Raw genomic sequence first — 230,686 nt, forward strand, 5'->3', positions numbered from 1 at the left:
AGCCGGCCGATCATCCGGGGACTTGACGTCAACCGCGTCGGCATCGTCGAGAACGGCACCAATGCCGGCGGCGCCTCCGATCTCGGCGAGGATCACTTCGTTCCAATCGATCCGCTCGCGACCAACCAGGTCGAGGTGGTACGCGGGCCGGCTGCGCTGCGCTATGGCTCGACCTCGATCGGCGGCGTCGTCAGCGCCACCAACAACCGGATTCCGGATGCGCTGCCGAACTGCGGTGCCCAGCCGTTCCAGAGCTTCGGCCTGCCGGTCAAGGCGCCGCTCGCAGCGGCCGCGACTTCGCCTTGCGTCAGCGCCGAGACGCGCAGCGCGTTCAGTTCGGTCGACCGCGGCGTCGAAAGCGGCGTGCTGCTCGACACCGGCGGCGGCAATTTTGCCTTCCATGCCGACGTCTACGGCCGCAACACCACCGACTATAGCATCCCGAGCTACCCGTACCTGAATGACCAGACCCGGTCCGTCGCCAACGGACGCCAGCCCAACTCGGCGACGCGCTCGGACGGCGCCTCGATCGGCGGCTCCTACTTCTTCCAGGGCGGCTATATCGGTGCGGCGATCACGCAGAACGACGCGCTCTACCACATCCCCGGCGTCGACGGCGCCGACCACAACACGCGGATCGACGGCCATCAGACCAAGATCAACGTCAAGGGGGAGTACCATCCCGACGCTACGGCCATCGATGTCGTTCGCTTCTGGGCCGGCGCGACCGACTACCGACACAACGAGATCGGGCTTGCCGATCCCGCCGATCCCAACACCGACGGCGTGCGGCAAACCTTCACCAACAAGGAGCAGGAGATCCGCACCGAGGTGCAGCTGATGCCGTTCAACGCGCGCTTCGCCGAGGTAACGACGGCGCTGGGCTTCCAGGTCGGCCATCAGGAATTGAGCGCGCCGAGCCCGGACAATCCGGGCACGCTGTTTAACGGCCTGTGGGACCCGAACAACAGCACGCGCGTTGCGGGCTATGCTTTCAACGAGTTCAAGTTCACGGAAGCGACGCGGGCGCAGATCGCCGGCCGCATCGAGCATGTCGAGCTGCACGGCACGACGCCGGATTTTCCCGCGGACTTCCTGCCCGACGGCACGCCGCAGGCGGGCATCGGCCGTAATCCGTCCTTCACGCCGAAGAGCGGCAGCATCGGCCTGTTGCAGGACCTGCCAGGCGGCATGGTCGGGAGCATCACCGCGCAATATGTCGAGCGCGCGCCGAAGGCCGCCGAGCTGTTCTCGCGCGGCGCACATGATGCGACCGCGACCTTCGACATCGGCAACCCCAACCTCACCATCGAGACCGCGAAATCCGTGGAGGTCGGCCTTCGCAAGGCGACGGGGCCGTTCCGCTTCGAGGCGACGGTCTATTACACGCACTTCAACAACTTCATCTATCGCCGTCTCACCGGCGTGATGTGCGACGACGATTTTGCCTCGTGCGGCACGCCCGGCGCGGAGGTGAACCAGGCGGTCTATTCGCAACGGGACGCGAACTTCCGCGGCGGCGAATTCCAGTCGCAACTCGACGTCGGTGCATTCCAGGGCGGCATCTGGGGCATCGAAAACCAGTTCGACGTGGTCCGTGCCACCTTCACCGACGGCACCAACGTGCCGCGCATTCCGCCGGTGAGACTGGGCGGCGGCGTGTTCTGGCGCGACGACAACTGGCTGATGCGCGTTAATCTGTTGCACGCCTTCGCTCAGAACAACGTCGCGGTGATCGCGGAGACGCCGACGCCGGGCTACAATCTCTTGAAGGCCGAGGTGAGCTACAAGACCAAGCTCAACCCGAATGCATTCGGCGCGCGCGAGATGCTGCTCGGCCTCGTCGGCAACAATCTGTTGAACGAAAACATCCGCAACTCGGTGTCCTACACCAAGGACGAGGTGTTGATGCCCGGCATCGGGGTACGGGCGTTCGCGAACTTCAAGTTCTGAAAGCGCGATTGCTAGCCGGACTTCATCGTGCTGTGGCTGAGGCGGCCGCTTCGGGGGCCCCCTCTGATGCCTCCTGAAACAGCACGGCAAACAGCAGGGTCCATAATACCAGGAGAGAAATAGGGATCGTGTAGTACGGTGTCGCGATCGGATAGGTGAAGAAGAAGGCGAGGTTGAGCGCCAGATTGGCGATCGTGAGCAGCGCGACGCGGCGAATGCCGTTCGCCTGCCGCAACAGCCAGATCGAGCCTGCGATTCCGATGACGATCAGCAAGGTCTGGAGCGGATCGGCCAGATAGTCCCGGACCACCGCGAACGAAAAATCCAGTGGCCTGACATCGGGATTGTTGCCGTAGGTCGATGCGAACGGACTGCCGGCGTTGACGGCGTAAGAGACGATGGTCGGGATCACGCCGGCCAGCAACGCGACGCCGAACACAAGCCCCTGCAAGAACCGGGACATCGTCCGCTTCGCAAGAAACGCGACGAGGAGAAAGAGACCATAGCCCGACGCCAGGAAAAGGTTGGCCAATCGAAAGTCGACGGTCAATCCGAGCAGGAAACCGATTGGCGCCAGCAGCCAGATATTCGGTTGAGATCGCGGGCCCGCCAGCCATCGCGCCGTGAGACATCCTGCGAGCGCGCACACGACGACCGTCGGGGCCATCGAATAGCTCGCCTTGACCGGATTGACCATCAGGTAGATCGCAAGACAGCCGAACGTCCCGGCCATCAGGACCAACCTCATGCTGCGCGCGAGAGAAAGCGCAAACAGCGCAAAGCCCAGGACGACAATGGTCGCCAGCATGTACATGGGCGCGACCTGGTGCCCTGGCGGAAACAACGCCAACACGAGGCCGACGCCCGGCGGGTATTGAATGACGACCTTCCCCGTGGCCGGCATCAGATTGTGACATGGCGCCGCGGTCGTATCGTTCCAGTCGGGGTAGCCGATCTCCTTCAGCTTTGCTTTCTGATAGCCATCGTCGTCGCGGGTGAGGCTGGTGTCGAATCCCTCCACCAGCCCGAATCTCTGGAACAGATGCGCCTGCCGCAGGTAGCAGATGTCGTCATAGACGCCGCGCGCCTCGTTCCATCGCATCATGGTCCAGAAATGGCCGACCAGCACCGCGAGAAACAACACGACGAAGAAGGCTTTGCTGGTGTGGATCTTCTTCATCGGGATCATGCTGGGGCGGGAGGCGCTGCTTCAGCGGAATGCAAGATAGAGATTGGACGATAGCGGGCCGAGCGACAAACCGGTGTAGCCCACAGCCGCGGACATGGGGTTGGACGACTTGGCACTCGCAGACTCGGCAACCAGCGCGGCGAGCCCCAGCAGCCGTTTTCGCGTCATCAGGATCAGATTCTGCTCGTCGGTCCATTCCGACTTGCCGGCGATCATGCAGGCGATCCTGAAGGTGCCGTCCAGATAGTGCGCCAGCGGGATGGCCGTGTGGTGCTCGACCGGAAAGAACCTGTTGGGCACCGTGATGAAGACCCGCCGCGCGACGCGGCCAAGCTCCTCGACCAGGAGCACCTGGTTTTCATGGCTGCCGGCATGCTCGAGCACGGCATTGGACGTCGCGACGTCGAACGCATTGTCGTCAAACGGCAGCCGTGTATTCGGTTCGATCTGCACGTAACGGCAAAGCGGAAAAGCCGCCTTGAACCCGATACCTTCGCCGAGCCCGCAAGCTGTGATCTTGTGCTGATGCGGGTAGCTTCGCTCCAGCACGTTGGCGCCGTCGTTGATCACGTCGGACACGCCGACATCCAGGATCTCGTCCGCCGCGCGCGGCTGCATCTGGGCGATGAAATCCTGGTATATGCGGTCGCGCGCCGCGATCAGCAGCTTTTCCGCCGTGCTCCCGGATGCCACTTCCCGGTAATATTGCTGATCGACCGGCACTGCCCTACCTTCATGTGAGCTTCGAAGCGAGGGCGCGTCAGGTTCGCGACTTGCTCCAGTCGGGACCGACCGGCCCCGATACGCCTTCGAACGCGCGCTCGACCAGCTCGATGACGAGGAGCCGGCTGTAATCGACCGGGCCCGGCATGGTGACGCGTCCCTTGGGGACTTGCTTGAAGCCGACGCGGCTGTAATAGGGTTCGTCGCCGACCAGCAGCACCAGCCGATGGCCCTGCGCCTTGGCATCGGTCAGCGCGCGCTCGAGCAGCAGCCGGCCGACGCCGCGGCTGCGGAACGGAGGCTCGACCGTCAGAGGACCGAGCAGCAACGCCGGCGTGTCGCCCACGCAAATCGGCAATTGCCGGACGGATCCGACCAGCAACGTACCGACGCGGGCGGTGAAGGATAGATCGAGCACATGGTCCACGTGCTCGCGGATGCGGTACGCGCTGAGCACGAAGCGGCCCGGTCCGAAGGTGCGTTCGTGCAGCCGCTCGATCGCCTGAGCATCGCCGACGGCTTCTGACCGGATGGTGAGGGAAAGATCGTTCATCGCGTCGGCGGGATATCACCTTGGAGGGCAGCGGTCTATACGATTGCGCCCGGCCCCCGAGGCATTTCAGCTCCTCCCGAGCGGTGGTTGGGACAGGTAGGCGAGCATCTTCATTTCCCGCCGCCCACGCGTCACGGTGTCGAGCACGAGCCCCGACGAAGCCGAAAGCAGCGCCATGATCATCAGGCCCATGGAGAGGACGGCGGTCGGCAGGCGCGGTACCAGGCCGGTTTCGAGGAAGGTGATCACCACGGGCAATCCGAAAGCGATCGACAGCAGCGCGAAGAGGATGCCGATCGCCGAAAAGAAGCGCAGCGGCCGCTCCAACCGGTTGAGCTTCAGCATCGTGTTGAAGATGCGCAACCCATCCTGCCAGGTATTGAGCTTGGAGAAGGAGCCTTCCGGGCGCGCATAATAGGGCGTCTCGACCTCGGCGACCGGCAGCGACAATTCCAGCGCATAGACCGCGAACTCGGTCTCGATCTCGAAACCGCCGGACAGGACGGGAAAGGATTTGACGAAGCGGCGCGAGAACACGCGGTAACCGGACAAGATGTCCTTGAAGGTGTGGCCGAAGGTCGATGCCAGGAAACCGGTGAACAGCCGATTGCCGATGCGATGACCGCGCCGGTAGGCCGCTTGCGATTGATCGACACGCAAGCCGACAACCATATCCAGATGCTCGTCGAGGAGCTGGTCGATCATGCGCGACGCGCTCGGCGCGTCGTAGGTCGCATCGCCATCGACGAGCACGTAGATGTCGGCTTCGATGTCTGCGAACATGCGGCGAACGACGTGGCCTTTGCCCTGGCGCCGTTCGCTGCGCACGATCGCTCCCGCCTCGCGCGCGATTGCCGCGGTGCGGTCGGTCGAATTGTTGTCGTAAACGTAGACCTCAGCCGCAGGCAGGGCCTTGCGGAAATCGGCGATGACCGTCGCGACGGCGGCTTCCTCATTGTAGCAGGGCACCAGCACGGCGACCCGAAATGGCCATGACCTCGTCGATTCAGACAATCTTCATCCCTCGTCCATGCGCCGACACCGCTGGCGCGGCGATCTACTAGCACGGGCAGCCATCATCGCCACGTCGCAATCCGCGGCCTGCCGTCCAGCACTTCGGCGATCCGCAGCCGCGTGCCCGGCGTGGTCCCTTCGGGCAGCGCAGTGACCGCGAAGAATCCGCACTCCGCGATCTCGCGGTTGGGCGCGGGCAGGCGATCCTGCTTGAACTGCCTGACGACGTAGACCGCGACATGGTCGCGGCGGGAGACGTGGCTGTTGAGGAAGATGCCGTGCAGCACGGCGTCGCCGGTGAGATCGATATCCCCCTCCTCCTTGAGCTCGCGGCGCATCGCGTGCTCCATGGTCTCGCCGAGATCGACGCCGCCGCCGGGCAGATACCAGCCCGTGACGTAGCTGTGCCTGACCAGGAACACCCTGGTGTCGGCATCCACCACCACGGCGCGGACGCCGAGCGTCATCCCGCGGACCAGCAGGAAATAGGCGTGGAAGATTCGCCGCAGCAGCGGCTCGAATTTCCGTCGGACGCTGTTCAGACGTTCCCCCATCGGGCTCCCTTGATGCCCCGCTTGCACCTAGCCTGCGACCTTGCCATTACAGCGGACGAATAGCGAGGCAATCGCCCCCCATGGCTCCCTTCACGCTCGCCCATCTGTCCGACCCGCATCTGCCGCCGCTGCCGAAGCCCCGGCTGATCGAGCTCGCCGGCAAGCGCGCGTTCGGCTATGTCAACTGGACGCGCAACCGTCACAAATACCAGCGCCGCGAGGTGCTCGACGCCCTTGTCGCCGACGTGAAGGCGCAAGGTCCCGACCACATCGCGGTCACAGGCGATCTCGTCAATCTGGCGCTGGAGGCGGAGTTCGCGCCGGCGCGCGCCTGGCTCGACGGCGTCGGTCCGCCCGACCGCGTCACCACGATTCCCGGCAATCACGACGCTTATGTCCGCGCTACCTTTCATCGCTTCGGCGAAACCTTCGCGCCCTATCTTGCGGGCGACGATGGCCGTATCGGCTTTCCGAGCCTGCGCCGGCGCGGGCCGCTCGCACTGATCAGCCTGTCCACGGCGGTGCCCACCTTGCCGTTGATGGCGACAGGCGCGCTCGGACGCGAACAGCTCGCGGCGCTCGAAGAGGTGCTCGAGCGGCTCGCAACCGAGGACGTCTTTCGCGTGCTGCTGGTGCATCATCCCCTGAAGTCCGGCGCGCGCCACAAGCGCATGACTGACTCCGCCGGGCTGCTGACGCTTTTGAAACGCCACGGCGTCGAGTTGATCCTGCATGGACACGACCACATTCATTCGACGATGTGGTTCGAGGGACCCAACGGCAATATTCCGGCCCTCGGCGTGCCGTCGGCCTCCGCGCTCGCGCACGGCCGCACCCCGGCTGCGGCCTACAATCTGTTCACGATCGAGAAGGACAACGCCGGCTGGCGTTGCGAGCAGACGGTGCGGAGCCTGGGGGCTGGACTTCAGATCGGACAGATCAAGCATGTGAGATTGATTTGAGGCCGCCCGTCATTGCTCGCAATGACGACGGCGAACGTCTCACCAGCTCCGCAGGGCCGCGAGCACGGCAACACCGAACAGCGCGGCGGCGCCGAGCACAAATCCGAACACGAACGGCCAGACGCGCGAGCGGCGCCGCGGCGGCGCTAGCTCGGGCTTCGGCTCGGGCGGGACCACCATCGCATGCTCGCGTTCGATCATGCGGCGGGCGACATAATCAGTCACGGCCTCGACGATGACAGCGGTGTCGTGCGATTCGGCGAGCACGATGCGGCCGAAGCGGGTGTCCTGCACGAAGCGGTACATTCGCTTGTCACGCCCCATCAAGATATGCGCGACGACGTCGATCCAGAGCCTGGGCGTGTCGCCCTGGCTGATGCCACGGTCGAACAGGTCGATCTGATCGGGCACCTGCGCGAACAGGGGATCGAGCGAATCGTTGAGGATCTCGAGCCGCGCCACCTCGGCATCGCGCAAATCGACGACGACGCCGGTCCGGTCGGCGGCCTCGATCCGCGCGCGCAACAGCGCATCGCGCAGCCGCACCGGGCGCGGCTGGCCGGGATGGATCCCGCTGGTCTCGGGCTCTGACATTGGCGGCCTCGTCCTCACTTGGCCGGATTAACCTATCAGCAACCAAAGTGTCCGCAAAGGGCCTACAATTCCAGTGACTTACGACGCCCACAAATCTTTCACCTGTGCCAAAAACAGACGGTCCCACCCGGCTTGCGCCGGATGGGACCCTCCGTCCTTGGACGTCTTCTTATTCAGATTGGCATGCAAGTTCAGATTGTCACGCCGAGACCCGCGACGGCTCTTCCACGATCGAGAAGCGGACGCCCGCCTTGTGGCGGTTCTCTTCCGAGACCGAGCGCCAGGCGTCCTCGGCCTCCTTGCGGGTCTTGAACGGACCCTGCACCTGGGCCGAACCTTCCACGAGCTTGTGGAAGTTCATCGAACCGAACTCGCCGCCGATCACCCAGAAATTGCTGTTGGTCATTTCAGTCTCCTGTCGATTAGCGTGATGCGTTAGCCGAACTGGTTCATCGTGTTGTGGGCACCGCCCGCCTTCAGGGCAGCCTCGCCGGCGAAGTATTCCTTGTGGTCGTCGCCGATGTCGGAGCCGGCCATGTTCTGATGCTTGGCGCAGGCGATACCCTGACGGATCTCGGCGCGCTGGACGTTCTTGACATAGCCGAGCATGCCCTGGTCGCCGAAATATTCCTTCGCCAGATTGTCCGTCGATAGCGCCGCCGTGTGATAGGTCGGCAACGTGATCAGGTGGTGGAAGATGCCGGCACGCTTGGCCGAATCCGCCTGGAAGGTACGGATGCGCTCGTCGGCTTCCTTCCCCAGCGGCGTATCGTCGTATTCCGGCTTCATCAGCTCGGCACGATTGTACTTGCTGACGTCCTTCCCGGCTTCCTTCATGGCGTCGTAGACCTGCCAACGGAAGTTGAGGGTCCAGTTGAACGAGGGCGAGTTGTTGTAGGCCAGCTTCGCGTTCGGAACCACCTTGCGGATCCGGTCGACCATCTTGGCGATCTGCTCGATATGCGGCTTCTCGGTTTCGATCCAGAGCAGGTCGGCGCCGTTCTGCAGCGAGGTGATGCAATCCAGCACGCAGCGGTCTTCGCCGGTGCCCGGGCGGAACTGATAGAGATTGGAGGGCAGGCGCTTCGGACGCATCATCTTGCCGTTACGGTTGATGATGACGTCGCCGTTGCGGGCGTTCTCCGCGGTCACTTCCTCGCAATCCAGGAAGCTGTTGTACTGGTCGCCGAGGTCGCCGGGCTTGTGGCTGACCGCGATCTGCTGGGTCAGGCCGGCACCGAGCGAGTCGGTGCGGGTCACGACGATGCCGTCTTCGACGCCGAGTTCGAGGAAGGCGTGGCGGCAGGCCCGGATCTTGGCCAGGAACACCTCGTGCGGCACGGTGACCTTGCCGTCCTGGTGGCCGCACTGCTTTTCGTCCGAGACCTGGTTCTCGATCTGGAGCGCGCAGGCACCCGCCTCGATCATCTTCTTGGCGAGCAGATAGGTGGCCTCCGCATTGCCGAAGCCGGCGTCGATGTCGGCGATGACGGGCACGACATGGGTCTGGAAGTTATCGATCTTCTCGATCAGCTCCTTCTCTCTGGTCTTGTCGCCTTCCTTGCGGGCCTTATCGAGGTTGCGGAAGATATCGTTCAGCTCGCGCGAATCGGCCTGACGCAGGAAGGTGTAGAGCTCTTCGATCAGCGCCGGCACCGAGGTCTTCTCGTGCATCGACTGGTCCGGCAGCGGGCCGAACTCGGAGCGCAGCGCCGCGATCATCCAGCCGGACAGGTACAGATAGGTGCGATCGGTCTTGCCAAAGTGCTTCTTGACCGAGATCAGCTTCTGCTGGGCGATGAAGCCGTGCCAGCAGCCCAACGACTGCGTGTACTTGGTGGGGTCGCTGTCGTAGGCGGCCATGTCGGCCCGCATCAGCGCCGCGGTGTAGCGAGCGACGTCGAGGCCGGTCTTGAAGCGATTCTGCAGGCGCATGCGGGCGACGGCCTCGGCCGACACCCCGTTCCAGGTCGGCTGGGTCTCCAGGAGCGACCGGGCCGCCTCGACCTCACTCTGATACGAGGCAGGGGCCTGGAAGGTGCTGATGCCGCGGGGCTGGTAATTCATGCGCCTGATCCTTTCACGACGATGGCACCGCCATCGACATTCTTGACAATGCATTGCGAGATGCGTGTCAGAAGCTAAACGCGAGAAAGCCTAGCTCGTATAGTAGTCTTGTATTTGAATGGTGATGTCATGTAACATAGGTGATTGTAATAAATGTCACTTTGTAAAACTTGTAAAGAATATAGGTCAGTAAGACTGCCTTACGACTTTGGAGACCTAGAATGCCCGCCGGATCCGGTAAGAAGCTCTTCGTCGGCCCGCGCTTCCGGCGGATCCGGCAGCAATTGGGGCTGTCGCAGACTCAGATCGCCGAGGGGCTCGGGATCTCGCCGAGCTATGTCAACTTGATCGAGCGCAACCAGCGTCCGGTGACTGCGCAGATCCTGCTACGGCTGGCCGAAACCTACGACCTCGACCTGCGCGACCTCGCGACCGCCGACGAGGACCGCTTCTTCGCCGAACTCAACGAGATCTTCTCCGACCCGCTGTTCCGCCAGATCGACGTTCCCAAGCAGGAACTGCGCGATCTGGCCGAGCTTTGCCCCGGCGTCACCCATGCGCTGCAACGGCTCTATGCCGCCTATACCGAGGCCCGCCAGGGCGAGACGCTGGCCGCGGCGCAAATGGCCGACCGCGACGTCGGCACCCGCTATGAGGCCAATCCGGTCGAGCGCGTCCGCGAGCTGATCGAGGCCAACCGCAACTACTTTCCGGAACTCGAGCAGGCCGCGGAGACTCTGCGCGACGGACTGAACGTGCCGGCCGAAGAGCTTTATGCGGCACTGGCGGCACGGCTGCGCGAAAAGCATTCGATCCAGACCCGCATCATGCCGGTGGACGTGATGCGCGAGACGCTGAGGCGCTTCGACCGCCATCGGCGCCAGCTCCTGATCTCCGAACTGGTCGACCCGCCCGGCCGCGCGTTCCAGCTCGCCTTTCAGCTCGGCCTCGTTGAATGCGCGCAGCATCTGGAGACCATCATCGGCCGCGCCGGCGCGCTCGACGACACACCGCGCCGCCTATTCCGGATCACGCTCGGCAACTACTTTGCGGCCGCGGTGATGATGCCCTACCCGGCCTTCCTGGCCGCGGCAGAAGCGTTGAACTACGACATCCATCTGCTGGCGCAGCGCTTCAATTCCGGCTTCGAGCAGGTCTGCCATCGGCTCACCACCCTGCAGCGGCCGAACGCGCGCGGCATCCCGTTCTTCCTCTTGCGCGTCGACAATGCAGGCAATGTCTCGAAGCGATTTTCGTCGGGCACGTTCCCGTTCTCGAAATTCGGCGGCACGTGTCCGTTGTGGAACGTGCACTCGACCTTCGACACGCCTGACCGCCTGCTGAAGCAGGTGATCGAGCTGCCGGACGGCACGCGCTATTTCTCGATCGCGCAGATGGTGCGCCGCCCCGTCGCGCCGCACCCGCTGCCACAGCCGCGCTTCGCCATTGGCCTCGGCTGCGAGATCCGTCACGCCGCGCGCCTCGTCTACGCTGCCGGCATCGATCTGGAGAAAACGGAGGGCACGCCGATCGGCGTCAACTGCCGTCTCTGCGAGCGCGAAAACTGCGCCCAGCGCGCCGAGCCGCCGATCACGCGCACCCTGATCCTGGACGAGACGACGCGGCGGGTGTCGAGCTTTGCATTCTCGAATGCGAGGGAGCTGTAAAGCACACCGCTGTCATGCCCCGCGAAGGCGGGGCATCCAGTACGCCGCGGCCTATCGGTTCAATCCCTGCCGTCTCGGAGTACTGGACGCCCGGTCAAGCCGGGCGATGACAGTTGAATGTGCGGCTGCACCCAATCCCTACGCCAGCGTATGCACGATCACCGGCCCGGCGGCGGCGCGGGCGTCGCCTGCAAGCAGCGCGCCCAGATCCTTCTCGATCCAGGCGATCGCACGCCTGTTCGCCTCCTCCGCCTGCTCGAATTTGTCGAAGATCGAAATCGCCGTGACCGTGTCGTCACCGGCATAGACGACGTAATAGGCGCGGAAGCCGTCGACGTCGCTGATGATCGGAACGGCGCCTTCCTTGATACGGCGCGCCAGCTCTTCGGCGCTCCCGCTTTTTGCCTTGGCCTGACGGATGGCGGCATACATGGCATCCTCGCTTCCGGCTATCTGGTTTGAGGGCTTGGTGCCCGGACCGCATGCTACGCCGAAGCGCGCGGGCAATCCACGCTTGGTTAACTCGGCGCTAATTCAGTTCCGCGATCCGCAACGATCGATTAAGCACGCCTCAACATCGCTGCCTTAGTCTCGCCCCACTCACTTTTCGCAAACAACGGCGGCTTATTCTGCCGCGTGAAGTGACATCAGGGGGTTCATCATGCGCATTGCGTTGCTGCTGACCGCGACCATTGTCGGCGCGCTCTTTGCCAATCCATCCCATGCCGGACCGCTGGATCCGTCCTCCGGCGCAGCGCAGGCGTTACCGCCGGGCTTCCAGAGCTACCGCGGCTACATGTTCGACCTGTCGGAGAATTCCGACCGCAAGGATGTCGACAAGCTCACCGACAATGTGAAGAGCCAGATCGACGTGGTCGAGGCTGCCGGCCTCTCGCCGCGCGTGCTGCGCTTCTTCCGCACCGTCCCGATCATCGCCAGCGAGCTGGCCTGCCTCGACGAAGGCGCCGCGACCGCGTGCTACGGCCGGGTCACGCCTGACATCCAGCGCACCGCTCCCCGCACGCTGACGGTCTGGGACCCCAACAAGCAGCGCTGGAGCAATCCGAACGCCGTCGACCTCGCGGTCGATTCCGGCCTCGGCGTGATCATGCTGCGGCCGGATATGATGCGTTACGAAAAGGAAGCGGTGCTGCTGCACGAGCTCCTGCACGCCTACCATGCGCGGCTGTTGCCGGACGGCTACGCCAACAAAGGCGTGATCGGCTATTACGCCTACGCCAAGTCCAAGGATCTCCTGCCCAAGGAATCCTATGCGCTGAAGAATCACATGGAATTCTTTGCGGTGACCGCCAGCATCTTCCTGGCCGGGAAGAGCGAATTCCACGACCCGAAGTCGCGCGAGGCGCTCAAGGAGAAGTTGCCGGACTATTACAAGTATCTGGTGGGGGTGTTCGGCTTCGACCCCGATCCGGCAGCTGCGAGCGGCCCGGTCGCCTCGCTGAAGTAAGACAGACAGCGCAAAACCAAGGCAGAGAGCCGCGCGCACAGCGCGGCTTTTTTGTTTTGGTCACCGGAAGCTGCGGATGACGCGCGGCCGGGAATTGCCAAGGTGGGGCCCGATCTGCATAGTCCCGCCCGCATCGATACCGTTTTCGAAGAGGATAGAACAACATGGCGGACGCCGACCTGGATGTCGTGATCCGGCAACTGGCCAGACAGCTGCATACGGGCCTGATGACCCGCGCCAAGGAGCGCCGGGATCGATTCAACGGCCTTGCGGCCAAGGCCAAGGGCAAGGAGACCGGCGACCGCTTCAAGATGATGGCCAAGGCCACCATGGAGCAGGCCGTTGCCGCCGCCAAGCGCCTGCAGATGTCCGCCGACAACGTCGCCGACAGCTACGCGCGGTCGATGCGGATCGCCGCCAGCACACCGGTCGCGGTGAAGGTGGAGAAGAAGGCGCCCAAGGAAAAGCCGGTGAAGAAGGCGAAGAAGGCCAAAACCAAGAAGTAGGAGCGCACTTTCTTCCTTCTCCCCTTGTGGGAGAAGGTGGCGTGAAGCGCCGGACGAGGGGTGGTTTCCGCGAATTCAACTGCAGCAGACTCACGCGCGGAGAGATACCCCTCACCCGTCTCGCCGCTTCGCGGCGAGCCACCCTCTCCCACAAGGGGAGAGGGTTGCAGCGGCGCACGCAGCTCTAGATATCTCTACCGCCCTGGCGCGGCGAGCCGGGTCGGCTCGGCGCTCGCGAGTTCAGCGAGTTTTGCGCGTGCCGCGTCGCGGGTGCGGGCATCCTTGCCGGCGGGCAGCGCCAGCGCGGCTTCGAAATCGGCGCGCGCTTCATTCGCCTGGCCACGCGCCAGGAAGGCGAGGCCGCGATCGAGCCGAGGCTGCGCATCGGAGGGGTCGAGGCGGACCGCGGTGTTGTAGCTCAGGATCGCGCGATCGAGATCGCCGGCGGCCGCGAGCGCGAGACCGCGCTGGTGATAGGGCGCGGCGTGCCTGGGATCATGCGCGATCGCCTCGTCGTAATCCTCGATGGCAAGTTCGAGGTCGCCGTTCTGCCGGCGCGCCAGCGCCCGATCGCGATAGAGCGAGGCACGGTTGGGATTGAGATGGATGGCCTCGTCGAAATCCGCGATCGCCCGCCGCCAGTCGCCGTGGCGCAACGCGATCCGTCCGCGCCCCTCATAGGCGAACGCGATCAGCGAGCCGCGCAGCGGCGAGAAGCCGATCACCGCCGAACAGATGTCGGGCTCGTCCTCGTCTCCGCAATTGACGACGGTGTGCGTGGACAGGCCAATCAGCACGCCCACGACGATCAACAATGGTACTGCAGCTTTGGTCATCTTCGACGGTGGCAGGCAGAGGGCCGGCCACGCATCCCCTTTCGCAGGAACTGTCACGGCAGGGTGTTAACACCGGCCGGGACCGTCCTGTGTGCGACAGGTCACAAAGCGTGCAAATTAGAGCCGCTGCTGCGTCAGCCCCAAGGCCCGCGCGAGGAGGAGCGGCCCCACGGGCTCCGCGGCGGATAGTTCTCATTGGCGCCGACCGACGGCGACGCCTGCGCACCAAGCTCGGCTGCGAGCTGCTGAAGCGCCGCGATGCGATTTTGCGTCGAGGGATGGGTGGCAAACAGATTGTCCACGCCGTGGCCCGACAGCGGATTGATGATGAACATGTGCGCGGTGGCTGGATTTCGTTCCGCCTCGAAATTCGGGACCTGATGCGCCGCGCTTTCGATCTTCACCAGCGCCGATGCCAGCCACATCGGCTGACCGGCGATGCGTGCGCCGAGATTGTCCGCGGCGTATTCGCGGGTGCGGCTGATCGCCATCTGCACCAGCATGGCGCCGATCGGGGCGAGGATCATCATCAGGATCGAGCCGACGATGCCCGGGCCGTTGTTGTCGCGGTTGCCGCCGAAGAACATGCCGAACTGCGCCAGCATCGAGATCGCACCGGCAATGGTCGCGGTCACAGTCATCAGCAGCGTGTCGTGGTGCTTGATATGAGCGAGCTCGTGCGCGATCACGCCCGCAAGCTCCTCGCGGCTGAGCTGGTGCATCAACCCGGTGGTGACCGCAACCGCGGCATTCTCGGGATTGCGCCCGGTGGCAAACGCGTTGGGCTGCGGCTCGTCCATCAGGAACACGCGCGGCATCGGCAAGCCGGCGCGGGCCGCTAGCTCGGCCACGAGCCCGACCAGCTCCGGTGCGCTGCTGCGGTCGACCTCATGGGCGCCATACATGGACAGCACCATCCGGTCGGAGTTCCAGTAGGTGAAGAGATTGGTCGCCGCGGCAATGACGAGCGCAATCATGGCGCCGCCGGCACCGCCGATCAGATAGCCGACGCCCATGAACAGGGCGGTGAGGCCTGCGAGCATCATTGCGGTACGAAGATAATTCATGGCCGTCTCCCGAGGCCGGCCGTAGCCGCTGGAGGCGTTGCGGGCCGGCGAGCATGAGGTAGGGATGACCCCGGCCCGCCCGCAAGGTTTCAAGGTGCGTCGCGGAGCCGCGGCACTGGTTTGAGGTCAATCGTTCCATTAAGCTTGGCCGAGAATCCAAGCGTCTCCTCCCCTTGCGGAAACCTCATGCTCCAGACCCGATTTGCGATCGCGGCCGCCGCCCTGCTCACGCTCGCCCTTCCCGCCTCTGCCCAGTTCGCGCCGCCGCCGGCAAAGCCCGCGGCTCCCAGGGCCACTGGGCCCTCGCCGCGCGCGGCGTCGTGCCATAACGGGGCGAACTTCGATCGCTTCCTGGTCGACGTGAAACAGCAGGCCGTTGCCGCCGGCGTGTCGCAGCGGACGATCGCGGCGGCCTCGCCTTACCTCGTCTACGACCAGGGCATCGTCAATCGCGACCGCGGCCAGCGCGTGTTCGGCCAGCTCTTCACCGAATTTGCCGGCCGCATGGCCGCGCCCTATCGCATGCAGAACGGCCAGCAACATATCAAGCAACATGCGGCCGCGTTCGCGCGCGCGGAAAAGGAATACGGTGTGCCGCCGGCAGTGATCGCCGCGTTCTGGGGACTGGAGAGCGATTTCGGCGTCAACATGGGTAATCTGCCGACACTGAAATCGCTGGTGTCGCTGGCCTATGATTGCCGCCGCTCGGAGATGTTCGTGAACGAGACCATCGCCGCGCTGAAGATCATCGACCGGGGCGACCTGCAACCGGACGAGATGGTCGGCTCCTGGGCCGGCGAGCTCGGTCAGACCCAGTTCCTGCCCGTGCATTACGTCAACTATGCCGTCGACTATGACGGCGACGGCCGACGCGATCTCCTCCGCAGCGAGGACGACGTGATCGGCTCGACCGCGAACTACATCGCCAACGGCTTGAAGTGGCGGCGCGGCGAGCCGTGGCTGGAGGAGATCAAGGTGCCGCAGAACCTGCCGTGGGATCAGACCGACCTCACGGTGCAGCTGCCGCGCTCAAAATGGGCGCAGCTCGGGGTTACCTATCCCGACGGCCGGCCGCTGCCGAACGACAATCTCGCGGCCTCCGTGCTGCTGCCGATGGGACGCTTCGGTCCGGCCTTCATGGCATACCCGAATTTCGCGGCCTACACCGAGTGGAATAACTCGCTGATCTATTCGACCACCGCGGGCTATCTCGCCACCCGCATCGCGGGCGCGGCTCCGATGCGAAAGCCGTCCACACCGGTCGCGCAGCTGCCGTTCAACGAGCTCAAGCAATTGCAGCAGCTTCTGGTCCAGGCCGGCTTCAATGTCGGCAAGGTCGACGGCGTGCTGGGCCAGCAAAGCCGCGCCGCCGTGAAGGCGATGCAGATCAAATACGGTCTGCCGGCAGATTCCTGGCCTACGGCCGAACTGCTCGCTCGCATGCGCGGGGGCACGGCACAGGCGCAGCCAGTGGGGACGATCCGGTAAGCACCAGGATCGCTGTCATGCCCCGCGAAGGGCATCCAGTACGCTGCGGCCTATCGATTCAATCACAGCTGCCTCGGAGTACTGGATCGCCCGGTCAAGCCGGGCGATGACACCGAGGGTATGACGCCGATAGCACCACAACCCCGCTCGGTAGAATTCGCACTGCACAAGCCCCTCCGGCGATTGTATTTTTCCATGACGTTCCCATGTGAGTAGCTCAGGTTTCTCCTGAGATTTCCCACTTTTGAAGCGAGCATCACATGTCCTTCCACGACGCCGTCGTTCCCGCCTATTTGCAAATGCTGAACAGCCTGACCGGCCTGCTCACGAAAGCCGAGGCGCATTGTGCGGCCAAGAAGGTCGATCCCGCCGTCCTGCTCGGCTCCCGCCTGTTTCCGGACATGCTGCCGCTCTCGAAGCAGATCCAGCTGGTCAGCGATTTCGCAGCCAAAGGTTGCGCCCGGCTGACCCATAGCGACGTGCCCTCCACACCGGACACCGAGACCAGCTTTGCGGAGTTGAAGCAGCGCCTGGCGAAGACCATCGACTACGTGAAATCGTTCAAGCCCGAGCAGTTCGAGGGCGCCGACACCAAGGACGTCACCTTCCCGGCCGGCCCCGACAAGTCCATCACCATGAAGGGCCAGCAATTCCTGAGCGCGTTCTCGCTGCCGAACTTCTATTTCCACGCCGCAACCGCCCACGGCCTTCTGCGCCACGCCGGCGTCGAGATCGGCAAGCGCGATTTCCTCGGCGCGAACTGAAAGGCGATTATTCAGACGGCCGCGGCGGGAGATCCAATCTGCTGCTGCGGCTGAAATTGCACATGCTTTATGCTGCGCGGCTCGGCTGCGCATCTCGCCTGCAGTTTCTGTATGGCTCCTCCCTTGCGCTGATTGCCGCAATGCACAAGTGTTCCGGATCTCTCACCGCCTGGAAGCATTCTCATGAGCCGTTCGACCAAATTGTTTGAGACCTACAAGCTCGGCCCGATCACGCTGGCGAACCGTTTCGTGATGGCGCCGCTGACGCGCAACCGCGCCGTTCCCGGCACCTTCGTACCGGGCGCGCTCGCCGCTGACTATTACGCCCAGCGTGCCTCGGCGGGGCTTCTGATTACCGAAGCGAGCCAGGTCTCACAGCAGGGCCAAGGCTACCAGGACACCCCCGGCATCTACTCAAAGGACCAGGTCGCCGGCTGGCGCACGGTCACCGATCAGGTGCATCAGCGCGGCGGCAAGGTCTTCATCCAGCTCTGGCATGTCGGCCGCATCTCGCATGTCGACCTTCAGGCCAATGGCGCAGCCCCGGTGGCGCCGAGCGCGATCCGCGCCAAGGGCAAGACTTTCGTGAACGGCACTTTCGCCGACGTCTCCGAGCCCCGTGCGCTCGAGCTCTCCGAAATTCCAGGCATCATCGACGATTTCAGGCGCGCCACGAAGAATGCGCTCGAAGCCGGCTTCGATGGCGTCGAGATCCACGGCGCCAACGGCTATCTGCTCGAGCAATTCGCCAAGGACGGCACCAACAAGCGTACCGACGCCTATGGCGGCTCGATCGAGAACCGCGCGCGGCTGATGCTCGAGGTCTCCAGGGCCGTCGTCGCCGAGGCCGGCGCTGATCGCACCGGCATCCGCATCTCGCCGGTGACGCCGGCCAACGACATCTCGGATTCGAACCCGCAAGCCTTGTACGACCATATCGTCGACGGCCTCGCCGCGCTCAAGCTCGTCTATCTCCATGTCGTCGAAGGCGCCACCGGCGGTTCGCGCGACATCGCGCCGTTCGACTATGCGGGCCTGCGCAAGCGCTTCCCCGGCGCCTACATCGCCAACAACGGCTATGATTTCGACCTCGCTGCCAAGGTGCTCGAGGCGAACGCGGCCGATCTCATCGCCTTCGGCAAGCCGTTCATCTCCAATCCCGATCTGGTCGAGCGGCTGAAGCAGGGCGCGGCGCTGAACGACTGGGACAAGAACACGTTCTACGGCGGCGGCGCGAAGGGATACACGGACTATCCGACGCTGGCGGCTGAGCCGGCGGAATAAGGCGTCGTTGTCGCTCCATCCTCCGTCATTGCGAGGAGCGAAGCGACGAAGCAATCCAGACTACCTCCGTGGAAAGACTCTGGATTGCTTCGCTTCGCTCGCAATGACGTGTGGAAGCAAAATCCACGACAATAAAAAGAAAAAAGGCCGGGATTGCTCCCGGCCTTTCGTCGTTATGCTGATGTGCCTTACTGCAGCGAAGCGCGCTTCGGGGGCTGTGCCGGCCACGACTTGATCAGAGTGTCGTAGTCGACCGTCTCACCCTTCGGCTTCTCGTTGGCGAGCTTGCGCTGCGGGGCAATCGTGCCGTCCTTCTGGGCCTTGGCGAACCAGAACTCGGCCGACTCCTTCTTGTGCAGCTTCGGACCGCAGGCGCCCTGCACGCCCGACTTCTCCAGACGCTCCATGACGGAGTCCTGGGCCGCGGCAAGCGAGTCCATCGCGGCCTGCGGCGTCTTGGCACCGGACGACGCATCGCCGATGTTCTGCCACCACAGCTGCGCCAGCTTCGGATAGTCGGGCACGTTGTTGCCGGTCGGGGTCCACTGCACGCGCGCGGGCGAGCGGTAGAACTCGATCAGGCCGCCGAGCTTCGGCGCACGCTCGGTGAACGACTTGTCCCAGATGTCGGATTCACGGATGAACGTGAGACCGACATGGCTCTTCTTCAGCGACACCGTCTTGGAGACGATGAACTGGAGATAGAGCCAGGCCGCCTTGCGGCGATCCGGGGGAGTCGATTTGAGCAGCGTCGCCGAACCCGCATCCTGGTAGCCGAGCTTCATGCCTTCCTTCCAGTACGAACCGTGCGGCGACGGAGCCATACGCCACTTCGGCGTACCGTCCGCGTTCATCACGGCGATGCCCGGCTTCACCATGTCGGCGGTGAAGGCGGTGTACCAGAACATCTGCTGGGCGATGTTGCCCTGCGCCGGCACCGGACCCGACTCGGAGAAGGTCATGCCCTGGGCCTGCGGCGGAGCATACTTCTTCATCCACTCGAGGTACTTGGTGATCGAGTAGACCGCGGCCGGACCGTTGGTGTCGCCGCCACGCTCGACCGAGGAGCCGACCGGACGGCAGCCTTCCATGCGGATGCCCCATTCGTCGACCGGCAGACCGTTCGGGATGCCCTTGTCGCCGTTACCGGCCATCGACAGCCAGGCGTCGGTGAAACGCCAGCCGAGCGACGGGTCCTTCTTGCCATAGTCCATATGGCCATAGACCTTGACGCCGTTGATCTCCTTGATGTCGTTGGTGAAGAACTCGGCGATGTCTTCGTAGGCTGACCAGTTCACGGGCACGCCGAGCTCGTAGCCATACTTGGCCTTGAACTTGGCCTTGTAGTCGGCGTTGGTGAACCAGTCGTAGCGGAACCAGTAAAGGTTCGCGAACTGCTGGTCGGGCAGCTGATAGAGCTTGCCGTCCGGCGCCGTGCCGAACGACTTGCCGATGAAGTCGTTGACGTCGAGCATGGGGTCGGTGACGTCCTTGCCCTCGCCGGTCATATAGTCCGACAGCGCGATGGTCTGGCCGTAGCGGAAGTGGGTGCCGATCAGATCGGAATCGTTGATCCAGCCGTCGTACACGTTCTTGCCGGACTGCATCTGGGTCTGCAGCTTCTCGACGACGTCACCTTCCTGGATGATGTCGTGCTTGAGCTTGATGCCGGTGAGCTCGGAGAACGCCTTGGCCAGCGTCTGCGACTCATATTCGTGGGTCGTGATGGTTTCGGAGACCACGTTGATCTCCATTCCCTTGAAGGGCTCGGCGGCCTTGGCGAACCACTCCAGCTCCTTCTTCTGGTCTTCCTTCGACAGCGTCGAGGGCTGGAATTCCGCGATCCACTTCTGGATCGCGGCGTCGTCGGCGGCGCGCACCGGCGCCGAGACGGCCAGCGACACCGCGACGATGGCGGCGACGCTGGACATCGTCAGAAAGCTATTCTTGGTCAATGGACGTTCCCTTCTCCTAAACTGCCGCATGTTATTCCTCCGTTGCAGCGACAAACTTTTTACAGGCCCGGGTTGGTCCCGGATCTGGCCGTTCCTTCGCGGGCTAGACCGTGCGGAAAATGAGTACGGCCGTGGCCAGCGAAATTCCTGATGCGATCCAAAGGCGCGAAATTTCAACTCCGTCCTCGCCGATCGGCAGCGTGGCGAGGGGGTCGGTGCCGGCGAAGGCGATCCACAGCAAGTGGATGACCGCCGCCGTGATCAGGGAGATGAACAGGCGGTCGCCGCGCGTGGTCGGGATGCGCAGCACGCCGACGCGCTCGGCTTCGGGATAAGCCACCCCGAGCCAGGTCATCACAGCCAGCGTGCAGGCGAGCGCGACAAAAAAGATCGCCGTCGGCGGCGTCCAGGCCATCCATGCAATCCATTCCATTTGATGCCTCCCTAGACCCGACCGAGCGCGAAACCGCTCGCGATATAATTGCGGACGAACCAGATCACGAGTGCGCCCGGGATGATCGTCAGCACGCCGGCTGCCGCCAGCAGGCCCCAGTCCATGCCCGCAGCCGACACCGTGCGCGTCATGATCGCCGCGATCGGCTTGGCCGAGACCGAGGTCAGCGTGCGCGCGAGCAGCAGCTCGACCCAGGAGAACATGAAGCAGAAGAAGGCGGCGACGCCGATGCCGCTCGCAATCAGCGGCACCAGGATCTTGATGAAGAAGCGCGGGAAGGAATAGCCGTCGAGGAAGGCGGTCTCGTCGATCTCGCGCGGCACGCCGGAGACGAAGCCTTCCAGGATCCACACCGCCAGCGGGACGTTGAAGATGCAGTGCGCGAGCGCGACCGCCAAGGGCGTATCGAACAGCCCGATCGCCGAATAGAGATTGAAGAACGGCAGGGCATAGACCGCGGCCGGCGCCATGCGGTTCGAGAGCAGCCAGAAGAACAGATGCTTGTCGCCGAGGAAACGGTAGCGCGAGAACGCGTAGGCCGCCGGCAGCGCCACCGAGATCGAGATGATGGTGTTGAGGACGACATATTCCAACGAGTTGATATAGCCGGAATACCAGCTCTCATCGGTGAAGATGCGCTTGTAGTGCTGGAGCGTCGGCGCGTGCGGCCACAGCGTCATCGTCGAGACGATCTCGGCGTTGGTCTTGAAGCTCATGTTGACGAGCCAGTAGATCGGCAACAGCAGGAAGATCAAAAACAGCGCCATGATGAGGCGACGGCCGGGGATCGAGTGCATCACACGGCTCCTTCCTGCGGCTTCCGATCGCTGCCGGCGTTGGTCATGACGGTGTAGAAGATCCAGCAGACGATCAGGATGATGAGGTTGTAGACCAGCGACAGCGCGGCGGCCTTGCCGAGGTCGAACTGGCCGAGCGCGATCTTGACCAGCTCGATCGACACGAAAGTCGTCGAATTGCCGGGCCCCCCACCAGTCACCACGAACGGTTCGGTGTAGATCATGAAACTGTCCATGAAGCGCAGCAGCACCGCGATCAGCAGCACGCGGTTCATCTTCGGCAGCTGGATCGCCTTGAACACGGCCCAACGCGAGGCGCCATCGATCTGCGCCGCCTGGTAATAAGCCTCCGGGATCGACTTAAGTCCGGCATAGCACAGCAGCGCGACCAGGCTGGTCCAGTGCCAGACGTCCATCACGATGACCGTGACCCAGGCGTCGATGTCGTTGGAGACGTAATTATAATCGATGCCGGTCGCATTGAGGACATAGCCGAGCAGGCCGATGTCGGGACGGCCAAAGATCTGCCAGATCGTGCCGACCACGTTCCACGGGATCAGCAGCGGCAACGCGAGGATGACGAGGCAGGCCGCAACCGTCCAGCCCTGGCGCGGCATCGAGAGCGCGACGACGATGCCGAGCGGCACCTCGATCGCGAGGATCACCAGCGAGAAGAACAGATTGCGGCCGAGCGAAGCCAGGAAGCGGCCGCCGAGGTCGGTCGAAGGATCGAGCAATTCCTTGAACCAGCCGACACCGTTCCAGAAGAACTGGTTGTTGCCGAAGGTGTCCTGCATCGAATAGTTCACCACCGTCATCAACGGCAGCACTGCCGAGAAGGCGACGACCAGGAACACCGGCAGCACCAGGAACCAGGCTTTTTGGTTGATAGTCTTGTCCATCAGGCGGCTCCCTCCACCAGAAGGCTGTCGGCATAGACGTGGACGTGCGACGGATCGAATTTCAGGCCGGCCGTGCCGTCCGGGCTGGTGAAGCCGGCCGGCGCGCGCGCCGCGAGCTTGGCGTCACCGAGCCGCGCGCGCGCGAAGCGGATGCGGCCGAGGTCGTCGACGCGTTCGATCTTCGCACTGAGCAGGCCGGGCGCCGGCGCGACGGCCTCAACGAATTCCGGACGGACGCCGATCTCGATCTTCGCGCCAGCAGGCAGCTTGTCGTAGCTGCGGTTGAGCGCGATCACATGACCGCCGATCTTGGCCTCACGGCCCCTCACCTCGGCCGGCAGGATGTTCATGCCGGGCGAGCCGATGAAATAGCCGACGAACGTGTGCGCCGGCTTGTCGAACAACTCGGCCGGCGTGCCGCTCTGCACCACGCGGCCGTCATGCATGACCACCACGGTGTCGGCGAAGGTCAGCGCCTCGGTCTGGTCGTGGGTGACGTAGATCATCGTCAGGTCGAGCTCGCGATGCAGCGCCTTCAACTTGGAGCGGAGCTGCCATTTCAGCTCGGGGTCGATCACGGTGAGCGGCTCGTCGAACAGCACGGCGGCAACGTCGGAGCGTACCAGGCCGCGGCCGAGCGAGATCTTCTGCTTGGCATCGGCCGTGAGCCGCGTCGCCTTGCGGTTCAGATAGGGCTCGAGGTCGAGCAAGCGGCCGATCTCGGCGACCCGCTTGTCGATCTCAGCCTTCGGCACGCCGCGGTTCTTCAGAGGGAACGCCAAATTTTGCCCCACCGTCATGGTGTCGTAGATCACCGGAAACTGGAACACCTGGGCGATGTTGCGCTTCTGGGTTGACAGCGGTGTGATGTCCTCGCCGTCGAACAGGATTTTCCCCCGCGACGGCGTGATGATGCCGGAGATGACGTTGAGCAGCGTGGTCTTGCCGCAGCCGGACGGCCCGAGCAGCGCATAGGCGCCGCCCTGCCGCCAGGTCATGGTGACAGGCTTGAGAGCAAAGCTGTCCTGCGGGGCATCATTGCCGCCGTAGGAGTGGGCGAGATCGACGAGGTCAATGCGGGCCATGTCGCATCCCCCTCAGGCTTTTTTCTTTGACGCGTTTTCTTCACGCGAACCGCTCGGCACTTCGCTTGAAAACGCTATGGGACCGGGTGCCGCGACCAGCCGGTCGGCAGCATCGAAAACGAACACGTCGTTGGGATCGAGCACGGCATCGAGCGTCTGGCCGGGCTCGAATTCGTGCACGCCGTGCAGCACCGCCACCCAGTTCGATCCGTCGCGGGTCAGATGCACGAAACTCTCCGAACCGGTGATCTCGGTCACCGTTACCGTCGCATGGAAGGCGTGGCGGTCAGTCTCGCCATTGGCAAGTGCGAGCTGATGGGCGCGAAATCCGACGCGATAGGCGCCGTCCGCGAGCGAGGAATAGAGACCGGACGCCGGCGCGGCAATGCCGCCCGCATATTGCACGGAACCGTTCTTCTTCTCGATGCCGACGAGATTCAGCGGCGGATCGGAGAACACCTGCGCGACCCGCAAGGTCTGCGGATGACGGTAGACCTTTGGAGTCTCGCCGATCTGGAGCGCCTCTCCCTGCCACATGCACACCGTGTTGCCGCCGAGCAGCAGCGCCTCGGTCGGCTCGGTGGTGGCATAGACGAAGATCGCGCCGGAGGCCTCGAAGATGCGCGGCAGCTCGGTGCGCAGTTCCTCGCGCAGCTTGTAGTCGAGATTGGCGAGCGGCTCGTCGAGCAGCACGAGGTCGGCGCCCTTCACCAGCGCGCGCGCCATCGCAGTTCGCTGCTGCTGGCCGCCGGAAAGCTGGAGCGGCGTGCGCTTCAGGAACGGCTCGAGCCGGAGCAGCCGGGCGGCTTCCGCAACGCGCGCCTCGATTTCGGCGCGCGGCTTGCCCTGCACGCGCAAAGGCGAAGCGATGTTCTCGTAGACCGACAGCGAGGGGTAGTTGATGAACTGCTGATAGACCATGGCGACCGAGCGCTGGCGCACGTCGACCCCGGTGACGTCCTTGCCGTTGACCAGCAGCTTGCCCGATGTCGGTTTGTCCAGGCCAGCGAGCAGCCGCATGATCGAGGTCTTGCCCGACAGCGTCGGCCCGAGCAGCACGTTGAGCGTGCCGCTCTCGAGCGTCAGCGAGACGTCGCGGATGTGTGGGACCCCGTCGACAGTCCGGGTCACGTGATCGAGTGTCACCGTCATGAGCGTCCTCCGGCTTCCAGCAGGGGACTTTGCTGCACGGCGTGGGTCCTGATCCAGTCGTCCAGCGCCGCGATCTCGTCGGCACTTAGTCGCAGGCCGAGCTTGGAACGGCGCCAGACGATATCTTCGGCGGTGACGGCCCATTCGTTGGCGATGAGATAGCGGACTTCGCGCTCGGTCAGCGTCGCACCGAAGGCCTGGCCGAGATCGACCGCCGATTTCGCATCCCCAAGCAGCTTGATCGCCCTCGTGCCATAGGCGCGCGCCAGGCGCCGCGCATGCTCGTGGCTGAGGAAAGGATAGCCGCGCTGAAGCTCGGCGATCAGGCCGTCGACATCGGACACGCCCATGTCGCCGCCGGGCAGCGGCCATTTGCCGGTCCAGCCTTCGCGTGCTTTCGCACTGCGAAGATAGGGCGCGAGCCGCTCCAGCGCCTCCTCGGCGAGACGGCGATAGGTCGTGATCTTGCCGCCATAGATCGACAGCAGCGGCACGCCGCCGGGCGTGTCGAGTTCGAACACATAGTCGCGCGTCGCGGCCTTGGCTTCGCTGGCCCCGTCGTCATAGAGCGGACGTACGCCGGAGTAGGTCCAAACCACGTCATCGGGCGTGACAGGCTTGGCCAGATATTCGCTCGCCGCCGTGCAGAGATACTGGATCTCTTCGGCCGTCGCCTTCACCTTGGCGGGATCGCCGTCATAGTCGCGGTCGGTGGTGCCGATCAGCGTAAAATCGTCCTGATAGGGAATGACGAAGATGATGCGGCCATCTGCATTCTGGAACATGTAGGCGCGGTCGTGGTCGTAGAGTTTTTTCACGACGATGTGCGAGCCCTGCACCAGGCGCACCTTGGCTTTCGCGTTGACGCCGGCGCCGCGGCCGAGCACATCTTCGACCCAGGGCCCGCCGGCATTGACAACCGCACGGGCCTGGATCGACGAGCGCGCGCCTGTCAGCGTGTCGATCATGCTGACGGTCCAGATGCCGTCTGACTGTTTGATATCCGTCGCGCGAGTGCGGGTGCGGATCTCGGCGCCCTTGTCGGCGGCATCGCGTGCGTTGAGCACGACGAGACGGGCGTCGTCGACGAAGCAGTCGGAATATTCGAACGCGCGGCCGTAGCGGTTCGGGATCAGCGGGCGGCCGACCTCGTCGCGTCGGAGGTCAACCGAGCGCGTCGCCGGCAACAGATGACGGCCACCGATGTGGTCATAGAGAAAGAGGCCGAGGCGCAGCAGCCAGGCTGGCCGCAGGCCCGCATGGTGCGGCAAAACGAAACGCAGGGGGCGAATGATGTGCGGCGCGATGCCCCAGAGAATCTCGCGCTCGATCAGCGCCTCGCGAACCAGCCGGAACTCGTAATATTCGAGATAGCGCAGGCCGCCATGCACCAGCTTGGTCGACCAGGACGACGTCCCGCTCGCCAGATCGTTCATTTCGCACAGGAAAACCGTGTTGCCGCGGCCCACCGCGTCGCGCGCGATGCCGCAGCCGTTAACACCGCCTCCGATAATGGCGAGGTCGAAAATACGATCCAACAGACGCATCCCCCGGCGACCGCCCGTTCAATCGAGCGGTTACTTTCGCTTTTGATTAGATCACACCAGAAAACGAAAGCAAGATGAAAGAGGAGAGAAACGAAGTGAAAGCGGAACTTTTAAGCGGGCACACGGGGGGGCGAAATAGGCAGTTCAGGAGGGATTTGAGCGGCATTATTGCTCTTGAAAAGTCGTCGATGACCTTTATTAGTTAGAATAGTCATATTGGTCGTTGTTTGCATGACGGAACACACTGCACCAGATTCACCAGCGACGGACTCGTGGACGCTTGCCAACGCCAAGGCCCGGCTCTCCGAGGTGATCGATCGTGCCCAAGCCGGCCCGCAAATCATCACCCGACACGGCAAGCCCAACGCGGTGATCGTTTCCGTCGAGGAATGGGCGCGTAAGACGGCGCGCAAAGGTACCTTGGCCGAATTCCTGCTGGCTTCGCCGCTGCGCAGCGGCGACCTCGAGCTTGAACGCGTTCACGACGCGCCGCACGACGAGCTGCCGTGAATCTACTGCTCGACACCAACGTGTTGTCGGAGGTCCAGAGGCCCGCCCCTTCGCCGAAAGTCTTGTCATGGCTTGATACGATCGACGAGGATCGTGCGTTCATCAGCGCGGCATCGATCGCCGAGCTTCGTCGCGGCATCGCGTTGCTGGAGGACGGCCGTCGCCGTGCAGCACTGGCCGCCTGGCTTGCCCGCGATCTGCCGGAGCGTTTTGCCGGGCGCACACTGCCGATCGACCACGCGGTCGCGGAACGCTGGGGTGACCTGATGGCTCAGAGTCGCAGAAGCGGTCTCGCATTGTCTGTCATGGACGGCTTCTTTGCCGCGACCGCGCTGGCAAACAACCTCATGCTCGTCACGCGCAATGTGAAGGATTTTGCGGTATTCGGCGTGCCGCTGCTGAACCCGTGGGACAACCCATAGTCCTACCTCAGCCGCACCACCGGCGCGGCCTCGGGCGCTTCTTGTGCCTCGGCCTGAGCCTCATCGACGTCCGCCCCCTTCGGCATCGCGGCCATCACCTCGATGCCCTTGCCGTGGCAGATGGTGGCGAGGCGCTCTGGCAATTCCTGGTCGGTGACGAAGGTCTGGATCTGGCTGATATGCGCGATGCGGACCGGCGCGCTGCGCCGGAGCTTGGTGGAATCAGCGACCAGCATGACGCTGCGGGCGTTGGCGATGATGGCCTGCGCCACCTGCACCTCGCGATAGTCGAAGTCGAGCAGCGCGCCCTCCTCGTCGATCGCGGACGCTCCGATGATGGCATAGTCGACCTTGAACTGGCCGATCAGCTGCGTCGCGGTCGAGCCGACCACCGCGCCGTCGGCGCGCCGCACCGTGCCGCCGGCGACCACCACCTCGATGCGGGGATGACGATAGAGCAGCATGGCGACGTTCAGATTGTTGGTGATAACGAGGAGGTCCTCGTGCGAGGTCAGCGCGCTCGCGACCTCCTCGGTCGTGGTGCCGATGTTGATGAAGAGCGAGCAGCCGTTCGGGATCAGCGAGGCGGCCGCGGCTCCAATCGCCTTCTTCTCGTCGGCGGCGACGAAGCGCCGCGCCTCGTAGGCGAGGTTTTCGACGCCGGATGCGATGATGGCGCCGCCATGAATGCGGGTCAGCGAGCGCCGCTCACAGAGGTCGTTGAGATCCTTGCGGATGGTCTGCGCCGAGACCTCGAACCGGCGCGCCAGCTCCTCGACCATGACGCGGCCCGAGGCTCGCGCGATGTTGAGGATTTCGGCTTGGCGATGGGTCAGTCCGGTCACGGCGATGGCCTCAAGTCAGGAAGCTGCATGGTGCGGCGGTTCGCGCGCTCGGTCAATGCGCGCGCCGATCACGGTTAACGGACCAAGGTCCTCACCACGCCATTGCGGCGGCGAGACGCGCCAGCAGCTCCGGATCGTCGAAGGCGCTGGCGGAGGCGATGGCCCCGGCGGCGACGAGATCAGCATGGCTGAGGCTGGTCCGGATACCGATGGTCGGAATGCCGGCCGCTGCGGCCGATTGCACGCCGGTGCGGGAGTCCTCGAACGCGATCGAGGCCATGGCGCTGGCGCCGGCAAAGCGCAACCCTTCCTGATAAGGCAGCGGATGCGGCTTGCCGTGCAACAGCTCGGCACCGATCACGAGCGCCTTGAAGCGGTGCGTGATGCCGAGGCCGGACAGCAGCAGCTCCGCATTGAGCCGCGGGGCATTGGTCACGGCAACCATGGGAATACCGGCCGCATCCGCCCTGTCGAGCAGCGCCATCAGGCCCGGCAGCGGCTCGATCTGCCCGGCAACAAGCGTGCGGAAGACTTCCTCCTTCTCATCGAGGATCAAGGCACGCCGTTCGGGCGCCTCGTCGGGCAGAAAACGCTCGCCGATCGATACATTCGCGAAGCCTTGCAGCTCTCTGGAGAAGCGCGCGTGATCGAAGACGTGGCCGCGAGGGCCGAGCACCAGATTGAACGCCTTCAAGTGCAGCGGATCGGTGTTGGCGAGCGTACCGTCGATGTCGAACAGCAACGCCCTGCCGATAGCCTCGATCATGTCCGTACTTTCCCGAATATATGACGCATCAATACGAAAGCCGTATCAATACAGCGTCAATCGCGCAATGACGCACGTGCATGACCAATACGCGACCCTCGACAAAGTCGCGTGCGACTGCAACACTCCATGCAAGACCAAAAAGGAGGAAACGATGACGATCAACCGACGCGATCTCGCTCTCTCGACTCTTGCCGTCCCAGCTCTTGCCGTCTCCACTCTTGCAGTTTCAGCGCTCACGACACCGGTGCTGGCGGCCTCGGCCGACGAGGAAGCCGTGGCGAAGAAGGTCGAGGCGTTCCGTCTCGCCCAGATCGCGGCCGATCCCAAGGCGCTCGGCGCACTCTGCGCCGAAGAGGTGAGCTACAGCCATTCTAGCGGCAAGGTCGAGGACAAGGCGACCTTCATCGCCAACGCCACCGACGGCAAATCCAAATTCCTGTCGATCGAGTACAAGGACCCGACCATCAAGGTCGTCGGCCCCGCCGCGATCGTGCGCTTCCACTGGGTGGCGGAACAAGAGATGGCGGCTGATGGGAAAAAAGTGCCGACCAACCTTCACATCCTGATGAACTGGCAGAAGCAGGGCGACGACTGGAAGCTGCTCTCACGGGCGGCGACGAAGTTGTGAACAACGGCTCTTCCCCTCTCCGTTGCGGGAGAGGGTGGCTTCGCGAAGCGAAGTCGGGTGAGGGGTTTCTGTCCGACAACGAATCCTCTCGCATTGGAATTCGCGGAGACGACCCCTCATCCGGCGCTACGCGCCACCTTCTCCAACAAGGCGAGAAGGGAAGGCAGAGTTCGCGGCAAAAGATTCCCACCTCTCGGGCCACACGCGGCCCGGAATGACCCGCGGGAGGACTAAGCCGCTTCCTTCACATCACCGTTAACCAGCTTGCGCGCGGCGCGCTCGGCTTCGCGGGCGTTGCGGAAGAGCTGGCCTTCGAGACGGTTGAAGCGGCTGGACGAGGCGAAAAAGCAGTAGCCTCCCTGGGAACGAACGACGATACCTGCGGTCTGCGAATCGACTTCGATGATGTAGCTGTCCGGCATGGTCCGTGGATTCCTCAGTGCGGGCAAACAACGGCAGTTCTGCCCAAAGGTTCCTGGGCATTTTGACGCCGTTTCCACCCCGGATCGACACGCGACGGAGTACGCCGGGACCTCATCCGTTTTATGACTGGTTCTTGGCAAAGCCGCGGCGGCGGGACTCAGTCGCGCCGCGTTTGGTGTTGCCGCACGCATCAGACAGATGAGGCGCAACGCCGCGTGCGATTACGTCGCGATCGCGGTGTCGGTCGGGCGAACCGGCTGCGGGCGGCCGTGCTCGTCGATCGAGACGTAGGTGAAGTTGCCGTCGGTGACGAGGAACGGTTGCTGCTCGCCGCGGCGCAGCGCCCATGCTTCCAGATGCACGGTGATGGAGGTGCGCCCGACGCGAACGAGGTGGGCGTGGACCGAAACGAGATCGCCGACATAGACGGCCTTGCGGAAATTCATCGCCTCGATGGCGACGGTCACGGTGCGCGACTTCGCGACCTTTGACGCAAACACGCCGCCGCCGACGTCCATCTGGCTGAGCAGCCAGCCGCCGAAGATGTCACCGTTGGCGTTGGTGTCGGCAGGCATCGCCAGCGTGCGAATGCAGAGATCGCCGCCCGGCCCGGCATCGGCTTGCTCGTTCATGCCGCTCTCACTTGAAGATTGCTCACTTGAAATTGCTCACTTGAAATTGTCCCAGCCCGGATCCGGCGCAAAGCGCTCGCCGAATCTTCCGGCCAGCGCGCGCAAGGTGGATACGACATGATCGACGCCACGCGTGCGCGCATAATTCAACGGGCCGCCACGGAACGGTGCATAACCGGTGCCGAAGATCATGGCGCCGTCGACCATGTCGGCATCATCCACGATACCCTCGCGAAGCGCCGCGACGCAGACGTTGGACATCGGCAGCACCAGGCGGTCGATCATCTGGTCGGTGACGCGCGGACCGGTCTCGGGCAACGGCGCCTTCTCGGCCTTGCCGTCACGCCAGACGTAAAAGCCCTTGCCGGTCTTGCGGCCGAGTTCGCCCTTGGCGACCTTCTCGCGCAGCCAGGCCGGCGTCGGCGGCAGCAGATCGCCGAACTTGGTGCGCAGCATGTCGCCGACATCGAGACAAATGTCGAGCCCGACCTGGTCGGCCAGTTCGATCGGCCCCATCGGCATGCCGAACTGCTCCGCGGCGGCGTCGATCAGGCGCTGGTCGATCTTCTCGTCCAGCATCACCATCGCTTCCAGCATGTAAGGCGTCAGCGCGCGGTTGACGAGGAAGCCCGGCGAGCTCTTCACCGGCAACGGCAGCCGATCGATCGCGCCGACGAAGGCGAGTGCCTCCTTCAGCACCTGCGTATCGTTACCGTCATGGCTGACGACTTCGACCAGTTGCAACCGCGACACCGGGTTGAAGAAGTGGAGACCGACCAGCCGCTCCGGCCGCGCCAGCGTGGTGCGCAAATCCTGCAGCGGAATGCTCGACGTGTTGGTCGCGAGGATCGCGCCCGGCTTCATTCGCGGCTCGAGGCCGGCATAGACCTTCTGCTTGAGCTCGAGCTTCTCCGGGACCGCCTCGATGATGAGATCGGCGTTGCGGACGCCCTCCCCATCCATGTCAGGCATGAGGCGATCGAGCGCGTCGCGCACCTCGGTCGGCTTGCGGATGATCTTGCCGTAGAGCTCGGCGGCGCGCTTGACTGCGCCCGCGATCGGCTCCGCCTTCATGTCGGCGAGCGAGACGCGCACCCCCTGCCCCGCGCACCAGGCCGCGATGTCGCCGCCCATGGCGCCCGCGCCGATGACGTGGGCATGCCTGATCGTGTTGCCGGAGCCTGCCGCTTTCTTCATCTGCTCGCGCAGGAAGAACACGCGGATCAAATTCTGCGCGGTCGGCGTCACCATCAGCTTGGCGAACGAGGCCTGCTCTGCCCCGAGCATCGCGGCCTTGCTGCCGCCATGGGTCTCCCAGAGATCGATCAAGGCATAGGGCGCCGGATAATGCTCGCGGGACGCGGCCTTCGCCGCCTCCGATCGCATCCGTTTGGCCAGCAGCCCGCGCACCGGGCCGAAATTCGCCGCACGCGTCAGAAAACCCGGCCGCGCCCGCTTGAGACGGCCGAACAGCGCATCCTTGACGGCATTGCGAACGTGGCGCTCCTGCGTCACGGTATCGACGAGGCCGAGCGATCTGGCGCGGCGGGCATCGATGGTGCGGCCGGTCAGCATCAGGGCCATCGATTGTGTCGGATTGACCAGCGCAGTGAAACGCGCGGTGCCGCCGAGACCGGGATGTAGCCCCAGCATCACCTCGGGGAAGCCGAAGCGCGCGCCGTCGATCGCGATGCGCGATTGGCAGGCGAGCGCGACTTCGAGCCCGCCGCCGAGGCAGAAGCCGTGGATCACCGCGACCGTCGGCAACCTCAAGGCTTCGAGATGATCGACCACCGCATGGGCGGCGCGGATCCGCGTCTCCACCATCCCGGCGTCACTGGCGCCGCGAAATTCGTTGACGTCGGCGCCCGCGATGAAGCCGGACGGCTTTGCGGAGCGGATCACGAGGCCGGCAGGGCGCTCGGTCTCGATCGCCGCCAGCACGGCGTCGAACTCCTCCATCACGTCCGAGGACAGCGTGTTGGCGCTGGCGTCAGTGCGGTCGAACAGCAGCCAGGCGACACCGTCGGCGTCGCGCGTCAGCTTGAAGTGCTTGTAGGGACTATCGGCGGCGGGCTTGGGCCCGAGCTCCAGCACGCGGTCGCCGAGCGCGGTCATGATCCTGGAATCCATGTCATACCGCCTCGATCAGCATGGCGCCGCCGAGCCCGCCGCCGATGCATTCGGTGGCAACGCCGCGCCGCGTGCCGAGCCGCTTCATGGTGTTGACGAGATGCAGCACGATGCGATTGCCGGACGTGCCGACGGGATGCCCGAGCGAGATAGCGCCGCCATCGACGTTGAGTTTGTCGCGGTCGACCTCGCCGGCAGCGCCGTCCAGTCCCAAAATCTCGCGGCAGAACTTGTCGTCATTCCAGGCGGCGAGGCAGCCGAGCACTTGGGTGGCGAACGCCTCGTTGAGCTCCCAGGTCTCGACGTCCTGGATGGTGAGATCATTGCGCTTCAGTAACGGCGTCGCCGACATCACAGGACCGAGACCCATGATGCTTGGATCGAGTGCGGCCCAGTTGCTGTCGACGATGACGGCCTTCGGCGTCAGCTTGTGCCTGGCGACCGCTTCGTCGGACGCCAGGATCACCCAGGACGCGCCATCGGTGATCTGCGAGGAATTGCCGGCGGTGACCTGGCCCCAGGGACGCTCGAACACGGGCCGGAGTTTTGCGAGCCTCTCGGCCGTCGAGTCCGGACGCACGCCATCATCATGGTCGAAGAATTTTCCGTCGCGGGAGAACGCGGTTTCGACTTCGCCCTTGAGAAAACCTGCCGCCTGCGCATGCGCGAGCCGGCGATGGCTCTCGGCGGCATAGGCATCGGACTGCGCACGGGTGATGCCGAAGAGATGGCCGACGACTTCGGCCGTCTGGCCCATGTTGAGATCGGTAATAGGATCGGTCAGCCCGCGCTCGAGGCCGATGATCGGTTTGAGATAGCGCGGCCGCAGCTTGAAGGCCGCGGCAAGCTTCGCGGCGACGCCCTTGGCGGTGGCGAGGCCGGCGAACCAGCGCACGCCGGAATTGGGCCAGACCAGCGGCGCGTGGCTCAAGGCCTCGGTGCCGCCGGCCAGGATCATGTCGGCATGGCCCTCGCGGATGTAGCGGTACGCGGTGTCGATCGACTGCATGCCGGATCCGCAATTGATCTGAACGGTGAAGGCGACCATGTCCTCGCCCATGCCGAGCCGGAGCGCGGCGACGCGAGCCGGGTTCATTTCGTCCGCGATCACGTTGACGCAGCCGAGGATGACCTGGTCGAAGGTATCAGGCGAAAACGGCTGACGCGCCAGCAGTGGCCGGCCGCATTGTACGGCGAGATCGACCGGCGTGAACGGCCCCGGCCCCGAACGCGCCTTCAAAAACGGCGTCCGACTGCCGTCGACGATGAAAACCGGTCGTGCCATCAGCTCGCCGCCCTTTGTTCACCGAGTTCCTGGAAGAACTGATGCACGTCGCCGGTTTTCTTGTAAATCGGCGACAGCGCCTCCGGCGCAAAATCGTCGACCTCGATCACCTTTGTAACGGCTTCGCGGGCCGCGGCCAGCTGCTCGCCCTCCGCCTGCGTGATCACACCCTTGGCCACCGCATCCTTCCAGTCGCTCAGATGAGCCGCGCGCATGCGCCTGGCGATGGCGTCCGCACCTGCGATCAGGTTGAACGCGCGCTCCAGCCGGGCGAAGCCGCCATCGTCGTCGACATAAGCGAGATCGGGCGTGAGGCGGTCGCGCGCGGCCGACGGCTCCAGCACGAGGCTCGCGCATTGATGCACGACCCGGTCGGAGGGACCCAGCACGCGGGCGCCGAAGGGCTGGACCACGAATTTGAGGATGCCTGCGACGAAGCGGTTCGGCAGATTGGCGAGAATCTCGGCAAGCCGGTTCTCGATGGTCCGAAAGCCCGTCGCCATGCACCATTCGAGCGCGGCAAAATCCTCCTTCTGCCGGCCCTCGTCCTGCCAGCGCTTCAGCGCGGCAGAGAGCAGATACAGCTCGGACAGGATGTCGCCGAAGCGCGCCGACAGCATCTCTTTGCGCTTGAGCGCGCCGCCGAGCGTCAACAGCGCCATATCGGCGCAGAGGGCAAAAGCCGCCGAGTAGCGCGAGAGCTGACGATAGAATGGCCTGGCGTCACCCGCATCGGGTGCAAGCGCGAAGACACCAAAGCTCCAGCTCCGGCCGAACGCGCGCAAGAGTGTCTCGAAGCTGTGGCCGACATGTTTCCAGAACACCTTGTCGAAGGCGGTGAGCCCGCGCTCGCGATCGGCATCGGCAAGCGCATTCATCTCGTCGAGCAGATAGGGATGGGCGCGGATGGCGCCCTGTCCGAACACGATGAGATTGCGGGTGAGGATATTGGCGCCCTCGACGGTGATGCCGACCGGAACGGCGCGGTGGAGATTGCCGAGATAGTTTTGCGGACCGTCGATCACGGCCTTGCCGCCATGGATGTCCATAGCGTCGTCGACCGCGGTGCGCATCCGCTCGGTCGCGTGCAGCTTCATGATGCCCGAGATGACGGCGGGATGGATCCCGGCATTCAGCGCGGCGCAAGTGAGCCGTCGCGCCGCGTCGAGCTGATAGGCGGTCGCGACGATGCGTGCGAGCGGCTCCTCGACGCCCTCGAATTTGGAGATGGAAATGCCGAACTGCTCGCGGATGCGGGCATAGGCGCCGGTGGTGCGGGCGGCATAGGCGGCGCCGGCGGCGGAGAGCGACGGCAACGAAATGCCGCGGCCGGCGGCGAGCGCCGTCATCAGCATCTTCCAGCCCCGCCCCAGCCGCGCCTGGCCGCCGATGACGTAGTCGAGCGGAATGAAGACGTCGCGGCCCCAATTCGGGCCGTTCTGGAACACCTGCATCGACGGCAGATGGCGCTTGCCGATTTCGACGCCGGGAAGGTTGGTCGGGATCAGCGCCACGCTGATGCCGAGCTCTTCCTGGTCGCCGACGAGATGATCGGGGTCATAGGCCTTGAAGGCCAGGCCAAGCAGCGTCGCGACGGGACCGAGCGTGATGTAGCGCTTGTGCCAGTTGAGCTTCAGACCCAGCACCTCCTGGCCCTCGAAGCTGCCTTTGCAGATGATGCCGGTGTCGACCATCGAGGCGGCGTCGGAGCCGGCCTCGGGGCTGGTGAGGCCGAAGCAGGGAATGTCGCGGCCGTCGGCAAGACGCGGCAGCCAGCGCTGCTGCTGCTCCTTGGTGCCGAAGTGCATCAAGAGCTCACCGGGACCTAGCGAGTTCGGCACCATCACCGTCACCGCGGCGGCGATCGAGCGGGTCGAGATCTTGCGCACCACTTCCGAATGCGCATAGGGCGAGAAGCCGAGGCCGCCGAACTCCTTCGGAATGATAATGCCGAAGAATTTTTCGCGCTTGATGAAGTGCCAGACATCGGGCGGCAGGTCGCGCCATTCCCAAAAGATCTTCCACTCGTCGAGCATGGCGCAAAGCTCGTCGACGGGGCCGTTGAGGAAGGCCCGCTCCTCTTCGGTCAGCGTTGCCTGCGGGACCTTCAGCAGCTTCGACCAATCGGGGTTGCCGGTGAAGAGATCGGCGTCCCACCAGACGTCGCCGGCCTCCAGCGCCTCGCGCTCGGTGTCCGACATCGCCGGCAGCACGCCGCGCGCCCAGGAGAAAATCGGCTTGGTCAGGGTGTCGCGGCGGAAGCTCATGGCGGACCTCATGCATCGGCGCGGTGATCGGGCATTTTAGCGGAAAGTGGCCGGCGGCGGTGAAGACTTCGCCTGCGGAAAGACGCGAATTGACGCGGCCGGGCAGCCGCCCAGGGGCCATAACGGCCGAGGCGTGGTGGCAGTTCCGGGAGGGGATGGCTTCGCGGTCGGCCGGTCTAATCCGGCCGCACCATCTCGAACATGTTTTCCGGCTTGATTTCGAAATAATCCCCGCTGCGGCCGGCGCGTACGATCGGGCGGGCGGCGGCGGTCTGGTAGACGCCGTCCTTGATCATGGCCTTGTCGATGTGGACGGCAACGACCTCGCCGAGCGTCAGCCAGGCATTGGCTTCCTTGCCGTCGGCGCCCTTGAGGCGGACGATATCGGACACCTTGCATTCGAAGGCGACGGGACTCTCGCCGACGCGCGGCACGTTGACGAGCCTGCCGGGCACGGCGGTGAGGCCCGCAACTTTGAACTCGTCGACCTCAGGGCCAACATGCGCCGCAGTCGCGTTCATGTGCCTGGCCAGGTCCATGGTGGCGAGGTTCCAGACGAACTCGCCGGTCTGCTGGATGTTTTCGACCGTGTCCTTCCAGTTGGTGGAGGAGAAGCCGATGATCGGGGGGACGTAGCAGAAAGCGTTGAAGAAGCTGTAGGGCGCGAGGTTGACGTGGCCGTTGGTGTCGCGCGACGAAATCCAGCCGATCGGCCGCGGCGCGACGATGGCGTTGAAGGGATCGTGCTTGAGGCCGTGGCCCTTGGCGGGCTCGTAGAAGTGCAGGTCTTTGTCGGTCACGCGCTGTTTCCTTCTCGTCATTGCGAGCGCAGCGAAGCAATCCAGAATCCCTCCGCAGAGACAGTCTGGATTGCTTCGCAAAGCTCGCAATGACGGAGTTTGTTGATCCGTCCTTGCCCGCCATCAGCCGTCATTCCGTGGCGGTCGGCCTGCTTATAGGAGGAAATCCGCCGCCGCGTCAGTGGCGCGGGGACAATCCCGCGATGACGAAATCGATCATCTGGTCGATGGTCGGGCCCGGCTTGGTAGCGCACTGGGCGATCATCTGGGGGTGGAAAAAGCGCATCATCGCGGTGCAGGCGCACAGCGCAGCCAGTTGCAGGTCCGGCGCCTCGAACTCGCCGGAAGCCACGCCTTGCGCGATCATCTGGCCGATGACCCCGGCAATGCACTCCATGTGGTTGACGCAGACGTCCCAGTCCTCCTGCATCGCGATCTCGACCATCTCGTGCAGCTTATTGTCGCCGACATAGCGCTCGGTGTTCATGCGATTGATGGTGGTGAGCAGCTCACGGAATCGCGGCAGTACCGGACCGGGCCTGGCCACGATCCGCTGCGCTTCCAGCTCGACCTCGCCCATTAGCGAACGGGCCACCGCCTGATGAATCGCCTTCTTCGATTCGAAGAAGCGATAGACGTTGGCGGGGCTCATCTTGAGCTCCTTGGCGATGTCGCCGACCGTGGTCTTGAGATAGCCGATCTGGCGGAACAGCCTCTCGGCCACCTCGAGAATGCGTTCCCGGGTGTCGCCTTCGATATGTTCCGAAACCAGTGTCATCTGTCAGACTCGTCAATCAGCAGTTCATCTTCACTTATTCAGCCGCCTCAGCAAGCGGAATTGCGTTCTGGTCATCGCTCCCATGCTGCGGCGCGGCAGGCTGCTCGGGCGTGCCCGCCTCATCCAGGCTCTTGCGGAACCAGAGGGCGTAGAGGCCCGGCAGGTACAGCAGCGTCAGGAAGGTCGCGACGAACAAGCCACCCATGATGGTGATCGCCATCGGCCCCCAGAACGCCGAGCGCGACAGCGGGATCATGGCGAGGATGGCGGCAAGCGCCGTCAGCACCACCGGACGGGCGCGGCGGACGGTGGCCTCCACGATCGCCTCGCGGCGGGTCAGGCCGTGCGAGACGTCGGTCTCGATCTGATCCACCAGGATCACGGCGTTACGCATGATCATGCCGGCGAGCGCGATCAGGCCGAGCAGCGCCACGAAGCCGAACGGGGCGTTGGCGATGTTGAGCCCGAACGAGGCGCCGACAATGCCGAGCGGCGCAGTCAGAAACACCAGGATCAGGCGCGAGAAGCTCTGCAGCTGGAACATCAGCAGCGTCAGCATCACCATGACCATCAGCGGGAAGAGAATGAAGATCGAGGCGTTGCCCTTGGCGGATTCCTCGAACGCGCCGCCCGCCTCGATGCGGTAGGCCGGCTCCAGGTTGTCCTTGATCGCCTTCAGCTTCGGCGCGATCTGGCCGGTGACGTCGGGCGCCTGCACGCCGTCGACGACGTCGGAGCGCACGGTGATCGCCATGTCGCGGTTACGCCGCCACATGATCGGTTCCTCGTGCGCATACTCGATCTTGGCGATCTGCTGCAGCGGCACGGCCACGCCGTTGCGCGAGGTGATGGTGAGATCGCCGACGGCGCCGAGGTCGAGCCGCTCGGACGAGACGGCGCGCGCGACCACGCCGACCTTTTCGATGCCGTCGCGCACGGTCGTCACCTGCGAGCCCGAGATCAGCATCGACAGCGCCTGCGACACGTCCTGCGGGGTCAGGCCCATGGCGCGTGCGCGATCCTGGTCGACGACGAGCTTGAGGTAAGGCGACTGCTCGTTCCAATCGAGCTGGACGTCCTTGACGCTCTTGTTCTGCCGCATGACGTCGCGGACCTGGTAGGCGATCTCGCGCACCTTGTTGGCGTCGGGTCCGATGACGCGAAACTGCACGGGAAAACCAACCGGGGGACCGAAATTGAAGCGGTCGACGCGCACGCGGGCCTCGTTGAGCGCGCCGTCGGCAACGGCGTTTTCAAGCTTGGCCTTGATGCGCTCGCGCGCCTCGACGCCCTTTGCGACGATGACGATTTCGGCAAAAGCCTCGTTCGGAAGCTGCGGATTGAGGCCGAGCCAGAAGCGCGGCGAGCCCTGTCCGACATAGGCCGTGTAGGTCTCGATGTCCTTGTCGTCCTTGAGCATGGTCTCGGCCTTCTTCACCGCCTTTTCGGTGACGTTGAAGGCGGTGCCCTCGGGCAGGCGAAGCTGGAGGAACAGCTCGGGACGCTCGGACAGCGGGAAGAACTGCTGCTGGACGTGGCCGAAGCCGACGATCGAGGCGATGAAGACGCCGACGGTCGCGACCACCACGGTGATGCGGTGGTTGACGCACCACTGCACGATGGCGCGCAGGCCCCGATACATGCGAGTCTCGTAGACCGCGTGCGGATCGTGATTGTGGTGCACCTTGATGTTGGGCAGCAGCATGACGCCGATATAGGGCGTGAAGATCACCGCCACGAACCAGGACGCGACCAGCGCGATCGCCACGATCCAGAAGATGCTGCCGGCATATTCGCCGACCGCGGAATTGGCAAAGCCGATGGGGAGGAAGCCAGCGGCCGTGACCAGCGTTCCCGTGAGCATCGGAAACGCAGTGGATTCCCAGGCAAAGGACGCCGCACGCATGCGGTCCCAGCCCTGCTCCATCTTCACCACCATCATCTCGACGGCAATGATGGCGTCATCCACCAGCAGGCCGAGCGCGATGATCAGCGCACCGAGCGTGATGCGGTGCAGGTCGAGCGACATCGTGTTCATGACGACGAAGACGATGCCGAGCACCAGGGGCACCGACAATGCGACCACGATGCCGGTGCGCCAGCCAAGCGCCAGGAACGACACGAACAGCACGATGACGAGGGCTTCCATGAAAGAGTGTACGAACTCGCCGACCGCGTGCTCGACCACCTTGGGCTGGTCGGCGATCAGTTTGACGTCGACGCCCTGCGGCACCGCCTTCATGAATTCAGCCGTCGCCTTCTCGACCTCCTTGCCGAGATCGAGGATGTTGGCGCCCTTGGCGGTGACGACGCCGATGCCGATCGCGGCCTTGCCTTCCTGGCGCACGATGAAGCTCGGCGGGTCGACATAGCCATGGGTGACGGTGGCGATGTCGCCGAGGCGGAACACGCGGCCGTTGCTCTCGACCGGAGTTTCGGCGACGGCCTTGGCGCCGTCGAGCGCACCGGTGACGCGCAGCGGCACGCGCTGCGACGAGGTCTCGACCGTGCCGGCCGGCGTCACGTTGTTCTGCTTGGCGAGCGAATCGAACAGCGCCTGCGGCGTGATGCCGAGCGTGGCGAGCTTGGCATGGCTGAACTCGACGAAGATGCGCTCATCCTGGTTGCCGTAAACGTCGACCTTGGTCACGCCCGGCACCTTCAGAAGGCGCTGACGGAAACCTTCCGAGACCTTCTTGAGCTGGGCGTAGTCGGCGCCGTCGCCCGTCATCATGTAGAGGATGGAATCGACGTCGGAGAACTCGTCGTTGACGACGGGCCCGAGAATCCCTGCGGGCAGCTGGCCCTGCACGTCGACCAGCTTCTTGCGCAGCAGATAAAAGAGATACGGCACGTCCTTCGGCGGCGTAGAATCGCGGAAGGTCACCTGGAGCGCAGTGAATCCGGGCTTGGAATAGGTCTGCACCTTCTCGAAGTAGGGCAGCTCCTGGATCTTCTTCTCGATGGGATCGGCGACCTGCGCCTGCATTTCCTGCGCTGTCGCGCCCGGCCACAGCACGGAGACGTTGACCACCTTCACCGTGAAAAACGGATCCTCGGCGCGACCGAGCTTCTGATAGGAGAAGAATCCGGCGACGCCGAGTATGAGCATCAGGAACAGGATCAGCGTCGGATGGCTGACGGCCCAGGCCGAAAGATTGAAGCGCTTCATCGCACTCTCCAAAGATGATCCGGTTGCAAAAAACCACAGCCGCTCTGTTGAACGCGTCGTCGCGAGGCAGCGAAGCAATCCAGGGGGCTGGGCAGGTTCTGGATCGCTTCGCCGCTTCAGCCCCAGCATTTGCGCTCGGGCCGAAACTCACCTCACACGACGTAACTCGTAAGCGAGACTTAAAAGGACAGTGACGACACGATCCGCACCCTCTGGCCCGGATCGAGCTTCTGAACACCGAGGGCAACGATCTTGGCACCCTCTTCGACACCACCGGTGATGACGACGTCGTTGCTCTCGTAGGACTTCACCGTCACCGGCTTCAGCGTCACCCCGCCGTTGTCGTCGACGACGTAGAAGGACGGCTTGTCGCCTTCGTTGAACAGCGCCGACAGCGGCAGCCGCGCGACGCGCTCGGTGGCAGCGTCCGACAGAGTCAGCGTCGCCGTCATGCCGAGCGAGACCTTGTCGTCAGCCTCGGGGAGGGAGAATTTTGCGAGATAGGTGCGCGTGGCGGGATCTGCGGTGGGCGCGATCTCGCGCAGCCTGGCCGTATATTTCTTGCCCGGCTCCGACCAAAGAGTGACGCTGGCGGCGCCCGATTTGGCACGTCCAACCAGCGTCTCAGGGATCGCGACGACCGCTTCCTTTTCGGCAAAGCGGGCGACACGGATCGAGGTCTGGCCTGCGGCAACCACCTGGCCGGGCTCGATCAGTGTTGCGGTGACGACGCCACGGGCGTCGGCGTTGAGCGTCGCGTAGGAAAGGGAATTGTTGGTCAGCTCGACCGAGCGCTCGGCCCGGTTCAGGCGGGCGCGGGCCTCGTCGGCAGCGGCGCGGCTCGAATCCAGCTGCGCGTCGGTGGTCCAGCCCTTGGCCTTCAAATCCTTGGCGCGCTGCTCGGCCGCGGCGGCCTGGGCCAGCACGCCGGTCGCAGCGGTCTGTTCGGCGACGGCTTGCTCGGCCTGGAGCTTCAGATCGACCTCATCGAGGACCGCGAGCGGCTGACCGATCTCGACGGTCTGGCCAACTTCGACCAGACGCTTGGCGACCTTGCCCGCGACCCGAAAGCCCAGATCGCTCTCGATCCGCGGCCTGATCGTGCCGACGAAGCTGCGCTCGGGCTTTTCGGCATCGTAGTGGGCGGTGGCGACCAGGACCGGCCGCGGCGGGTCGGCCTTTTCAGCGACGGTGTCATTGCACCCAGCGAGGGCGGCAGCCATCAGCGCCAGCGAAACACCGGCCAAAAGCCTCGAATAGCTGGACAAAACGGATCGGACGAACATCGGAGGACACTCCCTCGGCTGCAATGAGAGGAATGTCGACTAATCACTGATGAAAGTCAATAATCGTCAGTCATCAGGAAAGCGTGATCGTTAAGAGGTGGTAACCTCCCCGCTGCCCTTGGCGGAAAGCCCGGACTGTTGGAAGAGAGCGTCGCGCCGCGGCCCAGAGGGACCGCACGGAATGGGCCTGGCTTTCGCCAGGGCGACATTTCGAGGCTACCGCCCCTGTTCGGCGAACTCGTGCTTGCTGTCGTGGCCACCGATGAAGACCAGGATGCCGGCGATCAGCGGCAGCACCGCGAGCACGAGCAGTCCGGTCGAGGTCTGCCCGGTGGCTTCCTTGACCCAGCCGATCAGATACGGTCCGCCGAACCCGGCGAGATTGCCGATCGAGTTGATCAGAGCGATGGCGCCGGCCGCCGCCGTGCCGGAGAGCCAGGCCGTCGGCAGGGTCCAGAACACGCCGAAGCAGCAGAACACGCCGATCGCGGCAACCGTCAGCACGATCATCGTCAGGGTGGGGTCGGTGAGATAGCTGGAGACGCCGAGAGCGACGGCGGTGAGCAGCAACGGCGCGCCGACATGCATCACGCGCTCGCGCGTGGCATCGGAATGCCGCGCCCACAGGATCATTGCGATGGTGCCGAACAGATACGGAATCGCGGTGACGAAGCCGGTCTGGGCGTTGGTGAGGCCGAACGCCTTGACGATCTGCGGCAGCCAGAACTGCATGCCATAGAGCGCGCCGACGAAGCCGAAATAGACCAGGCTCAGCATGATCACCTTAGGTGAGGTCAGCGCCTCGCCGAGCGACATATGCTTCACCGCCTGCTTGGCCGCGATCTCGGCATCGAGCTTGGTCTTGAGCCAGGCCTTCTGCTCGGCCGAGAGCCAATCCGCCTTCTCTGGCCTGTCGGTGAGATAGAACCAGGTGACGATGCCGAGCAGCACGGAGGGAATGCCCTCGATGATGAACAGCCACTGCCAGCCCTTCAGGCCCATGGCCCCGTCGAGGCCGAGCAGCAGGCCAGAGACCGGCGCGCCGATCACGGTGGAGACCGGAACGGCGATGGCGAAGGCCGCGAGGAAGCGGGCGCGATATTCGGCCGGATACCAATAAGTGAGATAGAGGATGATGCCGGGGAAGAAGCCGGCTTCGGCGACGCCGAGCAGGAAGCGCAGCACGTAGAAGCTCGTGACCCCGCTCGTGAGCGCCATCAGCGCCGAGATGATGCCCCAGGTCACCATGATGCGGGCGATCCAGCGGCTGGCGCCGAACTTCTCCAGCGCCAGATTGCTCGGCACCTCGAAGATGAAATAGCCGATGAAGAAGATGCCGGCGCCCCAGGAGAAGATCAGCGGCGTGAATTTCAGCTCGGCATTCATGGTCAGCGCGGCGAAGCCGAGATTGACGCGGTCGAGATAGGAGAAGAAATAGGCCAGCACCAGGAACGGGATCAGGCGCCAGGAGATGGCGCGGATCGTCGAGGTCTCGATTTCCGACTTGGCTGCGCCGGTCGAACCGGCATAGGTCGTGGTCTGGCTCATGGCTTCCCCCGGGTTGTTGCTTTTATGGGCTGATCCGGGGTTTTGAGCATCGCCGCGAAAGAGTCAATGGAGCAAGCAATGCAAGGGGCGCAGCCGGCCACCACGTTGCGCTACGACAGAGCTCGGTGATCCCCGCCGCGCACAACTACTCTGCCAATTGAAACTTCGCAAAGCGATCGAGCTCCTCCTCGATCTTCCGTTTGAGCTCCTTGCGCCCCGCGGTCTTCTTCCCCTCGCCGACCCAGGTCCATTTCTGCATCAGCAGCTTCTTCGCCTGCCGGTCGGTCTTCAGATCGAGCGCGGCGACGATCTCGTCGCCGACCAGCACGGGCAGCGCGAAATAGCCGAGCTTGCGTTTGGCCTTCGGCACATAGGCCTCGAACAAATGGTTGTAACCGAAAATGAGATTGGTGCGCTTGCGCTGGATGATCAGCGGATCGAACGGCGACAGGATATGGACCAGATCCGGCGGCGCGCACTCGCCCGGCTCGAGCGCAGCCGGCACTGCCCAGTGCTCCTGCTTGCCGGCACCGTCGATGGCGACAGGCACGAGCTCGCCACGGCGGACGCGCGAGCCGATCAGGGCAGCCACCGCCGGCTTGCGCGGCGCGTTGAGATGGCAGACCGAATCGAGGCTCACGACACCTTGCGATCGCAGCGCGCGATCGAGCAGATAGACCGTGATGTCCTTTGCCGACGCCGGCTTCGGCAGCTTGTCCCAGCCGAAATGGCGCGTCATCAGCTCATAAGTCTTGAGCATGCCCTGGCGCTCGCTGACGGTCACGGCACCCATGTAGAAGGCGAGCTGCAATGCCCGCTTCGAGGGTTTTCGGCTTTGCCAGAGATGCTCCTTCTCGGTGAGCACGTCGTCCTCGATGTCGCGGATCGTCAGCGGGCCGGCGCGCACCAGCCGCATCACCTTGCGCATGTCGGCAGGTTTCACCGAGGCGAACCATTTGTGCCCCTCGCGGCGGTGCTCGCACATCGCCGGCAGGAAGAAGCGGAAGTCGCCGGCCGGCACGTAAGACAGCGCATGCGTCCAATATTCAAAGACGCTCTTGTCGACGCTCTGGGCATGGCGCAGGTCGGCGCGCCGGTAGGACGGAATCCGGCTGAACAGGATGTGATGATGGCAGCGCTCGATCACGTTGATGGTGTCGATCTGCACATAGCCGAGATGGGCGACCGCGTCGGAGACGGCTTGCGCGCCGTCACCGAACGGCGCGCGCTCGTCCAGCCGCTGGGCATGAAGCCAGATTTGCCGGGCCTGTGTCGTGGTGAGTGGAATCGGTTTGGGCGCGCGGGACATTGCGGAATGCAGTGTAGCGGGATTCGCATCCAGCCAAGAAGCCGATCCAGGAGCGGACAAGGAAAAACCGCGCCGCCATCTGCTGACAGCGCGGTCGGAAGGCGCTTGCTACTTCATCGACATGGCCTTCTGCGCCTTCATGTAATGCATGCAGGCGCTTTTCATCTTGCCGTTGCTCATGTCGGTGTTGGCCATGGCCATTTCCTTGTTCATGGCCGTCTTGGCCGGCGTATCCGCCGTGCCGCCCATCATGGCGGCGGACTTCATCATATTGTCGCTGGTGCACGCCATCATCGCGGCAGATGCAGGGGAAACGGCGAACGCGACCAAAGCTGCAGCTGTGAGCAAGATTTTCATCGAAAAGTCTCCTCCGTAAAACGAAACCGGCGTCATGTCGGCCTTCGCAATACGTATTCTCCCGCGAAGACGTTTCGTGGAGAAGACAATTTCTTGCTGCGGTGCGAAGACGGCAGGACTCAGCGGCCGGCTTTCGGGGCTTTGGACCGGTCGCCGACGCTGCCTGTTGCGACATCGGGTTCGCACGAGGCCTTGCCGCGCTCCTCCGCCTGGCAGCGATAGACGTTGCCGGTGAGACGATCGACCAGCCACATGTTCTCGTCGGTCGGCGCTTGAAGCCCGACATAGCGGGAGGTCAGCCCCGTGATTAGTGTCGACAGCAAGATCGCCACCGCGATCATCGCCGCCCCGATATAGATGGGCATGGAGCTCAGGGACACGGTCCGATCCGGCGGGCCATTGCGATAAAACTGGTAATCACTTGGCCTCGGCACTGGGTGGAACTCAGCTCCCTTCGTTTGCGCTTGTTGGAGGCTGTGCCCTGCTAGGCGTCCATCTGGCCGAAAAATTGTTCACAGACAGGCCAACACGCGACGGCTTTGCGACAATCGGTGAGCATGGGTTTCCTTGAGTGAACCGGCCCCCGCCGCCCGAGCGGCACCTCGGCGCGGCGGTCCTCAGTGATGCGGATCACGACAGGACTGCGACGGCTCGAACCATCGCCGGAGAGGTGTGCGACCACTTCTCTTCCCGCGCTGGCGCCCCTCCTCGGAGCGGACCGCGGGTCGGCTCTCTATGAACCGAAACCGCTTGAAATACGCTGCCGTGGTCCAGGACGGCCCCGTTTCCACCGTGACCAAGATCACACCAGGGCTTTTGAACCTGCCCTATGCTCGCAGCATCAAATAGCCATCAGGCGTCACAACGAGGATACGACAATGACCCGTTTCAATAACTCTTTTGCACTGAAGGCGGTGACCCTCTCGGCAATTCTGTCGATGACAGCCGGCTTGGCTATGGCCGGCGACGGCAATGTCTCTACCAACCAGATCCTGGATGCACTGAAGCCGAAGCCCGTGACCCGGGGTCTGTCCGCAGGTCCGCAGGTTGATCCGGCGGTCCAGGCCAAGGAATCGACGTTCCTGAACACCGTGCGCAACCGCTCGACGCGGTCGCTGTCGACGGGCGAGCGCGAGCAGATTGCCGAGCTCGCCGCGACCAAGCCGAAGATCGATCTGGAGATCCAGTTCGACTACAACTCGGCCGACATCGCCAAGACGTCGGTGCCGTCGGTACAGGCGCTCGGCAAGGCGCTGTCCGATCCCTCGTTGAAGGGCTCGACCTTCGTGGTCGCCGGCCACACCGATGCGGTCGGCACCGAGGCCTACAATCAGGGGCTCTCCGAGCGGCGGGCCGACACCATCAAGAAATACCTGGTGCTGAACTACGGTCTCACCGGCACCGATCTCGTCACCGTCGGCTACGGCAAGACCAAGCTGAAGGACGCCGCCAACGGCGCCGACCCGATCAACCGCCGCGTCCAGGTCGTGAACATGGACACCAAGACCGCGTCGAAGTGATTCCGAAATTGTCGCCCATCAAGACGCCGCCTGCCGTTCTCCCGGCGGGCGGCGATTTCATATCCAGCTTTGGAAGAGCATCAGCCGATTGAAGGTCTGCATCGATGTGCCGACGAAGGCCGCCGAGATCGGCAGCATGGCGGCAAAGCCGATCGCGACGACCCCGACATAGGCCCACAACAGCCAGCCCGGTAGACCGTCCCGCCGCAGCACGTAGACCAGCGCGAGCGACGCCACGGTCGCAGCCGGCAGATAGTAATAGATGAAGGCGAGCGTACGCGGCAGCAACGCCCAGGCGAGCCAGGACCCGAAATAGAAGACCGCGATCAGGAACGCATCCCGGCGACGCGCGACGACGAAATCGCGCAGCACGACGGCGAGCGCGAGCAGCGTCGGCCACAGCACCAGGGGGTTACCGAGAAAGACGATCGCGGAGACATTGTCGTCCACGGTCTTGTCGAACAGGAACCACACCGGGCGCGCGAGCAGCGGCCATGACGGCCAGGCGCTCATATAAGTGTGGCCGGCGATGGCAGTGGTGGTGTTGTCCGCGAAGATCCGGCGCTGCGCCTCGACCAGATCCGGCAGCGACACGCCGTAGAGTGGGACGAAGGCCGCAAGATATGTCATCGCGGGCAGGACAGTGAAGCAGAGCACGACGTGATGTAATCTGAAGTCGGGCCAGAGATCAGGCCGGTACCAATCCCCCGGCTTCGCGTCGGCAAACAGGGTGTGCCAGCCCTGCATCAGGCGGATCACCGCGACGATGACGATGCAGATTCCGAGCGGAAACAGGCCGCTCCATTTGCAGGCGGCGGCACAGCCGAACAGGCTGCCGGCAGCCGCGAATAATGCATGGGGACGATCCTTTCGAAAGCCATGCATGAAGGCGGCAATCGCGAGCAGGCCGAAGCCGAGTGCAAAAATGTCGAGCATCGCGACGCGCGCCTGCACGTACAGCATCTGGTTGCAGGCGGCGATCAGCGCGGCGGCGATCGCAGGCCCTTGCGCGGCGAACAGCGCGAGGCCGCACAGATAGATCGCGACGATCGCGAGCGCGCCGAACAATGTCGCGGGATAGCGCCAGCCCAGCGCGCTGTCGCCAAAGGCCGCGATCGATAGCGCGATCAGCTCTTTCGCCAAAGGTGGATGCATCGGATTGAGCATCGATTGCGACACCGCTGGTGCCAGCATCTGCCGCGCCGCCGGCACGTAGTGCACTTCGTCGAAGACGAACTTCTCCGGCGTCGTCAGGCCAATCAGCAGGGCAAGATGCGCGACCAGGAAAATCGCGACAGCAATCACTGCGCTCCGCGACACCTTCGGAACCGCAGGCAAGTCAAGTCGCGTTTGTGGGGATGTCTTGCGTGGCAATTTTGCGTCACCGCGGAGAATAATAGAGATCGCGGTTTTCATTGAACGCATTCTGCCGCAACTGTCACTAAGCATAACGCAGGTCTCGCGCTGCTTGTGATAATTCCGCCACATCGCAAGCGCGCGTGATCCGGTACGATCAGGGACACATCGATCGGTTGCGAAATGAATTTGCGTTTCTGGCTTTTCTCCACGCTGTTGTCGACCCTCTTGTGCGCGGCCCCTTGCGCCCAAGCCCAGACGCGCGTCGGTGAAGCCGTCTTGATCCAGAATGAAGTCGTTCGCGTGGCCGCGACCACGACGCCGATCAGCGTCGGCGACAGCATGCTGCGGGACGAGACCGTGCGCACCGGCGCCGGCAGCGCGGCTCGCTTCGTGATGGCCGACAGCACCAATCTGTCGCTCGGCCCGAGCGCGACGCTCAAGCTCGACCGCACCGTCTTCAACGACGAGCACAGCTATCGCGACGTCGCGATCCGCATGACGACGGGCGCATTCCGTTTCGTCACGGGACATTCCGAGAAGACCGCCTACAAGATCACGACCCCGCTCGCGACCATCGGCGTGCGCGGTACCACACTCGATATCCTGTCCCAGCGCGGCCGCTCGGTCGTCGTGCTGCAGGACGGTGCCGCCAGCGTCTGCACGACGAGCCAGCAATGCGTGCAGCTCACCCAGCCCGGCGACACCGCAATCATCACCTCGACCGGCGGCAAGATCTCCATCAGTAAGACCAATACGCCGCCCTGGACCTTTGCCGCGACCTGCGCCGCGAGCGCGGGACTGTGCGCGGTCAGCCAATATGCGGACGCGTCGCCGACCATCACGCCCGCCCAAGACGACGGCATGCTGTGCGGGCGCTAACGATGGAAGTATTCAACGTCAGGCGCTTCATGCTCGCGAGCGTGCTGACCGTCGTGGCTGCGTTTGCGTTGATCGCGGTCGAGGCCCGTCCGGCGGCAGCCGCCACGATTTGCGAGTCCGAGTGCGGAGGGCCGACGCCCACCCCGGCGCCGAGCTATTCACCCTCGCCGACGCCGACCTACAGCCCCTCGCCATCGCCGAGCCCTTATCCGTCCTCCACGCCGAGCCCGACGCCGACGCCGACACCGAGCCCAACGCCGACGCCGAGGCCGACCGGCGCGGATTCCAGCGGCGGCTCGATCGGCGGCCTCGCCAACCAGCGCTTCAACCAGATGATCACCAACCGGGTGCTCGGCACGGTGCTGCTCGGGGTCAACGAGCAGGTCAATTGCAGCGACTGCGTCAGCGCGTTCGGCTCCGCAGGCTCGTTTTCAGCGGGCATCCACGGCCGCAAGGAGCTGACCAACAATCTGTCGCTGCTCGCCGGCATCGCCTACACGCAGTACAGCGAGGGCGGCTACAACATCACAAGCGCTCCCATCGCCGCGTTCGCGCTGCGCTATGATTTCACCGACTGGGGCTCGTCGCGCCCGTTCTTCGACGTCGGCACGATCCTGACGCCGTGGGAGAAGGCGCGCTACACCCGCAGCTACAACACCAGCCTCGGCCCGGTGAACGTCACGAGTTCGACCAACGCCGCGAACTACGCCGTTTATGGCCGCGCCGGCTGGATGAGCCGCGTGTCGCCCCGCGACGAGGTCGCCGCCTCGATCGAGGTCTGGCAGCTCTGGCAGCGTGTCTCGGGCTATACCGACAGCGCAGTGGCGTTCAATCCGTTCGACGCCAGCATCGCGACCGGCACCGACCGCACCAGCCTGGTCAAGATCGGCGGCCAGTGGACGCATCTCTACGGCAGCAGTATCGAGGCCAACATCAATGGTGGCTGGATGCAGTCATTCGCCAGCCATAGCGGCATCGTCGCCACCGTGACCGGTGACGGCATGGTGGTGCCGACCATGGGTAACCAGGGCTGGTTCGAATATGGCGGCCGGCTCGGCTTCCGCGTGCAGAAGGGCTGGATCGTCGACCTGTTCGCCAACGGCACGCTCGGCCCGCAGCCGGTGGGTAACACCATCCATGGCGGCGTGGGGCTGCGGATCAATTATTAGCGGCGGGCCTTCGCTCAGATTCCGCTGTCATGCCCCGGCTCGACCGGGGCATCCAGTACGCCGCGGCCTATCGATTGACCAACGACCGTCTCGGCGTACTGGATCGCCCGGTCAAGCCGGGCGATGACAGTGAGGATGTGGCAAGGGGACGCCCTTCACGCCGCCAACTTGCCCTCGAACGCCCGCCGCAGCGCCTCCACGTCCAGTTTCACCATCTTCATCATGGCCTGCATCGCGCGTGCGGCAGCCGCCTTGTCTGGGCTCGAGAGGAATTCGAACATCACCTTCGGCACCACCTGCCAGGCCACGCCCCAGCGATCCCTGAGCCAGCCGCACTGCTCTTCCTTGCCGCCATGGGCCAGGAACGCACTCCAGACGCTGTCGACCTGGGCCTGATCGTCGCAATGGATCATCAGCGAGATCGCGTGGGTGTATTCCATTTTCATGCCGCCGTTGAGCGCGACCAAAGGCTGTCCCGCCACCGAGAATTCGACGACGAGCACGGAGCCTTCCTTGCCGGACGGGCCATCTGAAACGTTGCGCTGAACATGCGTGATCGCCGAATTCGGCACGAGCGAGACGTAGAACTTCGCGGCTTCCTCGGCATCGCCGTTGAACCACATGCAGGGAACGACCTTGGACATCTTGAATGCTCCTCTTCGGTTTCTTGCTGTTGTGGGGTTAGATCAGGCGTTCGCCATGTCGGACTGCGCCGCGAAGGCTGCCATGTCCATCCAGTTCACGCCCCACATGTGGCCGTCCGGATCCTCGAAGCTGCGGCCGTACATGAAGCTGTATTCGTCCTTCGGGCTGGGATCGGCCACCCCGCCTGCAGCCGCGGCCTTGCTGACGATATCGTCGACCTCGGTCCGGCTATCGGCGGACAGGCAGAACAGCGCCTGGTTTGAGGTCTTTGCATCCGAGATCGGCTTCGGCGTGAACTGCCGGAATTTCTCGTGGGTCGTCAGCATCGCGTAGATGGTCTCGGAAAAGACCATGCAGCTCGCTGTTTCGTCGCTGAATTGCGGGTTCCTGGTCGCACCGACCGCCTCGTAAAAGGCAGTGGCGCGCTTGAGGTCGGTCACGGGCAGATTGAGGAAAATCATCCTGGGCATCGGAGCTCCTTGGGCGGGGTTCTGCCCAAGGACGGACAGCCAAGCGGCGATCCGACACGGCTTCCGGATCTTTTTTGGAGCCCTGCCCGCGAGGTTCTGTCACACAGAACCCGCTGGCTTTCAGGCGATCCTCACTTCTTCTCGTTCGGATCGCGGTGAATGGGATCGACCCACAGGACGGTCTCTGGCTTCTCGACCGGCTCGATATCGAGGTTGATCGCCACCGCCTCGCCGTCGCTGCGCACCAGCACGCATTCCAGCACCTCGTCCGCGCTGGCGTTGATCTCCTGATGGGGCACGTAGGGCGGCACGAAAATGAAGTCACCGGGGCCGGCCTCTGCAGTGAATTGCAGGCTCTCGCCCCAGCGCATCCGCGCCTTGCCCTTCACCACATAGATCACGCTTTCGAGATGGCCGTGGTGATGCGCGCCGGTCTTGGCGTCGGGCTTGATGCTGACCGTGCCCGCCCACAATTTCTGCGCACCGACGCGCGCGAAATTGATCGCGGCCGCGCGGTCCATGCCCGCCGTCGACGGAACGTTGGTATCGAGCTGGTTGCCGGGAATGACGCGCACGCCGTCATGTTTCCAGCGATCGTGGTGATCGTGGTCATGGTGGGAATGCGAATGGTCATGGCCGGTCATGGGACTTGCTTTCTATTGGTTCGTGTGCGGCAAACTAACCCAAAGCCGCGACATCGAGCCATAACAAAATCGGAACCCTCATAACCGTCGAACGTTGTCTTGGCGAGCAAACCGCAGGAGAGTTTCATGGGTAGCACGACCGACAAGATCAAGGGCACCGCAAACGAGGCAATGGGCAAGGCCAAGCAGGGCGTCGGTGAAGCCACTGGATCCGAGCGCCTGAAGGGTGAAGGTGCAGTCCAGGAAGTGAAGGGCAAGGGCCAGCAGGCCATGGGCGACGCCAAGGACGCCGCGAAGGACGCGGTTGATCGCGCAGCCGCTGCGGCCAAGCGCGCGACGGAGTAACGGCGTCGCACTGAATGCGAAAAGACCGGCCGAGAGGCCGGTCTTTTTGTTTGCGGGCTTACTTCACCCCGAGCAATTCCACGTCGAACATCAGCGTCGCGTTCGGCGGGATCACGCCGCCTGCGCCCCGGGCGCCATAGCCGAGCTGCGGCGGAATGATCAGCGTGCGCTTGCCGCCGACCTTCATGGAGGCAACACCCTCGTCCCAGCCGGCGATGACGCGGCCCTTGCCGATCGGGAATTCGAACGGCTCGTTGCGGTCGACCGACGAGTCGAATTTCTTGCCCTTCTGGCCGTTCTCGTAGAGCCAGCCGGTGTAGTGCATCACGCAGATCTGGCCCGGCTTGGGCGAAGCTCCGGTGCCGGCGACGCTATCGGTAATCTGCAAACCTGAAGCTGTTGTCATGGTCTTCCCTGCGGTCTGGGCCGAGGCCGTGGTGGAAACGAAATCGGACACGCCGGCGATCACGGTGATCGCGAGTGCCGACATGATGGCGAGGAGCATGCGCTGTAAACGCTGCATAAGAGACCTTCCGTTTGAGGCGCAAGGTGTCTAGCGCAACGCTGACGCCGTTTCCACCCCTCACACCTCGATATTTTCGAGCCGCACGGGCAGCTTGCGGATGCGCTGGCCCGTGGCGTGATAGATCGCATTGCAGATCGCCGCATTGGTGCCGACATTGGCGAGCTCGCCAAGGCCTTTCACGCCGGCCGGGTTGATACGGTCGTCCTGCTCGGAGAGCAGGATCACTTCGACACCGGGCACGTCGGCATTCACGGGCACGAGATAGTCGGCGAGATTATCGTTGACGTAGCGTGCATTGCGCTCGTCGATCTCGGTGGCCTCCAGCAGCGCCGAGGACATGCCCCAGATCAGGCCGCCCATGAGCTGGCTGCGCGCCGTGCGCGGATTCATGATGCGGCCCGCCGCAAACGCTCCCACCAGCCGGGGGCAGCGGATTTCATGGGTAAAGCGGTTGACGCGGACCTCGACGAACTCAGCACCGAAGGCATAGGCGATCTTGTCTTTCATCTGATGGCCACCGACGAGCCGCGCGTGCCCGCTGTGCATGGCCGTGAAGGAATCCAGCGGCGCGCCTTCGGGCTTCCACTCGCCGTATTCCTCGACGATGCCGACGCCGAGCGCGTCGAAGGCCCTCTCGAGATCGAGTGGACGATCGCTCTGCGCCGCCTGCGTGCTCGGCGCCTGGCTGATGCCGACAGTCTCCTTGGCCTTGTCGGCGAGGCTTTCGCTCGGCATCACGGCCTTGAACAGCCTTTGGCGAATGCGGTCGCACACCATCATCACCGCCGAGCAGGTGCTGGCAGTCGAGTTCGAACCGCCGGCAACGGGCGCCGGCGGCAGATCGCTGTCACCCAGGAAGACCGCGACCTTCTCCAGGGGCACGCCGAGCCGCTCGGCCGCGGTCTGGGCGATGACGGTATACGCACCGGTGCCGATCTCGTGACCGGCGATCTCGACCCGGGTACGGCCGTCGCGCTGGAGGCGGACGCGCGCGGCAGAGGGCGCCATCTGCGTCGGATAGCAGGTAGCGGCACAGCCATAGCCGACCAGCCAGTCGCCGTCCGACATCGATTTCGGCTGCGGCGAGCGCTGCGACCAGCCGAACGCCTTCGCGGCCTCGTCGAAGCACGCCATCAATGACCGCGATGTATAGGGCTTGCCGCCGATCGGCTCGACGGTGGTGTCGTTGATGCGGCGGAGCTCGACGGGGTCCATGTTCAGCTTCACAGCGAGCTCGTCCATCGCGCTCTCCAGCGCGAAGAGATACGGCACCTCCGGCGGCGAGCGCATGAAGCCAGGCGTATTGCGGTCGGCGCGCACGATCGACACCAGACTTGCGACGTTCGGGCAGGCATAGAGCCGCGTCGTCGTCTTGGTGCCGCCGACGCAATAGGCATCCGGACGCGACGAAACCTCCGCGCCGTCGTGCCTCAAAGCCACCAGCTTGCCGTCCCGACCCGCACCAAGCCTGATCTCATGGCGCGTCTCGGCGCGATGGGTCGCGATGGTGAAACCCTGGTCGCGCGTCGGCACCAGCTTGATCGGCCGGTTCAGGCGTTTGGCGATGCCGGCGATGACGGCGGTCCGCGGCGTCATCGAGCCGCGCGAACCAAAGCCGCCGCCGACATAGGGATTGACGACACGGACCTTGTCGGCGTCGATACCGAGCTGCTCGGCGACGCCGTTCTTCAGGCCGTAGACGTACTGGCTGCCCTCGTAGACGACGAGCTCGTCGCCCATCCAGGCGCAGCTCGTCGTAAACAGCTCCATCGGATTGTGGTGCTGGGTCGGCGTTTCATAGGAGGCGGTGAGCTTGACCTCGGCCGCGTCGAACGCCTTGGCGAAATCGCCGACCTCCGGGTCTTCCTTGAACTGTGCGTTCTGCCCCTTTGCCGCTGCCGTGGTGGTCCCCGGCGAGTCGAAGCTCGCACTCGGCGCCGCGGCCGTGTAGCTGACCTTGACGCGATTGGCGGCCTCGCGCGCCGCCTCGTAACTCTCGGCGATGACGACGGCGATGATCTGGCCGTCATGGGCGATGTCGGCCGATTTCAGCGGCTGGATCGTGGTGCCGGCATAGCCGCCATTGCTGAACAGTTTCGATTCCTTCAGCTTCGGAGCGTTCTCGTGCGTGACGATGTCGATCACGCTGCGGACCCGCTTGGCATCGTCGAGATCGAAACTGTCGATGCGGCCCTTGGCGATGGCGCTGGTGACCAGGAACGCGTAAGCTGGATTGTCGAGCGGCATGTCGGACGCATATGTCGCCCGGCCCGTGACCTTTGCGGCCGCGTCATAGCGCGGCACCGGCTTGCCCATGTTCGCTTTCGGCTCGGGAGCTGCAGCGGTCATGATCAGATCTCCATCGTTACGGCCTGCTGGAGCGCGCGCGCCACCACGCGCTTGCCGAGCGCGATCTTGAAGCTGTTGTGCTGGCGGCCCCTGGCGTCCGCAAACGCGGCATCGGCCACACGCTGCGCCAGACCGTCGTCGAATTTCTGTCCCTTCAGCAGCGCCTCCGCCTCGCGCGCCCGCCACGGCACGGTGGCGACGCCGCCGAGCGCGACACGCGCGTCCCTGATCGTGCCATCCTGCACGTCGAGCGCGACCGCAGCCGACGACAGCGCGAACTCGTAGGACTGCCGGTCGCGCGCCTTGAGATACACCGAGCGCGGCCAGCGGCCGGGAACGGAGAACGCAGAGATCAGCTCACCGGGCCGAAGCGTGGTCTCGATGTCGGGCGTCCTGCCGGGTGCCTTGTGCAAATCCGCAAACGGCAGGTTGCGCGTTCCGGACCTGCCGGTAATCTCGACCATCGCATCGAGCGCGATCAGCGCCTGCGCAAAATCGCCGGGATAGGTCGCGATGCACTGATCGGACGTACCGAGCACCGCATGCATGCGATTGACGCCGTCCATGGCGGCACAGCCCGAACCAGGATTGCGCTTGTTGCAATTCTCACAGGAAACGTCGCGGAAATAGCTGCAACGCGTTCGCTGCATCACGTTACCGCCGAGCGTCGCCATGTTGCGCAGCTGGGCGCTGGCGGCGAGCTTCAGGGAATTCGCGATCACCGGATAGTGGCGCTGGATCTCGGCATGCGCGGCCACGTCGGACATCTTCGCGAGCGCGCCGAGCCGCAAGCCGTCACTGCCGGGCTCGATCGCCGACCAGCCCCGCGCCAGCGGATTGATATCGACGATCGCGGCGGGCCGCATCACGTCGAGCTTCATCAGATCGATCAGAGTGGTGCCGCCCGCGAGCGGCTGCGCTGTAGCCTTGGTCAGCGGATTGTTCGCAGCCGCGGCAGCGCTGAGCGCCTGCACGGCCATGTCGGGGTCTGTTGCCTTTTGATACGAAAACGGTCGCATGCGCTTAGCCTTTCATGATCTCGGGCGCGGCCTGCTTCACGGCGGCGACGATGTTGGGATAGGCGGCGCAGCGGCAGATGTTGCCGCTCATGTATTCGCGGATGTCGGCCTCGCTGCCCGCATGCCCCTCCTGGACGCAGGCCACGGCGGACATGATCTGGCCCGGCGTACAATAGCCGCATTGAAACGCATCGTTGTCGACGAAGGCCTGCTGCATCGGATGCAAATGATCGTCGGTGGCAAGGCCCTCGATCGTGGTGATCTCCTGCCCCTCGGCCGCGAGCGCGAGCGTCAGGCACGACACCACGCGCCGGTCGTCGATCAGTACCGTGCAGGCACCACATTGGCCGTGGTCGCAGCCCTTTTTGCTGCCGGTGAGCTTGAGATGCTCCCGCAGCGCGTCGAGCACCGTCGTGCGGGCGTCGATGCGCAGGCGCTTGTCCTTGCCGTTGACCCGCAGCGTGACATCGACAGGAAGCGCCGGATCCTGGGCGGCCGACACGCTCGCATCCTGCGCGGCCGCACGCGCCGTCATGGGGACCAGCGCGCTGCCGGCAACGCCGGCCATGAAGGCGCGCCGATCGAATCCGGACGGTCCGGAACCTGATTTTTCGGACATGGAGGGCCTCCGCCGCTTCGAGCAAGAGCAGCGCACGCCTGCACCGCTCATCGGCCCTTAACCTGAAGCAATGAGCTCCGTTCCGAACGAGAAAGGGCGACGCAGCAAATGCCGCGTCGCCCTTCGTCAACTTTTCCTGATCTCGCGCGGGGAACTCCGTGCGCGGTGGTCAGTATCCGAGCGCGCAACCGTCTTTGCGCGGATCGGAACCGCCGGTGAGCGTGCCCTTGTCCCAGTCGATCCAGATCGCCTGCGCGCCGCCGAGCGGACCGACGACGCTGGTGGTCTTGTGGCCGAGCTTCTTCAGGCCTTCGACAATGGCGGCCGGCACGCTGTCCTCGAGCTGGTACTGACCTTCATAATGCAGGCCGCGCGGCATATCGATCGCCTCCTGCACGTCGCAGCCATAATCGAGAATGTTGGTCACCACATGGGTCTGGCCAACCGGCTGATATTGTCCGCCCATCACCGCGAACGGCATCACGGAACGGCCGCCCTTGGTGAGCAGGCTTGGCATGATCGTGTGCAGTGGACGCTTGTCGCCGGCGATGCAATTCGGGTGGCCGGGCTGGATGCGGAAGCCGCCGGCGCGGTTCTGGAGCAAAATGCCGGTCTTGTTCGAGACGATCGCCGAGCCGAAGGAATGCGCAACCGAGTTGATGAAGGAGCAGACGTTGCGGTCCTTGTCCACGACGGTGATGTAGATGGTCGACGGGTTCATCGGCGGCGCGACGTTCGGCAGGTCGAGCATGCCGTCCATGCGGATCTTGTCGATGTGCTCGTTGCAGTATTCCTTGGCGAGGATCCTGGCGACCTCGATCTGCATATGCTCGGGATCGGCGACATGCAGCTCGCGATGCATGTAGGCGATGCGCGCGGCCTCGGCTTCGAGGTGGAAGCGCTCGATGCTGAGCGGCGCGTATTTCGTCAGGTCGAAACGCGACAGGATGTTCAGCATCAGCAGCATGGTGAGGCCGGGTCCGTTCGGCGGGCACTGCCAGACGTCATAGCCCTTGTACATGGTGCCGATCGGCGTCGTCGTCTCAGTGGTGTGCGCGGCGAAATCGTCGATCGTGTGCAGGCCGCCGATCCCGCGCAGGGTCTCCACCATGTCTTCCGCGATCGGGCCCTTGTAGAAGGCGTCGCGGCCGTCCTTGGCGATCGCCCGCAGCGTCTTGCCGAGCTCGGCCTGGCGGATGACGTCGCCGGCCACCGGCGGCTTGCCGTGCGGCAGCAGATACCGCTCCGTGTTGGTGCCGGCCTTCAGCTTCTCGAACTGGTTCTTCCAGTCGAAGGCGATGCGGGGGGCGACGACGTAGCCTTCCTCGGCCGCCTTGATCGCGGGCTGAAGCAGCCGGTCGAAGCCGAACTTGCCGTGATCGCGCAAGACGGTTGCAAAGGCGTCGATCACGCCGGGGATCGAGACCGAATGCGCCGAGGTCAGCGGCACGGAGTTGATCTTGCGCTCGAGATACCAATCGGCGTTCGCCGCCTTCGGGGCGCGGCCGGAGCCGTTATAGGCGATGATCTTGCCCTCGCCGCGCGGCTGGATCAGCGCAAAGCAGTCGCCGCCGATGCCGGTCGATTGCGGCTCGATCACGCCGAGAATGGCCGAACCCGCGACGGCCGCGTCCACCGCCGTGCCGCCCTCGCGCAGCACCTCGATCGCGGCAAGCGACGCCTGCGGATGCGAGGTCGCCACCATCGCGTTGGTGGCGTGGACCGTGGACCTGCCGGGGAAATGGAAGTTTCTCATCGAATTCTGCTCTCATTGGGCGTCTGGTGCGGATGGCGCGCCATCTCGGAAAAACCGGGCCTACATGACACATTCCGGCCGGCCGGGGCAATGCTGGCATGCCAGGGAAATGGCTGCCATCCGCCGGGAATAGAGCTGCTCGATGCGGGTTTTCCGGGCGAGCCCCGCCTGCTAAACGGGCGCCATGATTTACAAGGTCGCCGCCTTCTACCAATTCGCCGCCCTGCCCGATTACCGCGAGCTGCGCGAGCCGCTGCGCGCGTTCTGCGCCGGCCTGGAGCTGAAGGGCAGCGTGCTGCTCGCGCAGGAGGGCATCAACGGCACGGTCGCGGGCGCGGGCGAGGCGATCGACGCGCTTACCCAAGAGCTCGCTCACGGCGACATGTTCGGCGGCAGGTTGAACAATCTCGAATTGAAGTTCTCGACCGCCGAGACGATGCCATTCGGCCGGCTCAAGGTGCGGTTGAAGAAGGAGATCGTCACGCTCGGCGACGAAAGCGCCGACCCGACGCGGCAGGTCGGCACCTATGTCGATGCGGCCGAATGGAACGCGCTCATCGAAGCGCCGGATACGCTGGTGCTCGACACCAGGAACGCCTTCGAGGTGGCGATGGGGACGTTCGAGGGCGCGCTCGACCCCGGCATCAGGAGCTTTGGCCAGTTCAAAGATTTTGCGGCCGAGCAGCTCGATCCCGCCAGACACCGCAGAATCGCGATGTTCTGCACCGGCGGCATCCGCTGCGAGAAGGCGAGCGCACACCTGCTCGCGCGCGGCTTTGCCGAGGTCTATCACCTCAAGGGCGGCGTTCTCAAATATCTGGAAGAGGTGCCGGAGGCTCAGAGTCGCTGGCGCGGCGAATGCTTCGTGTTCGATGAGCGTGTCGCGCTCGGCCACGGTTTGCAACAACTTGGTTTGCAAGAATTTGGATTGCGCGAACGGGACAAGGACGCGGCACGTGACGAATGAGATCAAGACGCTCGGCGAGCGCATCGACACGCTGGAGACCCGCCTCGCCTATCAGGACGACGCGATTGAGACGCTGAACCAGACCATCACCGCGCAGTGGAAGCAGATCGACGCGCTGACGCGGAGAATCGCAGAGCTCGGCGAGCGGCTGCAGGAGGCCGAGGCGAATGCGCCGGGAGCCGCCAATGAGCGTCCGCCGCATTATTGAGCGGGCTTACTGACCGGACGCCTTGAGAAGAAGGTTACTCACCTCGCCCGACATCATCAGCCGGTTGCGCCCGGCCTCCTTGGCGGCATAGAGCGCCTGGTCGGCGGCCTCGACCAGCGAGGTGACGCCGGCCGTGCGCTCCAGCGCCGGCCGGCACGCAGCACCGCCGAGCGAAGCGGTGACGCAGCCAGCCACATGGTTGCTGGTGTGGACCAGGCCCGCATCACGGATTGCCCGTCGAATCCGGTCGCCGATCAGGGCGCAGCCCGCAGCGTCGGTGTTCGGCAACAACATGGCGAACTCCTCGCCGCCGTAACGCGCCGCAAGATCGCCGGAACGCTGCGCCTCAGCAGCGATGATCTGGGCCACCTGCCGGAGGCAGGCATCGCCCGCGGGATGGCCGTAGTCGTCGTTGTAAGACTTGAAGTGGTCGACGTCGATCATCAGCAAAGAGAGGCTGGAGCGCTCGCGATAGGCACGCGCCCACTCCTCCTTCAATCGTTCATCGAAGCGGCGGCGATTGGCAAGCCCGGTGAGGCTGTCTTCGATCGCGAGCGTTTCGAGCCGGGTCTCGAGCTTCTTCTGCTCGGTGATGTCGCGCGAGATCGCGACCACGCCGTCGACGCGGCCATTCTCCTTGCGGGTCACCCGCATGGTCGATTCGAGCCAGACTTCCGAGTTCTGCCGGTGCACATTGCGATAGGTGACCCGCGCCTCCTCCGCATCGCCGCGCTTCATGGCGTCGACGAGGGCCTGGACCTGCGGCCGGTCGTCCGGGTGAATGCCGGCCAGCGCGAGGGTACCGATCAGTTGATTGGCGCGCCAGCCAACGACGCCAATCGATGACGGCGAGACATAGCGCAGCCGCTCGTCGAGCCCGATACGGGTCACCATGTCACTGGAGCCTTCGGCAAGCAGCCGGAAATGCGCTTCCTTCTCGACCAGCGCGGCCGCCATACTCTGGCCCCGTTGCAGCTGCCGCACCAGCACCGCACCGATGATCGCGATCAGCATGACCAGCGCGAGCACGTAGAGCATGCGGGAGATCGCCGCAGCACGCCAGGGCGCCAGCAATTCGGCCTTGTCGACGGTGGCGAGCAGGACCAGCGGATAACGGCCGGAGCGCTTGAAGAAGCTGACCCGGTCGGCACCGTCGAGCGGCGACTTGAAATGGTAGGCGCCGCCCGGCCGCTGCAAGGCGGTATCGCGGAACAGCGGCGTATCGGCAACGCTGCGACCGACGAACCTGTCGTTGCTGGGGTTACGCGCGATGATCAGGCCGTCGCCGTGCGTCAGCGCCACCGAGCTGTTGCGGCCGATCTCGAACTGTTCGTAGAAATGCGAGAGATATCCCGAGCTGATGGTCGCGAGCACCACGCCGCCGAAGCTGCCGTCCAGCTTGTTGAAACGGCGCGACAGGGTGACGACCCACTCGCCGTCGAGCAGGCTCTTCACGGGGCGGCCGACATGGGGTTCCCGTTTCGGCGAGAGCTGGTGATAGCGGAAGAACGCGTCGTCATTGAGCGTCGAGCCGATCGTGCCAGGCGAGGTCAACCAGTTGCCGCGCTCGTCGATGATGGCGAGGCTATGGATGCGCTCTATCGCCTTCTTTCGCGCCTCCAGCAGGTTTCGGAGCTTGGCGATCGTGGCCGGCTCACTGCCGTCCATCTCCAGCCGGCTGACGACGCCGACGACGCCTGAATCCAGGAGATCGAGGCTGTCCTCGGCATGTTGCGTCAGCGAGCGCGCAACGTTCGCCATTTCTGCCTCGGCGCCCTTGAGCACCGCGTCGCGGGCCGCCCATTCCCGCCAGCCGCTGACGCCGAGGATGGCCACGCAGGTCAGCGCGACGAACGCAGCCGCCCGCAGCGGCAGGCGGCTCCATCCGGCTCTTTGGGTCACAGCACTCATGCAGCAGAATTCTCCGATGACCGGAAACTCTGCTGCTTCTGTTATTGAACTCTGAAACACCGGGAGAAATATGCAGTGATGTCCCCGGCTTTCCGTAGTCGTACGGACGCCGGAATCAGCGCATCGCTAACAAGGCATTAGCAAACCTATCGGAATCCGGCGCTCTCCGCCTTAGCTGAAGATCGCCTTAACCTTGTCCCAGAGCGAGGGATTGTCGGCCTCCGCATCGGCCTTCGAGGGCGTCGGCTGGGCGGCGCTCACGGGGTCGGACGCCGGGAAGGTATCTTTCAGACCGGCGTCGAGCTTGGCGTGGCGGTCGGCGGCGAGCGCTTCGTGCAGATCGTCGGCGTGCTTGTCATGCGGCGCGGGGTTGAATGTCTCAGCCATGGTCTCGTCCTCCGTTGGCTGGTCAACGCGGCCCAATTGCGCTTGGTTCCCCTGTTCCGCTTCGGGCCGTGGCGGTGTATCAGGAGCCCTAACCATCTTCAGGACCGTTCGTGCCCCAGTCTGCGACCAAACCATTCATCGACGTCCTCTCCGGCCCGCGGCAGGTCGTTCCGCCGATCTGGATGATGCGGCAGGCCGGCCGTTACTTGCCCGAATATCGCGAGGTGCGCGCCAAGGCCGGCGGCTTTCTCGATCTCTGCTTCAACCCGGAGCTTGCCGCCGAGGTGACGCTGCAACCGATCCGGAGGTTCGGCTTCGATGCGGCGATCATCTTCTCCGACATCCTGGTGATCCCCTATGCGCTCGGACGTTCCGTGCGCTTCGAGGTCGGCGAGGGTCCGCGGCTCGAACCGCTGGATGATCCCGCCAAGGTCGCAACACTGGCGAAGCACGCCGATTTCGGCAAGCTCGCGCCGGTGTTCGAGGCCCTCAAGATCGTGCGCAGCGCGCTCGATCCCAAGATCGCGCTGATCGGCTTCTGCGGCGCTCCGTGGACGGTGGCGACCTACATGGTCGCCGGCCAGGGTACGCCCGACCAGGCCCCGGCGCGGATGATGGCCTACCGGCATCCGGAGGCGTTCGCAGCTATCATCGACGTGCTGGTCGAGAACTCGATCGAATATCTGCTGGCGCAGCTTGCGGCCGGCGCCAACGCCTTGCAGATCTTCGACACCTGGGCCGGCGTGCTGCCACCCTCCGAGTTCGCGCGCTGGTCGGTCGAGCCGACCCGGCGCATCGTCGAAGGCGTGCGCGCCAAGGTGCCGGACGCCAAGATCATCGGCTTTCCGCGCGGTGCCGGTGCGCAACTGCCCGGGTTCGTCGAGGCGACCGGCGTCAACGCCGTCAGCATCGACTGGACCGCGGAGCCGGCCTTCATCCGCGAGCGCGTGCAGAGCAAGGTTGCGGTTCAGGGCAATCTCGATCCACTGGTGCTGATCACAGGCGGCGCCGCGCTCGACCGCGCGGTCGACGACACGCTGGCGAATTTCGCGCAAGGGCGGTTCATCTTCAATCTCGGCCACGGCATCCAGCCGGAGACGCCGATCGCCCATGTCGAGCAGATGCTGAAGCGGGTTCGGGGCTGATTTATTTTGCGCCTGGGGAGCGGAAAAACAAAAAAACGCGAAAACAACCCCATGCACAGTAGAGAGGCCACGCCCGATCAATGACTTAGGGCGGACTGAAATCAGGTGCGCCGTCATCGCATCAGAGCGCGCCAACATTTGACCCGTCGGGCAAAACAGGCGCATGATGCCGTCATCCACCGATGCCCGCCTCGCGGCCGACTTAGCGCGGCCGGCTGCGCTCGATGATCTCCGCGGCGCCCTTGGCCAGCAGATCCAGTCCCACCGCACGGCCGAGTTCGCGTGGGCGATTGGCGGGGCCCGAACGCAAGGCTTCGATGATGGTGTTGCCGGAGAGATCGAGCACGGACGCGGTGAGCGACATCTGATCACCCGCAATGGTCGAAAAGCCCGCCACCGGCGAATTGCAATGGCCGTTCAGCACCCACAGCACCTCGCGCTCTGCATCGGCGCAGGCGTGGGCAGCGGGATCGTCGATCGATGCGAGGATGCGACGCGTCTGCCAGTCCTGCGCGGCGCATTCGACGGCGACGATGCCCTGCCCCGCTGCCGGCAGCATCTCGGCTGCGGTAAACTCGTAGGCGATGCGCTGTGAAAGGCCGACGCGGTCGAGGCCGGACCGCGCCATGATGAGCGCATCCGCAGGCCCCACCGCGCCGCCATCCGGCAGGCGCTGCTTCTCGCCATTGTCGAGTTTTCGCACGCGCGTGTCCGCGGCGCCGCGGAAGTGGATGATCTCCACGTCCGGAAACAACCGCCGCGCATAGGCGGCGCGGCGGACGGCGTTGGTGCCGATCTTGAAACCCTTGCCACGAGATTGGCGCAACGCCTCCAGCGTCACGCCGTCACGCAGCACCAGCGCGTCGTTGGGAGGATCGCGCGAGAGCGTGGCGCCGATCACGAGGCCGGGCGTGTCTTCGTTGCCGGGCATGTCCTTCAGCGAATGCATCGCCGCCTGGAGTTCGCCCGACAGCACCGCGGCGCGGATCTGCGCCACGAAGGCACCGCCCTTGCCGCCATGGGGCAACAGCTTGCTGGTCTGGTCGAGATCGCCCGTGGTGTCGAACTTGACGATCTCGACGTCGAGATCGGGCATGACGGCGGTCAGGCGGCGCGCGATCTCTTCCGTCTGTGCCAGCGCCATCGCGCTCTTGCGTGTGCCGATCTTGAATCGCGTAGCCAAGCCCAAATCCTCTCAAGACGCGAGTTTACCGCGCATCCTCCAATATCATGTCGGACGCCTTTTCGGCGATCATGATGATCGGCGCGTTGGTGTTCCCCGACACGAGATCGGGCATGATCGAGCCGTCGACGATTCGGAGGCCTTCGAGGCCCCTCACCTTCAGCCGCTGATCGACCACCGCGAGCGCATCACTCCCCATACGACAGGTCGAGGTCGGATGGTAGATGGTGCTGCCCCGCTCACGGCAATAGTCCAGCAGCTCGGCATCCGTGGACACCTTCGCTCCGGGATCGTACTCGTCGACCACGAACGGCTTCAGCGCCGGTGCATGCAATATCTTGCGCAGGACCTTCAGGCCTTCCACGTTGGTGGTGCGGTCGGTCTCGGTCGACATGTAGTTGATGCGGATCTCCGGCGGCACTGTCGGGTCAGCGCTCTTGATGCGCAAGGACCCGCGGCTTTCGGGACGGAGCTGGCACACCGACGCCGTGAAGCCGGAGAAAGCATGAAGCTTCTCGCCCATCTTGTCGGTCGAGAACGGCAGGAAATGGACCTGGATGTCCGGTGAGGCCAGCCGCGGACTGGTCTTGAAGAACGCGCCCGCCGTGCCGGCCGCGATCGTCAGCCAGCCTTTGCGGAACAGCGCATAGCGCGCGCCAGCCATGGTGCGGCGGAGCGGATGATTGACGGTGTCGTTCAGCGTGATCTTCTGCGAGCAGCGCATCACGATGCGGACCTGCATGTGATCCTGGAGATCGTGCCCGACGCCCGGCGCGTCCAGCACGACGTCGATGCCGTGCTTGCGCAGGAGGTCGGCGGGTCCGACGCCGGAGAGCTGGAGCAGCTGCGGCGAGTTGTAGGCGCCGCTCGACAGCACGACCTCCTTGCGCGCACGGGCGCGGCGCAATGTGGCGCCCTGACGGTATTCAACGCCGATCGCGCGGCGGCCCTCGAACAGCACGCGCTGGCCAAGCGCGCCAGTTTCGATCTTGAGATTGCGACGGGCCTTGGCGGGCCCGAGATAGGCCACCGCCGTCGAGGCGCGGCGGCCGTTGCGCGTCGTGGTCTGGAACAGGCCGACGCCTTCCTGGGTCGCGCCGTTGAAATCAGGATTGTAGGGCAGACCGGTCTCGACCGCAGCATCGATGAAGGCCTTCGACAGCGGGTCGGTCACCACCATGTTGGATACCGGCAGCGGGCCGCCGCTGCCGTGGTATTGATCGGCGCCGCGCGACTGGTTCTCGGCCTTCTTGAAATAGGGCAGCACGTCGTCATAGCCCCAGCCGGCGTTGCCGCGCTGACGCCATCTGTCGTAATCCTCGTGCTGACCGCGGACATAGAGCAGGCCGTTGATCGAGCTTGATCCGCCCAGCGTCTTGCCGCGCGGCTGGAACACCTGACGGCCCTTCAGCTCAGGCTCCGGTTCGGTCTGGTACATCCAGTTGACGGTCTTTTCCTTGAACAGCTTGCCGTAGCCGAGCGGCACATGGATCCAGATATTGGAATCCTTCGGGCCTGCCTCGAGCAGCAGCACGCTGTGCTTGCCGTTCGCCGACAGCCGGTTGGCGAGCACGCAGCCGGCGGAGCCGGCACCCACGATGACGTAGTCGAACTCGGGGTCGGAGGGCGTCACGGAGAAAGTTGCTTTCATGCGCTACTGTTCTTTTTGTTGGTGGGGGCGTTTCCAATCATCACTTAGCACGATCATGCAGCCACGCGCAGCGCCTCGACCAGCGACCTGAACGCACGGGCATATTCCGCACCCGCCCTTGCGATATCGGCGCGTCCGGCGCAGGCGACCGCGGCCTCCGTCACCGCCCCGAGCAGCAGCCGGGCCAGCGGCTCGACCGGCTGCCGCGCGATCAGGCCGGCCTCCATCGCCGCCGCGATCGCGCGCGGCAGCTTGCCCCCGAAATGTTTGGCGTCGATCTCGCGCCAGCGCTCCCAGCCGAGCACCGCCGGGCCGTCGCGCAGAATGATCTGGCCAGTCGGGCCCTTGGCGGTTGCGGCGAAATAATGCTGGGTGCCGGCGACCATCGCGGCAAGCACGTCCTTCTCGGCACGGGCCGTGCTGTCGATCTCCGCGACGAGGTCGCGCGAGACTTGGTCGAACACCGCTTCGAACACCGTCTCCTTGGTCTTGAAGTGATGGTAGACCGCGCCCTTGGCGACGTGGGCGGCTTCGGCGATCTCGTCCATCGTCGTCGCGACAAAGCCTTGCGTCCCGAACAGGCGGCGCGCCGCCGTCAGGATCGCCTCCGATGTCGCAGCCCGCCGCTCCGCCTGTTTCGCCATGGGTCTGCTGTAGTCGAAATGGACGAGGACAGCCAGTTGACTTTTCGACCGTCGGTCGGTATTTACCGACCAACAGTCGGTTTTATTCGTGAGGTGCACCATGCCGAGCCGTGATGTCGTCGAAGCTTTTGCCAAACGATTGGAGGACGGGGATTTCGTCGGGGCGATCCTCGACTACTACACCCCGGACGCCGCCACCTATGAAAACCAGGGCGATCCCGTGGTCGGACGCGACAAGCTCGCCGCCAAGGAGCGCGGCGTGCTGGCAGCCTTCAAGGAGGTCAAGGCGGTGCGCATTGGGCCGAGCCTGATCGAAGGGGATCATGTCGCGACGCGCTGGAGATTCAGCTTCACCAATGCCGAAGGCATCATCCGAACGTTGGATGAGATCGCATGGCAGACCTGGCGGGGCGATCAGTTGATCGAAGAGCGGTTCTATTACGATCCGAAGCAGTTGGGGCGGTGATGCCTGAAGCACAACTGTCATCGCCCGGCTTGACCGGGCGATCCAGTACTCCGAGACAGGCGTGATTGATCCGATAGGCCGCGGCGTACTGGATGCCCCGCCCCAGTGCGCAAGTGCGCACAAGGCGAGGCATGACAGCGGAATTGGTAGCGAACATAGCCTCCCGTCACAGCCGTAACGCGAGGCGCCGCATTTGTATCGATTTGTTATCGATACAATATCGCGAACACGCAGAAGTGGTCAGAGCAATCGTCGCAAGTTTGGATAATTCATAGTTCGTCAAAGGTTTGCAGCGAATTCTCCTGACCGGGCCGGACAAGCGGCCCATGCTGCTAGGCTCTGGAATGCGGACTCAAACGACCAGCTATTTCGCGCGGCTGTTCGCCGGCGATCTGTCGGCCTTTGGCGGTCCCGTAACCGACGAAGCCGTCGCCGGCCATATCCGCGCCGAACAGATGTCGCTGGTGCTCGGCTATTCGGTCGGCATCATGCTGGCCAATGCCTGCAACGCCGGGGTACTCGTAGTCGCGCTGTGGCATTCGCCGGACTTGAAGCTGGCCTTGATCTGGGCCGCCATCGTGGCGGGCGCCGCGATCGCGTTCGGCCTGCAATCCCATGCCGCGCGCCGCATCACCAAACCGCAATTCGTCTCGCGCCGGGCCATGCATCGGCTGGTGCGCAATGCTTTCATCCTCGGCGCCGCCTGGGGCACCGTTCCGGTCGCATTCTTCGTCAATGCCTCAACGGGCGGGCAGCTCGTCATCACCTGCCTTTGCTCGGGGATGCTGGCGGGGGGCGCGCTGGCCTTCGCCACCATCCCGATCGCCGCGATCGCATTCACGGCCCCGATCTTCGCTGGCATCGCGATCTGCCTCGGCAGGAATGGCGATCCGGCGTTTCTGCTGATCGCTTTCCTGGTGGTCGTCTACGGATCAGTGCTGCTGCGCAGCGTGTTCGTCAATTCGATCGCGTTCGCACGGCGCGTGATGCGGCAGATCGAGGCCGAGCGTACGGTGCGGCAGGACTCGCTGACCCATCTGCCCAATCGCGTCGCGTTCAACGAAACGCTCGATGCAGCCTTGAAGCGGCTCGCTCTGTCCGGCGAGGAATTCGCGGTGCTTCTGCTCGATCTCGATCGTTTCAAGGAGGTCAACGACAAGTTCGGCCATCCCGCCGGCGACGAGTTTCTGGTCCAGATCGCTGCCCGCCTGCAACGCTGCACCCGCGCGGCCGAGCATGTCGCACGCATCGGCGGCGACGAGTTCGCGCTGGTGATGGCCAATCGGGCGCGGCCGGAGGATGCGCTCGAGATCGCCGAGCGCTTCGTCGCGGCCTTCGACGAACCGTTCCAGATCGAGGGTCGCCAGATCGTCGGCGCGACCAGCGTCGGCATCGTGCTGGCGCCGCGCGACGGCAGCACGCAACTCGACATCATGAAGAACGCCGACACCGCGCTCTACCGCGCCAAGAAGGCCGGACCCGGCACGGTGTGTTTCTTCGAGGAAGCCGACGACCGCTCGTCACGCGACCGCAAAGCGCTGCAATCGGATCTGGAAGGCGCCATCGCCAGGGACGAGCTGTTCCTGGTGTTCCAGCCGTTCCTCGACCTCGGCAGCAACCGCATCACCGGCTTCGAGGCGCTGCTGCGCTGGCAGCATCCCCAGCGCGGACTGGTGCCGCCGAGCGAATTCATACCAATCGCCGAGCAAACCGGCTTGATCCACGAGATCGGCGAATGGGTCGTCCGCCGCGCCTGCGCGACGGTTGCCGAGTGGCCCGAAGAGATCAGGGTCGCCGTAAATTTCTCAGCCGCGCAGTTTCACAACAACGGCCTCCTCCAGATCATCGTGCAGGCGCTCGCGGACGCGAAGATCGCCCCGCACCGGCTCGAGATCGAGATCACGGAATCGATGCTGCTGTCGAAATACGCCTCGGCCGCGTCGGTCCTGAACGCGCTGCTGGAGCTCGGCGTCACCGTGGCGCTCGACGATTTCGGCACCGGCTTCTCCTCGCTGACTTACCTGCGCAAGCTGCCGTTCAGCCGCATCAAGATCGACCAGTCCTTCATCCGCGACATGCTGGTGCAGCCGGACTGCGCCGCGATCGTGAAATCGGTGATTGGGCTCGCGCGCGACCTGCGCATCGGCGTGGTCGCCGAAGGCGTCGAGACCGCCGACCAGCTCGAATATCTGCGCCAGATCGGTTGCGACGAGGTGCAGGGTTATCTCATCAGCCGGCCGGTGTCGGCGGATGGCGTTCTGGCGCTGCTTGATCCGAAGAAGTTGCGGGCGACCTACGCGGCGTAGCCACCAAAGCATTCACGGCGTCACGGCCGGGCCTGTCCATCCACACCTACGACATCGCACGAAGAACGTGGATGCCCGGGCCTTCGCCTCGCCGAAGCGGCTCCGACCGCGCAGGCGGGACAAGCCCGGGCATGACGACCTCACCTCAGACCGGATCCGCCCGCAGCAGCGTGTCCACCGTGATGGTGCCGCGGGCGCGCGAAACGCAGGCGCAGATCTTCTGGTTGCTTTGCTTCTGATGGTCGCTGAAGAAGACGTCGCGATGGTCGATCTCGCCGTCGATGGCGACCACGTCGATGGCGCACAGGCCGCATTCGCCGCGCTTGCAGTCGTACATCACGTCGTGGCCGCTGGCGTTGAGGACATCAAGCATCGAGCGCTCGCGCGGGATCTCCAGCTCGGCATCGGAGCCCTTCAGGCGCACGCGAAATGTCTCGGTCGGCAGCGTGCCGCTCGAACCGAACGTCTCGTAGCGGAGATCGGGAAGCGGATGGCCGGCGCCGATCCAGGCGTGGCGCGCGGCATCCAGCATCCGCATCGGGCCGCAGAACAGCGCCAGCGTGTCTTTGGGCACCGAGGCGAACAGGGCGTCGAGATCGAGCCGCTTGCCCTCATCGCTGGCGTGAACGACCAGGCGATCACCCAGCGTTGCGGCGAGATCGTCGAGATAGGCGGCCTCGGTGCGCGAGCGCACCGCGTAATGCAGCGTGACATCGGTGCCGCGCCGGGCCAGCGCCTGCGCGGCACCGAGGATCGGGGTGATGCCGATGCCGCCGGCGATCAGGCAGTAGTTTTGGCGTGCCCAATCGACGGCGAGCAGCGAGGCGGGCGTCGTGATGTCGAGCCGCGCGCCCGGCCGTAACGACCACATATAGCGCGAGCCGCCACGCGAGTCCTGGGCGCGGCGCACGGCGATCCTTAGACCCTGGGACGAGGCTTCCCCGACCAGCGAATAGGACCGCGTCTCGGGCTGCCCGTCGATGGTAACGCTGATATTGATGTGGCTGCCGACCGGATAGGCCGTGCCGTCGAACTGGTCGGGCCGGATCAGGAATTCGCGGATGCCGGGTGCGAGATCGCGCATCGAGACGAGCGTCGCCGGAATCCAGGTTTCGATGAAGCGCATGGTGACTGCCCTCAATCGGTTGCGGACTTGATCAGCGCAAGCGCCGGCAAGAGGTCGAGATGGGTCCGGTTGCGCAGTGCGAGCCGCAAATTGCGCACCGCGAGCCGCGCATGCTCGCGCATGACCGCTTCGGCGCGGGCGCCTTCGCGGTTCTCGATGGCGTCGATCACGACGCGGTGGTGCTCCTGCCCGATGATCAGGATTTGCTGTGCCTCGGGCAGCGCCGACTGCGCCATCACGAAACCGCTCGGCGACGCAAACGGCAGCGACGAGGCGCGGTCGATCTGCCGGATCAGCGGCGGGCTACGCGACAATTCGGTGAGCAGGGCGTGGAAGCGCGCGTTCAGCGTGACATAGGACGAGAACGCATCGACCGAGATCGGCACCTGGCGCAACAACTCGTCGATCGCGGCGAGGCACTCCTTCAGCGGCTCGAGCTCGCGCGCGGAGACGCCGCGCTCGGCGGCAAAGCGCGCGGCGAGCCCTTCCAGCGTGCCGCGCAGCTCGATGGAATCGGAGATGTCGCGCTCGGAGAACGCCTTCACCATGAAGCCGCCGGAGGGAATCGCCTCCAAGAGGCCCTCCTCCTCCAGCCGCACCAGCGCCATGCGCACCGGGGTGCGCGAGGCGCCGGTGGTCTCCACCGCCTGGAGCTCGGAGATGCGCTCGCCCGGGCGCAACGAGCCCGACAGGAGCTGGTCGCGCAGCGCGAGCTGCGCCTTCACGGTCTGCGAGACGGAGCGGTCGACCTCGCGCTCGGCCATGTCGGCTTACTCCGCGGCCTGAAGATGCTGCGGCGGATTTTCCTTTGCCACCATCTTGTCGATCAGCTTGCGCGTCCACATCGCGCCGGCGTCGATGTTGAGATTGTAGAAGATGCGATCCGGGTTCTCGTCCATCGCGCGCTGCTGCGCCTCGAGGATCAGCTCGTCCTCGTGGAAAATGCCGGAGACGCCCTCGCGGATCTCGGTGGTGATGCGCTGCTCACCGAGCTGATAATTGCGCACGAAGGCCCAGAAATAGTGGCAGGTCTTCTCGGTCTCCGGCGTGATGGTGTTGAGCACGAAGCCGTTGACGCCCTGCGAGCGGTCGCCTTCCGGCGCGCCGGTGCCGGTCGGGGCCACGCCGACGTCGATGGCAATGGTGCAGGGCGCTTCGAAACGGATGATCTGCCAGCGGTCGACGAGGCCGGACTTGCCGAGTTGTTTCGCCCAGAACGGCGGCGCCTCGATGCCGCGCATCCAGCGCGTCACCGTGGCCGTCTTCTCGCCATGGGTGACGTCGAACGGCGCCTCCGCGACCGCCTCGTTGCCGATGGAAGAGCCGTGCACGAACGTCTCGTGGGTGAGGTCCATGAGGTTGTCGAGCACGAGGCGATAGTCGCAATTGACGTGGATGGTCTTGCCGTCGCCGGCCCAGGCGGGGTCGTGATTCCAGTGCAGGTCGGGCACCAGCGCAGGATCCGCCAGCGCGGGATCGCCCATCCAGAGCCAGATGTAGCGATGACGCTCGACCACCGGATAGGCGCGCACGCAGGCCGACGGGTTGATGGTCTCTTGCGAGGGCATGAAGGTGCAGCGCCCTTGCGCGTTGTACTTCAGGCCGTGATAGCCGCAGACGACGGTGTCGCCTTCGAGCCTACCCTTGGACAGCGGCACCAGGCGGTGCCAGCAGGCATCCTCCAGCGCAGCCACCGAACCATCGGCCTTGCGGTACATCACGACGTGCTTGCCGCAGATCGTCCGCGGCAGCAGTGCCGGCTTCACATCGGCGTCCCAGGCGGCGGCATACCAGGCGTTCATCGGGAAGGGTTTTGTCACCGGTTCACTCCCAAGGCTTGTGGATACGTTATGTATACAATAGCGGAGGAATGGAATCGTTCAAGGGCGGATGGGAGCGTATTATAATACCTTTATCTCGCATCGTGTATACAAATCTGTTCCGCTGTCATTCCCCGCGAAAGCGGGAATCCAGTACTCCGCGGCGGTTGTTGGTTTACTCAACTGGCGCCACGGCGTACTGGATCACCCGCTTTCGCGGGTGATGACACCTGTTGATGCGGCGAGTCTCCCCCCCCGGGGAGCAGTGGCAGCGGCGCTTTGGCTCGACGACTACGCCCCGAACACCTTCGCCAACCCTGTCTGAGCCTCCTGCTGAATCGCCTTCAGGTGCTCGGGGCTGCGAAAACTCTCCGCGTAGATCTTGTAGACGTCCTCGGTGCCTGACGGCCTTGCGGCGAACCAGCCGAAATCGGTCTCGACCTTGATGCCGCCGAACGGCTGGCCGTTGCCGGACGCCTTGCTCAGGGTGGCGCGGACGGGATCGCCGGCGAGATCCTTCAGGCCGAGCTGCTCGGGCGTGACGGACTTCAGGATGTTTTTCTGCGGCGTGGTGGCGGCGACGTCGATGCGCGCGTAATGGGGCACGCCGAACTCGGCAGTGAGGTCGTTGAAGAGCTGGCTCGGATCGCGGCCGGTCTTGGCCATGATCTCGGCCGCGAGCAGGCCGAGGATGATGCCGTCCTTGTCGGTCGTCCACACCGTGCCGTCGCGGCGCAGGAACGAGGCGCCTGCACTCTCCTCGCCGCCAAAGCCGAAGCCGCCCGTGAGCAGGCCATCGACGAACCATTTGAAGCCGACCGGCGTCTCAACGAGCTTGCGGCCGAGTTTTTTCGCGACGCGGTCGATGATCGAGCTCGACACCACGGTCTTGCCGATCGCGGCGCCCTTGCCCCAGTTCGGGCGGTGCGCGAACAGATAGTAGATCGCGGTCGCGAGATAATGGTTCGGATTCATCAGGCCGCCGGTGCGCGTCACGATGCCGTGGCGGTCGGCGTCGGTGTCGTTGGCAAAGGCGACGTCGAAGCGGTCGCGCATCGCGATCAGGCTCGCCATCGCATAAGGCGAGGAGCAGTCCATGCGGATCTTGCCGTCCCAGTCCACCGTCATGAAGCGGAAGGTCGGATCGATCGCCTCGTTCACCACGGTCGCTTTCAGGCCGTAGCGCTCGATGATCGGATGCCAGTAATGCACGGCGGCGCCGCCGAGCGGATCGATGCCGATGTTGACGCCGGCCGATTTGACCAGGTCGAGATCGACCACGTTGCCGAGATCGGCGACATAGGGCGTGACGTAGTCATAGGCGTGGACGTTCGCGGCTTTGCGTGCCCTGGCGTAGTCGATGCGGTTCACGCCCTTGAGGCCGTCGGCGAGATAGGCGTTGGCGCGCTTTTCGATCACGGAGGTCGCATCGGTGTCGGCCGGTCCGCCGTGCGGCGGATTGTATTTGTAGCCGCCGTCCTCGGGCGGATTGTGCGAGGGCGTGACGACGACGCCGTCCGCAAGGCCCGAGGTGCGCCCCTTGTTGTAGGTCAGGATCGCATGCGAGATCACCGGCGTCGGCGTGTAGCCGCTGTCCTTGTCGATCATGATGTCGACGCCGTTGGCCGCGAACACCTCGACGGCGCTGACCAGCGCCGGCTCGGCCAGCGCATGGGTGTCGATGCCGATAAAGAGCGGACCGGTCAGCCCCTTTTCACGTCGGTAATCACAGATTGCCTGCGTCGTCGCGAGGATATGGCCCTCGTTGAAGCTGGTTTTGAACGAGGTGCCGCGATGGCCGGAGGTGCCGAACGCCACCCGCTGCGCGGGATCGGCGACATCAGGCTTGCCGGCGAAATAGGCCGTCACCAGCCGCGGAACGTTGGTGAGCGCGTCCGGCGAGGCCTGCTTGCCCGCCGCGGGATGAACATCAGCCACTGGATATACCTCGTCCTGTCGTAGAATTGCGCGATACCATAGCATCGGCCAAGCCCCCGCCAAGAGCACAACACCCGCGATGGGGCGGCCGTTCCTGAGATCATGCTATGGTCTTTTGATCGGGGCTTTTCGAGTCGGGGCATGACGCTGTTTCAGAGGCTCTTGGTTGTTCTGATGGCCTGGTTTGCGACGGCTGGCATCGTGCCCGATGCAATGGCCGCGGAGTTCTACACCGAGGACTTGCGTATCCCGATGGCCGAGGCCGGACCGCAGGGGCTGGAGGCGTTCCTGGTCCGGCCGGCCGGGACCAGGCGCTATCCGCTCGCGCTGCTCAGCCACGGCTCGCCGCGCAGTTTCGACGATCGCGCGACGATGTCCGCGCACAAATATTACGACATCGCTCTCGAATATGCCCGGCGCGGTTTCGCCGCGCTGATCGTGATGCGGCGCGGCTACGGCACCTCGCCCGGCGGGCGCGTCGACAGCGTCGGGGGCTGCGCCAATGCCGCTTACCTGCCGGCGGCGGCGGTCGCGGTCGCGGATTTGCGCGCGGCGATCGAGGCGATGGCGCGCAGGGCCGACGTCACCACATCAGGCATGATCGCAGCCGGTCATTCCGCCGGCGGGTTCGCCACCGTCGCGTTGACCGCGCAGGCGCCAGCGGGTCTCGTCGCCGCGATCAGCTTTGCCGGCGGGCGCGGCTCGCGCGACGACGACGACGTCTGCAATCCCAACGGGCTGGTGCAGGCCTTCGCCACGTTCGGCAAAACCTCGCGTGCGCCGATGCTGTGGGTCTACGCCGCCAACGATTCGTACTTCGGTCCCGAGCTCGCGCGCCGCCTCCATGACGGATTTCGCGCCAATGGCGGCAACGCGAAATTCGTCGCAGCGCCGCCTTACGGCGACGACGGCCACTATCTCTATTCGGTGGTCAGCCGTCCGCAATGGACGCCATATCTCGACGCCTTCCTGCGCGAGCGAGGTCTCGGCCACGATATCCTGAGCCCGCCTGATCCGCTCGCGCCGCCGGGCCAGCTCAGCGAGGCCGCGCGTGCCGAGTTCGCGCGCTATCTCGCCAGCACGGTGCCGCACAAGGCTTTTGCGGTGTCGCCGAACGGCGGTTACGGCTGGCGCTCGGGGCGGGCAACCGTCGACGACGCCCAGCGCGATTCACTTGGCGCCTGCACAAAATGGTCGCCCGCCTGCACGCTCTATGCGGTCGACGACAAATTGGCCGGGGCTGCGCCAAGCACATCAACCGACCAGAGCTCGCGGTCGCGATAGCTTCATTGCGCCGCTGGCCGGTCGCGCCGTCCGAGCCAGGCCGCCAGAAAATCGGTTGTTAACTCGAAAGATATAATACATGTCCATGCTGCGGGATCGAACACACAGCAATGCCCGCGCGGCGTGGACACACGTTGCGATCGCTGTGCTTTGGTTGGCATCCACCTCCGTGCACGCTCAGGGCAGCGCTCTGAACGCCGCGGAACCGGCGTTGGCGGCTGGCGGTCACGATGCAGATCTCGGCGCTGGAGAGACGCCGGCCTCGCGAGCGGCGATTCGAAAAATTATCGAAAGAGAAACGGCCAGGACCGATCTGCCCGCCGACATCGCGGAGGCCGTCGTCTTCGTTGAAAGCGGATACAATCCGGGCACCATTGGCGCCGTCGGCGAGATCGGCCTCATGCAAATTCGACCCGAAACGGCAGCGATGCTCGGATTTCGGGGAAATAACGCAGAGCTCGCAGAGCCCGATATCAACATCCACTATGGCGTTCTCTATCTGAGCCGCGCATGGCGCCTGGCAGGCGGGGACCTTTGCCGCGCCCTGATGAAATATCGAGCCGGTCATGACGAGGAGTCCATGACGCCGCGCTCCCAGGTCTATTGTAATCGCGCCCGTAATCGTCTTGTCTCTATGAACTCGACGAGTTTGGGAAACCAAGCCGCGGCCGTCCCAGATGTGGCACCGGCGCCAACTCCGGCACCTGCCGTCTCGAACTCAGCGCGCAGTCAGAAGTCAGCGCACAATCAAAAGAGACCGGCACAGCCGAAGGACGTTTACGCACGTTACCGTCAAGGCACGGCGGTCGCGAGCAGGGCATATTGGGCAGCACAGGAAGGCCGGGTCCGTCTCATCAAGGCTCGCGTCGAAGCCAAGTGGAAACGGATCGCATCACGCCAATAGAATTAGAGTCGCCTGCCTTGAGACGAGCAGCGATTGGACGAACGACATTTTTGAAACTGAGCTTTGAAACCGAACCTGATAGAGATCATGCACAATAGTTTGAGAGTTTTGTTTGCAATCTTCGCGACGGCGCCGTGGCGCTGTCGGCGTTTCTCGCCATTCGTTTCCTGGTCGGCTTCAGTGGCTGAACCCGACGGCTCAGCCGGCACCGTTTCGTGCTGCGCCCGGCTCTAGAGCCGTTCGCTCAGCGCGAGCTTGTAGCCGACGCCGGTGACCGTGGTGATGACGGGCGTGCCGCTGCCGACGAGCTTGCGGCGCAGCCTCGCCACCAAGGCATCGACGGTGCGGATGTCTCCTCGGCCTGGCGATTGCTGACGACCTCGATCAGATAGTCGCGGCTAAGCGGCCTGCCGTCGGCACCGACGAGCGCCGCGAGCAGGTCGAATTCGGCGCGCGTCAGTGCCACCGGCTTGCCGTCGCTGCCGAGCAGCTCGCGCCGCGTCAGGTCGATGATCCAGTCGCCGAAGGCGATCGAATTGTGGTTGCGCGCCGCCTTGCGGTCGATCGAGCGCCGCCGCAGCACGCTTCGCGCGCGCGCGAGCAGATCGCGCAGATCGATCGGCTTGGTGACGTAGTGGTCGCCCGTGACCTCGAGGCCGAGGATGCGATCGACGTCGGTGTCGCGGCGGGTGACGAAGATGATTCCCGCATTGCTGGTTGCCTGGATCTCCTTGGCGAGATCGAAGCCGTCGCCGTCGGGCAGCTGCACGTCGAGGAAGACGAGATCGGTCCGCGTCCGCAGCGCCTGGCGGCATTCCGCGCAGGAGCTTGCGCCGACCACGTCGAAATTGTTCTCGCTGAAATAGCCGACCAGCATCGTCCGCGTCACCGGATCGTCCTCGACGACGATCAGCCGCTCGCGGCCAGCGACACGCAATTCCTGGACTGCGGAATCAGCCACGATGTTGGATGTCCTGTGTGCTTGCGGGCCGACCTGGAAGCTCAGGTCGCCGAGCGCGCCGTCCTGTGAACGTACATTCACGACTGTTCGAGCCCCCTCGAATTGCCTGCTGCAATACTAGGCGCGTTATCGCGCCCAAACAACATTGGTCACGATCTGGCCGTATTAAGTATGAATTGGCCCACACTTCTCGTCCCGCGCATCATGTTCGGGAGCCCCGCACAAGCGGTTGTTGTGGGGGCTGACGGCCATCCCACGGCCGCTTGCCTCGCCAACCGCTTCAAATCTACTGTAACGCCCGAAAAGTCTGCCCCAGGAGGTGGCGCCATGGAAATCATCCTGCTCGGCACCGGCGGCCCGCGCCCGGACCCGCGTCGCATGGCGACGACCACGCTGATCAGGCTCGGCGGAGAAAATATCCTGATCGACGCAGGCCGCGGCGTCATGGTGCAGCTCAGCAAGGCCGGCGTGCCGCTCGGCTCCATCAACACGGTCTTTCTCACCCATCACCATTTCGACCACATCGGCGACCTCTACGATGTGATGCTCAATACATGGATGCACGGGCGCAAGGACAATCTGCGCATCTATGGACCGCCGGATACCGAACGGCTCGTCAATACGCTGGTCACGCAGGTCTACGACAAGGACATCGCCTGGCGCGATCAGGGCGAGCCGAGCTTCGGCGGCTGGAAACCTGTCATCGCGACCGACATTATACCCGGCCCCGTTCTCGACACCGGGCGCTGGAAGATCAGTGCCGAACTCGTCTCGCATGGCGACGGCCTCGACATGTCGCCGGCCTTTCTCGCGCGCTGGATGTGTCTCGGCTATCGCTTCGAGGCCGAAGGCAAGGTCATCGCAATTTCCGGCGACACGGTGCCCTGCCCCGGTCTCGAGCGACTGGCTGAGGGGGCCGATCTGCTGGTCCAGTGCTGCTTTCTCGCCACGCCGGAGATCGACAACGAGCACCTGCGCCGGCTTGCGAAATTCACGATCGCCTGCGGCGATACAGTCGGCAAGGTCGCGGCCAAGGCCGGCGTCAAGAAGCTCGCGCTGACCCATCACCGGCCTCGCACCGATGAGTCCATGCTGAATGCGCTGCTCGCGGATGTCAGGCGGGACTACGCGGGTCCTGTCGTGCTCGGCGAGGACCTCACGCGGATCGAGGTCTGAGAACTCGAGATGCGCGAAGGCCGTGCGGCCTCAGGCCGATCCGACCTCAACCCGAAACGACAACTGCTCTTCCGCTCCGGGCGCGATGTGCATCAGGCCCGGCTTGTCAGTGAATTCGCCGTCGAAGCCGGCGGGACTGGCATAGCCGCGCCAGGGCTCGATGCAGAGGAACGGCGCGCCCGACGGTTTCGACCAGACGCCAAGCTCGCGAAAGCCGCGCCATGACATTTTCAACCGCGGCCCGGTGGACGCGCCCTGCTCCGCGGCATAGCGGACCGAAGTGCTCGCGATCCGATCGAAGATGATTGCGTCGTCGACGAACAGGGATTCTGACAAGCGCAACACGGAGCCCTGGACCGGGCTCGGCTCCGTTGCCGGACGCAGCAAGCCGCCGTCGAGACGGCGGACCGGAGATGGCTCTGCGTTCGCGAAGCTCAGCGCGTATCTCTCCTTCGCCAGTCCTGGTTGCAGCGGCCAGTTGAAAGCGGGATGGCCGCCGAGCGAGGCCGGCAATATCTCCTTGCCGGTGTTCGCGACCACGAGTGAAAGATCGAGACCGGATTCGTCGAGCGCATAGGTTGCCGTCAGGCGGAACGCAAAGGGGTAGAGCGCGCGCGTCGTCTCGCTGTCTTCGAGCACCAGGATACAGCGACTTTCGCCACGTTCCACCCACGCAAAGCGGCTGTCACGCGCGAAGCCGTGCTGGGTCATCCGGTAGGTCCTGCCCCGGTGCCGCAATTCGTCATTGGCGAGACGCCCGACGATCGGAAACAACAGCGGCGCATGGCGCGGCCAGGCCGGCTCCGCCTGCCATACGAACTCGACGCCGGCATCGCTTGCCAGCGAACACATCTCCGCGCCTTGCGCCTTGATGGTCGCGGTGAGCCCGCCGCAGCGGATCGTATGCGTGTCGTCGGTCATGACCGAATGTTAGCCTGGATTGATGGCGATGTCTTTGCAGGAGGTCTAGTCCAGCTTCTGCTCAGTCCCAACCTGTTGCAAGTTCATCGGAAAATTGGGTTCCTTCTGCGTGGGCCGCAATCGTCGGATCATTCCTTTTTCTACTTGTAATTGTGTTTGCTGACGTGTTTTCGCCGGCTTGAAGCAGATCATTGTCAACAGCCGAGCTTGATGATGGCGCGGATCGCGCGGTCGCGCCGGGCCACAGCGCGCGCCTCATAGCGGTCCAACCGAGCGAGCTGCGGCAGCGCCCGGCGTACAGCCTCGGCGGTGCGTTCTGCCTCGTCACAGGGCATTGTCGACCATGGGTCCTCTGGTGTCGGTCGCGGGGGCACAGCCTTGCGCCGCAGCGCGAGCTTGCGCAATCGATCCAATGAGCGTTCGTTATTTAAAGCTAGCCATGTCAGCGGAAGCGACCCTGCAAGGAAATACTCTTATGGAGGAGCAAGTCAGCTCAGGTTTTTTGACGAAAGATCCGCACCCCTGCGCCACCTCCGTTCTCATCTAGAAACTCAACCCCCGCAGAAGTAAGTGCCTTAACGATCTTTTCCGCCGTTTCCGCTCTGCCTCCGAGCGGCCCATCTAGAGCTTCCAGACGCTTGATTGTCGGGCTGGATCCGCTCTGTCAGCACCTGCTACTGACAGCTGAGAGGAAGTTCTGGCGGTGCGTCCAGAACGGCGAGCCGCCGGTTCTGTTCAACATCGAAACGCCGCGTCCACGGCTTGAGGCCGTCAAGGTCGTGGACATGTCTTCTTCCAATCACTGGGCCGAACTAGCTGCCACCTATCTTCGGACGCGCGAGGCGCACGGCCAGCATGAGACCGCTAAGGCCGAGCTGAAGAAGCTGGTGCCGGAGGATGCCAAGGAGGCAACCGGCCACGGCATCAGGGCCAAACGCTCGAAGTCGGGCGCGATCAGCTTCGAGGCGCAGCCTACGGAGGGCGACCATGCACCAATCCAGTGAGCGGATCGGCGTCATCGCTGCAGCTCTCGCCCGGGCCCAAGCCGAACTGACGAACCCAGAGAAGACACTGACCGCGGTGATCCGCTCGCCGTTTCCACGCGAGGACGATCGCACCTTTCGCTACGCGTCCCTTGCCTCCGGGTTAGAGATCGTTCGCAAGACCTTAAGTCAGCAGGAGATCGCCACCATCCAGACCACGCGGATTGAGGCCGCCACGGCCCAGATCCATCTCACGACGCTGCTTGCCCATTCCTCCGGCGAGTGGATCGCCTCGGAGTGGCCGGTGTGCGCTGCCAAAGACGTCGAGGCACCGCATCGGATGGGGGCGGCGCTCACCTATGCAAGGCGCTATGCCTATTCGCTCTGGTCGGGATTGCCGGGGAGGACGATCTGGATGCTCCCGACGCGCTGGCCGGACCGCGCGGGGAGGAGCCGCAAGCACCTCTCGGCGCAAAAACGAAGCGGACTCAGGGCGTTCTCAATCGCGCGCCGGTGCTAGATCCACCGCGGTCGGCTGAGCTCCGCGAGCAACTGTTGAGCCAACTTGAAGCTCTGCTGGCCAGCGAAGGCTTGCTCGCCTGGGCGAAGGCCAGCCTCCCGCTCAAGAACACCCTTCTGGAGTCGGATGCCCGGCTCGTCGAGTCCGCTTATCAGAACAAGCTTGAAGACGTTGCCCGTTCGCCGGCCAGCGGCGTCGAACCAACGCCCGAAATATCACTGGAGCTGCTCCCGGGTACGGGCGCAGCGACTAACGCGGCGCCGCAGCCCTTGGAGGGGGTTGGGCTTGCCTATCCCAAAGAGCCGCCCCGTAAGCGCAGCAAGGCCCACCTGTTGTTTGTCCGAGAACAGCCCTGCCTCGTCTGTCAGCAATCCACATATAATTGCAGCAACCAGCGGCGAATAAAGGTAAGAGGGGGGTAATACAGTGACGCGCTCGAAAAACCGTTAGGGCATTTAATTCGGTTTGCGATCGGGAATTCTGCACTGTCTGCTTTTGGCCACCCAGGCATCGCACTCCATCGCTGACCCACGTCGCGAAAAGGCACAAGATCGAGAACAATTTGCAGGGTGAACGAAGAAGTTGGAACCCATTGAGAGCCCGGATATGGCGTCCGTAGGATGGACCAGCTCAATTGAAATGGAAACAGAGCGTTTATCGAGCTGATTCTGATCAGGCGTGATCATACCGGCTGCGACGAAGAAGTTCAGACACTCTAGGCGGTGAAGGCGGCAGAGCGAGGCCGATAGGGTCGACCAAAGCCTTGATTGATCGGGTGGCGGCCCTTCGAAAGTGAGGTCGTCAAAATTGGGAAAACATCGTCTTGTCGTCGTCGTGCGTACCCGAAGCGGTACTCTGGTTCTCGACAATCTGACGCGGCAAATCAAACCGTGGGCTCGTGCGCCGTATCGCTGGGTACGAATTCGAATGCCGAACAACCCTCAGCTGTGGACCACGATTGCCGACGTCGGGGAGTGAGTGTGTCTCGAGTTCGTCGACAAAACCCCGAGCCCGACCAAAGTACCTTCCTCCGCCTCCGTACCCTACGTTGGAGCTTATCCAATCGTGGCCTGAGAGAGCCTGACCGAAAAAGGTGAGGGGTTTTGGCGGGCCTGTGATTCCTTCGGATTTGCAAAGATCGGGGGAGGACACCATGCCGTGGGACCAAAGCCGCTCCTATCAAGTATCAGCGCAGTGGGCTGCATTACACAAGTGATTTGATACAGAATGGCGTTGATCGCCCGGAAGATGCGGGCGCGACGATGATTGGGCCGGCCGCGCGCGGTCGATCTGCGCGACATTGTGGCGGCGATCTTCTATATTCCGTCGAGCGGCTGCCAATGGCGCGGGCCGATGGAGTTCCCGCCATACCCGTTCTGTCGACGTTCAGAGATTCATTCCAGCCTTGGGCTCTCGCTCATTCCGGACCCACGCTGAATGCCTGCACGATTGAACTTAACAAGCGGCCCCGTTCAGCGCAGGTAACGCCCGAGGCAGTCGCCGTATTCCAACGAAGGCGTCGAAATGCTGCGCGGCCATCACGACCGGTACGAGTTCAGGGATCTAAGGATCTCAATGGCCGCCGCTCTCGGCCGATCAAAGTTCCGCGCATCTCCGCTGGATTGCGAGCCAAGGTCGTTGATCGGCTGCGACGTTGAGTCGGCCGACGTCGCGCTCGAATTGCGGGCGCGGCTTCTAAGGGAGATTGGGGAGGGGCGCCCATTCATGACGGACGCGGAATGAAGAGCCTGGCGACCTTCTCGATTATTCCTTCGCACCTGCCACAGAACGTCTCGTCGCCGAACAAGATGGTTTGCAACTAATGACGAGATGGCGGATACGGCCAGCACGATGACAAGAAGATCCAAAATCATCCTCAGCCTCGAACTCTCAACACTTCATGGGATCACCTAAAGTCACCGAGCACCCCAGGCACGCGCGGCGCTACGACGTTGAGGTCCCAGAGAAATAAATGCCTTCCGGCAGATCTAGAGCGACCGAAGCCAATTATTGAATTCCGATATATACAGCCGCAACGTCCGGCCTTATAATACAAGTTTAATAGGCTGATTCAAATAAGTGGCGATCGGAAGCGCCTACTTTGGATCCCTCAGGGAACTCAGGAGCTGTTCCAAAACTATTTCGAAAACCAGAAATACGTATACGGTTAGTTATTAAGCTATGTTTTGCAGCGCTGACTTATTGTGAGGGGCCAATGGATCCTTTTTGTAGTCCGCGTCGTCGCCATTTTTCCGAGGAACTTCAAAAGCTAAACGACTTGATGCTGGAAGTCCTAGGGCTGCGCAGGCGCGTTGCGCTAGCAGAGATCGAACTCCGGAGCAGACGGCCGCTAAGAAAGCGCCCCTTGCGACAAGGCGAGGCTTAGGCTCGTCATCCGGTGTGGAAGAACGCGTGGTCTTACCGCCACTAGATGCGAGCGTCGGAAAGGCGGCCATTTCTACGTAATTCTTTCCTTGGGAGATTCCAATGAGCGTGGCTCTTCCCTATGTCGGACTTGTAGTGTGTTTCGCAGTATCGGGTTGGCTGACACTTACTTACATGCTTTAGACCCGGCGGGCGCTCCTGTTCGTTGCTTAATGACACCGAGCAGCGGTTTCGACATGGGTTGGCTACTGCGAAACGCCGTCGACGAAAGCCTGGCATTCGTCGTCGGCTGTGACCGCGAGCCGGTCGATGTTGTGCTGGGGTGTCAAACGCCATCCGGAACTGCCCCCTTTGCAGTCATGAAGAACTGCCCCCACCATCGGGATTATGATTTCGGTTGAAGGTTGTTTCCGCCGGTGACGGGCCGGAGGGAGGCGGAGCCGACCGGAGGGCCGTCACCGGCGGTCGGCGTCTTGATGAGGCCGCTCTTGCGCTTGGCTCGGAGCCGGTAGCTGTCGCCGCGGATCGTCAGCACGTGGCTGTGGTGCAAGAGCCGGTCGAGGATCGCGGTGGCGACCACGGGATCAGCGAACACGGTGCCCCATTCGGCAACACTGCGGTTCGAGGTGATCAGCGTGGCGCCAGTTTCGTAGCGCCGGCTGACCAGTTGGAAGAACAGATGTGCCGCGTCAGGTTCCAGCGGCAGGTAGCCGAGCTCGTCGACGATCAGCAGCTTTGGCTTCGATAGCGCGAGCAGTTTCTCGTCCAGACGCCGTTCGCCATGCGCCTTGGCAAGGCCTGCGACCAGCGTCGTCGCCGTGGTGAACTGCACCGTGTACCCGGCCAGGATCGCCTCTCGCCCCAGCGCGATCGACAAGTGTGTCTTGCCGACTCCGGGTGGCCCGAGCAACAGCACGTTCTCTCCGTTGGCGATCCAGCGTGACGCGGCAAGGTCACGGATCTGCTTGGGATCGATCGAGGGCTGCGCCTCGAAGTCGAAGCTCGCCAGTTCCTTGATGGCTGGGAAGTGTGCGAGCTTCAACGCCATCTCGATGCGGCGATGATCCTTGCGTGCGATCTCGCGCTCGCACAGCAGGATCAGCGTCTCACGCGCCGACAGGTTCACGCGCGCCGCCCCGTCGAGCAGGCTGTCGAGCTGATCGCGGATGCAGGAGAGCTGCAATCGCGCCAGCATGGCATCGAGCGGATCGATCTTTTCTTCCATTATCTTCTTTCCCCACGCCATCAGAAGCCTCCTCCGACCAGAGCTTCGTATTCGGCAAGAGAGCGTAACAACGACGGCGGTGGAGACGGATCCAGCAGTGCCGCGATCTCCTGGCGGACCGCGCCATTGCGCCCAGCGACACCATCGAGATGGCGGCGTCGACGATCCGAAGCCGGCGCCCCTCGGACTGCTTGTGCACTGCTACCTGGTGCAATCCATGGCGGATCCGCACTTCACCGGCCGCGATCGTTACCGCCACGCCCTCGCCAATAAGGCGCCACGGCACCGAGTAGCTGTTCGTGTCGATCTCGACGGCGCAATCATTGCCGACGACGCGGGTCAGTTCACGCAACGATCCGAACGACGGCTGCCCCCCGAGCGGCTTCAACCGATGTATCTCCTCACGCGCGAAGCGGATGATCGGCGCCTCGCCGGTCGTGCCGTGGATACGAACGTTCGCAACCTCACGCTCCCATCTGTCGAGATGCGCCTCGAATGCTCCCCAACTTGAGAAGGAATGACCGGCGATCGCATTCTTCTTCACGTAGCCGACGCCGTTCTCCGTCTTGCCCTTCGTGCGCGCCCGATATGGCGCGCAGGCGCGAGGACGGAAGCTCAATGCTTTGCGAAGGCTATAAGCTTGTCGTTGAACTGAACCGACCAGCTCACCGCGTCGTGGCGCACGACAAGCGCGCGTGGATTGTCCATCAGCACTTCCTCCGGCACACCGCTGAAGGTCGTGAATGTGCTCTCGAGCCCGGCGAACCAATGCTCCTGCCTCTCGGCCCGGAACGCACGCACATGGAGCCGTCGCGAGTGCCCGAGCGTCGCCACGAACACGAATGCCTTGACTTTCGCCCCTCCGATCCCGACCAGGCGCTCCCCGAAGTCGATCTGCAGCTGCCGACCCGGCGTCTCAAACCGCGTCGTCGCCAGCGCCTCCGCCTTCAGCGCCTGGCGATAGGGCTGCACGGCGCTTGCAGCGTCCGCCGGCTGACTGCCACGCCTTTCTCGGCCAGCAGGTCCTGGCGCACCACATCGGCATTGCCGCGATGCCGAATGAGCCTCTCGCGCAGCCAGCCCTCAAGGCCGTCGAGCTCCTTCTTCTGCTCAGGCGACTTGAACGGCTTCACACCGCCCGCCGCAACGTAGTCTTTCACAGTGTGATGGCTGCAGCCCAGCTGCCGCGCAATCCGCTTCACACCCCACCCGCACGCCCTCAGGCGCATCATCTCCGCCACGTCATCCGGCGTCTTCATCACCTCCCCCCGTGGATCATTCCACGGCGAGCCTTCAGTGATTCGTTCCCGCTTCATTCAATCTCTCCTCAGCTATCCGAGGAGGGGCAATTCCTCGTGACGCAGAGGGGGCAGTTTTCCATGGCGCGCGACAGCTGGGGCATCGAAGGAGACGTCGGATGGCTAAAGCGACGCTCCAACAATGTTGATGGCGCGGTCAAACAACATGACGTTGCGGCCTTTGTAAGCTGCCTTATCGATGCGGATGCTTGCGGGTCGGGCTTGGCGGGATCTCGGCCTTGAGCGTGCGGCCAGTTCGCCGCGCAAGCTCCTGGCGTCCTAGGCTCGATCGGCAAGCAGACGGGGCGGGCTACGGACCACCCCGATGAAACCGCGTGCAGCGACCAAGTCGTGGGTGTTGCCCGGGGTAATCAGGAAGGCAAGCGGAGGGCCGATATCGTCGGTCAGCGCGTGGATTTTGGTGGTCGGCCTGTCGCGGGCCGATTGGCTCGGCTTCGAGCGGACGCGCGCGGGCAAAGACGTCCAGCGCCTCGGGCGCATGATGCTCATCGCTGCGTGCTCGATCGCGGGCCGCGCAGCGCCGCACCTCGGAAGCCCCGTCGCTTCGGCGCAGCATGGTCCAGCCTTGTTCCTCAAGGTAGCGCCAGCCTGCCGGCGCCTGTTTTTTCTGTAGTCGCTTAAGCTCGGCCGGGAACGGATCATGCCATCGAGCGCGGGCGATCGATGTGGCGGCCGAGCAAGTACGCCGTCTGCAGGCGCGCGGTCCGAGCGATCGAGCAGCCGGGCTGGTTGAGGAGGAGCATTTTAGATGCTGACCTTCAGAGGAAACGTCTTACGCGGTGACGCGAGGGGTAGCCGGACCACGCACCTAGTCCTGGAACAATTCTGTTTGATTTAATTATTTAATATGATTTAATGCTGTTCGGCTGAATGGGAAACACGATGCCAGCCCAGAACGATGACCGCCGCGCATTCTTGAAAACCTGTGGAAAATTTGCCGCCGTGATACCTTCCACCATGACCGTTCTCCAATCGACCTCTCTCCCATCGGATGCGATTGTCCAGTCTGGTGCGAGGGCCGTCCATCATCACCGGCCATAATGGTTGGGGCAACGGCGGCGGCGATGGCAGCCCCAACGGCAAGGATGACAGAGGCCGCTGAATCGATGACGGCCTTTCGGAAGGAGACACAATGCAGCCCAGGCGTCGCGACGTGGTTTGGCATTTCGCCCTCCTTCATCGTTTCGCTGCTCTGGCTAGCGCTCTAGATGTCGCGCTTGTCGCGCTGCTTTTCCCGAGCACACCCTTGAAGGAATGAACCGGGGCCCCTGAGGGCTCGACGGTAGCAAGCAGTTGACCGCCCATCCCCATCAAGCATACCCGCAGGTCGTCAGTGGAGTTGTTTAGTGTTCGCGGTCCTCATCTTGTCTACGATGATCTCTGTCTCCTTTGGCGCCGGTTACTTGACCAGAGATCTTATTGCTCGTAGGCGCCGCGCCGAAGAGCGCCGCTGGTCACCCTATTCGCAGCCGAGATGGCTACCAACTCAGCCTGCAAACCGAAACGAAAAGGAGTCTTCGCAGAAGGGCGAGCTTGGTCAGATGCTGACCCGATGGGATCAGCGCGCACGCGCGCGGCGGAGCTTGCGGCGCGATTAGTTGACCCCGGCTATCTGCCGCTTTCGCCCATGTCGGCGCTAAGCCTCTGCCTTGAAGCAAACGAACTCACCTCCCCGAGCGGACAGGCCATTGAGAAGTCGCTAAGCTCAGCCATATCGCCGTCAATGGCGGCCCGTGAATAGCATTCCGAGCTACCGCCGGAAGGCGGCGTACACGATCGGCCACGTAGCCACCAAGTCCGGATCACCTCTCATAATCCGCAAGTCGAGCGCGCGCCTCGTCCTTGCAGCGCTCGACGGGGCGCCGAACGCGGCATACTTTGCGACTGCGCAGGCCAATCGCATTCGGCCGGCAAGGGCTGCGCATTCCTGTGCATCGGCCGGCTTGCCGGCTGGCGAGCATGCAAAGCAGCAAAAGAACTCGGAAAGAGCGATGCATCTCAATTCCCGGAACTAAGACGGCATGAACTCTAGCTCGACCTTGAGCAGCAAACGACTCCCACGGGCTGACGGCAGAACAAGCGCCACCGCCACCCCAGCCGACAAATTGCCATTGAGATGTCCTCCAATCCCTGCAGGACTCGACGTAAGCCGCGGAGGGCAGTATTCGATTTCTATGTCCCGCAAACTGATGATTTTGGCGGCCTGGTGCGTACTAGGCTTTATTATCTTTGCGACATTGTCGCCGATTGGGATGCGTCCAGGTACCGGTTCCGCAGGAATCGAGCGGTCCATCGCTTATGGCCTGCTTGGCACACTCTTTGTCATGGCCTACCCTCAACACTTCCTACGCGTCATAACTTTAGTCCTCGTCGTGGCAAGCGGGCTCGAATTGCTGCAGCATCTGACGCCAGATCGGCACGGCCACATCGCCGACGCCGGAGAGAAGTTCGCGGGAGGCGTAGCCGGAGCCAGTATTGCGAGGCTGACTCAACTGCTACTTCGAGCAGGGGCCTGAGGGAAAGCCGGTTTACCGCTCTTTTTCTGCCTTTCTGGAATGATGTGCAAGCAGCTAAGGGTACCGGCAAACGGCCGCCGCTCAGGCGCCGACTGCTCTATTGGCGTCCGGCCTTATCACCGCGTGTTGCAGGTGACTGCGGCACCCATTATTGGCGTAACTCGTATCGGCTACACCGGGAATCCGCACGCTTTACCAAGGTGAGCTCCTGAAGACCATTTGGTGGCGCGCAGCGCAACAGTGCGTACTCCGAGTAATACGGCGCTGGTGCGCGCCAACACAGGTGGCCGTCGACGGGAACTTCGTAAGCAGAAGCTCGAATGGTATATGTGCAAGGATTGCCAAGATTTGGCTCTTTCCTTGCCGGGTATTGAGCTTGGGCTTCGGTGTGCAAACCGAATGCAATTAAAGCGATCGGAAGCACGCGCAATTGAGTTACTCCGAATTTGACCGCCGCACGACTTTTGACTTCACCATTATTTCGATATTTAAACATTAAATGTCAATTTATTATTTGAGTCAACAGTGGATCGCTTCGTCGCGACCGCTGCGCCGCCTAACACCTGATGAGATATCTACCCGACCATGGCTTGCCCCTTTCCAACTGAAAGAGCGGCGCCGCGAGATGGTCGCCGCGCTCCAGAGCGGCATCGACCCGATCCGCGACCACGAGCTTCAGAGGATCGCAGCCATTCAGCAGACCATCTCTGCTTTCGAGGATGTCATCGCAGATCTCGACGCCGAATGCTTCGATCGGGCGGCTTGAGCGGAGCCGACCGGCTTGCGCGAGCGATGAAGATCATGCGCAACTGGGTGTGGGGACCCGGCCATCTTTTATTGAGACCTTTCGCTAGAACCGCCATCATGTCCCAGGATGACGACCGTACGATTTGAGCGTTGCCCCACGCCCATTGGCAGCTGAACTTTACATACCGCGCGGGCCGAAGGCCGTTGCGGTCCAGCGTGGCACCGATCTGGCGGCCATCGGTGAAAGGCGATCGCGGCGGGGCCGTCCCACGGCTCCATAAGGGCTGCATGGCATTCCTAGAAGGCGCGGCGCTTCTCCGTATGGGAGTGCCGCGGTGCCTTGGAGGTACTGAACCGACTCGATGGAGCGGGCGGCGGCCGCTTCATTGCGGCCTTTATTGCTCAACGGCGCGACGAAACGCTGCTTGGCGCGCGTTCCGATCATGAGCGCTATGGCCGGCGATCAGTTTTCAAAAGGATCAAGCTAAACGGGATAACAATCGATAAAAAGCGGGAGAAAGCGCAGGGAAGAGGCCCGTTTCACCTTGGGAAGGAGCGGCCCACGATTGCCTAATCGCGCGACCCGCTCGGACGTCCAACGCTCTCATAGACAAAGCCAGCCTCAGCCATGTCTTCGGGGCGGTAGACGTTGCGGAGGTCGACGATGATGGACTGCTCATGGTCGCCTTCAGCCGGTCGAGATCGAGCGCGCGGAACTGCACCCATTCGGTGACGATGGCGTCGGCGCCTTGCGCGCAGGAATAGGCATCCCCGCAATAGGTGATGCTGGGCAACTCACCCTTCGCCTGCTCCATGCCGAAGACATCAAAGGCCTTCACCTTCGCGCCCATGTCGATCAGACCGGTGACCAGCGGGATCGACGGCGCATCGCGCATGTCGTCGGTGTCAGGCTTGAAGGTGAGGCCGAGCACGGCGATGGTCTTGCCGCGCAGCGAGCCGCCGAGCGCCTGGCTCACTTTTCGCGCCATCGCGCGCTTGCGGTTCTCGTTAACCGCGAGCACGGATTCGACGATGCGCAAGCTAACGTCGTAGTCCTGCGCGATCTTGATCAGCGCCTTGGTGTCCTTCGGAAAGCACGAGCCGCCGAAGCCCGGGCCGGCATGCAGGAATTTGGCGCCGATGCGGTTGTCCGCCAATGCCGTGCGCTGGGGCAAGCTGCTGCGAGAGAATAAATCATCGCCGCCAGCGCGGAACCAGCGGCGGACATTTACGATGCGACAAACGCGCCGGGGATGCACGCCAACCCAGCGGGTTCGTATCCTGCACAGGGGCGGGCCCGCTCTGTCGAAACGACTTAACCCCCGTCAGCAGCGCTGATAGTCGTCTTCAATCCGGATGATGTCGTCTTCCCCGAGATAGCTTCCCGTCTGGACCTCGATCAGCTCCAGCATGATTTTACCGGGGTTCTCCATCCGGTGCACCGCGCCCATCGGGATGTAGATGGACTCGTTCTCGTGCACGCTTTTGACGGTCTCGTTGACGGTGACGCGGGCCGTGCCGCGGACCACGATCCAGTGCTCGGCGCGATGATGGTGCTTCTGCAGCGACAGACGCCCGCCCGGCTTCACCACGATGCGCTTGACCTGGTGGCGCTCGCCATTGTCGACCGACTGGTAGCTGCCCCAGGGCCGATGCACCTTGAGGTGCTCCTCGGTGACCTTCGGTGCGACCGCCTTGAGTTTTGTGACCAGCCGCTTCAGCCCGTTGGCATCCTTCTGGCGCGAGACCAGCACCGCGTCCGCGGTCGCGACCACGATGAGATCGTCAACGCCTTCGAGTGCGACCAGCGCGGCATCGGTGGTGACGTTGCAGTTGCGGCTATCTTCGAACACGGCGGCGCCGTGCGCGGCATTGCCTTGCGCGTCCTTGTCCGACAATTCCCACACCGCGTGCCAGGAGCCGACGTCGGACCAGCCGCACGACACCGGCACGACCGCTGCGCGCGCGGTCTTCTCCATCACCGCATAGTCGATCGAGATCGCCTTGGCCGCGCCGAACGCCTCGGGCTCCAGCGTCACGAAGCCGAGATCGCGACCGGCATTGGTCACGGCATTGGAGATGGTCTCCACGCTCGCCGCATCGACCTTGCGGTATTCGTCAAGCAGGACGCTGGCCGGAAACATGAAATTGCCGCTGTTCCAGAGATAGCCGGAATTGACATAGTCGGCTGCCTTCACCGCATCCGGCTTCTCGACGAAGCGCGCGACCGCGTGCACCTCGCCGGAGATGACCTCGCCCGGGCTGATATAGCCGTATTCGGTCGCCGGCCGCTCCGGCTTGACGCCGAACGTGACGATGCGCCCGGCGCTCGCGGCGGTGAGGCCCTGGCGGCACGCCGCGACGAACGCGGCATTGTCCTGCACCACGTGGTCGGCGGCGAGCGCGAGCACGATCGCCTCACTCGAGCGGTTCTGCGCAAACACCGCGCCGGCGGCGATCGCCGGGCCGGAATCGCGCCGCATCGGCTCGAGGATCACGTCAGCCTCGATGCCGATTTCGGCGAGCTGCTCCAGCACCATGAAGCGATAGGAGGCATTGGTGATGACGATCGGGCGATCGAACAGCGAAGCCTCCGAGACGCGCAACAGCGTGTCCTGGAAGGTCGAGCGCGTGCCGAACAGCGGCAGGAACTGCTTGGGGCGCACCTCGCGCGAAGCCGGCCACAGCCGCGTTCCGGCACCGCCGCACATGATCAGGGGGATAATTTTTTGGGACACGTGTGAGCTACTCAAGAGAGGGGTTTATACGCGGTGATAATTTCGATACCATTCGACAAAGCGGCCCAAGCCATCCGCGAGCGGCGTCGAGGGCGTGAAGCCGACGTCGCGTTGCAGGGCCGAAATGTCGGCGCGCGTCTCGAGGACGTCGCCAGCCTGCATCGGCAAAAGCGTGCGGATCGCGGGCTTGCCGATGATCTTCTCCAGTGTCTCGACGAACTCGATCAAATTGACCGAGCAATTGTTGCCGATGTTATAGACGCGATACGGCGCATAGCTCGACGAGTTTTCCGGCTGCTCCGCGTTCCACGCGGGATTCGGCGTCGCGGGACGATCGAGGGTGCGGATCACGCCCTCGACGATGTCGTCGACATACGTGAAATCGCGCCACATATTTCCATGATTGAAAAGCTTGATCGGCTCACCCGCAAAGATCGCGCGCGTGAAGAGCCAGGCGGCCATGTCAGGCCGGCCCCATGGACCATAGACAGTGAAGAAGCGAAGTCCGGTCACCGGCAGCTTGTGAACATGTGCGAACGTGTGCGCCATCAGCTCGTTGGCCTTCTTGCTCGCGGCATAGAGGCTGACCGGATGATTGACCGAATGCTCGGTCGAATACGGCAAGGTGCGATTGGCGCCATACACGGAGCTCGACGAGGCGTAGACGAGATGCGCCAGACCGTGGCGCCGGCCCGCTTCGAGCACGGTGACGAAGCCATCACAATTGGCGCGGATGCTGGTGATGGGATCGTCGATCGATGCGCGTACGCCGGGCTGCGCCGCAAGGTGCACCACGCGGTCGGGCGAGACCTCGTCGAACACACGCGTCACCGCAGCGAAGTCTGCAAGATCGATCTCGTGGAATGTGAAAGCATCATGCTTGAGCGTCTCGAGGCGAGCGCGCTTGAGCGCCGGATCATAGTAAGGGGTCACTGCGTCGATGCCGACAACCCGTTCCCCGCGCGCGAGCAAGCGCTCACAGACATGCATGCCGATGAAGCCGGCAGCGCCGGTAACCACCACGGGCGGTGAAGTTGTCATTTTGTTCATTCCGCGAAGCCATGCCAGAGCAAGACATGAGAGACAGAACACCCACTTGAGCGGCCAATTGAAGGCGGAATGACCGCCAACGAATTGGGAATGCCGCTTTGCCCGTGTTGGCTATCGTGAGCGCCAGATCGAGACCAGCACGATCGAGTGCACCGCTTGCCCTAGACTGAAGGCGGACAGATGGCCGCCATTGCGCAAGCAGTGAAGATCCTTACCCATCCATAGCCTCCGATCATGCTCCTACCTCGGTTCCGATCAAGCTCAACATTTCATCCGATGTTGCATCGGGAGGCGGTGCCCTTAAAACAGGGAAATAAGCAGTGAAAGTGGCACACAGTTGGGGGCGTCTCCAAGTCGAAAGCCTGAGAAGCTCCGCAAAACCGGGAGTGACGACGCTGGCGCACGGAACATACCAGGGAATTTCAAGATAGCTAACAGGTAAAAAGAACAGAGGCAATGAACACGCCTGATAGGGGATATCAAGCAGCAGGCACCAACCTCGATGAGGGTGCCAGGAGCTTTGAAAATCGATAAACCTGCGGGAGGCAGCTCGACCTAGGCAAGCCGGCATCGAGTCATTCACCGCTTCGCTATAGGCTGAAGCTGCTGTTGCAATAGTTGCTCCAATCTTGGATCGCCGCGCGTCAACGCGTGCTGAGGAGACGTGCGACTTTGTCGGTCGGAGCACCGCGACCGCTCAGGGAATGCGTCCTCAGGGTGCCCGATGGAGCTATCTTCGTGTGAAGCACATCGAGCATCGCATAGGGTTCGACGACATCCTTGCCATCGTAAGTTCGCTTGAAATGCAGATTGGATCGCAACCGGGCATTCGACATCAAGCCCGCTCAATTTTGAGTCCGCCATCCTGCGAGGTGGCCCGCGGTCTCTTGAAGAAAGTAGCCGTCAGGGAAATAGCAATTTGATGGAGAACAGCAGGTAGGTCGGGATGAGCAATGACCGCTATCCGATCATAAAGCTTTGGACCCCTGAAGACGAGCGGCGGGCGCGAAATGATCGGTCGCGGCTACCGAGCCAACGAAGTTGCGGCAGCCCTGGATCGAACACAGAAGGCAATTCGCAATCGCGCCAACCTGCTGGGGCTGATGTTCGGTCGCGCCAGAAACGCCCCTGCACAAACACGCCCTAAAAGCTGAGCGACTGATGACTAGTAAGGTGAATTCGGCCGGCATTTGTCGCAGCGATCCGATGGACGATCTGGAAGTGAGATGCCAACGTTCGCCTCGCCTTCGGCAAAACGTTACACCATCAGCGCAACCAACTTTACCGCCGCGCAGACGGTCATGCCCCACAATGCCAAGCTGATCAGCAGCGCATCGCCCATGCTGCATCCATGCGTTAGTCAGTGCCAAATTGGTGATGATTCGTCGAACTTGCCAGAGAATTCTGTTGTGCAGCGCCAAATCCCTTGAGAAGGGGCGTGGCCGTTAAGGTTTACTGGTCAGGTTAACCTCAGCAAACGCTTCGTGAAACACGGGAAATTCGGTATGACCTCGACCAGAGAAAATCCGAATGTCAGATAGAACCGCGGATCAAACCGCAGATACCCACGAGCCGCGCAGGCTGTTCGATCTGGTCTTTCCCCTCGCCTCGGTGCTGTAGCCGCCCTGGCTACGATTGTTTGGTTGGGGGCGATCGGGTGGATTGCTTGGCATCCAGTTCGCTTCCTGGTCGCCTGCATTCTTGATTAGCATGGTGGATAGCATTTGCGAATCGCAGGGTTCATCCGATCACATCGTTCTGGGGTATACGCGGTCATTCTCCGTAGGTTTAGCCGATGCACTGACACGCACATCCCTTGTAGGCTTGCCGGCAGAAGTGGCGCGCCGAGGCACGGACAAATCCCCCGACCGATGGTCCTCGGAAGACGAGCTAAAAATTATCATGCTCACGGCGCGAGATGTTCTGACCGACGGATCGCCGTCGCTCGCTGGAACTGTCGGAGCGCATTGAAGCAAAATCGCAGAACCGCATCACTGATGCCGCAGAGAAGACCGCGGGCGGCATGAGCCGGGACGATAGGCCTTGGCCGCTCTCTGGAGCCTACAAATCCGCCAGGTATGCGGCGTATGCGCGCTTCAAGCCATCATCAAGTGAGGTCGTCGCGCGCCAGCCGAGCCCTTCGAGCCGGCTGACGTCAAGCAGCTTACGCGGCGTGCCGTCGGGCCGCGAGCTGTCGAAACTGATCTCGCCGTCGTAACCGACGGTTTCGGCGACGACCCGGGCGAAGTCGGCGATGGTGATGTCCTCGCCCGTGCCGATATTGACCAGCTCGGGACTCGAATAGGTCTTCATCAGATGCACGCAGGCATCGGCCATGTCGTCGACATAAAGGAACTCGCGCCGCGGCGTGCCGGTGCCCCACACAATGACACGCTTCGCACCCGACACCTTGGCCTCGTGGAAGCGGCGGATTAGCGCGGCGACCACGTGGCTCATTTCGGGGTGATAATTGTCGCCGGGGCCGTATAGATTGGTCGGCATTACGCTGATGAAGTCGCTGCCATACTGGCTGCGATAGGCCTCGGCCATCTTGATGCCGGCGATTTTTGCAATTGCATAGGGCTCGTTGGTCGGCTCGAGCGGGCCGGTCAGCACGCAATCTTCGCGCAACGGCTGCGCCGCCAGCTTCGGGTAGATGCAGGACGACCCCAAGAACATCAGCTTCTCGGCGCCGTTCCGATGCGCGGCCTGGATCACGTTCGCCGCGATCGCGATGTTGTCGTAGATGAACTCGGCGCGCAGCGTATTGTTGGCGACGATGCCGCCGACCTTTGCCGCGGCGAGGAAGATCACCTGCGGTCGCGTCCTCGCGAACCAGTCGAACACTGCGGCCTGGTTGCACAGATCAACCTCGCCCCGGTCCACGGTGACGAGCCTGACGTCCTCCCGTTCGAGCCGGCGCGCAAGCGCGCTGCCGACCATGCCGCGATGGCCTGCTACGTAGACACTTTTGCCTGTCAGCTCAAACGGAGCGTTTGCCACTCGTCGCGTCCCGTTTTGCTACCGCCAGATCGCTCGCCATCATCTCCGCGACGAGCTCTGCAAAGCTCCGCTTTGGCGTCCAGCCGAGCACCTCGCGCGCCTTGCTGGCGTCGCCGACGAGGAGATCGACCTCGGTGGGGCGGAAATAGGTCGGATCGATCTTCACCACCGTCTTGCCCGCCTTGATATCGACGCCGGTCTCCTCGACGCCTGCCCCGCGCCATGCGATGCGGCGGCCGAGCTGGGCGAACGATAGCTCAACCATCTCGCGCACCGAGTGCATCTCGCCGGTGGCGAGCACGAAATCGTCGGGCTTGTCGGCTTGCATGATCTTGTGCATGCCCTCGACGTAGTCGCGCGCGTGGCCCCAGTCGCGCTTGGCTTCGAGATTGCCGAGATAGAGCGTCTCCTCCAGCCCGACCTCGATACGGGCGACGGCGCGCGTGATCTTGCGGGTCACAAACGTCTCGCCGCGGATCGGGCTCTCGTGATTGAACAGGATGCCGTTGCTCGCGAACATGCCATAGGCTTCGCGGTAGTTCACCGTGATCCAGTAGCCGTAGAGTTTTGCCACGCCGTAGGGCGAGCGCGGATAGAACGGCGTCGTCTCCTTTTGCGGGATCTCCTGGACGAGGCCGTAGAGCTCCGAAGTCGACGCCTGGTAGAACCGCGTCTCCTTCTCCATGCCGAGGATGCGGATCGCTTCCAGCAGGCGGAGTACGCCGATGCCGTCGGCATTGGCCGTGTATTCCGGGCTCTCGAAGCTGACGGCGACGTGGCTCTGGGCGGCGAGATTGTAGATCTCGGTCGGCCGGATCTGCTGCACCAGGCGGATCAGATTGCTCGAGTCCGTCATGTCGCCGTAGTGCATCAGGAACGGCACGTTGCCGACATGAGGGTCCTGGTAGAGATGATCGACCCGCGCGGTGTTGAACGAGGACGAACGCCGCTTGATGCCGTGCACGACGTAGCCGAGCGACAGCAGGTATTCAGCAAGATAGGCCCCGTCCTGCCCGGTCACGCCGGTGATCAGAGCGATCCGCTCACGCATGGCTGTGCACCTTGTCAGAGGTCAAAGAAGTCTGGCAAACGGGATAACCATCGTTGCTCTCCCTGACAAGCTCAGCGGCAACGGAAAATGGCAGAAACAGGTCCTTTCCGGACGACTGGCATGCGTCCGATCGGGCGATCACATCCTTTGGTAATACTTTTGATACCATTCGACGATACGGCCACGGCCGTCTGCGAAGGGGATTGAAGGCGCGAGGCCAACGGCGCGCAGTGGCTTTGGCTACGTTCTGTGGATGCAGAGCCGCTGGTTGGCAAGTCGTGCGGGAAACCGGTCGTCTTGCCCCGGACGCGCATTCGTCATGGGCAAACGGATAGAGCGCGCGCGTCGCGTCGCTGTCCTCAAGCGCGAGCGCGCAACGGCTCTCGCCACGCTCCGCCCAGGCAAAACGGCTGTCGCGCGCAAAGCCCATGCTGGGTCATCCGTACGTCTTGCTCCGGTACCCCATTTCGTCATTGGCGAGATGCCCGACGATCGAAACAATAACGGTGCATGGCGCGTCCAGGCGGGACCCGCCTGCCAGACGAACTCAGTGCCGTCCTTGTGCTTGAGTGAAGATATCTCGGCCCCGTGCGCCTTGATGGTCGCGGTGAGCCCGCCACTGCGGAGCGTGTGGGTGTCGTCTGTCATGACCATCTCCATAGCGGCAAGCCTTTCAAAAAGCGGGCTTTGATCCCGATTGCCTGCTAACAGGGATTTCTACAGGGAAATGCACCGAGCACCAGGGCAATGGTCGCAAAGAAAATGCCGGAAGGCCTTGATATCCGGGGATTCTCAGCCGCGAAGCGCTAATAATTGGAACAGGGAAATTTGCCGTGGAGAACAGAGATAATTCAAGCGAAACAGGGAAACGCCAAGGCGCCCGCTGGGGCCCATGGTTCTTGTGACAAAACATCGGCACCGGGGAGATCTGGCCGGAGGCCGGCTGGATCGCAGACGTGCCTGTTGGGGACAGCCGTGCCAAGCACGAGAGAAACTTTGGCTTGAGGCGGCGCACATAGTCGCCGCTCGGAAGCTTCGAAGCCGCAATAATTGCGGATTCGGCCGTCCAGGCTAGGAGCGCTCACGAAAAGCACCGGCTTGAGCCATGCGTTGTTCTGTAAGAACGAGCCCAGTCGCAGAGCCCAACGTGGGTAGTTCTGCTTAATATCTTCGCGAATGCTGAACCCTGCCCTGGAGTGGCGCGAAATTCTCGACGAGCACGGCGGCAAGCCTGAAATTCCCGAGCCTGTGGGACTTAGTCCAGTCGCAAGCGAGCGTTGAAGGCCACCGGCTCAAACCCGATTTCGAAGCCGAGACCGTCCTTGGGTCGAGCCTATGTAGGCATCATGTTTTGTCGACTTTGACGCTGCATTCGGCCGTCCAGCTCAGTCCTCGGCCCTGATAGCCAGATCCCTTCTGTTATAGAGGCAATATTCCGGTTCTGTAGGGCACATTTTTCAGCCGGAGCTGTCATGTCTATCGAAGGATCGAATTCCCATAGACTAACCTTCCTGTACATTCCCGTGCAGATGCTGACGAAAAACGCGCGCAATCCTCGCCACCATCCGCAGGAGCAGATCGCGCAACTTTCAAAGAGCATGATTGCGTTTGGAGTGAATAGACCGATCGGGGTCGACGAAGCAAGGTAATCTACGGCAACGCGGTCGTCACCGCTGCCGAGCAACTCGGGATACCGGAACTACCGGCCGTCATTATTCGGCACCTGTCACCGGCGGAGAAACGAGCTTTCGCCCTTGCCGACAACAAAATCGCCTCCAACGGCACCTGGGACCTGCAAGTCCTCAGAGAGGAGGTGCAGGATCTTGTCGATCTGAATTTCGATTTCGACGCGATCGGATTGACACAGCAGAAATCGATGTGATTCTGGACCAGCACCCCACGGACGACGACCTCCTGCCGCAGCTTGGGCCTGCGGTGCCCGCGGTAAGTAGGCGAGGCGATCGCTGGAGACTTGGCAAGAATCGGCTCATCTGCGGCGATGCCCGGGACGAACAAGCCTATAAGACGGTGTTGGACGATCAGCACGCACGCGCGGTGATCGCCGATCCGCCCTACAACGTGCCCATCCACGGCCATGTTGGCGGCCGCGGCGGCATCAAGCACCGCGAGTTCGCGATGGCCTCGGGCGAAATGACGCCGCAACAGTTCACCGCGTTTTTGACTACGACATTCGCACTCTGCGTCGCACACAGCGTTGATGGCTCGCTGCACTACGTGTTTATGAATTGGCTGCATACGTTCGAGCTATTGACGGCCGCACGATGTGTTTATGCCGAGCACAAGAACACCTGTGTCTGGGCGAAAACCAACGCCGGCATGGGCTCGTTCTACCGGTCCCAACACGAGTTCGTTCATGTATTCAAGAACGGCTCGGCGCCGCATATCAACAACATTCAGCTCGGCGCCCCGGCCGCAATCGAACCAATCTGTGGACCTACCAGGGCATCAATAGCTTCGGCCGACAGCGGGACGAGCTGCTGGCTTTGCCCCCCACGGTGAAGCCGGTCGCCTTGGTTGCCGACGTGATCAAGGACTGCACAGCGCGGGACGATCTTGTCTTGGATCCTTTCGCAGGATCGGGAACCACCGTGATCGCCGCAGAGAGGACGGGCCGCCGCGCCGCTCTCTTGGAGATCGACCCGCTGTATTGCGATGCCATTGTACGCCGCTGGCAAAACCACACCGGCCAGGTTGCGATCTGCCTCAGCACTGGCCGTAGCTTTGCCGAGCGAGAAGCGGCGTCAGCCGCCTTGTCGTACTCGCCGCCGCTCCTGCTGCCTGGTCCCTCTCGTGAAGGAGACGGCCGTGACTGACGATCAAGAGGGAGGATACGGCCGCCCACCACTTTCGGGCCGGTTTAAACCCGGACGCTCAGGCAATCCGAGAGGGCGGCCAAAGGGCTCGCCCAATCTCGGACGGACCTAACCAGCATCATGAAAAGGCGCGTCCAGATTCGCGAAGACGGCCAACAACGGTTGGTGACTCGGCAGGAGCTTGTACTCCTCAGACTGTTCGAGCGGGCGGCAAAGGGCGACACCAAGGCCTGCACGCAACTCTTCAGCATGATCATGAAGTTCGAGCCAATGGAACAGTCCAATGGCGAGAGCGCTATCGTCACTGCGCATGACCAAGAGATTATCGCAGATTTCCTACGCCGCCAATCCCAACACGAGGATTGATAAAATGCCGAGCTGCACCAGAGCTCAACGCGATGCGATCTTCCGTTCTGACTTTCCTGCATTCAGCAGGAAGGCTTTTCTGTTTTGTCTCCCAATGACGAATATACGCAGGAATGGTTTCATGAGGTAATCGCCCTCAGATTAGATACGAGCGTTAGATGCGCAACCCGACAGATCATTAACGCGCCGCCCCGCTCGCTGAAGTCGTTCCTCGTCTCAGTGGCGTGGCCCGCCTACAGACTCGGCCAAGAGCCTACTCAGAAGTTCATCTGCGCCAGCTATTCCGAAAAGTTAGCGAACAAGCATTCAGCTGACTGCCGCCGAATTATGGAAGCGACCTGGTATCGTGAGCTATTTCCAACACGTCTCGAGAAGAGCACCGAGGATGAGCTCGGAACAACGAAGGGTGGTTATCGCCTTGCAATGTCCGTCGGCGGTACCCTCACCGGACTTGGCGCCGACACCATCATCGTTGACGATCCGTTGAATGCTATCGGCGCGGTTTCCGATGCGTCGCTCAAGAGTTGCAACGAGTGGTTTGATTGCTCGCTCATGTCGCGCCTGAACGACAAGGCTAAGGGTAGCATCATCGTCGTGATGCAGCGCTTACATCAGCACGACTTAACCGGTCATCTCATTGAAAGGGAGGGTTGGGAACGTCTTACTCTCCCGGGGATTGCGCCGGAGGACCGCTGGATCCAGCTGCAAAACAGAGCCTTCTTTTGGCGGCAAGGAGAGCCGCTGCAGAGACGAGAATCCCTCAACATCTTGGCGGACATCAAAAGCCAAGTGGGAGCAGCGGTGTTTCAAACACAATACCTTCAAGACCCGGCTCCAGACGAAGGCAATGACCTCAAACGGGAATGGCTTCAATCGTATGACATCCTTCCGCCTCGCCAGTCTGGGGACGAAATCGTGCTCTCCTGTGATACGGCAGCGAAGGCCGGCGAAAACAGCAATTACTCGACCTGCTTGGCATTTCTGGTCCGCAATCGGAACCAGTACTATGTGATTGATCTTTGGCGAGGGAAGGTTGAGTTCCACGCGCTTTGCCAAATAATGCTGGGCTTATCGGCCAAATACCGACCGCGTGCCGTGCTCATCGAAGATACCGCCATGGGATCTCCATTAATCAGCGAGCTCAAGCGGCTCGGGTTGCAAGGCTTGGTTGCGATCAAGCCGACCAGAGACAAGCGGTCGCGTATGAGCGGCGAGACCGCAAAGCTGCAGGCCGGCTCCCTCATCGTGCCCCGAACAGCCCACTGGCTCGACGATTTCATGCTGGAATATGTCTCGTTTCCGTTCGGCAAGACCGATGACATGATGGATGCGTTATCCCAATTTCTGACCTGGCGCACGCAAGCCGAGCAACGCACTACCTTTGAGGCAGACTGGGACGCTGCGCCGAATGGATCGAGCGGATCGCAGGCAAGGCTTGGCGCTCCTTCGGCAACTGAGATAGTTCATTGGTTGAGATAGCGCGCACGCTTGTGCTATGCATCCTCACGCAAGCACCAGGTCGAGCTTGTGCTTCTTCGGTCGAGAGGGAACGGTACTGATTCGTAGCCACACCGCGGCGCGCATTGTCGAGCAGGTGCGCGGACGCGGTCGTGCCGTGGACGCGCGGATACTTGGCGCAGACCAGCCTATCAATGGCCGCTGGCCGCATCACCGGCCAAATACGCGGCGAGGAGCGTCGCCTCGTGGGCAGCAGACGCGCGTCATGCTGCCTCTCATCATTCAGAAGATCAAGCTCCCCGAGCCCATTCACTATGCTCTCTCGCGCTGGCAAGCTTAACGCCATTCATCGATGACGGCCCGCGTCGAACTGGACAACAATACCGTCGAACGATCAATCAGTCGTATCAAGCTCAGTCGCAAGAATGCGCTGTTTGCCGGATCCGACGGCGGTGCCGAACACTGGGCTCTGGTCGAGACTTGCAAGCTCAACGACGTCGATCCGCTCACCTAGCTCACCGACGCCCTGATCAGGATCGTCAACGGGCATCCAAAACGCGACATCGACCAGCTACTGCCGTGGGCCTACCGCGCACAAGCGCTCCCTGAGAAGGACACTTTCCCGAAACGGGTCGGCCGGCACGTATTTTCTAGAATGAAGCCAGTCGCGTTTTCGCATTTTCATCCTCACTCTGGCTTTAACGAGCGAAGCGCGCCTCCGCGATCAACGCGCGGTCCTGGTTGCGCTCAAGCGTGTCGAGCCGCCGCGCGACGTCCATGACCGGTGCATCCGAGCGCGCCAACATGGCCTGGCCGATCAGTCGCTAGCTGGAGCTGGCTTTGCCGTGCCCCCGAGCTGCGCCTGGCGTTGGCGCGATTGGCTTCGATTTGTCGGTTGGACGCCATCCTCGCGAGTCCTAACTTCCGGTCTCCGGCTCCAAGGCTTGCTCCAAAGCGCCGTGGTATCAAGGATTTAACAGCCGAAAAGAGCAAGAATCTTGCTGCAGAAAGCACTGGCATTCCCACGCAAAAGGAGGGTTACTGAGTCGGACTGGGCGCATGAAGGCCCCGGTATCTCCCCTCGCGATGGCGGGGCTTTTGGTGGTGCGGCAGCAAGCCGCCTCAGTCCTTAAGGAGATACCGGTGGCCACGATCGCAGCCCATGGCGCCGAGGCGCCACATCACGTCATCAAGTTCGACCCCATTGACCGGCGCGCCTTTATCGGCGGCTCCGATGCCCGCATCATCATGGGCAATGATCAGGACGATCTCACGCGTCTGTGGCGCGAAAAGCGCGGCGAGATCGCGCCGCAAGATCTTGCGCACAACCTGATCGTGCAGCTCGGCACCGTCACCGAGGACCTCAACCGGACCTGGTATCAGCGCGCGTCGGGTCAGACCGTTATCGACATTCAGAAGCGGGTGCGGCATCCGGTCCATCGCTGGATGGCGGCCACGCTCGACGGCATCGTCGCCGAAACCGGCGCGGTGTTCGAGGCCAAGTTCATGCTGCCCTGGGCGTTTACCGAGGAGGCCGCGGCCGACAAGCATATGGCGCAGCTGCAGCACAACATGTGGGTGGTCGCCGCCCGCTCCGCTGTGCTGTCGATCATCACCGGCGGCGGCAAATGGGTCGAGCTCACCCTGCATGCCGATCCGCTCTACCAGCATTTGCTGCTCACGGCGGAAAAAAGTTCTGGCGCTGCGTGCAGAGCGGCGAGCCGCCGCTCCTGTTCGGGATCGAGCCGCCGCGGCCGCGGCTGGCCGCGGTCAAGGTCGTCGACATGACCGCGTCCAATCTGTGGGCCGAGTGCGCGGCGACCTATTTGCGCACCCGCACCGCCCATGGCGAGCACGAACTGGTCAAGGCCGAGCTTCGCGCCAAGCGCGCCAAATCCGGCGCGATCAGCTTTGATCCGGTTGAGATGGAGAGCGTCCATGCATCAGGCCAGTGAGCATATCGGGCAGATCGCCGCCGCATTGGCCCGTGCCCAGGCCGAGCTGATCAACCCGGAGAAAACCCTGACAGCTCAGATCCGCTCGCCGTTTCTGACGCGATGACGACCGGATTTTTCGCTACGCCTCGCTGGCGTCGGGCCTCGACATCGTGCGCAAGACCTTAGGCCAGCAGGAAATCGCCACCATCCAGACCACCCGGGTCGAGACCGCCACCGGCATCATTCAGCTCACCACCCTGCTCGCCCATGCCTCCGGCGAATGGATCTCCTCGGACTGGCCAGTCTGCGCACTCAAGGACGTCGAGGCGCCGCACCGCATGGGGGCGGCGCGGACCTATGCCCGGCGCTATACGCTGTTCGCGCTGGTCGGGATCACCGGCGACGATGATCTGGACGCGCCCGACGCGGTGGCCGGCCCGCCGGTCGCGGCGCACCCCGCCTCTGGCGCGAAAGCCAAGCCCGCCAAGGGTGTTCTCAACCGCGCACCCGTGCTGAGGCCGCCAGAGTCTGCGGAGCTCCGGGAGGGGCTGTTGCGCCAGCTCGCAGCCCTGCACGATGGCGATGGCCTGCTCGCCTGGGCCAAGGCCAGCCTGCCGCTCAAGAACACCCTGCTGGCGGCGGACGCCCGGGTCGTCGAGGCTGCCTACCAGACCCGCCTGGAGGAGGCCGGCCGGGCCAAGCCCAGCACGGGCGAACACGCGCCCGCCGCAAACGGCGAGCCAGGCCTGCCGGCAGAGCCGCTCCCGGCAGCGACAGATGCCGCGCTGCAGCCGGCTCTGCCCGCGCAGGAGCCTGGACTGGCCCATCCCAAGGAGCCGCCCCGCAAGCGCAGCAAGGCGCACCTGCTATTCGTCTGCGGGCAGCCTTGCCTGGTTTGCCAGCAAACCCCGTGCGATGCCCACCATCTGAAGTTCGCTCAACCCAGAGCTCTCGGCCGCAAGGTCGACGACGAGTTCACCGTGCCACTATGCCGCGCTCATCACCAGGAGCTGCACCGGGAAGGTAACGAGCGCGCTTGGTGGTCCAACCTACAGATCTCGCCGCTGCCCATCGCGCAAGAGCTGTGGGCGGCAAGTCCGGTCCACGATCAAACCACCGCCGCAATCGCGATCGTGACTTCCTCCACGCATCTTGGTCCGGAGGCCTCACCATGATGAACACGCCATTCCCGAGCGCGCACCAGCTCAAGGCGACTGCGCTGCCGGTCGAATTTGAGGCCTTAACGGCATCGTCATTGCTGCTGCCGGGCGAGCGCCTCGAGCACTACCAGATGCTGCGGCAGGCGATCTTCGCTGACCTCGCGCCGCGATCCGTCATTGAATGGCTGCTCGCCATCGATGTCGCCGAACTGTCCTGGGAGATCCAACGCTATCGCGTGTTACGCCACAAGCTTCTTGAGAGCTATCGCCAAAAAGCAATTGAGGCCGCGTTACGGCGCATTGACTTGGTTGGAATGGGACCCGAATGGCAAGACGAGGCGGAGTACTACACGCTGCAAAACGCCCTGAGCTGGCGGATTGATCCTGTTGCGAGAACCGAAACCGACACGCGCCTTGCTGCCCATGGCTTCGATTAGCTTGCCATCAGCACCGACGCCTATGTGCAGGCGCGCGAGATGGTCGTGCTGTTCGAAGGTCTGCTCAATGCCGCACAAACCAAACGCATTGCTGCTGCTTCGCGAAATTCGAAACGTGCGCCTCGCGGCTGGACCAGCAGGTTTGCGGCGCTGAGAGATCAAACTGGCGCTCCCGGGCCGACCACAACCCGAAGCGAAAGCGTCTCCTCCCCGCCTGGCGCAATATGCATCAAACCCGGCTTGTCGCTGAACTCGCCGTCGAAGGTCGCGGGGCTGGCATAACCCCGCCACGGCTCGATGCATAAGAACGGGGCGCCTGACGGCTTTGAGCAGATACCGAGCTCGCGAAAGCCGGACCACGACATTTCCAGCCACGGCCCCTGCCCAGCCGCATAGCGGACAGAACTGCTGTTGATGCGATCGAAGATCACGACGTCGTCGGTGAACAGGGATTCGGACAGGGGAAGCACCGCGCCTTTGACTGGGCTCGGCTCCGTTGCCCCACGCAATAGCCCGCCGTGAAGACGACGTACCGGAAAGGACTCCTCGTTGGCAAAGGTCAGCGCGTAGCTTTCCTTCGGTCTCCCGGGCTGAAGCGGCCAGTTGAAAGCGGGATGGCCGCCGACCGAAGCCGGCAACGTCTCCTCGCCTGTGTTGACGATTCTGAGCGCCACATCGAGACCGGCTTCCTCGAGTGTGTAGGTCACGACCAGCCGGAACGCGAACTGATAGAGCGCGTGCCGCTTCTCTGTCGTCAAGCACCAGCGCGCAACTATTCTCGCCACGTTCCGCCCAGGCAAAGCGGCTGTCGCGCGCAAAACCGTGCTGGGCATCCGGTACGTCCGGCCCCCCGCCGCAACTCGTCATTGGCGAGATGCCCGATGATCGGAAACAGCAGCGGCGCATGGCGTGGCCAGACTGGGCCCGCCTGCCAGATGAATTCGAAGCCGGCAGCATCTTTGAGCGAGCACAGTTCGGCCCCCCTGGGCCTTGATGGTCGCGGTGAGTCCGCAGCTTCGGATCGTGTGGGTGTCGTCAGTCATAACCCATTATCTCGGGTAAGCTTGGGCAAAAGACGGTCCCTAGGTGTGATAGGCCCGATACCACGACACGAAGCGCGCGATGCCGTCCTCAATCGAGGTCGAGGGCCGGAAATCGATCTCGCGCGCGAGATCATCGACGTCGGCATAGGTGGCATAGACGTCGCCGGGCTGCATCGGAAGCAGTTCCTTCGTCGCAATCCGGCCCAACTCCTTCTCCAGCAGGGCCACGATCTTGTTCAACTCCTCGGGCTGGTTGTTCCCGATGTTGAAGACGCGCCAGGGCGCGGCGCTCGCGCCCGGATCGGGTGCGGCGTCGGCCGCCTTGGCGATGCCTTGCGGAGGATGGTCGAGCAGCTTGACGACGGCCGTAGCGACGTCGTCGACATAGGTGAAATCGCGGCGCATATCGCCGCCATTGAACAGCTTAATCGGCCGCCCCTCGGAGATCGCCTTGGTGAAGCCGAATATTGCCATGTCGGGCCGGCCCCAGGGACCGTAGACCGTGAAGAACCTCAAGCCGGTCGCCGGCAAGCGATAGAGATGGCTGTAGGCATGGGCCATCAGCTCGTTGGACTTCTTCGTTGCAGCGTACAGGCTGACGGGATGGTCGACATTGTCGTGGACGGAAAACGGCATTTTGGTATTGGCGCCGTAGACTGACGATGACGAGGCGAACAGCAAGTGCTTGCAGCCGTTGTGCCGACAACCCTCGAGCACGTTCATGAAGCCTTCAAGATTGGAATCGACATAGGCCCGCGGATTGTCGACCGAATAGCGCACGCCGGCTTGCGCTGCGAGATGCACCACCTTCTCGAAGCGATAGGTCTCGAACAGTTCGCTCATGCCGGCCCGATCAGCGAGATCGAGCTTCACAAATGAAAATCTCGGGTCGTTCTTGAGAAGGTCGAGCCGCGCGAGCTTCAGCGCGGGATCATAGTAGGTGTTGAGATTATCGAGCCCGATCACGGGCACGCCCGCCTGCAGCAGGATCTGTGCGACATGGAAGCCAATGAAACCGGCGGCGCCGGTCACCAGGATTGCGGGAGGTTGGGCCTTTTGCATTCACCTTTTCCGCTTTGAAGCCGCGGGAGCGTACCCGCTGAGCTAGAACAGCGACAGCACAGAATTTATCAATATAGCACCCTTATCACGGCAGGAGCGGCGAACCGCGTAAGGTCTGGTGGAAGCGCGATGTCCGACCGCGTGCCGGAGGAACTATGATGCAACTAAGACGGCGGCGTCACCGGTGAACGGGGGATTTAGATAAGGAAAGCACCTTGCCGCTGATCGGGCTCTGCTGCGCTGCCGCACAACAGCCCGCCATCGAGACGACGAACCGGAAACGATTCCTCGTTCGCAAAGGTCAGCGCGTAGCTTTCCTTGGGTCTTCCAGGCTGAAGCGGCCAGTTGCAGGCGGGATGCCGCCGACCGAAGCCGGCACTGTCGCCTCGCCTTGGTTGTGATCTACATAGCCGACGAAGCCGGACTCGACGTGGCGGACACAGCGTTTTCCACACTTGCGACGCGCGAAGACGAGGTGCTCCGCGGAACTCAGATTGGGAGGGTGATTGCAAAGGCGCTTTGACAGCCCCTGGCAGCCACGTCCACCGACAAGCAGCGCGCCTATCCGATGCGGCCGTTGAAGATCACTCTGGGCGGGATGCGGGCGCCGGACGCCAGTAACCCCATTGTTGGCCAGCAAGGAGGCCGGCCCGCGCCGACAGACAGCCCGAAACAACTCGCGCGCTGTATTCGGCACCTATGACGAAGCGAAAGAGCGGCCCGAAGCTCATCGCTGACGAAGGACCAACAAAGTGAAGTCCCGATACCGATGCTTCGAAGCTGGCGTTCAGTTTTGGCGCCCGCCCGAGACGTTGGATCGCACACCTAAGATGCTCAGAGATGAACGTCAGACTTGCAACATCGATATCGTAGCCGCTACCGGCGATGACATGGTCAACCACCAGCCGACGTTCACCTGCATCAGTTGCAAAGCGCAGCTCCAGCGCCACACGCCCGGACACCTCGCGCGCATTGACCACAGCTACTCCGAGATGGATGGGCAACCGAGTTTCAACTCGGGGGCGGAGCCACCATGCCCCCTCTGCTGGCAGGTGGTCATTAACGAACTGAGTTCGCCATTTGGCGGGCACTCGATGCATCGCGCCCGGAAATTGGGTAAGTGCCTTGGCTTTTAGCCCGCGGCCCAGCCCTGAGATAGGCCAGCGCAGGCGCTCCCAAAGACTAGGTTCGAGTGAGGAGCGATCATGCCACCGAACTGAACTCTCGCGTACGAGAAGCTGCGGCCGCGCACCAGCTTCGCACAGCAAGGCAGCCGCTTCGAGAGCTGACTGACCTGCCCCAATCACGGCAACATCGCGCCCTGTGAACGCAGCGAAGCTCTTAACCCCGGACGTATGGACTGCAAGATCCGGCGGCAGGGATGCGAGCGCGGGCGGAACATACGCAAAGCCTGACAACCCGGTTGCAACTACTACCCGATCCGCGACGAATCGTTCTCCGTCCGACAGAGAGATAACAAAACCATTACCCTGCCGATCAACGTTCTCAACCTCGACAGGCTCGACCCAAGGCACATTGTGTTGCTGAAACCAGCGCCCGTACTGCGTGAAATTCGCGATCGAGCATGGCTCGAAAGTCTCAAGTCCGCGGGGCTCACTGTAATCAGCAAAGGAATAGCCGGGCGCCGGAGTAGAAAGATTGGTGCCAAAACAGAAGGATTTCAGATAGCGCTCGCCGCCGGCCTCGGCGATATCCGACCAGAATCGCATCGGATGTCCGAAAATGCGGCTTTCGACCTTACGCGCCAAGAGATGTGCGGCGAGTGAAAGTCCATAGGGACCGGCTCCGATGATCGCGACGGCGACCCGGCTCATGGCAATTCCTGGATGGCTGGCTGTGGCGTCCAAGCCGAATCTAGCGGGGTCAAGCGCAGGAATCGTGGTAAAGCCTTGAGGCCCAGATAGATTTGCGCGAGCGAATGGATGACCCAAGGAATCGGATCGCTGCCGTCGGCGGCGTAATCGACCGTCTCGGCCGCGTGCTTTTTAAGCCATGCATGCCAATGCCTGCGATCCTTATGCGACATTCGCCTTGTGATAGTCTGGGCGAAAAGGAATGCGCGCAGGGCAGACCTATCGCAAAAGACAATTTGCTCATTATCCTGCACCTGCGCCTTCCCGACCGCTTCGCGCAAGGACGTGGTGTCCCCAACAGCGCCAAGGCACGCAAGGAACGGAAGCGGCATACCTCGTCGTATGTCCATCCCGATTTGATTAAACAGGCGTGGGTTAAAGTCTATGACCGCCCAACGTCCATTAGACATAACAAACTCGACCTCGAAGATGCCGAAATATTCCAACTCACGACAAAGCCGGCGAACTGCATCGGAAAGCGCCGGGGCTGGTGGCAGCGATTCAAAGCAGAGACCAACTCCCATGGGCTGCGATCGCTGCAACACCTTGGTTGCGCTACGGGTAACGAATAGCTCTCCCGTCCGGTCGATGAATCCTGTTACCGAATGCACACCCTCGTTCCCTACTCGGACAAATTGTTGCAGAATGGGCAAGTGGGAATCCGCGAAAAGTGGGTTATCAGCTGCCCGGACCCGCTCGCGCTGAACAAACCGTTGATATTTGCTCAACAGCTCGGTCCTTGAGTACGCCACTATCCCCTTGTCGCTTCTTAGGCGGTGAACATGAGTGCGCGGCTTTATGAGGATTGGATAAGGTAGGTCTGGCGATAACTTGGCGACATCATCGATGTTTCGCGGATTCCAGCTCGGCAACACTGTGAGGCCGGCATTGATCGCAGCGTCCGCAAGAAGCTTCTTTTCAAGAACGCGCTGCATGGTCGCACTGGATGGTTGGTACAGACAAAAATCCCGAGCCAGAAGTGCAGCGTTTTCTGTATACATCCAGGCAGTTTCGTCCGACGTCGGTAGCAATATCTTGCCTTGATCGGCCGCACCAATCGCAACAAGCCGCTCAAGAAACGGCTGGACCTTGCTTTCCGGCGGTGCGGAATAGACGCGTGCCGCGTGACGGGACCATGCCGCCGCGTCAAGGCGTTGGCTTGATAGGACGCCGACGTCAATGTTGTTGTTCACGAGATGGCGGACAGCAGCGATCGTTCCACCAAACGAAGCAGACGCTAGAAGCACTGAGAGATCTTTGTTCGAAATGCACACTATACTAATCTTCAAAATCGATTAGACGCACGATCAGGCGGTCCTCAGAAAGCCCGGCGGCCCGTCGGACATCCAAGTTGCGGTCGCGCGATCGAACAGCACGGTCCAAGGCGGCGATGATATGATCGCCGCTTAATCAGCGTCTATTCGAGTTTGTGATTAACGTAAATGTTCAATGTAAGCCGATGCGAGATTAGGTGAATGCCGAGCCTGGTGTGCAGCCGACGGATCGTCGACAATCCGGCCCCGGATGGCAGCTGCCGGGTTACCACGGCCGCCGTTCGGCCCCTCGGCCGCGCGCAAGCTCGCGAGTCGAGACCCTGCGAAGCGGTCAATTGGGGGCGCCGAGTGAAGGTCATCGAAGGGGCGGCATCCTTCCGTTTGCGCTCGAAGAGGGAATGTGACCGTAGAGCTACGGAGCATCTCGTTAAGGCGACGTCGTATCAGCCTTGCCGCGCTGAAATTCACGGGGATGCTGCCGTTAACAGGCCAGGAAATGTAGCGTTATCGGCACCGACGAAAGTACGTCTCCGCACCAGATTCGGGCCCTGCGCATGAGAGACTCCTTCCGTTGACGACGGATGTTCCACTCAACACCGTAGAGCATTTCTCTATCGACCGCACGCCCAACATTGGGGCAAGTTGCGAACCGAATAATCCCTAGCCACTTCGTGGGATAAGAACTGCGGACATTTCGTGAAATAGTTGATGCAAGGCGCCTCAGAATCGAACGGCGAACCTCAGCATTTTAACTAAAGCAAACGCCGGACCTCGCACCAGTTAGCCGAAGGATATTCGAGTTTTGAGGCACTATGACCCAAACACAGGAATATTGACGCTCAGGTCCGACGATTTTGATATCGGCCAGCTAACCACGTCCCGGCAATCGCCGCAGCGGCGATAGCATTCGTTGCACGGCAAGCCGCCGCCCGCCCCACATCTACGGATCGTGAGATCCTAGCAACGTTCATTGAAGGCCGCCAACGCCCTTGACCGCTTCATATGCGAGCTTCAGCCCATCCTCGAGCGATCCGTCATGTCGCCATAATGCATCAGGAACGGCACGTTGCGACATGAGGGTCGTGGTAGAGATGGTCGACACGCGCGGTGTTGAACGAGGACGAGCGCCGCTTGATGCCGTGCACGACATAGCCGAGCGACAGCAGATATTCGGCGAGATAGACGCCGTCCTGCCCGGTAATGCCGGTGATGACAGCGATCCGCTCACGCATGGTTGTGCCCCTTGTCAGAGGTCAACGAAGTCTGGCGGGATATCCGACGTTCGCTATCCCTGACAAGCTCGGCGGCAACGGAAAATGGCACAAAACGGGCCTTTCCGGACGACGGGCATGCGTCCGATACGGCGATCACATCCCGTGGCATTCGACGAAGCGGGCGAGGCGAGCAGGATCATGGAAATGCAAATTACAGAACTGATCATCAAGGCCGTTCTTGCCGAGATCCACCCTCGCTGGCTAAGGGAGTTGCGATCGTAGGTAAATGCCTGACCAAGCATGGAAGCTCCAGTCCAGGGCACCACAATCAACCCCAAGACCGGCGGGGTTGGCACGTGCTCGAGTTCTCCACGACGTAGCCAATTGCGTTTTCGCAATTTAGGCCGGCCGATACGGGGCAGAGTCGCGACGAAGATACGTCGAGCGACGACATCAGAAACCCGCATTTGCTGCTTAGAACGAATCAAAAGTAGGGGAGCAAGCAGATGGTTCAGAACTCAACCGGTGCCACGCCGTTTCCGCTCGGCGTCTTTGTCGGCAACCCAAACTACTATGATATGGGTGAGGAGGCGAGTTTCGAAACAAACTTCAACGCCTTCTCGGACTTAATGAAAACGAAGCCGCAATTCCTCGACCAATATAGCGATCAGCGCCTGCCCGTCTCCGGTTGGGTTGGTCAGGCGAGTTGGAATGCAGCCTCAATGGCCCAGTCGCCCGTGCTTAAGAGTGTGACCCCGGTAATCGGATTGCCGATGAGTTCGACGGCGTCAGGCTCGGAAACTCCCGATCAATTCTACAGGGATTTCGCGGCCGGAAAATACGATTCCGTTCTGAAAGGCATGGTGAAGGCTTGGGCTGACCACGGCTTCGCGACACAGATTTGGCGGCCCGGCTGGGAGATGAACATCGACACCATGCCGTCCTATGCCGGCAATGACGCCGCGACACGGGGCGATTGGATCAAGGCTTTCCAGCACATCTCCACGATATTGCACGCCGCGGGCAAGGCCGAGGGAGTGAGCGTCCAGGTGGCCTGGAATCCAAGCGTGGTCAACTACAGCCAAGCCGGCAACGTCATCCAGACTGCTTACCCTGGGAACCAGTATGTCGATATCATCGCCGCCGACGTCTATGGCGATGTCTTTCCCTACGGTTCGCCGACACACCTGTATGACTGGGACAAGAGCGGGCAAGTCCTCAATTCGTCTCACCCGGTCTACGATTCGAGCGTCCAGCAATGGGCATCGGATCCAGTGAACCTTCAACATTACTACACCTACCCGGCCGCCAACCAATGGTCGCTCGATGGCAGCGTGGGCCATGCGACCACGCTTCAGCAGCTGATCGATCTCGCCAAATCAACCGGCAAGCCGTTCGCGATTGCCGAAACCGGGGCGGGCAACACGCATGATGGTGCGCGTCTCACCGACAATCCGACATTCGTGAAGTGGCTGGCGGACACGCTGCACCAATCGGGGGTCCGCGTGAGCTTTGTGAACATCTGGGATTCGAACTCCGGTGGACAATATCGCTTCACAAGCTCCGCCGACCACAAGCCACTAGAGGCCGCCGCTTGGGCGAAGTATTTCGGCGACCCACCCACATCCGCGCCAGGGTCGACACTCACGTCTGCAGCACAGTCCACATCCAAATCCGCACCGGTGACCGCTGATTCCCCGCACGCGCCAGTGGTCGCTATCGCGGATCCTCTTCCTGCGGCCGCGCCAATTCCAACATCACTGGCGCAGATTACTGTGACCGATCCGTCGACCGACGCAAGTCGAGCCCATGAAGAATCGCGGAGCCAGTTTGGCGAGTCGATCGCGAATAGCGGGATGCTTACGCCCGCGACCCACACAAGCATGGGGCTGGCCGGCCAGAGTTTTGCTTGGTCCAGTCAGATCGGGCACTTGGTCGCCGAGAGGGCCGGTTTGAACCCTGTAACGATCACCGCGGCGGAGGCGTCACGTGCAGACGGCTCGCCCGCAGCGTTCCTCGCAAGTCACGGCTTCGCGCTTCTGAATCAATATCTGGCTGGTAACGCCGGTGGGATCGAGCCCGGTCAGATCGTGTCAACTGGGTCGAATAGCGCCACTTGGGTATACGACTCAATTTTAACCGGACCGCAGCAGCTCGAGTGCCGCTTCGCAGCGAGGCTGAACCATGACCGTCATTAGCCAGGAAATTCCGCAATGAAGCCAACCTGGCGTTGCTGCTTCAACGATGCAATGCCCACGCGATCTACACGCTTAGGCAAATACCGCAACGAGGCATGCAAGCACCACTTAGGAGCGAAGATAGTCGTCTTCAATGCGGATGATGTCGTCTTCCCCGAGATAGCTGCCGGTCTGGACCTCGATCAGCTCCAGCATGATCTTGCCGGGATTCTCCATCCGGTGGACGGCGCCCATCGGAATGTAGATCGACTCGTTCTCGTGCACCGTCTTCACGGTCTCGTTGACGGTGGGCGGCGCCGCGGACCACGATCCAGTGCTCGGCGCGGTGATGGTGGCTCGTCCATGACGCCATTGAGGCCGAAAACGATCGCAGACTAACTGCAAAGCTGATCATCTGTCATAGCTGTATGACGAACAACCTCCAGCGCGGCGCAACTGGTTCAGTCCCTTGAAAAAAGCGATGCTTACTTATTCCAGCGCCAATATCCTCCTCACCGGAGCGGCAGCTTCCCTCAGGGAAGCTTGCAGCCCGGTTTGGACCATGGCTCCATGTGATGATTAGCAGCCGTTAATAATGAATTATCTTAGGTGGGGCACGCCTGGGTATGGACGCGCATGGGTTTTGAAGGACGAAAGGCGATTGGACGCCCGAGGAGGTGGCTTTGCTCCTTACAGGTGAGCGCCCTAAGCGCGAAGGATCCTAGGCCGACGGGTTAGCGCTGTTCGCCGCCGAGCGCGGCAGATGCGAATAGTCCTCTACAAAGATGAGAGCTCATCGCGTTTCTGCCGCAAGAGGCTTCGTCGACTGAGCGGAGAGCACTCCCGAGGCAAGTAAATCAGACCGATAAAGTCCGATGGAGGTTTTTGAACCACCTTTCAGCTGTCTCCGGTATGTTGATTGAGCGTTCACCCGTGAGGCACTCATGAGATATCTACCGGACGATGGCTTGCCCCTTGTTCAGCTGAAAGAGCGGCGCCGTGAGATGGTCGTCGCGCTCCAGAGTCGCATCGGCCCGATCGGCGACGATGAGCTTCAGAAGATTGCTGCCATCCAGCAGACAATCTCTGCTTTCGAGGATGTCATCGCAGATCTCGACGCCGAGTGTCTTGATAGGGCAGCTTGATCGAAGCCGATCGGCTTAGGCCCGGGTCTCGACCAAGATCATGCGCCACCGGGCGACGTATGGCCTCACCGCCCCAGCTTTATGACGATCCTTTCGCTAAAGCCGCTGTCATGGTAAGGGATGATGGCGGTTCGGTTTGACATAGCCTTAAGCGCCCAAACATCACCTCTTCGGCGACGCCCTATTTCCCGAGGTGCAACGGCAATGGAATCCGAATCACCGCTAATCCTTCCGACACTGAGACAAGTAGGCGACATTTCCTTTAGACCTGATCTCTATGCCTGGCCCGCGAACAGGTAAGGAGGGTCGGGTTTGGGCCTGACGCACCTTGGACGCCTGATATTTGGGGCGCTCACAAGATGGCTCTTTGAACATCCCACGTCACTCCTGAATTGGAATGAACTAAATCGGACGGCCAGGCCGGAAGATGCTAACGTAAGTCATGAAAATCGTTCTTATCGTTGCATCACTCGCCATCTCATCATCCGCCGCAGCTCAGATACCAGCACCCGAGACTTCGCCGGCCGACACATCGATCCGAGACCAGATTAAGGCCGCGCGCGCAAAGGATAAAATCGATGAGGCCGCTGGTTCGAAAGAGCGGTGGTGGAATCGTGATGCTAATGGCAAAAGGCCCTGGAATATTCCGGTCAAGCCTACGGACTCTCCCCTTTAAGACTCTGAGCGCAGCGGAGATTAGCCCAGAGAGCGGACACTGACCTCAGGAACTATCACCTTCAGAAGCGGGTTGTCCTCGAAACACAGGAGGGGAGACGCCATGAAGCGATCATTTGTCGTCGCGCTTACTTGCCTCGCCCTTAGTTCGACTGCCCTCGCCCAAGGGGGCGGAGGCGGAGCCGGCGGCGCCGGTGGTGCAAGCGGCTCTGCAAGCGCGGGATCAAGCCGGGGAGGTTCCACCGCTACGACCGGAACTTCGCCCGTCGGCAATACTAATTCAGCCGTTTCGAACCCTAGCGCAACCCGGGCGACGCCGAACAAGAGCACCAATTACTTCAGCGCTGGTGCGCCGGCCGCGAACTCGGCCACCCAAGGCGGCATCGCGCCCCCCCAATAAAGGGCAGCGCGCAGTCCCGACCACTCCGAATAATACATCGGCTCCCGCGGCCAACTCTCAAAATCCGGCCCAGGCAACCATCGCATCTGGGCAAAACAATGCTCTTTCAGGAAACAAGACTGCCGCTCCCGCGGCCGGTGCCGTCAGCGCCCCTGGCGTCGGCGTGGGCCACTCGCAAACGGCCGGCCGATCGGCAGTTCGGGTTCCGGGCTTGGGTCGCCTGAACAACCGATCGGCGGAAAATAGATCGCCTCTTCTACTGTTATAAATCGCGAACGCTCGCCAAGTTGGCGGGCGCTACAGGGGGTCCGCGTTTGGAAGGTAAACCGCCCATGATGGCGACCGACGCCCTTCTTGCTGCCATCATTGTTTAGCGCCGCAACGAAATTTCGTCAGTACTGCTTGGGCGCTCGTATCGTATGAGCGTCATGGCTAGCGATCCAGGCTGCGAGAACCGAGCGGAATGGCTATAAAATTCAACAAAGGGGCGAGAGGAAGTGCAGCGCCAAACACGTTCCGCTCTTGGACGGAGCGGTAACTATTTAGTCGCGCGACCTACTCGAACGACCGACACTCTCATAGACAAAGCCGGCCGCAGCCATCTCCTCGGGGCGGTAGATGTTGCGCAGGTCGACAATGACGGGCTGCGCCATGGTTGCCTTCAGCCGGTCGAGGTCGAGCGCACGGAACTGCACCCATTCGGTGACGATCACGATCGCATCGGCGCCTTCCGCGCAGGAATAAGCGTCCTCACAATAAGTGATGCTGGGCAGCTCAGTCTTCGCCTGCTCCATGCCGACAGGATCGAAGGCCTTCACCTTCGCGCCCATGTCGATCAGGCCGGTGACCAGCGGGATCGACGGCGCATCGCGCATGTCGTCGGTGTCGGGCTTGAAGGTGAGGCCGAGCACGGCGATGGTCTTGCCGCGGAGCGAGCCGCCGAGTGCCTGGCTCACTTTTCGCGCCATCGCCCGCTTGCGGTTCTCGTTGACCGCCAGCACGGATTCGACGATGCGCAAGGACACGTCGTAGTCCTGCGCGATCTTGATCAGCGCCTTGGTGTCTTTTGGGAAGCAGGAGCCGCCGAAGCCGGGGCCGGCGTGCAGGAATTTGGTGCCGATGCGGTTGTCCAGGCCAATGCCGCGCGCGACCTCCTGCACGTTGGCGCCGACCTTTTCGGAGAGGTCCGCGATCTCGTTGATGAAGGTGATCTTGGTCGCGAGGAAGGCGTTGGCGGCGTATTTGATCATCTCGGCGGTGCGGCGTTCCGTGAACATCAGCGGCGCCTGGTTCAGCGACAGCGGCCGATAGATGTCGCTCATCACCTTGCGGCCGCGCTCGTCGGAGGTGCCGACGACGATGCGGTCGGGGAATTTGAAGTCGCGGATCGCCGCGCCCTCGCGCAGGAATTCGGGATTCGAGGCGACGACGACGTCCGCTTTGGGATTGGTCTCGCGGATGATGCGCTCGACCTCGTCGCCGGTGCCGACCGGAACGGTCGATTTGGTCACGACGACGGTGAAGCCGGACAGCGATTGCGCGATCTCTTTCGCAGCGGCATAGACGTAGGACAGATCAGCGTGGCCGTCGCCGCGGCGCGACGGCGTGCCGACCGCGATGAAGACAGCATCGGCATCCGCAACCGGCTTGGACAAATCGGTGGTGAACTCCAGCCGCTTGGCCTTGACGTTGGTCGCCACCAGCTCGTCGAGCCCAGGCTCGTAGATCGGGATCTCGCCGCGATGAAGGGCCGCGATCTTCTTCTCGTCCTTGTCGACGCAGATGACGTCGTGGCCGAAATCCGCAAAGCAGGCTCCGGACACCAGTCCCACATAGCCCGTGCCGATCATAGCAATGCGCATGAAAACCTCTTTCCGTGAAGACGGACGTTTCAGTGAGCTTCTTAGACATTTCTCTATCCGGCCGCACGCCCAACATTAGAGCAGGTTGCTTCGCCAACCGAATAAACACTTAGCCGCCGCGCGTGACAGCCATTGCGGCCAACTCCTTACGCGCGACATGCATTTTGCATTGTACATATGCGACGAGATACGCCTCATATGCACGCTCCAAACCGTCCTCGAGCGAGGTCGTCGCGCGCCAGCCGAGCTTGGCGAGGCGGCTGACGTCGAGCAGCTTGCGCGGCGTGCCGTCAGGCCGCGAGCTATCGAACCTGATCTCGCCGCTGTAAGCCACGATTTTGGCGACCACGTGTGCGAACTCGGCGATCGTGATATCTTCGCCAGTGCCGATATTGACCAGCTCGACACTTGAATAGATCTTCCCGCAGGCATCCGCCATGTCGTCGACTAAAGGAACTCGGGCCGGGGCGTGCCGGTGCCCCACACAATGACACTCTTCGCGCCCGACACCTTGGCCTCGTGGAAGCGGCGGATCAGCGCCGCGACCACGTGGCGCATTTCGGGGTGATAATTGTCGCCGGGGCCGTAGAGATTGGTCGGCATTACGCTGATGAAGTCGCTGCCATACTGGCTGCGATAGGCCTCGGCCATCTTAATGCCGGCGATTTTTGCAATTGCATAGGGCTCGTTGGTCGGCTCGAGCGGGCCGGTCAGCACGCAATCTTCGCGCAACGGCTGCGCCGCCAGCTTCGGGTGGATGCAGGAGGAACCCAAGAACATCAGCTTCTCGGCGCCGTTCCGATGCGCGGCCTGGATCACGTTCGCGCGATCGCGAATGTCGTAGATGAACTCGGCGCGTAGCGTATTGTGGCGACGACGCCGCCGACCTTTGCCGTGGCGAGGAAGATCACCTGCGGCCGCGTCCTCGCGAACCAGTCGAACACCGCGGCTTGGTTGAACAGATCGACCTCGCGACGCTCCACGGTGAGAAGCCTGACATCCTCCCGCGCCCGCCGGCGCACGAGCGCTGCCGGACACTCTTGCCTGTCAGCCCAAACGGTGCGCTTGCCACTCGCCGCGTCCCGTTTTGCGTCCACCGGATCGCTCGCCATCATCTCTGCGACGAGCTCTGCAAAGCTCCGCTTCGGCTTCCAGCCGAGCACCTCGCGCCTTGCTTGCGTCACCGACGAGGAGATCGACCGGTGGGGAGGAAATAGGTCGACTTGAGTCGACAGGGCGGCGCTCTATAAGGTGCCATGAAAGGGTTGCAACGCCCATGGAAGCGACGATCTCAGCAGCTGCCCTGAGGGGAGCGGACAGGCTCGTTGAGAAGTCCCTAAACTCCGCATATGGCCGTCAATGGCGGTGCATGATTACATTCCGCTCAAGTCGAGCTACCGCCGGACCTTTCCAAGGCGCGATCAAATAATAGCCTCTACGAATTTGTCTCGGGCGCGCTGCTTAATGGCTTCCCGAGCTGGTACCTCGATCCACCTTCGCACCTGATCAGCGACCAAGAGGCTCACCACTATCATCACTGCGACCCACCAAAGGCCAACCATCGGGGAAATTGAAGCTGAGTCGAAACCAAGCTTAGGAAGCAGGATCGAAGTGGTGAAAATCTGGATTAGAGCATGGATCATGTACAGCGAATACGACTGCTCGCCGAGCCAAACGAGGATACGAGCATGCAGCAATCTGGAAAACCAGTTCTCGTTTAAGGCAGCAAATAACAGTGTCGGAGCCGCAATTGGCAACAAGATCCAAGCGCGCGGTATAATCAGCAGCGCTAGTGTCCCCACCGTTCCCAACAACACAATCGATGTGGACCCCGTCCATTCCTGGTCGCGCAACCGATACGCCACCATTCCAATCACAAAAAGTGGAATGACACGCAAGAGAGAGATCAGTCCGTTAGTTCCGATATCCTCGATCTGATACCAACAGTAAAGACCGACCGGCACCGCGGACGCTACTGCAACCGCTACAACAAGGTTATTGAGCCTCCTTACAACGGGGACCAGCAGCGGGAAAAGTACGTAGGCGTGCCACTCTGCGCTCAGCGACCAAGACGGATAATTCCATGTCCGATGATCGATCCAGGGCCCCTGCAGGAACACGAGGTTGGCGACCGCCGCCTCCCACGAGTATCTTCCGTCACTGTTCAGAAAGGATTCCCATTCTCCGTGCCTCCCTTTCGTGACAAAGAACCAGCTGAGCAGCAACCCAAATGTAGCTATCTGGACTGGATAAAGCCGGGCAAACCGAGCGACAAAAAACTCAAACAAGTCGGCTTTGCTAAGGCCCTGGCCGAATCGGTTGCCATAGACGTACATCATCACAAAACCGCTGAGGACAAAAAAGCAATCGACTGCGAAGGAGCCGTGTGAGAACAGCAAAGTATGGCTGTCGACCGACCCCGCAGGATCGGAAACGTCGCCAGGAAATGATAGCAGACGACATACAATGCGAGCCCACCGCGCAAACTGTCCAAAGTGACGAGTCTACGCAAAGCGAAACACTCCCGATTGCACTCTGATCAAAGCGTTAGTTCCTTCTCGCTTACGCTGGAATTTACTTCTGGATGAACATGCGGCTCTAGAACTGCTCAGACCTAGCGCGAATGCGCAAAAACCGTTCAAACTCTGCGATCACTCTGCGTGTGTAGGCTGGAACTGTTCTGCGTCGCCTTGGTCGTGTGGATCGAGGCCGTGAAGCCAGTGTTCCATTTCGTAGTTGTCCCGTTTCCGGCAGCGTGGCTTTTGAGGGTCGAGGTCGGGCTTGCGCATCTTGCATCGCGAACAGGGCAGGATTAAGCCAATTCAGCCGCTGGCCTGCGCGAGTGGCGATGTTGAAGCAGTAATAGATATCCTAGGATCGCCAACAGGCTCTACCCCTTGAACGTGGCATACTTTTCGTCAATCGCCTCTTTCTGGCGATCGGTAGGCGTGAAGTCCAAGGCAGCGCGAAGGTTTGCGCCTCGGCTTGGAACGTGCGGCGGATGAGGCCGCTGTCAGCGGCGACGTATTGTCGCTGTGATGAGGGCTGGTGCGGCTGGGCCGCTCGTCCGCACTCTCCCTGAGGGAGTGAATGCTGACCTCACGAACTCTTGCCTTCAGAAACGGACGAGGCGTGAATATCAGGGGCTCGGTGAGAGAGATTTCTGCTAATTTGGCTATGGGGCAGACATGACGCGCGGTCTCGTTTACATCGCCATTTTTGGTGCGCTGATTGCCACCAGCATTGTTCTAGGCTGGTACGGCCGGCTATTGTGGCTGATGGTCAGTCCCGATTGACGCGCGTAACGGAGCGGCTCGCTTGGCGAACGCCTTGGGACGGCGTCTTCAAAGAAGGCCTCACTTCGGTGTGGCCAAACACGCGAGCTAAACCGCGCACTTTATGTGGCCAGAACGAACCAATCGATCGACTGAAGAGAACAACGCCCACAAACCCACAAATCCAACGCCTGCAGATGAACTTGCCGACAGTGCGATAGTCCGCACCCAAGCTGGACAGTAAAATCCAGATTCGCCTACCCATTCTGCCGAGTGTCTATATTAGACGCCGCGCTTACTGGGAGTCAGCGGCAGCGCTAACAACAATGGCTGAGCTTGGTCTCGATACTGTGATCTCAACTGTCGATTTACCCTCGTCGTGACGGTTCTTACCCACCACGACAAGGGAAAATTTATCCGTGCCAGCGAAGTCGGGCTTGGCATGATAGCGAAAGCCGGGTCCCACCAGAACCAATTCGCCGCTCTTCGGCTCTTCTGCCACTTCAACCTTGTAGATCTGCATTGTTGACCAACGTAGGCCTTGGATGCAGTCCGCGCCCGGCGCGATCTTCATCGTCCACTCAATCCTATCACCGGCAAGTTTGTAGGGCTTGTTGTCGCGGAGGCAATTGGGGGTGGCGCTGGCTGGACCTGCTACAACTGCAACAAGCAACCCCGCCCTCAATACGCTGATCAAGCTTTGCATAGTTGTTCATCCTCTGACACGTGCGTGTCAGCATGCAGGTTGCGATTGAACGTTTGGTAAGGGAGCACTAGCAAGGCGATAAGTTGGTGAACGTATGGCTAACACCGGTAGTCGCCGAATAAATGCGCAACTCACTTCCGAGCTCGCAGCGTTCCTTGAAGCAATGAGACCAAGGCGCGGGCTCGTGCGAATTGAACAGACCCCCCGGACTTCTTCAGGGCGCCGATTGTTACACTCTCCTTGGCATCAGCGCTCGGTGGTTCAAGTGGCAGTGGGAGTTGGGCCGCGACCAGAACCTCCGGCGCCTCGTCCGCTGCAGGAACAACAGGCCATGCCGCTGCGGCGACATACCCCTCGAGCGGCCCTTCAAAGCCCGGACAAGGCACCCACCGGCGGCTTCACGGCGCCAGGGCTCAACCGAGCTGGTTCCCAGTACAGTCTGCTCACTGTGATCGGAGCCGCGATCCAAGCGATCAAACAGCCCTCCCCTACAGCGTCTCAGGCACAATGAATGCTTCCGGAGTAGGCGTTGGCCACGCGGCGAACGGACCCCTCATTGGTTCGCCTGGTTGGGGCCAGCCTCGCCATACAACTCATCGGTTCAGGACATCATAGCTAAGCACGCGAGCGGCATTCTTAGGACACAAACAAGTAGTCGGATGATGTAAGCTGGTTTACGCCGACAATATGGAAGGTGTCGATTCCACCGGCATAGTGGACACTCCATTCGTCACCTGTATTGGTAAGATAGGCGCTGGTGTCATACCCTTTCAAAACCAGTTTGTCTTGTTCTGCGGTCGTGCTGGTAAACACGTGGAAGTCGGCGATGGTATCGTGACCACTTCCTTTCGCGATGACAAATGTGTCATTGCCGGCACCGCCGAAGAGCCAATCATCGCCAGCCGCTCCGTTGAGAACATCGCCCCCACTTGAACCCACCATCCGGTTGGCGGACGCGTTGCCGACGCCGGTGAGCCCACCCTTCATTAACGTTAGGTTTTCCACGTTAGTGGGCAATGTGTAAGACGACCATGCTTCGACACTATCAATTCCGCCGCCAGCCTCTTCGGCGATCTTTTGGTTCGGGTTGCCGATCACATATGTATCGTCTCCGGTCCACCCAACAAGCGTGTCGTCGGAGTTCACTGCAGTGATCTTGTCGTTGGCCGCCGTCCCATAAACGGTATGGCTGCTGGTCGACCCGTTGACCCACGATGTAATGGTCCCTCCTACCGGCAAAGTCGCCGGCAGCTGGAAGTTATCGCCAGTGAAATCCGACAGCAGAGTGTGGCGAAAGACCAGGCTGTCATGGCTAGTTAAAGCGAAATATACATCTTCGCCGACCTGCGTCATTGCCGCTGTGATGTCACCGAACGCGGTAAACGCAAACCCGTTGAGTTGGACGACATCATGCCCTGCCGATGAGCCTGCTGCAAAGTCGGTGATGATGTCGGATCCGTCACCCGAGTTTATGACGAACGTATCGCTCCCGCCGCCGCCTGTCAGTATGTCGTTACCAAGACCTCCCGTGATAAGATTGTCGGCACCGTTTCCTACAATGATATTCGACTGAGAGTTTCCGGTTCCGCTGATCGCCGCTGAGCCCATTAGAGTTAGGTTTTCAACATAGTCGGCCAATTTATTACTCACGGAAGACATGACCGTGTCAACACCCCCACCGTAGCTCTCGACGACCTTCGCATTGGGGTCCGTAACGAGGTATGTGTCGTCACCTGCGCCGCCATTCATGGTATCGGCTCCGCCCGATCCGCCGAGCAGGTCGCTGCCTGACGTTCCGGTCAAGATATCTGCGCCCGCGGTTCCAGCGATGACTGATGTTGGAGCTTCGCTGGTTTTCAGCGCGTACTTTGCCAGCGTATACTCATCGAGTTGGTAGGCTTTGATGTAATCGATGCTCATCTGTGCCGTGGCGGTAGCTTCCGCATTGCCGGCCCAACTTCCGCCCATTGCCAAATTGGCGATCATGTACATCGCTGTGTTCATATCTGAGGGGGTTGCGACTTGCCCAACTTCCACGCCATCGACAAAGTAGGTGAGCGTGTACGGCGTCCATTCAACACCGAAAGTGTGGTCGCCCGCGGTTAGGTCGGCGGTATTGGCCCAATAGCCCTGGTTGGAAGTCGTAGCAGACACGAAGCCCCAATGAGCCTGGTCGGGATCCCGGCCGAGCGCTTCGAGTACATCCAGCTCCGTGCCGAGCCCGTGCGTGTTAAGCGGCAACATCCAGAAAGCCGGCCAGGCCCCTTTGGTGCCAGGCAACGAAGCCTTCATCTCGAAGTAACCATAGGTCTGCACGAAGCTGTTTTCGGTCGTAATCACACCTGAATAGAACTGATGATTAGCGACGTAAGCCGCGTCGGTCGAAGGGACCGGCGCTGCCGTAATAACAAGATGGCCGTCCTGGAGCGAAAACGGGTTTAGGCCAAGTGGACCGGGTGCCTGCGTCCCCGGGAGACCTGTGAAACTTGGATCAACATAGACCTGCTGTTCGCCAGAAAGCGTGTAGCTTCCGACACCGCTCCAGGCATAACTCGTTTTCCAGGTAAGATGAGGATCCTGTCCGGCGGATAGCGAGTTGAAACCGTCGCCAAACGTCTGCACCAAGCCGGTCGGAAGATTGACCAAGTTAATATTCGACGTAGTAAGGTTCTCTAGCTTGGTATTCTCAAGCGTCACTTTCTCGCCATTCCCCAACGTCAGAACCACGTCCGTTCCGACCTGCTGCATGGCCAGCTTGACATCTGAGAAAGCTTTGAAGCTTGTACCGTTAATCTGCAGAACGTCTCCGCCTGCCCCAGCTTGGAAATCAGTGATAACATCGTTGCCATTACCCGCTCGGATCACGAATGTATCGATGCCAGCGCCGCCGGTCAGAACATCGTTACCCTTCCCGCCATCGATCAAATTTTTTCCGGCGTTACCGACAATGATATTGTTCAGATCATTGCCCGTGGCAGGTGAATCAAACTTATCGCCGAGCCTCAGATTTTCGACATTTGGGGCGTTGACGAGACTATAGCCGTCGATCATGCCGGTGATAATTGTATCGGTTCCCTGGCCGGCGAGCTCAACCACCTGAGTACCATGATTGTACATGAAGTAGGTGTCATCGCCTGCCCCACCGATCAACGTTACGCCGTCGCCCATTGCCTGAAGCGAGTCATTGTTCGTACCGCCTAGGAGTGTTCCGCCGGCTCCAATTGTAGTCCACGCGGTGTTTGGCGCAGCACTAGCCACAAGTGGATTATCGAGCAGCAGGTTTGCCGCCGTGAGAGAAGAAAGGGCTATGCTCTGGAAGGTGAGCGTCTCGCTTGCGGACAGTGCAACAACAACATCCGCCCCGGCCTGCTTTGCGCCAGCTATGAAGCTCTCGAATGTCGCAAAACCATAGTTCTGGACTCGCACGAGGTCAGTGCGAGCGTCGAAGTCACTGATCGTATCGGATCCATACCCGTTCGATACAACAAACATGTCGGTACCACCGCTACCGGTGAGTACATCATTCCCGATGGTGCCGAAGAGGATGCCGCCCGGCGCGAGTTGAGATACTTGTGACGGACTAAGCGACAGGTTGGCCGTCGAGCTTGCGGTGAGCGCGCCGTCAGAAGCGGTGTAGTTGAAGCTGACCGGGCCGTTGTAGTTCGCAGCCGGTGTGTAGGTCCAGGTGCCATTGCCATTGTTGACCAAGCTGCCGCCGCCGCTTGCGATGCTCACCGCGCTGATCGACAGCGAGGAGCTGTCGACATCCGTCACCCCCGCCAGCAGGGTAGCCGCGCTGATGGAGTAGCTGGTATCCTCGGTCCCCGCCGCCAGCGTCACAGGCTTGGCCACCGGTGCGTCATTGACCGCAGCCAATGTCAGGTTGGCCGTCGAGCTTGCGGTGAGCGCGCCGTCAGAGGCGGTGTAGTTGAAGCTGACCGGGCCGTTGTAGTTCGCAGCCGGGGTGTAGGTCCAGGTGCCGTTGCCGTTGATGACCAGGCTGCCGCCGCCGCTTGCGATGCTCACCGCGGTGATCGACAGCGAGGAGCTGTCGACATCCGTCACTCCCGCCAGCAGGGTGGCCGCGCTGATGGAGTAGCTGGTGTCCTCGGTTCCCGCCGCCAGCGTCACAGATTTGGCCGCCGGTGCGTCATTGACCGCCGCCAATGTCAGGTTGGCCGTCGAGCTTGCGGTGAGCGCGCCGTCTGAAGCGGTGTAGTTGAAGCTGACCGGGCCGTTGTAGTTCGCAGCCGGGGTGTAGGTCCAGGTGCCGTTGCCATTGTTGACCAGGCTGCCGCCGCCGCTTGCGATGCTCACCGCGCTGATCGACAACGAGGAACTGTCGACATCCGTCACCCCCGCCAGCAGGGTGGCCGCGCTGATGGAGTAGCTGGTGTCCTCGGTTCCCGCCGCCAGCGTCACAGATTTGGCCGCCGGTGCGTCATTGACCGCCGCCAATGTCAGGTTGGCCGTCGAGCTTGCGGTGAGCGCGCCGTCAGAAGCGGTGTAGTTGAAGCTGACCGGGCCGTTGTAGTTCGCAGCCGGGGTGTAGGTCCAGGTGCCGTTGCCGTTGTTGACCAGGCTGCCGCCGCCGCTTGCGATGCTCACCGCGGTAATCGACAGCGAGGAGCTGTCGACATCCGTCACCCCCGCCAGCAGGGTAGCCGCGCTGATGGAGTAGCTGGTATCCTCGGTCCCCGCCGCCAGCGTCACAGGCTTGGCCACCGGTGCGTCATTGACCGCAGCCAATGTCAGGTTGGCCGTCGAGCTTGCGGTGAGCGCGCCGTCAGAGGCGGTGTAGTTGAAGCTGACCGGGCCGTTGTAGTTCGCAGCCGGGGTGTAGGTCCAGGTGCCATTGCCATTGTTGACCAGGCTGCCGCCGCCGCTTGCGATGCTCACCGCGCTGATCGACAGCGAGGAGCTGTCGACATCCGTCACCCCCGCCAGCAGGGTAGCCGCGCTGATGGAGTAGCTGGTATCCTCGGTCCCCGCCGCCAGCGTCACAGGCTTGGCCACCGGTGCGTCATTGACCGCAGCCAATGTCAGGTTGGCCGTCGAGCTTGCGGTGAGCGCGCCGTCAGAGGCGGTGTAGTTGAAGCTGACCGGGCCGTTGTAGTTCGCAGCCGGGGTGTAGGTCCAGGTGCCGTTGCCGTTGATGACCAGGCTGCCGCCGCCGCTTGCGATGCTCACCGCGGTGATCGACAGCGAGGAGCTGTCGACATCCGTCACTCCCGCCAGCAGGGTGGCCGCGCTGATGGAGTAGCTGGCGTCCTCGGTTCCCGCCGCCAGCGTCACAGATTTGGCCGCCGGTGCGTCATTGACCGCCGCCAATGTCAGGTTGGCCGTCGAGCTCGCGGTGAGCGCGCCGTCAGAAGCGGTGTAGTTGAAGCTGACCGGGCCGTTGTAGTTCGCAGCCGGGGTGTAGGTCCAGGTGCCGTTGCCATTGTTGACCAGGCTGCCGCCGCCGCTTGCGATGCTCACCGCGCTGATCGACAACGAGGAACTGTCGACATCCGTCACCCCCGCCAGCAGGGTGGCCGCGCTGATGGAGTAGCTGGTGTCCTCGGTTCCCGCCGCCAGCGTCACAGATTTGGCCGCCGGTGCGTCATTGACCGCCGCCAATGTCAGGTTGGCCGTCGAGCTTGCGGTGAGCGCGCCGTCAGAAGCGGTGTAGTTGAAGCTGACCGGGCCGTTGTAGTTCGCAGCCGGGGTGTAGGTCCAGGTGCCGTTGCCGTTGTTGACCAGGCTGCCGCCGCCGCTTGCGATGCTCACAGCGGTAATCGACAGCGAGGAGCTGTCGACGTCCGTGACCCCCGCCAGCAGGGTGGCCGCGCTGATGGAGTAGCCGGTGTCCTCGGTTCCCGCCGCCAGCGTCACAGATTTGGCCGCCGGTGCAGCGTTGGTGGCAATCGAGCTGTCGAAAGTTACGTTGTCCGCCACAAGTGCAGACAACTTCACATTCTTAAGAGTAACCGTTTCGCTGCTCGACAACTTTACAACGACGTCCGTTCCCACCTGCTTGCTAGCGGCTTTGAAAACGGAAAAGCTTGAAAAGCCGTAATTCGCAACTCGCAATACATCGCCGCCTACTCCGGCAGCGAAATCCGCAATCGTGTCGGAACCATAACCTTTCGAGACGACGAAGGTGTCACGTCCGGCCCCTCCCGTGAGGAGGTCATTTCCGGTGCTCCCAAAAAGAATGTCGGAGCCAGACGTTCCAGTCAGCACACTCGTGTAAGCGCCGCTCAATGAGTTAGGATGTTTTGCCATGACTGCTTGCCCTTTTCATCAAGCAAGCAATCAAATGCCCCTCAATCCGAACTTAGCAGGAAGCCAACAAGTTGAATGATGTGCGCGAGGACGACCGACAAACTTAACGGCATCCTAAATTCTTGCACATTTAGAAGCAGAGGCCCGGGAAATTACGGAGACGGGCTCTGTCCGCACTACAGCAGGAATTGAATTCAGATGCTCTGGTGGGCGGGAGCAATCATGGGAGTTTCAGGTGGCGCGCCTTCGAACTCAAACAAGAGCGAAATTGAAACATCTGCTTGACGGGGAATGTCATATTTCGCATTTAGCGGAGCAGCACTTCTCAAAGGATTTGCTCCGAGCAGCGGGTATGGCACGATGTTTGTTCAAAATCCGATCTGGATCCTGGGGGCGTCAGTCGTGGCGTTGACATTGAACTTCGATACAAGCGCCGTTGCCGGTCCGAGTGCAGACGCTGCACGCAAATGCATGCGCTTTTCTTATCTAGCGTATCCCTACAAGCGACCCGGCTCGGCCCCCGGAACGGCAGATCGTCAGACTTACTTCAAAGAATGCATGGGCAAGGACGGCAATGTCCCGGAGCCAGCTCACGCAGCCAGCTCCCCAAAAAGCGACGGTTAGAGGCGACGAGGTGCTCCCCCAGCGGCGACTCTTTCGTTGCTATTTCTCGGTGCTCCCATCCTCAACCTTGCCGCCGTTGGCGACGCACTTGTTGAAGAAAGCCCGCTGATCCTTGCCGCTGCCCTTGGCACTGCCCGCTGCGGGATTGCCCGGTTCGCGAAGCGGAAACTGCTTGGCCGTGAGAGCGCCGCACCTTTTGGCGACCTCGGCAGTGATCGCAGATGCCGGACTAGTGGCCGAACCAAAAAGTGAACAGAGAAAAATGGAGGCCGCGAAGCCGGGGGTTAATCTGATGCGCACAATGCCTCTCCCTGCCGAATGGATGCTGACACTTTCAGTCCCATCGGCTAATGCGCCGTACACTAGTTTCTTTTGAGAATTTTGAAACACCCGATTATAATAGTAAATGATCCATCGGCGGGGTGCCTAAGCAGGATGACGTCCCGTGATTTGCGAGTGCCCAGCCTAGACGAAGGAGAACAGACCGGGTCTGAGGTCCAGTTCGCGCTCGTCATCGCGCGCATGATCGATACCGTTAAGAGCGACCCGGAGCTAATGCGCCGGACCGTTTACGATCTCGCGCGCCACAAGCTTCAAGAGCAACTCGGCAGTTCTGGTCCGGCCGAGATGAAGCAGGCCGAATTGGCGCTTGAAGCTGCTATTCGCGGTGTCGAGCAATTCTCGCAGGAGCAGGTTTTTCCGGCACCATCTACGGCGCCGCAGTTGGCTGGCCCCTTGGTGCCCCCGTATTCCCCTCGCCCTACCCCTTTGGCCGCCGGGGTCGGGCTCGAATCCGTTGCTGAACGCCGGCATCGCCTTTTCTGGACCGCCGCCAAGCGCTCCGGGGGGGTACTTTTGATCGCTGCATTGTTTGTTGCGGTAGTCTCTCAACGCGAGCGCCTGGACTCGCTTGGAAAGGCCGTTCACAGCTATGGAAAATCGACGTCGCCGGAGCAACCTGCGCCCTCGCCGAGCTCAAACTTACCGCCGAACCCGCCTACGCCGCAACCAGGTTCGCTGCTGCCGAGGGAGTACGGCATCTACGCGGTTGGCGACAGCTCATTAACTGAATTGCAGCTGCTGCCCGGCCGCCCGCCTGACATCCGGATCGCTGTTTCGGCCGCCTTCAAGCTTCCCAGGGGTGCAAGCCTGCCGAATGGACACCCAAAGTTCCTGGTGTTTCGGCGCGATGTGGCGACGAACATATTGGAGCGAGCCGAGGTGCGCGTGATCGCAAAGATCACACGCGAATTTTCCAGCGAAGCTGCTGGAAAACGGCCCGGCGAAGATGATGTCTGGGTCATCAGAAATTTCTCGTATTCATACCGGGTTTCTCCGGTGCCCGAAAATTCCGAGATGTACGAGGTCCACAGTGAGGATCCGGGGCTGGAACTCCCTCCGGGCAATTACGCGCTCATCCTCAAGAACCAGGCCTATTACTTCAGCGTCGCTGGCGGGATTGCGGATCCCAGGCAGTGCATAGAGCGGGTTGTCACCACAAACGGCACCTTTTATTCGGCCTGCAAGAAGCCCTAGCTCTTTCAAATATGCCGCCGATGCCTAGCTCTGCGGGGACGATTGACGGTCCAAACGAGGGAGATTCCGATGAAACCGAAACTATTTGCGATCTTGCCGCTTATTTTATCTCTCGCCGCACCGGCCTTTGCCCAAGGGACGCAGCAGAAGAACAATTCAGTCCGAACACAAGGCTCTACTGCTGGAACCCGACCGCCGGTGGCGACGCAGCCCAGCAACAATCCGTTTCAGAACCCGATTGGCCAGGGAGTGCCGCCCGCGGCTTCGTCGAATCCCAACGCCAACAGCAACCGAACCAACGTTCCGCGTTAGGGAACTCGATGAGGGTTTCCTTGGTTAGCGCAAGTTGACGTCTACCTCGATTGTGGATGTTCCGTCGATCCGAAGCGAACTTCCCGAGACTGCTATCTTGAAGTGATCGGAGCCCCTTTCCGCTACATCGGCAAGGTACCGGAAGGACGGACCACTCAAGACCAAGCGACCTGATTTCGGCGCTTCGACGATCGAAACCTTGTCGACCATGAATGTTGACCAGCGCAAACCCTGAATGCATTGCGAGCCCGGCGTGATCGAGAGAGACCAGCGCACGGTGTCGGATTGCAACTTAAAGGGATGAGGATGCAAGATGCACACCCCGCCGGCCTTGAGGGGTACTGGGCACCACAACACCACCCCCACAAAAAATGCAGCTCCTGCGCTTCGCATATCGAAACATCCCACGCTCCCGCGGCCCATTGCCATGCGGCGATAACACCGACGAACATAACACTCAATCGGGCTCTGATCTCTCGGAAAGACATCTCACCGCAGTGCATGGAATCGCGGCAGGTGTGTTGTAGTCCGGCACGATAATTGTGCAGGTTGTTCGAGAATTAGAGTTGAAGAATAAGTGAGGGGGCTTACCCTAATACGGTGAAGATCGAGTCGGAGCTAACCTCTGCTACTGCAGAAGCGTTCGGCGCTCGATCTCATCGCTATAAAGTGGGGTACACTTGCTCTCCGCCTGACTTACGGAGGGCCAATAAATGCAAGGGTGCGCCGTAGAGCTTACCAAAAATTGCTTCCCGCACTACTTATTGCAGCGATGTGCGTGGGCACTTTCATTTGGTACGGCCGACTCATTCTGCTGTTCGTCTACCCGGATTAATGGCCGCAAATTAAAGCTGGTCCGTTTGCGACCAATCCAACGTAACTGATCTGGTCTTGGTAATCTTTCGCGAAGCATTGTTGGCCTGTTCTAGCGGATGGGCAGGCGCTTGCCAGGACGCGACAGTCAGCAAGACGAGCACACAAGACCTCCCCCTTCAGCGAACGTAGCGTTTGCTGGGCGGCACCTGGGCAATAGCACGGCTGCCTCATATGGCCGGTGCAAGGCAGCGACGAAGTGATATGGCTGCATGCTGATCGGCTAGCTGATGCTGGAGAACAAGCTCAAAACAGGAGCGCTCCTCGCCAATTTGGTATTCCTGATGGCAAGCACGATCTGGCGATCGGGGCGTCAGAAATCCCATCGGGTCAGGGACCTCGTCGGCGGTTCGCGCGGCGTCTTGATCGGTTTGCATTTCGGGTTATCCCTTAGGCTACGCGAATGGTGAGAACCTGGGCTGAGGGGTCTCCGCCGGTACGGCGCTGAGATCCGTAGGCAGCAGGCTGACGGCCCGTGTCCTCGCCCCGTTAGACGAATCTAGCCTCCGCATCCACCAAACTGGCGCAGGCCGAGACATATCCAGGGAGGCGGGTAGATGAGCCTATCGCGTCCTTTAGAACCGTGACCTGTTAAACCTAATGGTCTGAGCGGATTGATGAAAACCAAAACAAACGCTAGTAGAGCAACACCGGCCCGGTCCCGAGTAATAGAAACAGACCTCCTGGCGCCGGCACATATGACGTTCTGAGAGACATTTGAACCTAGCAAGGCGGTTCCGAGTGGCTGAGCGCCTAGCTAAGCTCTGGCGATCCGGAGCTCGATTTCAGAGGGCTTACGTTGCATTTTCATCGCAGGCAGAACAAAGCCCTGCCAGGCTTTAGGTGTCCAGACATCCTTCGAAAGCAGAATAGCTAGCAGACATGCAGTACGAATTATCGATAGCGAGACGACTCCTACCCAGTCTCAACTTGACTCGCGGCACCTTGCTCACGATCGTCTTGCTTGGCCTTCTGTCTGCACTGTTTGAGGGAATCGGTCTGTACCTTTTCCTCCCACTTCTCACCGCACTGTCAGGCGGAGGGAGTGCAGAAAGCGAGCTTCCCGCTTATCTCGTTCAGATAATGAACGTGTTTTCCCCTCAATGGCAGGTGCCCGGCCTCGTTTCGCTGGTTTTCTTAAGCGTTCTGTTGAAGGCGATAGTTGGCTACTGGAATGCCGCATACTTCGCCTCGGTTGACGCGGCAGCCGGGCATAAGATGCGTCTCAAGCTGTACGAGGCGATCTTATCAGCAAGCCCGGGGTTTCTGGACGCGCAGCCCTCCGGTCGTATCGCAAACTCCATTTTTTCCGAAACATGGCGCTGCGCTCGAGCGCTAAAGGTTTTGTTTGGATTTCTGGTCGATGTCACCGCGGCATTAGTCTTGCTTGTTGCGCTCGTTTTTATCTCATGGAAAGCCACCCTACTGGTCACACCATTTATCGGTACAATTATCATTTTGCTGTATTTGATTACCCGGCAGACCAAGGCATTTGGTGAAGCGGCCCTCAAAGCCAATGAAGCTTTCACCAAGCGGGCTTGGGAAGGTCTGACAGGATTGAAGACGATCCAGATGTTTGGTCGTGTTGCATACGAGGAAAAGCGATTTGCAGATGTTTCAGACGATGTTCGTCGCCAATTTCTGAGTTTGGAGCTTCTGTCTAATCTTACATCGCCGATTTTTGAAGTTCTGTCAGCTCTGGGAATTGGACTTTGGATAGTCACATTGTTCTGGTCTGGCGCAGGCATTCCCACTTTGGCTGCATTTCTTCTTATTCTTTACCGGCTGCAGCCGCGGGTCCGAGCGCTAATTGCAGCCAGGGCCGGCATATTGGAGCTGGGAAGCGCCGTCATTGAGATCGATACTGTGCAGCGGGAGTGCAGACATTCTAAGCTGCCGTCGGGACCGCGCCCCTTCACGGCGCTTCGAGAGGGAATTGCGGTGAGCGGGGTGACAGCGCAGTATGAAGGATCTCAGACACCAGCCTTGAGAGACGTCCACCTCTTCATTCCGTCCAACCGCACGACAGCGGTCGTCGGACCTTCGGGTGCCGGCAAGTCGACCCTTATCAATCTACTTTGCCGTCACGTCGACCCGGTGACCGGCACAGTGTTAGTTGATAGTATGCCGCTACCAGAATTCCGCATGAAGGATTGGCGGGATTGCGTAGCAGTTGTCTCGCAGGATGTTCATCTCTTCAGCTGCACGATCGCTGAAAACATTGCGTACGGTCGCCTTGACGCAACAACCGAACAAGTAGTTGCCGCAGCGAGACTCGCCCACGCCGATGAATTCATAGCGGAGCTGCCAAACGGATATGATACCGAAATAGGTGAACGAGGCATCCGGCTCTCGGGGGGGCAGCGCCAGCGGCTAGCGCTAGCGCGCGCATTGATTCGCAATCCCAGCATTCTAATTCTGGACGAAGCCACCAACGCGCTGGACAGCAACACAGAGCTGCTAGTCCAACAGACCCTTGCTGCTCTGAAAAACAAGGTCACAATCATCATTATCGCGCATCGATTATTCACAATCATGGATGCCGATCATATCGTAGTCATTAAGAGCGGCAAAGTAGTAGAACAGGGTACTTTTCCAGCGCTCATGGCCGAGGGAGGTCTGTTTGCCTCGATGGCGCGACTGCAAAGAGCTAGCCCCGCGTCAGACGGCATTGAGGACTGAATGCGCTACTTGAGAGCAACAGTCGACCTCGATCAAGAACTGCCATCTCTCTGTTTAAAGGGCTATGGCGGTCTCGCATTGACCGTTGTGCGTCGCGGCAGATTGATCGAGTTTGTCCTGAAGGAGACCGGCGCTCGGGACAGCTTTAGCGCTTCGGAAGTGTCACAGCTGATCTTTAGTCATGCGAATGTAGCCATCGTCGCAGACCAAATTCGGTATGAACGAGGGAGATCTCTCCCGGCGAAGATGCCTAGTGTCACGGTTGCAATCTGCACCCGCGACCGGCCGGAATGGGTGAATCGCTGCTTGTTGGCGCTAACAGCGCTAAATCCGGCTCCCTCCGAGCTCACAGCAGCCTTCGAAGTATTGGTGGTTGACAACGCTCCGCCTGATGGGCGAACGGCGGACTTGGTTGCACGTCATACAGGCGTGCGTTACGTTGTCGAACCCAAAACGGGGCTTAACTTCGGGCGCAACCGAGCCCTTTGCGAGGCAAAAGGCCACTTCCTCGCTTATATCGACGACGACGTTGTCGTTACACCGGGATGGCTCGCCGGCCTGCACGAGGCCTGGAACGATAATCCTGATGCAATTGCCTTCACAGGCCTTGTTCTTCCCTTTGCACTCGAGACCGAGGCACAGGTACTCTTCGAACGCCGGGGAGGTTTTCGGCGCGGTTTCCAGAAGAAGCGCTTCTGCGCCGTCGATCTACATAATCCGTTAGCACCGTGCGGCGCTGGCGTTTTTGGTGCAGGTGCTAACATGGCGTTCGACAGGAAAATCGTACTCGATTTAGGTGGGTTCGATGAGGCCTTAGATACCGGGGCTCCCCTCCCCGGCGGGGGCGATCTTGACATGTTTTACAGGATGGCGCGGACCGGCAAGCCGTTCGTTTATGAACCGCAATTCGCGGTCTTGCACGATCACAGACGCGAAAACAAACAGCTGCGACGGCAATATTGGACCTGGGGCCTCGCTCATATGGCCTTCATCGTCAAGTCCTATCGCTCGGACCACGCGTTTCGAGGCCCGCTCCGAAAGCTAGTCAGATGGTGGTTTGTGGATCAGATCAGCCAACTCTGGAAAAGTTTGAGGGGGAAGCACGTACTTCCACCCGCCATGGTGGCCCTTGAGCTGTGGGGAGGTGTCGTTGGCCTCTTCGGCGAGTATGATCGCTCAGTACGAAGAGTGGCCAGAATTCGGGACCAGCAATGATCAGATTGCAAGCCCCGTGGCGGATAGAACATCTCGATCTGGCGCAGCCGCTTGATCCAATATCAGTGTCTGAAGGCGAAGGCGGCGTTTACGTTGTGCTGTGGTGTAACGACGTTCCTCTCGGCATTACGAGTTTTTTGGCTGCGCAATTGCCGATCTTGCCCGAGGCATTTTCGGCGTTGATCCCGTCCATCATCGCCGCTCCTCTGGGCAACCGTATCTGGCCCCATAGCTTTCCTCCCGCCCTCCGCCTGCATAAGACCTTGCCGCAGCCTTTGGCATCAGGATCTCTCGGTGAGGTGTTGTCAGACACGCACGTGTTGAATCGATTTGCGCAAGCTTGTGACGAACTTGAAACGGCCGGATTGGGCGAGACTATATCGGTGGTCATTTGCACAAGAGATCGGCCCCAGGTGCTGAAGCGATGTCTGGACAGCTTCGGACCAATTATGGGAGATCTCCGCGAGATCATTGTCGTAGACAACGCTCCGACCTCCGGCGAGGTGGCCGAGATTACGAAGGGCCGTGTGAATGTCCGTTATGTGGCTGAAGCCCGCCAGGGTCTAAGCATCGCCCGTAATACGGGAATGCGTGCCGCTACTGGTTCCATCATCGCTTTCACCGACGATGATGTCATGGTCCATCGCAAATGGGCGAAACGGATTCGTGCAGCATTTTCGTCACCGGACATCCTGTCGGTCACCGGACTAGTGCTGCCCGCTGAGTTGCGCACCACAAGCCAGCTTGCATTCGAGATTGAGCTCGGAGGTTTCGGCCGCGGTCTTCAATGTCAACGATTCCGGGATCAAGTTTTCCGACCGATGATTCCGTTCGGCCCGCCCGTGTGGCACGTCGGAGCTGGGGCCAACATGGCCATCCGCCGATCCGCCCTCCAAGCAGTCGGCGGATTCGACGAAAGGCTGGGCGCTGGAGCGGCAGGATGTAGCGAAGATAGCGAATATTGGTATCGTGTGCTCGCGGCCGGTTATGACTGTTACTACGATCCTGCCATTGTTGTTTACCATGAACATCGACATTCGCCAGCACAGCTCAAGAGCCAAATGAGAGCGTACATGAAAGGGCACGTATCGGCTCTCCTAGTCCAGTACGCCCGTCACGGTCACGCCGGCAATCTGAGAAGAGTGTTTGCAACTCTGCCCTGGTACTATGCTCTGCAGATCTTGGCAGCGCTGAGACCGTCGCACTGGAGGCGCTGGAGTCTACTGGCTCCCCAACTTGCGGGTTACATTGCCGGATTTCAGGCTTTGCGGTGGTTTTGGCGAAACGACCCGAGCTCCCGTCCATGGACATTTGAGGGATTCACGTGATGGCTTCGCCTCGCACAATCGAACGAGATCGTGTCTGCCGCGCCAAAGCCGCGCTTGGAGCATTTCTATCCCGAAATCCATTTCCGGACCCTATGACGTTGGGGTTCTTCTATCGAGAAAAAATGCGCGCAATTCATCGTATATCGCCGACGGAGAATCTACCGAGAATTCTTGACATCGGTGGCGGCCGGAGTGGCATTGCCGCACTCCTTTATCCGGACGCAGAGGTGACAAATTTAGATTTGGATCCTAGCTACGCAGACGCTCCATGCAACTCCTGGCCCGGAGTAAACTTCATTTGCGGCGACGCTGTGAAACTGCCGTTCCCAGACGGACACTTTGATGCCGTTGCTTTGTTCGATCTCTTAGAGCATGTCCCGGACGATGGGGCTGCTGCGCGCGAGGTCAAGCGAGTGGTCCGCCCTGGTGGCTGGATATTGATCAGTACGCCCAAGAACACTTGGCGATATCCGCACTTTGCAATCTTCAAACCTATTTGTCCTTCGGAAGAGAAATTGTTTGCGGAATGGGGACATGTACGTCGGGGCTATAGTGAGGAAGAACTAGTCGCTCTCTTCAAAGGCCACCCAGTGAGATTAGAAAGTTTCTGCAGCCCTTCCACCGCGGTCGGTCACGACATCGCGTTTTCCAACCTTAGCCATCGCCTCAAGCAAGCTCTTTGGATTGCAACAAGTCCCGTGACATATCTCGGATATCTACTAGAACAAGACTATTCGCGTGGGTCCGAGCACGTTGCCGCCTGGCAGGTAGAATAGCCAACGACCTCGGCTCTTCGGCTACAATCGTGACAGCTTAGACCGGCTGATCAAGGCAGCAAGCCTGCGGCCCACCGGTTCGAGCGCAAAACGTGCCTCAATACTTTGGCGAGCCAATCTACCATAACACTCGGACTTCTCGGAATCCGAGAGCAACTCTACCAAGGCGGCTGCGATTACTTTTGCGTCGTCGCGTCGGCATAGGATTCCGCCCACTGCGCGTCCTCCAGCCAAAATTTCTGGAATTCCAGGAGCATCGGTCGCAACTATTGGCAACCCACAGGCCATCGCCTCCAGCGGGGCTACGGGAAAGCCTTCATGACGCGAAGCAGTAACTGCCACGTCGGCCGCGCATAGCATTCGACGCATTGCGGTACGATCAAGTATGTAGTTAGAAATCCAAGTCACGCTCTCAGAGCCGCATCTTTCGATCAATTGCTGGAATATTGCTCGATCGGGGCCGTCACCAATCACAACCAGTCTGATCGGTCTCCCCGCCATAGCCTCGTTCACGCCTGCCCATGCAGACAGTAGTATATCGAGGCCCTTCCGATGAACCTCAATGCGACCGTGGTAGATTGCTACACGTTCTCCAACCGTCCACCCCAAGGCAACGCGCACCTCATTCCGCATCTCTGGGAACCAAGTCCGCAAATCTAATGGGTTGGGAATATCGACTATTGGACAGGAGGGGCGATACCGTTCCTTCACTCGCTTCGCCTCACCTGCGCTCGCGATAATCAATCCCGCCGCTTTTGCGATTGCCCGAGGTCGAAAATACTTTTCCAAGTACCTAAAGTGGCGATCGCCGCCCTGAAAAGTAGCAAAAACCGGGATGCCAACACTTTGCCCGACCGCGATCAGACTGTCGAACCTAGGATCCTCATATTCCTGCACCAAAATTGCCGTGCAATTGTCTGCTTGCAATAAACGCGCGAGGCTGGACCGCGCGACAGCAAAATAGGGACTGAATTGAAATGCCAGCTCGGCAAAAGGATGACTGAGCCTGCTTATCTTACCTCCAAACGCCTCTTTGGCACGCCACGCATAAGGGCTGCTCATGTTGCGCACGAGCAAACGATAGGGCCGTGGTAAAGGTATCAGACGTATTGTACAGTTCGTCGGCGAATGAATTCGCTTCTCGGTCTTGAGAATTGCGCGCGAATAGCAGTACAGTACCGGCGCTAAGCCTACCGACTGCAGCGCGGATATGTAACCAAATAGCCATCCCCCGGTCATTTCCTGACAGAATTTGTCCAGCGAAATTCCGATCGTGTCTAGGAAGTCTTCAATACAGTTGCCCCAAGGGAAGATGGCGACAACTTCGCTATCTCGGGAATTGCCGATAGGAGTTGGAAGCGCTGGGGTCATCGCCTACGGGCCTTTTAGGTTCGTTATTGACAGAGCGGAAGCCGGCGGCTGAGCTGGCCAGCCACCCCGTTTGGGGAGCCATTACGAGACGCAGTTCGTTTCCGGCCTGCCTTGAGCACCTTTTGCGAAGCCCACCGAATGCGCATGCTGCTCGAGCACCAGGTCATCCTTGGCCAATCGGCTTAGCTTTGTGCGTACAATTGCCTCAACGGGATTGTCGGCGCCGGCACGAGGATCCATCGACATAAATGCCTGAGAAGAAGCTACAGAACGAGCCTTCGTCAGCTTTTTGCGAAAGGCCGCCAGCACCTCGGCCGCAGTAAGGATCGAAGCTACGGGATCGCTCAGCGTCAGCATCCCGTAAGCCGCAAGCGCCGGAATAATTTTTCTCTCGCGCAACAACACTTGAAACGCATATCTGTGCGCGTTTGCAACTGCCCAGCGCTTCACCCGCAGAGGGATCGAATGGTTAAGCTTCGCATGTCGCGCAATGGTCTCGCTCATGCTTCTCGCCATACGCGATCCATCACTCGACATATTCCCCTTGTAGACGCGGTAACCAACCAGGAACAATCTTACGGCTTCTATGCGATAGCGTGCCGCAAGCCTAAGCTCAAAATCGAGATCCTCGCAACCACCGATGCCCTCAGCAGCGTATGATGGGTCGAATCCTCCCACAGCAAGCGCTGCATCACGACGGACCAACAGATTGCTTCCGTTTCCTATGAACTTAAGTACGAAATTTCTAGCCAATATATAACCGCTACAGCCTCGCACGGTCTGACCGTTACCGGTGAACTGATCGCTCTCGTCAATCGTTCGGTGAAACGTGTATACGCCCGCCCAGCTCGCATCAGAACGATGGACATCTATCGCTTCGACTTGGCGTTCAATCTTGGTCGGATGCCAAAGATCGTCCGCGTCCAGGAAAGCGATATAAGATCCTCTTGCGTTTTGTATCCCCAGGTTTCGAGCAAGGGCCACGCCGCGGTTTTTTGTCCGAATTGAGCTCACACGCTCATCAGAGGCGGCAAACTCCTCTATGATGCTGCGTGTATCGTCTGTCGAGCCATCGTCTATGACGAGGACTTCAATATTCTTGTATGTTTGCGCCAAGGCCGATGCCAGCGTACGAGCCAGAAAGCGCTGTGCATTGAAGGCGGGTATCACGACGGAGACGAGTTCCATCCGAATCCACCTTGCGTATTAATCATGAACAATGGAGCCAAGGGCTGCAGTTATACGGTCTATCGCGCGTGACGATCCCGCCAATTTAGCGCGGTTCTGAGAAGGAAATCGAGTTGCGAATGCTCCGGTTTCCATCTGAGCTCTCGCTCTGCCTTCGCGTAGGATGCAACGAGCACCGCCGGATCACCTTCACGACGCGGGCCAAGCCGGAGGCAGGGGCTGATGCCCACGACACGCTTTACCGCCTCGACCAGCTCGAATACGCTGGTTCCTATTCCGGTCCCCAGATTGAACGTATGTACACCTTCGCGAGCAACCAGCATCTCGCCTGCGAGCAGGTGTGCCCGCGCGAGATCATTCACATGAACGTAGTCCCTGATAGCACTTCCGTCGGGCGTCGCGAAATCGGTTCCAAATACTGTAAAGGGTCGCTCGGGATTGCGGGCGGCCTCGATCAATAACGGAATGACATGGGACTCGGGTTCATGGCGTTCGCCGATTTCGCCTTCGGGATCACAGCCAGCGGCGTTGAAATATCGCAAGGACACCGATGCGAGACCATAGGCCCTGCCGTAATCCTCCAACATCCGTTCGATGATCATCTTCGACCAACCGTACGGATTGATTGGTGACTGCGGATGCATCTCGTCAATCAACAACGTTCGCGGAACACCATAACTCGCACACGTGCTAGAGAATAGGAGATGGCGACATCCTGTGGCGCGCATGGACTCGAGGAGCGCGAGCGTACCCGCAGTATTGTTGGTATAGTAAAGTCCGGGATCTGCCACTGATTCACCAACATAGGCAAAAGCCGCAAAATGCGCGATTAGGTCAGGCTTGTACATTGCCAGTGCTTCGCGGACCCGCACTTCATCGCGGAGATCGCATTCGACCAGGGGTCCCCAGCGCACCGCGTCACGCCATCCGCGCGATAGATTGTCCAGAGTCACCACCCTCCATCCAGCTTTGGCGAACGCTTTGCAGCAATGTGACCCGACATACCCCGCGCCGCCGGTAACAAGAACGGTCTTAGTCATGCTATTGCACCAGCTCGTTTGAGCGCAGCAAATCGGTGAAATAGGCGATCGTTTTGGTGAGGCCGTCACGCAGTTGCACGGACGGTGCCCAGTTAAGCGTATCGCGCGCTCGCGCGATGTTTGGCTGTCGTTGCTTTGGATCGTCGATTGGGAGCGGCTTGAATTCGATTCGACATCCAGACCCGGTCAAGTCCTTCACTGTTTCAGCCAATTCCATCATGGTGAACTCGTGAGGGTTCCCAAGATTGATTGGTCCGGTAATTTCATCATTGGTTTCCATCAAACGAACCAGGCCATCGATCAGATCATCGACGTAGCAGAACGAGCGCGTCTGCATTCCGTCTCCATAGATGGTGATCGGCTGGTTGGTCAGAGCTTGCACAATGAAATTTGAAACGACCCGCCCATCATTCGGACGCATTCTCGGACCGTAAGTATTAAAGATCCGCGCAACTTTAATTGAAAGGTTGTGCTGCCGCCTGTAGTCAAAAAACAGCGTCTCGGCACAGCGCTTCCCTTCATCATAGCAAGAGCGTGGGCCAATCGGATTAACTCGTCCCCAGTATGACTCATCCTGGGGGTGCACCTCGGGATCACCGTAAACTTCCGAGGTTGAGGCCTGGAGAATTTTAGCGTTCACTCTTTTGGCCAGCCCAAGCATGTTTATTGATCCATGTACGCTGGTCTTAGTCGTTTGAACGGGATCGTGTTGATAGTGAACCGGGCTGGCTGGGCACGCTAAATTATAGATCTCGTCAACCTCGACGTAGAGCGGGAAAGTAATGTCGTGTCGCATGAGTTCGAAGCGATGACACTCCAGCAGGTCACGCACGTTTGCTTTCGAGCCCGTGTAGAAGTTGTCGAGACAAAGAACTTCGTGACCCGCGTTAATCAGCTTCTCGCATAGATGTGAGCCCAAAAAGCCCGCACCGCCGGTGATTAATATCCGCCTTGCCTGACGCGCCACTAGCAACCCCTTGGAATTGTTAAAGATTTACCTTTTTTTAGTACGACTATCGCAATACGATCGGCTAACGGCTAGAATTTATGAGATTGCATCAAACAGTACAGTTCAATTGAAATTAAGCATTAAGATGGTGTCGTGCGTTCTCCCCATTTGTTGAGAGACAGCCTCATTTCAGTCATCGTGCCGGCTTTTAACGCCGGACAGACTATTTATGAGACGGTGGTAAGTGCGCTGAACCAGACGCACCGCGATCTTGAAGTGATCATTGTAGATGATGGCTCCACAGATCAGACGAGGCTCGTCGCCGCGCAACTTGTCGAACGGGATGCGAGAGTTCGTTACGTATCTAAGCCGAACGGCGGAGTAGCTTCGGCACGCAACTACGGAATTGCCACAGCCCGCGGGGAATTCATCGCCACTCTTGACGCGGACGACCTCTGGCAATCGACAAAACTAGCCCGACAGCTTGAACGTTTCGAAAGCCGAGGTTCCGAAACCGGGCTCGTCTATGCCTGGTGTTGTTGGATTGATACTTGCGCCAACGTCACTGGTTTTGCTCCCCCGACCCGGCTGGAGGGCAGAATTTTTCCTGAGATGTGCGGAGGTAACATTGTAATCAGCGGTAGTAACGCGCTCATAAGACGAGAAGCACTGATTGCTGCGGGAGGTTTTGACGAGTCGCTTCGCTCTCGCGGAGGTCAGGGCTGCGAAGACTGGAAGTTGTATCTTCAAATTGCAGAGCGGCACGAGATAGCTATGGTTCCGGAATATCTAGTCGGATATCGCGTCTCACCTGGCTCGATGTCCGATGATTTCGCGCAGATGATGCAATCGAGGCGATTTGTGGAAGCCGAATTCCTATCGAGATATCCGGAACTATCCGCCAATTTCGCGCGCGGTGAAGCCATACTTGCACGATCGCTCGCATTGCGAGCGATTGATCGCGGACATATACGCGATGCAATCGAACTGCTTACCAATCAGTCTCAGGGCAGGCTAACAACCGCGGCTGCGTCACTTGTGTGGCTGCTGGGTGGCTCGACCCGTCGTTTGCTTAGGTGGTTACGGCAAGATGTGTCTCCGGCAACTAACAGGTTTCTCCCCGAGCCACCCACGAAACGGCGCTGTGGCACCCGTCGACCGAACAGTGTCGAAGGCGGGTGAAGAGGTAACAACCGCAGATGCTGGGCGGGAGTTTCCGAATGCACCAGAGGTAGTCAAGGCTTCTCAGGCACAGGCTCGTCAGTCGGATAGAAGCGAGCCCGTCGGGCTTCCGCCAGCACTTTCCCGCCAGCGGATCTTGCTACGGCAGTCCACTGGTAAACGTCTGGCCTGCATGGACCAAACGTTCGAATAGTCCCGGGGGGCACAACGCCGTTTGTGGGAACGACGACTTCCTGGCCGCCCATATCCCTCGTCCCTTCCGTCAGGGTTAGCAGCAAGAGTTTGGTATCAGGCGGCACGTTGCGGATGCGGATTTCGGGATTCGGAAACAGCGTGACGCAGCCCTTCGTCCCCTGCCATGAAAAATCAATGAGCATCGGGTCGGCGACCGCCGGAACTATCGCAGCCACGAGGGCAGCGGATGCACCAAGCAAAATTCTGAAAAACATGATTGGCCTGTTGATCAAAGGCCGCAATTTCGCCGACTACATGGTGTCGAAAGCAGCGGGTCAAAAGCAGCGAACACGTTGCTATTGTCCAATTGAATATTAACTGTCACAAGCACGACCCGAGATCAAGCGTCAAGTAGTGGCTCATGCTCTCTCAGCCCGTTTCATGGAGCTCAGCGCGATGCATGCCATGGGTCTAGGCAATCTGACGACCGAACCACGGGCCGTACAGGTTTGGACGATTTCCGCCGCTATTAACGGTTAAGTCGGCGCCTGATAGACAACCAGGATAAGATCGGACATGAACTTGCGCATGACGAACAATGCATTCGCGCGTCCTAGGTGGCCCCATTGAAGATTTTGGTTCATGACTATGCCGGCCACCCCTTTCAAGCCAATCTCAGCCGCGAACTCGCCTCGCGAGGACACCAGGTTACGCACGCCTACTTTCACGGCGATCACGGACCCAAGGGGCGCCTTGTACACAGCTCCTCTGATCCCTCCAGCCTATCTTTTGAGGGGGTGAAGCTGCCGCGTCCGTACGACAAAGAATCTTTCGTCCGCCGCCGGTTCGATGACGTGACCTACGGAAAAGCGGTCGCAAAGTTGGTGATGTCATTACGGCCCGATCTCGTCATTTCGGGAAATACGCCTACCGAGGCTCAGACCGCGATTGTCAAAGCCTCCCGCAAATGCGGTGCCGCCTTTGTGTTCTGGGTTCAGGATTTTTACAGCATCGCCGTTTCAAAGCTGCTGCGGAAGAAGATGGGTCTGATCGGCGCGGGCATTGGCACCTACTATTCTGTCCTCGAACGCCGACAGTTTGCCAACTCCGACGCCATCGTGGTGATCACCGACTCTTTTGCTGACGTCGCAAGGAAATGGGGAAGTGCCGGGGAAAAGATCTTCACGATCGAGAACTGGGGTGCGCTAAACGAGATTTCGCCTCTTCCCAAAAACAATGATTGGGCGCGACTTCACGGCCTCTCTGATACGTTCAACTTCCTTTACTCCGGCACACTCGCATTAAAGCACAATCCGCAGCTTCTGATTGACCTGGCGAGAGACGTGAAGGGCCGCGCGAAAGTTGTGGTAGTGAGTCAGGGCGTGGGTGTCTCGGAACTCGAGCGCGCGAAGCGTGAGCATGGAATCGACAATCTGATCTTGTTGCCCCTACAATCATTTTCCGATCTGCCTAAAGTTCTTGCAACGTCTGACGTGACAGTCGCGACAATCGAACCCGATGCGGGGATGTTCTCTGTTCCGTCCAAAGTGCAGTCATATTTTTGCGCACAACGCCCAGTATTACTCGCCGCACCGGGGGAGAACCTCGCTTCCCAGGTCGTCAGCAGGAATGGAGCCGGCCTTGTCGTCGACCCGACTGATCGGGAGGGCTTCCTGCGTTCCGCGGTTCAGTTGATGGAGGACCACACCTTGCGCAACGCTGCGGCCAAAAGTGGTAGGAAATTTGCTTTGGAGAATTACGACATCAAACGGGTGACTGACCGTTTCGAAGGGGTATTTGAATATGCTAACCGTGTTAGAAACTCGAGAAAGGGAACTTCATGACTAAGACTGCCCTGGTTTGCGGTGCAGGTGGGTTCATCGGCGGGCACCTGGTCAAACGACTCAAGCGCGAAGGTTTCTGGGTGCGCGGTGTGGATCTGAAATTCCCGCCATTTGCCGACACCGAAGCCGACGATTTCGCCGTTGGCGATCTCCGCGACCAGTACTTCTGCCGTCAGATCACGGACCGCGGGTTCGACGAGGTCTATCAGCTCGCCGCAGATATGGGAGGTGCTGGTTATATTTTCACCGGCGAGCATGACGCCGATGTGATGCACAATTCGGCCACGATCAACCTCAACATGTTGGATGCCTGCCAAAAGCGGAACGTGCGCGGCATGTTCTATTCCTCCTCGGCCTGCATGTATCCGGAGCACAATCAGCTGGATCCAAACAATCCGAACTGCTCCGAGGACTCGGCCTACCCGGCAAATCCGGACAGCGAATATGGCTGGGAGAAGCTGTTCTCAGAGCGGCTCTATCTCGCCTACAATCGCAACCATGGCATGCGCAATCGCGTCGCGCGTTATCACAACATTTTTGGGCCCGAGGGCACTTGGGATGGCGGCAAGGAAAAGGCACCAGCGGCCGTGTGCCGCAAGGTGGCCCAGGCTACAAACGGTGGCGAGGTCGAGATCTGGGGTGACGGCACCCAGACGCGATCCTTCCTCTATATCGACGAATGCTTGGAAGGCACAATCCGACTGACACGGTCAAATTTCGAAGGCCCGGTGAATGTCGGCTCGGAGGAGATGGTTACCATCAATCAGCTCGTGGATATCGTCGCCGACATCGCCGGCAAGAAGCTGCACAAGAAGCATATTCCCGGCCCGCTCGGCGTTCGTGGACGAAATTCCGACAACCGACTGATTGAGCAGAAGCTCGGCTGGAAGCCCTCCGCAAGCCTGCGCGCAGGTCTTGAGAAAAGCTACGAATGGATCGAGCGGCAGGTGCACAGAAACGAGAAACGGGCAGCGGCCTAGATCGATCCTGCCATCGGAGGAGCGCGGTGCAGCATGCCAGAATTGAGCTTGATCTTATGTTCGCGAAACGGGTCAAGAACCATCAAGCGCTGTCTGGACCACATTCAGGCGATGGACGAGGCAGCGGAAATCGAGGTCGTTCTCATCGACAATGGATCCACAGACGATACACGCGCCATCATGCGAAGCTTCTGTGAGCTCCATCCGAACCTTTGGCGGACAATCGAGGAAACCAGACCAGGGAACTCTGCGGGCCGTAACTCAGGGATCGAGCATTCGTCCGGTGAGATCGTCCTTTTCATCGATGATGACTGCTATCCTGAGAAGGCGTTCGCGGTCGCCTGGAAGGAAATTTTCAACACTAATCCCGATCTCGGCTTCGGATCGGGTCGGATTATGCCCTTTGATTCGAGCCGTTCCCCCATTGGTTGCAACACAAGCGCGACCCATGAGCCGTTGCCACCAGCAACATTCTTCCGGCGCGGCTTTGTGCAGGGATCAAACATGGCCTTCAGAAAACAATGCCTTCTGATGGCCGGATTCTTTGACGACCGATTTGGTGCAGGCACGCCCTTTGCGGGCGAGGAATGGGATCTCGCTTTGCGCGCTTCATTCGCTGGCTGGAGGGGCGGTTATTTCCCTCAGCCTGGCGTCGCGCATGATCATGGTCGTTCGGAAGGAGATGCTTCGGTTCGGGGACTTTATTACGATATCGGGGCCGGAGCGGTTTACGCAAAGCACGTTCTGAGCTCGCATGCTCCTGCCGCGTTGCTGAAACTTGCAGGAGAGATTTTTCACTCCCGCAACGCTTCACGCATGCGTTCACTTGCAATAGGAGCTTTGAAATATTACAGCGTTGCCGCTAAATGAACGCAGAGCTACGTTTGGCGTTCCGATGAGTGCTTTCAATAGAAGAACGTTTCTACTACGCGCGGCAGGCAGCACATTTGCGACGGCATCCACCCCGCTGCACGCGCAGGGACGAGGTCTTCTGTCCGACCTCGACTCCGAACTGCCGCCACTTCCCGGCGGCGGCGAAGTTATCTTCGCTGACGACCTACTTGGTTCCGACTTTGCTAGCGACAGCGGTTTCCGCAGCGATGGGCGCCCGTGCTGGCAGAGCCGTCTTGCAAGAACGAGGCAGCAGGCTGGCAATAAAGAACTGGGCTATTATGCGGACCCGGCCCTTAACCCTGAGGTGAAGGTGTGGGGCATCGAGCCGTCCACTGGCCACCGCTTCATTCAGGCCGAACACGTCCCGCAGGGGCTCTCGGATGGCCGAGGCGGAAAAATCACGCTCGCTTGGCAGAAGGATGCACCTGTCACCTACACGGCGGCGATGGTCACTTCACGAACGCTTTTCAACCAGATCGGCATAGGAAGCTATGTCGAATTCGAAGTGAAACTGTCCAAAATTGCGGGAAGCTGGCCCGCGCTGTGGCTGTTGCGCGCTGGCGACGTGTGGCCCCCCGAAATAGACGTGATGGAGGCCTTCATCTCCTCCACTACTCACCCACGGGACGGCGTGACAACAAATCAGCACTGGATTGGCAGCAAAGGCCATGCGTCAGCAAGCGCAGCAATCAAACTCGGTGATGTCGAACCGGGCGCCGACATCTTTGCGCGTTTCAACCGATACGGCTGCTACCTGGGGGAGAAGGAGGTGGTCTGGTACTTCAATAGAAAACCTTATCGAGCTATGATAAACTTCGCCGGCGCGGGCCCCTGGTACATGCTGATGGACGTCGCCGTTGGCGGACTTGTGCCAGTTCCGAGCGACTCCGCGGCTTTTCCTGCGCCAATGCACATTCGCGGTGTAAGGGTCGTCCAGTTCTGATGAAGCCATGCTTAGAATATCCAGCCGAGCTGAGAGTTTGGGAAGGTGCAAGCGTGTTTACCGCGAGCAGGCATCATGTCATCTGATAGAACTGTGCTGGTTTATCGGAATGAACTGTTGCCGATCTCGGAAACGTTCATCAAGGAGCAGGTATTGTCGCTGCGCAAGTGGCGCGCGGTACTCATCGGCCTAAAGGCGGTAAACCAGTTACCGCTGGATGACCTGACGGTGCGCGTCTTAGGAGCGGACAATCCTGGTCTGCTCAGCCGCCTCGCATGGAAGACCTTTCAGCTCACCGGCACAATTCCGCCACGTATCAAGCGCATTCTAGATGCAGAGGGCGCCTCTCTCGTCCATGCGCATTTTGGTATCGATGCCCTCGATGCATGGCCACTTGCGAGAGCCCTCAATGTCCCGATGCTCGTGACGCTCCACGGCTACGACATCAATATCTACCGCGAATGGTGGGAGGCCGGGGAAGCAGGCTTTCGCGCGCGATTTTACCCGCGGCTACTCCTAGGCTTGGCCAAAAAGCCGCAAGTTCGTTTCCTCGCTGTATCGGAAGCCATTCGTCATCGCGCCATCGAATTCGGAATCCCGGCGGACAAGGTATTCGTCCGATACATCGGCATTGATTCGACGAAATTTTCACCCGGACCGACTCAGATCAGCAAGCGCCCTCCGCGCGTTCTTTTTGTAGGACGGCTTGTCGAGAAAAAGGGTTGCCAGTACCTGGTCGAAGCGATGGCCGATGTACAAAGGAAGATTCGGATGGCCGAACTCGTGGTGGTCGGAGACGGACCGTTGCGAGCCACCCTCGAGCAACTTGCGCGAGCAAGAGGGACTAACGTGAAGTTTCGAGGCGTTCTCTCAAATCAAGACGTCAAGCGAGAGCTTGATGCTGCGCGTGTATTTTGTCTTCCAAGCATTACTGCGGAAAATGGCGACGCCGAAGGGCTTCCCATTTCTATCCTTGAAGCGCAAGCATCCGGAATTCCGGTCATAACATCCGCGCGGGGAGGAGTCGGCGAGGCAGTCAAGGACAACGAGACTGGCCTCGTCTTCGGCGAGCGCGATTCTCCAAAATTGGCCATTCAGCTTCTAAAGATACTAACATCGGATGATTTGGCTGACCGCATTTCTAACGCTAGCGTAGCAATGATTGCATCTTGTTTCAGCCATCAGCTCCTGAGTCCGCGCCTTGAGGCACTTTACGACGAGATCTCGGGCACTAGCGCTGCGCGATCATGAAATAGCCAAGCGGGAATTGTGCCGCAGTTTTCTGGACCACGCTCTCACCGACTCGAGTGTTCACGAAACTCCAGGACACCGCTTGTATGGCTTTTGCGAGGGTTCGACCTACGATTGGCATCCTCATGACATTCTTGGACACAACGTCCGAAATGATTTCCAAGGCTCCGCCAAGTGGCTTGATCTGAATGACTTTCATGTCCGAGAGATCCATAAACCGTCGCAACGCAAACTCGGTATACCGATAAAAATCGTGCGGGGCCTCGTGCAAGGGATAATAAAAAGGAACACTCAAAATCAATTTCCCCCCGGGAGACAACAAGCGAGCAATCTCACGACAGAGCTCAAGCGGAACGGGAATGTGCTCCAATACGTCAGAAAGAATGACAGTCTCAAACGAAGCATCCGGGAGATCAATTGGTTTTGTAAGGTCGGCCTCCCTGTCAAGGTGACTTGCATCGTGCAAGCTATTTCCCCAATCGACGCACGTTATCTCTGTCACAAGATCCCTATAGAGACCATACAGTGGGACCTTTCCGCAGCCGAGATCCAGTAAGCGACCTGAGGCATGAGATTTGATCGCGGGCAAAAAGTTTGCTGCAATCAAATTAGCCATCAGTCTAGAGCCGAGACTAACCTCCTTTGGATCAGCAGAAGCTAAAAGCCTCCCATCCCGCAAAACGTACTTCGATTCCTTCCAAGCCTCACGATTCTGCAAGCTGCCCTCGAATTCGCCGCCTCAAAAACTCAATCGTCCTGAGGCCAACGCAACTCTGATCTCAGAACGCCAAAAATCATACCGGATTGTCGTTTTGAGGTCTACAATCGCGTTACGCATCAATACCTCCGCTGGCTGAATCGGCCGGCTTTGCCAAACTCATTGAACAGCAAATCTTGGAAAGCTGCGGTGGACCACAACAGCAAGGCTCGTGCAGTCAAGAACATCGCCATCACCGGTACAGCGCAAGCATGGCGGATTGGGACGGGCCTCCTTCTTACCATCGTTACCACTCGTTTCTTGTCGCCATCGGATTTCGGGATCCTCGCGATGGTCGGGACCGCCACTGCTCTCATCGCGCTGGTCAAGGATTTGGGGATCAGCCAAGCAATCGTCCAGCGCGAAATCATCAGCGATAATCAGGTCAGTTCGCTGTTTTGGGTATCCGTTGTGGTATCTATTATATTCGCTGCGCTCCTCGCGGCCAGCGCGCCGGTGATGGCCTCGTTCTACGCTGAACCAAGGGTGGAGCCGCTGACGCTCTGTTTCGCGGTACTAACGCTCCTTGGCGGCCCCCAAGCCGTTCCTAGCGCCATCCTCAACAGGAATTCGCAATTCAACCAATTGGCTATAGTCGACATTGCAAGCTCGACGGTGGCATTCGCCGTCGGACTTAGTGGGACGTTGCTCTGGCAGAATTATTGGGGGCTCTACGCATCTGCCGCAAGTGCGACGATTGTATCTGGCGTCGGGATCTGGGTCTTTTCACGTTACAAGCCGAGTGCACCTCACCTCGACAAAAACGTATCCGACATGCTCCGTTTTGGTTCGCATGTATCGGGTTTCAATATCGTCAATTATTTCGCGCGGAATTGCGACAACATCCTGATCGGACGCTTTCAGGGGAGCGAGCAACTTGGAACGTACGATCGAGCCTATCGACTGCTTCTTTTCCCGATCAGTCAAATCCATGGACCAATCGGGCAGGTCCTAGTGCCTTTACTGGCCCGACTTCGAACCGAACCGGAACGATATCGCAGCACCTATATCGAAGCCGTATCTTTGATCATGGTCGTAATGCAGCCCGGGATCCTGTATGCCGTGATCTTTGCGCATCAGCTGTTCGATCTCCTGTTCGGCGAAAAATGGACTGCGGCCGCTTCCATATTTCAGTGGCTTGGAATTGCAGGACTGCACCAAGTCATCACCTCCACTGTGGGATGGCTCTTTTTGAGCCAAGGCCGCGGTGGGGACTTCTTCAGGATTGGGGTCTATTCGTCCGTCCTCACTGTCGGATCGTTCATCGTGGGCCTCCCTTGGGGAGCAGTTGGCGTAGCAAGCGCATACGCCATCTCGAACACTATTATCGTGGCGCCGCTTGTATGGATTCACACCGGACGTCGCGGTCCGGTCAGCTGCCCGGATCTTATCAGAGCAGCGGTCCCTCACGCCTTGGCTGTCGCAGTAACGGCTCCCATACTCAAATTCCTTCAACTCAGCTCCAGTGGACTCACGATATATCAGGCACTTGGCTTTGCTGCGATCTCCTACCTAGTGCACGTTGGAATTGTGTTGCTGTTCCCTTCCAAACGCGATCTTCTCTGGCGTGCGATACGCTTGCTTAAACGATAGGAAGAAGAGGCAGGAGAGAACTTTACAGAAGCGAACCGAGACGGTGCATCCACACACGGTTGAGAACGGCAATTAAGCATCATGAAACTGTCTGTTTCGTCCCATATCTAAACCTCATCCGAAACGTCTTCGTCGTTCTTGCCTCGCATCTTATGGAGTTCGTAAGCAATGCCGCCTGCAGAGAATCCAATCTCCTTTTCAAAGTCTCCCTCTCCGGATCAAGTGAGAGCCTACTATGATGCTTTTTCATCCGATAGAATGCTGAGCTACCGGCTTGTCGGCAATGCAAGGATCGAAAAGGCGATTCAGTTTTTCATTGGCTCGCTCGGTAAAAACGAAGCAATTCTCGATGTCGGATGTGGTATCGGCATCGCGACCGAAGCGATGGCGAAGAAAACCCACGGCCCGGTGCTCGGCATCGACATAAGCGAGCAAAATATTTGGTATGCAAAGAAAACAGTCGGCCGGTCAAATCTCAATTTCGTAGCGCAAGACGCGCTCAGTGAGGAGTTCGATCCAGTCGCGTTGCTAGGACGAAAGCCTTCAACGATTACGATGTGCGATGTCATCGAGCATATCCCGGAGACGTCGAGGCAAGAGCTCTTCCAGAAATTTTCCGTAATCGGGGGGGCGGGTCTTAAGGTCCATCTTACGTTTCCAACGGCTACTCATCTCGAATACCTTGAGGAAGAAAAGCCCTCTGAGATTCAGATCATTGACAACAAATTGCGCCCCGAAGTCTTGGCTATCGAGGCAGCGAAGGCCGGCCTTGCGATAACGTACTTCAAAATGGTGGATATCTGGCGACGCGCTGACTACGCTCATTGCTCATTTGAGCGTCTTGAGAGTCTCAAATCACACATCAGGACTCCCCTGCGCCGCTCGTTTCTGAATCGGGTTAGGTCACGTTTCGCCGCTACGATTACAGGAAGAATCAGAAAACGTCGCTACATCGATAAAGTCTTTGAACCGAAGTAGTCTTCCTTGCTCAAGGGGCTTTGGATGCCGAAGAGGCTGGTATCGTGCTCCGGAAGCTTAGGGTAGAGGGTTGCTGGAATATCAGTCCCAGGCAACTAGTATGCCCTGATTGCTGCGCTATTATACTGCTGGAGCCGAGTTGACTGGCAAGTATGGGGTCGAGAAATTGTGACAATATCCGTCTATGTCCCAACGCGGAATCGAGTGAATCTGCTTGCAACTGCCGTACGATCGGTACTCAGGCAGACATTCTCCGACGTCGAACTACTCATAGTCGATGATGCCTCGACCGATGCAACACCGTCATTTCTGGAGGCGCTGAAGGGCGAAGACAGCAGAGTCCGCGCCCTACGTAACGAAAGTCCTCTTGGGGCGCCAGCCTCACGAAATCGAGCTATCAAGGAGGCAACAGGTGAGTTCATAACAGGCCTTGATGACGACGACACGTTTGAGCCCGAGCGTCTGGGTGCGTTTCACGATTGCTGGGCTTCCTATGCGAGACATAGAATCCCTGTTTCTTGTCTTTATGCGCAGGACTACTTCCTCAGTGGCGGAAAAGAGCTATTTGTCACCAGGAAGAGAGGAACCGTGGAATTCGCTGACCTTGCGGAAGCCAACGAGATTGGTAACCAGGTCTTTGCTCCGACAGCCGTGTTCAGGGAAGCTGGTCTGTTCAATGAGCAGTTGCCTGCTTGGCAGGATTTCGAATTCTTCATGCGGATCGTTAAACGATTTGGAACTGCGCGGTTGCTCGATATGCCGCTCTATCGTTTCGACGTGACGCCAAGCCGTGACCGCATATCAACCAAGCAGGAAAAGGTCAGAGCTGCATACGAAATCGTATCGAAACTTCATTTCCGAGATAATGTCAGAGCACGGCAGCAGCTCATGTTGCAGGTTTTTTCGAGTTTTTATGGAATCAAGCCCAAGCCGAAGGATCTCGCCCGATTTGTGGGCTTGGGATTCTGGCCTCGCGGATGGGCAACATTATCAAAGCGAATGTTCCGACTGTAACTAGTCGTCCGTGAAGAACGCTGATTTTAGGCTGGATTGATTGCCGGCTTCGTGAAGAGAGCGGCCAGGATTTGCCACAACAAAATGCCGAGCCAGTGGATCAGGCGGCGGAAGTTGTAGCCGGCGGCGGCGAGGACGGCATGGGCTGCATCACCGTGCCGGAACTACAGATAGTTTCGGCCCATGCGACGCTCGGCTTTGAGGTGACCGATGACGGGTTCGACGGCGGCCCTGCGGTTCGCGCTTGATCTTGGGCGTCACCCCTCGCTTCTGGCCGGAGATCAAGTGCCCAGGGTATGGCCATCATATGGATTGCCGGGCAACGCTTTTGCATGGGTGACGAACTGGCCGCCCTTTGCGCGGCTGATCGTGGTTGCAACGGATACTTTGACGCCGAACTCGTAAGGTCGATGGGCCTTACCCTTGCCGATGCATTCGACCTCCGGCGCGTGCAGGGAATAGATCTTCGGCCCGCGTTGACGCTGTTGCTGCTCGCGCACGCGCCGCGCCAGCAATAGCAGCTTTGCGAACGCCGGTTCGAGCCCGCTGTTGCCATCGATCTTGCGGCCGATGTCGCGCATCACGCGGCGCAGCGTCTTGAGCGTACGCCTCCGATGGGGGCCGTCTTGCGTGAGGGTTGGTAATTCGCGAAGCGTGTGACCTTAAGTCTAGCTTTAAGGTCATCAGGCGATGCGGGTCGAGGTTTTAGGCGGGCTGGAGCGGCGGCGGCGTTGGTCGCAGGACGACAAGGCACGGATTGTCGAGGAGACGTTGGCACCGGGCGCGAAGGTAACTGAGGTTGCGCGGCGCAACGGAGTAGCGGCCAGCCTGGTGTTTACCTGGCGTCGACAAGCACGGACATCGGAACAAGTTGCACCATCTTTTACGCCGGTGCAGATCGCCGCCGTAGCGGCTTCGACTGAAGAAACTGCGAAGCTTTTGCCTACGGTTGATGGCCGAGTTCGCTCGGCGGCAGCCGCACGTACTGGATTGATAGAGATCGATCTCGGCAACCGACGGTGCATCCGGGTGGATGCGCACGTCGATCCGGAGGCGCTGGCGCGGGTCCTCGATGTGCTTGGACGCCGATGATTGCTGTACCAGGGAATGTGCGAGTGTGGCTGGCGACAGGCTACACGGATATGCGCAGAGGCTTTCCGTCGCTGGCCCTCCAAGTGCAGGAGGTGCTGCACAAAGAACCGCTCAGCGGTCATTTGTTTGTCTTCCGCGGTCGCCGCAGCGATCTTGTGAAGGTGATCTGGCACGATGGTCAGGGAGCCTGCTTGTTCACAAAAAAACTCGAGAGAGGAAAGTTTATCTGGCCATCGGTTGCCGGTGAAGCGGTAACGATCTCGCTGGCGCAGTTGAGCTATCTGCTGTCCGGGATCGATTGGCGCAATCCGCAAGAAACCCAGCGGCCGACGCGGGTCGGATAATCGTTTTGGGTTTGAATCTGATGCTCGATCTGATTCAATGGCGTCATGACATCGAAGCCGGACGACCTTCCTTCGGATCTCACGAGAGCCTACCTTGCTCTGCTGGCCGAGCGCGAGGCGTTGCAGGCTGAACGCGATGTGGCAGTCGCGGATGCCGCCAACGCGCGGGCGGAGCTATCGGACAGCGAGGTGCTGATCGCTCATCTTGAGCTACGGATCGAGAAGCTCAAACGCGAACTGCACGGGCAGCGCTCCGAGCGCACGGCGCGTTTACTCGAGCAGTTGGAATTGGAGCTCGAAGAACTCGCCACCACGGCGACCGAGAATGAGCTTGCCGCGCAGGCCGCAGCAGCGAAGACGCAGAACGTTCGCCCCTTCATGCGCAAGCGGCCGGTTCGCCAGCCATGGCCGGACGACATCGAACACGAGCGCGTCGTCATTGAGGCTCCAACGAGCTGCGCCTGCTGCGGTGGATCTCGGCTGGCGAAGGTCGGAGAGGATGTGACCAAGACGCTGGAGGAGATCCCGCGTCGCTTCAAGGTGATCGAGACGATACGCGAGAAGTTCACCTGCCGCGATTGCGAGAAGATCAGCCAGCCGCCGGCACCGTTCCATGCCACGCCGCGCGGCTTCATCGGTCCGCAATTGCTGGCGACAATGCTGTTCGACAAGTTCGGCATGCATATCCCGCTCAATCGCCAGAGCGTGCGCTTCAAGGCTGAGCGGATCGACCTGCCGCTGTCGACGCTGGCCGACCAGGTCGGCCACGGAACCTTCGCCGTCATGCCGCTGTTCCAGCTGATCGAGCGTCATGTGCTCGCGGCCGAGCGCCTTCATGGCGACGACACCACTATCCGCATCCTGGCGAAGGGCAAGTGCACGACCGGCCGGATCTGGACCTATGTGCGGGATGACCGGCCGTTCGCCGGGCCTGCGCCGCCGGCGGCGGTCTATTATGCCTCGGGCAACCGACGGGGCGAACATCCTCAGAAGCATCTGGCCGCCTTCGCCGGCATTCTGCAGGCGGATTGCTATGGCGGCTTCGAGCCGTTGTTCGACCCAAAAAGGAAAGCAATGCCGATCACGCCGGCGTTTTGCCTGGCCCATGCGCGGCGGGGATTCTTCGAACTGGCTGACATCGAGAAAGCCGCCCGGGAAGGCCGCAAGGGCAAACCGGTCTCCCCGATCGCGCTGGAGGCGGTCAGGCGTCTGGATGCGTTGTTCGAGATCGAGCGCGCCATCAACGGCCGTAGTGCCGACGAGCGGCGTGCCGTGCGCCAGGAGCGGAGCAAGCCGCTGCTCGACGACATGCATGACTGGCTGCTCCGCGAGCGAGAAAGCCTCTCGCGCTCCGCCGAGGTCCTGAAGCCCATGAACTACATGCTCAAGCGCTGGGACGACTTCGTCCGCTTCCTCGACGATGGCCGGATCTGCTTGACCAACAATTGCGCTGAGCGTGCATTGAGAGGCATTGCCTTGGGAAGGCGCAACTGGACCTTCGCTGGTAGCCAACGTGGCGCCGACCGTGCCGCGATCATGCTGACGATGATCACGACCTGCCGCCTCAACGACGTCGATCCAAAGGCCTGGCTCGCCGACGTCCTCGCCCGGATCGCCGATCTTCCCGCGTCGCGGCTGCGCGAACTGCTGCCCTGGGAATGGAAGCTCCTGCACCAAGCCGGCAAGTCCGCCGATCAGCAAGCCGCCTGACCTTCACGCAACGCCATCGTAGAACTCGCCGCGCTCGCGCGCATGTGTCAATCAGGCGGCCTTCGTCGTATGCGTACTCTTGAGCGCCCGGTGGGCGCGCTTGAACTGCTTGGCGTGGGCATAACGCTGATGCTGGATCAGGGCGAATTTGCCCAGCCGCGCAGTACGCATCCGGCGACGGCCCCTGGGCAGGTCGCTTTGGGCGGATAGCCGATCGCGCTCAAGCTGCGTGAGCGACGCTTTGGGGCTGCCAATTCCAAGGCAGCAGTTCGTCAATGCGCTTGGCAGAGTGATCAGGTAGGCGCGCCAGCACGTCGGCAAGCCAAGCCTGCGGGTCGACGTCGTTGAGCTTTGCGGTGGCGATGAGGCTGTAGATGGCAGCAGCACGCCGACCGCCCTGATCGGATCCGGCGAAGGTCCAATTTTTTCGCCCGATGGCGACCGCCCGTAGCTCACGTTCAGCAGCATTGTTCGACATGCAAAGCCGTCCGTCATCAAGGAAGCGGCTAAATGCATCCCAGCGGCTGAGGCAGTAATTGATCGCCTTGGTCGTGTCGTTGTTCCTGGAGAGCTTGGCGCGCTGCTCGCACAACCACACCTCCAGCTCGCGGATCAGGAGGCGACTACGCTCCTGGCGCACACGCAGACGCTCCTGCGCAGGAAGTCCGTTGATCTCGCGCTCGATGGCGAACAGGGCATCGACGCGCTTGACCGCCTCGGCCGCGATTGGCGCCTTGCTGAGCCGTGCCAGATCAAAGAACTTGCGTCTGCCGTGCGCCCAGCATGCGGCCTCGATGATCGGGCCGCCCTTGCGATTGGCCTCGTAGAGCCTGCCAAAGCCGACGTAGGCGTCGGCCTGCATCAGTCCGGCATAGCCCGCCAGATGCTGCTCCGGATGCGCACCGCCACGATCGGGCGAGTAGAAGAACACGGCCGCCGGCGGATCTGGGCCGGCAAACGGACGGTCGTCGCGCACGTAGGTCCAAAGCCGTCCGGTCCGGGTCTTGCCCTTGGCCAGGACTGGCACCGTGGTGTCATCGGCGTGGATGCGCTCGGCTGCGAAGACGTGGCTCCGGATCGCATCGACCAAAGGCATCAGGCTTGCGGCGGAGGCACCTACCCAGTCCGCGAGCGTCGAGACGTCGAGGTCGATGCCTTCACGCTGGTAGACGTCGCTCTGACGATGAAGCGGCAGGTGCAGGCCGTACTTGGCGAACAGGACATGGGCCAGCAGCTTGGACCCTGCACGCCCGCGCGCAATCGGATGCGAGGGGGCCGGCGGTTGGCTGATCGCTTCGCAGGCCCGGCAGACGAGCTTCTCGCGCACGTGCTGGATCACCTTCCACTGGCGCGGAACGAGCTCCAGCGTCTCGGTTACGTCCTCGCCAATCTTGCGCAATCGGCTGTCGCCACAGCATGGGCAGGTGGCCGGCACCGGATAGACGATGCGCTCCCGCGGCAAATGCTCCGGCAGCGACCGACGGGCCGGCTTGCGGCGCTCGAACGATGGCACCGTAATCTTGTCGGCTGCCATCTGCGTCGCGGTCTCAGCCTGCGCCGCGTTCTCCTCCAGGTCGGCGAGCTGTAGCTCGAGCTGGTCCAGCAATGCGCCTCGCTCGGAGGACTGTCCGAACTGCTCATGCCGCAGCTTCTTGATCGTGAGCTTGAGCTTCTCGATCAACAAGGTCCCCGCCTGGGCCTCGGCTTCTGCGGCCAACCGGGCCGCTCGCTCGGCGCGCAGCATCGCCTGCAGCGTAGTCACATCATCAGGAAGAGAATCATCGGCGGCCATCGCGACCAGAGAATCACAAGACGCGGTCTCTGTCCGAACTGCTGGTCGCGCCGGCGATTCAAATCACAGCGATCAGCCGGCCGCCTGCGGTCGCCAGGTATGTTGCGGCATCCGCCAGTCGATGCCCTCCAGCAGGTAGCCAAGCTGGGCTGGGGTAATTGTCACGACTCCATCAGCCGGTGATGGCCATAGGAAGCGGCCGCGCTCCAGCCGCTTGGCATAAAGCGACATGCCCAGTCCATCGTGCCAAAGGATCTTGATCAGCTTGCCGCTTTTGCCACGGAACACATAGAGGTCGCCGCCGTGCGGATCTCGCTTAAAGCCTTCCTGCACCAGTAAGCCCAGTGAGTTCATGCCGCGGCGCATGTCGGTGTGGCCGGTCGCAATCCACACCCGCACGCCCGACGGGAGGGGGATCATCGCGACCGTCCATCAGCCAGCGCCGCGACCACCGCCTTCAGCGTCGCCGCGTCGACCGCGCCAGTAATCCGCATCCGAGCTCCGGCCGCAAACTCGATCTCGATCGCCCCGCCGGCCGGCTCGACTGGACCAGGCGTCGCCCCCGATTCCGGTACCAGCATCGCCGGTATGAAGCTCGTGTGCTGATCGGCGGCATCCGCCGGCTCGGGACGAAACGCTCGCCGCCATCGCAGCAGCAACGAGCGCGAAACGCCATATCGCCGCGCCGTCGCCGCGACCTGGCGCGGCGCCTGTAAGCTCTCCAGGACGATCTTGAGCTTCTCATCCTCGGACCAGCGCCGCCGCCGGCCTGTATCCACTACTTCGAGCCGTTCGACTTGGGCACTGCGCCTATCACTGTCCATAAGGACAGTTCTCAACAACACGCCTCAATCGGCAAGGCGGCCTTCACCGGACGGATACGCCGCGCATAGGATTGACGCAAGCTCACTCATGGCGCTGCGCCAGCCGCACCAGCGTACGCGTCCGGTGACGGCCCTGGTTAGGTCAGCTTGAACGGATGGCTGACCGCGCTTATGCGGCCTGAGCGACGTTCTGAGGTCGCCAATTCCAGGGCATGAGTTCCTGGATGCGCTTGGCGGGATGATCCGGTAGGCGCGCCAGCACGTCGGCGAGCCAAGCCTGCGGGTCGATGTCATTGAGCTTGGCGGTGGCGATGAGGCTGTAGATGGCAGCCGCGCGCCGTCCGCCTTCATCGGACCCGGCGAAGGTCCAATTTTTTCGCCCCACGGCGACCGCCCGTAGCTCACGCTCAGCAGCATTGTTCGACATGCAAAGTCGTCCGTCATCAATGAAGCGGCTAAATGCATCCCAGCGGCTGAGGCAGTAATTGATCGCTTTGGTCGTGTCGTTGTTCCTGGAGAGCTTGGCGCGCTGCTCGCGCAACCACGCCTCCAGCTCGACGATCAGGGGGCGGCTACGCTCCTGGCGCACACGCAAACGCTCCTGCGCAGTGAGACCGTTGATCTCACGTTCGATGGCGAACAGAACATCGACGCGCTTGACCGCCTCGGCGGCGATCGGCGCCTTGCTGAGCCGCGCGAGATCAAAGAACTTGCGCCTACCGTGCGCCCAGCACGCGGCCTCGATGATCGGGCCGCCCTTGCGATTGGCCTCGTAGAGCCTGCCAAAGCCGGCGTAGGCGTCGGCCTGCATCAGTCCGGCATAGCTCGCCAGATGCTGCTCCGGATGCGCACCGCCACGGTCGGGCGAGAAGAAGAACACGGCCGCCGGCGGATCTGGGCCGGCAAACGGACGGTCGTCGCGCACATAGGTCCAGAGCCGGCCAGTCCGGGTCTTGCCCTTGGCCAGGACCGGCACCGTGGTGTCATCTGCGTGGATGCGCTCGGCTGCGAAGACGTGGCTCCGGATCGCATCGACCAAAGGCATCAGGGTTGCCGCGGAGGCACCTACCCAGTCCGCGAGCGTCGATACGTCGAGGTCGATGCCTTCACGCTGGTAGACATCGCTCTGACGATGAAGCGGCAGGTGCAGGCCATACTTGGCGAACAGGACATGGGCCAGCAGCTTGGACCCTGCACGCCCGCGCGCAATCGGATGCGAGGGGGCCGGCGGTTGGCTGATCGCTTCGCAGGCCCGGCAGACGAGCTTCTCGCGCACGTGCTGGATCACCTTCCACTGGCGCGGAACGAGCTCCAGCGTCTCGGTTACGTCCTCGCCAATCTTGCGCAATCGGCTGTCGCCACAGCATGGGCAAGTGGCCGGCACCGGATAGACAATGCGCTCCCGCGGCAAATGCTCCGGCAGCGACCGACGGGCTGGCTTGCGGCGCTCGAACGATGGCACCGCAATCTTCTCGGCTGCCATCTGCGCCGCGGTCTCAGCTTGAGCCGCGGTCTCCTCCAGGTCGGCGAGCTGTAGCTCGAGTTGGTCCAGCAATGCGCCTCGCTCGGAGGACTGTCCGAACTGCTCGTGCCGGAGCTTCTTGATCGTGAGCTTGAGCTTCTCGATCAGCAAGGTCCCCGCCTGGGCCTCGGCTTCCGCGGCCAACCGGGCCGCTCGCTCGGCGCGCAGCATCGTCCTGCAGCGTGGTCACATCGTCGGGAAGAGAATCATCGGCGCCCATCGCCGACCAGAGAATCACAAGGCGCGGTCTCTGTCCGGACCGCTGATCATGCCACCGATTCAAATCCCAGCGATCAGCCAGCCGCCTGCGGTCGCCAGGTATGTTGCGGCATCCGCCAGTCGATGCCCTCCAGCAGGTAGCCAAGCTGGGCTGGGGTGATTGTCACCACGCCATCAGTCGACGATGGCCACAGGAAGCGGCCGCGCTCCAATCGCTTGGCATAAAGCGACATGCCCAGTCCATCGTGCCAAAGGATCTTGATCAGCTTGCCGCTTTTGCCACGGAACACATAGAGGTCGCCGCCGTGCGGGTCTCGCTTGAAGGCTTCCTGCACCAGCAAGCCCAGCGAGTTCATGCCGCGACGCATATCGATGTGGCCGGTCGCAATCCACACCCGCACGCCCGACGCAATGGGGATCACCGCAAGCGTCCATCTGCCAGAGCCGCCACGGCGGCCTTCAGCGTCGCCGCGTCGACCGTACCCGTGACCCGCATCCGAGCCCCGGCAGCAAACTCGATCTCGATCGACCCACCGCTGCTGGCCGGCGTGACTGGACAAGGCGTCGACCCTGATTCCGCGACCACTACCGCCGGTACGAAGCCAGGTTGATCGGCGGCATCCTTCGGCTCAGACCGAAACGACCGTCGCCATCGCAGCAGCAATGAGCGCGAAACGCCGTACCGCCGCGCCGTTGCAGCGACCTGGCGCGGCGCCTGTAAGCTCTCCAGGACAATTTTGAGCTTCTCATCCTCGGACCAGCGTCGCCGCCGGCCCGTGTCCACCACCTCAAGCCGTTCGACTTGGGCACTGCGCCTATCACTGTCCATAAGGACAGTTCTCAACAATACGCCTCATTCGGCAAGGCGGCCCTGACCGGGCGGATACGCACCAGCTTCTCGCGCGCCCGGTTCAGAAGCTTCGCATCGGTGGGGACGTCACCGGGATCATCGGTGTAGACCTCGCGAACCGCTTCTCCAGGAAGCTCCAATCCACCGTGCGGCCCAGCGCCACAGCGGATGCTTCATGTCAATGATCTGATCGAGCCGAGAGCGGAACAGATCCTGCTCTCCCGTTTCCCGCCGTTCCGGTGGCCGCACCTGGTCCTCGCCAAATCGCTCCCAGCCAGAGAATCACAAATCAACTATGCAAGGAATCCCCTTCCGAAGACCCGATTCTCGGCAAACTCGATTACATCAACGCGACGCTTCCAGATTCCAAATCAATGACTTGGGAGTTCTTCACGAACGACTAACTAATCTCTAGGCTCAATTCACCAGAGGCAGGCCGCTCCGTGACACCTGCGACCAGTTGCCGGAGCCGAGGATCACCGCACCTTCAGCGCAACCAGCCGGCACGACAATCCCTTTTGCGGTTGCGGTACAACGGTGGCGCAGGTCACCGGACTTGGGAGCACTTGCCGCTCGCCCTTGTCGTTCGTCACCTCCGAAGTTAACTTTGCGTAGAGAACATAGGATCCCGCGCGCTGTATCGCCGAAAGTGAGAGTTCCAGAACATCTGTGCCGTCGTCCCGCTTCTTGAACATCCCTGCGGCAAGCTTCGCGCTTGCGGCGGTGACCGTCGTTCGTGTCGCCTCGTCCACAATCCAAGCTTGAAGAGTCCGGTTCGACGGATAGTCAGCGGGCAGCTTGAGGGGGATTTCCACCGTCACGGGCACGGCCGTAGCAAGGGTCGCGCCGGCCGCACTCACCTGCTTCCCGGCCACCTTGGCCACTTGCAGGAAAGCGGGCCTCTGCATGTCGTTGATCGTCGCCGTGTACCCGAATTGCTTGGGATCTGGCGTCACCTCGCTCGGACCGCATTGCCGTAGGCCCTTGTCAGACTCGGTGAACTGGCAGACGCGGACGTAGTCGATCTTGAAGGCCTGCGGGAACGCGGCCTCGTCGATCCCGTGTCGACCAGCCCATTTGCTACCGCCGACAGCGAAATTAAGATCCACATGGGCGGGCGGACCGAGCCGGCCGTCCTTGCGCAGCCATTGGTAGTTCCGCGTGTAGATCAGCTTGCCGTCCCAGAAGAACGAGACTTTGTCAGGAGCCCACACATACCCCGCAGTATGCCAGCCCAGGTTGAGGTCCTCGCTCGCGTACAGGTTTTGAAATTTGAGCAGGAAATTCTTGTCGGCGTAGGTGTACTGCTTCTCGCTGAACGGACCTACGATATTGGAATGCAGCGAATTCGCCTTGTCTTCCACGCCGTTGATCACAAACTCGAAGATGTCGGCCTCGGGCGGATGCCAGGTCTTGCCGTCGATGTCGTAGTCGGCCTCCAGCCAGAAGGCGGGAAATACGCCTCGTGCGTTGGGCAGGAACACTCTGGCCTCGAAGTAACCATAGTAAAAGGTCCGGTGGCTTCGAATCATCGCGGATTCAAAAAGGTTTGTGCCCTCCATCTTCTTCGCAACCAGGCTGAGCGCCCCCCCGGACAGCACGTGGTTGTCGCGATAACGCTGGACCTCATCTGTGAAGTAATCCATCGTTTCGTTGTTGTATATGTAACGCGTGGCCCATTTGGTGCGGTCGAGCTCGACACCGTTGAACTCGTCAGAAAATACCAGGTCCCACCCAGCAGGCCATGCCGGTTTTATGGGCAGCAAGGCTGAGATCATCATCACCAGCGCAGGCACCCATTTTGAGATATTGGTAAACGTCATGTGGGCTAACTCACAGATCTCATGCCCGGTCCCAGGGCACCAGGGAAGCTTCGTGTTTGTTGCAGCTTGGCAGCCCACCCCAGCAAACAAGTCAGTAGCTTGCAGTCGAACATAACGCCCGTTTCGATGCACCTATTCGGCCTAATTGGATAAGCGGGCATGACGTGCCATAAGCTGCGACTACGTCAGAAAGATGCCCCGGATCCCATGCGACCGTCCATGAATTTTGACATGAATGTGACCATCATCAGTTTCGCCGATTCTCCACGCCGAGAACGCGTCACCGCAAACTTAATGGCCCTCGGCCTTGCGTGGACGTATTTTGACGCCCTTCGCGAACCGCCGGCGCACCTGCCCCAATATGACGAGGCCCAATCTGTTCGCTTTTGGGGGCGCTCCCTCTCACCGGGCGAGATCGGCTGCGCGGCAAGCCACCTCGCAGTACTTAGTGAACTTGCGGCTTCACCCAAAGAGATTTGGACGCTGGTGCTCGAAGATGACGTCGCACTCGATCCAGGCTTCGACTTCAAAGCGCTGCTCACCCTTTGCAAGACCGGAGAGATCGGCTTTTTAAGATTATATGCGCGGCACGCACCCTCCTTGCGGAACGTGACTTGGTTGGGACAACGCGAATTAATCAGGTTCAAGAGAGCCCCGATGGGAACGCAGGCGTACCTGATATCAAGCCGTGATGCCCGCTCATTCGTCAATTCCGTCGAGGCGATCAGCCGCCCCATCGACTGGGAAATGGACCGGTTCTGGCACAACGGCCTCGCCAACTATGCGCTTTTTCCATTTCCGTGCATCGAGTTGACTACCGGCTCGTTGATCAAGAAGCACGTGCAGTCGAATCGACGCCCGTCACCGATTGACAGGTTCGCGTGGTTCGCCTGGAAGTCGAAAGAGGCGCTTCGACGCCTCCTTGCAAACCTTCGGCTACGCCACCGGGACAAGAAGATCCGGAAAGCGTTTCAGCAGCACCCGCTGGAATTCTAGCTTGGGCACTTACCGGAGAGGCCGGCGTCCACGCAAAAAGTTAGAGCCGAACAGGCGAGCCAAATGAATTGAAGCGACGCGGAGTGTAGCACCAATGCAAAAGGTACTCTGGATCTGCGGCCGGCTACCTAGCCCGCTGTTCACCGGCGACGCGCTCTATTCTGCTGGGCTGCTCACGGCGCTAGCGCGCACGAACGCGGTAGACATCACGCTGGTTGGGTCCAGCAGGACTGGCGAAGCGGTGGGCGACTATCTTCTCAATCTGCCCAACACAACCTGCGTCGCTCTACCACCCGCCCAACCTTCAGCTCTCCGAAGCCTGCTCTCGACCCTGCCGCGCGACGCATTCAACCTGAGCACGCCCCAACTACGACAGGTGCTGCCGAACCTGTTGCAAGGGGATTGGGACTGGATTGTAATCGACCATGCCTATTCCTCGGGCCTGCTCTCCATGATCCAACAGCACCGCAAGCATGCTTCGATCTGCTATATCGCGCACAACGCGGAAGGCGCCATCCGCCGGGAGATCGCAAGCAGCTTCAGCAACCCGCTGCGCCAGCTGCTCATGCGATTTGACGCCGACAAGTACCGCAGGCAGGAGAACCGGATTCTGCAAGTGGCGGATGCTGTCACGTGCATCTCGGAAGAGGACGCATCCTACTTCAAACGCGTGTCGCAGAACGTTCACGTAGTTCCGCCGATCTATCTCGGCCACATCAGCGCTCCCAGACCGATTCTGGCCGCTTGCCCCCGCGCACTGCTCCTTGTGGGCTCCTTCGAATGGATAGCCAAGCAAAGGAATCTCGAGCTGATCGTAGAAGGTCTGCTGCCGGCTCTGCAACGTACAGGGATCGTTCTCAACGTTGTAGGCGCGGTTCCCCAGCATCTTCGCGATCGCTTCAGCCGCTTCAGTCCATGCCTGGCTTTCCACGGTCGCGTTGATGATGTATCGCCAGTCGCCGCGGCTTCCCGGGGTGGCTTGGTGCCGGATCTGCTCGGTGGCGGCTTCAAGCTAAAGATCTTGGACTACGCATTTCAACGGCTTCCTATCTTCGGGCTTCGCAACGCACTGGCCGGCACAACGGTCGCGGAACAATCGGCAATGTTCCCCGCGGATAACCTTGAAAGCCTCGCAGAAGCCGTCGTCAGCAACATCGACGACCTTCCCACGCTCAACCGAAATCAGGATACACTGTTCGAATTGCTTTCCGAACGGTTTGGTCTGGAGGCTGGAACCCGCCACCTGTCGAGCGTCTTTCTGTGACGAACGGCATCCCATCTCGGCCCGGCAGTTTGGATTCAACGTAACTTACGCGAATGGCGGTCACAGATGAGTTCAACGAGCGCTAGCACGGTCGGCCCCATTCCTGGGGGCTCGGAAGCTCTTCGGCCAGATTTCGAGCTAAACGCGACCGGAAAGGCCTTGGTTTGGATCTCGATATTGTCCATTCTGTTTCTCGGCCAGATTGCCTACAATATTGGCGAGTTTCCGCTCGCATCCGACCTGGTCTTTTACGCCGTGACCACAGGCTACCTCCTGTTTTCCGGATATGCAGCTATCAGCATTCCCTCGCTGTTCATCCTTGCGACCATGATCGCCTTGGCCGCACTGCGCGTTCCCTTTGCAACCTCTACGACGTCATGGAGTTCGTTTTTGCTTCTATGCGCCCTTTATGCGCCATTTTGCTTCCGCTTGGAACGGCGCGCCGGTCTCCAGCCGGTTCTTGATTACACGCTAAAGGCCTATGTCGCGGCCGCCTCCGTGATTGCAGCAACAGCCGTTTTACAAATCCTGCTGGTGAATGTCCTAAAGCTGACCTCACTGGCCAACATTTACTTTCTCTTACCCTCGTCCATTCGGGGCGCAGGCTCCTACACGTTTTTTCGCCAGGACGGCGGCATCGTAAAAGCCAACGGATTCTTTCTTCGTGAGTCAGCGGACCTATCCCTCGTGACCGGGCTAGCGCTTCTCATTGAATATCGATCTAGGAAAAGGCTCCTCACTTTGGGTTTGCTTGCGACGGGCTTGCTTTGCTCGCTCTCCGGCTCTGGTCTGATCGCGGTATTCGCCGGATTGCTGCTGCCAAAGTCGGTAGGTCGCATTCCTGCTTTCGTCAGCTACGCGGTTGGCACGCTGCTGTTGCTTCTCGTGCTATACAGTCTTGAGCTTCCTTTCCTGACCCCGTGGTTTGGTCGCCTGTCTGAATTTGGGCAAACCGGCACCAGCGCCTATGCTCGCTTCGTAGCCCCCATGGAGATGGTGCAAAACAGCTTCGACAGCGGAACATTCCCAACATGGCTGGGCAAAGGCGCTGGCAGCTTTTTCCGGGACATCGGGATTGGCAGATTCGGCTATGAGGTCGCCGACCCGACTTGGTCTAAAGTGACATACGAGTACGGCTTGATCGGGTTTGTCCTGCTCCTGATCCTAGTGGCTAGCCGGCTATATTCGAGCGCCATGACGCTGGAGACTTGTCACTTCTTGTTGGTGAGTTGGATCATCTTCTCCTTCCTGCTCAAGCCCGGCTACTGTTGCTTGATTTGGCTTCTGACTCTTGTGCCCAAGCCGGCCTCGGGCTCTGCGACGCAATCGACGTTACCTCACCACGCGAAACAGACTAAGCGCGAATTTCATTAGCTTGGGACGGCTGGTCGGCGCATAGCGCCAGCTAGCCAGTGACCGCGAAAGCTGCCTCGGTCCGGCCAGCACCCCCAGTGCCCAGAAAAATAATGACATTCGCTGGGAACATGAGAAACCCTGCGGGTAAGAAAGCGCCTGGAACAAGTCAGATATAATCTGTGCAGCACTGTCACTTTCGATCGGATGGCACTCCGGCCGCAACGCGTAGGACGCAGTCCGTAAACATAGAAATTGCATGTTTCTGTTCAAGGCGTCAGGCGCAACGGGAAACCCAACGTTGGCGGCAACTTCGCGAAAAAACCCGAACCGGCGCTGCGTGACATCCACCTCGCGTGCGAAACGGCGGTCTTCCAACTCGAGGAACGCACCGTGATTGGCGCCGTGGACACGATAATCCACGAGCGGCTTAGGGATTGTAACGACATCTCCGAACGCGGGGGCGGCCGTTACCAGATAACTATCGGGTGCCCTATCGGTAAACTCGGTCCTGAATTTGAAGATGTGATCGACGATCTCGCGTGGATAGGCATTTCCGGACCCCGGCGGGGATGGGTACACGCCCGCAGTGGTGACCCACTCACGAATTTGCTGCGGCGTAGGCGTCACAAAATACTGCGGCAGAATGTTGCCCGTAGCTTTTCCATTTGCGTCGATAGTCCGCATCTGAAACTGAAACTTGCTCGCCTTCTCGCTCCACACGGCAGCAATTTCAGCCATTACGTCCGGATGCAGAGCGTCGTCAGAGTCCAAGAAGATGATCACATCGCCTGACGACCGGTTAAAACCGGTGACGCAGGACCGCATCTGTCCGGCATTTGCCTGCTCTATGAGCGTTATTCTGTTTGCAAATGCCTTAATTACGTCCAGCGAATTATCGGTAGACCCGTCATCGACGACGATCACCTCCACCCTCGGCCACCTCACCCCCAAGGCACTCGAAATTGCGCTCCCCACATACCTTGCATAGTTGTGGTTGGGAATGATCACGGACAGTACTAGTTCAGACGACACTTGAGCCATTCTGACCCCGATTGACGAAAACCAATTAGCTCGTGTTAGACGAGGTCTTGTTTAGACCTATGACAGCCATGGCCAAAGGTTGTGAATGCGAGGCATGACGCGCACAGGCGCCGCGAAATTGTCCAATTGTTTTCACTGATCTGACAACCCTTACATGGTATGTCTTTTGCTCTGCACAAACAGCCGACCCGCACCTCAGAGGGGACTGAATCAGCCGTGTCCGTGGAACTCTATCGGGAACTATCTTGGCTTCCAAGACCGCCTGCCGATTTCTCCTCCCGTTGCAGGGAGCTGGCTAATGGTGGAAGCGACGTCGGAAGGCAAATTCGGCACCTAGCGACCCAGGCGTTGGACGAGCGGCAATTGTCGCGTTTAGGGCGCACTATTCTGTCCCTCCGCAAGCAGGGGCACTCCCTTCGTCCTCTTATCCCGTTTCGCCTCGGCTTAATCGGAAACGGCACTTTGGACCTTATTGTCCCGCTCTTGATTGCTTCGGCAGCACGCCATGGCTTTTCGCTAGAGTGTATTACGGGTGCCTACGATCAGTTCCTGCAGGACGCTCTGCAGCCCGACTCGACCTTGAACACAGCGCGACCTGATGCTGTGCTAGTTGCCCTTGATCATCGTGGCCTCGCCCTGCGAGCCAGTCCGGGCGACGAGCAGGCCGCCGCCAACAGCGTTGAAGCCGCGATCGGCCTACTGGAGTTAATTCGGGCAGCGATTGCCCGCAACAGCGGTGCTTTGTGCATCGTGCAGACCTTAGCGGCTCCGCCGGAAGGACTGTTCGGATCGTTTGATCGTGCGTTGACCGGAACGACAAGGAATCTCGTTGATCGCTTCAATCAACAGGTCTGCGGTTCGGTTCAGCAATCGACGGATTTGCTCCTGGACGTGGCCGGCATCGCCGAAACCGTGGGGCTTGCGGACTGGCATTCCCCAGCGCAATGGAATTTGGCTAAATTGCCGTTCGCCGATGCTTACGTTCCGCTTTACGCTGACCACGTCTGCCGAATCATCAGCGCAATGCGTGGCAAGAGTCGCCGTTGTCTCGTATTGGACCTCGATAATACCGTTTGGGGGGGCGTCATCGGCGATGATGGCCTGGACGGAATTCAATTGGCACAGGGCGACGCCACAGGCGAGGCATTTTTATCGGTTCAACAGGCCGCCCTCACCCTCCGCGCGCGCGGGATCGTCCTTGCGGTTAGTTCCAAGAATACCGATGCCGTGGCGCGCCGGCCATTCAAAGAGCATCCCGACATGCTCCTGAAAGAAGAACACATCGCGGTCTTCCAGGCCAATTGGGACGATAAGGCAGCTAATATCCGCGCCATCGCAAAGGAGCTCTCATTGGGATTGGATTCGCTGGTCTTTCTCGATGACAATCCCGTCGAGCGAGGCCTTATTAGGCGCGAAATTCCCGAAGTCGCGGTCCCCGAATTGGAGAGCGACCCAGCCGACTATGCACGGACGCTCGCCGCCGCGGGGTATTTTGAAGCGACCGAATTCTCCGAAGAAGACCGTTCACGCGCACAGATGTACCAGGCCAACGCCCGTCGGCTGAGTCTGCTAGGGCAGACTTCGGATCTGCAATCTTATCTACGCTCCTTGGAGATGCGCATCGTTTTCGGATCCTTTGACGGCACTACGAGATCACGCGTCACGCAGCTGATCAACAAGAGCAACCAATTCAATCTGACCACTCGCCGCTATACCGAATCTCAGGTGGAGCAGCTTGAACTCGATCAAGAAGCGATGAGCTTGCACGCGAGACTCTTTGATAAGTTCGGAGACAACGGCATCATATGCGTCGTGATATGTCGCCCTTCCCGGCCAGAGACCTGGACCATAGACACATGGTTGATGAGTTGTCGCGTGCTGGGGCGCTGCGTGGAACAAGCGGTCTTGGCAGAAATTCTGCTGCGCGCCCGCGCCGCGGGCGTTTCAATCCTGGAGGGCATTTACATTCCGACAGAGCGAAACGAGATGGTCCGCGAGCACTACGGCAAGCTGGGATTTTCCCGAATCGAGGAGGCCTCCGACGGCAGCATTCGATGGGAGTTGAAGACCGACATGCAGCCCGGCGATTTGCCGATGGCCGTCGAGCGTGAAAAGTCCCAGATGGAGCCCGCCTGATCCGGTCCACAACAACATTGCAAGCTGGCATAGATCGAACTCTCGATGAGTCTTACCTCACCTCTGTTCCTCGCATTCTTGGCAGCCGTCGTGGTCGCAAGCAACGTCACCGACTCTGTCTTTTTCCGCAGGCTTGTCCTTGCCTTGGCCAACGCGATCTTCATCGCAAGCTATCTTACCGATTACAGTCAGGCATTGCCGCTCCTCGGATTTCTGCTGCTGGGCTATCTATGGACCTCAGTTCTTTATGCGCGGAAATCTACGCTCGTGTTGGGCCTTGGTATCCTTAGCGTATTGAGCTGTTATGTTTTTCTAAAACGTTTCTCCTTCTTCGAAGATGTGGGGCAGCTTTCCTTTCCTTATTTGACGATCGGACTCTCCTACATTCTTTTTCGCATTCTGCACATCATGGTGGACGTTCGCTCGGGAGACATTGCCGAGCGAATCCCTCCGATCGCGTTCTTCCGATACACCTGCAACTTTCTGTGCTTTGTTTCCGGCCCGATTCAACGTTATCAAGAATTTCGCTCCGCCGACGGCATTGCCGTCGTCAAGCTCGATTCGACCGTCGTCTATCAGGCCTTCGCGAGAATCACTGCCGGCTACCTAAAGTTCGTCGTCGTTGCAGCCACGGCGGAATACGCGTTTTCATTTTTGAAGCCTCAGCTTTTCCAGCTCGGCGATCTCCCGCTGATGAAGCTTTGTGCAATTTATGGCCTAGTGGCTTCGCTATACACGATCTACCTCTACTACAACTTCTCAGGGTATATGGATATTGTAGTCGGAAGCGGGCTCTTGCTCGGGCAAGTCCTGCCGGAAAACTTCGATAGGCCTTTTTCGGCTCGCAGCTTTTTGGAATTCTGGCAACGCTGGCACATGACATTGTCGCAATGGTTCAAGTTTTACCTGTTCAACCCCCTTGTCATGTTGTTGATGTCTTGCTTCCCCGCGCCTGCGCTAACGGCGTATCTTGGCGTTCTGGCGTTCTTCATTACATTTCTTGTCATGGGCGTTTGGCATGGCACAACCGCCGTATTCGTTGTGTACGGACTGCTCATGGGGGCCGGCGCGAGCATCAATAAACTTTGGCAGGTCGCGTGCAACGAGCGATTGGGAAAGAAGGGTTATCGGACGCTGACCTCGTCCGTAGCGTACATCTATATTTCGCGCGGTATTACCGTCGGCTATTTTGTGATTGCATTGACCTGTTTATGGGTGCCCGAGCTGTCGAATTTCAATTCGCTGCTCGCCAAGCTTGGCCCCGCGGGAATATCGCTGGCCTTTGTTGCGATAGCCGTCGCATTCGCGCTTTTCTGGTTCGTCGCCGATCATATTGTTCCGCGCGTGACGGTGCCGGAGGCGCTAGCGACGATCCGTGATAGCTTGCTGGGCAAAAACCTCGCACTGGCAGGCAAGATGATGGCGATCGTCGTAGTCGCTACTCTGCTTCATAAGGCTCCCGACTTCGTCTACAAGGCGTTTTGAGTGAAATACATCCTTCAACAGGCCGCACTGACGTTTGCGTCCTTCGCGCTTCTCTACGGTTTGGTGGGAGGTGTTTCCTTTCTGGTTTTCCCGGACCCTTCGCGCGGAGGAGTTCGGGACTTCCAAGCCGCCGAACGCACCTTGTTCATGACCGTTCCGAAGTATGTGTTCCTGGGACGCAGCGTGCTCGACGGCCCAGGCAACAAGGTGCTCGTCGTGGGAGCATCCAACGCAGCGGTTGGATTTTTGCAGCGACGCATTCAATCAAAATTTGAATGCGCCCAGGTAAGTAACTTGGCCATCGGCGGCTCCAATGTCTCGGAGGTCAAGCAGGTCATCGACCTGATCCATGAGACGCAAGGCAATCGAGACCGCACCCTCAATACATTCGTGATCAGCGTATGGTACGGGATGTTTGTCGATTCGGAGATCAAGTACGTCGATCCGGACCGAAACCGCGGCGACACCGACCTCGATATTGAACGATACAGGTACGGCTTCTATAGACGGACACCTGAAGGCCCGGTAGCAGTCCTACCGCCGAATTGGCTTGATGTCGGAGTGATGATGCTTCGTCCGCTATTGCTGGTTGAAAAGGCCGCACGCGAGGCGAGGTCGGCCGCCAATCTGCTCCTTACAGGCCGCCGGTCCGCGCAACGGACCGAGATCGAGCGCGAAGCCGCTGTGATGTCGGAGCAAGAAAAAAGAAACGCTTTGGATTATTGGGACAAAACCATGGGATCTACCAGCAGGATATCTGAGAAGGAGGTAGACCTGCTGAGGAACGTGATAGGATCCTTGGTGAACGCCGGAGAAACAGTGCTGCTCGTGGATCTCCCGATTCCCGCCTGGCATCGAGATAGAAGTCCCTATCACCAGGACTACGAACAAAAGATAGAGGATCTGTCTCGGCAATTCAAAGATCGACCGAACTTTGTCTCGATGTCCATGAGCGATCTGGACGGAAACGAAGACTACTCTGACGAGGTACATGCTAAGCGGCACTTGGCAAATATCTGGTCGGACAGGTTGGCGGATGTCTTGAATCCGCTTGTTTGCGACAAGACTGCCAAGCCTCAGGCTTCGCTGCACGCTCCGGAGCAATCCGCAACGACATCGGGCCGTTGAAAAGCCATCCGAACGGTGGCGAATGGCCGACGTTTCGATCCGTTAAAAGGACCCCCATGGATCAATCCCAGATTTACTCCAGAATAACAACTGTCTTCCGCGATGTCTTCGACGAGGAAGACCTCGATCTGACGCCCGAAACAACGGCCGACGATGTTGATGGCTGGGATAGCCTGTCCCACATTCGCTTGGTTTTGGCGGTTTCGAAATCCTTCGGCATCAAATTCTCCGCATCCGAGATTGGTGGCCTGAAGAACGTCGGTGAACTGGTCGCGCTTATTCAGAAGAAACTTTGAGAAGTCGCGTGCCTGCATCGCCCCATATCGCTCCAGCATTGGCGAACCTTTCCTTTCACCATTTGGGCTTGGCTGTTGCGTCTCGCGACGACGCCTTTCGCTACCTAGCGTCGCTTGGATATTCGCCCGGAAATTCGGTGTTTGACCCTCTACAGAGGGTCAACCTGGCCATGCACCACCACCCCACTATGCCCGATATTGAGGTGATTTGGCCTGGGGACGGTCCCTCTCCGGTCGACAAGCTTATCGAAAAGACGGGCTCAATGATTTATCATATATGCTATGCATGCCCCGACGCAGACGCGGCGCTAGGTGCGCTTTCGGCTGCCGGCAATGAGGTCATAACCCTTAGCCCGCCTACCGCCGCGGTGTTGTTTGATGGGCAGGAAGTTTCGTTTCACCATGTCTCTGGCTTCGGTCTTATCGAAATATTGCATACGAGCCTGCAACCAGGGCGGCAGCAGCCAGAATAGCGGACTACCAATGTCAAACCTTGCTCTTTGCAACATCCTGCGGCAGGCCAATCAGGCTTTATGCGCGGTACTCATTGCCTTACAGATCTCTACAGGATCGGCCTATGCTCAGGATCTCGGTAAGAAAACCGCGCCAATTTACGGCGGCACAGGAGTTGCGTCGCAATCGAGCGATCGCTTCCAAGGCATGAGCGGGACTTACGCGCCAGTCCACAAGACACCAGATGGCCAAGCCTGCATCTCGGTCCATCCGATGGCTCGCCCTCAAACACTGAACCCAAAAATTATCGATCAGGTCGTGCTCGTGGGTAACATCTGTGGCCAATCGATCCGGATCGAAGTTTGCTACGCCGGCAGTAAGGACTGTATTATTGTGCCGTTGGTGGGGTATCAAAAGCTGCAAAGGACTTTAGGAGTCGCGCCAGGATCGACTTCATTCAGATATCAGTACCGTGAACTCTATTGAACCGTCTTGAAGCCCGGCCAGTTCTGCGCTCCTTGTCCCCAACGATGCGGCTGGTGAAGTATTCATCGGCGCCGGCCTGAGAACCAATATTTCGATGAACAGAGCTCGACGAAGCGCCGGCAAAGTCCACATCGGTTCCTATGGCCTCAGCGGATTGGTGGTCGCCTGCGCTTTGGCCGCAGCTCTGTTGTTTTGGTTGAAGCCCTCCCGGAGTGACGCTCTCAAACCTAACGAGGCTGTTGTCCAGTACACGCTTCAGTTGAGCGACCCGATATCGCCGGCAGCTGCCGGAACCATTGTGGCTATCTCCGACGGCATTTTCGCCCAAGCCGGACTCAACATCCGCGTGCACTCAGGCTCGGTGGACAACGATGCCATCGCAGCAGTCGTAGCCGATGAGAATACCATCGGCCTGGCTTCAACCGCCGGATTTTTAAAGGCGCGATCTGAAGGCTCGCCAATTCTGGCTTTCGCCGGAAGCTTTGCAGTCAGCTCCGTCCAGTTTTTTACGCTGCCCGACACCGCGCTTTTGAAGCCGTCGGACCTCGAGGGCAAACGCATTGGATATAAGGGCGGGCCGGAACTCTCGGCTGTTTTCTACGAGTTTGTCAGAAAGAACTCCCTGGCGCAGAGCAGGATTGTTTTGATCGAAAGTGGAGCGGCGCTGCAGGATCTCCTGGACCGAAAGATAGATGTGCTTCTTGGGCGCGCGGACGTCGAAGGTCAGCAATTGTCGCAATTGAACATCGACTATAGGACCCTTAGCCCCGACGGCTACGGCGTCCATGCTGCCGGACCGGTATACTTTGTTCAGGAGCGCGCCCTTGCCAAGCGACGCAATCTTGAAAAGTTCATCACCGGTACGGCGGAGGGTTGGAGTGCCGCCTACGCCGATTATGGAAGAACAATTCCTGAAATCGCCAATTCCACTTCCCCTCCTCTCCCGATCGCTTTGACATCTCGCCTGATGGATAATCAGCGCCGTTTCTTGCGCCCCTTTGGCACGAGATTTGGCGAGCTAGATGAGAGACGCATTCGTGTTCTGGCATCCCAACTTTTGCAGCGACGTATCATTCAGGAGCCCGTGGATCTAAACCGTGCAATCAACTACGATGTTTTGAAAGAGGCCTACCGTAAGGAGGCACGTAACCTAGATCGCAGCGAGCCTTGATCCAATGTCAAGCGGTACTCAAGCTATTGTCTTTGGTGGTGCCGGCTTCATCGGGACTCACCTGACAAGCTACCTAGTGTCATCCGGCAAGTATGATCGCGTTGTTTCCATCGACATCAGCGAACCTAGAAGTCGCGTTGCCGGCGTCGAATATCTGCACCATGATGTGCGTGACACGATTGCCCCCGGCATCTCCAACGGAGACCCTGTCGACATCTTCAATCTTGCGGCCGTTCACGTCACGCCAGGTCACCCGGACGGCGATTACTACTACACCAACGTCTTAGGGGCGGTTAACGTTTGCAGGTTTGCCGACGAAATCGGCTGCAAGGATATTGTTTTCACGAGCTCCATCTCGATCTATGGACCAAGCGAGGCCGCGCTTGATGAGGACGCCATGCCGAGGCCTGTAAGCGCCTACGGCCGCTCAAAGCTTGCGGCCGAAAAAATACATTTGCTTTGGCAATCCGGGGCACCGAACCGGAAGCTGACCATTGTTCGGCCCGCTGTCATCTACGGACTTTACGAGCGTGGAAATTTTACGCGTCTGTCGCGGATGATGCAAAAAAAGGCTTTCATCTATCCTGGCAGAACGGACACCATCAAATCCTGTGGCTACGTCAAGGATCTCATCAGCTCGATGATCTACATGCCGGCGCGAAATCACGGCGTATCGATCTATAATTTCTGCTTTGAGCGCAGATATTCCATCAGCGAGATATGCGCTTCTTTCTCGAGGGTCGCTGGTTATGCCCAACCGCAGCTCACCGTTCCGATTTGGTTGATGAATCTCGCAGTGCTTCCGTTTGAAATCCTGCAAAGCGTTGGCCTAAAGACGGGGATCAACCGCGAGCGGGTAAAGAAATTGTGGTTTTCCACGAATATTCTACCCAAACGCCTCGTCGCGAACGGTTTCGAGTTTTCCTATGATATGGATGCCTCGCTCGCAGAATGGAGACGAGATTCCACTCTGAAGGATTTCGATTAGCCGTTCTTCTAAGGGGGCTCCCATCGGCTACCCACAAAGCTTACGTTCGCACCACGAGACAACGTGACGAGTGTGTCCACCGCAAATGCGGCCCTCAGCTACGCCCGCTTCACGGCGACTATTGGCTTGTGCGCGGTCGTTGCCCTCGCACCGCTGCCATTTGCGTCCATGGACATGCGGATTGTGGCGGTCTGGATACTTTTGCTGTCGGCCGTGCTCCTTTTGGCGAGTTTGCGACCAGTAAGCTCTCGCGACCTTTCATTCATCATCGGCTTCGCAACAATTTCGCTGGCTTGGACCTTTGTTGTTGGCGCACAGTTAGGAACAGCTTCGCTGCCATCCGCATGGTTGACGGCTTCGATTTGGCAGCAGGCCTCGGCTATTCTAGGGCAAGATTTAACTGGCTCGGTTTCGGTAGCGCGAAATCAGCCGTTTTTTGCTATGGGATCACAGATCGCTTGTTGGATGTCGATGCTCTGCGGCTATCTGGTCGGCCGTGATAGACGTGCTGCCCGTTGGCTGTTGATGGCCTTTTTAGCATCCGCACTAGCCTACGCGGTGTATGGATTGTTCGCGTTCATCTTTTGGCCCAACTATTTACTTTGGCACCAAAAATTCAATTATTTGAATGCGGTGACAGCGACCTTCATCAATCCAAATGTTGCGGCCTCGTACTTCGGAGCCGCAAGCGTTGGATGGTTATTGGTTTTTGCGAGCTCAATGAACAACAGCTCGGCTCCGCTTTCTTGGCGCGAGCAGATCAGGTTTCGCCGTCGAGTGGCGTCTTCGCAAACAGTGCTCCACCTGCTGGCCTGTTTCGTCATCCTGGCTGCGACCATGATGACCGGCTCGCGCGCTGGTTCGGTTGTGTCCCTGCTTTGCATGGCGGGGGCTCTCGGAACTCACTTCCGCAATCAATTGAAACAGCGGCACTTGTTGTGGGTTTTTCCGATCGCGGCCGTAATATTGATTATTGGAGCAATTTCGATTTTTGCGCCCAGCGTCAACCGTAGATTTGGCACCCAGGGCTTCTTTGATGCCGGACGCTGGCACGCCTATTTGTCAATGGCCGAAATCATCAAGGAGTATCCATGGTTCGGTTCCGGACTTGGGACCTTTCGCTGGATCTTTCCAGCGTATCGGAGCGGAGAGCTTCCTTCCTATGGCACGTGGGAACAGGGCCATAATACCACCCTGGAATTTGCCTCAGAAATGGGCATCCCCTTCACCGCGATCGTAGCAGCCGGCTGGCTGGTCGCCCTTCTCATTCTCGGGCGCGGAATAACACGGCGCAATCGGGACGGAATTTTTCCAACGGCGGCCTTTTGGGTCGCTACCTTGGCGGCAGTTCATTCGCAGGTCGATTTTCCCCTGCAAATTCCGGGCTTTAGTTTGGCGATCTGCCCCATCCTGGGTATGGGAATGGCTCAATCCTTTTCAAGCAGTGAACCGCCATTAACCTAACCTCACAGGGTGCTTTGCGGCACTGTACATTTGCCTAATTTTCTTTTAAAAACACGCAATTAGGTCACAAAGTGGATGGTTTGATCATGAAGGCACCAGAAGGCTCGGCGTTTTCGAAGTACATTTTCTTCTCAGCCGCGCTCTGTGCGCTGACATTGTACTTTCCCACCGGCGCCATTGCCGCCTGCGTAAGCGATGCTGACGCTGCCCAAAAGGCGGCGAATTTTACCACCAATCCATCATCCCTTTTGGATGGACCCAATGGACCTCGCACGTCCGAAGAGATCGCGGCAGATGTCCAGACCTTCGTCGCCTCCTATCCTCAGGCGCTGCCGGCGGTGCTTAGTGTCCTCAAGGACTTGACCGGCAAGGGACCATCGACCTCCGACCTCCAAAAAGCTATCGGCACCGGCCTCGGTAAGGCGGCGAATGTTTGCAAAACGACCGACCTGACTTTCGCTTTGGAAATTCAAGGCGACCTTGGTGCGACCGGGTCGCCCGATGCAAACGGCCAGTACGCTGCCGTTACCGGAAACGATCCGACCCGAAGCGTAGCTCTGTCAGGGGCCACGACAGGATCTTCCGGCGGCGTTGGCGGTCAGACGACACCGACCGGGGGTGCATTCTCCGGGACATCCTTCCAGAGCTTCGTATCGAACAGCGTCTCTAACAACCCGACGAACTATTTCAGTTCGAGCGTTGGCGGAGCGGGATCAGCAGGCGGGAGCAACACCACGACGATCATCTGCTCTGTCTCAGGGACCTGTCCCTGAGCATTTGAGCATCGCAGTTTGGCCTTCGTGATGCTTTAAATCACGCTTATCTGCGCTCGGAGCGGTTAGCCTCTATTCGGCCGCCGCGGCGCAGCTCATCAGACAGACGGGTCGGATGCTTCAGACACGAATTTCATCTCCCTCTCCGGCACAGGTTCAAAGCACCGATTCAGCCTCGCTGGAACAGACTGTTTCGTCGGCCATCGGTCTCGTTGCTCGGCAATATCCCGTGATGATTATCACGGTTCTCCTCTGCCTGGGTCTTGCAGGCACGTATTTGTTAGGGGCGACCAAGCGCTACACCGGGACCGCTGTCCTTATGATCGACAGCCGCAAGATGCAGGGACTTCAAACACAATCGGCGGTTGGCGGAGATAATCCTATAGATTCGGCGATGGTCGACAGCCAGGTTGAAGTGCTGAAATCGGAGACGATCGCCTCCGCGGTCATCCGGGACCTCCGTCTCTTGGACTCCCCAGACTTTATGCAAGAGGACGCTGGGCTGCTGAGCGGGCTATCGCAGCTGCTTTCGAGCTTTTTCCCTGAAGAAAAGCCATCTGACGATGGACTGATGCGAGCCGCCGTTGGGAGGATTCAGAGCGGGCTCACGATCAAGCGGGTCGGATTTAGCTATGTTATCGAGATAGCATACCAGTCCACCTCGCCAGAGTTGGCCGCGCGGATCGCCAACGCGGTCGCAGAGAATTACATTACAGATTCTCTTGAATCGAAATATCAGGCTTCGCGCCGTGCGGCGGTCTGGCTTCAAGACCGGCTCAAAGAACTCCGCGCCCAGGCCTCTGCGGCGGAGCGGACAGTGGTCGATTACAAGGCAAAAAACAACATCGTTGACGCAGGCGGACGTCTGCTGACCGAGCAACAGTTGGCGGAGATCAACAGCGCTTTGACCGAGGCTCGCGCAAAGCGCGCCGAGGCCCAGGCCAAGCTCGAGCGCATTACCTCGATCTTGAATGCGGACGACAATGATTCGCGAGTGATCCTGAACGATTTGGGCGCCGTCAACGATTCAATGGCTAACCCCGTCATCACCAAGTTGAGGCAGACCTATCTCGATTATGCGGGCCGCGCTGCGGATTGGTCCAATCGATATGGTCCAACTCATTTGGCCGTGGTCAATTTGCGCAATCAAATGCGCGAAATTCGGCACTCCATTATCGATGAGCTCCGACGCACGGCAGAAGGCTACAAGAGCGACCTGGCGATCGCCAAGGCGCGTGAAGAATCCAGCCAGAAAAGCCTGAACGAGACGATCGCCGTTTCCAATGATACAAGCCAAGCCCAGATCGTTTTGAAGGACCTCGAGAGCAACGCGCAGAGCGCGCGCGCGCTGTCAGAGAATTTCCTTCAGCTCTACATGGTATCAGTCCAGCAGCAGTCATTCCCGATTACCGAAGCAAGGGTCATCACCCAGGCCTCACAATTGTCGACGCCGAAGACTTCTCCCAAGTCTGCTTTGGTTCTCCTCGCGGGTATCGTCGGCGGATGCATCCTCTCGGGCTTAGTGGCGATTTTCCTCGAAATGCTGGACCGCGTCTTCCGCACCGTCCATCAGGTTGAACGCTTGCTTCAGACCAACTGTTTAGCATCCATTCCGGTGATCGGGTCGGAGGCAGAAGCTGGAATGGGACTGCCCTTGAAGCTCATCAAACGGTGGTCCCCATTGTCCAGGAGCAGAGCGGAGGCATGGTCGCGATCCAGCGAAGCAGCGGGTAAATCGCTGCGCGCCGATGTAGGGAGAACTCATTCACGATCCAGCACTGACCGGCTGCTCACCATCGATAACAGCGTCGGACGGTTCGCGATCAACTCGCCCTTTTCCCGATTTGCGGAGGCACTCCGGTCGATCAAATTGGCGGCCGACTTGAGCAAGTTCGGGACGCCACACAAAGTCTTGGGCATCACATCCGCTCTTCCCAATGAAGGAAAATCCACCGTTAGCGAAGCCTTGGCTCAGACCACGGCACAAAGTGGCCTACGTACACTTCTGATTGACGGAGACCTCCGTAACCCAAGCCTCACCGACCGGCTTGCACGGTCGGCCGATGCTGGATTGATTGAAGTCGTATTTGGCAAGGCCGATCTAACGGACGTGATCTGGGTCGATCCGCAAACCAATCTGCATTTTCTTCCTTGCGTGGCGGCGTCTCGATTTTCGAACTCGAGTGATCTGCTGGCGTCCGTGCAAATGGAGAAGCTTTTTCAGCATCTTCGTGAACAGTACGACCGGATCATTTTGGACTTGAGCCCTATGGCTCCTGTGATCGACGTTCGCGCCACCGGCGGTCTCGTCGACTCCTACATTCTCATTGTCGAGTGGGCCAAAGCGAAGGTCGACGTGGTCGAGCGAGTCTTGCGGGAAAATCCCCTTGTTCGCGAGCACATGCTCGGCGCCGTTCTTAACAAGGTGAACTTGGCCGCGATGAACCGCTACGATTCCTATAGCGGAGGCTATTACCGCAACCGATACTACAAACGCTACGGATACGTGGACTAGTCAGCCAACGATGACGGCCGTCATTAATGCTTTTGGCAGATTGACAGCCGTTCTTATCGCCGTGAGCTCGGCAAGCTGGGCGGTCTCCTTCCTCTCTAATTTGGATGAGGGAGTCGCACTGAATAATGTAGCCAACGCCGTGTTGTCCGGCAGCGGATTTAAGCGAAATTCTGTGTCCGAAGCAGCATTGTCAGCTGCTGAGACTCGCAAATTCTGCAATCCACGCGAAATCAGAGCGGCTACGGTCATCCGCCTGCGCCTCTATGAGACCGCCGTCGACTCTCCCGACATGCGGCTTGCCGATCAGCGCCTGACGGCGCTTCGGTCATCGGTTAGAGAAGCTCTCGGGTGCGTTCCGACTGACGGGCTATTGTGGTTCATCGAATATTGGAGCGCCATCAATCAAGGCGGCTATGTAAGCGATCACCTCGAAGCTTTGCGGTTGTCCTACCGGTTGGCCCCTTACGAGGGCTGGATTGCGCTCCGCAGCCCGTACGTGCTGGCAATCTATGATACGCTTCCGCCGGACCTTCAGGAAAACGCCCGCAACGAGTTCACGTCCATTGTTAGAACGGGCTGGATCCGCGACGCGGTGAAAATCCTCAAAGGAGCCGGGTGGAGGCATCACCAAGTCCTCTTGGCCGGGCTTGGAACGGTGAGCTTGGATTTTCGTCTCCAATTAGCCCGCGCGCTGCGCGCCGAAGGCTTAATGGCGGACGTTCCAGGGGTTGAGCCGCAAGAGTTTAGACCTTGGAGATATTAGTTCTGAAGTCGTCCTTCAAAGTCTAATCCTCTTATCACGGATCCCCGAGATTAGGAGAAAGTGGAACCGTATGAGTTGTTCAACTTGAAATCACAGCAGATGCGCCGTACGCATACGACGAAGGCCGCCTGATTGACACATGCGCGCGAGCGCGGCGAGTTCTACGATGGCGTTGCGTGAAGGTCAGGCGGCTTGCTGATCGGCGGACTTGCCGGCTTGGTGCAGGAGCTTCCATTCCCAGGGCAGCAGTTCGCGCAGCCGCGACGCGGGAAGATCGGCGATCCGGGCGAGGACGTCGGCGAGCCAGGCCTTTGGATCGACGTCGTTGAGGCGGCAGGTCGTGATCATCGTCAGCATGATCGCGGCACGGTCGGCGCCACGTTGGCTACCAGCGAAGGTCCAGTTGCGCCTTCCCAAGGCAATGCCTCTCAATGCACGCTCAGCGCAATTGTTGGTCAAGCAGATCCGGCCATCGTCGAGGAAGCGGACGAAGTCGTCCCAGCGCTTGAGCATGTAGTTCATGGGCTTCAGGACCTCGGCGGAGCGCGAGAGGCTTTCTCGCTCGCGGAGCAGCCAGTCATGCATGTCGTCGAGCAGCGGCTTGCTCCGCTCCTGGCGCACGGCACGCCGCTCGTCGGCACTACGGCCGTTGATGGCGCGCTCGATCTCGAACAACGCATCCAGACGCCTGACCGCCTCCAGCGCGATCGGGGAGACCGGTTTGCCCTTGCGGCCTTCCCGGGCGGCTTTCTCGATGTCAGCCAGTTCGAAGAATCCCCGCCGCGCATGGGCCAGGCAAAACGCCGGCGTGATCGGCATTGCTTTCCTTTTTGGGTCGAACAACGGCTCGAAGCCGCCATAGCAATCCGCCTGCAGAATGCCGGCGAAGGCGGCCAGATGCTTCTGAGGATGTTCGCCCCGTCGGTTGCCCGAGGCATAATAGACCGCCGCCGGCGGCGCAGGCCCGGCGAACGGCCGGTCATCCCGCACATAGGTCCAGATCCGGCCGGTCGTGCACTTGCCCTTCGCCAGGATGCGGATAGTGGTGTCGTCGCCATGAAGGCGCTCGGCCGCGAGCACATGACGCTCGATCAGCTGGAACAGCGGCATGACGGCGAAGGTTCCGTGGCCGACCTGGTCGGCCAGCGTCGACAGCGGCAGGTCGATCCGCTCAGCCTTGAAGCGCACGCTCTGGCGATTGAGCGGGATATGCATGCCGAACTTGTCGAACAGCATTGTCGCCAGCAATTGCGGACCGATGAAGCCGCGCGGCGTGGCATGGAACGGTGCCGGCGGCTGGCTGATCTTCTCGCAATCGCGGCAGGTGAACTTCTCGCGTATCGTCTCGATCACCTTGAAGCGACGCGGGATCTCCTCCAGCGTCTTGGTCACATCCTCTCCGACCTTCGCCAGCCGAGATCCACCGCAGCAGGCGCAGCTCGTTGGAGCCTCAATGACGACGCGCTCGTGTTCGATGTCGTCCGGCCATGGCTGGCGAACCGGCCGCTTGCGCATGAAGGGGCGAACGTTCTGCGTCTTCGCTGCTGCGGCCTGCGCGGCAAGCTCATTCTCGGTCGCCGTGGTGGCGAGTTCTTCGAGCTCCAATTCCAACTGCTCGAGTAAACGCGCCGTGCGCTCGGAGCGCTGCCCGTGCAGTTCGCGTTTGAGCTTCTCGATCCGTAGCTCAAGATGAGCGATCAGCACCTCGCTGTCCGATAGCTCCGCCCGCGCGTTGGCGGCATCCGCGACTGCCACATCGCGTTCAGCCTGCAACGCCTCGCGCTCGGCCAGCAGAGCAAGGTAGGCTCTCGTGAGATCCGAAGGAAGGTCGTCCGGCTTCGATGTCATGACGCCATTGAATCAGATCGAGCATCAGATTCAAACCCAAAACGATTATCCGACCCGCGTCGGCCGCTGGGTTTCTTGCGGATTGCGCCAATCGATCCCGGACAGCAGATAGCTCAACTGCGCCAGCGAGATCGTTACCGCTTCACCGGCAACCGATGGCCAGATAAACTTTCCTCTCTCGAGTTTTTTTGTGAACAAGCAGGCTCCCTGACCATCGTGCCAGATCACCTTCACAAGATCGCTGCGGCGACCGCGGAAGACAAACAAATGACCGCTGAGCGGTTCTTTGTGCAGCACCTCCTGCACTTGGAGGGCCAGCGACGGAAAGCCTCTGCGCATATCCGTGTAGCCTGTCGCCAGCCACACTCGCACATTCCCTGGTACAGCAATCATCGGCGTCCAAGCACATCGAGGACCCGCGCCAGCGCCTCCGGATCGACGTGCGCATCCACCCGGATGCACCGTCGGTTGCCGAGATCGATCTCTATCAATCCAGTACGTGCGGCTGCCGCCGAGCGAACTCGGCCATCAACCGTAGGCAAAAGCTTCGCAGTTTCTTCAGTCGAAGCCGCTACGGCGGCGATCTGCACCGGCGTAAAAGATGGTGCAACTTGTTCCGATGTCCGTGCTTGTCGACGCCAGGTAAACACCAGGCTGGCCGCTACTCCGTTGCGCCGCGCAACCTCAGTTACCTTCGCGCCCGGTGCCAACGTCTCCTCGACAATCCGTGCCTTGTCGTCCTGCGACCAACGCCGCCGCCGCTCCAGCCCGCCTAAAACCTCGACCCGCATCGCCTGATGACCTTAAAGCTAGACTTAAGGTCACACGCTTCGCGAATTACCAACCCTCACGCAAGACGGCCCCCATCGGAGGCGTACGATGCGCCGCTCGGCTGTTCGCGAGTTGCGACTTGATCGGGCAGCGCGAGACTTTGCGTTTGAGCAAAGGATCGTCAGATGTTGAGCCAACTGAAAGGAGCTTTTCGATGCTCAGGCGCGGGCTCATTTTTTTACAGCCGTCCTACTTAGCTTCTCCTTCTCAAGCTGAGATGATTTCGTCCGCAAAAGCCCGGCGCGGAGCTTGCTGGGCAGCCTCCACCGGCTGAAGTTGCGCGCTGGCCGCAGTCGCAGAACATTGTTACGTGGGAGCGCAACGTGAGGAGGCTGATATTCCCATCCTATCCGTTTGCCTTGTAATGATTGGCGCCACTTTGTTGGCGATACTTACGATCGCACCGCGTCTGAATTTTTGGACGGACGATCTCTTAATGGTAGGCTTTCCTCTGCAGCCTTAGGTCGAGTGCAAGGAGATTTTACTGGCTTGGCAATCCGCCGGGCGGGGTGGAAGACATTACTGCCTCACTAACCTCCGGCGGACGGCGATCACTGCCGCGAGGTGATGCGCAGGATCTGTGCGTTGTTGGCGGTCACGACCGTATCATTGGCTGTCGCGATCACGACACGAACGAACTGCAGGAACTTGGCGGTATCGACGGTGGCTGCGTTAGCAGCAAACAGAACGTCCTTGTCGCGCATATCAAATTTAGTCGCCAGGAAGTATGCGGCGGGATCGCGGAAGTCTGCATTGTAGACCACCGGCACCGTTGGCCCGACGAACTTGGAGCAATCCACGCCTAGCCGTTCTGCGAGCTCGCGCGGCTCACGGCGATAGAGGTACACGCCGCTCGGCTCCGCTTGGCCATCCAGGAGGCCCCCCGCCTTCGCCATCGCTTGCGCCATGTTGATCTTCCACATGTCGAACGGGAATTGTCCCTGCTGTCCCGACGCACCGAACGCCAAGAAGATCTGCGGTTCGCGGTAGACATAGATGGTATCGCCGGGATGGACCCAGACATTGTTGGCGGGAGTATAAACCAGCGCACCGAACGGAACCGTCGCGCGCTTGCCGTGACGCTCAAGCGTCACCCAGGTTTCCCAGCCCTGCCCCTTTGGACCACCGGCGCGCGAGATGACGTCGAGGACCCGCTCACCAGCCGCATTTGCCGTCAGGCGCGTCGGGGCATTGACCTCGCCGAGAACGCTGATCAGCGAGGTGTTCTGGGTGATTAGCGAGACCACAACCTGCGGCTCGATGGCGCGGTTGCCGATCGCCTTGACGATGTCCTGCTGGATTTCACTGGGCGTACGGCCCGCGGCTTTGACCGCGCCCGCATACGGAACAGTGATGAAACCTGCCGAGTCGACGTTCTGGTTCGGCAGGGCAACGAAATTGCCTGGGCGCACGCCTGCTTCGGCCGGTATGAAAAGACCACCCGCCGCCGCCTCGAAGATCGACACCGCAACCACGTCACCAATGCCAAACTTAATGGAGGGCGGCGGTCGATTGTCAGGGAACGAGCCCGCGATGGCACCGGGCCCGTATTCTTTAAGGATATCGACCACCGTTGGCGTGAGCGTCACCAACCCATATTCCGGGCCATTCTTGGTGTGCTCGCTCTTGATGACGTGGTCCTCAGGACCTGACATCGGCATGATTGCACAGCCCGCAGAGCCGAGCAGCACAGCGGAAAGCACCCCTACAAGAACGAAGCCCCGTTTAAATTCCACCCGAGTTCCCCACTACAACGAACCTCAAATTCCGCGAATTGCCGAGAGGAGTCAATGAATCGCGCTCGAGAACCCGGCTCCTGGGGAGAATAGGCTGGAGGTTGTTGCAATGCGGTTACAGGCGAGCAGCTGGGGGAGACAATCTAATAGGCGTTCCTGCGGCGGGTAAGCTCCAAGCAAGTGAGCAGCAGGATCTTTAGATCCAGCGCCAAGCTCCAATTGTTGATGTACCAGAGGTCGCAATCCACCCGGCCCTTCATCTGCTCGACAAACGCGGTTTCGCCGCGATAGCCTTTAACCTGAGCCCAGCCCGTAATACCCGGTTTGACATGGTGCCGGAACGCGTAGTCGCAGAGCAGCTGGCCGTAATGCCCATCATGGGCCAACGCATGCGGCCGCGGCCCCACCAAGGACATCTCCCCTTTCAACACGTTCAGAAGTTGTGGAACTTCATCGATGCTCGTTTTGCGGAGCATGCGTCCAGTCCGGGTGACGCGCGTATCAAATCGCTTCGCCTGCACCACGTTGGGACCATCCTCCATGACGGTCATTGTCCTGAACTTGACGATCGAAAATTGATTTTCATTGAACCCGTTCCGTCGCTGCCGAAAGAACACAGGGCCCGGCGAGTCCAGCTTGATCGCTACCGCGCTGAGAGCCATCAGCGGGGCAAGAAGGATCAACCCGATCGACGCCCCGACAATGTCGAGCCCACGCTTGGACAGCTGCTCGGCACGGGACAGCGGGCCGCGCTGAATTTCGACGGACAGCGAATTTTGTACCCGGAACGACGGGTTCTGAGTAAGGGAGCGCACCCGCCGATCCGGCAACAGCTGCACCGGCAGCGGCGAAATCCGAAGCCCATCCCGCATCAGCTCAATCTTGCGGGTATCGCTCCAAGGGAAGGCCAAAACAATACCCTCGGCGCCTTGCGCGCGTGCCGCGGCAATGGCGCGCTCTAGCGCCGCGAGCTCGTCTTCGCTTAGGGCAAAGCCGCCTGTCGCGGTGGGAAGCATCACACGCTCCACTTCGGTCAGACCAAAGTTTTCCAACAACTCTCCAAGACCTATCGACGCCAGTTCCTCGCGGGTCCCGAGCAACACGATACGGCGCCCCCGGACCTGCCCATCCGCAACCACACTCAAAACCAGCCGTTTGGACATTCGGCGGCAGACCACCAGCAGCAAGGGGGCAAGCAGGCCAAAGCAGATCATGGAGCCGCGCGAGTAAACCGCGCCGCTTTTCATCAAAAACGCCAACGAGGTCAGCAGCAGGCACACCAGGGTCCATTGGCCAAGGATTCGCCCAATATCCCTCCGCTTCTTTGCAAGAGCAGCCCGAAGATCATACAGACCGGTAGCCTGTCCGATGATCACATAAAGCATCGCTGCGACAATCCCCTGAGCCACGACCGGCTCCAGGTTAAGTTCGGCGTTTGCGAGCGTTTGATAGATCCCGGCGCCCACAAGGCTCGATAATACGATCACGGCAGCGTCCAAGACTGCCAAGAAGTACGCTAGGCTTGAGTAGGGTATTTTCAAGCCAAACCAGCGGCCGTCTAATGCACCACCGGTCGCCGCACCGCGGTCAGGGGCATCAGGCAGCTTGGAGGACGTCGCCTCGCCTCGTTTTGAGAGTGAAGTTCGCGGGATCAAAAATCGCCTCCTACGAAAACAAACAGGCCACCGCCGCCAAGAATCACTCTAGCCGCTGCAATGCAGCAGAATTATGCAGAAAACTGAAATCAAAGGCTCTATAATCGTCCCTTACTGCCAACATGATGAGCTCAGAGTCAAGCCATTGTTTTCCATCATCATTCTGAACCGGCTGACTGTCGCCTTGGCATTCACGTTAATCTTTCTGGCCACAACCAGCGCCAGTTTCGGTCAACCCCCTCGCGGGACGCGGGGGTGCGGTCCAGGACTTGGCTCCGAAGAACAGATAAATTGCGATAAACAATTTTCCGAGCAGCTGCGCAGCAGCAGCGGCATTGTGACACTCGCCCAAGGCTGGCAGCTGGTGAAAACCAAAAGCCCGACGGGGGGACAGGATGCCATCTCGGTCATGCACGTTGCCGATTCGGGGAAGTCGGACATCGGCCTCGCTGGCCTGAGCCTTCAGTGTGGTCAAGAGCGCCAGAGGATCGACGTGATTGTGATTCTTCTAGACCGTTGGTCGCGCACGGATCGTCCCAAGATCGTCCTCACCTCCCCGAGCGGCCGAGCTGCTGAATTTGAGGCATCCGTCACTCAGGCCGGCGAGGCTCTGTTACTACCGAAGAGCGCATCAGAGCTCGTGCAGAATGATTGGCAATCCGCAACGGAGCTTAACGTCGAAATCGACGGCAAGGCTGGTCAGATTCGGGGGGTTATTCCCGTTACCGGACTGGCTGCCGCGGTCCGCACCTTGATGGAAAGCTGTGCAGGGCGCTAGCGCTGGATCTTCGGGGGAACGAGTGACGATTCCTTAAGAAGATGGGTGGAATGGTGGCGACGGAGACAGACAATGACCCCGGTCGCCATCTTGCTATTTCTTACGGGCGCGGTCCTCGCGTGGCGCTTTCGCGTCTGGATTCTTGTGCCCTTCTGCCTAATCGCGATCGTTGCCACGCTCTCGATTCAACTTGCCCAAGATCAGCGCTTTGCAACCGCAGTCGGATACGCACTTTTGGCGGGCTGCGCGCCACAATTTGGCTACGCCTTCGGCCTGCTGGCACGAGGCACATTGATGGCTCGCTATTCACCTCGTCAAACTGTTTCTCGGAAGGCGTCGGTGGCCGCGCTTTATCGGCAGACATCGGCTCACGACGACCGGCATATCTGACAGGGGTCTGCGTCCTGAGTGCCGCCCAAAAGAGGGTTTGGCGACGCGGACCACCCGTGCGATAGTGAAGCATCGCCCCCGGCCATCAGCTTTCTTCACTTTCCTCATCCGCCTTGAAGTTCTCCATTGCCGCTCGCGTTTTCCCTTCTGGTCATCCTGTTGGCTGCAGCTGCCGCAACGCCATTCGCCGATGGCATTTTCGTCCAGCGTACGGTGTATCTGCTGGCCCCGCTCATGCTGCTGTCCGCGGCCGCTGCGGCGAGCTTGGCCGATCTTACTGCACTCACCCCGCTCCGCAGGTTTACGCTGGCGGCGCTCTTCCCGATGCTCTGGATGGTGACGCAAATTGCTCCCCTTCCATTCTCCCTCGTGAATCCCATCTGGCCCACAACCGCCGTGGCGTTAAATGAACCGTCGTTGGCGGGGCGAATCACGGTCGACCTGGGAAATACTTTGCGCGGCCTGACGTGGTATTCGGCCCTCCTGTCACTGCTGCTCTCCACCATCCTGCTGGCAAAAGATCGCAAAAGGGCGGAAGTCTTGCTGGTCGTTTTGACTGGCGTCGCGACGTTTATCGTGCTCGCGAGTTTGAGTCAGATCGTGCTCGCCCGGACAGCCTTGCTAGATCTCGGTCTGGCAGAACACAATTCGCTTGCCCTCGTTGGGATCATTGCAGCGCTCGCAAACACCGCAACGATTGCAATGGCAGCGGAGCGCCAGCTTGGTCGCACCGGCACTCTCTTTCCACTGAATGGCCCATTCCTGCTGCGCATTGTCCCAGGCATTGCCGGTCTCATGATGTCTCTTGCTTACCTGGCAACGCTCGAACGAATAGCGCATATGCTGACGGCGCTGGGATTTGCAATCATGCTGTTCATTGCAGCCGTCCGTCGTCTCGGATATCGGCCTTGGCCGGCGGCGCTCCTGGCCGGCCTCCTCATCATGATGGCTGGTGCAGCGACGCTATCCCAGGAGCGACCCGCGACGTGGGCGGATCTGCTAGCTCGGAGCCGAATCGAGAATCAAGACTCTGTAGCGATCACACGGCGTGCCATATCGGACAGCTCGTGGGCCGGCAATGGCGTCGGAACATTCGTCCAGGTTGCCCGCATCTATCAGGACTATGCTGTTGGTATTGCGCCGCGCGCGCCTTCAACCGCAGCGCTGGTTGCGATCGAATGGGGTCGCTTAGCCCTGCCAATCCTGGCGTTATTTGGGCTTCAGGTCTTCTTTTTCGTCTTGCGCGGAGCCGTTGGACGCGGACGGGACTCGTTCTTTGCCAGCACAACTTGCGCCCTTGTGCTTGTCGCAATTTGCGAGAGCTTTGTCGACACGAGCATGTTGAACCCGGCGGTGCAGATCATTCTTGCAGGATTGATCGGGCTGGGCTTTGCGCAAAGCACCGGGCGGACCAGCGCCCTGTAAGCGCGACCTCAGACCCTGGCGCTCGAGATCGTCGCCCAGAGCTTGGAGTTGGGCATCTGCATGCGCACCCAGCGATATGGAACGCGCGACCACGACTTGATCTGCGACGTCATGTTATCCAGCACCAAGTCTCCGCTGTTGGTCCGGACCACGAGAATCAGGTGATGCTCACCGGAATTGACCATGACCTCGCTCAACAGCAAGGCGCGAGCCGGCCAACCGCGCTCCAGCAATTCATGCCGCTTGCTGACCGCATAGTCGTTGCAATCGCCCCGCGCTGGATTGATCAGCCATTGCTCGCCAGCCACGCCGCGTTCATTCCTCTCCGGAGCGATTCCGCGGTTAACCACCTGATTGATCTCCTTGAGATCTGCCCATCGCTCCTCGGTCAGCCGGGCCGGCCCGCCCCGAAACATCGGCCGCGTGCGGCACTCGCCTCGGTATCGATGACAAAATTGGGTAAATGCCATCGGCGGAAGAGTGGGAGTTTCGAGCTTGATGCGCTGGATTGCGGATTGAAGCCCCATTGGCATTCCCACAAGTCCGGCCTGGACCGGCTCAAGCCACATGGAGCCGGCTGCGATGACCCCGAGGGCGATAGTGATGATTCTGCGCATTAGTTGCTCCCCGCATGCTTATTGGCTAGGAAGCTAACGCGAAGGGTTTGAAATTTTGCGGCATCCCGCCATTCAATTAGAAACAAAAGCCACGCAGGGCATTGCGATCCCGTTAACTATGTGAGCGGACCTGAATCATTCGGGCGTTAGCCCCAAAGACTGCAAAGGCGACAAGTTCGGCAAATGCTCAGATTGTCGAGATCGAGGAACAAAAGCCGGATGCCGACGGTGCCCGAGGGCATTCGCATCTATGCGATAAGCGACATTCATGGATGCGCCGATCTGCTTCAGCAGATGTTTGCCGTCATCGACCGCGATCTCACCACAATAGGTTCAAGGCGCGCAATCCACGTTTTTCTCGGAGACTACATCGATCGAGGGCCTGACTCGAATCGGACCATCGAATTGCTGATCGAACGCGGCATGAAGCATGAATCGGTCTTCCTGAAAGGCAATCATGAGGCCTTCCTGTTAGACGTTCTGCACACCCCTTCGCAGCTTCAAGATTGGAAACAGTATGGCGGTCTCCAAACCTTAGCCTCGTATGGACTTAGACCTTCCCTCAATCCTGATCCGGCAGAACAAGACGAACTCATTCGACGATTATCGCAGGCAATTCCGCCTTATCAGTTGCACTTCTTCAACAGCCTGCGTGCGCGCTTTGTGTGCGGAGATTTCTTTTTTGTCCATGCTGGTGTGAAGCCTGGTGTCGCCCTGGCGAACCAACAAGAACAGGACATGCTCTGGATTCGAGACGAATTCCTGGAGAGCAATAAGAATTTCGGGAAATACATCGTCCACGGCCACACCCCCGTCCAGCAGCCAGACATAAGACCGAATCGGGTCAATATCGATACGGGCGCCTATGCGACCGGCAATTTGACCCTGTTAACGCTTCAGGACGACAGTATGATCGCCTTGTAAATCAATGATACGTCGTTTTTGCTTTGGAGATTTGATGCATTCAACGACCCTAGTTCGCGTCCTCCTGTTGAGCCTTGCGGTAGCCGTCGGCTGTTTTGAAATCGTATCAGCGGCCGCAGAACTGACTAGCTCAAAGCGGCCGGATTTTCCAGAGGACCCAACCAAGGCCAGTCTCAGCTCGAACGCTGCACCCGAATGGGTTGGAATGATCTCTCCTTTGCGCTCTGACCTCGAAGGCAATCAGGCTCTACTTCTTGCGCTCCAAGTAATGCAACTGCCAAGAGGCGATAACAGGGTTCGGGCCCAGAGCGAACTTGCCCGGTCGCGTCTGAAGCATGTTGTTTCCATATCGCCATATGATGCTGAGCTATGGCTCGCCTTGGCAGTGCTGGAAGCCCGGCAGGATCCGGAGGGTCCAGCAGCGATCGAATCCTTGAAGATGGTCTATCTCACGGCACCGAGCGAAGGCCGATTGATGCCTCTGAGGCTTGCTTCTGCAACCCGGTTTGATGCCCTCGCCAGCCCCGATGTGAGGGATCTGGTCCAAGGTGACGTCCGCCTCATGTTGACGCGAGAGCCGAAACAAACGCGAGCCCTAGTTCTCGCATATCGGCAAGCCTCAGCCCGGGGCAAGGAATTCCTGAAAGATGCGATCCGGGCTATCGATCCCGCGCTTCTCAACGTGCTCGGGGGCTAGTCGAGCCGGCCTGCTGCCGGCGGAGGAGTTTGGCCAGCCGATCCAGTTTGGAGCATATTGCCCGTTCCTCGCGAAGCGTCTAAGATTAACACAACTGGGGGACCCCAAATGCGATCAATTCTCGGACTACTTACGCTCACCCTGGGCATGTGGACCTTGTTGACACCGTCCTACGCCGCAGACTACGCCGTGCCTGCGCAAAGGACAGCGGCGCGTATTCCGTACATTGACCGAGGTCCCAATCCGTACTGCGGGCCCCGCTGCGGATGTCCCACCGTGGCGCAGGTTCGGCACAGGTCGCTGCAACAGGCCTACCCCGCCACATTTGATCCACGCACCAGGGATGAGCCTCACTATTACTATGGGCCGGTCCACACTTATGTGCGTTACGTGAACCCCTTGGATCCTGAGCGGGTCTTGACCTACTAGTTGCCACGCAGCCTTAAGCTCCGTTTAACTGCGGCCGTATAGCCTCATTCATCGAACGGGGCTAGGTCGATGTTCGCCATTCAGTTGCTGTCGTGCGCCTTCGTGCTGGGCGCGGCCATTACATTCGGCAGTTACGCGTTGCTGCGGCATTGCTTGATGCAATGGAGTGACGAGTTCTAAAGGCCTAGCGCTGCACGCTTCCAGCCAAACCTTCGTTCGCTGGCCGCGAATTCGGAAACCTGCTCAGCACGGCGGCCTTCATGAATTTGTAATGCGCAATGGAAGAACAGAGTTCTTTCAACCGGCGCTGGCCGTTCTGGATCTCCTGACCGAACAGATCCTGGTGATGGTTATCCAACGCCTCGCGTTCGAGATATTCATCATCACCGTTGCCGAAGGTCACCGCGGCCCGGGCCAAGACATCTTCGACCCGACGGTTCAGGCCCGATTGCTCCCGCTCGGCCGCGTGCAGCGCTTCCTCGATCGCGACCAGAATAGGCTCTATGCGGGTCCGGTCGGTCTCAGCATCCCGTTCAGGCGAACGCGCGCGGAATCCCCGTTCGCCGCCAAAACGGTCTTTCAGGAAATTGTGCGTGCGGGCCCGCAGGAACAGCTGGAACATGCGTGCGTTTTCCGGTTCAAAGCCAGATTAGAAAATGGGTCGGCGATGGTTAATAAACCTTGAAGCTTCTGGGTTGCTCGGCCCGGCTTCGTGCCATCCAGGCCTTCCAGGCACTCTCATGCTTTTGATACAATTCCAGCCAGCGCTTCTGCACCGTGGCCGCCCAAAGCACGCCGTCGTCAAGCGCCTGACCTTTAGCCTGATCGAAGTCGGCCCGGCCCTCGAGGCGCTCGAATTCGAAAGTTTCCTCAACCGTCAAGCCAATCAAGACGCGCTGGCCCGCAGCATCAGGCAGATATCGCCGTGGGGCGTTGTTCCTCAGGCTCATCATGGCGCTCCCCCTTTAGTCATCCACGGACCGGTTGGGCCTCGAGAACGTCGGCGTTATCTCCATGTGTCCCCCAACGGGCCATCGATCAATGTCCAAATTCAAAGGTGCGGAGCAACGATATGCTTGCACTTGCAGTACCGACCGCGAACCGCACGAACAATAGAACGCTGGCTTTAACGTATCCGAATGTGGTTACGTGCCGGAGCCTATTTTTGCTCTGCTCGCACGTGTCACGAAAATAGAACAGCCCATTCCGGCAACCCAAGTTGTAAACACTCAGAATGCACGCCGCGCTCGGACGAATGATGTAGCCTCTCCAGCTGTCGCGGAACTATAGTGCGAGTACAGCCGGCGGCGCTCGTTGCGTTTGCGCGATCGCCAGGCCCGGGTTGCGTAGCCTGCGCCGAAACCGGCAAAGAAGATCGAAGCCAAGACCGCAACTAGCACCATGGGGCAATCTTTCCATACGCAAAACGTTTCCAACTGCGCCCATTGTGGTCGCGCAGTTGTGTCGACATCGTGATGAGTGTCGCTGATTTTCTCATCTCGGCGACAATATCTTGGGCAGCACGGTGCTTAGAAACTGATCGCACGCACTTCAACCGAAGCACCATAGAGACAGCCTCACGAGCAACAGCGTGATGAAATACAGCCAGCCTGCCATCGCAATCATCGCAAGGCTGAAAAATCCGACCTCGAACATACGGTCTCGAACCCTTGCGACCGGCGATACTGTCTGTGTTTCTTGTAGCATGTCGGCGCTTGCACTCTCCGGTCTCAAGCATATCAAATTGAATTCGGCGATCTCATGACACGAAAGACTCGAAGCAAGAATCTCCGTGTGAATGCGATCTTCCCCGAACGATCTGAGACGAGTCGTGTTTAACCCTGCGCGCAACGTTCCGAAGATACACATCCCAGAAAACGACGCTGCAGAGAAATCCTTCAAAGCCACCGACTTCATTCGATCAACGAGCCTCTCTTCGCCACGAAGCAAGCCGGCCTTAGCTCAAGCCAGAGAGAACAGACGAGGCGGCTTTGCGTGAACCGGAGGCAGCGCCGTCCCGCGAACGTGGATCCACTTGCGCCTCCATCACCCTGTTGAACAGTGGAGAGCCGCCCCCATCGGCTGCTCTCTTTGTGGCGAAAAACGTCACAAGGATTCCGCGAAATTGCCTTATCTCGGCTGACCTGCGTGCGTACAATGGTTGGTAATTCGTTCGCTGGGTTTCCCTCAATGCTGGGTCTTTTGCTCTTATTTCTGATTGCGATGACCTCATTTGCGGCGGGGTACGTCACCCGTTCAGCGATCTCGCGGCGGCGGCGGGCGAACTATCTCAAGTTGGAGCCTTACATTCGGCCGTCACGACCATCGAATCCTCCGTCGTTTTTGGTGCGTCCAGACAATCGCAACTCTCCACCGCTCCAGAGACTTGCGTCCGGTGGTCGTCGCGGCAGCTGACGTTGGTGGCTGGTTGCATAAGCGCTTCAACGCGTACGACTGGTGGGCATTATTGTCGTTCGTTTCGCTGGCGCTTATTCTGGGATTTGCCCACTCCGGCGGCCCCGGGTGGGGACCAAGTATTGATCCCTCATTTCTACTTGCTCAATCGACCTTAGCTTTGTTCACCGCATTCGCGCTCTCAGCGCGTGGCGCCCATCCACAACAGGCCCAGGTATGGTTTGGCACCGCCGAACTCCGGGTTCATAGTGGTGGCGCATCAACCAGATGGAAAACTCAATGAACCGTTTCGCAGTGCTTCTCGCGGGGGCCGCACTCCTCGGCACGTCGGCATCCGCTTATGCTCAGGGGACCTACTCCAACGGGATTCGCAACGGATATGCCGGCAGCGCACCACGTTCGACGATCTCGACCACCACGTCTCCAGTCTCGCCTTCCAGTCCCGCACCTACACCACGAAATCTGGGGACGGGCCAAGGACGAACTGAAGGCGCTATGGGGCTCACACCGCAACTGCAACGTGAACTTGGGATCGGGCGGCAACAATGAGCCGCCGCTGGGCAGTGCAGGGCAATTAGGCCCTCGGTCCATTCTGCAGCGCTTCGGTGGCATCACCGGCATGTTTGGCTTTGCAGGCGAAGAACCTGCGCCCCATCGCCTTTATGCCGTCACGACTTAGCCGCGATCAAGCGACCAATGGTGGACTAATCGCTTCGCAATCAGGCTTCCGGGTTCGTGCAGCCGACGGTGCTGTGCATCAGCCTCGATGATTTAAAAAGCATGCTTGCCGCAGCTCTGCTGCGCGGACCTCCGTAACTATACCGTGCGCCAGCCCCAATTTTCTCCCGTTAAGGTTGAGCGGTTAGCTTAATCCGCGTTGTTTGTTGCGAATTCTTACTAATCACTTATCCCATCGTCTCACCGGGCTCCCCAAGCTCGGCCCCACCCAAGCAAAGCCGTCGAGCGACATGGGTCCGCTTGGCGGCTTTGTCCTTGTCGCGACGAGAGGATGATTTCGGTTATGGCGCGCAAGCCCTGGTCGTTCAAGGAAGACCGCCGGCTGATGGAGTTGGCTAAGTCTTCGGCTTCATTGGAGGAGGCGGCGAAACAGCTCGGACGATCGCCCGATGCGATCAAGCGCATGGCCCTGCGCCTTGGTCTTTCGTTGAAAACGAAGGCGAGAAAAAAGGCCTAAGCGAGCGTGCGGCGGCGTTCCGCCAACGACGTCATGATGGCCGCGGGCGCGCGATCGCCGGTTCTGACGAAGAACGAATGCGTCGTGTTGCTGATCGGACTAGAGCAAGGACCTCAAGGCAAGGTGAGGTCGCCGTCCGCCCCGAAGGCTCGACTCCGGCTACATGAAATAGATGCGCTCTAGCCCGGTTCGCCAGGGAACCGAACCAGCGCGCTCGCGTTGACTTCAACTTCATCGCGAGGTCTGGCCGTGGCCCATCTTGCCATTTCCGTCATTCTGGTCTGGTTGGCTATCAATATCGCCTTCGTGGTCTTGCGCTTGCGGGCCACCCGGCCACAGCATGGTGGCAGCCCTCGGCAGGCTTCCATCGCGCCCTACAATCTCGCACCCGCTTCCCTCCGCCATCGAATGAGCCGCCAGAACTTGGGAGCGGAAGGTTAAGAAGCATTTTCCGACAGGGTCCCCCGGTCCGGGGGCAGACGGGTCCCTCGCCTGCCCACCCCAAAGGCCGGTTCCACATGCCTCGCCCGGGCATTAAACCCTATCTTAGCGCGTCCTGATTAGGATCGGCCGACGCTTCCCTCTGTTCCGCCGGGCCGAATGAGATTGCAGCGACCGACTTTCGTATTTGCGGCGTTCGTGCTCGCGAGCACGGCCGCGTTCGGCGTGGCTGGCCACTTTGCGGCAACTTCGTTCATTCGGTACCAGCAGGCCCACCAGCTCGACGAATTGACCGAGGTGGTTCTGCGTCGCGCCGAGTTTGCGGTCGACTTTGCCGGCGCGAGCCTGGGCGAACTCGCGCGGCGCGATCTTGCCGATTGTGGGCCCGCGACGCTGCAGGCGATCCGGCTCCACGTCTACCAACGTTCCGCAATCAAGGATGTGCGCCTCGTCAACCCGGATGGCTCGGTGATCTGTTCGGCCTATTCCGAAACGCTGGAATTCGACAAGGGATGGATCGACCGCCGCGATATGCTTCCCTCGCACGACAAGAACCTTTCGCTCTTCCGTGTTGAGCAATTCGGCGGCGATGCTCTGGGCGTGCTCAAAGACATCAACGGCAATGCCGCATTGGTCGCCATTCTTGGCGTCAACGCCAGCCTGTTCGACATCATGCCCGCCGAGTTGCGCGCCCATAGCGAAGTGATCCTCGCGTTGAGCAACGGCGAGAAACTTGGCGAATTCCTGCTCGATCCCGACAAAGCCTTGCAGGCCCCGATCGATCTCGACAAAAATTCAGCTCGATTCCCACTCCATGCGACCATTCGCCTCGAACGCGGCATCCTCTCGACGTGGAACAACGAGGCTTACTGGCCGACGCTGGCCGTAGCATTTGCAATCGGCGCCCTTTTCGGCGGGCTTTTCGCGCGGAGCCGCCGCATGGAAGGGCCCGTCGCCGATCTCGACCGCGGGCTGGCCGCGAACGAATTCAAGCCGTACTACCAGCCCATCTTCGAGCTCAAGACCGGTCGGATCAAAGGCTGCGAGGTGTTGGCTCGTTGGCTCCTCAAAGACGGATCGGTCGTGCCTCCGATGAACTTCATCCCGCTCGCGGAATCCAGCGGCCGCATCCAGGTCATGACCTGGCAGATCCTGCGATCAGCGCTGTCGGATCTGCAGCCGCTGTTGAAAGCGAACAAGGATTTTAAGCTCTCCCTCAACGTCGTACCAAAGCATCTCTTGAGTGCGGGCTTCATTGAAACGCTCCGCCGCACGGTCATGGCGGCGCAAGTCTCCGCGCGCCAGATCGTCATCGAGGTGACCGAGCGCGACGAGCTCGACGACCTCGCACGCGCCGCAGCCGTGGTCAGCGAATTGCGGGACTACGGGTTTCGCGTCGCCATCGATGACGTCGGCGTCGGTCATAGCGGGCTATCCCGGCTCAAGGGCTTGGGCGCCAATACAATCAAGATCGACAAATTTTTCGTCGACACGATCACCGTGGACGCATCGACTGCCACGATCGTGGAGATGCTGGTCGCACTTGCGAAGGACCTCCAAATGACGGTGGTTGCGGAAGGCATCGAGACGGAGGAGCAGGTCCGGGCGCTTATTTCATCCGGCGTAGAGGAGGGGCAGGGCTATCTGGTCTCCGCCCCACTGCCCTTCCCTCGATTCAACGAGTTGGTCGAGTCACGCTGCTTGGCGCAGAGCGCTAAATTGCCGACCGACGCGGCGTTGGTGGCCTGAAAGGATTGAGCCGTTAACCCGGGACGGCAAACGCGCCGCGCCGCGCCCCTTGCTCAATCAGCCTTAACGATACTCTCATCTTTCAACGCGGCCTGGCTCCGGTCCGGCTATGGTCGTCCAATGCGCCGCAACCACCTTATCGCAGCCGCAGGCGTCTGCTTCGCGCTCATCGTCTATGCCACGCTCGCGAGACTGACGGGGAGACCCGTGCTTATTGGCCATCACGAGGCTTATTGGGTCGTCGTGATCGAGCGCTTCAGCGCCTACGGGTTGCTGGGATTTCTCTTGTCCTTCCTGTTGCCCGGTCGGCTCACACTCGCATGCTCTCTTGTCGTGGCCGTCGCAATGGGGCTCGAAGTCCTGCAAGCAATGACGCCCGATCGTGATCCCGGTTTCCTGGACGTGCTGCAAAAAGCAGCAGGCGGGACCGTCGGGGTCCTCCTCGCTCAAACAATCCTGGCCTTCTTACCGAGGCCGCCCTCCTGAGCAGATGCATGGCCTGCACGTCTGCATCGGGGAAGTGACCGTCCTTATTTTATCATTTGTCCGCGTAGTTCACCGCCCGGGTTCGCGGCCGTATGAATGTTGGCATACCATTTCCCAGCCAGCAGGTCCGCAGCCTGAGCTTCGGTGAGCGTTGCGCTCCCCTGAATCGGGCTTTGGACCGTCTTGAACGGCAGCACGATGCCGGCGTTCTTGCCGGCCTCCACGGGGCCATGGAAATGTGCCCCCATGGCTGGCCCGGTCAAGCCGGCGAAGCTGACTGTGTAGGTCAGGGTTTTCGCCTCCGTATCGTAGGTCGCCTCGGCCTTGCCTGTTCCAGGCGAGTTGTTCGGAGGCACTTCATTGCTGCCTTTTACATCGGCCTGCAACTTCACGAGCTCTGCATTTGCCGTTGCGGCTGTCATGATGATCAGCGCACCCAGCATCGCCGCTGCCAACAGTGTCGCGTAGCCTCGATCGCTGTCGTTCCTCATGGCATCCTCCTGCAGGCTCTACGGCCCGCTGCGGTTAAACCCCGGCCAGCAATGAAAATTCCGGATCGAGATTTATGCCTGATTCGGAACAACTATCGCGAGAATCTCGGCTCCCACACCCGGAGCCTGACCGATTGCGCGCGGGAGCTAAGCCGAGCGGCGCCGGCCCAGGAACTGGTTCGGCGTCAGGAGTTCTGCCATCTGCCGATGGGTGGCCTGGAGCGCCTCGATGGCACCGTCCAGATCAAAATCGGCGTCCCGGACAGAGGCGAAATATTTGGCCGTCAGCGCCAGATCGAGCTTGACGCGGGTTGCGCCGTCGCGGCTTTTGCGGCGGTCAAGTGACAAATGGATGGCCCGCATTCGTGCCTCGGCAGACGTGCAGCCGCTAAGCTCGGCGAGTTCGTCATAGGTCATCCAGATCTGTGCCATGTTTCAGTCACTCCTTTACTCGGCATCAGCTTAATTTTGGTGCTTAAAGCTTCGGTTGCCGCGATGCGCGCGCCCACCGTTTCGCAGCGATAGGGTCAATGCGAGCTAAACGAAGAAGGACGATCGTGCCGAGCCGCCGGTGGGTTGCATACAGCGAAGATCAATCTATGCTCACCAGATCGATCAACTATTGAACTGAGGCAATCGCATTGGGACAGGTCACTTCGGAAGCCCTCTCCTTGATTGATGTCGTGTCCCGTGGCGCCACGCGGCATGTCCTCGCCTTCCGCAAACGTCCCGCATGGCTGACGCTTGCGGTGCTCGTGCCGGGTGCCGATTTGGTGCTGGCCGCGGACGCATAGATGATCGTTGATTTCACCTCGAGGTAAGCAGACATGACCGACCGACCGACTGTCCTCGTTACGGGAGGCGCGGGCTATATCGGCTCGCATGCCTGTCGCGCCCTGACCGCCGCCGGCTATCAGCCCGTTGTTTATGACAATCTGTCGACAGGTCATCGCGGCTTCGTCGCCGGCCCGCTGGTAACAGGCGATCTGCTCGACGGCGCCACGCTGGCGCGCGCCTTCGCCGAGCACAAAATCACGGCGGTCATGCATTTCGCGGCGGCGAGTCTCGTCGGCGAGTCCATGACCGACCCGCAAAAGTACTACATCAACAATGTGCAGGGCACGCTGTCGCTATTGCAGGCGATGCGCAATGCGGGCTGCCATCGTATCGTGTTCTCCTCGACCGGCGCCGTCTACGGCAATGCCGATTCCAAGGAACTGCCGGAAGACTTCCCCTGCGCGCCGATCAACCCCTATGGCGCATCGAAGTGGATGATCGAGCGCATGCTCGCCGATTACCGCGCCGCTTACGGCTTCGGCGCGTTCTGCCTGCGCTATTTCAATGCCAGCGGCGCCGATCCTGCCGGCGGCATCGGCGAATTGCGTGACAATGAAACCCATCTCATTCCGCGCGCCATGATGGCATTACAGGGCCATGTCGATTTTGCCGTGTTCGGTCAGGACTACGACACGCCCGATGGCACCGCGATCCGCGACTACATCCACGTCACCGACCTCGCCGCAGCGCATGTCGCGGCGCTGAAGCTGCTGGAACAAGGGCATGCCGGCGGCAGCTTCAATCTAGGCACCGGCTCCGGCTTTTCGGTACGGGAGATCCTGACCGCCATCAGGCAGGAGACCGGGCGCGAGGTGCCCCACACCGTCAAACCGCGCCGCGCCGGCGATCCCACCTATCTGGTCGCCGATCCCTCCGCAGCGCGAAAAGCGCTGAATTTCGTGCCGCGATATTCGGATCTGCCGACTGTAATCCGCACCGCCTGGGCCTGGCACCAGAGGGCTCATCCGCTTAAGCAGCCCTGACAACATCCTCGAAGTCGATCAGGCGGGATAAGACGTGGCCTTATGGTCTATTCCGTTCTGAGCCGAGCGATCCCGGCGCAAACGGATGGCGCGATCGCGAACGGCCGTCGAGCCCCTTGGGCAGCTTGTCGGCGTTGAGCTTCACGACCGCACCTCGGGCGTCAACGGCCGGCACCTCGTCCTGGCTGTAGATGAGCGTCGCCTCGAAGGTCACATCGGGGGCCTGCTCGGCCGTTCCGGAACAGGTCGCCATCGCACCGCTGCACACGCCCGAGAGCTTGACCTCGACCTCGTCGAGCCCGAACACGGTCGGCGGCCCCTCGGCATGACGCCGCGTGGTCAGAACCGCCGTGAAGCGCTGCTCGTCAATTCGGTAAGAGCCTCCATAAGTGAAGAAGCTGTCGCTGCCGGAGATTCGTCCCTCCGCCAGATGCACGACGCCCGTGCCCTGACCGCGCGGGGTCCTGAACCAGGCCGCATATTTGCCGTCTCTCAGCATGAAAACATCCACCGTAAAACTCCAACGTATTTGCAACCAACTCTGGGGCGCGACAATGACCCGCGCGGGGAGCATTCCGCCACGGTTAACGCCCTGCAAAATCAACTCGTCAATTTGACGCCGAGGCGCAGCGACGCGGGCGCATGCTTCCCGTGCGGCGGGCAAGAAAGCTGGAGCTGGACCTCGTTGCATACCGCGCTAAAAACGATCGGCGTGCCGACCTCGTTTGCAGCACGCATATAACCGCTATCAACTCCAGCCAGCTCGTGACAGCTAGCCTGTCACGCGGGAGGAAGTGGTCGAGATCGCCGCCGGTCAGCAGGCGACGCCGTATCAGAAGACCGAGGCTACGTTCGCGCCCATCATAGATATGGAGAGCCACCCGGTTGAGGCCGTCCCAGCCGATTGAAATTATCCATCCAGCTTGCCGGCGCACTGTCTTCTCGGGTCGCCGGCTTGAACCTCTTCCTGATAGAGTGCACCAATATCAAAGAGTGATTCCGGTCACACTTGCCTGGGCGTTTCGCTGCTAAGCATCGGGCCTGGATGGGGACCGGCAAATATTGGTCGAATTGGATGAGAATTGCCATGAAAAGCCTGATCGGCGCTGTTGTCGGCACATGCTGTCTTGCTGCTCCGGCTTTGGCGGAGAGCCCGACCGCCATCGTCGAGGACGTGCAAGGCAAGGTCGACGGTGTCGCGTTCATGGATTATGTGGTGCCGGGCAAGATCATCAAGCTGGGGCCCAAGGCAACCATTACGCTCAGCTATCTCAAATCGTGCCAGCGCGAGACCATCAGCGAAGGCGTCGTCATGGTCGGCACCGAGCAGAGCACCGTGCAACTCGGCGAGGTCAAGCGGGAAAAGGTCCCCTGCGATACCAACGCGGCAAAACTGTCGGAGCGCGAGGCGAACCAGAGTGCCGCGACGACCTTCCGCACCATGCGGTCGGACGCCAAGGGCAGCGCTCCGGCCAAGCTGCCGACGCTCTACGGTGTCGCGCCGTTGGTGCAGGCCAAGAGCGGCAGCACCCTGGTGATCGAGCGCACCGATGGCAAGGAGCCCACGATCAGCGTGCCGCTCAAGAGCGAGACCATGGTCGGAGGCAAGTTCTATGACTTCGCCAAGGCCGGGAAGTCGCTGACGCCGGGCGGCAGCTATCTCGCCATCCTCGGCACCAAGCGTTACGCCTTCCAGGTCGATCCCAGCGCCACGTCGTCGCCGACGCCGATCGTGGGACGCCTGCTGCGGCTCGAATAGGCAGCTAGCGACGGGGCGATGCGGCGGATCGGGAGACGGGACATCGTTGCAGCGATCCTGATTGCGCTTCTTGCAGGCGCCGTCGTCACGTCTCCGCCGTTCCAGACGCTGCAGGGCCTGTCGCTCGACGTCCTCACGGCACTGCGCGGCAAGCTCGTCGGCGACCACCGCGATCCCGCGACATCACCGGTCGTCGTCGTGGCCATCGACGGCGAGACCTACGACACTCCGCCGTTCCAGGGGTCGCCGACGCTGACCTGGACGCGCGAGATCGCCCGGGTGCTCGGCAGCATTGCCGACGGCGGCGCCAAGGTGATCGGTTTCGATGTCATCTTTCCGAGCTCGATCGAGCGGTCGGAGATTCCCTTTGGCGATGCGCCGCTTGGCGCGCGACTGAAGGGATTCGACCGAGACTATCTCATCGCCTTGCGGAAACTCTCTAGTGACGGCAAGCTGGTGCTGGGCGAGGTCCTCAGCAGCGATCATCCGGACCGCGCACAGCAATTGGCTGTGGGGAATAACGTCCGCGGCCTCAACGTCTATACCGACACCGACCATGTAATCCGGCGAATGCCGCTGAGTTTTCCTGTCGGCGACATGCCAGCTTCCGCAATGGCCGTCGAACTCGCCACCCGCGCGCTCGGCGCAAAACCGCAGACCGCGCCTTCTGGCGTGACTGCTTTGTCCGGCTATACGATCCCGAGCGCGGTGCCGAACACGCTAACGCTCAATTTCCGAGGGCTCGGCCGCGACGTGCCGACATATTCGTTCGCAGACCTGCACGCCTGCGTCGAGAAGAACGACCGCGACTTCTTCCGCCGCGCCTTCGGTGGCAAGATTGTGGTGCTCGGCACGATCCTCAATGTCGATGACCGCAAGATCACCTCGATGCGTCTTTCCGGCGGCTATGACGGAACGCCGGCCGCAAGATGCGCCCTGCCCGCACCGGCAACCACCGAACAAAAAGCCCGCAGCGACATCGCCGGTGTCTTCGTGCATGCCAACGCGGTGCGAAATCTGATCGAACGCGATGCGGTGACCGAGCTCGGCTTTCCACTGCGGAGCATTCTCACCATCGTGTTCGCAGCGATCGTGGCCTGCGCGGCCTGCGTGCTCGCACCGGGTGGCGCACTGATCGCATGGTTCGGCCTCACCGCGGTATACGCCGCTGTGGCTGTCGGTGCATTCGTCCATGCCTTGGCGCTGCCGCTGACGGAGCCGGCACTCGCAAGCCTTGCCGCGCTCGCGATGATGATCGGCTACCGTTTCGTGCTGGCCGATCGCGACGAGCGTTTCCTGCGCAGGAGCTTTGCGTTCTATCTCGCCCCCGAAGTGATCGACACCATGGTTGCCTCCGGCAAGATGCCGGCGCTCGGCGGCGAAATGCGCAACGTCACCATGTTCTTCTCCGACCTGAGTGGCTTCTCCTCCATCGCCGAGACGATGACGCCGGGCGAACTGGTGACGCTGATGAACGAATATCTGTCGGCCATGACCGACATCATCGAGAGCCATGGCGGCTATGTCGACAAATATATCGGCGATTCCATTGTCGCCATGTTCGGCGCGCCCGCCGACGATCCCGCGCATGCGCGCCACGCCGTCCATGCCGCGCTGAAATGTCACGCAAAACTGGCGGAGCTCAACGCCGGCAGCGCCGCTTTCGCCGGCCGCGGCCTGTCGCACCGCATCGGGCTCAACAGCGGCGAGGCTGTCGTCGGCAATATCGGCTCCCGCCGCCGCTTCAACTACACCGTGATGAGCGACACCGTGAACGTCGCCTCGCGGCTCGAAGGCGCCAACAAATATTATGGCACCGCAATCATGGCTTCAGAAACGACTGTCGCGCAGACAGGCAATACTTTCACCTGGCGCGAGCTCGACGCCATCAAAGTGATAGGACGCGGCGAGGCGATCAAGGTGTTCGAGCCCCTCGCGGAGAAGGGCACGGAGAGTGCCGGGCAGACGAAGGTTGCCGCCGCGTATGCGGAAGGGCTGGCGTGCTGGCGGGCAAGGGAGTTTGCGACGGCGGCTGATGCGTTCGGGCGAATGGCGGAAATGGATCCGGCGTCAGCGCTTTTTGGCAAGCGCGCGACTGCGCTCGCTACAAATCCACCGGGGTCGGATTGGACGCCGGTGAACATCCTAGAAGGAAAGTAGCGCAGCGTCCCACCGCTTTTCGGGTCCACTCCCCGCTAGAACGGCAACCCCACGTAATTCTCCGCCAGCAGACGCTGCGCCGTCTCGGACGACAGCAGATACTCCAGCTCCGTCTGCTGAAGCCTCTCTTCATACTCGGAACGGTCGGGGAAGCGATGCAGCAGCATCGTCATCCACCACGAAAAGCGTTGCGCCTTCCAGATCCGCGCCAGCGCCTTGGCGGAATAGCCCTGGAGCCCGGAATCATCGCCGTTCTGATAATGCGCGAGCATGGCGTGGTAGAGATAATAGATGTCGGAGCCGGCGCTGTTCAGCCCGCGCGCGCCGGTCGGCGGCACGATGTGGGCGGCATCGCCGGCGAGAAACAGGCGACCGTAGCTCATCGGCTCGGCGACGAAGCTGCGCAACGGCGCGATGCTCTTCTCGATGGACGACCCCGTGATCAGGCGGTCGCCGACCTCGTGCGGCAAACGGCGCTTCAGCTCGGTCCAGAACGCATCGTCGCTCCAGTCCTCCACCTTGTCGGTGAGCGGCACCTGGACGTAGTAGCGGCTCAGCACTTGCGACCGCAAGGAACACAGCGCGAAGCCGCGCTCGTGCTTCACATAGATCAGCTCCGGCGACACCGGTTTCGTGCGCGACAGCACGCCGAGCCAACCGAACGGATAGATCTTCTCGTATTCCCGCAGCACGTCCTTCGGGATCGACTTCCTGCTGACGCCGTGAAAGCCGTCAGCGCCGACGATATAGTCGCAATCGACTCGGACGGTTTCGGCATTCGAACGATAGGTCACGTACGGCTGGTCCGAGGTCAGGTCATGCGGCGTCACGTCCTCGGCATTGTGCACGACGTTGCCGCCAAAGCGATCGCGCGCCTCGTAGAGGTCGCGCGTCAGCTCGGTCTGGCCGTAGACCAGCACCGAATTGCCGCCGGAATGCTTGTGGAGGTCGATCTGGGAGAGCACCCCGTCATGGGCGATCTCGAATCCCTTGTGGATCTCGCCCTCGCGGTCCATCCGCTCGCCGCACTGTGCCTCGCGCATCAGCCTGGCGAAGCCGTGCTCGAGCACGCCGGCGCGGATCCGGGCAAGCACGTGGTCGCGGCTGTACTTTTCCAGCACGACCGTGTCGATGCCCTTGAGGTGCAGGAGCTGGGACAACAGCAGCCCGGACGGCCCGCCGCCGATGATACAGACCTGGACTTTCATTTTTGCGTCCTCCTCGGCGCTTTCTTGCAGATTCAGCGCCGCTGACGGATGGAGGCTTTCGTCTTTGTCTTGTACTATTCGAACATGAGAAACCCAGCCCCCGCCCCGGCAATCCGGGTCTACAATTTGTTCGGCGAATCCGGTGATCTGCCCGATGTCGTGCATTGCGAGACGATAGCGTCGCGCTCCGTGCTGCACGATTGGACGCTCGCCGTGCACCGCCATGCCCGGCTGCACCAGGTGCTGCTGATCGAGCGCGGCGGCGGCGAAGCGACGCTCGACGGGCGCGTGGTGCAGCTGAAGCCGATGCAAATCGTCAACGTGCCCGTCGGCCACGTCCACGGCTTCCGTTTCGTGCCTGATACCCAGGGCTGGGTGCTGACCATCGCCGCGGAAATATTGGACGAAGCGCTGCTCGCCTCCGAAGGGCTGCGAGGTGCCTTGTCGCGCTCGGCCGTGATACGCGGCACGCCGCAGATTCGGACCACCATGAAGCAGATCTTTGCCGAACACGCCGCGCGCGATTTCGGCCGAGCGCATGTGCTGCGTGCACTTTCGGCGGCCATGATCGGGCTGGTGGCCCGCGCACTCACCGGCGAGAGCGGTGGCAACGGCACGGCTGAAAGCGGACTATTCCGCCGCTTCGAGGCGCTGCTGGAACAGCATCATCTGGAACGCTGGAGCGTTGCGGACTATGCGGGCGCGCTGTCGATCACGCCGACCCATCTCAACCGTGTGACCCGGGCAGCAACCGGCGACACCGCCTCGCACCTGATCCTCAACCGGCTGATCCGCGAGGCGCGGCGCAATCTCGTCTACACCAATTTACCGGTCTCGACGATCGCCTATGCGCTTGGCTTCGAGGACCCCGCCTATTTCAGCCGGGTCTACGCCGCCGCCACGGGCGTGTCACCGCGGGCCTTTCGTGCCCAGCTTCATGGCGATGAAGGCTGACACACCGGCCGATCGATCAGCCGCGCCTGTGGTCGAAGGCCACGCTGGGAACCGCAATGGCCTTTGTTGCCAGCGCTGCCACTTAACCTTCGTATATGGGGCCCTATCCTTTGGATAGGCGCCCTTTACCTCAGTACAATTGAGTAGGGAATGCGCGCGCCTTAGCCTGGCTGCATTCGGCGCCCTGGCGCCGGTGGCATTGTATCCTCCCTAACCTGGGCGCAAGACGGCCGCCCCTGTCCGGTCGTCTGCGCTGCTTTTTCGGCAAGCCATCGGTGCCTTCAATGTTTTTCCGGCCGACACACCGCCCCCGGCGGTTGGACCGGCCACCTTTCGCGTACAACTGGAGATTTGTGCATAATGTCTTCGATTGAGAAGATCGCACTCTTTATCGATGGCTCCAATCTCCATGCCACCTCCAAGGCGCTCGGCTTCGACATCGACTACAGGCGACTGCTCGGCGAATTCCAAAGCCGAGGTGCGCTGTTGCGGGCCTTCTACTACACGACCGTCGTCGAGGATCAGGAGTATTCGTCAATCCGTCCGTTGATCGATTGGCTCGACTATAACGGATACACCGTCGTCACGAAACTCACGAAGGAATTCGTCGACGCCATCACCGGCCGCCGCAAGGTGAAGGGCAGCATGGATGTCGACCTCGCCGTAAATGCGATGGAGCTCGCCGAGCACGTCGATCAGATCGTGTTGTTCTCGGGCGATGGGAATTTTCGTTCGCTGGTGGAAGCCCTGCAACGCCTCGGTGTCCGCGTGACGGTCGTCTCCACACTCTCCACTCAGCCGGCCATGGTCGCTGACGAGCTGCGCCGACAGGCGGACATATTCATCGATTTGGCAGAACTGAAACCAAAAGTGGGGCGCGATCCGGCCAATAGGCCGGGATCGCGCGAGATGCGTCAGTCACCGCAATTCCACGCGCGCGTAGCGATCGATCGCAGTGACCAGGTGGAGTGAACCTTCGGGGGGCGGCTCTCAGACGTCGAAGAACATCGTCTCCTCCGGCCCCTGCAAATTGATCGTGAAAGCATACACGATCTTGGCGCCACGCTCGCTGCGCTTTGCGATCAACGTCGAACGTCGCACCGGCTGCTCGATCAGGCTGAGCACGGGGTCGGCGGCGTTCGCAGTCTCTTCATCGGAGAAATACAGCCGGGTGTTGAGCCCGATATTGATGCCACGCGCGACGATCCAGATGTTGACGTAAGGCGCGCATTTGCGGCCCGCCTTGTCGGTGATGGCCCCGGGCTTGATGGTCTCGAACGTCACCAGCCCGCTCTCGAAGTCGGAGCCGGCGCGGCCCCAGCCACGAAATTCCTCGTCGAGCGCGCCGGTCGACCGATCGGCCGGATGGTTGTAGCGGCCGGCCGCGTTCGCCTGCCAGATCTCCAACAGCACGTCACGCAGCGGCGTGCCGCTGCCGTCGAACACCTTGCCCTCCAGCGTGATGCGTTCGCCTTGCGTGTTCGGCGTCACCAGCACGTTGGAAAAGTTCTTCTCGAAGATGTCGAAGCCGGCCATCGCCGGGATCAGGCCGATATGGACGTAGGGCCCGGCGGTCTGCGAGGCGGTTTCCTTGAGGTAGTTGAGCGGCTGCGGCATGGACCTAGTTCCCTGCGGTGCGATTTTCAAAGTAAGTGGAGCGCTGGCCGCGCAAGACGATGTCGAAGCGGTAGGCGAGCGAGTCGAACGGGGTCGATGCGTTGAGGTCGAGCGGCGCGATGAGGCGCTCCAGCGCATCCTTGTCCGGGATCGTCGTCAGGATTGGGCAGACCGGGATCAGGGGATCGCCCTCAAAGTACATCTGGGTGATCAGACGCTGTGCAAAGCCCGAGCCGAACACCGAGAAGTGGATGTGAGCGGGACGCCAGCTGTTGACGTAGTTGCGCCAGGGATAGGGTCCCGGCTTCACGGTGCGGAAATAATAGTAGCCGCTGTCGTCGGTCAGCGCGCGGCCGCAACCGCCGAAATTCGGATCGATCGGCGCCAGATACGTGTCCCTCTTGTGCCGGTAGCGGCCGCCGGCATTGGCTTGCCAGAACTCGACCAGCGTGTTCGGCACGCCGCGGCCGGTCTCATCCAGCACGCGGCCGTGGACGATGATGCGTTCGCCGACGGGATCGCCGTCCTTGGCGTAGTTGCGGATCAAATCATTGTCGAGCGGGCCGAGATCGTTGTGCCCGAACACCGGCCCCGTGATCTCCGAAACCGAGTTCTCAAGCGACAGCAACGCCTGGCGCGGCGAGCGCAGCACCGAGGATTTGTAGCCCGGCGCGTGCGCCGGCGGATGCATGGAACGGTCGCGCTGGAAGAAGCCGCCGTCACCGAGCGGCGGCGTGAACGGCTCGGGACGGTTGGGGCGGGATTCCCGCAAGGCTGGCGCCTGGGCATGCATCGGCGTTGTCTCTCCCTCTGGCGCTCCCGTTGGGGCGCACGGCTTATCGGGAGATGATGGCGCCGGCTATTCTCAAGATAAATAGATCGATTATAATGCATTCCATGAATAAAATCGATCATTTGGCGCTCGATGGCCACGCGCTTGAGCTGTTCCTGGCCGTGTTGGAAGAAGGTTCGGTGACGGCGGCCGCAACGCGGCTCGGCCTGACGCAATCCGCGGTCAGCCACGCCCTGAACAAGCTGCGGCGGATCGTCGGCGATCCGCTGTTTGCCAAATCCGGCCGCGGCATTGTCGCTACGGCGCACGCCCAGGCGCTCGCGGCAAAGGCGCGAGCGCTGATCGACGAGATGCGCAGCTTTGCCGGCGGTGTCACGTTCGAGCCGGCGAGCGCGCAGCTTTCGCTGACAATCGCCGCCAATGACTTCCAGCGCGACCTGCTGCTGCCGCGGTTCTTCGATCATGTCGCAGCGCAAGTGACGAGCCTGAACCTGCGCGTGATCCCCTCGCAGTCGCCCTCGCCGGCGATGCTGCGCGAAAACCGCTGCGATCTGCTGATCACGCCGCTGCCGCCATCCGGCGTGGACATCGTGCAGAAGCGCCTGCTGCAAGACCATTACGTTTGTTACTACGACCCCAAAGCGCGCGCCGCGCCGGCTACGCGCGGCGCCTATCTCGCGGCGCGTCACGTCACGGTGGTCTACACTGACAATGAGCGGCTCGACTTCGATCGCCGGCTTGCAGCCAACGGCTTCCACCGCGACATCGCGATCTCCGTGCCGAGCTTCTCCGGCGTGCCGTCCTTCCTGCGTGGCTCGCAGATGCTGGCGAGCATGCCGAGCCTGCTGGCGCCCGGCGTGATGCACGGCTTCGCGCGTGTGCGGATTCCGCTGGCCTCGCGCACACGAACCCTGGCCGAGCTGCCGATGTTCATGGTCTGGCACCAGCGATATCAGAAGGACCCGGCGCATCGCTGGATCAGAAGCCAGCTCGAGACCGTGGCGGCAACGGCCTCGCACCCCGTCCCCGCGAAAACCTGATCCCCGTCAAACCCACTGGTTGCGCCGGGGCCGCCACGCTAGAATTCCCCCATGACAGTGACCGACATTGCGAGCCGGACCTACAATCACAGCTGGCGGCTGGATCCCATCATCCGCAGCCTGCTTGATACCGACTTCTACAAGCTATTGATGTTGCAAATGATTCGGGAATCTTACCCGAATCAGCAGGTGACATTCTCGGTCATCAACCGATCGCGCCATGTCCGGCTCGCCGAAATCATCGACGAGGGCGAGCTGCGCGCCCAGCTCGACCACGCCCGCACCATCCGCTTCACCAAGAAAGAGCTGATCTGGCTTGCCGGTAACACTTTCTACGGCAAGACCCACATGTTCTCGGCGGACTTCATCCGCTGGCTCGCCGAATTCCGGCTGCCCGAATACGAGCTGCGCAAGGTCGAAGGCCAGTACGAGCTGCACTTCCACGGGCCGTGGAGCCATACCACGATGTGGGAAATTCCTGCGCTCGCCATCCTCAACGAATTGCGCTCGCGGGCGGCGATGAAGGGCCGCGGCCGCTTCGAGCTCGACGTGCTCTATGCCCGCGCCAAGGCCAAGCTGTGGACCAAGGTGGAACGCCTGCGCAAGCTGGATGGCTTGCGGCTCTCCGATTTCGGCACTCGTCGCCGCCATGGCTTCCTCTGGCAGCGCTGGTGCGTGGAGGCCGTGAAGGAAGGCCTGGGCCCGTCCTTCATCGGCACCTCCAACGTGCTACTCGCGATGGACAATGATCTCGAAGCCATCGGCACCAACGCCCATGAACTGCCGATGGTCGCGGCTGCGCTGGCCAAGGACGACGAGGAATTGCGCTGGGCGCCCTATCGCATCCTCGACCAGTGGCGCCAGACCTATGGCGGCAACCTCCTGATTGCGCTGCCCGACGCTTTTGGCACCAAGGCTTTCCTGCGCGATGCGCCGGAATGGGTTGCCGACTGGACCGGCTTCCGCCCCGACAGCGCGCCGCCGATCCAAGCCGGCGAGGAGATCATGAAATGGTGGGAGCAGAAGGGCCGCAATCCCAGGGACAAGCTGCTGGTGTTCTCCGACGCTATGGATGTGGGCTCGATCGAGGAGACCTACCACCACTTCGCCGGCCGGGTGCGGCTCTCCTTCGGCTGGGGCACCAATCTCACCAATGATTTCGTCGGCTGCACGCCGGACGGCTCGTTCAACCTCGATCCGATCTCGCTGGTCTGCAAGGTGTCGTCGGTCGACGGACGTCCGGCCGTCAAGCTTTCCGACAATCCCGAGAAGGCGACCGGCCTGCCTTCGGAGATCGAGCGCTATTTGCGCGTCTTCGGCGACGCCGGCCGCGTGCGCAAGCCGGTGCTGGTCTAGCGCCAGAGCAATCTCTCTCCATCAAGTAAACCATCTGGGGCAAATGCGCGACATCGGCTCGCCGATGCCGCGTCAGTTCCGGTTCGACGGCATTTGCGACGATCTGCAAGCATCCACTTCACAACGCCTTCACCCTGCGACGCAGTCTCCTGGCATTTTCAAGTCGAGTTAAGCACCTTTCGCGCGTAATCCGCGTTATGAGCGGATCGCTCCGCTGGGGTCGTTGAGCGACTTGGGGAACGCAAAGTGTTTCGCAGAACAGCGCCGTCAACGAAGGGACGAAGCTTCCTTCATGTCATCAAGCTCGTTTCGCCTTTCGTCACGGTCGTTCTGCTGCAGGCGGCGATCGCCGGATTCAGCCTGGAGGTGATGTCCTCGGTCCGCGCCTATGTCGCGGGCGAAGCGTTGTGGTCGCGCTCGCAGAAGAACGCCGTCTATTTCCTCAATCTCTATCTGCATTCGGGCGACGCCAGCCAGTTTGCGCAATATCAGACCTCGCTGGCCGTTCCCATCGGCGACGAGTTCGCGCGCTGGGCGCTCGAGCGCGATCCGGTCGACGTCGAGGCCGCCCGCATCGGCTTCCTGCAAGGCGGCAACCATCCCGATGACGTGCCGGGACTGATCTGGCTGTTTCGCTACTTCAAACAGGTCAGCTTTCTCAAGGAAGCGATCAGCGAGTGGGCTGCCACCGACCCCATGCTGCTGGAGCTGAGCGTTTTCGGCGAGGTCATCCGGTCAGAGTTGAAGAGCGGACCGGTTCAGGACGGCAACCGCCTGCAATTATTGTCGTCGCGGCTTTCGGAGCTCAACACTCAGTTCACGGTGCACGCCAAGCGGTTCTCCACCGTTCTCGGCGAAGGCTCGCGCGCCATCAAGATGACGCTGACTGGCGTCAATATCGTCACAGCCATGACGCTGATCCTGCTCCTGATCTGGCACACGCGGCGATTGGTGCTGCAACGACAGGCGTTTGAGGATGCCCTGCATGCCGAGAAGGAGCGCCTAGTCTGGCAGGCGTCGCACGACTGGCTGACCGGCTTGTCCAACCGGCGCGCGTTCGAGGCCCGCCTGCAAAGCGAGTTGGACGACACCGCGGCGGGTTCGCTGGGCCTGGTCCTGCTCGATCTCGACCAATTCAAGGACGTCAACGACAGCTGCGGTCATCTCGCCGGCGACCGCCTGCTCTGCCAGATCTCGCGTCTCCTGCAACAGGAACGACGGCCGCATGACCTGGTGGCCCGGCTTGGCGGTGACGAATTCGGCCTAATCCTTCCACAAAGCACGCCGTACGACGCCGTGGATATCGCCGAACGGCTGCGCCGGTCGCTCGAGCTATCCGTCTTCGCGTGGGACGATCGTTGCTTTGCAGTGACCGCCAGCATCGGCGTTGCCTGCATCACCGACGGCAACACCACGCTCGAGGACGCGATGCGGCGCGCGGATGCCGCCTGCTATCGCGCCAAGGAGAACGGACGCAACCGTGTTCAGGTCGACAACGGGACGACGGACGTCGTCGTCGTCACCTCGCGGCACCGCAAGGCCGCCAGCGCGTAGCAGCGCTCCACACTTTATCGTACTGGCACAATCCCGAGCCCTGCGAGATGCGCATCCAGAAACTGATCGACCTGCTGGCGCAGCATCTGCGGCGGCACGGCTACCATGCGTTCTTCGAGGCCGAGCGAGATGATCCCGTGCACGGCGGAAAACAGGGTGCGTGACAGCAGCGCGATCTGCACGTCGTCTGCATTCGGAAGCAGCCGCACCAGGGGTGGATGCATCAGCGCGAAGGCGTCCATCACCATCTGAAGGATGTCATCGGGGTAAGGGCGGTCGTCCTCCATCCGATGTTCGAACAGCGAGCGCAGCAGATTGGCGTGCTCCGCAAAAAATTCGAGGTAGGTCGCGGCCAGCCCGTAGAGCTGGCGAACGGGATCCTCGGCGGGAACCTGGCCCAGCCGCACCGTCAGCTCCTTAACGGTCTCCCGATTCACGGTCAGGATCACCCCGTCGAAGTCGCCGAACTCGTTGTAGACGCTCCCAACCGAGCAGCCTGCGGCGTCCGCAACATCCCGGACTTTCAACGATTTCAGCCCCTTAGTCGCGATAATGCTGCGAGCGATCTCCACGATCTGCTGCCGCCGGCGAGATTTTTTTCGGTCTCGCAACGATTCGTCTTGAACATTGTTCATTTTCAAGGTACTCATTTGAACAATGTTCAAATTAACCTGGAGATCTGCAAAATGCAAACCCTCGCTGTTGATATCGCCTCCACCTTCGTCGATGACGCCACAGCTCTCGTGACCGGATTTGGCCGCGCCTTCCTGCGGTTCGCGACGGGGCCGATCGATCGCATTGCAAATGCCTGCGACATTGCCGGCGTCCTGACCGAGCGCCGCGTGACCTTCCCGATGTGGCGGGCCAACCGCGACCGCGCCCGTCATGAGGGCCGCCGCATTAGCCTGCTCGGCCGCCTCTCGCCCTTTCGCCGCCTTGCCCACCTTACCTGAGGCGCGCACGCCTCCTTGCCGGGGCGTGATAGAGCCGCGACCAGCCATTTGCGAACCAAACGTCGCCACGCGGAGACCAACAGGATCGGAAGGTAAAGGCGCAGAGCAGGCCGGGGCGATCGTTCGTCAACCCGCAAATGCCCGTCGCATCTCCTCGGGTCCCGACGCCCATCCGACAATGAAACAACCTCAGACAGCGTTTCCAAAACAGGACTAGTCATGATCAGGGATTTGATGTCGTCACGCCGCTTCGCGCCGCTGTTCTGGGCGCAATTCTTCTCGGCGCTGAACGACAACGTGCTCAAGAACGCACTCGTCATCATCCTGCTTTACAGTGCCGCGACCGGCCACGGTGATGCGCTGGTGACGGTCGCGGGCGCGGTGTTCATCTTCCCCTATTTCATCCTGTCCGGGCTCGGCGGCCAGCTCGCCGACAAATACGTCAAATCCGTCGTCGCAAGGCGGCTCAAATTCGCCGAGATCTTTGCCGCGGGCTTTGCCGCGGCCGGCTTCTTCCTGCACTCGGTGCCGCTGCTGTTCGCAGCGCTCGCACTGTTCGGCGTCATCGCCGCGCTGTTCGGACCCGTGAAATACGCGATGCTGCCGGACCAGCTCGAGCTCGGCGAGCTCGCGACCGGCAACGCGCTGGTCGAAGGCGCGACCTTCATGGCCATCCTGCTCGGCACCGTTGCCGGTGGCCAGTTCGTGGCCGGCTCCGCGCATATGGGCTGGGTCGCATCGGCCGTGGTCGTGCTGGCCCTGCTGTCCTGGACCTTCGCCTCCCGCATTCCCGCGACGACGCCGTCTGCACCCGATCTGCCGGTCAACGCCAATCCCTGGACCTCGACGCTCGGCCTGTTGAAGACGCTGCACGCCGACCACCGGCTGTGGGACGGCACCGTGATCGTCTCCTGGTTCTGGCTGGTGGGCGCCATCGTGCTCTCGCTGCTGCCGGCGCTGGTCAAGGAGGTCATCGGCGGCACCGAGGGCGTGGTGACGTTGTGTCTCGCGATCTTCGCAATCGGCATCGCCATCGGCTCGCTGTTCGCCGCGAATCTGAGCCACGTTCGCCCAAACCTCGCGCTGGTGCCGATCGGCGCCGTCATGATGGGGTTTGCCGGCATCGACCTCGCTTGGGCGATCGGCGTGACCGCCAAGGGCCAGGACATCACTGCTGCCGACTTCGCAACTTCGTTCGCGGACCTGCGCATGCTGCTCGACTTCGTCGCCTTCGCATTCGGCGGCGGGCTGTTCGTCGTTCCGTCCTTCGCCGCCGTCCAGGCCTGGTCCGCCCCATCCGAGCGCGCCCGCATTATCGCCGCCGGCAACGTGCTGCAGGCCGCCTTCATGGTGGCCGGCTCGCTGTTCGTCGCGCTGTTGCAGGCCGGCGGATTGCACATCGGCTGGATCTTCTTTGGCCTCGGCGTCATCAGCTTCGGCGCAGTCTGGTTCGTGCTGACCAAGTGGGGCAAGGAAGGCGTGCGCGACTTTGGCGGGCTGCTGTTCCGCGCGCTGTTCCGCACCGAGGTCCGCGGGCTGGAGAACCTGCCGCCTGCTGGCACGCGCATGCTGATCGCGCCCAATCATGTCAGCCTGATCGACGGCCCGCTGCTGCACGCCGTGCTGCCGATCGACGCGAGCTTCGCGGTTGATACCGACATCGCCAAGGCCTGGTGGGCCAAGCCGTTCCTGCGGGTGGTCAAGCACTACACCATGGACCCCACCAAGCCGCTGGCGGCGCGCGACCTCATCAAGCTCGTCGCCGCCGGAGAGCCGGTGGTGATTTTCCCGGAAGGACGCATCACTGTTTCCGGCTCGCTGATGAAGGTCTATGACGGCACCGCGATGATCGCGGACAAGGCCGACGCAGTCGTCGTCCCGGTCCGCATCGAAGGCGCCCAGCGCTCGCATCTCAGCTATCTCAACGGCAGCCAGATCAAGCGCTCGTGGTTTCCGCGGGTGACCGTCACCATCCTGCCGCCAGTCAAGCTTCCGGTCGATCCGTCGCTCAAGGGCAAGGCGCGCCGCAACGCCGCGGGCGCAGCACTTCAGGACGTGATGATCGACGCCATGGTGAAGAACGCCATGCTCGATCACACCCTGTTCGAGGCGCTCGGACACGCCTATCGCGACCGCGACACCGGCAAGGTCATCGTCGAGGACGCGCTCGGTACCAAGCTGACCTATCGCAAGCTGATCCTGGGCGCGCAGGTCTTGAGCCGGAAGCTGGAGAACGGCACCGCTATCGGTGAGAATGTCGGTGTGCTGCTGCCGAATTCCGCTGGCGTCGCCGTCGTCTTCATGGCGCTGCAAAACATCGGCCGGGTGCCGGCAATGCTCAACTTCTCGGCGGGCCCGGTCAACGTGCTTGCCGCCATGAAAGCCGCGCAGGTCAAAACCGTGCTGACGTCGAAAGCTTTCATCGAGAAGGGCAAGCTCGACAAGCTGATGGCGGCGATCTCCGCGGAAGTTCGCGTGGTCTACCTCGAGGACGTCCGTGCTTCGATCGGCACGGCCGACAAGATCAAGGGCCTGCTCGCCGGCACCGCGCCCCGCGTCGCCCGCCAGGCGAGCGATCCGGCGGTCGTGCTGTTCACGTCGGGCTCGGAAGGCACGCCCAAGGGCGTTGTGCTGTCCCACCGCAATATCCTTGCGAACGCCGCACAGGCGCTGGCGCGGGTCGATGCCAACGCCAATGATAAGGTGTTCAACGTGCTGCCGGTGTTCCACTCCTTCGGGCTGACCGGTGGAATGATGATGCCGCTGCTCGCGGGCATTCCGATCTACATGTACCCCTCGCCGCTGCATTACCGGATCGTGCCCGAGCTGATCTACCAGACCGGAGCCACGATCCTGTTCGGCACCGACACATTCCTCACGGGCTATGCACGCTCGGCCCATGCCTACGACTTCCGCACCTTGCGCCTGGTGATCGCCGGCGCGGAGGCGGTCAAGGATCGCACCCGGCAGGTCTTCATGGAGCGTTACGGCATCCGCATCCTCGAAGGCTATGGCGTCACCGAGACGGCACCGGTGCTGGCGATGAACACGCCGATGGCCAATCGTCCAGGCACGGTCGGCCGCCTGTCGCCGCTGATGGAAAGCCGCCTCGACCCGGTCCCCGGCATCGAGGAAGGCGGACGCCTGTCGGTGCGCGGACCCAACGTAATGCTCGGATACTTGCGGGCCGAAAATCCCGGCGTGCTCGAGCCGCTCGCCGACGGCTGGCACGACACCGGCGACATCGTGGCGATCGACCCGGCCGGCTTCATCACCATCAAGGGTCGCGCCAAGCGCTTTGCCAAGATCGCCGGCGAAATGGTCTCGCTGTCGGCGGTCGAGAACATCGCGACAACGCTGTGGCCGCAGGCCGGTTCAGTCGCCGTGTCGATCCCGGACCAGCGAAAGGGCGAGCGCATCGTGTTGCTGACGACGGAGAAGAACGCCGAGCGCAGCGCCATGCAAGGCCACGCCAAGGCGATCGGCGCGTCCGAGCTGACCGTTCCCGCTGCGATCATGGTGGTCGACAAGGTGCCACTGCTCGGGACCGGCAAGTCCGACTACGTCACGGCAACGACGATGGCCCGCGAGCAGGCGTCTGGACCAGAGCGCGAGGTGGCATAAGAGAGATGCACGAGGCGCCTCAATCAGGCGAGGCGCGGTGCCCCGATCGGCCGCTTCCGCGCCGCCTGAATCTCAAGAACCGGCTTCTCCGCGTCGCTCCTGCGCATAACGCACCAGCGCCGCGAAGCGATAGATGCCGTGCACGAACTTGCCGTAGGGCATGGTGATGAACAGCGCGAACACTGCACCTAAATGGAGTGCCAGCAGCGGTCCCATGGCGGCAGTCTCCCGCAGAATCAGAAGCAGCATGCCGGTGAACCCGGTCAGGAACAGCATGGCGATGAAGCCGACATCCATGCCGTAGCGCTGCTCGTCGAGCAGCGCCGGATCACGCCGCATCTTGGCGACGAACAGGCCGATCGGCCCGATGATCAGGCCGATGCCGCCGAGCGTGCCGAGAACCACCGGCAGATCCCACCACGGATACGGCGCCTCGCGGCCGAGCAGATAGTGATACAGCGTTGCGGCCGAGGTCGCGGCGAAGCAGAGCAGGAAGCCGTAGAAGGTCAGGTGATGGAAAAGCTTGCGCCGGTCGGTCGGCTTGTCATCCTCATTGTAGCAGCCGACGCCGCCACCATGGAGGTAGCGCAGCTCACCAGCGTCGCGCATCGCCTGAAAGATCGAGCCGCCGTCCGCACGGCCGCCGATCGGCGGGCCGATATCCCGCCAGAAGGCACGCACGCTCATCACCAGCGCGAAAATCGCATAAAGGAAGGCGGCGCTGAACAACGCTGCCATCGCGTTGTGCGGCATCAACTTGTAGAACGCGCCGGGGCCAGTGTGCACGCCAAACAGCACGCTGCGGTCGTTTAGGGCAGCGAAGCCGAGTATGAAGGCGGCCATGCTGAGCGCGGCGACGATGCTGATGACGAGACCATTGCGGGCGAAGGCACCGGACAGCGCCTGCGGCCAGGCATAGGTCGCATAGGATTCCGCGCGCGCGATCGCCAGCGTCTGCGGGACGTTGACGTTGAATTCGTGCGGCGGCGAGAACTGGCAGTCGACGTAGCAGGCGCCGCAGCCATGGCAGAGATTGGCGAGATAATTGAGGTCGCCGTCGGAGAAGGCGCGGCGCATCTCCATGGCGGGAAAAACCGCGCAAAGGCCTTCGCAGTAACGGCAGGAATTGCAGACCGTCATCAGGCGGTCGCCTTCATCCAAAATTCTGCTTCCGTGCATGGCTTTACTTCGTCAGGCCTTTGCCCTCGAGCCATTTCTGGATCAGGGCCGCGACCTCGAGATTGTTCTTGTCCATCATCACCATATGCGAATTGCCCTTGATGCCTGTCTGCGGGAGATCGATGATGTCGACGCTGCCGCCGGCCGCCTTGATGGCGTCCGCAAAGGCGATGCCGTTGGCGCGGATCTTGGGCCAGCGCGAATCGCGCTCGATATAGTCGCCGTAGATGATGAGGGGCGGGACGTTCTTCAGCACATCCGCTTTGGCGGGATCGCCGATGCCGGCCGGCTCGATCGCAATCAGCGCCTTGACCTTGTCAGGGCGGGCTTGCGCGACCTTGAAGCCGAAGGTGCCGGCCTGGCTGTGGAACAGAAGCACCGAGGGGCCGACGCGATCGATCTCAGCGATATAGGCGGCGATGGTCGCATCGTCGGTCGTGGTCCAGCGCGGTACGTTCTGCTTGACGAAATTCTCGTAACCCTCGACGGGGAACTGGTTGCCCGGCAACAATTTTCGCTTGGCGGGATCGGGATCGTACGAGTTCGGCCCATCGCCGATGCGGAAACGCTCGAACGGGTTGGCCGTGGTCAGGAAGACCGGCTCGCCTTTGAAGATATCGGGATATTGCGCCCAGCCCGCGCGTCCGCGCTCTACTGCGTCGGAGTTATAGACCCCCCACCCCATGCGTAGAAAATAATTCAGCCAGCCTTCGCGGTCAGGCGTGGTCTCGTAGGTGACGCCGGTCAGTCCGCCGCCATGCCACATCAGCAAAGGATAGGCACCCTTCTCGTTTGCCGGCAGGAAATACTGAACATACATCTGCTCGACCTGATACGTGCCGTTGGGATCAACCTTGGCCGGCACTCCGCCGGGCGCGAACACGACCTCCCTCACCGGCTTGCCCGAGATTTCGACAAGACGGCCACCGACATGGAACGAGCCCATGTCTCGCAGCGTGATCGGCTCGGCCGCGTGGGCGTAGCCGACGGTCAGCAGCGCCGCGATCGAAGCAATGGCAATGCGTGACATGGTTCCTCCCTCGTGTCTGTTCTTCCGCCTAATTCTTCGCGTGGCGTGCCGCTTCCCGTCCTGCGATCCGCCCGAACACGCTGCCGATGGTCATGCCCATGCCGGCGGCATAGCCCTTGCCGAGCACGTTGCCGGCCATGATCTCGCCGGCCGCGAACATGTTGGCCGACGGCTTGCCGTCAGCCATCAGCATGCGCGCTTCCCTGGTCACGCGCGTGCCGAGATAGGTGAAGGTGATGCCGGGCCGCACCGGATAGGCAAGGTAGGGCGGTGTCTCGATCCGCCGTGCCCAATGCGTCTTCGGCGGCGTGATGCCTTCCGTGCGGCAATCGTCCAGAATGGTGTGGTCGAAGGTGCCGGGCTGCACCGCGGCGTTGAATTCGGTGATCGTCTTTTCCAGCGCGGCCGGATCGAGCTCGAGCTTGCCGGCAAGCTCAGCCACCGTCTGCCCTGCGATCGGCGGGAATAGCGTCGGCATGAAGCTCGTGACCACGGTGGAGTCGAAGATGATGTAGGCGATCTGTTCGGGCTGCGCGGCCACCAGCCGGCCCCAGATCGCGTAACGCTTCGGCCAGATGTCCTCACCTTCATCATAGAAGCGCTGCGCGTGCTTGTTGACGACGATGCCAAACACGACAGAATCGTGCCGCGTGATGATGCCGCCGTCGAATTTCGGCGCGCGCGCGTCGATCGCGACCGCATGGCACTGGGTGGGGTCGCCGACCTCCTGCACGCCCTTGGCGAGCAGCATCTTCAGGATCGAGCCGCGGTTATAGGGGGTACCGCGGATCAGGAAATTGTCGGCGGCCTCACCCCAATATTGCTTCAGCCATTCGATGTTGGCCTCGAATCCGCCGGCGGCGGCGACCAGCGACGTCGCGCGGATCTCGGTGTCGCCCTTGATCGGCCGCCTGAGGTGGGCGGCGAGAAACATGCCGTCTTCGATCATGAGGTCGATAACCTCGGCGTCGTATTCGATTTCGACGCCGAGCTTCTCGGCGGTGAGATAAAGTGCGTTCAACATCGCGCGGCCGCCGCCGAGGAAGAATGAGTTGGTGCGGCCGAGGCCCAGCGTGCCGCCGAGCGAGGGCTGCCAGCGCACGCCCTGCTCCACGATCCAGTTCAAGATGTCCTTGGACTCGCGGATCATGTGCCGGGCGAGCACCTTGTCGGTCTGGCCGCCGGTGACGCGCAGGAGATCCTCCCAAAACTCTTCCTCAGTGTAGGGGCCGGTGAGGATTTCGGTCGCCTCGTCATGTGCGCAACGCATGTTGCGGGTGTGGCGCGTGTTGCCGCCGCGATAGAACTTTGGCGCGCCTTCGAGTACCAGCACCGATGCCCCACCTCGTCGCGCGCTGATTGCCGCACACAGCGCCGCGTTGCCGCCGCCGATCACCAGCACATCGTATTTGCTGCTCATGCCGTCTGCCCGATGCGACGAAGTTGGAGACATTCTGCCCGCCGGCGGCCTCGGCCAATCCGACTGGTCATTGCGCACCTTTGTATACAAAGATATACGAATGTCCGGCAAGCGTCATCCTGCATGGGCAGGATGCGCGTGGCGAGCACGAGGATGCATGGCAAGACGCCCGACAAAAGCAGGCGGCTCGATCGCGCGCGGCGGCGGCGTGGCGCTCGGCGAAGCAGTGTTCCGCTCGCTCTGCGAGGCGCTGCAGGCCGGCAGCTACCGCGCCGGCGACCGCCTGCGCGAGGAAGAGGTCGCCCAGCGGCTGAAGGTCAGCCGCACCCCGGTGCGGGAAGCGCTCGGGCGGCTTGCCGCACGTGGGTTCGTCGAACCTGCCGGCGGCCGCGGCCTGATCGTACGCAACCTCGACATCTCGGAGGTGCTCGAGCTCTACGCCATGCGCGAGATCATGGAGGGCGCCGCCGCCCGACTTGCCGCCGAGCACGCGTCTGCGACCGAGGTCGACGCGCTCAGGGACATCGAGCAGACCTTCGTGGAAGCGTCGGGGACTGATCCCGCCGAGATGGCGCGGCTCAACCGCGCCTTCCACGAGGCGATCTGCCGCGCCGCGCGCAACCGCTATCTCGACAACGCTTCGCGGGAATTGCAGGACTGGATCGCCCTGCTCGGTCCAACCACGTTCACCGTATCCGGTCGCCCGTCGACCAGCCACGGCGAGCACCAGGCCATCATCGACGCCATCGCGGCTCGCGACGGCGGCAAAGCGGAGCAGCTCGCGCGCACACACATCCGCGAAGCGCTGCGCTGTCGGCTGAAGCTGTTGCAAAAACAATAGCAGAGCGCCGCGCTCAGGCGACCAGTTCCGCGACGATCGCCTTCAACACGTCCCGCACATCGCCCGGACTGAGCCGCACCTGCAGTCCGCGCTGACCGCCATTCACGTACACGTAATCATGTGCGAGCGCGCTCTGCTCGATCACGGTGCGCACAAGCTTCCGCTGCCCGAATGGGCTGATGCCGCCAACCTTGTAGCCGGTGAGGCGCTCGGCCTCAGGCGGCTTCATCATCTGCGCCGACTTGCCGCTAACAACAGCGGCGAGCTTCTTCATCGAGACTTCCTGATCGGACGGGACGATCACGCAGACCGGCTTGCCGTCGACCAGCGCCATCAGCGTCTTCAAGACGCGCGCGGGATCCTCGCCGAGTGCGGATGCAGCCTGAAGGCCGATGCTCTCGGCGTCGGGATCGTAGTCGTAGGTGTGGACAGTGAAGGCAACACCGGCGGCCGTGAGCGCGCGTGTGGCTGGGGTGGCTTTGGACATCGACGATGTCTAGCACCGCCGCTGCGAGGAGCGAAGGGACGGCGACACGGATGGACACATGCACCACAGCCTCAGCGTCGTCCCGGCGAAGGCCGGGACCCATAACCACAGGGAGGAGTTTGGAGAAGACTCGTCGTTCGGTACGCCCACCATCCGCTAACGAGACACCTCGCGGTGTGGGTCCCGGCCTTCGCCGGGACGACACCGCAGGCATTGTGCCGCCAAATAACCGGCGAGCGCGCAGCCTACTCCGCCGCGTCGCGCATCTCGGCCCGCTCCGCCCTGGCCGCGCAGAACTTGAACTCCGGGATCTTGCCGAACGGATCGAGCGCCGGGTTGGTCAGGAGATTGGCCGCCGCCTCAGCGTAGCAGAACGGCATGAACACCATGTTCTCGGGCACGTCGCGGTCGGAGCGGACCTTGACCTCGACCGCGCCGCGGCGGGTCTCGAGCCGGATGAAATCGCCGGGCGCGAGCTTCTTCCTGTGCATGTCCTTTGGCGACATGAACGCGACCGCCTCGGGCTCGATCTGGTCGAGCACCTGCGCGCGGCGGGTCATCGAGCCGGTGTGCCAATGCTCGAGCACGCGGCCGGTCGAGAGCACCATCGGATATTCGGTGTCGGGGATCTCGTCCGGCGGGATGACGTGAGCCGGAACGATCTTGCCGCGGCCGCTGGCGGTCGGGAAGCCTGTGGTGAAGATGATCTCGTTGCCGGGCACGTCGGGACCGTCGACGGGATAGGTCACCGCGCCTTCGCGCACCAGCCGCTCCCAGGTGATGTTCTTCAGCGACGGCATCAACTCCGCCATCTCGGTGAAGACCTCGCCGGGACCGGCATAATTCCACGGCAGCCCCATGCGCTTGCCGATCTCCTGGATGATCCAGAGATCCTGCCGCGCATCGCCCGGCGGCTTGATCACCTGGCGTGCGAGCTGCACGCGGCGATCGGTGTTGGTGAAGGAGCCTTCCTTTTCGGCAAACGCCGAGGCCGGCAGGATGACGTCGGCGTGGAACGCGGTCTCCGTGACGAAGAGATCCTGCACCACGAGATGGTCGAGCATGGCAAGCGCCTGGCGCGCATGCTGGAGATCGGGGTCGGACATCGCTGGGTTTTCGCCCTCGATATACATGCCCTTGATCTCGCCGGCATGGATCGCGTTCATGATCTCGACCACGGTCAGACCGCGCACGGGATCGAGATCCTGGCCCCACAGCTTCTCGAAGGCGCCGCGCATGTCGTCGCGGCCGACCGGCTGATAATCCGGCAGGAACATCGGGATCAGACCGGCATCGGAAGCGCCCTGCACGTTGTTCTGGCCGCGCAGCGGATGCAGGCCGGTGCCGGGACGCCCGACCTGGCCGGTGATCAGCGCCAGCGCAATCAGGCAGCGCGCATTGTCGGTGCCGTGGACATGCTGGCTGATGCCCATGCCCCAGAAGATGATCGACGATTTTGCCCGCGCATAGGTTCGCGCGACCTCGCGCAGGGTCTGCGCCGGGACACCGCAGATCGGCTCCATCTTCTCCGGTGTGAACTCCTTGATCTTCTCCTTGAGCTCCTCGAACCCCTCGGTGTAGCCGGCGATGTACTGATCGTCGGTCAGCCCTTCGGTGATGATCGTGTGGATCATCGCGTTCAGCATGGCGACGTCGGAGCCCGGCTTGAACTGCAGATGCTTGGTCGCGTGGCGCGACAGCGTCTGCCGGCGCGGGTCCATGACGAACAGCTTTGCGCCGTACTGCTTGACCGCGTTCTTGATGAAGGTCGCGGCGACTGGATGATTCACGGTCGGATTGGCGCCGATCACGATGATGACCTCGGCGTCCATCGCAGCCGAGAACGGCGCCGACACGGCGCCCGAGCTCAGGCCTTCGAACAGCGCCGCGACCGACGAGGCGTGGCACAGACGGGTGCAATGGTCGACATTGTTGGAGCCGAAGCCGGTGCGCACCAGCTTCTGGAACAGATAGGCCTCCTCGTTGGAGCCCTTCGCCGAACCGAAGCCGGCCAGCGCCTTCACGCCCTTCTCGTCGCGGATCTTGACCAAGCCTTTGGCCGCGATGTCGAGCGCTTCTTCCCAGCTCGCTTCGCGGAAATGCGTGAACGGATTGGCCGGATCAACCTGGTCGTTGGAATCCTTCTTCGCGTTCGGTAGCCGCACCAGCGGCTTGGTCAGGCGATGCGGATGGTGGATGTAGTCGAAGCCGAAGCGGCCCTTGACGCAAAGACGGTTGCGGTTGGCCGGGCCGTCACGGCCCTCGGCATAGATCACCTTCTCGTCCTTGACCTCATAGGTCACCTGGCAACCAACGCCGCAGAACGGGCAGAGCGAATCCACCTTCTTGTCGGCATAGACGACACGGGTCTGCTTCTCGTCCAGCATTACGGCCGGCATCAGGGCCCCGGTCGGACAGGCCTGCACACATTCGCCGCAGGCGACGCAAGTGGACTCGCCCATCGGATCGTCGAAATCGAACACGATTTTCGAGCCGTGACTACGATAGGCCATGCCGATGACGTCGTTGACCTGGACCTCGCGGCAGGCGCGCACGCACAGGCCGCACTGGATACAGGCGTCAAGATTGACGCGCATGGCCGGATGGCTGGCGTCGGTCGCCCAACGCTCGGCGGCGGGGAAGCGACTCTCGGTGACCCCAGTGGTTTCGGCCCAGTGCCAGAATTTGGAGTCCGGATCGTGCGAGGTCTCGCGCGCCGGCTGGTCGGCGACCAGCAGCTCCATGACCATTTTTTGCGCGGAAACCGCGCGCGCGCTCTCGGTCTTCACCTTCATGCCGACCGATGGCGTGCGCTTGCAGGACGCCGCGAGCACGCGCTCGCCCTCGATCTCGACCATGCAGGCGCGGCAATTGCCGTCGGGGCGATAATCCGGCGCGGGCGAGTAGCACAGATGCGGAATCTCGCGACCCTGGCGTTTTGCGACTTGCCAGATCGTCTCGCCTGCATTGGCCTCGACCTGCTTGCCGTCGAGCTCGAACGTAATCTTCGTCATTCGGCCGCTTCCTTGAACTCGTCAGGGAAATATTTAATCACGGTGGCAAGCGGATTCGATGCCGCCTGTCCGAGCCCGCAGATCGAGGCATCGCGCATCGCCTGGCTCAATTCGTCCAGGAGAGCGCGGTTCCAGACCGGTTGCTGCATCAGCAGCGCGGCCTTCTGGGTTCCGACGCGACACGGCGTGCACTGGCCGCAGCTCTCGTCCTCGAAGAACTTCATCAGGTTCAATGCGGCCGCGCGCACGCTGTCCTTTTGCGACAGGATCACGATCGCGGCAGAGCCGATGAAGCAGCCGTATTTTTCAAGCGTGCCGAAATCGAGCGGGATGTCGTCCATCGCCGCCGGCAGGATGCCGCCGGACGCACCACCCGGGAGGTACGCGTAGAACTGATGGCCATCGGCCATGCCGCCGCAATATTCGTCGATCAACTCGCGCACGGTGATGCCAGCAGGCGCGAGCTTCATGCCGGGATTCTTGACGCGGCCCGAAACCGAGAAGCTGCGCAGGCCGTGCCGCTCATGCCGGCCGTGGCCCTTCCACCAGTCGGCGCCCTTCTCGATGATGTCGCGCACCCACCACAAGGTCTCGATATTGTTGATCAACGTCGGCAGGCCGAACAGACCGACTTGGAATGGATAAGGCGGCTTGTGCCTGGGTAAGCCGCGCTTGCCCTCGATGCTTTCCAGCAGCGAGGATTCCTCGCCGCAGATATAGGCGCCAGCGCCGCGGCGCATGTGCAGCGTCGGACCGCCCGGCGGCAGCTTCGCGATCTCACGTTCGAGGATTTCGCGCGAGGCCGGATATTCGTCGCGCAGGTAGATGTAGATATCCGAGGCCTGCACCACATGCGCACCGATCAGCATGCCCTCGAGGAAACGGTGCGGATCGCTCTCGAGATAGACGCGATCCTTGAACGTGCCGGGCTCGCCCTCGTCGCCGTTGATCGCCATCAGGCGCGGGCCGGGTTCACCAAGCACCGCGCGCCATTTACGTCCCGTCGGGAAGCCGGCGCCGCCGAGACCGCGCAACGAGGCGTCGTCGAGCGCCTTCAGCAGGTCGTCCGTCGGTAGTTCGCCCGAGCACAGGCGATTGAGCAGCTTGTAGCCGCCGCCGGCGACATAGGCTTCATAGCCGATATAGTTGGGCAGATGCGCGTGGGTATCGCCAGCCTTCGCCGCCGCCATGACATTGGCCACCGTCGCATGGTCAACAAAGTTGTGTCCGACTTCCGCGGCAGGCGCCGTATCGCAGCGGCCGACGCAGGGCGCACGCACCACGCGGATGCCGGGACCTGACGCGTCTTGCAAATCCGCGAGCAGCTTCTCTCCGCCGAGCATCGCGCAGGTCAGCGAATCGCAGACGCGGATCGTCAGCGGCGCGATATCGGGCTCGCCTTCCTTTACCACGTCGAAATGCGCATAGAAGGTCGCGGTCTCGAACACTTCGGCGAACGCGAGCTTCATCTCGTCGGCGAGCGCGGCGAGATGCGCGGCCGAGATCTGGCGGTACTGATCCTGGATCAGGTGCAGATATTCGATCAACAGGTCGCGACGCCGCGGTCGGTCGCCGAGCAACTGCGCGATCTCATGAGAGGCGGTGGGATCGACCTGCCGTCCCTTGGGTGTGGATTTGGCGCGCTTCCGTCCCTGGCCGGGATGTTCGAACTCGCGAACCTTGTGAACGTCGTCGTTGCTGCTCATGGAGACGTCGCGTTCTCTTCAAATGCGTGATGAGTTTGGACCGGACCGCCAAGGCGATCAGTCTTCATTTCCCGACTCGATCAAACGGAACCACCGGTTCCTGCGTCCCGCCGATCAAGCCAAATTCGACGCAACTCTAATCTCTGGTATGCCAGATGCAAGAGAATTTAGAGCGTCTCTAGAATGATTTAGGAGGCAGGCGGTCGCCCGCCGTGCCCTTTTGCGCAAGCGTCGGATGGAACCCGATCTCAAGTCTTGCTCATGCACTCTTCAATGTAGAACCAGCGATCGTCGCCGGCGAGGCCCTTGGACTTCACGTCGGCGCGGCAGGCTTTCAGCTTCGGCTTGTTGGTTGCCCATTTCGCCTTCATGTCTTTCAGCTTCTGCATGGTGAGCTTCATCTTGCCAGGTTTGGCTTGCGTCGCTGCAGCAGGCGCCGCCGGCGGCGTCGCCGTCTGCGCGGATGCGGCATGAAGGCCAGCGACGAGCAACACGGCCGCGAGGCAAATTCGAAGGCAAATTCGGGTGCGAATCATTTCAATCCCCCTAAGTCCCATTTCTGATGATGTCCGAAAGGCCAACGAAGCGGGACGCCTGATGAGCATCCCGCTTCTGTCTCGACGACGGTCAGAAGATCTTGACCGCGCTCTCCAATGTCTTCCAAACACCCCAAAGCAGGGGGACGCCGACGAACGCCCAGAACAGCGCCGCCTTGGCGTCAAGCCCGCCAAATCCGATGCCGTAGGAGCCGTGCGGCCCCGCGGCGGCGGCGCTGGCGCTTGCAGCCTGCAACTTGGCGACATCGGCGTCCTTCATGTGCCACTTCGAATCGACCGGCTTGATCAGATAGTTGCAGATCAAGCCCGCAATCAGCATCGCACAGAGGATGTACATAGTCGTGTTGTAGAGCTGATCGCGCGGCACGCCTGCCGCGAGCTGGAACTCGCGGATGTAGTTGACGACGACGGGACCGATGATGCCTGCGGTGGACCACGCCGTCAGCAGCCGGCCATGGATGGCGCCGACGAACTGGGTTCCGAACATGTCGGCGAGGTAAGCCGGCACGGTGGCGAAGCCGCCGCCATACATCGATAGGATGATGCCGAAGCCAAGCACGAACAGGAGCTTCGAACCCATCGCCGCAAAGGTCGGCGCCAGCGCGTAGAGCACGATGCCCAGGATGAAGAACGTATAGTAGGTGTTCTTGCGCCCGATCTTGTCAGACAGCGATGCCCAGAAGAAGCGGCCGCCGATGTTGAACAGCGACAGCAATCCGGCGAATCCGGCGGCGATCGCGGCGATCTGCGCCTTCTGTCCCGC

The 230,686-nt window shown here is 61.1% G+C and carries 194 protein-coding genes and 16 pseudogenes (2 of these 210 cut by a window edge); 96 read left to right on the forward strand and 114 right to left on the reverse strand.

The window, feature by feature from the left end:
* Window positions 1-1,953: the 3' portion of a TonB-dependent receptor gene (locus RX329_RS33985; RefSeq protein ID WP_317244915.1), read on the forward strand. The gene continues 408 nt to the left of window position 1, outside the view; the window shows 1,953 of its 2,361 coding nt (coding positions 409-2,361); its start codon lies off the left edge, out of view; it ends in the stop codon at window positions 1,951-1,953.
* 22 nt (window positions 1,954-1,975) lie between these two features.
* Here RX329_RS33985 and RX329_RS33990 read toward each other — a convergent pair whose 3' ends face one another.
* From RX329_RS33990 to RX329_RS34010, 5 genes are all read right to left on the reverse strand, one after another.
* Complete coding sequence (locus tag RX329_RS33990) at window positions 1,976-3,133, reverse strand: hypothetical protein (protein WP_317244916.1); 1,158 nt, start codon at window positions 3,131-3,133, stop codon at window positions 1,976-1,978.
* Between the two features lie 30 nt (window positions 3,134-3,163).
* Window positions 3,164-3,865 carry a methyltransferase domain-containing protein gene (locus RX329_RS33995; protein ID WP_317244917.1) on the reverse strand — a complete coding sequence of 234 codons (702 nt, stop codon included), beginning with the start codon at window positions 3,863-3,865 and terminating at the stop codon, window positions 3,164-3,166.
* Window positions 3,866-3,902: 37 nt separating this feature from the next.
* On the reverse strand, window positions 3,903-4,418 hold the full coding sequence (locus RX329_RS34000; RefSeq protein WP_317244918.1) for an N-acetyltransferase: 516 nt from the start codon (window positions 4,416-4,418) through the stop codon (window positions 3,903-3,905).
* A gap of 66 nt (window positions 4,419-4,484) precedes the next feature.
* Window positions 4,485-5,432, reverse strand: coding sequence for a glycosyltransferase family 2 protein (locus RX329_RS34005; protein WP_317244919.1), 948 nt, complete (start codon window positions 5,430-5,432; stop codon window positions 4,485-4,487).
* A gap of 62 nt (window positions 5,433-5,494) precedes the next feature.
* Entirely contained in the window at window positions 5,495-5,986 is a 492-nt protein-coding gene (locus RX329_RS34010) for an NUDIX domain-containing protein (RefSeq protein ID WP_018454965.1), read from the reverse strand.
* An 80-nt stretch (window positions 5,987-6,066) separates the two neighbouring features.
* On the opposite strand from RX329_RS34010, the gene RX329_RS34015 reads away from it, so the two are divergent.
* On the forward strand, window positions 6,067-6,948 hold the full coding sequence (locus tag RX329_RS34015; RefSeq protein ID WP_317244920.1) for a metallophosphoesterase: 882 nt from the start codon (window positions 6,067-6,069) through the stop codon (window positions 6,946-6,948).
* A gap of 39 nt (window positions 6,949-6,987) precedes the next feature.
* Here the strand turns inward: RX329_RS34015 and RX329_RS34020 are convergent, their stop codons facing one another.
* The 3 genes from RX329_RS34020 to RX329_RS34030 form a co-directional block, all read right to left on the reverse strand.
* A complete protein-coding gene (locus RX329_RS34020) occupies window positions 6,988-7,542 on the reverse strand; it encodes a hypothetical protein (protein ID WP_204513822.1) in 555 nt (184 codons plus the stop codon).
* Window positions 7,543-7,741: 199 nt separating this feature from the next.
* Entirely contained in the window at window positions 7,742-7,948 is a 207-nt protein-coding gene (locus tag RX329_RS34025) for a hypothetical protein (RefSeq protein ID WP_007595122.1), read from the reverse strand.
* A 29-nt stretch (window positions 7,949-7,977) separates the two neighbouring features.
* Window positions 7,978-9,609: an isocitrate lyase gene (locus RX329_RS34030; protein WP_317244921.1), complete on the reverse strand. Its 1,632-nt coding sequence runs from the start codon at window positions 9,607-9,609 to the stop codon at window positions 7,978-7,980.
* 221 nt (window positions 9,610-9,830) lie between these two features.
* Between RX329_RS34030 and RX329_RS34035 the strand changes: the two genes are divergently transcribed.
* A complete protein-coding gene (locus RX329_RS34035) occupies window positions 9,831-11,276 on the forward strand; it encodes a short-chain fatty acyl-CoA regulator family protein (protein WP_018454969.1) in 1,446 nt (481 codons plus the stop codon).
* Between the two features lie 138 nt (window positions 11,277-11,414).
* Here RX329_RS34035 and RX329_RS34040 read toward each other — a convergent pair whose 3' ends face one another.
* On the reverse strand, window positions 11,415-11,708 hold the full coding sequence (locus RX329_RS34040; protein WP_007607017.1) for an antibiotic biosynthesis monooxygenase: 294 nt from the start codon (window positions 11,706-11,708) through the stop codon (window positions 11,415-11,417).
* Between the two features lie 229 nt (window positions 11,709-11,937).
* Between RX329_RS34040 and RX329_RS34045 the strand changes: the two genes are divergently transcribed.
* Window positions 11,938-12,744 carry a hypothetical protein gene (locus tag RX329_RS34045; RefSeq protein WP_018454970.1) on the forward strand — a complete coding sequence of 269 codons (807 nt, stop codon included), beginning with the start codon at window positions 11,938-11,940 and terminating at the stop codon, window positions 12,742-12,744.
* 164 nt (window positions 12,745-12,908) lie between these two features.
* A complete protein-coding gene (locus RX329_RS34050; protein ID WP_018454971.1) occupies window positions 12,909-13,250 on the forward strand; it encodes a hypothetical protein in 342 nt (113 codons plus the stop codon).
* Window positions 13,251-13,444: 194 nt separating this feature from the next.
* Here RX329_RS34050 and RX329_RS34055 read toward each other — a convergent pair whose 3' ends face one another.
* Entirely contained in the window at window positions 13,445-14,086 is a 642-nt protein-coding gene (locus tag RX329_RS34055) for a tetratricopeptide repeat protein (protein ID WP_026232851.1), read from the reverse strand.
* A 134-nt stretch (window positions 14,087-14,220) separates the two neighbouring features.
* Complete coding sequence (htpX, locus tag RX329_RS34060) at window positions 14,221-15,153, reverse strand: zinc metalloprotease HtpX (RefSeq protein WP_317244922.1); 933 nt, start codon at window positions 15,151-15,153, stop codon at window positions 14,221-14,223.
* 186 nt (window positions 15,154-15,339) lie between these two features.
* Here htpX and RX329_RS34065 point away from each other — a divergent pair, with 186 nt between their 5' ends.
* The 3 genes from RX329_RS34065 (at window position 15,340) to RX329_RS34075 (ending at window position 18,689) form a co-directional block, all read left to right on the forward strand.
* Window positions 15,340-16,641 carry a lytic murein transglycosylase gene (locus tag RX329_RS34065; protein ID WP_317244923.1) on the forward strand — a complete coding sequence of 434 codons (1,302 nt, stop codon included), beginning with the start codon at window positions 15,340-15,342 and terminating at the stop codon, window positions 16,639-16,641.
* 260 nt (window positions 16,642-16,901) lie between these two features.
* Window positions 16,902-17,405, forward strand: coding sequence for a DUF1993 family protein (locus RX329_RS34070; RefSeq protein ID WP_204513817.1), 504 nt, complete (start codon window positions 16,902-16,904; stop codon window positions 17,403-17,405).
* A 183-nt stretch (window positions 17,406-17,588) separates the two neighbouring features.
* On the forward strand, window positions 17,589-18,689 hold the full coding sequence (locus RX329_RS34075) for an alkene reductase (protein ID WP_018454976.1): 1,101 nt from the start codon (window positions 17,589-17,591) through the stop codon (window positions 18,687-18,689).
* A 188-nt stretch (window positions 18,690-18,877) separates the two neighbouring features.
* On the opposite strand, the gene RX329_RS34080 is transcribed toward RX329_RS34075, so the two are convergent.
* The 7 genes from RX329_RS34080 to glpD form a co-directional block, all read right to left on the reverse strand.
* On the reverse strand, window positions 18,878-20,620 hold the full coding sequence (locus tag RX329_RS34080) for an ABC transporter substrate-binding protein (protein WP_039799251.1): 1,743 nt from the start codon (window positions 20,618-20,620) through the stop codon (window positions 18,878-18,880).
* 127 nt (window positions 20,621-20,747) lie between these two features.
* Window positions 20,748-21,077, reverse strand: a complete 330-nt coding sequence (locus tag RX329_RS34085) for a DUF2160 domain-containing protein (RefSeq protein WP_018454978.1) — start codon at window positions 21,075-21,077, stop codon at window positions 20,748-20,750.
* Window positions 21,078-21,088: 11 nt separating this feature from the next.
* The gene (locus RX329_RS34090) at window positions 21,089-21,895 is read right to left on the reverse strand and encodes a carbohydrate ABC transporter permease (RefSeq protein WP_317244924.1); all 807 of its coding nucleotides are present in this window, start codon (window positions 21,893-21,895) and stop codon (window positions 21,089-21,091) included.
* Window positions 21,895-22,797, reverse strand: a complete 903-nt coding sequence (locus RX329_RS34095; RefSeq protein ID WP_018454980.1) for a carbohydrate ABC transporter permease — start codon at window positions 22,795-22,797, stop codon at window positions 21,895-21,897. The genes RX329_RS34090 and RX329_RS34095 overlap by 1 nt, the downstream gene beginning before the upstream one ends.
* Entirely contained in the window at window positions 22,797-23,882 is a 1,086-nt protein-coding gene (locus RX329_RS34100) for an ABC transporter ATP-binding protein (RefSeq protein ID WP_018454981.1), read from the reverse strand. The genes RX329_RS34095 and RX329_RS34100 overlap by 1 nt, the downstream gene beginning before the upstream one ends.
* Window positions 23,883-23,894: 12 nt before the next feature.
* Window positions 23,895-25,034: an ABC transporter ATP-binding protein gene (locus RX329_RS34105; RefSeq protein ID WP_018454982.1), complete on the reverse strand. Its 1,140-nt coding sequence runs from the start codon at window positions 25,032-25,034 to the stop codon at window positions 23,895-23,897.
* On the reverse strand, window positions 25,031-26,581 hold the full coding sequence (gene glpD, locus RX329_RS34110) for a glycerol-3-phosphate dehydrogenase (protein WP_085361305.1): 1,551 nt from the start codon (window positions 26,579-26,581) through the stop codon (window positions 25,031-25,033). The genes RX329_RS34105 and glpD overlap by 4 nt, the downstream gene beginning before the upstream one ends.
* Before the next feature lie 231 nt (window positions 26,582-26,812).
* Between glpD and RX329_RS34115 the strand changes: the two genes are divergently transcribed.
* Together RX329_RS34115 and RX329_RS34120 are read left to right on the forward strand one after the other, a co-directional pair.
* Complete coding sequence (locus RX329_RS34115) at window positions 26,813-27,091, forward strand: type II toxin-antitoxin system Phd/YefM family antitoxin (RefSeq protein ID WP_018454984.1); 279 nt, start codon at window positions 26,813-26,815, stop codon at window positions 27,089-27,091.
* Window positions 27,088-27,513, forward strand: a complete 426-nt coding sequence (locus tag RX329_RS34120; RefSeq protein WP_018454985.1) for a type II toxin-antitoxin system VapC family toxin — start codon at window positions 27,088-27,090, stop codon at window positions 27,511-27,513. Before RX329_RS34115 ends, RX329_RS34120 begins: the two co-directional genes overlap by 4 nt.
* Window positions 27,514-27,515: 2 nt before the next feature.
* On the opposite strand, the gene RX329_RS34125 is transcribed toward RX329_RS34120, so the two are convergent.
* Both RX329_RS34125 and RX329_RS34130 read right to left on the reverse strand, forming a co-directional pair.
* Window positions 27,516-28,358 carry a DeoR/GlpR family DNA-binding transcription regulator gene (locus tag RX329_RS34125; RefSeq protein ID WP_018454986.1) on the reverse strand — a complete coding sequence of 281 codons (843 nt, stop codon included), beginning with the start codon at window positions 28,356-28,358 and terminating at the stop codon, window positions 27,516-27,518.
* A gap of 91 nt (window positions 28,359-28,449) precedes the next feature.
* On the reverse strand, window positions 28,450-29,124 hold the full coding sequence (locus RX329_RS34130) for an HAD family hydrolase (protein WP_018454987.1): 675 nt from the start codon (window positions 29,122-29,124) through the stop codon (window positions 28,450-28,452).
* 154 nt (window positions 29,125-29,278) lie between these two features.
* Between RX329_RS34130 and RX329_RS34135 the strand changes: the two genes are divergently transcribed.
* Complete coding sequence (locus tag RX329_RS34135) at window positions 29,279-29,755, forward strand: nuclear transport factor 2 family protein (RefSeq protein WP_026232853.1); 477 nt, start codon at window positions 29,279-29,281, stop codon at window positions 29,753-29,755.
* A 230-nt stretch (window positions 29,756-29,985) separates the two neighbouring features.
* On the opposite strand, the gene RX329_RS34140 is transcribed toward RX329_RS34135, so the two are convergent.
* From RX329_RS34140 to RX329_RS34200, 13 genes are all read right to left on the reverse strand, one after another.
* Window positions 29,986-30,177, reverse strand: coding sequence for a hypothetical protein (locus tag RX329_RS34140; RefSeq protein ID WP_018454989.1), 192 nt, complete (start codon window positions 30,175-30,177; stop codon window positions 29,986-29,988).
* Between the two features lie 222 nt (window positions 30,178-30,399).
* Window positions 30,400-30,810, reverse strand: a complete 411-nt coding sequence (locus RX329_RS34145; protein WP_018454990.1) for an acyl-CoA thioesterase — start codon at window positions 30,808-30,810, stop codon at window positions 30,400-30,402.
* A 36-nt stretch (window positions 30,811-30,846) separates the two neighbouring features.
* Entirely contained in the window at window positions 30,847-32,943 is a 2,097-nt protein-coding gene (locus RX329_RS34150; RefSeq protein WP_317244925.1) for a 3-hydroxyacyl-CoA dehydrogenase NAD-binding domain-containing protein, read from the reverse strand.
* 1 nt (window position 32,944) lies between these two features.
* Complete coding sequence (locus RX329_RS34155; RefSeq protein ID WP_317244926.1) at window positions 32,945-34,228, reverse strand: acetyl-CoA C-acetyltransferase; 1,284 nt, start codon at window positions 34,226-34,228, stop codon at window positions 32,945-32,947.
* Window positions 34,228-36,495: an acyl-CoA dehydrogenase gene (locus tag RX329_RS34160; protein ID WP_317244927.1), complete on the reverse strand. Its 2,268-nt coding sequence runs from the start codon at window positions 36,493-36,495 to the stop codon at window positions 34,228-34,230. The genes RX329_RS34155 and RX329_RS34160 overlap by 1 nt, the downstream gene beginning before the upstream one ends.
* A gap of 176 nt (window positions 36,496-36,671) precedes the next feature.
* Window positions 36,672-37,295, reverse strand: a complete 624-nt coding sequence (locus tag RX329_RS34165) for a flavin reductase family protein (protein ID WP_026232855.1) — start codon at window positions 37,293-37,295, stop codon at window positions 36,672-36,674.
* Window positions 37,296-37,473: 178 nt separating this feature from the next.
* Complete coding sequence (locus tag RX329_RS34170; protein WP_085361299.1) at window positions 37,474-38,073, reverse strand: TetR/AcrR family transcriptional regulator; 600 nt, start codon at window positions 38,071-38,073, stop codon at window positions 37,474-37,476.
* Between the two features lie 34 nt (window positions 38,074-38,107).
* Window positions 38,108-41,245: an efflux RND transporter permease subunit gene (locus RX329_RS34175; RefSeq protein ID WP_317244928.1), complete on the reverse strand. Its 3,138-nt coding sequence runs from the start codon at window positions 41,243-41,245 to the stop codon at window positions 38,108-38,110.
* A 179-nt stretch (window positions 41,246-41,424) separates the two neighbouring features.
* Window positions 41,425-42,531, reverse strand: a complete 1,107-nt coding sequence (locus RX329_RS34180; RefSeq protein ID WP_317244929.1) for an efflux RND transporter periplasmic adaptor subunit — start codon at window positions 42,529-42,531, stop codon at window positions 41,425-41,427.
* A 216-nt stretch (window positions 42,532-42,747) separates the two neighbouring features.
* Complete coding sequence (locus RX329_RS34185) at window positions 42,748-44,079, reverse strand: MFS transporter (protein WP_018454998.1); 1,332 nt, start codon at window positions 44,077-44,079, stop codon at window positions 42,748-42,750.
* Between the two features lie 145 nt (window positions 44,080-44,224).
* The gene (locus RX329_RS34190; protein WP_018454999.1) at window positions 44,225-45,388 is read right to left on the reverse strand and encodes a winged helix-turn-helix domain-containing protein; all 1,164 of its coding nucleotides are present in this window, start codon (window positions 45,386-45,388) and stop codon (window positions 44,225-44,227) included.
* A gap of 108 nt (window positions 45,389-45,496) precedes the next feature.
* Window positions 45,497-45,745 (reverse strand): hypothetical protein, encoded by a 249-nt coding sequence (locus tag RX329_RS34195; protein WP_007595197.1) that lies wholly within the window; start codon window positions 45,743-45,745, stop codon window positions 45,497-45,499.
* A 119-nt stretch (window positions 45,746-45,864) separates the two neighbouring features.
* Window positions 45,865-46,110 (reverse strand): hypothetical protein, encoded by a 246-nt coding sequence (locus RX329_RS34200; protein WP_018455000.1) that lies wholly within the window; start codon window positions 46,108-46,110, stop codon window positions 45,865-45,867.
* Between the two features lie 513 nt (window positions 46,111-46,623).
* On the opposite strand from RX329_RS34200, the gene RX329_RS34205 reads away from it, so the two are divergent.
* On the forward strand, window positions 46,624-47,265 hold the full coding sequence (locus tag RX329_RS34205; protein WP_018455001.1) for an OmpA family protein: 642 nt from the start codon (window positions 46,624-46,626) through the stop codon (window positions 47,263-47,265).
* 57 nt (window positions 47,266-47,322) lie between these two features.
* Here RX329_RS34205 and RX329_RS34210 read toward each other — a convergent pair whose 3' ends face one another.
* Window positions 47,323-48,753 carry a phospholipid carrier-dependent glycosyltransferase gene (locus tag RX329_RS34210; RefSeq protein ID WP_085352672.1) on the reverse strand — a complete coding sequence of 477 codons (1,431 nt, stop codon included), beginning with the start codon at window positions 48,751-48,753 and terminating at the stop codon, window positions 47,323-47,325.
* Window positions 48,754-48,804: 51 nt separating this feature from the next.
* On the opposite strand from RX329_RS34210, the gene RX329_RS34215 reads away from it, so the two are divergent.
* Window positions 48,805-49,503: a FecR family protein gene (locus tag RX329_RS34215; RefSeq protein WP_317244930.1), complete on the forward strand. Its 699-nt coding sequence runs from the start codon at window positions 48,805-48,807 to the stop codon at window positions 49,501-49,503.
* Window positions 49,504-49,505: 2 nt separating this feature from the next.
* Window positions 49,506-50,672 (forward strand): hypothetical protein, encoded by a 1,167-nt coding sequence (locus RX329_RS34220; RefSeq protein WP_317244931.1) that lies wholly within the window; start codon window positions 49,506-49,508, stop codon window positions 50,670-50,672.
* 155 nt (window positions 50,673-50,827) lie between these two features.
* Here RX329_RS34220 and RX329_RS34225 read toward each other — a convergent pair whose 3' ends face one another.
* From RX329_RS34225 to RX329_RS34235, 3 genes are all read right to left on the reverse strand, one after another.
* Window positions 50,828-51,316 (reverse strand): VOC family protein, encoded by a 489-nt coding sequence (locus RX329_RS34225; protein ID WP_317244932.1) that lies wholly within the window; start codon window positions 51,314-51,316, stop codon window positions 50,828-50,830.
* A 42-nt stretch (window positions 51,317-51,358) separates the two neighbouring features.
* On the reverse strand, window positions 51,359-51,787 hold the full coding sequence (locus RX329_RS34230) for a VOC family protein (RefSeq protein ID WP_026232857.1): 429 nt from the start codon (window positions 51,785-51,787) through the stop codon (window positions 51,359-51,361).
* Between the two features lie 131 nt (window positions 51,788-51,918).
* Window positions 51,919-52,431: a cupin domain-containing protein gene (locus tag RX329_RS34235; RefSeq protein ID WP_085349946.1), complete on the reverse strand. Its 513-nt coding sequence runs from the start codon at window positions 52,429-52,431 to the stop codon at window positions 51,919-51,921.
* Window positions 52,432-52,557: 126 nt separating this feature from the next.
* On the opposite strand from RX329_RS34235, the gene RX329_RS34240 reads away from it, so the two are divergent.
* The gene (locus tag RX329_RS34240; protein WP_007606928.1) at window positions 52,558-52,776 is read left to right on the forward strand and encodes a CsbD family protein; all 219 of its coding nucleotides are present in this window, start codon (window positions 52,558-52,560) and stop codon (window positions 52,774-52,776) included.
* Between the two features lie 58 nt (window positions 52,777-52,834).
* On the opposite strand, the gene RX329_RS34245 is transcribed toward RX329_RS34240, so the two are convergent.
* The 5 genes from RX329_RS34245 to ggt all read right to left on the reverse strand — a co-directional run bounded on the left by RX329_RS34245 (window position 52,835) and on the right by ggt (window position 59,045).
* Entirely contained in the window at window positions 52,835-53,299 is a 465-nt protein-coding gene (locus RX329_RS34245) for an FKBP-type peptidyl-prolyl cis-trans isomerase (protein ID WP_026232858.1), read from the reverse strand.
* Between the two features lie 60 nt (window positions 53,300-53,359).
* Window positions 53,360-55,651: a xanthine dehydrogenase family protein molybdopterin-binding subunit gene (locus RX329_RS34250; protein ID WP_247299606.1), complete on the reverse strand. Its 2,292-nt coding sequence runs from the start codon at window positions 55,649-55,651 to the stop codon at window positions 53,360-53,362.
* Between the two features lie 2 nt (window positions 55,652-55,653).
* Window positions 55,654-56,670: a xanthine dehydrogenase family protein subunit M gene (locus tag RX329_RS34255; RefSeq protein WP_317244933.1), complete on the reverse strand. Its 1,017-nt coding sequence runs from the start codon at window positions 56,668-56,670 to the stop codon at window positions 55,654-55,656.
* A gap of 4 nt (window positions 56,671-56,674) precedes the next feature.
* The gene (locus RX329_RS34260) at window positions 56,675-57,289 is read right to left on the reverse strand and encodes a (2Fe-2S)-binding protein (RefSeq protein ID WP_247299610.1); all 615 of its coding nucleotides are present in this window, start codon (window positions 57,287-57,289) and stop codon (window positions 56,675-56,677) included.
* 169 nt (window positions 57,290-57,458) lie between these two features.
* Window positions 57,459-59,045, reverse strand: coding sequence for a gamma-glutamyltransferase (gene ggt / locus RX329_RS34265; RefSeq protein WP_247299611.1), 1,587 nt, complete (start codon window positions 59,043-59,045; stop codon window positions 57,459-57,461).
* 184 nt (window positions 59,046-59,229) lie between these two features.
* Here ggt and RX329_RS34270 point away from each other — a divergent pair, with 184 nt between their 5' ends.
* A complete protein-coding gene (locus RX329_RS34270; protein ID WP_317244934.1) occupies window positions 59,230-60,012 on the forward strand; it encodes a rhodanese-related sulfurtransferase in 783 nt (260 codons plus the stop codon).
* Window positions 60,002-60,220: a SlyX family protein gene (locus RX329_RS34275; RefSeq protein ID WP_007606917.1), complete on the forward strand. Its 219-nt coding sequence runs from the start codon at window positions 60,002-60,004 to the stop codon at window positions 60,218-60,220. Before RX329_RS34270 ends, RX329_RS34275 begins: the two co-directional genes overlap by 11 nt.
* A gap of 6 nt (window positions 60,221-60,226) precedes the next feature.
* Here RX329_RS34275 and RX329_RS34280 read toward each other — a convergent pair whose 3' ends face one another.
* Together RX329_RS34280 and RX329_RS34285 are read right to left on the reverse strand one after the other, a co-directional pair.
* Window positions 60,227-62,131, reverse strand: coding sequence for a diguanylate cyclase (locus RX329_RS34280; protein ID WP_018455016.1), 1,905 nt, complete (start codon window positions 62,129-62,131; stop codon window positions 60,227-60,229).
* A gap of 171 nt (window positions 62,132-62,302) precedes the next feature.
* A complete protein-coding gene (locus RX329_RS34285) occupies window positions 62,303-62,518 on the reverse strand; it encodes a hypothetical protein (RefSeq protein WP_007595236.1) in 216 nt (71 codons plus the stop codon).
* A gap of 110 nt (window positions 62,519-62,628) precedes the next feature.
* Between RX329_RS34285 and hemE the strand changes: the two genes are divergently transcribed.
* Complete coding sequence (hemE, locus tag RX329_RS34290) at window positions 62,629-63,663, forward strand: uroporphyrinogen decarboxylase (RefSeq protein ID WP_247338853.1); 1,035 nt, start codon at window positions 62,629-62,631, stop codon at window positions 63,661-63,663.
* A gap of 202 nt (window positions 63,664-63,865) precedes the next feature.
* On the opposite strand, the gene hemC is transcribed toward hemE, so the two are convergent.
* Genes hemC through RX329_RS34305 form a run of 3 tightly spaced genes read right to left on the reverse strand, consistent with a single transcriptional unit; the run spans window position 63,866 to window position 67,141 of the window.
* The gene (gene hemC, locus RX329_RS34295) at window positions 63,866-64,846 is read right to left on the reverse strand and encodes a hydroxymethylbilane synthase (protein ID WP_247299617.1); all 981 of its coding nucleotides are present in this window, start codon (window positions 64,844-64,846) and stop codon (window positions 63,866-63,868) included.
* A 25-nt stretch (window positions 64,847-64,871) separates the two neighbouring features.
* Complete coding sequence (locus RX329_RS34300; protein WP_317244935.1) at window positions 64,872-66,497, reverse strand: choline dehydrogenase; 1,626 nt, start codon at window positions 66,495-66,497, stop codon at window positions 64,872-64,874.
* A 53-nt stretch (window positions 66,498-66,550) separates the two neighbouring features.
* Entirely contained in the window at window positions 66,551-67,141 is a 591-nt protein-coding gene (locus RX329_RS34305; protein WP_085384920.1) for a TetR/AcrR family transcriptional regulator, read from the reverse strand.
* 100 nt (window positions 67,142-67,241) lie between these two features.
* Here RX329_RS34305 and RX329_RS34310 point away from each other — a divergent pair, with 100 nt between their 5' ends.
* Entirely contained in the window at window positions 67,242-67,607 is a 366-nt protein-coding gene (locus tag RX329_RS34310; RefSeq protein ID WP_018455021.1) for a nuclear transport factor 2 family protein, read from the forward strand.
* Between the two features lie 344 nt (window positions 67,608-67,951).
* Window positions 67,952-69,913 (forward strand): putative bifunctional diguanylate cyclase/phosphodiesterase, encoded by a 1,962-nt coding sequence (locus RX329_RS34315; RefSeq protein WP_317244936.1) that lies wholly within the window; start codon window positions 67,952-67,954, stop codon window positions 69,911-69,913.
* A 145-nt stretch (window positions 69,914-70,058) separates the two neighbouring features.
* Here RX329_RS34315 and RX329_RS34320 read toward each other — a convergent pair whose 3' ends face one another.
* The 4 genes from RX329_RS34320 to pgm all read right to left on the reverse strand — a co-directional run bounded on the left by RX329_RS34320 (window position 70,059) and on the right by pgm (window position 74,797).
* Entirely contained in the window at window positions 70,059-71,039 is a 981-nt protein-coding gene (locus RX329_RS34320) for a PDR/VanB family oxidoreductase (protein WP_317244937.1), read from the reverse strand.
* 11 nt (window positions 71,040-71,050) lie between these two features.
* Window positions 71,051-71,803 carry a GntR family transcriptional regulator gene (locus RX329_RS34325; protein ID WP_007595257.1) on the reverse strand — a complete coding sequence of 251 codons (753 nt, stop codon included), beginning with the start codon at window positions 71,801-71,803 and terminating at the stop codon, window positions 71,051-71,053.
* Between the two features lie 6 nt (window positions 71,804-71,809).
* The gene (locus RX329_RS34330) at window positions 71,810-72,859 is read right to left on the reverse strand and encodes an aromatic ring-hydroxylating dioxygenase subunit alpha (protein ID WP_317244938.1); all 1,050 of its coding nucleotides are present in this window, start codon (window positions 72,857-72,859) and stop codon (window positions 71,810-71,812) included.
* Between the two features lie 291 nt (window positions 72,860-73,150).
* Window positions 73,151-74,797 (reverse strand): phosphoglucomutase (alpha-D-glucose-1,6-bisphosphate-dependent), encoded by a 1,647-nt coding sequence (gene pgm / locus RX329_RS34335; protein ID WP_317244939.1) that lies wholly within the window; start codon window positions 74,795-74,797, stop codon window positions 73,151-73,153.
* Between the two features lie 141 nt (window positions 74,798-74,938).
* Here pgm and RX329_RS34340 point away from each other — a divergent pair, with 141 nt between their 5' ends.
* Window positions 74,939-76,081, forward strand: a complete 1,143-nt coding sequence (locus tag RX329_RS34340) for an alpha/beta hydrolase family protein (protein ID WP_317244940.1) — start codon at window positions 74,939-74,941, stop codon at window positions 76,079-76,081.
* Between the two features lie 85 nt (window positions 76,082-76,166).
* Window positions 76,167-76,985 carry a transglycosylase SLT domain-containing protein gene (locus RX329_RS34345; RefSeq protein WP_317246460.1) on the forward strand — a complete coding sequence of 273 codons (819 nt, stop codon included), beginning with the start codon at window positions 76,167-76,169 and terminating at the stop codon, window positions 76,983-76,985.
* Window positions 76,986-77,215: 230 nt separating this feature from the next.
* Here the strand turns inward: RX329_RS34345 and RX329_RS34350 are convergent.
* A pseudogene (locus tag RX329_RS34350) lies at window positions 77,216-78,027 on the reverse strand (response regulator).
* Window positions 78,028-78,273: 246 nt separating this feature from the next.
* Between RX329_RS34350 and RX329_RS34355 the strand changes: the two are divergent.
* Window positions 78,274-79,122, forward strand: coding sequence for an MBL fold metallo-hydrolase (locus tag RX329_RS34355; protein WP_317244941.1), 849 nt, complete (start codon window positions 78,274-78,276; stop codon window positions 79,120-79,122).
* A gap of 30 nt (window positions 79,123-79,152) precedes the next feature.
* On the opposite strand, the gene RX329_RS34360 is transcribed toward RX329_RS34355, so the two are convergent.
* Complete coding sequence (locus tag RX329_RS34360) at window positions 79,153-80,043, reverse strand: aldose 1-epimerase family protein (protein ID WP_317244942.1); 891 nt, start codon at window positions 80,041-80,043, stop codon at window positions 79,153-79,155.
* 638 nt (window positions 80,044-80,681) lie between these two features.
* Between RX329_RS34360 and RX329_RS34365 the strand changes: the two are divergent.
* The 4 genes and pseudogenes from RX329_RS34365 to RX329_RS34380 all read left to right on the forward strand — a co-directional run.
* Window positions 80,682-81,047: pseudogene (locus RX329_RS34365) on the forward strand (endonuclease); the annotation flags it as partial.
* Window positions 81,031-81,920, forward strand: a pseudogene (locus RX329_RS34370) (ERF family protein); the annotation flags it as partial. The pseudogenes RX329_RS34365 and RX329_RS34370, both read left to right, overlap by 17 nt.
* Before the next feature lie 460 nt (window positions 81,921-82,380).
* Window positions 82,381-82,524 (forward strand): transglutaminase-like cysteine peptidase, encoded by a 144-nt coding sequence (locus RX329_RS34375; RefSeq protein WP_317246461.1) that lies wholly within the window; start codon window positions 82,381-82,383, stop codon window positions 82,522-82,524.
* A gap of 175 nt (window positions 82,525-82,699) precedes the next feature.
* A pseudogene (locus RX329_RS34380) lies at window positions 82,700-82,917 on the forward strand (transposase); the annotation flags it as partial.
* A gap of 1,399 nt (window positions 82,918-84,316) precedes the next feature.
* On the opposite strand, the gene istB reads toward RX329_RS34380, so the two are convergent.
* From istB to RX329_RS34410, 4 genes and pseudogenes are all read right to left on the reverse strand, one after another.
* Complete coding sequence (istB, locus tag RX329_RS34385; protein ID WP_317244943.1) at window positions 84,317-85,156, reverse strand: IS21-like element helper ATPase IstB; 840 nt, start codon at window positions 85,154-85,156, stop codon at window positions 84,317-84,319.
* Window positions 85,157-85,176: 20 nt separating this feature from the next.
* Window positions 85,177-86,472: pseudogene (istA, locus tag RX329_RS42095) on the reverse strand (IS21 family transposase).
* A gap of 261 nt (window positions 86,473-86,733) precedes the next feature.
* A complete protein-coding gene (locus RX329_RS34405) occupies window positions 86,734-86,964 on the reverse strand; it encodes a transposase (RefSeq protein ID WP_317244947.1) in 231 nt (76 codons plus the stop codon).
* Window positions 86,965-88,835: 1,871 nt separating this feature from the next.
* Window positions 88,836-88,967, reverse strand: a complete 132-nt coding sequence (locus tag RX329_RS34410) for a hypothetical protein (RefSeq protein ID WP_317244948.1) — start codon at window positions 88,965-88,967, stop codon at window positions 88,836-88,838.
* A gap of 523 nt (window positions 88,968-89,490) precedes the next feature.
* Here RX329_RS34410 and RX329_RS34415 point away from each other — a divergent pair.
* Window positions 89,491-89,757, forward strand: coding sequence for a hypothetical protein (locus RX329_RS34415; RefSeq protein WP_317244949.1), 267 nt, complete (start codon window positions 89,491-89,493; stop codon window positions 89,755-89,757).
* A 160-nt stretch (window positions 89,758-89,917) separates the two neighbouring features.
* Here RX329_RS34415 and RX329_RS42100 read toward each other — a convergent pair.
* Window positions 89,918-90,035, reverse strand: a pseudogene (locus tag RX329_RS42100) (hypothetical protein); the annotation flags it as partial.
* Window positions 90,036-90,078: 43 nt separating this feature from the next.
* On the opposite strand from RX329_RS42100, the gene RX329_RS34420 reads away from it, so the two are divergent.
* On the forward strand, window positions 90,079-90,312 hold the full coding sequence (locus tag RX329_RS34420) for a hypothetical protein (RefSeq protein WP_317244950.1): 234 nt from the start codon (window positions 90,079-90,081) through the stop codon (window positions 90,310-90,312).
* Here the strand turns inward: RX329_RS34420 and RX329_RS34425 are convergent.
* The 3 genes and pseudogenes from RX329_RS34425 to RX329_RS34435 form a co-directional block, all read right to left on the reverse strand.
* Window positions 90,309-90,889: pseudogene (locus RX329_RS34425) on the reverse strand (UDP binding domain-containing protein); the annotation flags it as partial. The gene RX329_RS34420 and the pseudogene RX329_RS34425 sit on opposite strands and share 4 nt — an antisense overlap.
* 174 nt (window positions 90,890-91,063) lie before the next feature.
* Window positions 91,064-92,449, reverse strand: coding sequence for a mannose-1-phosphate guanylyltransferase/mannose-6-phosphate isomerase (locus RX329_RS34430; RefSeq protein WP_410706536.1), 1,386 nt, complete (start codon window positions 92,447-92,449; stop codon window positions 91,064-91,066).
* A gap of 51 nt (window positions 92,450-92,500) precedes the next feature.
* Complete coding sequence (locus RX329_RS34435) at window positions 92,501-93,517, reverse strand: NAD-dependent epimerase (protein ID WP_317244952.1); 1,017 nt, start codon at window positions 93,515-93,517, stop codon at window positions 92,501-92,503.
* Window positions 93,518-94,752: 1,235 nt separating this feature from the next.
* On the opposite strand from RX329_RS34435, the gene RX329_RS34440 reads away from it, so the two are divergent.
* On the forward strand, window positions 94,753-94,956 hold the full coding sequence (locus RX329_RS34440) for a hypothetical protein (RefSeq protein ID WP_317244953.1): 204 nt from the start codon (window positions 94,753-94,755) through the stop codon (window positions 94,954-94,956).
* A 631-nt stretch (window positions 94,957-95,587) separates the two neighbouring features.
* On the opposite strand, the gene RX329_RS34445 is transcribed toward RX329_RS34440, so the two are convergent.
* The 3 genes and pseudogenes from RX329_RS34445 to RX329_RS34455 form a co-directional block, all read right to left on the reverse strand.
* Window positions 95,588-96,529: a GDP-L-fucose synthase family protein gene (locus RX329_RS34445; protein WP_317244954.1), complete on the reverse strand. Its 942-nt coding sequence runs from the start codon at window positions 96,527-96,529 to the stop codon at window positions 95,588-95,590.
* Entirely contained in the window at window positions 96,510-97,580 is a 1,071-nt protein-coding gene (gmd, locus tag RX329_RS34450; RefSeq protein WP_317244955.1) for a GDP-mannose 4,6-dehydratase, read from the reverse strand. Before gmd ends, RX329_RS34445 begins: the two co-directional genes overlap by 20 nt.
* A gap of 322 nt (window positions 97,581-97,902) precedes the next feature.
* Window positions 97,903-98,228: pseudogene (locus RX329_RS34455) on the reverse strand (aldose 1-epimerase family protein); the annotation flags it as partial.
* Window positions 98,229-99,458: 1,230 nt separating this feature from the next.
* Between RX329_RS34455 and RX329_RS34460 the strand changes: the two are divergent.
* The 10 genes and pseudogenes from RX329_RS34460 (at window position 99,459) to RX329_RS34505 (ending at window position 105,772) form a co-directional block, all read left to right on the forward strand.
* The gene (locus RX329_RS34460) at window positions 99,459-100,100 is read left to right on the forward strand and encodes a hypothetical protein (protein ID WP_317246499.1); all 642 of its coding nucleotides are present in this window, start codon (window positions 99,459-99,461) and stop codon (window positions 100,098-100,100) included.
* Window positions 100,046-100,414 (forward strand): site-specific DNA-methyltransferase, encoded by a 369-nt coding sequence (locus RX329_RS34465; protein WP_317246462.1) that lies wholly within the window; start codon window positions 100,046-100,048, stop codon window positions 100,412-100,414. Before RX329_RS34460 ends, RX329_RS34465 begins: the two co-directional genes overlap by 55 nt.
* Entirely contained in the window at window positions 100,407-100,526 is a 120-nt protein-coding gene (locus RX329_RS34470) for a DUF5681 domain-containing protein (protein WP_317244956.1), read from the forward strand. The genes RX329_RS34465 and RX329_RS34470 overlap by 8 nt, the downstream gene beginning before the upstream one ends.
* A gap of 8 nt (window positions 100,527-100,534) precedes the next feature.
* A complete protein-coding gene (locus tag RX329_RS34475; protein WP_317244957.1) occupies window positions 100,535-100,780 on the forward strand; it encodes a DUF5681 domain-containing protein in 246 nt (81 codons plus the stop codon).
* 84 nt (window positions 100,781-100,864) lie between these two features.
* A complete protein-coding gene (gene terL, locus RX329_RS34480; protein ID WP_317244958.1) occupies window positions 100,865-102,259 on the forward strand; it encodes a phage terminase large subunit in 1,395 nt (464 codons plus the stop codon).
* Between the two features lie 244 nt (window positions 102,260-102,503).
* Window positions 102,504-102,836: pseudogene (locus RX329_RS34485) on the forward strand (IS66 family transposase); the annotation flags it as partial.
* Window positions 102,837-103,381: 545 nt separating this feature from the next.
* A pseudogene (locus RX329_RS34490) lies at window positions 103,382-104,193 on the forward strand (YqaJ viral recombinase family protein).
* Complete coding sequence (locus RX329_RS34495; protein ID WP_317244959.1) at window positions 104,177-104,299, forward strand: hypothetical protein; 123 nt, start codon at window positions 104,177-104,179, stop codon at window positions 104,297-104,299. The pseudogene RX329_RS34490 and the gene RX329_RS34495 overlap by 17 nt, the downstream one beginning before the upstream one ends.
* Before the next feature lie 46 nt (window positions 104,300-104,345).
* Complete coding sequence (locus RX329_RS34500; protein WP_317244960.1) at window positions 104,346-105,350, forward strand: ERF family protein; 1,005 nt, start codon at window positions 104,346-104,348, stop codon at window positions 105,348-105,350.
* Window positions 105,347-105,772: a hypothetical protein gene (locus RX329_RS34505; protein WP_317244961.1), complete on the forward strand. Its 426-nt coding sequence runs from the start codon at window positions 105,347-105,349 to the stop codon at window positions 105,770-105,772. The genes RX329_RS34500 and RX329_RS34505 overlap by 4 nt, the downstream gene beginning before the upstream one ends.
* A gap of 158 nt (window positions 105,773-105,930) precedes the next feature.
* On the opposite strand, the pseudogene RX329_RS34510 reads toward RX329_RS34505, so the two are convergent.
* From RX329_RS34510 to RX329_RS34530, 5 genes and pseudogenes are all read right to left on the reverse strand, one after another.
* Window positions 105,931-106,815, reverse strand: a pseudogene (locus RX329_RS34510) (aldose 1-epimerase family protein).
* Between the two features lie 39 nt (window positions 106,816-106,854).
* Window positions 106,855-107,877 (reverse strand): NAD-dependent epimerase, encoded by a 1,023-nt coding sequence (locus RX329_RS34515; protein WP_317244962.1) that lies wholly within the window; start codon window positions 107,875-107,877, stop codon window positions 106,855-106,857.
* A 584-nt stretch (window positions 107,878-108,461) separates the two neighbouring features.
* Window positions 108,462-109,712, reverse strand: coding sequence for an NAD(P)-binding domain-containing protein (locus RX329_RS34520; RefSeq protein WP_317244963.1), 1,251 nt, complete (start codon window positions 109,710-109,712; stop codon window positions 108,462-108,464).
* Window positions 109,709-111,025: an ATP-grasp domain-containing protein gene (locus tag RX329_RS34525; RefSeq protein WP_317244964.1), complete on the reverse strand. Its 1,317-nt coding sequence runs from the start codon at window positions 111,023-111,025 to the stop codon at window positions 109,709-109,711. The genes RX329_RS34520 and RX329_RS34525 overlap by 4 nt, the downstream gene beginning before the upstream one ends.
* A 1,017-nt stretch (window positions 111,026-112,042) precedes the next feature.
* Window positions 112,043-112,257: pseudogene (locus RX329_RS34530) on the reverse strand (GDP-mannose 4,6-dehydratase); the annotation flags it as partial.
* A gap of 488 nt (window positions 112,258-112,745) precedes the next feature.
* Between RX329_RS34530 and RX329_RS34535 the strand changes: the two are divergent.
* Entirely contained in the window at window positions 112,746-114,437 is a 1,692-nt protein-coding gene (locus RX329_RS34535; RefSeq protein ID WP_317244965.1) for a hypothetical protein, read from the forward strand.
* 108 nt (window positions 114,438-114,545) lie between these two features.
* On the opposite strand, the pseudogene RX329_RS34540 reads toward RX329_RS34535, so the two are convergent.
* Window positions 114,546-114,783 (reverse strand): annotated as a pseudogene (locus RX329_RS34540) (cupin domain-containing protein); the annotation flags it as partial.
* Between the two features lie 577 nt (window positions 114,784-115,360).
* Here RX329_RS34540 and RX329_RS34545 point away from each other — a divergent pair.
* The gene (locus RX329_RS34545; RefSeq protein ID WP_317244966.1) at window positions 115,361-115,561 is read left to right on the forward strand and encodes a hypothetical protein; all 201 of its coding nucleotides are present in this window, start codon (window positions 115,361-115,363) and stop codon (window positions 115,559-115,561) included.
* Between the two features lie 1,617 nt (window positions 115,562-117,178).
* On the opposite strand, the gene RX329_RS34550 is transcribed toward RX329_RS34545, so the two are convergent.
* The 6 genes and pseudogenes from RX329_RS34550 to RX329_RS34575 form a co-directional block, all read right to left on the reverse strand.
* Complete coding sequence (locus tag RX329_RS34550) at window positions 117,179-118,498, reverse strand: UDP-glucose/GDP-mannose dehydrogenase family protein (RefSeq protein ID WP_317244967.1); 1,320 nt, start codon at window positions 118,496-118,498, stop codon at window positions 117,179-117,181.
* A 109-nt stretch (window positions 118,499-118,607) separates the two neighbouring features.
* Window positions 118,608-119,570: pseudogene (locus RX329_RS34555) on the reverse strand (GDP-L-fucose synthase family protein).
* 349 nt (window positions 119,571-119,919) lie between these two features.
* Window positions 119,920-120,897, reverse strand: coding sequence for an acyltransferase (locus RX329_RS34560; RefSeq protein WP_317244968.1), 978 nt, complete (start codon window positions 120,895-120,897; stop codon window positions 119,920-119,922).
* Window positions 120,898-122,068: 1,171 nt separating this feature from the next.
* Entirely contained in the window at window positions 122,069-122,479 is a 411-nt protein-coding gene (locus tag RX329_RS34565) for a hypothetical protein (RefSeq protein WP_317244969.1), read from the reverse strand.
* A gap of 636 nt (window positions 122,480-123,115) precedes the next feature.
* Window positions 123,116-128,749, reverse strand: a complete 5,634-nt coding sequence (locus RX329_RS34570) for a cadherin-like domain-containing protein (RefSeq protein WP_317244970.1) — start codon at window positions 128,747-128,749, stop codon at window positions 123,116-123,118.
* Between the two features lie 663 nt (window positions 128,750-129,412).
* Complete coding sequence (locus tag RX329_RS34575) at window positions 129,413-129,673, reverse strand: hypothetical protein (RefSeq protein WP_317244971.1); 261 nt, start codon at window positions 129,671-129,673, stop codon at window positions 129,413-129,415.
* A gap of 156 nt (window positions 129,674-129,829) precedes the next feature.
* On the opposite strand from RX329_RS34575, the gene RX329_RS34580 reads away from it, so the two are divergent.
* From RX329_RS34580 to RX329_RS34610, 7 genes are all read left to right on the forward strand, one after another.
* Entirely contained in the window at window positions 129,830-130,909 is a 1,080-nt protein-coding gene (locus tag RX329_RS34580; protein ID WP_317244972.1) for a hypothetical protein, read from the forward strand.
* Between the two features lie 69 nt (window positions 130,910-130,978).
* Entirely contained in the window at window positions 130,979-131,221 is a 243-nt protein-coding gene (locus tag RX329_RS34585) for a hypothetical protein (protein ID WP_317244973.1), read from the forward strand.
* 1,103 nt (window positions 131,222-132,324) lie between these two features.
* The gene (locus RX329_RS34590) at window positions 132,325-132,504 is read left to right on the forward strand and encodes a hypothetical protein (protein WP_317244974.1); all 180 of its coding nucleotides are present in this window, start codon (window positions 132,325-132,327) and stop codon (window positions 132,502-132,504) included.
* A gap of 535 nt (window positions 132,505-133,039) precedes the next feature.
* Window positions 133,040-134,776: an ABC transporter ATP-binding protein gene (locus RX329_RS34595; RefSeq protein WP_317244975.1), complete on the forward strand. Its 1,737-nt coding sequence runs from the start codon at window positions 133,040-133,042 to the stop codon at window positions 134,774-134,776.
* Window positions 134,777-135,991, forward strand: coding sequence for a glycosyltransferase family 2 protein (locus tag RX329_RS34600; RefSeq protein ID WP_317244976.1), 1,215 nt, complete (start codon window positions 134,777-134,779; stop codon window positions 135,989-135,991).
* The gene (locus tag RX329_RS34605; protein ID WP_317244977.1) at window positions 135,988-137,319 is read left to right on the forward strand and encodes a glycosyltransferase family 2 protein; all 1,332 of its coding nucleotides are present in this window, start codon (window positions 135,988-135,990) and stop codon (window positions 137,317-137,319) included. Before RX329_RS34600 ends, RX329_RS34605 begins: the two co-directional genes overlap by 4 nt.
* Entirely contained in the window at window positions 137,319-138,095 is a 777-nt protein-coding gene (locus RX329_RS34610) for a class I SAM-dependent methyltransferase (RefSeq protein ID WP_317244978.1), read from the forward strand. The genes RX329_RS34605 and RX329_RS34610 overlap by 1 nt, the downstream gene beginning before the upstream one ends.
* A gap of 21 nt (window positions 138,096-138,116) precedes the next feature.
* On the opposite strand, the gene RX329_RS34615 is transcribed toward RX329_RS34610, so the two are convergent.
* The 4 genes from RX329_RS34615 to RX329_RS34630 form a co-directional block, all read right to left on the reverse strand.
* Window positions 138,117-139,466 (reverse strand): glycosyltransferase family 4 protein, encoded by a 1,350-nt coding sequence (locus tag RX329_RS34615; protein ID WP_317244979.1) that lies wholly within the window; start codon window positions 139,464-139,466, stop codon window positions 138,117-138,119.
* A gap of 81 nt (window positions 139,467-139,547) precedes the next feature.
* A complete protein-coding gene (locus RX329_RS34620; protein WP_317244980.1) occupies window positions 139,548-140,654 on the reverse strand; it encodes a glycosyltransferase family 2 protein in 1,107 nt (368 codons plus the stop codon).
* A gap of 59 nt (window positions 140,655-140,713) precedes the next feature.
* Window positions 140,714-141,694 carry a UDP-glucose 4-epimerase GalE gene (gene galE / locus RX329_RS34625; RefSeq protein ID WP_317244981.1) on the reverse strand — a complete coding sequence of 327 codons (981 nt, stop codon included), beginning with the start codon at window positions 141,692-141,694 and terminating at the stop codon, window positions 140,714-140,716.
* Window position 141,695: 1 nt separating this feature from the next.
* Window positions 141,696-142,661, reverse strand: a complete 966-nt coding sequence (locus RX329_RS34630; protein WP_377827865.1) for a UDP-glucuronic acid decarboxylase family protein — start codon at window positions 142,659-142,661, stop codon at window positions 141,696-141,698.
* Between the two features lie 135 nt (window positions 142,662-142,796).
* Here RX329_RS34630 and RX329_RS34635 point away from each other — a divergent pair, with 135 nt between their 5' ends.
* From RX329_RS34635 to RX329_RS34665, 7 genes are all read left to right on the forward strand, one after another.
* Window positions 142,797-143,825: a glycosyltransferase family 2 protein gene (locus RX329_RS34635; RefSeq protein ID WP_317244983.1), complete on the forward strand. Its 1,029-nt coding sequence runs from the start codon at window positions 142,797-142,799 to the stop codon at window positions 143,823-143,825.
* 333 nt (window positions 143,826-144,158) lie between these two features.
* Entirely contained in the window at window positions 144,159-144,377 is a 219-nt protein-coding gene (locus RX329_RS34640; RefSeq protein WP_317244984.1) for a hypothetical protein, read from the forward strand.
* A 248-nt stretch (window positions 144,378-144,625) separates the two neighbouring features.
* Window positions 144,626-145,843, forward strand: a complete 1,218-nt coding sequence (locus RX329_RS34645) for a glycosyltransferase family 4 protein (RefSeq protein ID WP_317244985.1) — start codon at window positions 144,626-144,628, stop codon at window positions 145,841-145,843.
* On the forward strand, window positions 145,840-146,823 hold the full coding sequence (locus tag RX329_RS34650; protein WP_317244986.1) for an NAD-dependent epimerase/dehydratase family protein: 984 nt from the start codon (window positions 145,840-145,842) through the stop codon (window positions 146,821-146,823). The genes RX329_RS34645 and RX329_RS34650 overlap by 4 nt, the downstream gene beginning before the upstream one ends.
* 33 nt (window positions 146,824-146,856) lie before the next feature.
* Entirely contained in the window at window positions 146,857-147,693 is an 837-nt protein-coding gene (locus RX329_RS34655) for a glycosyltransferase family 2 protein (protein ID WP_317244987.1), read from the forward strand.
* 25 nt (window positions 147,694-147,718) lie between these two features.
* Window positions 147,719-148,660: a family 16 glycosylhydrolase gene (locus RX329_RS34660; RefSeq protein WP_317244988.1), complete on the forward strand. Its 942-nt coding sequence runs from the start codon at window positions 147,719-147,721 to the stop codon at window positions 148,658-148,660.
* 75 nt (window positions 148,661-148,735) lie between these two features.
* The gene (locus RX329_RS34665) at window positions 148,736-149,911 is read left to right on the forward strand and encodes a glycosyltransferase (protein ID WP_317244989.1); all 1,176 of its coding nucleotides are present in this window, start codon (window positions 148,736-148,738) and stop codon (window positions 149,909-149,911) included.
* Here the strand turns inward: RX329_RS34665 and RX329_RS34670 are convergent.
* Window positions 149,892-150,629: a class I SAM-dependent methyltransferase gene (locus RX329_RS34670; protein ID WP_317244990.1), complete on the reverse strand. Its 738-nt coding sequence runs from the start codon at window positions 150,627-150,629 to the stop codon at window positions 149,892-149,894. The genes RX329_RS34665 and RX329_RS34670 overlap by 20 nt on opposite strands.
* A gap of 189 nt (window positions 150,630-150,818) precedes the next feature.
* Here RX329_RS34670 and RX329_RS34675 point away from each other — a divergent pair, with 189 nt between their 5' ends.
* The 3 genes from RX329_RS34675 (at window position 150,819) to RX329_RS34685 (ending at window position 154,253) form a co-directional block, all read left to right on the forward strand.
* Window positions 150,819-152,261: a lipopolysaccharide biosynthesis protein gene (locus RX329_RS34675; RefSeq protein ID WP_317244991.1), complete on the forward strand. Its 1,443-nt coding sequence runs from the start codon at window positions 150,819-150,821 to the stop codon at window positions 152,259-152,261.
* Between the two features lie 168 nt (window positions 152,262-152,429).
* A complete protein-coding gene (locus RX329_RS34680; RefSeq protein WP_317244992.1) occupies window positions 152,430-153,239 on the forward strand; it encodes a class I SAM-dependent methyltransferase in 810 nt (269 codons plus the stop codon).
* A 168-nt stretch (window positions 153,240-153,407) separates the two neighbouring features.
* Entirely contained in the window at window positions 153,408-154,253 is an 846-nt protein-coding gene (locus RX329_RS34685) for a glycosyltransferase (RefSeq protein WP_317244993.1), read from the forward strand.
* A gap of 26 nt (window positions 154,254-154,279) precedes the next feature.
* Here RX329_RS34685 and RX329_RS34690 read toward each other — a convergent pair.
* A pseudogene (locus RX329_RS34690) lies at window positions 154,280-154,861 on the reverse strand (IS5/IS1182 family transposase); the annotation flags it as partial.
* 82 nt (window positions 154,862-154,943) lie between these two features.
* Between RX329_RS34690 and tnpA (RX329_RS34695) the strand changes: the two are divergent.
* From tnpA (RX329_RS34695) to tnpC (RX329_RS34705), 3 genes are read left to right on the forward strand one after another with little or no spacing between them, the layout of a single operon-like run.
* Window positions 154,944-155,345, forward strand: coding sequence for an IS66-like element accessory protein TnpA (tnpA, locus tag RX329_RS34695; protein ID WP_085357272.1), 402 nt, complete (start codon window positions 154,944-154,946; stop codon window positions 155,343-155,345).
* Entirely contained in the window at window positions 155,342-155,689 is a 348-nt protein-coding gene (tnpB, locus tag RX329_RS34700; RefSeq protein ID WP_085357271.1) for an IS66 family insertion sequence element accessory protein TnpB, read from the forward strand. Before tnpA (RX329_RS34695) ends, tnpB (RX329_RS34700) begins: the two co-directional genes overlap by 4 nt.
* Before the next feature lie 45 nt (window positions 155,690-155,734).
* Complete coding sequence (tnpC, locus tag RX329_RS34705; protein ID WP_085357270.1) at window positions 155,735-157,399, forward strand: IS66 family transposase; 1,665 nt, start codon at window positions 155,735-155,737, stop codon at window positions 157,397-157,399.
* 220 nt (window positions 157,400-157,619) lie between these two features.
* Here tnpC (RX329_RS34705) and tnpC (RX329_RS34710) read toward each other — a convergent pair whose 3' ends face one another.
* The 8 genes and pseudogenes from tnpC (RX329_RS34710) to RX329_RS34740 form a co-directional block, all read right to left on the reverse strand.
* Complete coding sequence (tnpC, locus tag RX329_RS34710; protein WP_317244994.1) at window positions 157,620-159,191, reverse strand: IS66 family transposase; 1,572 nt, start codon at window positions 159,189-159,191, stop codon at window positions 157,620-157,622.
* A 72-nt stretch (window positions 159,192-159,263) separates the two neighbouring features.
* Entirely contained in the window at window positions 159,264-159,611 is a 348-nt protein-coding gene (gene tnpB / locus RX329_RS34715; RefSeq protein WP_317244995.1) for an IS66 family insertion sequence element accessory protein TnpB, read from the reverse strand.
* A complete protein-coding gene (gene tnpA, locus RX329_RS34720; RefSeq protein ID WP_317244996.1) occupies window positions 159,608-160,015 on the reverse strand; it encodes an IS66-like element accessory protein TnpA in 408 nt (135 codons plus the stop codon). The genes tnpB (RX329_RS34715) and tnpA (RX329_RS34720) overlap by 4 nt, the downstream gene beginning before the upstream one ends.
* A gap of 169 nt (window positions 160,016-160,184) precedes the next feature.
* Entirely contained in the window at window positions 160,185-161,708 is a 1,524-nt protein-coding gene (gene tnpC, locus RX329_RS34725) for an IS66 family transposase (protein ID WP_410706145.1), read from the reverse strand.
* 122 nt (window positions 161,709-161,830) lie between these two features.
* A complete protein-coding gene (gene tnpB, locus RX329_RS34730) occupies window positions 161,831-162,178 on the reverse strand; it encodes an IS66 family insertion sequence element accessory protein TnpB (protein ID WP_317244997.1) in 348 nt (115 codons plus the stop codon).
* The gene (tnpA, locus tag RX329_RS34735; protein WP_085383151.1) at window positions 162,175-162,585 is read right to left on the reverse strand and encodes an IS66-like element accessory protein TnpA; all 411 of its coding nucleotides are present in this window, start codon (window positions 162,583-162,585) and stop codon (window positions 162,175-162,177) included. Before tnpA (RX329_RS34735) ends, tnpB (RX329_RS34730) begins: the two co-directional genes overlap by 4 nt.
* Before the next feature lie 83 nt (window positions 162,586-162,668).
* Window positions 162,669-162,855: pseudogene (locus tag RX329_RS42105) on the reverse strand (IS5/IS1182 family transposase); the annotation flags it as partial.
* A 227-nt stretch (window positions 162,856-163,082) separates the two neighbouring features.
* Window positions 163,083-164,429: a glycoside hydrolase family 16 protein gene (locus RX329_RS34740; RefSeq protein ID WP_317244998.1), complete on the reverse strand. Its 1,347-nt coding sequence runs from the start codon at window positions 164,427-164,429 to the stop codon at window positions 163,083-163,085.
* 231 nt (window positions 164,430-164,660) lie between these two features.
* On the opposite strand from RX329_RS34740, the gene RX329_RS34745 reads away from it, so the two are divergent.
* The 3 genes from RX329_RS34745 (at window position 164,661) to RX329_RS34755 (ending at window position 168,063) form a co-directional block, all read left to right on the forward strand.
* Window positions 164,661-165,425: a glycosyltransferase family 25 protein gene (locus RX329_RS34745; RefSeq protein ID WP_317244999.1), complete on the forward strand. Its 765-nt coding sequence runs from the start codon at window positions 164,661-164,663 to the stop codon at window positions 165,423-165,425.
* 94 nt (window positions 165,426-165,519) lie between these two features.
* On the forward strand, window positions 165,520-166,689 hold the full coding sequence (locus RX329_RS34750) for a glycosyltransferase (RefSeq protein ID WP_317245000.1): 1,170 nt from the start codon (window positions 165,520-165,522) through the stop codon (window positions 166,687-166,689).
* A 177-nt stretch (window positions 166,690-166,866) separates the two neighbouring features.
* Entirely contained in the window at window positions 166,867-168,063 is a 1,197-nt protein-coding gene (locus RX329_RS34755) for a hypothetical protein (protein ID WP_317245001.1), read from the forward strand.
* On the opposite strand, the gene RX329_RS34760 is transcribed toward RX329_RS34755, so the two are convergent.
* A complete protein-coding gene (locus tag RX329_RS34760) occupies window positions 168,022-169,086 on the reverse strand; it encodes a glycosyltransferase family 2 protein (protein WP_317245002.1) in 1,065 nt (354 codons plus the stop codon). The two genes, RX329_RS34755 and RX329_RS34760, sit on opposite strands and share 42 nt — an antisense overlap.
* Before the next feature lie 462 nt (window positions 169,087-169,548).
* Between RX329_RS34760 and RX329_RS34765 the strand changes: the two genes are divergently transcribed.
* The 12 genes from RX329_RS34765 (at window position 169,549) to RX329_RS34815 (ending at window position 182,744) form a co-directional block, all read left to right on the forward strand.
* Entirely contained in the window at window positions 169,549-171,222 is a 1,674-nt protein-coding gene (locus RX329_RS34765) for an HAD-IIIC family phosphatase (protein ID WP_317245003.1), read from the forward strand.
* A gap of 45 nt (window positions 171,223-171,267) precedes the next feature.
* Window positions 171,268-172,707: an MBOAT family O-acyltransferase gene (locus tag RX329_RS34770; protein WP_317245004.1), complete on the forward strand. Its 1,440-nt coding sequence runs from the start codon at window positions 171,268-171,270 to the stop codon at window positions 172,705-172,707.
* Window positions 172,708-173,835: a hypothetical protein gene (locus RX329_RS34775; RefSeq protein ID WP_317245005.1), complete on the forward strand. Its 1,128-nt coding sequence runs from the start codon at window positions 172,708-172,710 to the stop codon at window positions 173,833-173,835. It begins immediately after the preceding gene.
* Between the two features lie 56 nt (window positions 173,836-173,891).
* Entirely contained in the window at window positions 173,892-174,131 is a 240-nt protein-coding gene (locus RX329_RS34780; RefSeq protein WP_317245006.1) for an acyl carrier protein, read from the forward strand.
* Between the two features lie 8 nt (window positions 174,132-174,139).
* Window positions 174,140-174,604, forward strand: coding sequence for a VOC family protein (locus RX329_RS42110; RefSeq protein ID WP_377827873.1), 465 nt, complete (start codon window positions 174,140-174,142; stop codon window positions 174,602-174,604).
* 10 nt (window positions 174,605-174,614) lie between these two features.
* Window positions 174,615-175,070 carry a hypothetical protein gene (locus tag RX329_RS34785; RefSeq protein WP_317245007.1) on the forward strand — a complete coding sequence of 152 codons (456 nt, stop codon included), beginning with the start codon at window positions 174,615-174,617 and terminating at the stop codon, window positions 175,068-175,070.
* Between the two features lie 298 nt (window positions 175,071-175,368).
* Entirely contained in the window at window positions 175,369-176,241 is an 873-nt protein-coding gene (locus tag RX329_RS34790) for an ABC transporter substrate-binding protein (RefSeq protein WP_317245008.1), read from the forward strand.
* A gap of 4 nt (window positions 176,242-176,245) precedes the next feature.
* Window positions 176,246-177,229, forward strand: a complete 984-nt coding sequence (locus tag RX329_RS34795; protein WP_317245009.1) for an NAD-dependent epimerase/dehydratase family protein — start codon at window positions 176,246-176,248, stop codon at window positions 177,227-177,229.
* Window positions 177,230-177,292: 63 nt separating this feature from the next.
* Window positions 177,293-178,693 carry an O-antigen ligase family protein gene (locus RX329_RS34800; protein ID WP_317245010.1) on the forward strand — a complete coding sequence of 467 codons (1,401 nt, stop codon included), beginning with the start codon at window positions 177,293-177,295 and terminating at the stop codon, window positions 178,691-178,693.
* A gap of 86 nt (window positions 178,694-178,779) precedes the next feature.
* Window positions 178,780-179,466 (forward strand): hypothetical protein, encoded by a 687-nt coding sequence (locus RX329_RS34805; RefSeq protein ID WP_317245012.1) that lies wholly within the window; start codon window positions 178,780-178,782, stop codon window positions 179,464-179,466.
* A gap of 115 nt (window positions 179,467-179,581) precedes the next feature.
* Window positions 179,582-181,981 carry a polysaccharide biosynthesis tyrosine autokinase gene (locus RX329_RS34810; protein ID WP_317245013.1) on the forward strand — a complete coding sequence of 800 codons (2,400 nt, stop codon included), beginning with the start codon at window positions 179,582-179,584 and terminating at the stop codon, window positions 181,979-181,981.
* A 10-nt stretch (window positions 181,982-181,991) separates the two neighbouring features.
* Window positions 181,992-182,744: a hypothetical protein gene (locus RX329_RS34815; RefSeq protein ID WP_317245014.1), complete on the forward strand. Its 753-nt coding sequence runs from the start codon at window positions 181,992-181,994 to the stop codon at window positions 182,742-182,744.
* A gap of 183 nt (window positions 182,745-182,927) precedes the next feature.
* Here RX329_RS34815 and tnpC (RX329_RS34820) read toward each other — a convergent pair whose 3' ends face one another.
* The 5 genes from tnpC (RX329_RS34820) to RX329_RS34840 form a co-directional block, all read right to left on the reverse strand.
* Window positions 182,928-184,592, reverse strand: a complete 1,665-nt coding sequence (tnpC, locus tag RX329_RS34820; RefSeq protein WP_085357270.1) for an IS66 family transposase — start codon at window positions 184,590-184,592, stop codon at window positions 182,928-182,930.
* Between the two features lie 45 nt (window positions 184,593-184,637).
* Window positions 184,638-184,985: an IS66 family insertion sequence element accessory protein TnpB gene (tnpB, locus tag RX329_RS34825; RefSeq protein WP_085357271.1), complete on the reverse strand. Its 348-nt coding sequence runs from the start codon at window positions 184,983-184,985 to the stop codon at window positions 184,638-184,640.
* Complete coding sequence (gene tnpA, locus RX329_RS34830) at window positions 184,982-185,383, reverse strand: IS66-like element accessory protein TnpA (protein WP_085357272.1); 402 nt, start codon at window positions 185,381-185,383, stop codon at window positions 184,982-184,984. Before tnpA (RX329_RS34830) ends, tnpB (RX329_RS34825) begins: the two co-directional genes overlap by 4 nt.
* A 591-nt stretch (window positions 185,384-185,974) precedes the next feature.
* Window positions 185,975-187,159, reverse strand: coding sequence for a polysaccharide biosynthesis/export family protein (locus RX329_RS34835; RefSeq protein WP_317245015.1), 1,185 nt, complete (start codon window positions 187,157-187,159; stop codon window positions 185,975-185,977).
* Between the two features lie 143 nt (window positions 187,160-187,302).
* Window positions 187,303-188,646: an undecaprenyl-phosphate glucose phosphotransferase gene (locus RX329_RS34840; protein ID WP_317245016.1), complete on the reverse strand. Its 1,344-nt coding sequence runs from the start codon at window positions 188,644-188,646 to the stop codon at window positions 187,303-187,305.
* Window positions 188,647-188,887: 241 nt separating this feature from the next.
* On the opposite strand from RX329_RS34840, the gene RX329_RS34845 reads away from it, so the two are divergent.
* From RX329_RS34845 to RX329_RS34855, 3 genes are all read left to right on the forward strand, one after another.
* Window positions 188,888-189,592: a hypothetical protein gene (locus RX329_RS34845; RefSeq protein WP_317245017.1), complete on the forward strand. Its 705-nt coding sequence runs from the start codon at window positions 188,888-188,890 to the stop codon at window positions 189,590-189,592.
* A gap of 72 nt (window positions 189,593-189,664) precedes the next feature.
* Complete coding sequence (locus RX329_RS34850) at window positions 189,665-189,982, forward strand: hypothetical protein (RefSeq protein WP_317245018.1); 318 nt, start codon at window positions 189,665-189,667, stop codon at window positions 189,980-189,982.
* A 126-nt stretch (window positions 189,983-190,108) separates the two neighbouring features.
* Window positions 190,109-191,407, forward strand: coding sequence for a hypothetical protein (locus RX329_RS34855; RefSeq protein ID WP_317245019.1), 1,299 nt, complete (start codon window positions 190,109-190,111; stop codon window positions 191,405-191,407).
* A gap of 8 nt (window positions 191,408-191,415) precedes the next feature.
* Here the strand turns inward: RX329_RS34855 and RX329_RS34860 are convergent, their stop codons facing one another.
* The gene (locus RX329_RS34860; protein WP_317245020.1) at window positions 191,416-192,024 is read right to left on the reverse strand and encodes a transglutaminase-like cysteine peptidase; all 609 of its coding nucleotides are present in this window, start codon (window positions 192,022-192,024) and stop codon (window positions 191,416-191,418) included.
* Window positions 192,025-192,243: 219 nt separating this feature from the next.
* On the opposite strand from RX329_RS34860, the gene RX329_RS34865 reads away from it, so the two are divergent.
* Both RX329_RS34865 and RX329_RS34870 read left to right on the forward strand, forming a co-directional pair.
* Window positions 192,244-192,948, forward strand: coding sequence for a metallophosphoesterase family protein (locus RX329_RS34865; protein WP_317245021.1), 705 nt, complete (start codon window positions 192,244-192,246; stop codon window positions 192,946-192,948).
* A gap of 34 nt (window positions 192,949-192,982) precedes the next feature.
* Window positions 192,983-193,645 (forward strand): hypothetical protein, encoded by a 663-nt coding sequence (locus tag RX329_RS34870; RefSeq protein ID WP_317245022.1) that lies wholly within the window; start codon window positions 192,983-192,985, stop codon window positions 193,643-193,645.
* A gap of 613 nt (window positions 193,646-194,258) precedes the next feature.
* On the opposite strand, the gene RX329_RS34875 is transcribed toward RX329_RS34870, so the two are convergent.
* Together RX329_RS34875 and RX329_RS34880 are read right to left on the reverse strand one after the other, a co-directional pair.
* Window positions 194,259-194,696, reverse strand: coding sequence for a hypothetical protein (locus tag RX329_RS34875; protein ID WP_317245023.1), 438 nt, complete (start codon window positions 194,694-194,696; stop codon window positions 194,259-194,261).
* Window positions 194,697-194,745: 49 nt separating this feature from the next.
* Entirely contained in the window at window positions 194,746-195,027 is a 282-nt protein-coding gene (locus tag RX329_RS34880; protein ID WP_317245024.1) for a hypothetical protein, read from the reverse strand.
* Window positions 195,028-197,510: 2,483 nt separating this feature from the next.
* Here RX329_RS34880 and RX329_RS34885 point away from each other — a divergent pair.
* From RX329_RS34885 to RX329_RS34895, 3 genes are all read left to right on the forward strand, one after another.
* A complete protein-coding gene (locus tag RX329_RS34885) occupies window positions 197,511-197,684 on the forward strand; it encodes a hypothetical protein (RefSeq protein ID WP_162847250.1) in 174 nt (57 codons plus the stop codon).
* Between the two features lie 600 nt (window positions 197,685-198,284).
* Window positions 198,285-199,874: an EAL domain-containing protein gene (locus tag RX329_RS34890; RefSeq protein WP_317245025.1), complete on the forward strand. Its 1,590-nt coding sequence runs from the start codon at window positions 198,285-198,287 to the stop codon at window positions 199,872-199,874.
* Between the two features lie 120 nt (window positions 199,875-199,994).
* Complete coding sequence (locus RX329_RS34895; RefSeq protein WP_317245026.1) at window positions 199,995-200,360, forward strand: VanZ family protein; 366 nt, start codon at window positions 199,995-199,997, stop codon at window positions 200,358-200,360.
* 44 nt (window positions 200,361-200,404) lie between these two features.
* Here RX329_RS34895 and RX329_RS34900 read toward each other — a convergent pair whose 3' ends face one another.
* Complete coding sequence (locus RX329_RS34900; protein WP_317245027.1) at window positions 200,405-200,851, reverse strand: CHRD domain-containing protein; 447 nt, start codon at window positions 200,849-200,851, stop codon at window positions 200,405-200,407.
* Between the two features lie 147 nt (window positions 200,852-200,998).
* Window positions 200,999-201,283, reverse strand: coding sequence for a hypothetical protein (locus RX329_RS34905; RefSeq protein WP_085384365.1), 285 nt, complete (start codon window positions 201,281-201,283; stop codon window positions 200,999-201,001).
* Between the two features lie 239 nt (window positions 201,284-201,522).
* Between RX329_RS34905 and RX329_RS34910 the strand changes: the two genes are divergently transcribed.
* Window positions 201,523-201,645, forward strand: a complete 123-nt coding sequence (locus tag RX329_RS34910) for a hypothetical protein (RefSeq protein WP_256474595.1) — start codon at window positions 201,523-201,525, stop codon at window positions 201,643-201,645.
* A 33-nt stretch (window positions 201,646-201,678) separates the two neighbouring features.
* A complete protein-coding gene (galE, locus tag RX329_RS34915; protein WP_018456129.1) occupies window positions 201,679-202,671 on the forward strand; it encodes a UDP-glucose 4-epimerase GalE in 993 nt (330 codons plus the stop codon).
* 40 nt (window positions 202,672-202,711) lie between these two features.
* Here the strand turns inward: galE (RX329_RS34915) and RX329_RS34920 are convergent, their stop codons facing one another.
* Complete coding sequence (locus RX329_RS34920) at window positions 202,712-203,170, reverse strand: hypothetical protein (RefSeq protein ID WP_085359789.1); 459 nt, start codon at window positions 203,168-203,170, stop codon at window positions 202,712-202,714.
* A gap of 588 nt (window positions 203,171-203,758) precedes the next feature.
* Between RX329_RS34920 and RX329_RS34925 the strand changes: the two genes are divergently transcribed.
* Window positions 203,759-204,430: a hypothetical protein gene (locus RX329_RS34925; protein ID WP_085384366.1), complete on the forward strand. Its 672-nt coding sequence runs from the start codon at window positions 203,759-203,761 to the stop codon at window positions 204,428-204,430.
* Window positions 204,431-204,448: 18 nt separating this feature from the next.
* Window positions 204,449-206,590: an adenylate/guanylate cyclase domain-containing protein gene (locus tag RX329_RS34930; RefSeq protein ID WP_317245028.1), complete on the forward strand. Its 2,142-nt coding sequence runs from the start codon at window positions 204,449-204,451 to the stop codon at window positions 206,588-206,590.
* A gap of 35 nt (window positions 206,591-206,625) precedes the next feature.
* On the opposite strand, the gene pobA is transcribed toward RX329_RS34930, so the two are convergent.
* The gene (gene pobA, locus RX329_RS34935) at window positions 206,626-207,798 is read right to left on the reverse strand and encodes a 4-hydroxybenzoate 3-monooxygenase (protein WP_018456134.1); all 1,173 of its coding nucleotides are present in this window, start codon (window positions 207,796-207,798) and stop codon (window positions 206,626-206,628) included.
* 48 nt (window positions 207,799-207,846) lie between these two features.
* Between pobA and RX329_RS34940 the strand changes: the two genes are divergently transcribed.
* Both RX329_RS34940 and RX329_RS34945 read left to right on the forward strand, forming a co-directional pair.
* On the forward strand, window positions 207,847-208,752 hold the full coding sequence (locus tag RX329_RS34940) for a helix-turn-helix domain-containing protein (protein ID WP_018456135.1): 906 nt from the start codon (window positions 207,847-207,849) through the stop codon (window positions 208,750-208,752).
* A gap of 360 nt (window positions 208,753-209,112) precedes the next feature.
* On the forward strand, window positions 209,113-209,724 hold the full coding sequence (locus tag RX329_RS34945) for an NYN domain-containing protein (RefSeq protein ID WP_018456136.1): 612 nt from the start codon (window positions 209,113-209,115) through the stop codon (window positions 209,722-209,724).
* An 18-nt stretch (window positions 209,725-209,742) separates the two neighbouring features.
* On the opposite strand, the gene pcaG is transcribed toward RX329_RS34945, so the two are convergent.
* Window positions 209,743-210,369 (reverse strand): protocatechuate 3,4-dioxygenase subunit alpha, encoded by a 627-nt coding sequence (pcaG, locus tag RX329_RS34950; RefSeq protein ID WP_026233093.1) that lies wholly within the window; start codon window positions 210,367-210,369, stop codon window positions 209,743-209,745.
* A 4-nt stretch (window positions 210,370-210,373) separates the two neighbouring features.
* A complete protein-coding gene (gene pcaH / locus RX329_RS34955; protein WP_039799636.1) occupies window positions 210,374-211,162 on the reverse strand; it encodes a protocatechuate 3,4-dioxygenase subunit beta in 789 nt (262 codons plus the stop codon).
* A 95-nt stretch (window positions 211,163-211,257) separates the two neighbouring features.
* Between pcaH and RX329_RS34960 the strand changes: the two genes are divergently transcribed.
* The 3 genes from RX329_RS34960 (at window position 211,258) to RX329_RS34970 (ending at window position 215,112) form a co-directional block, all read left to right on the forward strand.
* Window positions 211,258-212,202, forward strand: a complete 945-nt coding sequence (locus RX329_RS34960; RefSeq protein WP_247294527.1) for a LysR family transcriptional regulator — start codon at window positions 211,258-211,260, stop codon at window positions 212,200-212,202.
* Window positions 212,203-212,253: 51 nt separating this feature from the next.
* A complete protein-coding gene (gene pncB / locus RX329_RS34965) occupies window positions 212,254-213,558 on the forward strand; it encodes a nicotinate phosphoribosyltransferase (protein ID WP_247397742.1) in 1,305 nt (434 codons plus the stop codon).
* Between the two features lie 246 nt (window positions 213,559-213,804).
* On the forward strand, window positions 213,805-215,112 hold the full coding sequence (locus RX329_RS34970) for a GGDEF domain-containing protein (RefSeq protein WP_085384371.1): 1,308 nt from the start codon (window positions 213,805-213,807) through the stop codon (window positions 215,110-215,112).
* A gap of 14 nt (window positions 215,113-215,126) precedes the next feature.
* On the opposite strand, the gene RX329_RS34975 is transcribed toward RX329_RS34970, so the two are convergent.
* The gene (locus RX329_RS34975; RefSeq protein ID WP_162496297.1) at window positions 215,127-215,747 is read right to left on the reverse strand and encodes a TetR/AcrR family transcriptional regulator; all 621 of its coding nucleotides are present in this window, start codon (window positions 215,745-215,747) and stop codon (window positions 215,127-215,129) included.
* Between the two features lie 537 nt (window positions 215,748-216,284).
* On the opposite strand from RX329_RS34975, the gene RX329_RS34985 reads away from it, so the two are divergent.
* A complete protein-coding gene (locus RX329_RS34985; RefSeq protein ID WP_317245029.1) occupies window positions 216,285-219,689 on the forward strand; it encodes an acyl-[ACP]--phospholipid O-acyltransferase in 3,405 nt (1,134 codons plus the stop codon).
* Window positions 219,690-219,761: 72 nt separating this feature from the next.
* Here RX329_RS34985 and tcuB read toward each other — a convergent pair whose 3' ends face one another.
* Genes tcuB through tcuA form a run of 3 tightly spaced genes read right to left on the reverse strand, consistent with a single transcriptional unit; the run spans window position 219,762 to window position 223,318 of the window.
* Window positions 219,762-220,868 carry a tricarballylate utilization 4Fe-4S protein TcuB gene (tcuB, locus tag RX329_RS34990; RefSeq protein ID WP_026233095.1) on the reverse strand — a complete coding sequence of 369 codons (1,107 nt, stop codon included), beginning with the start codon at window positions 220,866-220,868 and terminating at the stop codon, window positions 219,762-219,764.
* A gap of 4 nt (window positions 220,869-220,872) precedes the next feature.
* The gene (locus RX329_RS34995) at window positions 220,873-221,898 is read right to left on the reverse strand and encodes an esterase (protein WP_317245030.1); all 1,026 of its coding nucleotides are present in this window, start codon (window positions 221,896-221,898) and stop codon (window positions 220,873-220,875) included.
* 28 nt (window positions 221,899-221,926) lie between these two features.
* Entirely contained in the window at window positions 221,927-223,318 is a 1,392-nt protein-coding gene (gene tcuA / locus RX329_RS35000) for an FAD-dependent tricarballylate dehydrogenase TcuA (RefSeq protein ID WP_317245031.1), read from the reverse strand.
* 157 nt (window positions 223,319-223,475) lie between these two features.
* Between tcuA and RX329_RS35005 the strand changes: the two genes are divergently transcribed.
* On the forward strand, window positions 223,476-224,159 hold the full coding sequence (locus RX329_RS35005) for a GntR family transcriptional regulator (protein ID WP_085350046.1): 684 nt from the start codon (window positions 223,476-223,478) through the stop codon (window positions 224,157-224,159).
* A gap of 13 nt (window positions 224,160-224,172) precedes the next feature.
* On the opposite strand, the gene ybaK is transcribed toward RX329_RS35005, so the two are convergent.
* The 5 genes from ybaK to RX329_RS35030 form a co-directional block, all read right to left on the reverse strand.
* Window positions 224,173-224,646, reverse strand: coding sequence for a Cys-tRNA(Pro) deacylase (gene ybaK, locus RX329_RS35010; protein ID WP_247397726.1), 474 nt, complete (start codon window positions 224,644-224,646; stop codon window positions 224,173-224,175).
* A 245-nt stretch (window positions 224,647-224,891) separates the two neighbouring features.
* On the reverse strand, window positions 224,892-227,660 hold the full coding sequence (fdhF, locus tag RX329_RS35015) for a formate dehydrogenase subunit alpha (RefSeq protein WP_085350473.1): 2,769 nt from the start codon (window positions 227,658-227,660) through the stop codon (window positions 224,892-224,894).
* Window positions 227,657-229,366, reverse strand: coding sequence for an NADH-ubiquinone oxidoreductase-F iron-sulfur binding region domain-containing protein (locus RX329_RS35020; protein ID WP_018456151.1), 1,710 nt, complete (start codon window positions 229,364-229,366; stop codon window positions 227,657-227,659). The genes fdhF and RX329_RS35020 overlap by 4 nt, the downstream gene beginning before the upstream one ends.
* A gap of 248 nt (window positions 229,367-229,614) precedes the next feature.
* A complete protein-coding gene (locus RX329_RS35025; protein WP_026233096.1) occupies window positions 229,615-229,902 on the reverse strand; it encodes a hypothetical protein in 288 nt (95 codons plus the stop codon).
* A 91-nt stretch (window positions 229,903-229,993) separates the two neighbouring features.
* Window positions 229,994-230,686 carry the 3' portion of an OFA family MFS transporter gene (locus RX329_RS35030; RefSeq protein ID WP_018456153.1) on the reverse strand. 963 nt of this gene lie beyond the right edge of the window, so 693 of the gene's 1,656 nt are visible here — the last part of the coding sequence; the start codon falls outside the window, past its right edge; it ends in the stop codon at window positions 229,994-229,996.

The organism is Bradyrhizobium sp. BWC-3-1, from assembly GCF_032917965.1.
GTDB classification, from domain to species: Bacteria; Pseudomonadota; Alphaproteobacteria; order Rhizobiales; family Xanthobacteraceae; genus Bradyrhizobium; species Bradyrhizobium canariense_D.

Excerpts from the sequence above, each read along its gene's own strand:
- RX329_RS34785 (WP_317245007.1), top strand. The coding sequence starts at position 174,615 with ATGTCAAACCTTGCTCTTTGCAACATCCTGCGGCAGGCCAATCAGGCT.
- RX329_RS34905 (WP_085384365.1), bottom strand. The coding sequence starts at position 201,283 with ATGGCACAGATCTGGATGACCTATGACGAACTCGCCGAGCTTAGCGGC.
- RX329_RS34355 (WP_317244941.1), top strand. The coding sequence starts at position 78,274 with ATGGAAATCATCCTGCTCGGCACCGGCGGCCCGCGCCCGGACCCGCGT.
- RX329_RS34230 (WP_026232857.1), bottom strand. The coding sequence starts at position 51,787 with ATGCCCAGGATGATTTTCCTCAATCTGCCCGTGACCGACCTCAAGCGC.
- RX329_RS34195 (WP_007595197.1), bottom strand. The coding sequence starts at position 45,745 with ATGAAAATCTTGCTCACAGCTGCAGCTTTGGTCGCGTTCGCCGTTTCC.
- RX329_RS34240 (WP_007606928.1), top strand. The coding sequence starts at position 52,558 with ATGGGTAGCACGACCGACAAGATCAAGGGCACCGCAAACGAGGCAATG.
- RX329_RS34860 (WP_317245020.1), bottom strand. The coding sequence starts at position 192,024 with ATGCGCAGAATCATCACTATCGCCCTCGGGGTCATCGCAGCCGGCTCC.
- RX329_RS34170 (WP_085361299.1), bottom strand. The coding sequence starts at position 38,073 with ATGACACTGGTTTCGGAACATATCGAAGGCGACACCCGGGAACGCATT.
- RX329_RS35025 (WP_026233096.1), bottom strand. The coding sequence starts at position 229,902 with ATGATTCGCACCCGAATTTGCCTTCGAATTTGCCTCGCGGCCGTGTTG.
- RX329_RS34930 (WP_317245028.1), top strand. The coding sequence starts at position 204,449 with ATGCGGCGGATCGGGAGACGGGACATCGTTGCAGCGATCCTGATTGCG.
- RX329_RS34850 (WP_317245018.1), top strand. The coding sequence starts at position 189,665 with ATGACCCCGGTCGCCATCTTGCTATTTCTTACGGGCGCGGTCCTCGCG.
- RX329_RS34650 (WP_317244986.1), top strand. The coding sequence starts at position 145,840 with ATGACTAAGACTGCCCTGGTTTGCGGTGCAGGTGGGTTCATCGGCGGG.
- tnpC (WP_085357270.1), bottom strand. The coding sequence starts at position 184,592 with ATGACATCGAAGCCGGACGACCTTCCTTCGGATCTCACGAGAGCCTAC.
- RX329_RS34655 (WP_317244987.1), top strand. The coding sequence starts at position 146,857 with ATGCCAGAATTGAGCTTGATCTTATGTTCGCGAAACGGGTCAAGAACC.
- RX329_RS34665 (WP_317244989.1), top strand. The coding sequence starts at position 148,736 with ATGTCATCTGATAGAACTGTGCTGGTTTATCGGAATGAACTGTTGCCG.
- RX329_RS34895 (WP_317245026.1), top strand. The coding sequence starts at position 199,995 with ATGCGCCGCAACCACCTTATCGCAGCCGCAGGCGTCTGCTTCGCGCTC.
- RX329_RS34100 (WP_018454981.1), bottom strand. The coding sequence starts at position 23,882 with ATGGCCCGCATTGACCTCGTCGATCTCGCCCACTCCTACGGCGGCAAT.
- RX329_RS34940 (WP_018456135.1), top strand. The coding sequence starts at position 207,847 with ATGGAGGCTTTCGTCTTTGTCTTGTACTATTCGAACATGAGAAACCCA.
- RX329_RS34865 (WP_317245021.1), top strand. The coding sequence starts at position 192,244 with ATGCCGACGGTGCCCGAGGGCATTCGCATCTATGCGATAAGCGACATT.
- RX329_RS34565 (WP_317244969.1), bottom strand. The coding sequence starts at position 122,479 with ATGCAAAGCTTGATCAGCGTATTGAGGGCGGGGTTGCTTGTTGCAGTT.
- RX329_RS34095 (WP_018454980.1), bottom strand. The coding sequence starts at position 22,797 with ATGGACAAGACTATCAACCAAAAAGCCTGGTTCCTGGTGCTGCCGGTG.
- RX329_RS34050 (WP_018454971.1), top strand. The coding sequence starts at position 12,909 with ATGGCGGACGCCGACCTGGATGTCGTGATCCGGCAACTGGCCAGACAG.
- RX329_RS34415 (WP_317244949.1), top strand. The coding sequence starts at position 89,491 with ATGTCAATTTATTATTTGAGTCAACAGTGGATCGCTTCGTCGCGACCG.
- RX329_RS34345 (WP_317246460.1), top strand. The coding sequence starts at position 76,167 with ATGCTGCGGGATCGAACACACAGCAATGCCCGCGCGGCGTGGACACAC.
- RX329_RS34975 (WP_162496297.1), bottom strand. The coding sequence starts at position 215,747 with ATGAACAATGTTCAAGACGAATCGTTGCGAGACCGAAAAAAATCTCGC.
- RX329_RS34885 (WP_162847250.1), top strand. The coding sequence starts at position 197,511 with ATGGCGCGCAAGCCCTGGTCGTTCAAGGAAGACCGCCGGCTGATGGAG.
- RX329_RS34000 (WP_317244918.1), bottom strand. The coding sequence starts at position 4,418 with ATGAACGATCTTTCCCTCACCATCCGGTCAGAAGCCGTCGGCGATGCT.
- RX329_RS34360 (WP_317244942.1), bottom strand. The coding sequence starts at position 80,043 with ATGACCGACGACACGCATACGATCCGCTGCGGCGGGCTCACCGCGACC.
- galE (WP_317244981.1), bottom strand. The coding sequence starts at position 141,694 with ATGACTAAGACCGTTCTTGTTACCGGCGGCGCGGGGTATGTCGGGTCA.
- RX329_RS34600 (WP_317244976.1), top strand. The coding sequence starts at position 134,777 with ATGCGCTACTTGAGAGCAACAGTCGACCTCGATCAAGAACTGCCATCT.
- RX329_RS34030 (WP_317244921.1), bottom strand. The coding sequence starts at position 9,609 with ATGAATTACCAGCCCCGCGGCATCAGCACCTTCCAGGCCCCTGCCTCG.
- RX329_RS34805 (WP_317245012.1), top strand. The coding sequence starts at position 178,780 with ATGAAGGCACCAGAAGGCTCGGCGTTTTCGAAGTACATTTTCTTCTCA.
- RX329_RS34105 (WP_018454982.1), bottom strand. The coding sequence starts at position 25,034 with ATGACGGTGACACTCGATCACGTGACCCGGACTGTCGACGGGGTCCCA.
- tcuB (WP_026233095.1), bottom strand. The coding sequence starts at position 220,868 with ATGCACGGAAGCAGAATTTTGGATGAAGGCGACCGCCTGATGACGGTC.
- RX329_RS34315 (WP_317244936.1), top strand. The coding sequence starts at position 67,952 with ATGCGGACTCAAACGACCAGCTATTTCGCGCGGCTGTTCGCCGGCGAT.
- RX329_RS34085 (WP_018454978.1), bottom strand. The coding sequence starts at position 21,077 with ATGGAATGGATTGCATGGATGGCCTGGACGCCGCCGACGGCGATCTTT.
- RX329_RS34440 (WP_317244953.1), top strand. The coding sequence starts at position 94,753 with ATGCCAACGTTCGCCTCGCCTTCGGCAAAACGTTACACCATCAGCGCA.
- RX329_RS34590 (WP_317244974.1), top strand. The coding sequence starts at position 132,325 with ATGCTGGAGAACAAGCTCAAAACAGGAGCGCTCCTCGCCAATTTGGTA.
- pobA (WP_018456134.1), bottom strand. The coding sequence starts at position 207,798 with ATGAAAGTCCAGGTCTGTATCATCGGCGGCGGGCCGTCCGGGCTGCTG.
- RX329_RS34075 (WP_018454976.1), top strand. The coding sequence starts at position 17,589 with ATGAGCCGTTCGACCAAATTGTTTGAGACCTACAAGCTCGGCCCGATC.
- RX329_RS34745 (WP_317244999.1), top strand. The coding sequence starts at position 164,661 with ATGAATGTGACCATCATCAGTTTCGCCGATTCTCCACGCCGAGAACGC.
- RX329_RS34585 (WP_317244973.1), top strand. The coding sequence starts at position 130,979 with ATGAAACCGAAACTATTTGCGATCTTGCCGCTTATTTTATCTCTCGCC.
- tcuA (WP_317245031.1), bottom strand. The coding sequence starts at position 223,318 with ATGAGCAGCAAATACGATGTGCTGGTGATCGGCGGCGGCAACGCGGCG.
- RX329_RS34920 (WP_085359789.1), bottom strand. The coding sequence starts at position 203,170 with ATGCTGAGAGACGGCAAATATGCGGCCTGGTTCAGGACCCCGCGCGGT.
- RX329_RS34200 (WP_018455000.1), bottom strand. The coding sequence starts at position 46,110 with ATGCCCATCTATATCGGGGCGGCGATGATCGCGGTGGCGATCTTGCTG.
- RX329_RS34210 (WP_085352672.1), bottom strand. The coding sequence starts at position 48,753 with ATGTGGCGGAATTATCACAAGCAGCGCGAGACCTGCGTTATGCTTAGT.
- RX329_RS34255 (WP_317244933.1), bottom strand. The coding sequence starts at position 56,670 with ATGCGACCGTTTTCGTATCAAAAGGCAACAGACCCCGACATGGCCGTG.
- RX329_RS34515 (WP_317244962.1), bottom strand. The coding sequence starts at position 107,877 with ATGCAAAAGGCCCAACCTCCCGCAATCCTGGTGACCGGCGCCGCCGGT.
- pcaG (WP_026233093.1), bottom strand. The coding sequence starts at position 210,369 with ATGCCGCAGCCGCTCAACTACCTCAAGGAAACCGCCTCGCAGACCGCC.
- tnpA (WP_085357272.1), bottom strand. The coding sequence starts at position 185,383 with ATGCGGGTCGAGGTTTTAGGCGGGCTGGAGCGGCGGCGGCGTTGGTCG.
- RX329_RS34040 (WP_007607017.1), bottom strand. The coding sequence starts at position 11,708 with ATGTATGCCGCCATCCGTCAGGCCAAGGCAAAAAGCGGGAGCGCCGAA.
- RX329_RS34185 (WP_018454998.1), bottom strand. The coding sequence starts at position 44,079 with ATGAGCCAGACCACGACCTATGCCGGTTCGACCGGCGCAGCCAAGTCG.
- RX329_RS34430 (WP_410706536.1), bottom strand. The coding sequence starts at position 92,449 with ATGTGCGGCGGTGCCGGAACGCGGCTGTGGCCGGCTTCGCGCGAGGTG.
- RX329_RS34740 (WP_317244998.1), bottom strand. The coding sequence starts at position 164,429 with ATGACGTTTACCAATATCTCAAAATGGGTGCCTGCGCTGGTGATGATG.
- RX329_RS34080 (WP_039799251.1), bottom strand. The coding sequence starts at position 20,620 with ATGTCCAGCGTCGCCGCCATCGTCGCGGTGTCGCTGGCCGTCTCGGCG.
- RX329_RS34285 (WP_007595236.1), bottom strand. The coding sequence starts at position 62,518 with ATGGCTGAGACATTCAACCCCGCGCCGCATGACAAGCACGCCGACGAT.
- RX329_RS34620 (WP_317244980.1), bottom strand. The coding sequence starts at position 140,654 with ATGGAACTCGTCTCCGTCGTGATACCCGCCTTCAATGCACAGCGCTTT.
- RX329_RS34135 (WP_026232853.1), top strand. The coding sequence starts at position 29,279 with ATGACGATCAACCGACGCGATCTCGCTCTCTCGACTCTTGCCGTCCCA.
- RX329_RS34190 (WP_018454999.1), bottom strand. The coding sequence starts at position 45,388 with ATGTCCCGCGCGCCCAAACCGATTCCACTCACCACGACACAGGCCCGG.
- RX329_RS34215 (WP_317244930.1), top strand. The coding sequence starts at position 48,805 with ATGAATTTGCGTTTCTGGCTTTTCTCCACGCTGTTGTCGACCCTCTTG.
- tnpC (WP_317244994.1), bottom strand. The coding sequence starts at position 159,191 with ATGGCCGCCGATGATTCTCTTCCTGATGATGTGACTACGCTGCAGGCG.
- RX329_RS34880 (WP_317245024.1), bottom strand. The coding sequence starts at position 195,027 with ATGATGAGCCTGAGGAACAACGCCCCACGGCGATATCTGCCTGATGCT.
- RX329_RS34175 (WP_317244928.1), bottom strand. The coding sequence starts at position 41,245 with ATGAAGCGCTTCAATCTTTCGGCCTGGGCCGTCAGCCATCCGACGCTG.
- RX329_RS34155 (WP_317244926.1), bottom strand. The coding sequence starts at position 34,228 with ATGGCACGACCGGTTTTCATCGTCGACGGCAGTCGGACGCCGTTTTTG.
- RX329_RS34300 (WP_317244935.1), bottom strand. The coding sequence starts at position 66,497 with ATGAAAGCAACTTTCTCCGTGACGCCCTCCGACCCCGAGTTCGACTAC.
- RX329_RS34245 (WP_026232858.1), bottom strand. The coding sequence starts at position 53,299 with ATGCAGCGTTTACAGCGCATGCTCCTCGCCATCATGTCGGCACTCGCG.
- htpX (WP_317244922.1), bottom strand. The coding sequence starts at position 15,153 with ATGAATTATCTTCGTACCGCAATGATGCTCGCAGGCCTCACCGCCCTG.
- RX329_RS34535 (WP_317244965.1), top strand. The coding sequence starts at position 112,746 with ATGGTTCAGAACTCAACCGGTGCCACGCCGTTTCCGCTCGGCGTCTTT.
- RX329_RS34760 (WP_317245002.1), bottom strand. The coding sequence starts at position 169,086 with ATGGCTCAAGTGTCGTCTGAACTAGTACTGTCCGTGATCATTCCCAAC.
- RX329_RS34130 (WP_018454987.1), bottom strand. The coding sequence starts at position 29,124 with ATGATCGAGGCTATCGGCAGGGCGTTGCTGTTCGACATCGACGGTACG.
- tnpA (WP_085383151.1), bottom strand. The coding sequence starts at position 162,585 with ATGGACAGTGATAGGCGCAGTGCCCAAGTCGAACGGCTTGAGGTGGTG.
- RX329_RS34925 (WP_085384366.1), top strand. The coding sequence starts at position 203,759 with ATGAAAAGCCTGATCGGCGCTGTTGTCGGCACATGCTGTCTTGCTGCT.
- RX329_RS34770 (WP_317245004.1), top strand. The coding sequence starts at position 171,268 with ATGAGTCTTACCTCACCTCTGTTCCTCGCATTCTTGGCAGCCGTCGTG.
- RX329_RS34305 (WP_085384920.1), bottom strand. The coding sequence starts at position 67,141 with ATGGCGAAACAGGCGGAGCGGCGGGCTGCGACATCGGAGGCGATCCTG.
- galE (WP_018456129.1), top strand. The coding sequence starts at position 201,679 with ATGACCGACCGACCGACTGTCCTCGTTACGGGAGGCGCGGGCTATATC.
- RX329_RS34340 (WP_317244940.1), top strand. The coding sequence starts at position 74,939 with ATGACGCTGTTTCAGAGGCTCTTGGTTGTTCTGATGGCCTGGTTTGCG.
- RX329_RS34605 (WP_317244977.1), top strand. The coding sequence starts at position 135,988 with ATGATCAGATTGCAAGCCCCGTGGCGGATAGAACATCTCGATCTGGCG.
- RX329_RS34235 (WP_085349946.1), bottom strand. The coding sequence starts at position 52,431 with ATGACCGGCCATGACCATTCGCATTCCCACCATGACCACGATCACCAC.
- RX329_RS33990 (WP_317244916.1), bottom strand. The coding sequence starts at position 3,133 with ATGAAGAAGATCCACACCAGCAAAGCCTTCTTCGTCGTGTTGTTTCTC.
- tnpB (WP_317244995.1), bottom strand. The coding sequence starts at position 159,611 with ATGATCCCCCTCCCGTCGGGCGTGCGGGTGTGGATTGCGACCGGCCAC.
- RX329_RS34815 (WP_317245014.1), top strand. The coding sequence starts at position 181,992 with ATGACGGCCGTCATTAATGCTTTTGGCAGATTGACAGCCGTTCTTATC.
- fdhF (WP_085350473.1), bottom strand. The coding sequence starts at position 227,660 with ATGACGAAGATTACGTTCGAGCTCGACGGCAAGCAGGTCGAGGCCAAT.
- ggt (WP_247299611.1), bottom strand. The coding sequence starts at position 59,045 with ATGAGAAACTTCCATTTCCCCGGCAGGTCCACGGTCCACGCCACCAAC.
- RX329_RS34160 (WP_317244927.1), bottom strand. The coding sequence starts at position 36,495 with ATGAGCTTCCGCCGCGACACCCTGACCAAGCCGATTTTCTCCTGGGCG.
- RX329_RS34015 (WP_317244920.1), top strand. The coding sequence starts at position 6,067 with ATGGCTCCCTTCACGCTCGCCCATCTGTCCGACCCGCATCTGCCGCCG.
- tnpC (WP_410706145.1), bottom strand. The coding sequence starts at position 161,708 with ATGCTGCGCGCCGAGCGAGCGGCCCGGTTGGCCGCGGAAGCCGAGGCC.
- RX329_RS34055 (WP_026232851.1), bottom strand. The coding sequence starts at position 14,086 with ATGACCAAAGCTGCAGTACCATTGTTGATCGTCGTGGGCGTGCTGATT.
- RX329_RS34140 (WP_018454989.1), bottom strand. The coding sequence starts at position 30,177 with ATGCCGGACAGCTACATCATCGAAGTCGATTCGCAGACCGCAGGTATC.
- RX329_RS34180 (WP_317244929.1), bottom strand. The coding sequence starts at position 42,531 with ATGTTCGTCCGATCCGTTTTGTCCAGCTATTCGAGGCTTTTGGCCGGT.
- RX329_RS34115 (WP_018454984.1), top strand. The coding sequence starts at position 26,813 with ATGACGGAACACACTGCACCAGATTCACCAGCGACGGACTCGTGGACG.
- RX329_RS34900 (WP_317245027.1), bottom strand. The coding sequence starts at position 200,851 with ATGAGGAACGACAGCGATCGAGGCTACGCGACACTGTTGGCAGCGGCG.
- RX329_RS34145 (WP_018454990.1), bottom strand. The coding sequence starts at position 30,810 with ATGAACGAGCAAGCCGATGCCGGGCCGGGCGGCGATCTCTGCATTCGC.
- RX329_RS34795 (WP_317245009.1), top strand. The coding sequence starts at position 176,246 with ATGTCAAGCGGTACTCAAGCTATTGTCTTTGGTGGTGCCGGCTTCATC.
- RX329_RS34845 (WP_317245017.1), top strand. The coding sequence starts at position 188,888 with ATGCAGAAAACTGAAATCAAAGGCTCTATAATCGTCCCTTACTGCCAA.
- RX329_RS34280 (WP_018455016.1), bottom strand. The coding sequence starts at position 62,131 with ATGAGTGCTGTGACCCAAAGAGCCGGATGGAGCCGCCTGCCGCTGCGG.
- pcaH (WP_039799636.1), bottom strand. The coding sequence starts at position 211,162 with ATGCATGCCCAGGCGCCAGCCTTGCGGGAATCCCGCCCCAACCGTCCC.
- RX329_RS34960 (WP_247294527.1), top strand. The coding sequence starts at position 211,258 with ATGCATTCCATGAATAAAATCGATCATTTGGCGCTCGATGGCCACGCG.
- RX329_RS34780 (WP_317245006.1), top strand. The coding sequence starts at position 173,892 with ATGGATCAATCCCAGATTTACTCCAGAATAACAACTGTCTTCCGCGAT.
- RX329_RS34090 (WP_317244924.1), bottom strand. The coding sequence starts at position 21,895 with ATGCACTCGATCCCCGGCCGTCGCCTCATCATGGCGCTGTTTTTGATC.
- RX329_RS35020 (WP_018456151.1), bottom strand. The coding sequence starts at position 229,366 with ATGAGCAGCAACGACGACGTTCACAAGGTTCGCGAGTTCGAACATCCC.
- RX329_RS34505 (WP_317244961.1), top strand. The coding sequence starts at position 105,347 with ATGATGAACACGCCATTCCCGAGCGCGCACCAGCTCAAGGCGACTGCG.
- RX329_RS34475 (WP_317244957.1), top strand. The coding sequence starts at position 100,535 with ATGAAAAGGCGCGTCCAGATTCGCGAAGACGGCCAACAACGGTTGGTG.
- RX329_RS34680 (WP_317244992.1), top strand. The coding sequence starts at position 152,430 with ATGCCGCCTGCAGAGAATCCAATCTCCTTTTCAAAGTCTCCCTCTCCG.
- RX329_RS34550 (WP_317244967.1), bottom strand. The coding sequence starts at position 118,498 with ATGCGCATTGCTATGATCGGCACGGGCTATGTGGGACTGGTGTCCGGA.
- tnpB (WP_085357271.1), top strand. The coding sequence starts at position 155,342 with ATGATTGCTGTACCAGGGAATGTGCGAGTGTGGCTGGCGACAGGCTAC.
- RX329_RS34260 (WP_247299610.1), bottom strand. The coding sequence starts at position 57,289 with ATGTCCGAAAAATCAGGTTCCGGACCGTCCGGATTCGATCGGCGCGCC.
- RX329_RS34945 (WP_018456136.1), top strand. The coding sequence starts at position 209,113 with ATGTCTTCGATTGAGAAGATCGCACTCTTTATCGATGGCTCCAATCTC.
- ybaK (WP_247397726.1), bottom strand. The coding sequence starts at position 224,646 with ATGTCCAAAGCCACCCCAGCCACACGCGCGCTCACGGCCGCCGGTGTT.
- RX329_RS34205 (WP_018455001.1), top strand. The coding sequence starts at position 46,624 with ATGACCCGTTTCAATAACTCTTTTGCACTGAAGGCGGTGACCCTCTCG.
- RX329_RS34310 (WP_018455021.1), top strand. The coding sequence starts at position 67,242 with ATGCCGAGCCGTGATGTCGTCGAAGCTTTTGCCAAACGATTGGAGGAC.
- RX329_RS34220 (WP_317244931.1), top strand. The coding sequence starts at position 49,506 with ATGGAAGTATTCAACGTCAGGCGCTTCATGCTCGCGAGCGTGCTGACC.
- RX329_RS34320 (WP_317244937.1), bottom strand. The coding sequence starts at position 71,039 with ATGCGCTTCATCGAAACCTGGATTCCGGCGACGCTCGTCTCGATGCGC.
- RX329_RS34035 (WP_018454969.1), top strand. The coding sequence starts at position 9,831 with ATGCCCGCCGGATCCGGTAAGAAGCTCTTCGTCGGCCCGCGCTTCCGG.
- tnpC (WP_085357270.1), top strand. The coding sequence starts at position 155,735 with ATGACATCGAAGCCGGACGACCTTCCTTCGGATCTCACGAGAGCCTAC.
- RX329_RS34070 (WP_204513817.1), top strand. The coding sequence starts at position 16,902 with ATGTCCTTCCACGACGCCGTCGTTCCCGCCTATTTGCAAATGCTGAAC.
- RX329_RS34810 (WP_317245013.1), top strand. The coding sequence starts at position 179,582 with ATGCTTCAGACACGAATTTCATCTCCCTCTCCGGCACAGGTTCAAAGC.
- RX329_RS34995 (WP_317245030.1), bottom strand. The coding sequence starts at position 221,898 with ATGTCACGCATTGCCATTGCTTCGATCGCGGCGCTGCTGACCGTCGGC.
- RX329_RS34270 (WP_317244934.1), top strand. The coding sequence starts at position 59,230 with ATGATTTACAAGGTCGCCGCCTTCTACCAATTCGCCGCCCTGCCCGAT.
- RX329_RS34045 (WP_018454970.1), top strand. The coding sequence starts at position 11,938 with ATGCGCATTGCGTTGCTGCTGACCGCGACCATTGTCGGCGCGCTCTTT.
- RX329_RS34250 (WP_247299606.1), bottom strand. The coding sequence starts at position 55,651 with ATGACCGCTGCAGCTCCCGAGCCGAAAGCGAACATGGGCAAGCCGGTG.
- pncB (WP_247397742.1), top strand. The coding sequence starts at position 212,254 with ATGACAGTGACCGACATTGCGAGCCGGACCTACAATCACAGCTGGCGG.
- RX329_RS34890 (WP_317245025.1), top strand. The coding sequence starts at position 198,285 with ATGAGATTGCAGCGACCGACTTTCGTATTTGCGGCGTTCGTGCTCGCG.
- RX329_RS34610 (WP_317244978.1), top strand. The coding sequence starts at position 137,319 with ATGGCTTCGCCTCGCACAATCGAACGAGATCGTGTCTGCCGCGCCAAA.
- RX329_RS34520 (WP_317244963.1), bottom strand. The coding sequence starts at position 109,712 with ATGAGCCGGGTCGCCGTCGCGATCATCGGAGCCGGTCCCTATGGACTT.
- RX329_RS34065 (WP_317244923.1), top strand. The coding sequence starts at position 15,340 with ATGCTCCAGACCCGATTTGCGATCGCGGCCGCCGCCCTGCTCACGCTC.
- RX329_RS34870 (WP_317245022.1), top strand. The coding sequence starts at position 192,983 with ATGCATTCAACGACCCTAGTTCGCGTCCTCCTGTTGAGCCTTGCGGTA.
- RX329_RS34985 (WP_317245029.1), top strand. The coding sequence starts at position 216,285 with ATGATCAGGGATTTGATGTCGTCACGCCGCTTCGCGCCGCTGTTCTGG.
- RX329_RS34225 (WP_317244932.1), bottom strand. The coding sequence starts at position 51,316 with ATGTCCAAGGTCGTTCCCTGCATGTGGTTCAACGGCGATGCCGAGGAA.
- RX329_RS34545 (WP_317244966.1), top strand. The coding sequence starts at position 115,361 with ATGAGATATCTACCGGACGATGGCTTGCCCCTTGTTCAGCTGAAAGAG.
- RX329_RS34435 (WP_317244952.1), bottom strand. The coding sequence starts at position 93,517 with ATGACAACTTCACCGCCCGTGGTGGTTACCGGCGCTGCCGGCTTCATC.
- RX329_RS34325 (WP_007595257.1), bottom strand. The coding sequence starts at position 71,803 with ATGGCCGAGCGCGAGGTCGACCGCTCCGTCTCGCAGACCGTGAAGGCG.
- RX329_RS34750 (WP_317245000.1), top strand. The coding sequence starts at position 165,520 with ATGCAAAAGGTACTCTGGATCTGCGGCCGGCTACCTAGCCCGCTGTTC.
- gmd (WP_317244955.1), bottom strand. The coding sequence starts at position 97,580 with ATGCGTGAGCGGATCGCTCTGATCACCGGCGTGACCGGGCAGGACGGG.
- RX329_RS34405 (WP_317244947.1), bottom strand. The coding sequence starts at position 86,964 with ATGAGCATCATGCGCCCGAGGCGCTGGACGTCTTTGCCCGCGCGCGTC.
- RX329_RS34660 (WP_317244988.1), top strand. The coding sequence starts at position 147,719 with ATGAGTGCTTTCAATAGAAGAACGTTTCTACTACGCGCGGCAGGCAGC.
- istB (WP_317244943.1), bottom strand. The coding sequence starts at position 85,156 with ATGGAAGAAAAGATCGATCCGCTCGATGCCATGCTGGCGCGATTGCAG.
- RX329_RS34025 (WP_007595122.1), bottom strand. The coding sequence starts at position 7,948 with ATGACCAACAGCAATTTCTGGGTGATCGGCGGCGAGTTCGGTTCGATG.
- tnpA (WP_317244996.1), bottom strand. The coding sequence starts at position 160,015 with ATGGACAGTGATAGGCGCAGTGCCCAAGTCGAACGGCTCGAAGTAGTG.
- RX329_RS35005 (WP_085350046.1), top strand. The coding sequence starts at position 223,476 with ATGGCAAGACGCCCGACAAAAGCAGGCGGCTCGATCGCGCGCGGCGGC.
- tnpA (WP_085357272.1), top strand. The coding sequence starts at position 154,944 with ATGCGGGTCGAGGTTTTAGGCGGGCTGGAGCGGCGGCGGCGTTGGTCG.
- glpD (WP_085361305.1), bottom strand. The coding sequence starts at position 26,581 with ATGCGTCTGTTGGATCGTATTTTCGACCTCGCCATTATCGGAGGCGGT.
- RX329_RS34010 (WP_018454965.1), bottom strand. The coding sequence starts at position 5,986 with ATGGGGGAACGTCTGAACAGCGTCCGACGGAAATTCGAGCCGCTGCTG.
- RX329_RS34150 (WP_317244925.1), bottom strand. The coding sequence starts at position 32,943 with ATGGATTCCAGGATCATGACCGCGCTCGGCGACCGCGTGCTGGAGCTC.
- RX329_RS34615 (WP_317244979.1), bottom strand. The coding sequence starts at position 139,466 with ATGACCCCAGCGCTTCCAACTCCTATCGGCAATTCCCGAGATAGCGAA.
- RX329_RS34020 (WP_204513822.1), bottom strand. The coding sequence starts at position 7,542 with ATGTCAGAGCCCGAGACCAGCGGGATCCATCCCGGCCAGCCGCGCCCG.
- RX329_RS34875 (WP_317245023.1), bottom strand. The coding sequence starts at position 194,696 with ATGTTCCAGCTGTTCCTGCGGGCCCGCACGCACAATTTCCTGAAAGAC.
- RX329_RS34570 (WP_317244970.1), bottom strand. The coding sequence starts at position 128,749 with ATGGCAAAACATCCTAACTCATTGAGCGGCGCTTACACGAGTGTGCTG.
- RX329_RS34495 (WP_317244959.1), top strand. The coding sequence starts at position 104,177 with ATGCATCAGGCCAGTGAGCATATCGGGCAGATCGCCGCCGCATTGGCC.
- tnpB (WP_085357271.1), bottom strand. The coding sequence starts at position 184,985 with ATGATTGCTGTACCAGGGAATGTGCGAGTGTGGCTGGCGACAGGCTAC.